The organism is Alcaligenes sp. NLF5-7 (assembly GCF_024266725.1).
Lineage (GTDB): Bacteria > Pseudomonadota > Gammaproteobacteria > Burkholderiales > Burkholderiaceae_B > Alcaligenes > Alcaligenes phenolicus.
In genome coordinates, this window is the sequence record NZ_CP100755.1 from 57,672 (window position 1) to 288,357 (window position 230,686).

Sequence of the window (230,686 nt, forward strand, 5' to 3'; positions counted from 1 at the left end):
TAGGGCTCGCCGTTACCGTCCATGATGTGCAGTTCCAGCGGCATGGAGCCGTAGTCTTCGGCCTGCTCGCGGGCTGCCACGTAGGACGACTCGTGCGTCACGTTGGCGTGCATGGTGTCGTGCAGGTTCTCGTAGAACACCTTCCAGTTGGAGGGCTGCCAGACCTTGAAGCTGCCACCGGCCACTTCCACTTCACCCACGGGTGAGCGATCGCACAGATTGTCGATGGAGGTGATGATGGGGCCCAAAAACTCTTTCAGGTCCGGGCCGTGGGCGCTTTGACAGGCAAAAACAAAACCACGGTAGCTTTCCACACGAGCCACACGGCGCATGGAGAAGTCCGGGTGCTTGGGATCAAAGCAGGTGTTTTCCAGGCCGTTTTTCATCGGAGCGGCCAGATGCTGACCGTCCAGCTTGAACGTCCAGGCGTGGTAAGGACAGCGGAAGAACTTGCCCGCGTTGCCACAGCCATCGGCCACTACTTTCGCACCCTTGTGCGGGCAACGGTTGTAGAGCACGTACACCTTCTTGTCGCTGCCGCGCACCATGATGACGTCCTGGCCGCCCAACAAGGTGGTGTGGTAGTCGCCGGGATTAGGCACCTGGCTGTCGTGGCCGATGTAGATCCAGGCACGGCCATAAATGCGCTCCATCTCCAGACGGAAGATCTCGGGGTCGGTATAGACCGATTTATGTACGCTGTCTCCCCGCACCAATGCGGACAGCTGTTCGTTGCTATAGCTCATCATTACCTCCTTGCTGCCGGATGCTTGACGCACCCTCTTTATGACTTTTCCATCTTGCACTGCGGTGCAAAATGATCCTGGAACTGCTCGAATACGGTGGACACAATCTTGTTGCTCATCTGGCCCTTGTCATTCGGGGCCACTTCACGCATGTAGTAGGTCTGCACCGGATACTGGTTGTTGTTAAAGGCAAAGGCGCCGCGTACAGACTCGAACGGTGCACTGCGCAAGGCTTTACGCAGGGCTTCCCGGTCGGTAGCGGCCTTGGGGTCTGCCTTCAGTGCGCCATCCAGCAACAAGGCGGCGTCGTAGCCCTGGGAGGCGTACATGGAAGGCAGGCGACCGTAGGTCTTTTCAAAATCCGCCACAAAGCGTTTGTTGACCGGGTTATCCAGATCCGGCGACCACTGGGCGGCATTCGCCATGCCCTTCATGGACTCCCCAATCGCGGCAATCGTGTCCTGATCAGCCGAGAAGCCGGGGGTATACACCGCCAGTTGCGTGGACAGGCCCGAGTTGATCAACTGCTTGATAAAAGACACGCCCATGCCGCCGGGCAGGAAGAAAAACACGGCATCCGCACCCGAAGCTCGCATTTGTGCCAGCTCGGCGGCGTAATCCATCTGGCCGACCTTCACATACACTTCGTCGGCAATCTCGCCCTTGAACAAACGCTTGAAGCCTTCAATGGACTCGCGACCACCGGGGTAGTTGGGGGCAATCAAATAGACTTTCTTGTGCGCCTGATCGGTCACGTACTTGCCCATGGCAGCGGGAATATCCTCGTTCTGCCAGGACACGCTGAAGAAATTGGGGTGGCAACGCTCGCCCGCGTAATCGGCCGGGCCGGTGTTGGCGGAAATGTAGATCGTGTCACTGTTCAAAATCGTCGGCATCACGGGCAGCAGCACATTGGAGAAGGCCATGCCGGTAATCACATCGACCTTGTCGCGCTTGACCAGACGGTCCACCGCCTGGCGGCCTTCCATTGGTTTTTGCTGATCATCCAGCATCGTCAGGGCCACATCCACACCGCCGAGCTTGCCACCCGAGTGGTTCAGGCCCAGCTCGAAACCATCACGGATTTCTGCGCCAATGGCTGCACCAGGGCCAGACAAGGTGGTGAGCAGCCCCACCTTGAATACTTCCTGACTGGATGCCGAGCTACAGGCCAGGGCCAAGGCCAGCGTGCTCATACAGAACGCCACTTGTTTTTTCATGTTTGTCTCCGTCCTCTGTCTTTCAAAAAACTGGACTTTAGTTCTGCCTTGGACCACCCCCAATACGCCGGAAGCTGTGTACCACTGACGCCCGTGATTTTTGCGGCGCTTGTCCTGCAAGCCAGAAAAGACGGGCCCAAGGGACTACGTGAATACAGCAATTCCCAGTCGTATCCCAATCTGCTAAGGTGCCGGGGCAGGACTACTGTTTTAGGTTTGAAATACATTAGACCGGCGCAGAATGGGCGGCTATCCAGATATGGCAAGCCTTATCCCGAACCGGCAAAAATTTGGAGACACACATCATGCAAGCGTGGTTTATGTCAGGGCTGGCCCCCTTGCAACACAGTGCGCCGCGCTTTGAATCGCGCTGCCCGGACCAGACACGCAGCGAGACGGCCGGTTTTTTGACCGAGCACCGCTTGACCTGGAATGACGGCCCGGTCGATGCTTCCCTGCGCTATGCCAGCAGCCACAGCTTTTCCTTTGTCTTGCTGAAATATGGCGCGGCGGTGCAGGTATCACCGGGGATTCTGGAAGATTTCCTGCTGTTTCAAGTGCCTATACAGGGACGCTCCTGTATTCGGGTTGGTCGGGAGTACGTCCAGGCCAACCCTAAAATCGCCAGCGTGATCTCCCCTTCCTTGCAAGTTGAACTGGATTGGGAACAAGGCTGTGAACAGTTTTTAGTGAAGATTCCGCGCCACAGGCTGGAAGAAGTGGCCCGTCAGACCTTGGGCTTGAGCCTGGATCGGCCCATTGAATTTGCTGCTGGCATGTCTCTGGATTCGCCGCACGGCTGCGCCTGGCAGCACCAGATTGGCAGCTTGCTGGCTTATGGCGGGCATTTGCCGCCCGAAATGGACCAGTGGTCGCGTCAGGCCGAGGACAATCTTTTGCTGCATCTGTTTCATACCCAGCCGGGTAACTACAGCCAGCAATTGCAGCAAAGCGTGCGCCCGGCCAGTTCGCGCCGGGTACAAAGAGCCGAGGATTTCATGCGGGCCAGCCTGGACGAGGCCCTGACGCTGGAGCAGATTGCCACCGCGGCCTGTGCCAGTGTGCGCAGCCTGACGCTGGCATTTCGTACGGAGCGGGGGCTGAGCCCCATGCAGTTCTTGAAACAGATTCGTCTGGAAGCGGCCCAGCAAGCCATTCGTCATGCCGTGCCGGGCACCCAGGTCAGCGAGATTGCCTTGCGCTGCGGCTTCAACCATTTCGGCCGCTTCTGTGCAGACTACAAGTCCCGCTTCGGGCGTTCGCCCTCGCAGGACTTGCGTATCGTGGATTAGTCCTTCAAGGCTTTGCCAGGAACCCACACACGGCCGTCAAACAGGCGACGCGCCGTACGATAGAAAGAACCGGCCTTGGCAAACCACTGGCCGTCTTTCTTTTCCACTTCCGCGCCCACTGTCAGCACACCAGAAGGCATGCCCAGACGCAGTGGACCTTGAGGGGCAACCGAGTCAGACAGACATTGCGAAGGCAGGCTGCCCGTCAAACGAGCAGCCACAGCAGTGCACAGCGAGATCGTCAAGGGCAAGGCGCGGTGCGGCTGGCCATTGGAAATCACGCGGGCAACCAGATCAATCTCTTTGGCAGGAACCACGTCGCCAGACAAGGTCGGGTTGTCCTGAGCCGGCGACACGATGCAAACAAAGGGCACGATGCGAATCTGGCGTGCGGCTTCCACATCGGGAGCAATGCCCATGCGTACCGACGCCTGCACACGAATTGCGTCCAGACGCTCCAGCACTTCAGGGTGAGCTTCCAGCCAGTCGGGCAATTCCAGACCGGTCAGGCCTACATCAGCCGCGCGTACAAACACCGCTGCGTTGGCCGCGTCCACCAGCGACACCTCGATACGGCCTACGCCAGGCACATCCAGCCACTCGGTCAATTCACCGCTAGGCAGCAAGGAGCCAGTAGAGGCACCACCAGGTTCCACAAAGTCCAGACGGATAGGCGAGCCCGTGCCGCCTACGCCGGGAATGGACAGATCACCGTCGTACCGGGGCTGACCATCTTCAACCGTGAAGTGGGCGTGAATGATCTTGTTGGTGTTGGTATTCAGAATGCGTACGCACGCTTCGCCATCCTCAACCTTGACCATGCCCTGCTCTACTGCGTAAGGGCCGACGGCCGAGCTCATATTGCCGCAGTTGCCACGGTAATCCACCTTCTCTTCCTTGATGGCTACTTGCGCAAAGGTATAGTCCACGTCCGCGTCCGGATGGCTGGACGGGCCGATAATACAAACCTTGGACAAGGAAGAAACACCACCGCCCATGCCGTCCAGTTGGCGACCATAAGGGTCCGGCGTACCCATGGCAGCAGAAAACAGAGGCGTCCAGTCGTCGCGCTCGGCAGGCAGGTCTGCAATATTGAGCATCAAGGCTTTGCTGGTGCCACCACGCATGAACACGGCGGGAAGGGATTTTTGCTTCATCACGTTATTCCTGGTTCTTGGCTTGCGCCATTAAAGAAAATTGCGCCGTCTCCTCCATGGGTTCGGCGTGAGAGACCATCGATTCACTAAAAGCGCCGGGCTGGCCGCTGCGTTGCTGCTGCTGCCGCTCCAGCTGCTGTACTTTCTCTTCACTGGCATTGCCCAGATGGCGGGCCAGCAGGGCGGAGGCCTGAGCGCGTTCGCCCTTTTCCAGCAAATCCAGAATTGCCAGATGCTCCAGGCATTGGCGACGAATACGTTCCCGATCCAGGGTTTCCTGATATTCCAGCAAGCGCCGCAACTGGTTCTGGCGTGTCACGGTCTGGGCGATAAAGCGGTTACCGGACAAGGAGGCCAAGGCTTCATGGAAGGTGGCATTGGCCTGATACATTTCCGCGTGTCCGGCATGACGCCAGCCCCCGTCGGCCAAGGCCTGCTGCTGCAAACGCACCCGGCGCAAGACAGTGGAGTCAATGGCGAAGCCCGGCAGCAGCATGGCCGCTGGTTCCAGCATCTGACGCAAGGTATAGCTTTCTTCGCAAGCCTGAGGGCCGTCAATCATGGGCAGGAAAGACCAGCCTTTGCTGGCGCGCTGTTCCATCCAACCTTCATTGGCAGCACGAGCCAGAATGCGGCGCACACGCTCGCGCGTCAGGCCATAGCGGCGCATGGCGTCGTTCTCCGACAAGGTGTCACCCCAAATACCAGATAGCTTGTCGCGGGCCAGTTGCAGATAGATCTGGTCGTCCTGGCTGGTACCCAGTTCTTCTTCGATCACACCAAGCTGGTCGGCCCCTTTCAACAGATATAAGCCACGTCGGGGCGGCTGTGCGCCCACAATGCCTTTTTCCGCCAGATAGGCCAGTGCGCCGCGTATGGGCGAGCGCGACGCACCCAGCGCCTCGGCCAGCGATTGTTCCGTCAAATGATGCCCGGCCTGCAAATGCCCTGCCCGCACGTAGTCCAGCAGGCGATGTGCCAAGGTGACATGCAAAGAATTGGATTGGCTTTTCATGCCGACATTCCTAAAAATCGAAGCGATCCTGGATCGTTTTATTGTATTATATACAAACAAAATACAATTTAATTGTTTTATCAAGGCTCCAGACGCATAATTTTATTGATTATTCTTGCTCAGGTTGGCCCTGCTTTCCTGGCTTCTTATTACGGATGAATCGTTTGCCATGTCTCAGTCTCTTGCCCTAGAAACGCTGTCCCTGAACGGACGTTCCGTACGTTACGTTCCTATCGCCGACATCCCCGGTATTGAAAAGCTGCCGTACTCGCTGCGCGTTCTGCTGGAAAACCTCTGTCGTCAAAAGGCCGTGCGTCACGCCGACGTGGATCAGGAAATTGACTCCCTGCTCCAGCGCAAGGTGGGCGACGGCATCACCTTCTACCCTGCCCGCGTCTTTGGTCAGGACATTTTGGGTTTGGTGATGCTGCTGGACATGGCCGCCTTGCGCGAAGGCGTACAAGCAGCCGGTGGTGACGCCAGCCGCGTGCGCCCTCAAGTCCCTATCGACGTGATTATTGACCACTCCCTGCAAGTGGACAGCTGGGCCAACCCCAAGGCAGCCGACATCAACCTGGCACGTGAATACCAACGTAACGGCGAGCGCTTTGCCTTCCTGCGCTGGTGTTCCAGCAACTTTGACGGCGTGAAAGTGGTGCCACCTGGCAAAGGCATCATGCACCAATTGCACATCGAGCATATTGGTCAGGTTGTATGGACCGAAGAAGGCAAGGACGTGGATCTGGTCTACCCCGACAGCTGTGTCGGGACCGACAGCCACACGCCTATGGTTAACGGCCTGGGCATTCTGGGCTGGGGTGTCGGAGGTATTGAAGCCGAAGCCGTGATGGTAGGCCTGCCCGTCGCCATCGCCCTGCCTGCCGTGGTGGGTATCGAGCTGACTGGCAAGCTCAATGACGGCGTGCTGCCTACCGACCTGGTTCTGGTCATTACGCAAAAACTGCGCGAACTGGGCGTGGTGGGCAAGTTTGTCGAATTCTTTGGCCCCAGCGTGGACGAGCTGTCCCTGGGCGACCGTGGCATGATCGCCAATATGGCACCAGAGTACGGCGCAACCGCGGTGTTCTTCCCCATCGACGACGCTGCCCTGCACTACATGCACATGACAGGCCGTCCGCAAGAACAGATTGATCTGGTCGAGCAATACAGCAAGGTTCAAAAACTGTGGCGCGACCCGGCCGCTCCCGCTCCTGTTTACGACACCGTGTTGAAACTGGACCTGAGCAGCATCAAGCCTAGCCTGGCTGGCCCCAGCAATCCTGAAGATCACCTGGATCTGGACACCGCTGCCCAGTCCTTCCCCGCCCATCACCAGAAAATTGCTGGCCGTCCTTACGACCCGCAACGTGCCGTACCCGTGGAAGGCGAGGACTTTGTGCTGAATGATGGCGATGTGGTCATTGCCGCCATTACTTCCTGTACCAATACCGCTAACCCCGCCAATATGATGGCCGCCGGTCTGCTGGCCCGTAACGCCGTCGCTCGTGGCCTGCGCAGCAAGCCTTGGGTCAAGACCTCGCTGGTGCCCGGTAGCCAAGTAACAGCTGACGTGCTGGAGCGCGCTCAACTGCAAGACGACCTGGACGTGCTGGGCTTTAATATTGCCGGCTTTGGTTGCACCACGTGTAACGGTGGCTCGGGCCCACTGCCTGCCAATATCGTCAACGCGATTGAATCCGAAAAGCTGATTGCCACCGCCGTACTGTCGGGTAACCGTAACTTTGAAGGCCGTATCCACGCCAACGTGCGCGCTGCTTACCTGGCATCGCCCGCCCTGGTTGTAGCCTACGCCCTGGCCGGCAACCTGAATGTGGACCTGACCCGCGACCCGCTGGGCAAGGATCAGGACGGCAAAGACGTCTACCTGAGCGACATCTGGCCCAAATCGGCAGAAGTTCAGGAAGCCATCCACGGCGCGTACGACCGCGACCTGTTCATCGAACGCTATGCCGAGCTGTACGACGGTGGCGAACCCTGGGATGCCCTGGCCCGCGAAAGCAATGGTGGCCACTACCCATGGGAAGCCGACAGCACCTACATCCGCAAACCGCCTTACTTTGACGGCTTGCAGCGCGAACCGGCTCCCGTGGCCAACCTGCGCGGCATGCGTCCGCTGGCGATTCTGGGTGACTCCATCACCACCGACCACATTTCGCCATCGGGTTCGATCAGCCTGGGTACGCCTGCTGCTGACTTCCTGCTATCCAAGGGTGTGGAGCAAAAAGACTTCAACAACTACACCACGCGCCGTGCCAATCACGAAGTGGTCAAACGTGCGACCTTCGCCAACATCCGTCTGCGCAACAAGATTGTTCCCGGCGTGGAAGGCGGCGTCACCAAGGTGATGCCGGAAGGCGAAGTGATGCGTATTTTTGAAGCGGCCCAGACCTATCAGGAACGTCAGGTTCCCTTGCTGGTGATTGCTGGCAAGAACTACGGTTGCGGTTCTTCCCGCGACTCCGCCGCAAAAGGCCCTGCTCTGCTGGGCGTAAAAGCGGTGGTTGCCGAAGGTTTCGAGCGTATCCACCGCACCAACCTGGTCGGTATGGGTGTGCTGCCCTTGCAGTTCCAGGACGGCACCAATGCCGATACCCTGGGTCTGGACGGCACCGAAACCTTTGATGTGAAAGGCCTGGAAGAAAACCTGGGTGTACGTTCACAAGCCGAACTGATCATCCACCGTCTGGATGGCAGCACCCAGTCCGTGCCGGTGATTGTGCGTCTGGATACGGTCGAGGACATGGAGTACTGGCGTCATGGCGGTATCCTGCCACGCGTCTGGCGCAAATACCTGGAAAACTAAGCCTTTACAGGCTTAGCTTGTCCAGTTAGCAGTATCAAACGCCAGGGGTCACACCCTGGCGTTCTTGTTTAACCAGCCGCAACCAATGCTCGATGCGCAGCAAGGCATGATTCGCACTTTGCTGGCGGATTTCATCCCGCGTGCCATCGAAAACAATCGTTTCCGTATAGACGACCAAAGGATCAAATTTATCCTGTGGCTTGAACAGCCAGGCAAAACATTGCGTGCCGGCCGGAATCTGCGGCTCCGCAATATCGTCAGCCACCCCCGTATTGGCAATGATCAAATTGGCCGGGGTCAATTCTGCGGCTCCTTTGGCCATGGCCCGCGCCACTGCCTCACTGCACAGATTGTTTTCCGCCAACACCCGCTGATCGACGCCCAGGCAGCGATACTTGGCCTGCGGAGAATACGTCACAAAAGCACAATCCAATACAGCTGCCGCCCCCGCTTGGTCAGCCAGCGTGGACGCAATCAACCCTGCCGTGCAGGATTCTGCGGTTGCCAGCGTCAGCTGGGCCTCGCTCATGGTTTTAACCAAGCGTGCAAGATCTACATCGTTCATGGCATACCCTCCTTATTGCTGAAACAAGGACGGTTTATTCAACCATAAAGTAAAAAAGCAGGAAACCAGCTCCTGCTTTCTGCTCACCATCTGGAACATGCGCTTACGCTGCCCCGCCCAGGCCCTTGATCAATCCCCGAACAGGCTGGACATATCCGTTGCTTCCAGCCCCAAATTGCCGGCCAGCGCGTCAAAACAACGCAAAGCCGCTTCTATATCTGCGTCCGCAATCCCTTCAAACAGGGGAGCACGGGATTGGCGCAGCAATTCCAGCAGGCGTTCGTGAAAGTCCCGCCCTTTTTCAGTCAGACACAACAGGCGAGCGCGCTTGTCCTGCTCGTCGGGCACACGCTCCAGCAAACCGCCGGACTCCAACTGGTCGATCAGGCGCACCAGGGTGGGGCCTTCCAGACGCATCATGCGTGCCAACTGCCCTTGCCGTATGGGTTCTCCCAACTGGGCCAGATAGCGAATCGGCAGGATGGTGGCCTCGGACACGCCATAACGCACCAGCGTCTGATCCAGTTCACGACGATACAGGCGCGCCAGCACAATCATGGACAGGCCAAATCGTTCATAAAGTTGGTGATTCATCAGGAAGTCTCCACAGCGCGCGGCGTAGCATCAGGCGGGTAAGCATAAACCAGAACCGCTTGCGCCCCTTGCAAGGACTGCGCCACATCCATGATCGCCTGCCTCAATACCATGTCGGTACAGGATTGGCTGAGACGCAGCAATTGCTGGGCCAACTCCACGGGCTGATGCTCAAACCCTTCCAGCAACTCACAGACCAGCTCCACACAAGCTTGCTGCTCCGTTCCGCGTTTGGCCAGCCGCTTCAGCGCGACCACGCCATGGCCCAGGTTGATCAAGGACAGCAAACCATGAGGGGTCTGCTCGCCCATCCAGTGCCAGAGACGCACCCATTGACGCGCTACCCGCGCACGCCAGACCCGGAACAGGCGTGGGCGCGAACGCTTGATCAAGGGATACAGTTCGCGCACCACACGTCTGACCAAGGCTTGGCCACGAGGATGAGTACGGCGAGGCAAAAGAAAGAAAGCACTGCACACGACCGCGGAGCCCGCCAGCAAAGGCAAGGACTCCTTCAAGATGATGGGCCAAGTAACCGCCGCCATCCCGGCCTGACTGGCCAGCTGGAAACACATATTCGCGTCCAATGCCCAGGTCGACGTAGGACGGTTGGCACGTAACAAACCGCCGATCACCAAAAAAGGAAGCACGGACAGAATGACCTGCCAGTCCGCAACCAGGTGTGCCTGGACGAAGTAGCGATAAAAGCTGGCTACCAGCACGCCCACGGCAATCCCAGTAAACATGGTTCGGCTCATCAGTTGCGGACGCGGCATGGAGCCCAAAATAATAGAGAACGTACACACCCCAATCGCCATCAACTCCAGCGCAGGGCTGGCCAAAGCGTAAGCGATACCACCAGCAGTGAAAGCGGCCAGGCCACTGACCAGGCCAGTGCGGATTGCCAAGGGCCAATCCACCGAAACAGCAGGCGTCGTCAGAAAACGGTGCCGTCTGGGCTGCACCCGTTCAGCGAACAAGCCCTGCTCCGCCCTTTGTATTTGACCCATTGCACGGCGCAAGCGCGCCAGACTGATCTGCCCCTCTTGCCGCAAGGCTGTCTTGCCCAGCACCCGCAAACTCAGACCGTCCTGCAAGCGTTGTGCCTGTTCCTGCAAGTCGCGTGCATAATCCGCGGCAGGCGAGAGGCCCTGCTCCCTTTGCTGGACAATCAGCGCGCTGGCGGCCAAAAGCTCAATCACGGCGTACAGAAACGCATCCACATAAGGCAGGCGTCGATAAGCATCCAGAGAGCCTGCCGCCAGAATACGGGCTTGGGCATCCAGATCTACAATCTCCTGGCGGACACGGCTCCACGAGCTCTGATCCGGCTGCTGATAAGACGGCCCCAAAGCATGAGCAGCGATGCGCAAGGCATCCGCCGCCAGGACACGTACGCGCTCGTAATACGTTTTGCGCTGACTGCGCGGCGTTGTCCGCGAGCACAGCAAGGTGGTGACCACGACCCCGATCAGCGTGCACTCCACTCGCGACAAGGCCAAATCCAGTGACGCCTCCGGAGCCAGCACCGAGGGCAAGACCACCACGCCAATCGTGATTCCCGCCAGCATGGGCAAGTAAGAAAAAGCGCCCCGAAACACATGGGTCAAGGCCGAGGCCACCCCCACCACCAGGGCCATCCCCAGCAATTGCAGATAAGGATTGGGCAAGTGCAGGAACGCCAATCCCAAACCGGCCCCCACCAACGTTCCCAAAATCCGCCACAAAGCCCGCTCGTACACCAGCCCCCGATACGCTTGCGACAGCACCCACACCGGCATGGCAGCCCAAAACGGGTTATCAACGGAAAGCAGAACAGCGATGGTGAACGACAGCCACGCTGCCAAGGCCAAATTCAGGCCATGCACAAGCGCAGGTCGATCCAGTTGGATCCAGGAAAGAGAGGGAAACATAAAAGACAGGGGACAGAACAAAGGCTAAAGCATGATTATATAGATAGCTTACCTACCTATTCAATTAAAACTCGCTGAATATCGTGTTTATGGCAGCTCCGGCCCTGCCCGCCAGACATAAGCTTCAAGGCAGAACACCCTGTTTCATGCTGCACCGCAACAGCCTCCCTGGTTTCCATCAAGCCTTTCAAAACTAAACAATTTGCGCCCTACCCCGCCCTTTTTCAGCCACTCCATGGTTGTTTGTTAGTTTTCATAAACTATCGCCATCCAGGCATGGTCAAACCGTACGGGAGCGTTCTATGATGTTGGCAGCCTGACCGGCAGGTACCCGAAATCCTGCCCGTCACCCCGTTTTCTTGGCAGGAGTCTTTATGCAAAAGTGGCTGACACGCTACACCGCCTTCTACATCATCATTGGCCTGACCGCCTTTTTCTTGCTGCTTTCCTTGTTCAGAAGCGCAAGCTGGCTATGGCTGGCGATACCAGGGCTGGCCCTGTGCATTCAGGGCTTGGTGGACATCACTCAAACTCGTCACGCCATTCGTCGCAACTATCCGGTTATCGGTAATCTGCGCTTTATCTTTGAAGCCATACGCCCTGAGATTCGCCAGTACTTTCTGGAAGGCGATGAGCAGCAACTGCCTTTTTCGCGGGCGGACCGCTCCCTGGTGTACCAGCGCGCCAAACAGCAGGTCGACAAGCAGCCTTTTGGTACTCACCAGGAGGTCTACAACAATGGGTACGAGTGGATCAACCACTCCATGACGCCCAAGCACATCAAGGACTCACAGTTCCGTATCAAGGTGGGTGGGCCGGACTGTACCCAGCCCTATTCGCTGTCCGTGCTGAATATTTCCGCCATGAGTTTTGGGGCGCTGTCGGCCAATGCCATCCTGGCCCTGAACAAGGGCGCCAAGATGGGCAATTTTGCGCATGACACGGGCGAAGGCGGCATCAGCACCTATCACCTGCGTCATGGCGGTGATCTGATCTGGAATATTGGCTCGGGCTACTTTGGTTGCCGCGATGAACAAGGCAACTTCTCGCCCGAACGCTTTGCCGAACGTGCCACTCAGGATCACGTCAAGATGATTGAAATCAAGCTGTCGCAAGGGGCCAAACCTGGCCACGGCGGCATCTTGCCCGGCACCAAGGTCTCGCCTGAAATTGCCCTGGCACGCGGTGTACCGGAAGGCGTGGACTGTAACTCGCCACCCAGCCACAGCGCTTTCCATTCTCCCGTAGAGCTGCTGGAATTCGTGGCCAAGCTGCGTACCTTGTCCGGTGGCAAGCCCGTGGGTTTCAAACTCTGTATCGGGCACCCCTGGGAATGGTTTGCCATTGCCAAAGCCATGCTGAAAACAGGTATCACACCGGACTTTATTGTGGTCGATGGTGCTGAAGGCGGTACCGGTGCCTCCCCCGTGGAGTTCATTGACCACGTCGGCACCCCCTTGCGCGAGGCTCTGCGCCTGGTTCATAACACGCTGGTGGGTATCGGTTTGCGTGAACAAATCCGCCTGGGTGCCTCGGGCAAGATCATCAGCGCCTTTGATATGGCCCGCATCATGGCCCTGGGTGCTGACTGGTGCAATAGCGCGCGTGGTTTCATGTTTGCCGTGGGTTGCATTCAGGCCCAGGCCTGTCATACCGACAAGTGCCCCACTGGCGTGGCGACACAAGATCCGCAGCGTCAAAAAGCCCTGGTGGTTGATGACAAGTCCCTGCGCGTGGCCAGCTTCCATGGCAATACGCTCAAAGCCCTGGCTGAACTATTGGGTGCGGCGGGCCTGGAACATCCGGACCAGTTACGTCCCCACCATATTGCCCGCCGTATCAGCAACGGCGAAGTGCGCGTGATGTCGGCTCTGTTCCCGGATCTGAAAAAAGGCGAACTCTTGCGCGGCCACTATCGTCAAACGATTTTCCGTGTGGGCTGGCCTATGGCTAACCCCGACTCCTTTGAACCGGCCTATAGCCTGAGCAAAGCCTTGTCGTACTTGAATGATGAAGCTGATCCTGAAGAAATCATGAAAAAACAGGATGCAGCTGACAGCGCAGGCCAAGCTCTGGCTTAACGCTGCAAGCGGCAGTCTCCCTAGTGAGACTGCCGCCGGGTCCCTACCCCCGCATCCACTTCCCCGTAAACTTCAACGCCCGACGGTCGACTCCAGCTGCTGTCTGCAGAGCGATCCGGTGTTGAACACGCCGCCAGCCCCAGCACCATGACCAAGGCGCTCAGCACCCCATAAATCTGTCGCATATCAAGCTCCTTGATGATAGGCGTCTACTGTGCCACAGAATCTGGGCAAACTGATTTCCATCTGTACTAGAATGCTCTGATCATGATCAGGCACTGCGCATTCCCCACCTCAGGTACTCGCAGCCGGTTTTTACTGGTGCTGGCAATCTGCGCCCTGCTTTTGCGTGGTCTGATCCCCAATGGCTACATGCCCAGCGCCGACCCTGCCAATGCAGCCGCGCTCAGCCTGTGCGTTCAGGGCGACCCTTTCCTGGCGCAATGGAGCAGCCAGCTACCTGGCGGCCCGAAGCACGACGAACAACACAGCCTGCATGCGGCCTGTCTGTTCGCCCAGGCCCAGGCGCAAAAAGCCTTGAATGATGATCCCAGCCCTGCCTGGAATCTGACACCTACACCACGACATACCTGGGACACTGCCCAACAGGCGGCGGTTCCCGTTCTTCCCCTGACGGGCCCGCCCCTGAGTGCGCGCGGTCCCCCCTCCACGCTCGTTTCCTGACCAGCCTCGGCTGCCCGGCGCAGCCATCTTATGTTGTCAATTAGCGGGATATTTCTATGAACGCCTCCTTCTCACGCCGCCAGCTCCTGCTTGCCATGCTGGCGACTCCTCTGGTCCTGAGCGCCTGCGGCGACAAGGCCCCCAAGCAGCCCGCCTTTCGCAATCTGGAAGGTGTAGACATGAGCAGTGCCGACTTTGCCAAGGATTTCAGCTTGCTGGATACCGAAGGCCAACGTCGCACCATGGCCGACTATCGCGGCAAGATCGTGCTGATCTTCTTTGGTTTTACCCAATGCCCCGACGTCTGCCCGACAGCCCTGACTCGTGCCGTCGACATCAAGGAACAGTTGGGCGAGGATGGCGACAAGCTGCAAGTCTTGTTTATCTCCATTGACCCGGAGCGCGACACGCCCGAACTGCTGCGGGCCTACATGCAGGCTTTCGACCCCAGTTTCGTGGCCCTGCGCCCCACCGAGGAAGAGCTGGCCAAAACCGCCAGCGACTTCAAAGTCTTCTATCAAAAGGTTCCTACCGGCTCCAGCTACACCATGGACCACAGCGCCTTGACCTATGTGTATGACACACAAGGCAAGTTGCAGATCGCCCTGCGTCATACGCAAACGGCTGAAGAAGCCGTGGCTGATATCCGCCAGGTACTGGCTCTGAGCAAGTGAACCCCAACAGGATTACCAACATGAAACGTACTATTGCTCGCTCTCTTTTTTCCCTGGCCGCCTTGCTGAGCCTGCCCACCCTGGCCCAGGCCGAAGTCACCGTGACCGATCCCTGGGTTCGCGCCACGGTTCCCGGCCAGCAAGCCACCGGCGCCTTCATGGTGCTGCAATCCACCGACAACGCCCAATTGCTGGGCGCCAGCAGCAGCTTGAGCAAACAGGTAGAGGTACACGAAATGGCGATGGAAAACGAAGTCATGCGCATGCGCCAGGTTGAAAAAATCGACCTGCCCGCTGGCAAGGCTGTGGAACTGAAACCCGGTGGTTACCACATCATGCTGCTGGGTCTGGACAAACAGGTTGAGGCGGGCAGTTCCGTGGATCTCACCCTGGAAATCCAGAATGCCGCCGGTCAAAAGGAAGAGCTGAAAATCAGCGCTCCGGTCCGTGCCTTGAACACCAAGGCTGGCCAGGGTCACCAGGGCGCACACGGCCACTAAGGCCCTGTTCCCACCCCTTCAAACCGCCTGTTTTACCGGTTTGAAGGGCTTTGTTTCAGACTTCCGGGTTTTCCATAATTGGCTGGTTTTGATTAGCTAACGTACATTGAAACCACTGACATAGTGTCAGTAAGCTGTCTGAAACACAGCTTTCCCAAACTGTCATCATGACAGTTCACCGCCGCCAGAGCGGCCCATAGGCCCTACCGCAACGGTAGGGCCTTCGTGTTTCTGCAGCAGGCTCTTTGCATATCACTAGGCCCTTGCCCGGGTCTGGAGTAAAGTTAAGACCGTAGCGTCGGTTTAACCTTGCAAGGAGTACATAGATGGCTCTAAGTCCACATGACAACAATCGCTCTGAGTTGCTACGTCAACTGCCCTTGAAACCAGGATGGTTTATTGGTCTGGGCATCGCCCTGATTATTCTGGGTCTGATCGCCTTGATCTACGTGGTTGGCGCCACGGTTGCCAGCGTGGTGTACGTCGGCATCCTGATGACCATAGGCGGCGTGCTGCATCTGGCTCATGCATGGAGTTCCAAAGGCTGGCGCGGCTTTCTGTTCTGGAGCTTGAGCGGCATTTTGTACTTGTTCGCCGGTTTGATCGCCATCAGCAACCCCTTGGTAGGTGCCACCGTCCTGACCCTGATTTTTGGCGCCTTTCTGATTGCTTCCGGCGCATTCCGACTCTGGATCTGGTTTCAGAACCGGGCCCAGGCAGGTGGCGGCTGGATGGCCTTTTCCGGCCTGATTACACTGGCAGCCGGTTTGATCATTGCCGCAGGCTGGCCCGGCAATAGCGTATGGATTCTGGGCCTGATACTGGGTATTGATTTGCTGACCCAAGGTTGGGCCAGCTTGTTGATTGGTATGGCAATCCAGCGCAATCAGAACTAAACCATCGGCCAGGATCAAACCCCTGCGTCGGGATTGATCTCCGCTGACTTAATCACTGCAAATCACTCCGAAAAAATGCCCGACCAGAAGCAGATTCTGGTCGGGCATTTTGCTATCTTGATCTCCCGTCCTGGACTGTAGGCCTGCCACCAGGCTGCCAAGCCTGCAACTCAAGCGGCACAGAGCAAACCCTACAATCGACTATCGGACTTCCAGCGCCGGCAGAGCGGCATCCCTTCCCCGCAGCCAGGGCTGACGCGTATGGGCCAGCATCTGCGCATCACCGGGGCTATCACCATAGGCCATATCCAGCTCCACGGGTTTATCGCCCAGCCACGCCTGCAAGCGATTCACCTTCTCCTGCCCCCAGCAATTGGCGCTGGCCATGCCCACACAACCTTGTTGATCATCAAAGGCCAACTCTGTCGCCAGCACCTGAGCCATTCCCTGTGCTTGCGCCCAGGGCTGTAAATAAATGGACGGCGAGGCACTGACCAGCACCACCGTATCTCCCCGCTCTCGATGGGCACGGACTCGCTCCATCATTTCCGGGCGGACAATCTGCGGCACATAGTCCCGCACGTAAGTGGCGGCTAAAGCCTGAACCTGCTCCCGGCTCAAACCACCCAAGGCACTGCGTAGAAAACGGTGCTTGATCGCCTGACGACGCTGCGGACCGCGATCCCAGACCAGGACGCGAGGCACGCAAGCTAAATAGGCACGAATACAGACCGGCCAGCCTCGCATGCGACGTATAAAGTCCTGCAAGCTGTCCCGGTCTGTAATCGTGCCATCAAAATCAAATGCGACCAGCACAGGTACCCCTTTGGTTTTCAGAAAAAGGGCTAGTGTAAAGGGGAACACCAGCCCTTCCCAAGCCCTGCTTTATAAGGCCCAGCCACCCAGGTAGAAAACAACCAGGGCAATGGCAATCAGAACCGTGCCCACATTCAGGCGACGCAGTTCACCCGAGAACAGGCGACCCAGCACCAGCGTGCAAAAGCCCAGCATGATGCCTGTGACGATATTGACGGTCAGCACGATAAACACGGCGCACACCAGACCCGCCATGGTGTCGACCGTATCTTCGGTATTCAGATGACGCACGCCGCCCAGCATCAGCAAGCCCACATACATCAAGGCAGGCGCAGTCGCATAGGAAGGCACCAGACCGGCCAAAGGCGACAAGAAGATCAGCATCAGGAAACCCAGGCCAACCACCACCGCGGTCAGACCGGTACGTCCCCCGGCGGCTGTGCCGGCAGCTGATTCAATATAGGCGGCGGCAGGCGAAGCCCCCAAGCTGGCTGACACCAAAGAGCTGAGCGAGTCCGTCGTCAGGGCGCGACTGCCATTGATGATCTGGCCATCCTTGTCCAATTGCCCGGCATTGCCCGCGACCGCACGAATCGTGCCGGTCGCATCAAACACGGCCGTCATCACCAGAGCCAGCACACTGGGCAGGACGACCGCATTCAAGGCCCCGCCTATGTCCATGGCACCGATCAAGGAGTTCTCGCCCAGCAGGCTAGGCATGGCAAACAGGCCAGTAAAACGCACATTGGGATCGAAGATCAGGCCTACCGCCGACAGACCCAAGATCACCAGCAAGATACCGCCCGTGACACGACGGCGCTCCAGGCCAAAAATCGCTGCCAGACCCAGCACACTCAGCCAGACCGGCATGGACGTGACGTCCCCCAGGGCAACCGGCAGACCTGCGCCCGTATTACGGGTCACCAGACCTACCTCGTTGGAAGCGATCATCAACAAGAACAGGCCAATTCCGATACCCGTGCCATGCGCGATGCCCAGGGGCAAATTGCGCAGAATCCAGGTACGAATCCCGGTGGCGGAAATCAGGGTAAAGATCAGGCCCATCAGGAACACGGCACCCAGGGCGACGGCCGGGCTGAGTTGCTGGCCCAGCACCAAGTCAAAAGCCAAGAACGCAGTCAAGGACAAGGCACAGCCCACCGCAATGGGCAGATTCGCCCACAGCCCCATCAGCAGGGAGCCAAAAGCGCTGGTCAGACACACGGCCACAAAGACCGACGAGGTATCAAAGCCCGCCTTGCCCAGCATGGACGGTACGACAAATACGGAATAAACCATTGCCAGGAATGTCGTCAGCCCTGCCAAGACCTCCTGACGCAGAGAACTGCCGCGCTCTGTATAAGCAAAATGTTTCTGCAACCAACCGCCAGCAACCGGAGGGACCAGGGCCTCCTGCCCTGGCCGCAATGCGGATTCTTGCTCAGCCATACTTCATGCTCCTTTATCAGTATTGTGATGTCTGAAACGGTACGTTGCCGTCATCAGGAATCAGTAATGGACAGTTCCAGCCCCAAAGGGGGCAAGAGACTTCTCACACGCTGAATCAAAGAAAACGCCGAGCAAAGACGAGTCCTGCCCTGCCCGCAACAAGGTGCAGACATAGGCAGAAAGAAGTAGGTATGCGGGGGTGTCTCCGACCGAACCGAGGCCTTTACGGCGCTTCTTTTGATCCCGATAATGGGAAGTGAGGGCCATTCTACGAGCCGTCAAGGACGGGAAAATCACCTCTAGGTAATGAGGGTTATCAATCGCTTCGGTGGCGAGATACAGGCATATAGGCTTGGCCGATGAACTGCTGGCGCAACTGCTGCCATTGACGTTGCATATCCTGGGCCTGCTGCTGGTCGGGTCGCAAACGCTCTGGTTCCAAGTGCATCAGAGCCAATCCATATTTGGCCGCCGACAGCTCCTGCGCGACGCTGGCTGACTGCTGCACCGCCTGGGCGGGACGTTCCTGCCATAAGCTGCCCAGGCCGCTCAAACTGTCAGAAGCCTTGGCCAAACGCTGACGTACCGAACCTGCAATACTGACAGGCCAGATCTGGGTAAACATCACGTACATCACCGCATTGCCCAGCAAAATACCGATCACCCGATCACGGGCTGAATCCAGATCAAAGCTGGGACCAAAGCCCTGCAAGGTCACCAGATAAAAGGCAAAGGCAATTTGAATGCCGGCATACGAGATACGTTCCGGGCCATAAAATACCCAGGCCCCTAACAGGGACACCAGAAATACCACGACCATCAAGCCGCCAATATCCAGCAGATGCGGCATCACAAACAAGATGGTGATAAAGCCCAGTGCCGCCCCCAGCAAACAGCCCACAATCCGCAAGGTCAGCTTGTGTACGGTTTCCCCGGTAGAGCCCAAAGCGGCCACGTAGCAGGTAATCATGGCGGTATGAATGCCCTGCCAGTCTGCCGCGCTATAGATCAGATAACAAAGCACCGCTGCTGCCGTCGCCTTCAAGGCATGGTGCTGATAAACAGGATTACTAAAGGCGTCGGGCACCATGAAGGAGCCATGTTCCGGATCCGCTTTGCCAATAGACACTGCCCCCGACAAGGCCAGCAAGGCATCGCGCAAATCTTGTTCGGCCAAAGAACTGGAGGCTGACAGCTCGGGCAGATCATTCATCTGCGGCAAACGCCCTTGTTCAATATCCTGTGCGCTGCGTTCACAAATCTGGGCAAATGCTGTGGCCTGCTCATTGTCCAGATGCTGATCGCGCAAGACGGCAACCGCCAGCAAGGCTCGGTAGGTATTCAAGATGGTCTGATCCAGTTCTGCCTGCTCTTGTGCGGGCCGCAAATGAAACAGCCGTATCCAGCCCAGTCGCTTCTGTTGTGCACTGACTCCCAAAGCCAGTTCGTCCCACAAATCCTGCGTATCTGCCTGCCCCATCAAGCCCTGGGCCGACAAACGCAAACGCGCTGCCAGCTCACGGCGCAACACCTTGTGCGGGTACAAACCAAAACAGAGATTGAAGATCAGCACCAGGCCCATGGGGGCGCAGGTCATCAACCAGGCATAAAGCACGGCACGGGTAGCAATCTCGCCAAAGGGCACATAGCCCAACAAGGTCAGCACAAAGGCGATGACCAAGGCAATAATCCCGCCCAAAGGCCCCAGCTTGCTGGCTACCCCGAGAAACAACAGCACAAAGGAGGTCAGCACCATGGCCAGCAAACGCCAGGCCGGATACTGAATCGTGACCTGAATCAGTGGCACCATCAGCAGCACCACAATGGACACCAGCACCACCAGAGCCAGCGCCAGTACCGAGCTCTCGCCGGCATCGGACTTCATCACAAAGAAGATCACAAAGCAGCTGACGGCAGACTCGGGAATACCGTAGTTCATGGCCAGCAGCACCATCAAGGCGCACAGCACCGCCACGCGCCAGCTTTGCGCCAGACGACCGGGGGTGGGCTGCAAGTCTTGCCAGACCAGCCGCGCCAGACCCGACACGCCGGTCTTAGCAGTTGCCATCGCGATGAATAATGGTGGTGGCCGAGGCACCCATGCGCATCAAGTCCTCGGGCGGGGCATCCAGACGGATACGCACCGGAAAGCGTTGCGCTACCCGTACCCAATTCATGGATTTCTGAATATAGGGCAGGCTGCGCGGCAGATTGATCTGCTCCTGACTACTGACGCCCCAACCAATTTCCTCTACCTTGCCCGAGAGCTTGCGCGACGGATCGGACATCACATACACCGTGGCGCAGGCCCCTGGCTTGATCTCCTTCAGATCCGTTTCACGGTACATGCCCGTGACATACCAGGAATCCGTATCCAGCAAGGTAAAGACAGAAGTGCCGGGCATCAGATGTTCCCCCGAGCCGATACGCAAACCCACGATACGACCGTTGTGCGGTGCCTTGACCTGAGTATGTTCCAGGTCACGCTGGGCCATCGCCAAACCTGCCTGTCGCGCTTGCACCATGGCTTCTTCTGCCTGCGTATTGCCGACCAGAGCCTGAGCAGCCCCGGATTGCTCTGTTGCCTGTTTCAAGGTGACTTGAGCATCACGCAGCAAGGTATTGGCTTCATCCAATTGCTGTTGGGAGACATAGCCCTTGGCCGCCAGATTCGCCAAGCGACGCTGGCTTTGCGTGGCCATCGTCAAATTGGTTTTAGCGCGGGTAATCTGATCATCGGCAATGACGGCGTTATGCCCTTCTGCGCGCACAGCCCGTTGTTTCATGTCCAGCGTAGCCTGAGCCAGCGCCAGTTCAGCCTGGGCCTGTTCCAGACGCAGCTGATAAAACACCGGGTCTACGGTAAAGAGCAGTTCATCGCGGCTGACGAACTGACCGTCACGCACCATCATGCGCTCAATATGCCCAGGCAAGGAGCTGGAGATGTGCACCACATCGGCACCGATCACCGCGTCTTCGGACAAAGGGTTGTTGGCAGAGCGCTGCAAATACCACCATGCCAAGACAATGGCGGCGACAACAATCAGCACGCTCAGCAGGCGGGCAGCGCCTTTACGGGGGGAGGATTTCTGTGCCTGGGTCATGGCTCAGTCACTCGAAGAATAGAAGAAGTGCGGCAAAGGTCAGTGCCAGCGTCAAGCAGGCATAGACAGGCAAACGCATGGGCAGGGCATCATCCACTCCCGCACGAATCAGCCCCCAACGAATCAGTAAGGTCAGCAGCACGGCTCCCAGCACACACACCAGCCAGGCCGGGAAATACGAACCCGCCATATAGACCGAAGGTGCAAGAGAACATCCCCCCAACAAGGGCAAGACAGCCAGACCGGCTAGTAGCGCACGCATGCGTGGCATCTCCCTGATTATTGTTAAACCGATCTGCGCATGGCGCCCTGATCGCTGCGATGAATTGTACCCGAGCCTGTCAAATACATCCCTTATATCCCTACCTGATTAAGCAACTGTGTATCTATGATTTTCACGAGTATAGTGACAAGCATCTTTCTGATAGGGTCTCAATAACCTCGGTTATTTACACAGAGTTGCCATGGATGACGTAAACCTGACTTTAAGCATGCTGGCCGCCGTTCTAATCAGTAACAGCGTGGTCAAGATAATACCTGTTGCCATCCCTGCCCCTCTCGTACAGATTTTGCTCGGCTTTCTAATTGCCGGCTGGTTCAATCATGGGATGACCCTGAATCCGGATCTGTTCTTTTATCTGTTTCTGCCGCCCTTATTATTTCTGGATGGCTGGCGCATTTCCAAGGAAAGTTTAATTCGGGACCGAATTGGCATTCTGGTTCTGGCTTTTATTCTGGTCTTTTTAACGGTATTCGGATTAGGCCACGTGCTGCACTGGCTCATTCCTGCCATGCCTTTGCCAGTGGCCTTCGCCTTGGCCGCCATTGTCTCGCCAACTGACCCAGTTGCCGTCTCGGCTATTACCCGCCGCGTGCCTCTGCCGCCACGACTGCAGGCCTTGCTGGAGGGTGAATCCCTGTTCAATGATGCCAGCGGTCTGGTTGCGTTTCGACTTGCTGTAGCCCTGGCCCTGGGCGGCTCTTTTTCCATCTCGTCTGCCAGCCAGAACTTCCTGTGGTTAACGCTGGCCGGCCTGGTCGTGGGCGTAGTGACCACGCGTGCCCTGCTTTTTCTGCGTAATCTCTTTGTGCGCCGCTGGGGCGAAGAGCCAGGGCCAGAAGTTCTGTTCAGCCTGCTTCTGCCTTTTGCGTCCTACTTCCTGGCCGAACAAATGGAGGCCTCTGGCATTCTGGCCGCTGTCGCGGCAGGCGTGACCATGAGCTACGCCGAGCTCTCGGGCAATGCACTGGCGGCCACCCGTATGCAGCGCAAGACCGTCTGGGACACCTTGCAACTTAGTTTGAATGGCATGATGTTCGTCCTGCTGGGCGAGCAACTACCCGCTATCTTTCGCGGAGCGGTACAGGTTGTCCAGGAGACCGGCCACCACAATCCAGCCTGGCTGCTGGTTTACGCGGTCGCCATGTGTACCACCCTGATTTTGCTGCGTTTTCTATGCGTTTACGCTTACCTGTGGCTACGACGCGGCCTGTCCCTGCTGGGCTTGCATCATGATGCTGAGACCGCCCAAGCCAACCCGCGTCTGGTGCTGGTGCTGTCCATTGCCGGGGTACGGGGTGCCGTCACCCTGGCCGGTGTCATGACCTTGCCGCTCACTCTTGCCGATGGCAGTCCTTTTCCCGCCCGAGATCTGGCCATTTTCCTGGCCTCCGTCGTCATTATCGTGTCACTGCTGACGGCCAGCCTGGCCCTGCCACCCATCATGAAACGAGTAAGCTTCCCTGCCCTGCGTCGACGTCAGGAGCAGGAAGAACGGGCCGAGCAAGCCGTACGTCACGCCAGCGCCCAGTCGGTGGCGCAGACATTGAATGACTTGATTACTCACAATCCCCAGTCCTCAGGGGCGCGTTACACGGCCATGGCCGACCGCGTCCTGAGCACTATTGCTCACAGCCCTCAAGGCGACGGACTGGAGCCGGATCTGGCAGAACAAGCACTGGAAAAAGACATGCAAATCCGAGCCATCCACGCCGCGCGTGAGGCCGTTTACACTTTAGCTCGCACACACCAGATATCCGATGAAATCGCTCGCGAACGGGTCCGCCTGCTGGATCTGATCGAACTGCGTATGTCTTGAGTCCGCCTTCCTTTCATTTATCGTTGATTTTTTAGGACGCCATGCAGACTTACTCCTACCTGGGCCAGTCCCCTGCCCTGCGCCAACAACGCCAAGCCTATCGTCATGGCTTGCCAGCCTGTGTTTGCGCCCACCCCTCCATTCCCTTCATTCACAAGCGCTTGAGTGCATCAGCCAGTTTCGCCCCCAGCGCGGCCCCTGCAGGCCCGGCCTTCCAATCCAATAATGCCCTGGATCAGAAACCCATCGCCCTGGCTCCCAAACTGATCCTGAGCAATCTGCGCCTGTTTGATGGTGAAACAACAGAGCTGAAAAAAGGGCTGGCCGTCCAGATTGACCAGGGCCGCATCACTGCCGTCATGCCGGTTGCCGAGATTCCGGCCGACGCCACCGTCATGGACTGCCAGAACAAAGTCTTGATGCCTGGCCTGATCGACGCCCACTGGCATAGCCTCTTGTGCGCTGTCGACCAGATGACCGCCATGATGGCCGACCCGGCTGACCTGCATTTGATTGCCAGCAAAGAGGCCGAGCGCACCTTGCTGCGCGGCTTTACCACCGTGCGCGATGCCGGTGGCCCCAGCTTCTCCTTGAAACGCGGTATTGATATGGGCTTGCTGCATGGCCCGCGCATCTATCCTAGCGGCGCCATGATTGCGCAAACCGGCGGCCATGCAGACTTTCGTATGCGCTACGAAGTGCCACGCGCAGAAGGCGAGCTAAGCCACACCGAACGAGCAGGTGTAACCTGCATTGCCGATGGTGCCGACCAAGTCCTGCGTCGTGTTCGGGAGCAACTGATGCTGGGCGCCAGCCAGATCAAGCTGATGGCCGGGGGTGGTGTCACCTCCTTGTACGACCCACTGGAAGGACTGCAATTTAGTGATGCCGAACTGCGTGCCGCGGTGGGCGCCGCCAGCGACTGGGGCACCTACGTGATGGTGCACGTGTACTGCGCTCGTGGTATTCAGCGTGCGATCAAGGCAGGCGTGAAATCCATCGAACACGGCCAACTTGCCGACGACGAAACCGCCCGCATGATGGCTGGCGAAGGCGTGTGGTGGAGCCTGCAACCCTTTTTGGCCGATGAAGACGCCAACGTCCAGCACGACCCACGCAGCAAGGCCAAGCAACAACAAGTTGCCGTAGGAACCGTACGTGCCTACGAGCTGGCCGATAAATATCAGATCCAGACCGCCTGGGGCACGGACATTCTGTTCACCCCCGCCCATCTACCACACCATGGCCGCATGTTGTCCAAGCTGACCCGTTTTTACAGCCCGCTCAAGGTGCTGAAAATGGCGACCGGAGATAATGGCCGGCTGCTGCAACTGTCGGGCCTGCGCCAACCGTACGAAGGCGAGCTGGGCGTAATCCGAGCCGGTGCCCTGGCCGATCTGCTGTTGATTGATGGCGAACCCGAACAAAGCCTGAGCTTTCTGGAGCAGCCCGAACAGAACCTGCTCTTGATCATCAAGGACGGCAAGATTTACAAGAACGCCCTGCCCGGCTGAAACCTCATCAAGGAGTTCCCATGCCCAACGAAGTGATGCAGTTATTCAAATTGCTTGGTCTGGGGCTGGCATTTTTGCTGCCCCTGGCCAATCCCTTGACCTCAATGGTGATGTACCTGTCATTGGGCGAAACCTTGAGCGCAGCAGAAAAGAAGCAGCAACTGCGTCAGGCGACGCTGTATGTCATTCTGGCCTTGCTGATTACCTACTACGCCGGTTTGTGGATTACTTCGGCACTGGGCATTTCCATGGTGGACATGCGTATCGGGGGCGGGCTGATTGTGGCGTATATCGGCTTTCGCATGCTGTTTCCTCCCACTGTCAGCGACGTGGTTTCCAAGGCAGCCGATCAGAACACCGCCGCCCACAACAATATCGCCTTCGTTCCACTGACCCTGCCCTCTACAGTCGGTCCCGGCACTATGGCTCTGGTCATCAGTGCCTCCTCCAAAATGGCTGGCATGCGCGGGCACTATGCGGAATGGGTGCTGGTGGCCACTCCCATCATTCTGGCCATCCTGATTGGTTTGATCTTTTTCATTTGCCTGCGCTCCTCGCTCAGCATCGTGCGTGTGATCGGGCATAACGGCGTCGATGCCATTTCACGCATCATGGGGTTCTTGCTGGTCTGCATGGCCGTACAACTCGTCCTTGAAGGCGGACAGCAGTATGCTGCTACGCTGCTGACTCATCCTGCTGCCTCCTGAATTTATGTCTATGACTTGTTTTCCTGCATTGCGTCTGACTCTGGCTGTGACGGCCGCCCTGACTCTGGCCGCCTGCGCGGCGCCTGAGAACAAACCCATGGCCCAGGCCATGCCCGAGCAAGATGCGCCGGAACCACCTCGCCTGACATTGGCCGAATACAGCGGCCCGGATCAAAGCCAGCCAGCGCCCAGCGTGCTGGCCCATCACGAATACAGCCTGCCTGAACTGATCGACCTGGCCCAACGCCTGAACCCCAGCACCCGCATTGCCTGGGGCGAGGCCCAACAAGCCGCAGAAGCTGCCGGTATGGTGGAAAGCACCTACCTGCCCTTGATCTCCGCCAGCGTGGTGGGCGGCTATATGCGCAGCGACCGCGACAGCAGCGTGCACATTCTGGGTAGAGAAATCGATGTGGATTACGACACCCATTTAAGTGGCGCCGTTCCTTCCCTGACCTTGAAGTGGCTTCTGTTCGACTTTGGCAAACGCGCCGCCTTGCAAGAGGCGGCCGACAAACTGGCCATGGCCAGCCGGATTACCTTCAGTGGAGTGCATCAGGCCGTGATTGCGGAAGTATCCATCAGCTACTTCAACTACAACTCGGCCCGCCAACGCGAGCAAATCTCTGCCCAAGGGCTGAAAAATGCGGCACTGATTGAAGATATCGCCCTGGAGCGGCAGCGCAATGGGCTGGGCACCCAGATTGAAGTCGCGCAGGCACGACAACTGAAAGCCCAGGCTCGTTTGCACCATGTGAATGCCAGCACTCTGGCACGTCAGTCTTATCAAACGTTGCTGGGTGCAATTGGCCTGTCCCCGGAAACGGAGCTGAAAGTCGCCGATAGCGCCACCCGCCCCCTGCCCGAGAATCTGGATATCCCTGGCAATGACACACTGAAAAAAGCCATCGCCCAGCGGCCCGATGTACAGGCCCTGCAAGCCGCCCATCAGGCCAGTCTGGCAGGCATAGACTCAGCCGAAGCCAGTTTCATGCCCAAGTTGGCCTTGATGGGTTTTATTTCCAAACGCATGGGTTCATTAAGTGTAGGCAGCCTGCCCGAAGTCAGCCCGCAATCCTCCTCCCGAGGCGCCGTGCTGGCCCTGAATATCCCGATCTACGACGCTGGGCTACGCAACAAGCAAGTGCGCGAAGCCCAGTTGCGTGCCGACACCGCGCGCGAACGCGTTGCCAAAACCGAGCAAGACGCCTACAAGCAAATGATCATCGCTGCCGACGCACTGCGAGCTGCTCTGGAGTCTCATCAAGCCGCCACCAGCCTGGTCGAGGCGGCCCAGATCACCTACCAAGGTGCGCTGGAATCCTACCAGGAAGGCTTGACCAGCATGACCTTGCTGACCGAAGCGCACAGCGGTCTATTAGGAGCACAAGAAGCCCAGACTATGGCTCATACCGCAGGTTTGGTCGGCTCTGTGAACCTGGCCTTTGCCATGGGCGAACTCAATCAAGCCCCCAAAACCCCTGGGGATGCCACCAAGTAGTAGGCAAAGAAGAAGCAAGCCGAACTCTACTTGGGAGCAAAAATAAAAAGGGAGCCATGCAAGGCTCCCTTCTCCTGTAGCAACCGCTACTGCAGCAACTTACTGCTCTTCAATCGCATCCAGCGCCTTGGCCAAACGCTCCACCGAGCGTTCCAGATTGTTCAGCTTGTCCAGGCCAAACAGACCAATTCGGAAGGTCTTGAAATCAGCAGCTTCATCACACTGCAAAGGCACACCCGAGGCAGCTTGCAAACCAGCCTTGGCAAACTTCGCGGCCGAATGTATCCCGTCGTCCGTGGTGTAGCACACCACTACGCCCGGTGCCTCAAAGCCCGGTGCCGCCACGCTGCGGAAACCATGTTCGCGGAGCAGAGCGCGCACTTTGCGGCCCAGCTCCAGCTGACGATTGCGAATCCAGTCAAAGCCCAGAGCTTCCGTCTCGGCCATCGCCTCTTGCAGCACTTTCAAGGAGTCGGTAGGCAAGGTGGCGTGGTAGGCATGAGCCCCGTTCTCATACGTTTCCATGATCTGCAGCCACTTGCGCAGATCGCAGGCAAAACTGGTGCTGGTCGTGGTTTCAATGTGTTGACGAGCACGCTCGCTTAACATCACCAGGCCGCAACATGCCGAGCCGGTCCACCCCTTTTGCGGCGCGCTGATCAGCACGTCCACACCCACATCCTTCATACCCACCCACACGGTGCCCGATGCAATGCAATCCAGCACAAACAGACCGCCCACCGCATGTACGGCATCCGCAACCTGACGCATATAGTCATCGGGCAACATGATGCCGGAGGCCGTTTCCACATGCGGCGCAAACACCAGGGCCGGTTTTTCAGCCTGAATTGCGGCAACCACTTCTTCGATAGGTGCAGGCGCATAAGCGGCTTGCTTGCCCTCCTCGATCGGGCGGGCTTTCAGAACCGTGGTGCTGGCGGGAATGGAACCCATGTCAAAAATCTGAGTCCAGCGGTAGCTGAACCAACCATTGCGTATCACCATGCACTTGCGGTCCGTTGCAAACTGACGGGCCACCGCTTCCATGCCAAACGAGCCACTGCCCGGCACCACAATCGCCGAATGTGCCTGATAGACCTGCTTGAGCGTGCGGGAGATTTCACGCATCACTTCCTGGAAGGTCTTGGACATATGGTTCAAGGCGCGGTCGGTGTAGACCACCGAATATTCAAGCAGGCCGTCCGGATCAACGGGAGTGCTGGTTTGAGACATGAAAACCTCGGAATTCTGGTAGAGAAGATATAAGGATCAAAGGATTTTAGACCAAGCAGATCTGTACGTGCGACTTGCCCCCAAGCTTCGTCCGGCTGCAGCCAAATCACAACTCAAACTCTTCGCTATGGGCTGTTCTGCAGGAGGTGTTATTGCGCTTCTTCTGCTTTCTTGACTCGGCCTGCCGCCCTGAGTACCGTGATGAGCACGTTTGATCTAGTCCGGGTTTCATCATCATGCAGGTAGCACACTTCAGCCAGAACACCTTGGGACGCGATATTGCGGTTGGCGATATTCACGGTTGCTTCTCCAAGCTGAAAACGTCTTTAAAGCGGATTCGTTTTGATCCGTCCAAGGACCGCCTTTTTTCGGTGGGCGATCTGGTGGATCGCGGTCCGGAGTCGCATCATGTTCTGGAGTGGCTGGACCTGCCCTGGTTTCATGCAATTTGTGGCAATCACGAGCAGCTGACCTGGCGGCGGGCGATTGGGCAGCCTATTCAGGAAGTGGATCATCGCGTGCATGGTGGGCTATGGCTGGACGATTGCACCTCGGACGAGCAGGCACTGATCGCTCAACGTCTGCAAGCCCTGCCTTTGGCGATGGAAATAGAAACGCCCTTGGGACTGGTGGGTATGGTTCATGCCGACTTTCCCTACGACAATTGGCAGCACATTCATACCGAGGGTTTTGATGCCAATGACCGCTATGTCTGTATGTGGTCCAGGGATCGCTATGTGACTGGCTACGATGGCATGGTAGAGGGTCTTCGGGCTTTGGTGCATGGGCATCAGACAACGCACAAGATGCAGCAATTAGGGAATGTGTTTTTCATTGATACCGGCGGGTGGCTGGATCATGGGCATTTCACCTTGCTGGATTTAAAGCGCTTGGTGGCTTTGTAGGGTCTTTCGGCTCTTCGCTCTCGATTAAAAAGATTGTTTTTGCCTAATTAGTTTCTGGGAAGGCGCTGTTTCGGTCCTGCTGGGGTGTCGGGGCTGAGCACTGGCCGGCGCTGCGCGCCGGTACCCCGGCAGGACCGAAACAGCTCTCAGCGATTACTTGCAAAGACAATCCTTATGCGGCAACTGATTGCTGCTTATTGGTTTACTGAGTACTGATGGCTGATGGCTAATGGCTAATGGCTAATGGCTGATGTTCGACTCGCCTTGAACACGGAATCAATGACACTACGTCTGATGACGTACAAACCTGTCTTCGTCAATGTCGGTACTGGCCTCGTCTCTCGATGTATCTACGATTACCTGAACAACAACCATGGTGACAGGCGCTTTGGCTTCAAAGACAAGCTACATGCTACAGATTACAAACTACAGCTTGGTGCTCCAGGAGATCCTCAACAAGATTCATGCTCCAATGAAGCACCAGGCACTCGATAACTAGCAGTTGGTCCCGATTTCTCTATCCCTCACCCTCACCCTCACCGCCAACTGTTGAAAACGACGATTAGCCAATAAACCTCGCCCCTCCCCCTCAAGCCCCCTGCGCACCTACGGCAACAGAAAAAACCACATATAGCCAGATCCCAAAAGAACGGAAGTCTCATATTTATAGTCATTGTGAGCCGGTCTGGGCCGGGGGGCCGTCCTCTGGGCGATTCAGGCTTCTTGCCGCAGGCGGGCTTGCTATTCGGGGTTCAAGCGTCCTGCTGTTTGAGCGAAATGCTTGTGCCTTGTCCGGGGGACAAGGCACTTTCGCGAGTTCAGGATGCGCCCGAATAGCAAGCCTGACCAGGGCACCGGTGCGCAGCACCGGCAAGGAGCCAAGCCCGGAGGACGGCCCCCCGGCCCAGACCGGCGTTTTCACGAGTCACTATCTAAACATGCAGGCTCTCTGCACTCCTTATCTCCCAACCCTCCTGCTCCCCCCCCCCACTCCTCAACACTCAGGAAAATGAAGAAGATGAAGCCCAAAACAAAACCGCCTCAGTTCCCAAAAGAAACTGAGGCGGTCTCATCTTCAAACAAACAGCAAACAGGCCAAAGGCTTACTTCTCCACGCCCCCACCCAAGATCACGCCGTTCACCTCCTTACCGTAGTAACTTTCCTCGCCATCATGGAACTCCACACGCGCTTGCTCAACCGTCCCCTTCTGACGAGCATCCTTGGGACGCTCATGACTGTTGATGTAAGCCGCTACGTCCCAGGCATCCTGATCGGACAAGGAGAACGGTTTACCCAAAGGCATATTGGCCTTGATGAAACCGGCAGCCGTATCAATACGAGCCATCCCTGCACCCCAGTTATACGAGTTGGGGCCCCACAAAGGCGGGAACACCACACCACTTTCGGCATCCTTCTGCCCCTGGCCATCGACCGCATGACACAAGACACAGTTGTTGGCGTAAACCTCTTTACCGCGTGCTACGTCATAGCCCAGTTCGGTCTTTTTAACTTTGGGGAAACCAGCACCCGGCAACTTCTGACCCGTAGGCGCCCCATCGGACATCCAGTACATATAAGTCATCAAGTCACGGTACACATCGCTGCCAGCGGGCGGCGCAACACCCGAGGGCGAAGCCTGCGCATTCATGGAATAGGTAAAACAGCCAATGATGCGATCTTCCAGCGTGCTGATCGCCTTGGTCTTGGCACGATAGGCGGGATAGCTGACATAGGCTCCCCACATAGGCGCAGAGTGTTCACGACGACCACCGTCCAGGTGGCAGTTCACACAAGCCAAGGTATTGCCCACGTGATCCGACACCGTGGTCGAGGTTTCCATAAAGATCTTGTGACCGCGACGAACCGCCTCGCCATACGGCGTATCCGGAATGCTGCTCTCTGGCGGTGGCAAGTAGTAACCATCTGCGCCTACCGGCATACCAGCCGTGACCGAATGCTTGTCCTTGCTCTGCGCCTTGCGATCGGCTTCCATGGCCTCACGACTATAGGTGGCCTCGCCAACCTGGATGGTGCCCTTGTCGGGCGAACCCAGGGAAAAGGACAACCAGCCCTTGGCATTCAAACCATAGCCAATCGCAAAAAGCAGCACACCAATACCGGCCCCCCAGGCCAGTCTGCGTCCACCCGACATGGTGGATTTGCTGCGACCATTTTTTTGAGTGTCTTTCATAAAAAGCTCTCTGTTCTGATCTTATTTCGCCTGCTTGCCATTGGCTGGCAGCGAGGCGGCGTAATAGGAAACCGCATACAGGTCCTCGTAGGACAAGCGCGATGCGATGTCATCCATCAGGCTTTGCGGCGAATTGTGGCGATGGCCACCTTTCCAGGCCGACAACTGACTGAACAAATACTCGGCCTGTTGCGCAGCCAAAGGCGGGAAAGATGTACCTACACCTTCACCCTGACTGCCGTGGCAGCTGATACATGCAGGCACGTTCTGCTTCCAGTCCCCTTTATGGAACAGGGCTTCGCCACGGGCCAGGTTCGCTTCCGAACTGGGCACATTAATGGCAGGAGCAGGCAGCTTGGCGTAGTAAGCAGCCAGCTCTTTCATATCCTCAGGCTTCAAACCGCGAGCTACGTACTGCATGGACTCGTTCAGGCGTGTACCTTGAGCAAAATCCTCCAGTTGCTTGAGCAGATACGCCTCGGGTATACCGGCCAAACGAGGAGTGATGCCTGCGCCTTCACCGGCCTCGCCGTGGCAGGAAGCACAGCTCCACACACTGCCCTGCCCCGAATGCACCAGTACGGGCGCATCCTTCAGTGCGGGGATGGCGGGCACCACAGGGGTACCGCCTGCATTGGAAGCAACGATAGCGGCGGTCGGCTTGTCCGCTGCGGCATGTGGCGCCAGATCGTGCAGGTAAAGACCCACACCGGCCAAGGCCAAGGCGAACAGCACAGCCAACAGGAAGATCGGAATGGGACGCGGTGGCTCCCACGGCTCGAAGGTGGGATCGATGTTCTCGACCTGGGGCGAACTAGAAACTTTTTCCATTGTCATGACTTGTCCTATTTAGCGCCCGAATCCGTCGAGGCTTCAGCGGGGCGACGATCGTAGCCACGGTCACGTTTATCCAGTTCCTGCGCGCTGGTCGCATAGGTGCGATCCAGAGCCAGCAGGTATTCCACCAAGTCCAGCGCTTCCTTGCGAGCAACCACATGCTTGCCCGCAGGCTGCAGGGACTCTGGCAAACGCACCACTACATCGCCTTCGGAAACCTGGTCTTTCAGCTCGAACATATAGGGATAGGACGGCATCAGGCTCCAGTCAAAAATCGCACGGGGCTGATACAGGTGGGTCAAATGCCAGTCACGGCTTTTCATGCGCGCACCGACGTTAAACAGGTCCGGGCCGGTACGCATGGTGCCCAGCAGGTGGGGCGAATCGTAAAAGTAATCGCCCGGTGTGGACGCACGGCCCCAGCCACGTGCCGTATCAAACAGGGTTTGACCGGTAGAGCGTGGCTGCTGGCTGTGACAGTACAAACAGCCGTTGGCCACGTACTCGTCACGCCCCAGCAGTTGCTGGGCGGTATAGGGTTGCAACTGCTCCGGCGGTTCCGAGGTACGCAATTGCCAGGCTGGCAAAATCACCAGCATCAAGGTAGCCAGCAGCAACACGCCAATGGCCCCGATTAGTAAAGGTAAGAGTCGATTCATGACGCATCTGCCCGAGCAAGTGTAGGAGTCGCATTAACAGCGGAACCTTTGCGCAGCAAGAGCAAGGCAAAGTGAGCCGCAAAGACAAAGTGGCCCAGTGTCATCATGGTGCCGCCAATAGAGCGGGCTTCCAGATACGGAACCATCTTGCGAGTGATCTCGCCAAAACTTGAACCTGGGTCCATCAAGCCCATGCCCTGCACCACACCGGCAATGCTCAGAGCCAGCACGTAAATCGTGAAGCCTGCGGTCACCAGCCAGAAATGGGTTTTGATCAGAGCCGGGAAGGGCCAGCGACGTCCCAGAATGTGCGGCATCATGTAGTACAGCGTGCCGAACATCACCATGGACACAAAGCCGTAAGCACCCAGGTGAGCGTGACCGACGGTGTAATGCGTGAAGTGCGTGACCGAGTTCACCGAGCGGATCGCTTCCAGCGAACCCTGGAAGGAGGACAAGGTGTACATCAGCGCGCCAATCCAGACGAAACGCAGGGCCATGGATTGCTTGAAGGCCCACAGGTTCTGCGCAACGGTTACGTGCTGGTTAATGGCCACGGCAATCACCGGCACAAACATCATGATGCTGTGCACCACGGACAAGGTGACGGCCCAGGTTGGCACCGGACCGCCCATCAAGTGGTGAATACCGACCTGGCTGTAGAACAGCGCCAGACTCCAGAAACCCAGCAAGGACACGTTGTAGGAATACACAGGCTTGCCGATGATCTTGGGAATGATGTAGTACGCCGCACCCACACCCATAGGCGTCAGCCACAGACCCAGCACGTTATGAGCAAACCACCAGTTCACGGTTGCTTGCTGAGCACCGATGTGCAGACCGGGGATGTTGGACACCAGAAACAGGAACGGAAACCAGACCATGCCGGCCAGGAAATACCAGCCCGACACATAGATGTGGCGCGATTTGCGGTTGGCGGCGGTTTCAATGGCAGGCCAGGCCAGGAAAAAGCCCCCTACTGCCAACAGAATGTCGATCTGCCAGGGGAATTCCAGCCACTCGATCCCGTCGGACCAGCCATTGGCCACGGCAATCGTGCCGCCCAATACCCCCAGGGTCCACAAGGCAGCGCCGAAGTACACCATATTGGGACGTCGCAAAGGCGTATGAAAAATACGCGGCAACAACCACAGAGCCACGCCAATCCCGGTCACCGACAACCAGCCGTAAGCCACGATGTTCAGGTGCAAGGTACGCGCACGACCAAAGGTCACTTGTGCCACGTCAGCCAGCCAGTCGGGCCAATGCAATTTCAGCGAGGCCATCACGCCAAACACCGAACCGATCAGCAGCCAGGTAATCCCGACCGTGACCAGAAGCAGAACCGGCCCCCGACCACTGCGGTCAATACCGGCACGCAAAACGTCAAAGCGATGCGTCTGTGCTTCATTCTCCCCCCCAAAGGAAGCACTATCATCCGGCTGACCAAGCTCACCTTTCATGAAGATGGTCTCAGCTTCGTTCTTCCCAACGAAGATCAGCTTGTTTGCCACGGCCCAGACAAGAATGCCCAGTGCCACCAAAGAGGCGACAAAACTGGTCGCCAGTAATATTCCTAATATAGGAGTCATGTGAATAAATGCCCGATATCTGTCATGCGGCTAAGCCTAAAGAAACGTCATTGCCCAAGCCGGTTTTATTAAAAAAGTAAGTACCGAGATACAAATGCAATGCAATCTACATCACAGTAGAGGATCAGGATTAAGGCCAAATTAAGAGAACTTTCCCTCTCGCCCCTGCCCTCAAGGCTGCTAACATAAACGCCGAAACGTAATAACCATCAGGCTTTGCCTGCACAAGCCGCATTTACCACAGGGGGGGAGAATGCACGTTTTACTTGTTGAAGATGATGCGCTCGTCGCCAGCGGAATTGTGGCGGGCTTGCGACTGCATGGGCTGACCGTGGACCACGTGGGCACGGCCAGCCTGGCCGACACGGCCTTGCTGTCGTCGCACTTTGATGTCTGTATTCTGGATCTGGGTTTGCCTGATCAGGACGGGCTGACCCTGCTGCGTCGCTGGCGCGAACAAGGCCGCAAACTGCCCATTCTGATTCTGACGGCTCGCGACGCCCTGCATCACCGGGTTGAAGGGCTACTGGGTGGGGGCGATGACTATGTCATCAAACCTTTTGACCTGGACGAGCTGCTGGCACGCCTGCATGTCCTGACACGACGTGTAGCGGGCCACGAAACAGATTGCATTGAATATGGGCGACTCAGTTTCTGTGCCTCCACCGGCCATGTCACCCTGGACGGCAAGCCAGTCAGTCTGGCGCGACGTGAGCTCTCCTTGCTGCGTGCCCTGCTCAGCAAACCGCACACCATCCTGAGTGCCGAACAACTGTGCGACAGCGTCTACGGCTACGATCAGGATCTGGAAAGCAATGCCATCAATGTGCACATCTACCATTTGCGCCGCAAGCTGGGCAGCAATATTGTCGAGACCGTGCGGGGCCTGGGCTACAAACTGGGGCCTGCCGGTTAGGTATTTCACACCATGAGCCTACGCCTTAGATTGCTGCTGGTTATCGGCATTTCCCTGACCGTGCTCTGGAGTGCGGTCGCCACCTGGATGCTGATGGATGCACGCCACTCCTTGCGTGAAGCGCTGGATAGCCGATTGGCAGCATCGGCCCGCATGGTGGCTGGACTGGTTGCCCAATTTCCAAACTTGCAGGAGCTGGCCCAATCCGCGGAGCGTCCCCTGGACATCATTGCCCGCGATGGCGTGGCTTGCGAAATCAGTGTGGTGCGCAGCGAAGTAGAAATTCAGGCGGTCAGCCGAACTGCGGGTAGCCCGGATATGTCACAAGTGGCTTTGGGCTTTGGCACGCACGTGCATGGTGGCAAGCGCTGGCGCACCTTTGTGCTGCGCGAAGGCCATATTCAGATTGCCGCCGCCGACAGCATAGAAATACGCGAAGCACTGGTACGGGAAATCATGCTTTCGGCTGGCCTGCCCTTTGTCGTGGCCTTGTTTGGTAGCCTGCTGCTTTTGTGGGTTGGTATCGGTCACGGCCTGGCTCCCCTGGAGCGGATTCGGGACATGCTGTCGCGCCGTCGTCCCGGGGACGACAGCCCACTGCCCAAGGTCAAAGTCCCGGTTGAGCTGCAACCCTTGCTGCGAACCCTTGAAGAACTGCTGGAGCGGCAACAAGCCGCCATCATGCGCGAACGCCGCTTTACCGACAGCGCCGCCCACGAACTGCGTACACCCCTTACCGGAATCAAAACCCATATTCAAGTTGCCCATCTGGCTGCCCAACGTCCTGGAGAACGCAACACGCTGGATACGGCCTTGAGCCAGGCAGACCAGGGCGTACAACAGCTACAGAACATTTTGCAGCGGCTGCTGGAGTTGGCACGGCTGGACGGGCAAAGCGCCCGAATGGAAAGTAGCCAGGCCGACGAGGCGGTATACGCTGCCCTGCATGCCCTTAAAGCCATCTACGGCGGCACCATAGACCAGATCACGCTGGATATACGCAGCAAACCCGGCCCGGTGCAGATTGAGAAATCCCTGCTGACAGTGGCCGTACAGAACCTGATCGACAATGCCTTGCGCTATACCAAAGCCCAGCAACCGATCAGCTTGCGGATTGAAGCAGGAGAGCCGGGCTATCTGCGTCTCAGCGTGCTGGACCACGGTCCCGGATTAAGCGACAGCGAACGGGATCTGGCCATGAACCGCTTTTGGCGCGGCTCGCAACAACAGGCGGGCTATGGCTTGGGTTTGTCGATTGTGAACGCTATCGCCACCCAGCATGGCGGAACGCTGGAGCTGCTGAATCGCAAAAGTGGCGGACTGGAAGCGCGTCTGACCGTGCCCCTTGCCGACCAGGGCAGCTGAAACCAAGCCACGCAATAAAAAAAGGCCGGAGCCCATCAGGGTCCGGCCTTTTCTGTTTGACGCGGTGCTTGCCTGTTTCAGGCAAGCCCATCATCAAAGAATTTGGATTTTAGTTGCGCATGGGCCTTTTTGGCCTGCACCTTCGATGAAGGAAACGCGTTGGTTCTCTTCCAGAGTTTTGAACCCGGTTCCCTGAATTTCACTGTGGTGTGCGAAGAGATCCTTGCCGCCGTTCTCCGGCACGATGAATCCGAAGCCTTTTTCGCTGTTGAACCACTTCACAATACCAATTTCTGTCTTCAAAATAAGTCCTAAATGTAATGACGATCAGAGAAAAAAATTTTCTCTCCCTGAACTATCCTCCGATTGCGTCCACAAAGATAGCTCCGTTACTTTTTAATTGTAAAAATCCGGAAATTCTGTTGTTTCCTGAGCCTGTCCATCCTGTTTGTCTAGCCCCGCCCTTGCATCCGGGATGCCGCTGCGCACCGCGTCCGGGCCAACTACCCCTGCCATCGCCAACACAAGAACGCCCGGGGAAAAACGCCGCCATTTCAGCGCCAAACGGTATTTGAGGCCTGAACAACTCACTTCAGCCGATAAAAAATCCCCACGCAATCAAAGCACTCTTGGCTATACTGGCTCGCACTTAGCGGTCTACTTATCCTGATTGACGTGTGTCATGTCATGATCACGAGGAACATACAATGAATCGTAGAAACTTCCTGCTGGCCACGCCGGCTGCCGCATTTGGAACCCTGGTTCTGCCCTCCACCAGCCAGTCTGCCCCCGCCATCATCACCAACACCAGCCAAATCCTGCCGCGCCACACCAAAGGCCAGCGCATTGTCATTTGTGGGGGCGGCTGGGGCGGAATGACGGCCGCCAAGCACCTGTCCAAACTGGTGCCCCAGGCACAAGTGGTGTTGATCGAGCGCAACCCTACGTTCTGGTCCGGCCCCATGAGCAACAAGTGGCTGATTGACATCGTCAACACGGATTTCCTGAACCACGACATGCTGGCGCCCTCCATCAAGTACGGCTACAGCCTGGTTCATGCCGAAGTCACCGCCATCGAGCGCGACAAGAAAACCGTGCGCACGACGCAAGGCGCGCTGGAGTACGACTACCTGATCCTGTCGGGCGGCATACGCAATGCCTACGATGCCTGGTTTGGCAATGACACCTACGCGGCGGAATACACCCGCCAGCACTTTCCCAACGCCTACATCCCGAATGCCGAGATGTTTGCCTTGAAGAACAAGCTCAAAGCTTTCAAGGGCGGCACCATTGTGATGACGCTGCCCCCGCCACCACATCGCTGCCCACCCTCGCCCTACGAGCGCGCCTGTTTGATGGCCTGGCATATCAAGACCAACAGGATTCCAGGCAAGATCATCATTCTGGATCCCAAGCCCACCATTGCCCCGATTGGCGAGGGATACCGCGCAGCCTTCCAGGAGCTGTACCCGGACATCATCACCCACGTCCCCAATGCCCGAGTGCGTGAGGTCGATCCCTTCAAGAAGCACATCAAGACCACCGCCGGCGATTTTGAGTTTGACGACGCGGTGCTGATGCCCCCGCACCAGGCCGCCGATATGGTCTGGAACGCAGGCCTGGTCGGTACAGGCCCCGATGGCAAACCCACGGGCTGGGCCAATATTGACCCACGCCTGTTCACTGCCCGCGACGACGACAATGTCTACGTGGTGGGGGACTCCATGGGCTTTATTTCCGACCAGTTCGGCCACTACCCCAAGAGCGCCCACGTGGCACACGCCGTAGCCAAGATTGTTTCCCAGAACCTGGCCGAACGTATCGCGGGCAAGGAAGTGGTGCCCGTGCTGCCGGATAATCTTTGCTACATGATGGTCAACGGAGATCCGCAAGAAGAAATCTCGGTCAAGTTTGAATACGAGCTGGACGCAAGCGGCAAGGTTCTGCAAACCCAGATCGATATGGATGTCCGTACCTCCGACCTTGTTCAAGAAGACTTCCAGTGGATCAAGACCCGTTTCAATGACTTCCTCTAAACTTCCCTCCCGTTTTGTCCGCCGCCGCCAGCTTGTACTGGGCAGTGCCGCCGGACTGGGTGCCGCGTGGCTGCCCATCAATCTGCATGCGCAAGTCGCCTTTGATCAATTGCTGAAACCGGCCACTGCGGCCCAGGTCCAAGCCATTGTGGACGAGTTCCTGAAAGGCGTCAGCCCAGAAGAAAAAGGCATGAAGCTGGATATGCCCGCTCTGGGCGACAACCCCGCCGCAGTGCCCGTCAAAGTGGTGCTGGACTTGCCCGCGAGCGACGATGTGTACTGCCAGGAACTGATCATTCTGGCCCAGGGCAACCCGCATCCACTGGCCTGCCGCTTCAACTTCACGGCCCTGGCCGGAACAACGGAAGTGGCCGTTCGTCTGCGTCTGATTGAAACCCAAACCATCCGCGCCCTGGCACGGTTAAGCGATGGCCGCGTCCTGAGCGCCCAGCATCACATCACGGTGACTGCTGGCGGCTGCGGCATGTAAACAAGGGGCACTCATGAGTAAACCACGTATCTGGATCAGCAATGCCAAGCCCAAGGCGGGCGACATTGTGCGCGTGCGCGCCCTGGTCGAACACCGTATGGAAAGCGGTCTGCGCCTGAGCAAGGAAGGCCAGGTTGTGCCGCGCAACATCATCCACGAATTCAAGGCCACCTTTAACGGCGAGCCCTTGTTCAACTGGCAGCCGGAAACCGCGATTTCCCAAAACCCGTACATTGAATTTACCTTTGTCGCACGACGTTCCGGCGCTCTGGAAATGAGCTGGACGGACGATCAAGGCGCTGTCATTACCGGCCAGACGGAGCTGAGCATCAGCGACTGATTGCGGATCAGTTCCAGCCCGGCCCCGTGACCTGCCCCATTCAGCGCCCTTAACGGGCGCTGAGTTCATAACAGTGTTCCATATAGTCATACAAGGTGGGCGTAAGGGGAATGCTACGCTGAGCGTCCTTTCCTACAACGATGCACATTGACAAGAAGAATGCCCATGTCCCTCTCTCTGGTAGGTCGTCTCCTTTTTGCCCCCGCCTTGCTCGTGGCCAGCAGTGCCACCGCGCCGGCCTGGGCCAGTTCCACACTGGACATCAAAACGGTGGCCAACTCCTGTGCGAACTGTCACGGCCCGGATGGGCGTTCCACGACCATCATTCCCTCGCTGGCTGGCCGCCCCGAAGCGGTGTTGCTGGAGCAACTGCGCGCCTTTGCCTCCGATACGCCTCCGGCTGGCACCACCATCATGAGTCGCCTGCTCAAAGGCTACCTGGATGCGGATCTGGAAGCCCTGGCACGTTATTTCTCTGCAGTCTCCTCCACCCCTCGCAGCGTTGCGGAAGGACGTTAAGAATGAGCACACCCTTGAACTCCTCCCGCCGCCAGTGGCTGAGCCGTGTCGGTAAAACCAGTGTGGCTGGTCTGGCCTTGAGCACCCTGCCTGTGTACGCGCGCAGCAGCTCGGCCCATGTCGTTGTGGTCGGTGGCGGCTTTGGCGGTGCAACCGCTGCCCGTTACTTGAAGCGCGGTGATCCATCCCTGAAAGTCACCTTGATTGAACCGGCCACCACCTTTTACACCTGCCCGTTCACCAATCTGTATCTGGCCGGCTTGCGCCGTTTTGAACAGCAGGGCCACGGCTTTGATGATTTGCGCGCAGCCGGTATCGATGTCATTCACGACCTGGCCACTGCGGTCGACTCCCAGGCCAAAACCCTGACCTTGGCCAAGGGCCAGAAGCTGTCTTACGACAAACTGCTGCTCTCACCCGGTATTGATTTTCGCTGGAACACGCTGGAAGGCTATGACGAAGCCGCTTCCTTGCTGGCCCCGCACGCCTGGAAAGCGGGCGATCAAACCCGTTTGCTGAAAAGTCAGCTGGATGCCATGCCCGACGGCGGCACCTTCATTATGGTAGCCCCCGAAAACCCCTTCCGCTGTCCGCCCGGCCCTTACGAGCGCGCCAGCATGGTGGCTCACTACTTCAAGCAGAACAAACCCAAGTCCAAGATCCTGATTCTGGATGCCAAAGACAGCTTCTCCAAACAGGGCCTGTTCCAGGATGGCTGGAAACAAGTCTATGGCGACATGATCGAATGGGTGCCCTTCTCCAAAGACGGCAAAGTCACTCGCGTGGATGCCGCCAAGCTGAGCGTGAAAACCGAGTTTGGCGAGATCCACAAAGCCGATGTGCTGAACGTGATCCCGCCACAAAAAGCCGGGGCCATTGCCGAACAGGCCGGTGTCACCAACACCAGCGGCTGGGTGCCAATTGACCCGCATACCTTCGAGTCCGAGCAGGTCAAGGACATCTACGTGGTGGGCGATGCCACCATTGCCTCACCCATGCCCAAGTCCGGTTTCTCTGCCAATACGCAAGCCAAGCTGGCAGCGGCTGCCATCATTAATGCCTTGAGCGGCAAGCCTGCGCCACAGGCCACACTGAGCAATACCTGCTACAGTTTGATCGCTCCCGACTATGGCATTTCTGTGGGGCACTTGTACGCCTTTGCCGATGACAAGCTGGCTGAAGCGTCCGGCGGGGTCAGCCCTAAAGAAGCCAGCCCGGCCTTTCGCAAGCAGGAAGCCCAGTATGGCGAGGCCTGGTATGCCGCGATCAGTCGCGACATCTGGGGCACCAAAGGCTAAGTGGTTCCAACCCGGTCCTAACATCCAGCGCACATGATGAATACAGAACTTGTACTGTGGGTCAGCTTGGCCATTGGCCTGCTCTTTGGCATTAGTGGCCAGCTCAGTGGTTTTTGCTTTTATCGTGGCTTGACCGAGCGCTGGTCCGGGCGTAGCGGCTACAAGCTTCAGGGCTTTGCCCTGGCGCTGGCCGTGGCCCTGGCCGGGACACAACTGGCGACGGGCTACGGGCTGATCAGTCTGGACAAGGTCCTGTACCTGAACCCCACTTTCTCCTGGCTGCTGGTGCCGCTTGGAGGTGTGCTCTTTGGGGCAGGCATGACCCTGGCTAATGGCTGCGGCGCCCGAGCTCTGGTTCTGTTGGGACAGGGAAATTTGCGCTCCTTTGTCGTCGTGCTTTGTCTGGGTATCGCCGCCTATGTCACCTTGACGGGCCTGCTGGCGCCGCTGCGCATGAGCATCGCCCAAGCCAGCAGTGTCACCTTGCCCGCAGCGACCCTGTCCGAGGGTCCCCTCCGCTCTATGGTGATTGCCCTCCTCGTCGCCGCCCTGATCGCTTTTGCCTTACTGCGTCGCCAGGACGGCCAACGCCTGAATGACCTGCTGGCCGGAGCATTTGTAGGGCTGCTGATTGTGGCAGGCTGGCTGACTACCGGCTGGCTGGGCGATGATCCCTTCGAGCCTTTACCCGTCAGCTCGCTGAGCTTTGTCGCCCCGATTGGGGAAAGCATTCAATACGCCATGATCTCCACCGGCATGAGCCCGCGCTTTACCATCATGATTGTGGTGGGTGTGGTGGCCGGCTCCTTGCTGAGCGCCCTGCTGCGTCGCCGCTGGAAGCTGGAAGGTTTTGAGTCGCCCCGCCACATGCTGCGCTCCATGGCAGGCGGTACCTTGATGGGCGTAGGTGGCGTGCTGGCCCTGGGCTGCACCATAGGCCAGGGCTTAAGCGGCTTGTCCACCTTGTCGGCCACCTCCTTGCTGGCGGTGCTGGGCATTATCGTCGGTGCACGTCTGACCTGGACCCGCCCAAGCGCCTGACTCCGTGTTTCAATAAGGGCTTGATTGACGGCGCTTCAGAATGGCCCTGGCGAGCTCCGCCTGACATTCGCTGAAGCACTCTTACCGAGCCCACTGCAATGCGACAGATCCTGCTTGTTGTCGATGTGCAAAGCTGCTTTTCACCGCCCCCCTGGCTGATCGACGGCATTAACGCCCTGAGCACCCGCCTGCCTTGCGCGGCCTTGATTGAACTGCACGACGAGTCTCAAACCCCTTTTTCCAGTCAGCTAGGCTGGTGTCCGCCGCGCAGCGATCGCTGTCTGGTCGATGCCAAACAAATCTTCATCAAGCACGGCTACGCCCCCAGCCCCGCTGCAATGGAATATTTGCAGCAATGTCAGGCTGATCGCATTCTGGTCTGCGGCATTCAAACCGATACCTGCGTGCTGGCTGCCGGATTTGCCTTGTTTGATGCCGGGCTGCACCCCACCCTGATTACGGATCTGACGGTTGGCTCGTCCCTGGATCGCTCCGGCGAGCTGGGTATCAAATTGTGGAAACAACACTTCGGGCGCACGATCCACAGCAGCGAACTACTGGCTGAACTGGACCGGCAGTAATCACGCGCATGGGCGGGCAAAGCCGGACTTGGCTCAGCAACCCAAAGGTAGCGCCCACACGCGTCAAGCCACTACTCTGCAGCGAACCGCTCATCAAATACGCCCCCCCTGTTCTCTCTGCTGCACCAGACAAATGCTGATTGAACATTCAACCATCGCGCCCCTGATTAATCATTACGTTTAGCGTAATCATTCACCCATAAGCTTTATTGATAGCCCTATACCGCCACTGATATGGTCGTTTCCAGAAACCTGCAAAAGGTTCAATTACAAGGAGACGAGACATATGCATTGGCTATCCATTGCCGTTTTAGGAGGCATGTTCGTACTGGCGACCGCCCTACCCATCAATATGGGGCTGATTGCTTTTGTAGGCGCTTTTCTGGTGGGTACGCTGGTGGCGGGCATGGGCGCCAAGGAAATCATGGGCGGCTTTCCGGCTGACCTGTTTCTAACACTGGCCGGTATTACCTATTTGTTCGCGCTGGCTCAGAACAATGGCACGATCAACTGGCTGGTCAGCATGGCCGTGCGAGCCGTGCGTGGCCGCATCGCCGCCATTCCCTGGATCATGTTTCTGATCACGGCCGCATTGACCGCTGTAGGTGCCGTCAGCCCGGCCGCCGTTGCCATCATTGCCCCGATTGCGCTGGGCTTTGCCCGCCAGTACGGCATCAACCCGCTCTTGATGGGTTTGCTGGTGATTCATGGCGCCCAAGGGGGCGGCTTCTCCCCCATCAGTATTTACGGTGGCATCACCAACCGTGTGGTCAGCGCCGCCGGTTTGCCCTTGAATGAAATGGCCACCATGATGGCCAGCCTGAGCATCAACCTGGCCGTGTCCATTTTGCTGTTCGTGTGGATGGGTGGTTTGAAGCTGATGCGCCAGAAAGTGGACTTAAGTTCGGCAGACGTAAACGTTGCCCGCGTGGCCCATGGCTCGGGTGGTCCGCAAGTGTTTGGCGACGCTGAAGCCGAAGCCTTTGGTGAAGAGCGCAAGACCGCCCGGAAAAGCCCCGATGCCCTGGTCGAAGCCGGTAATGGTGCCAGCGAGGCCCCCCACTGGTATCGCGTTCTTACCTTGGTCGGCCTGTTCATCCTGGCCGTGCTGACTTTGTTTTTCAAACAGGATATTGGCTTTACCTCGATCACCATCGGCCTGGTACTGACCTTGATGGCCCCCAATCTGCAAAAACGCGCGCTGGGCCAAGTGTCCTGGCCTGAAATCATGCTGATTGTGGGTGTCAGCACCTATGTGGGCGTGATGGAATCCATGGGCACGATTGATTTTGTCGGCCATAGTGTTGCCCAGCTGACCTCTCCCTTGATGGCGGCCTTGCTGCTGCTTTTTGTGGGCGCGGTCGTGTCGGCGTTTGCCTCCTCCACCGCCGTGCTGGGTTCGCTGATTCCGCTGGCGGTGCCCTTTCTGCAAGGCGATGGCGGCGTGGGGCCGGTGGGCTTTATTGCGGCTATGGCCGTGTCCTCCACCATTGTGGACGTCAGCCCCTTTTCCACCAATGGCGCACTGGTACTGGCCAATGCCCAGGGAGTGTCGCGTGATGCCTTCTTCCGTCAGCTATTGCTGTACGGTGCTGCCGTCACGGTTATTGCCCCAGTCGTCGTCTGGCTGCTGTTTGTAGTGCTCTAAAACTCCCGGCGAAGCAGAAATCCAGCTGGCCCCGGCACTTTGCTAGCCGGGGCCTTTTTGATGGGGATTCTGGCCTCATCAACCGGCAGTTAACGCTCTCTGGTCCAACTCCATAGTCCATAAGATTTGCTAGTGGCTGGAATGCCTGCAAGGCGTATTCCCTTCTGCCTCATCCCGGCGTTCAGTCCTCATCCCGGAACCGACAAGACTTATTCCCGCCCGAGTCTCACCCGATCATCGCCCCGCCTCCCTCTCAACCGCGTTTTTCCCTATGGAAAACGCCAAAACAGCTATGGCGCCGCATTAATTTCTGAATAAAGCCTTGAAAGCTGGAAATTCCTAACACCGAAATGAGAATGATTGCTATTATTCTGCCGTTGTTTCAAGCCTGATGCCCTCTTCCCCTCTCTGTCACCAAGAACTTGCTTACTGAAAAGCGAAGCTTGCGTGATGAGCGCAGCGTACAAGAATGGCGGACTCCATCCGTCACCCACCGTTGCCAAGCAAGCACGGCTTTTCTCGGTTTAATGATCATCAATCCAGCATCCGGAGACGGTGTTGTAGTAGGAGGCGCGTCAGCGTGAAAGAGTCATTTCGCCAATGTATGGCATGGCTGCATACCTGGGTCGGTCTGGTGGTGGGCTGGATCCTGTTTTTCGTCTTCGTCACCGGCACGGCTGGCTATGTGGACGATGAAATCACTCGCTGGATGGAGCCGGAGCGCCCCTTGCCCATGCAAGTCCTGCCCGAGCAATCCAGCCAGATGCTGGATCAGGCCCTGGCGCAGTTGCAAGCGCATGCCCCGGCAGAGTCCAAAGCCTGGACCATTACCCTGCCGCATCAAGCCCTGAACCCGCGTGCCACGCAAGGGCTGTCCATCGCCTGGGAAGAAATGCCCCAGCCCGGTCAACGCGGCCGTCGCGGGGGAGAAGAACTGGACCCTGTCACCGGCCAGATTCAGCCGGAAGTGGAACCCCGCGCAACTGCTGGTGGCACCGGCCTGTACCGCATGCATTACGCCTTGCACTACCTCCCCTATCCGGTCGCTATCTGGCTGGTGGGTATCTGTACCATGCTGATGCTGCTGGCCGTGATTACGGGCGTGGTAACTCACAAGAAAATCTTTACCGACTTCTTCACCTTCAGACCCGGCAAGGGCCAGCGTTCCTGGCTGGACGCACACAATATCGTCAGCGTCATGTCCCTGCCCTTTTTCCTGATGATTACCTATACGGGCCTGATTTTTTTCATGTCCATCTACATGCCGACCGGACGAGAAGTCATGTACGGCGCGACAGAAGAAGGACGGCAGGCTTACTTCCAGGATATTCGTCAGCAAAAACGCGACTTCCTGCCCGTGAGCATGCCGCAGGCTCCCCTGGGCGAGATGATGCACAGCGCAGAACAAGCCTGGGGCAAGAACAACATTGCCTCGGTGCAGATTACCCATCCGGCAGATAGCCAAGCCTATGTAGAACTGCGTCGCACCGGCGTCACGGGCGTGTACTGGACCCGTGCCGAGACCCTGCGCTTTAACGCCTCTGATGGCAGCCTCATGGAGCCGGAGGACAATAGCAATGTCACCGGAGACACTCACCGCGTATTGCTGGCCTTGCACGAAGGAGTGTTTGCCGAATGGTGGTTGCGCTGGCTGTACTTTATTTCAGGCTTGCTGGGCTGCGCCGTCATTGGGACAGGTCTGGTGCTGTGGACGGTAAAGCGTCGTACCCAGCATCAAAAACGCAAGGCCAAAGCCGCCCCGCTTAGCGCATCCGAGCGTTTTGATGCCGCTGGCCTGCGTTTAGTAGAAATCCTGAATGCCGGAACTCTGGCCGGTTTGCCCTTGGGACTGGCGGCCTACTTCTGGGCCAACCGCCTTTTGCCTGTGAATATGGCCGACCGCGCCGCCTGGGAGTTTCATGCTCTGTTCCTGGTCTGGGGCTGGTCCTTCCTGTATGCCTCCTGGAGACCATTAAAACGCGCCTGGCTGGAACTGTTGTACCTGACAGCCGCCACCTACGCCTTGATTCCTGTCCTGAACCTGCTGACGACCGACCGCCACCTGGGTGTCACCGTCATCCATGGTAACTGGGGCCTGGCAGGCTTTGACCTGACCATGTTTGGCCTGGCCGCTATCTTTGTCTATATCGCCATCAAAATGAAACACAAATGGGATATGGCCAGCCTGCCTAAAAAAGCCGCTGCCCCGGCCAGCTTGCAAACTGCGGGAGTGAACGGATGAGTGGACTGACTTCCCGCTACCGCCTGCAAGTGCTCTCGCGCATTGTGGCGGCCACTGTCGGCGGTTACGCCCTGGCAGCCGCCGCTACGGTGTTGCTGACCTTGCTCTGGCCTCTGCCTAAAGCCCAGGCAGTTCTGGCAGCGAATATGTTGAGCTTTGTCTGGTACGCCATCGCCGTGATGTGGGTGTTCAGCACTAAAAGTGCCACTCGCGCTTGGGTGGGTATGGTTCTACCGACGGCCTTGATCGCCTTGCTGAGCGTTCTGTTGATACCTGCAGGAGTGCTGCCATGATTAATACCAGTCTGTGGCTGAATCTGGCCGTTTTTATCATCAGCCTGGTGGGCTTTATCTGCCTGGCTTTGGCCAGTGATCGCCAGGGGGAATTCCTGCTGCATCGCATGCCCAGCGAGAAGGAAAGGCGGATCTTTCGTCTGCTCGGCTGGCCCTTGCTGGCTGTGGCTTTAGCTCTATGCTGGCAAGGCTGGGGCTGGAGCATGGGCACCGTTGCTTGGCTGGGTTGGCTGACCATGGCCGGTGCCGGGTTGACCTTTTACTTGCCCTGGTGGCCTTGGCAGGAAAAGAAACCTGTGCGGGCCAAACCTGCACCAGTTGCGAAGGCAGCGCCTAAAGCGGTTGGAGCGGACAACACTGCATCGACATCAAATGACGCTGTAGCTGGGAAAAATGGAGTGGCGGCGGCAAATTCAAGCGCTGCTTCAACTAGCGCTGGGGCTACACGTACAGAGCCAACTCACGCTGGAGTGGCGCCTACAGCATCACGGTTTTCCACACGCAGCCTGGTTTTTGCCAGCGGCCTTTTGGCCATCCCTGCCGCCTTCATGATTTATCTGGCGCAACAAGGCCCCGAGCCTGTATTTGGCCACCATGCCCTGCAAGGCCAGATTGGCCCCTGGTCGTTTGCTCTGGCTGAGACGAATAACAAAGCCCCCATCAGCGGGCCCACCGGCGCTCATCGCAAAGCATTTCAGATTCGCTTTTGCCAGGCCTGCGACCCACATATACGCCGCGCCTATCTGCACGTGAGCAAGCCCGAGCCTATGCCTGCGCCCCGTCAAGCTTTCAGCAACACGCGCTGGACACGAGCGGTAGAAATCGTCATTCCGCCCAATAGCGAACTGGAACATCAACTATGGCTAACCGTGGAAGCCAAGAGTGGAGAGATCTACCATCAGGCTTTTGATTTCCACCAGGTATCCCCGATGACGGCGGCATTCATCCAGCAACAGCCGTAAGCGCGACCCGAATAGAAAGGGCCAAGATTGAACCGCCCCCCGAGTGTTGAACAACAATTCAAGCTTTGGTGGGCCATTCAAATCCCGGCCCTTTTTTATTCCTGGGCAACGCGGGTTCCTTGATGAAACACCATCTGCCAACGCCCCTGACTCTGCTTCCAGATGGAGCTGCGCAAGGACTGCTGCGGCGTTTCATCACCTGATACCTCACACACATAAGTCGCCAGGACTACATCCTCTGACAGGATGGTCAGCTTGAAGTTGCTGAGGTGGCGCTGCACAAAATCCTGTTCGGGCAGATCGCCTAGCACTTCTGCTCTACCCCACGCCGCGCCTCTGGCTCCGAACTCTACAAACTCGTCGGCCAGTAAAGCGCCAAGCGCCGCCACATCCTGACGAGTGGCACGCTCAAACAGGCGCTCTTCAAGAGACAGGATCAAGGATTCAAGGGAATGAGGCACGTGAATGTGGGGGACTTGGGAGTGATATTCAGCGTCAGAATCGTCAACACAATTCTTCATAAACCAGACAAAATCCTACACCTGACACAAGCCGCCACGCCACCGATATTTCTCACATTTACTATAAAAAAACACCTCCCTAAGCAAAGGAAAATTTTTGACAGTTGTTTTCCTTTCAAGCACTTAGCGCTTCCCGCTTATCGCTAGAATCCAGCCGTGTTAAATGACTAACAGGACAATATCATGTCTTTATTAAAACGATGCACCGCAGAAACGCTGGGCACTTTCTGGCTGGTCTTTGGAGGCTGCGGGAGTGCGATCTTTGCCGCTGCCTACCCTGAACTGGGGATTGGTTTTGCCGGGGTAGCCCTGGCCTTTGGTCTGACTTTGCTGACCATGTGCTATGCCATCGGCAATATCTCTGGTTGTCACATCAACCCGGCTGTCACGCTGGGCCTGGTCGCTGGGGGACGCTTCCCCGCTCGTGATGCCATTCCCTACATCATTGCCCAGGTTATCGGCGGTCTGCTGGCCGGCGGTGTTCTGTACCTGATCGCCAGCGGCAAAACCGGCTTCGATCCCGTGGCAGGTTTCGCCTCCAACGGCTTTGGCGAGCACTCGCCCGACAACTACAGCCGCGACGCAGCCCTGATCGCAGAAATTGTGCTGACCGCCTTCTTCCTGTTCATCATCATGGGTGCAACCCACAAGCGTGGTCACGCTGGCCTGGCAGGCGTAACGATTGGTCTGGCACTGACTTTGATTCACCTGATCAGCATCCCTATCACCAACACTTCCGTGAACCCTGCGCGTTCTACTGGCGTGGCCTTCTTCCAGGGCACCTGGGCCATGGAGCAGCTGTGGCTGTTCTGGGTCGCTCCCTTGATTGGTGGTGTGATCGGCGCTCTGGTGTATCGCTTTCTGCACAGCAACGACGAATAAGCTGCACTGACTCCTGCTGACAGAATCATTGAGCCGCATCGGCTTGGACGGGCTATGTGCCCGATTCAAGACGATGCGGCTCAATGCTATTTATGGACCCCAATTGTCACCCTGCAAAGCACCAGGCTTGTCGCGCTTCTGTAGTAGGATTTACACCCTGCCCCAAGCAAAGAGGCAGTACGCGCTGCACCTGGCGACTCAACCCAGACTCATACGCTTATCAACGCCCGCAAACCCGGAGAACCTCATGAAAAAAGCATTGAATACCGGCCTGATCGCTTTAGGACTGAGCTTGATGGCAAGCGCCTCTTCCGTTCAGGCAGCCGACTGCGACAGCATGAGCAATCAAAATGCCATGAACCAGTGCTTTAGCAACGAGTACAGGAACTCGGACGCCGAACTGAACAAGCTCTACAAGGAAATCAGCCATCGTCTGAAAGATGATGCCGATACCCTCAAAGCCTTGCGCAACGCCCAACGGGCCTGGATCAGCTTCAGGGATGCAGAATGCGACTTTGCAGCGATCAACACCGAGGGCGGCAGCATTCACTCCATGCTGATCACCACATGCCGGAATGAATTGACCCAGGCCCGTATCAAGAACTTCAACACCTACCTGTCCTGCGAAGAAGGCGATATGAGCTGCCCGGTTCCACCGGCCATGTAATGACATGCCCGACACCAAACACCCATCCACGCGAGATTTGAACGACCTTTACTACTTTGTACAGGTCGTGGACCACGGAGGATTTGCACCGGCCGGACGGGCTTTGGGCATCCCGAAATCCAAGCTAAGCCGACGCATCACCTTTCTGGAAGAATCCCTGGGTGTGCGTCTGATTCAGCGCTCCAGCCGCCATTTCAGCGTCACGGAAATTGGCCAGATGTACTACCAGCGCTGTGTAGCCATGCTGGTGGAGGCCGACTCCGCTCAGGACATCATCGAGCGCCATCGCAGCGAGCCGCAAGGCTCAGTACGCATCAGCTGCCCCCTGGCTTTGCTGGACTACGGCGTCAATGAATTGCTGGCCCGCTATATGGCGGCCTATCCGCAGGTCAAGCTGGAAGTGGAAAGCACCAACCGCCGCGTGGACGTGATTCGCGAAGGCTTTGATGTGGCCTTGCGCGTCCGCTTCCCTCCTTTGGAAGACAGCGGTCTGGTGATGAAAGTCCTGGGCGAGAGCACACAGTATCTGGTTGCCAGCCCAGCCCTGATCGAACGCATGGGTGGGCTGCCCAAGCTGGACCAGTTAGGTAGCTGGCCCGCCTTGAGCGACGAGCATCTGCAGCGCAATCCCACCTGGCAACTGCAAACCGCAGAAAACACCCTGATGGAAGTGCCCTACCAACCCCGTCTGGTCTGCGACGACCGCATGACTTTGCTGCAATCAGCCTTGCAGGGAATTGGCGTCGTTCAGATGCCGGCCATGCTGATCGCTCCGTACATGCAGGACGGCAGACTGGTGGATGTGGCCCCCGGCTGGAACCCCCGCTCCGGCGTGGTACATGCCGTCTTTCCTTCACGCCGAGGCCTGGTGCCTGCGGTACGCGCTCTGCTGGATTTTCTGGGCCAGGAGTTCGTCACTATTTTGCATACGCCCGCCCCCTGAATCCCTGCTGCAAATTACCCAAAGCCAGCCGCCACTCAGTCGTTCTAATTATGGAACGCTGATGGCCATATTCTTGTCTATTCAAGCCATCGTTGCACTCCTATAGTCTCTTCATCGAACTATTCATGATGGGGAGTGCATCGACATGAACTCCAAAATGGCCGCGGCCACTGCCGCTATTCTCTGGGGCTTTACCTACATTCTGACCACGACCTGGTTGCCACCTAATCCCTTGTTCCTGGCTGCTGTCCGGGCGCTGGGAGGCGCCATCGTCCTGCTGGCATTGGTACGCAGCCTGCCGCCCCGTGCCTGGTGGGGGCGCCTGGCCGTGCTGGGCACCCTGAACACCGGCCTGTTCTTTGGTCTGTTCTTTATCGCTGCCACCCGTCTGCCCGGTGGCGTGGCCGCCATCTTCCAGGCACTGACACCACTGGCCACCATCTTTATCGCCTGGGGCATTTTGCGTGCTCACCCCGCCCTAACGCGGATTGGAGCCGTTCTATTGGGTGCACTGGGCGTGGCGCTGGTTGTCCTGTCCAGCAACGCCACTCTGGATCTGATCGGCATTGCCGCCGCTTTGGGCAGCATGTTGTCCATTGCGATGGGCGGGGTCTTGATGAACAAATGGGGGGCGCCACCTATCCCTTTGCTGGGCTTTACCGGCTGGCAGCTCTTGATTGCCGGTGTGGAACTGAGTGTGGTTGTGCTGCTGACGCAGGACATTCCAAGCCAGCTTATCCCTGTGCATTGGCTGGGCCTGTTCCTGCTGGCAACTGTACTGACGGCTGGTCCCTTCGCGCTGTGGTTCAGTGCCATCAAGCAACTGGGCGCCGTCACTGTTGCCCCCTTCATGCTGCTGGTGCCTGTGACCGCTTTTATTCTGGACGCGCTGATCAAGGGCATCTGGCCCACCACGCTGCAACTGGTGGGAGTGGCACTGGTCATGGGTGGACTGGTCTTGAGCCAGCAAACACTGGCCGTCGCACGCTCCACGCTGGAAGCATCTGTCCACAAGCCCTGAACGCCCCACCCAAGGAGGAGGCATCATGAACCACGTCATACAAGAATTACTGCGTTCACGAGTGTATTTTGTACTGGCTACTCTGCTCCTGACCTACATTTTCTGGTGGAGCGGTGTGAACAAGGTTTGGGACTTCAGCGCTGCAAAAAAGGAAATGGCCCACTTCGGACTGGAGCCCCAGGCTTTATTCGCCGTGCTGACTATCACAGTTCAATTGCTGGGCAGTTGGCTGATTATCAGCGCGAGTCGTCTGGCCTGGTTGGGGGCGCTGATGCTGAGTGTCTTTATCTTGCAAAAACGGCAGACATGGTTTGATGTCTGCCGTTTTCTTTTACAAGGCCGGTTCGGGCTGATCCGGGTCGCGCTGTATATCAAAACCAGCGGCCCGCCAGGCTTCCAATCCGCCTTCCAAAGGGCGCACCCGACTATAGCCACTTTGCAGCAAGCGTTTGGACACCAAGGCTGCGGACACCTCATTGGGGCAATCGCAATACACAATAATTTCCCCGTCGGTAATCAAATTCAGCGTGGCCTCACCCAAAGCCAGGCTGATCGCCCCCGGAATACGTCCTTGCGCCTGCATCAGGGTCGACCGCACATCCACAATCGTGGGGGGCGTGTCCGAGGACAGCATCTGCTGCAACTCCTGCACGCTGACACGCTCCATGCACAAGGATTTCATGAAGCGATGGCGCTGCCACCACTTTCTGGCAATGAACACGCCCAAAGCCAGTGCCAGCAGGATTCCGCCCACCACACCCAGGCTGATCAGCACATTCAACAGTTCATCCACCGCCGAGCTGAACAAGGAACCCAAAAATACGGCAGAGCCCGCCCAAACCGCAGCTCCGATAATGTCGTAAAAAAGGAAGCTTCTTCTGGGTGTGCCCACCGTACCGGCCAACACACTGGCAATGGAAGCAAAGCCGGGTATGAACTTGGCCACCATCAAGGACGGTGCCCCCCAACGCATATAAATGGATTCGGTCTGCCGAATACAGGAGTCCGGCGACAGTGAAATTTTGCACAGCAAAGCCAGCAATTTGCCACCATAGCGTCGCCCAGCTAGGTACCAGCCGTAATCCGCAATCATCGCGCCCAGCACGGCAAAACCCAGCAAGCCCCACAGGCTGTAGCCACCGGACCCGTGCAAGGCACCCGTTACCACCAGCACCGGATAGGCCGGCACCGGCGCCCCCGCCTGCTCCACCAGGACATTGAAAAACACGATCAACAGACCGTGTTGCTCGATAAGTTGCAGAATCGATTCGACCATATTGCGAGGTACAAAAATTGCCAGACAGCCAATATTGTAGGCTGGTGTCGGCCGATTTCTGTTTCAACGCCAAAGCATTCCGGCATAGCTTCCATGCAAAAAACACGGTCCCTTTCAAGGGCATCTGGCCAGACTCGACGCCGCTACTTTCATCACGCCCCTGCACTATCCCCGAGGCTGGCTCTGCAGCCACAAAACCGCTCAACAAACAAGAACTATTCTCATTAAAAGCCTACAGGTTAACGCTAGTAGTCATCGCTTTTTACCTGTCTATACAATAGCGGCGTCAATAACGGTTCAGGTGAGAGTCTTCACTTTGATGAAGCGCCGACGGAGCAACGACCCCGGAATCTCTCAGGCAAAAGAATCCTGAACCTTTGACCATCTGGAGAGAGGCACACCCGTGCCCACCGAAGGGGACCATCGCGAACCGATGGATAAGCTCTCAGGTAAACGGACAGAGGGGGTACAGAGGCCATATGGCCTGTGTTCACCTATTCGTCCGGAGCCTATTTATGAGCAGATAGTCAGGCGCCTTTTCTGGCCGCCTGGCATACCACATCCCTATTCCCATTTTTAATCGCACACAGGTCTGTTTTGACATTTCATGTCGTCAGAACAAGGAGGACTGCTGTGCGCTCCTCAGATTATTTAGATCGGCATCAAGAAAACCGTCCTTGAGGACGGGTTGTGCCCTTTGTTTTCTCGCAGCACAGTCATAATTACGCATTTGAACGAAAAAAAATTAGGAGAACAGTGTGTCTCAGCAACATTCATCTGGACTGCAGCGCTCGTTGAAAAACCGGCACCTGCAACTGATAGCAATTGGAGGCGCTATCGGTACAGGGCTATTTATGGGATCAGGCCGCACCATTAGCCTGGCCGGACCCTCGGTCTTGTTTACCTACATGATCATTGGGTTCTTTTTATTCTTTGTGATGCGGGCGATGGGGGAATTGCTCCTGCATAACCTGGAATACAAATCTTTTGTGGATTTCTCCGCCGATATTCTCGGGCCCACCATGGGTTACTTTCTGGGCTGGAGTTATTGGTTCTGCTGGGTGGTTATCGGTATTGCGGATATTGTCGCCATTACCGGCTATACCCAGTTCTGGTGGCCGGACATTCCGCTCTGGTTACCCGGCCTGGCATGCATTGCCTTCTTGCTGATCTTCAACCTGCTGTCGGCCAAATTGTTTGGGGAGCTGGAGTTCTGGTTCGCCCTGGTCAAGATCATCGCTATTGTGGCCCTGATTGGTGTGGGTGCTTACCTGCTGTTTACCGGCTTTGTCGGCCCAACCGGCGAAAAAGCCAGCCTGACCCACTTGTGGGATCGCGGCGGCATGTTCCCCAATGGCCTGCATGGTTTCTTTGCGGCCTTCCAGATCGCCATCTTTGCCTTCGTGGGGATCGAGCTGGTGGGTACGGCCTCGGCTGAAACGGCTGACCCTGCCAAGAACCTGCCCAAAGCCATCAACAAGATTCCCGTTCGCGTGATTGTGTTCTACGTGCTGGCCCTGACCGCCATCATGACCGTCACCCCCTGGGATATTGTGGCGCCCAACAAGAGCCCGTTTGTAAACATGTTCTTGCTGATTGGCGTGGGTGCAGCAGCAGCCATCATCAACTTTGTGGTGCTGACCTCGGCCCTGTCGTCGGCCAATAGTGGCATGTTCTCGACCGGCCGCATGCTGTACGGTCTGTCCAAGAACAAGCTGGCTCCAGAGGCATTCAGCCAGTTGTCGCGTAACGGCACTCCCCGTAATGGTCTGATCTATTCTTGCGCCCTTTTGCTGTCCAGCCTGTTCCTGCTTTACGCAGAAGGCGACGTAATGCGTGTGTTCACCATTGTGACCACCGTGGCCAGCATCTGCTTTATCTTTGTCTGGGCCGTGATTCTGATCACCTACCTGAAGTACCGTCGCATTCGTCCTGAGGCCCATGCCGCATCGAGCTACAAAATGCCCTTTGCGATTCCCATGTGCTACCTGACCCTGGCGTTCTTTGCCTTTGCGCTGTACCTGTTCAGCCAGGAAGAAGAAACCCTGATCGGCCTGATGGCTACGCCATTCTGGTTCCTGGCCTTGTTCATCTGCCTGCCTTTCTACAAGAAACGCATGAAGCAAGATCTGGCCCTGGGTCTGGCCGCGCAAAACATGCGCTAAGTTGTTGAAGTACACGGCACGGCTCTACCCGGAGCCGTGCTGATGCAGTCGGGTCTGGCCACGTTCTACACAACTTGGCTGGCACACACTGGCAACACTCCACCTTGCTGTCCCTGGACAGCAGATCTGGAACGAGGCTGGAGCCCGGCAGCAAAAAGCCACCCGAACGGGTGGCTTTTTTCATGCTCATTGTCGCCCCGAAAATCTGGCTTTCACCTTCAGGCCCAGCACGATTTCCCAAGAAAATCACCCTTATTTACGCCTTATTACCCTTAATTATTAAACTCAAGTTTACGTAAGGGTAAACCCAAGTTGTGGCGCTTTGGAGCTTACTCATAGACTAAACCCGGTGTGTGGCCAATAAAAACGTACAAAAGGGACAAGCATGGTTTTGCGTCTAATCGACTCAATCAATGAATGGATAGGAAAGCTCATTTCCTTTATTGCCATCATTTTCTCCGCCATTATTATTTACGAAGTGTTCATGCGCTATGTGATGAATCAGCCCACTCGCTGGACTTTTGACGTCACCAAGCAGCTATATGGGTTCTACTTTCTGATGCTGGGCGCCTACGCACTTAAACATCAGGCCCATGTCCGGGTGGATTTGCTGATCAACCGCTTTTCCCCCACCGTTCGCAAATGGACCGAGATTGCGGGTTATCTGATTTTCTTCTTCCCTTTTGCCTGGGTATTTCTGACACGCAGCTACGACTTCGCCATGCGCTCGCTGGCGCAAGGCGAAACCACGTACGGCGCAGTACAGTTGCCCGTCTATCCCTTGAAGATGTCCATGGTCCTGGCCGCCGTGCTTTTGCTGCTCCAGGGCATTGCTGAAGTTATTCGTTTGTTGACCCAGAAGGAAGCCGCTCACCATGACGCCTGAACTGATTGCACTTGTCATGGGTGGCCTGCTCCTGCTTGGGCTATTCATGGGCCATCCCTTGGCCTTTGTTCTGGGTAGTACCGCCGTCATCGGCGCAATGGTGGCTGGCAAGCCCATGGTTCTGGGCATTGTCGTCAACCGCATTTACGGCGATGTCCTGGACAACTACACCCTGATCGCCATTCCTTTATTCATCCTGATGGCGCGCTTCCTGTCCGACTCGGAAGTGACTGACAAGATGTTCGAAGCCTTGCGCCTGCTCATGTCCCGCGTTCGTGGCGGGCTGGCACTGGCCGTAGTGTTCATCTCCATCCTTCTGGCAGCGACCACCGGCATTATTGGCGCCTCCATTACCGTCACCGGCATGATGGCCTTGCGCCCCATGTTGCGATACGGCTACTGCCCCAAGCTGACCACCGGTGTTATTGCGGCCTCCGGCTGTCTGGGCATTCTGATTCCACCGTCCATCATGTTGATCTTGATGGCCAGCTACTCTCCCCTGTCCATCGGTGAGCTGTTCGCTGGTGCATTGATACCGGGTGTCCTGCTGGGCCTGCTGTATGCCGTCTGGGTGGTGTTCGTAGCCTGGCGTCACCCGGAACGTGCCCCCTCGGTGGAGCCTGATGAAAAGATCTCCAAGCCCGCCCTGATCCGCATGCTGCTGGTGGAAGCCGTGCCTCCTATCTTTTTGATTCTGGGCATTCTGGGCTCCATGCTGGCCGGTATTGCAACGGCCACGGAAGCCTCGGCCATTGGGGTGTTGCTGTCCCTGCTGATCGTTATTTTCCGGGGCAAATTCAAATGGTCCATTTTCCTGAATGCGCTTTACGAAACGGGCCGTACTTCCTCCATGATCTTATTTATCGTGGTGGGTGCAACCGCCTTTACCGGCGTCTTTAATATCACCGGCGGTCTGGGTGCCGCACAGGATCTGATGCGTGGCCTGGATATGGAGCCCTGGCTACTTATCGTGGTGATGCTGCTGATTATTTTTGCGCTGGGCTGCTTTCTGGACTGGACCGGTATTGTCCTGCTTTCCTTCCCGATTCTGTTGCCCATTGTGCAAGAGATGGGCATCAGCCTGCTATGGTTTGTGATTCTGGTCGCCGTTGTGTTGCAGACCTCTTTCCTGACCCCTCCCTTTGGTTATGCACTGTTTTACTTGCGGGCCATTACGCCCAAATCCGTCAAAACCATGGAGATCATTACCGGCGTCATTCCATTCATTGCCCTGATTATTTTGATGTGCATCTTGCTGGCCATTTTCCCTGGCCTGGCCACTTGGCTACCCACCGTCCTGTACGGAACCTAAATAAAACAAGGAGACACCATGAAACTGACAAAGAAGGCACTCTTCGCCTTGACGGGTTTTGCCCTGCTGGGCATGACCAGCCTGAGCCAGGCGGCACAAAAGTGGACCATGACCAGTACCTGGCCCGCTTCGATCGAGCTGGTGGAGCTGGACAAGAAATGGGTAGAGCTGGCTAACAAGCTGGTCGGCGACGAACTGAAAATCGAGTTCTTTGAAGGCGGCGCACTGGTTCCAACCGGCGAGGTCTTCAGCGCGGTGGAGTCCGGCACCATACAAGCCGGAGCCGACTGGCCGGGCTACTGGGCAGGCCGCAACCCCGCTTTCTCCCCTTTAGGAACACACTCCAGCCTGTTCAACGCGGTTGACTACGCCAACTGGATCAAGGAATGGGGTGGCGCCGAGCTTTATAACGAAATCTACGGCAAGTACGGCATGGTGTACCTCCCCTACGCCATCACCAATAACGAATCCGGCTTCCATACCAATGTGCCGATTCGCAATCTGGAAGAAATCAAGGGCAAGCGTCTGCGCCTCTCTGGCCTCGAACAAGGCAAGGTGCTGGAAAAGATTGGTGGCACGCAGGTTTCCATGGCTGGCCAGGAACTGTATCAATCGCTTGAACGCGGCGTGATCGAGGGAGCCGAGTTCTCCACGCCGAACGTGGACGTTTCTGCCGGGCTGCATCAGGTCACCAAGCACTGGACCACGCCGGGTTGGCATCAGTCCGCTTCCGTGTTTGGCGTCATGATCAATAAAACCGCCTGGGATGCACTCAGTGATTCGGCCAAGGAGAAACTGCAAATTGCCGCCGACGCCACCATGATGTGGTCCATTGCTTTTACAGAGAAAAAAGCGACAGAAGGTCTGCGCACCTTCCAGAAAGCTGGCGTGGAAATACACCGCATGGATGATGAAAGCCTGAAGACCATTCAGCAAGTCACCAACGAGGTGATGATTTCCATGGCTTGCAGCAATCCTGATGCGGCCAAGGTATATGCCAGCCAGATGGAGTATCTGCACGACTACAAGGACTGGCGCGAAACCTCCATGCCCTTCAATCTGGGACGTCCGATTGATGGCCCGGATCTGGAGAAAATCAAAGCCTGCCTGAAATAAAACGCCCTCCTCCAATGAGCTTAAAAGCGATAGTGGTCCGCCACTATCGCTTTTTTATGCGCCCCACAATCAAGTCTGAATCGCTTTGATCGCTACAGGACCTGCAGAAAGGCCAGCAAAGCCTGAAGTTCCTCATCGCTCAAGTTCAAGACCTGTATCCGTTCCGATTTACGCGGCACCAAAAGCCCGGTTTCTTTGGGGTCCGGCCCCATTGCCACGTCATACATACGCAACAGGCCATCCAGGCTGGGGAACAAACCGTTATGCATCCAGGGACCTGCCTTGGCAACATTGCGCAGGCTGGGTGTTCGGAACAGCCCCAGATCCGCAGGGTCTCGGGTCCATTCAAATCGTCCCAGATCCTGCAAGCGACGCCCATAAAAAGACAGACCGATATTGTGAAAACCGTTGTCTGTCAGCATGGGGCCGTTATGGCAATTCATGCAGCGTGCCTTGGTACGAAACAAGTGCAGGCCGATCAGTTCCTGATCATTCAAGGCAGCCGTATCCCCGGCGATAAAATCATCAAAGCGCGTTGCTGCCGGGCGAATGGTAACGACATAGGCGGCCAAGGCACGGGCCAATCGGTCGGCGTCGATGGGATTAGATGAGGATGCGCCATAGGCCTGTTGAAATGCCTGTCTATAGTCTTCTGAGTCCTGCAAACGTGGGATCAAGTCACTCAAGGCATGGTTCATTTCTACCGGGTTTTCTATGGGGCCGACAACTTGCTCCTGCAAGGTTCGAGCACGGCCATCCCAGAACAGATCTTTAGCAAAAGGCGCAGCAAACAAGGGTGGAGTACGGCGTTTTCCCATCAAGCCATCCTCCCCTACGGCTGATGCCTTGCCATCGGTAAAGGACTTGTCGGGCTGATGACAGGAGGCACAGGAGATCTGCTTTTTACGGGACAACTGCTTGTCAAAAAACAGGCGTGCCCCCAAGGAGACGATCTGCCTGTTCTTGGCATCCTCTGCCGCCTCGGGCTGGGCGCTGGAGCCAGGCCCAGGCACGGGCCCCCACTCTTGCCAGGGCTGCCCCGGATCAATAGTGGGCGCAGGCCATTGAGCGGGGACATTTTTATAGAGGGCGCGTAGACACCTGGCCTCAAGCATGTCCTTAGCTCCACAGGATTGCTCTGTTGTCTCCGACGCGGAAAGCCCCGTAGTGACCACAGGAGCAGAAGCTAAACCTGAGCCAAGCTTCTGGTCCGCTCCTGTCTCCACTCCCCCCGCAGCGCAAGCTGCCCCTGACAGCACGGTTGCCAGTGCCGCCATCAGCAAACTTGCGCCAGCTTGTCCCCCTTTTAATACCGATAGGAAGCGCGCAGCCACAGCTCTCGTCCTGTGCGATATAGGTTCGGGTTCAGCACCGAGGTTGGTGTCGAAACCACCACGGGTGCTTGCTTGTCCAGCACGTTCAGCACATCCAGCCCCAGGCCCAGACCTTTAAGCATGGCCGGTTCCCAATCCAGACGCATATCCCAGGTCCAATAAGAACCGACCCGACCGGATTCATACTTCTCCAGCCCATCGCCCCTATTCAGACCCACATAGTGCACATCCATGCGGGCGCTGTTCCAATTAATCCGGTTGTTCATCTGCAAGCCATACCGCGCCCACATGCCGGTTACGCCAGCGCTGACTCGCCAAGGCAGGTTGTAGTCCCCCACTGGACGATCACCACGGCGTATCAGGTCGCCGTTGTAATAGATGTTCTCCTCCTGTGCCTCGGCTTCACCGTCATAACCGTCGGCCAACTTGTTATTACGCTTGCTGTGCTGATAGGTCACATCCACACGCCCCGTCCACAAGCTCTCGCCCAAGGTCCAAGGGGCCGTATTCATCAAACTCAAGGTAACGGCATCGGTTTTGGACTTGCCATTATTGGTGTAGGTGTAGCCTGTCTTCGCCAGCCCTTCGATAGAGACTTGTTGACGGCCATAGCGGCGCACATAGGCCAGTTCGGCGGCCACTTTGTTCGTCAGCTGTTGCTGCAAACGCAAGGCCCACTCGTCGTCATACGGGGTTTTCAGGCCATCCAGCTTGTAGGCCGTATGCGAAGGACGGTCTACCGGATTGCCGCCCGTCACGAGCAAGGTGTGCAACTGGCTCTTGCGCTCGCGCATGGCAATTCCAAGAATATCCATTCCGTAATAGCGCGACCAGCCACCCGACAGACGGGTTTCACCCGTTCCCAGCACATCCCATTCCAGCAAGGTACGGGGGGCCAGATTGATGTTGCTAAAGTAGTTGTCCTTATCCATGCGCAAGCCCGTTGTCAGGGCCAGACGCTGCCAGGACATGCGATCCGATACATAAACGGACGCATTGGTATAGCTGACGCCCACCTCTCCAGCGCGGTAATAGTTCAAGACCTGCACCTTGCTGGGCTGCCCATCGCTGTAATGGCGTTTCTGCCCCCCGTAGGCATCCCGATCTCGGACAAATTCTCCCTTGGTATGGGCCAGCTCAAAGCCCACGTAGGGCGTATGTTCAATGGCCCCGGTCTGAAACGGCTTGAACTCCAGTCGGGTCTTCATGGTCAGATTGCGTTGCTCGGTGGACTCCTGCCCGAAACCACCGCTGATATAGGTGTAGTCGGGGCGGCCATTGGGCAGAAACACCATATTGACCATATATTCCGTGCCGTCGGAATTACGGTAGCTGTTCATCTGGTCATAACCCAGCTGAACCCGCCCTTGCCCCCAACCAAAGTCATGATTCAGGTCGAAACCCAGACCATAGGCTTTTTGTTGATTCTGCCACTGAACACGATTGGCCATCATGCCGGAATCGACCAGATCCTCGCGTCGATCCGCGTACTTGAAGGTCAAGGCGGAGTCCGTGCTGGCGCTCCAACGGGTATGGACTTTGGCGAACACATTATCGACACGGTCTTTGGAGTTGGTATTCACATCGGTGAATTCCTTCTCGTGCAAGACACGCATGGTGCGATCAATGCTGGACTCACGCCGGGACACATTGATCAAGGCCGCAGTATTGCCCGTAATGCCCACATCCAGCATGGCGGACGAAAAACGCTTGGTCCAGGCAGGGGTGAAACCGGGTTCACCTGCCCCGAACTTTTTCTTCTGCTCTTCTGGCACGGTCTGCGAGGTCAGCCCGGAGGAGTTGTAGCTGAAGTCCGCACGGAAGCTGTTATTGCCCTTGGGATCACGCACCTTGGCATCGACCACGCCCCCAGTGAAGCGGCCGTATTCCACGGGAATGCTGCTATCGAGCACCGTCACGCTTTCCAGCATATTCGTGTCCAGGTTGTAGGCCTGGGAGTAGGCAGGCACATTGCCCACCTGCAAATTCAAATTGCGGCTGGCAGGATCAATCTGATTGGTGGAGCTGATGCCATCAATCTGGAACTGATTCTGGAACGGACTGGCCCCGTAGAAGCTGATATCCTCCAGCGCCAGAGAGCCACGGTTGGCACTGGTTTTCGCGGCCTCGTTCTGACGCACGGCCGGGTTATCGGCCAGAAGACTGGACAGGTCGCGGTTACCTGCAGCACGTTGATCCAGTTCCTCGCGGGTATAGTTGCGTTCACCAACACGCTGGCCTTGTACGCGGACGGGCTCCAGCACGGACAAACCTTTGGCAACAGTAGCCGTCACAATCGTATAGCGCTGATCGCCCTGGGCTCTGGCCGCCAGTCCCCAAGGGGCCAGTAAGGTATCCAAGGCCTGCTCAACCGTCAGTTCGCCCTGCAAGGCCACGGCTCGCTTTTCCCGAACCTGTCCCGGTGAAAACGCAATTTCCACCTGGGCCAGACGGCCAATTTGCAAAAGTGCATCCGCCAAAGGCTGAGAGGCCATATCCAGCACAATAGGCCCGGCAGCGTGTGCCGGCATGGGCTGCATCACGAGCAAAACACTGGCCATCAAGAAAGCCATTTGCCCCTGCTTGAAGCGCGAGCCTTGGGAAGAAGAAAGGGACTTGGTTGTCACGCCGGGGCGAGCTTGCCTGCGCAAGGCAAAAAGAGACGGCGTGTCCTGCAAAGCGCACTTCATGATTGAGCATCCTATGTAAACAACTACCCTCAGGACGCTGTGCTACCCCTCTCCCCTCACCCCTGATTGCCATCGTATTTTTTAATTGTTAATAATTATCATTAGTAAATAACTATAAGTCCTGGTAACTCCTTGATTTGCAAGCCTTGGCCCGAGGTCAGCAAGTTCAGGGCAGCGGCTGGGCGAGCCGCTTGCACCACACCGGACACTCGCATTGAGCCCGCCTGCTCGCTGCCAATCCAGATCACTCGATGGGTGTATTCGCCCAACTGGCGGGCTACGTCCCGCAAGCTGACATCATCAAAGCTCAGCAAGCCGTTCACCCAGGCGGGCGCCGCTTCCGCATATGTGGACGTTGCAGGCTGAGCCAACTGCGCCCGCAGTTGCCCGCCCGCTACCGTGGCACTGTCTCCCGGCTGCAAGATCACTGGCTGCGAGCTCTCGCAAGACTGGCACTGCACCTGCACGGTATGTTCGTATACCGCCACGGCGCTGATCTGATCGTTAAGGCTGACCTCGTAGCGCGTTCCCAAAGCCGTCGCTTGTGCCGGACCGGCCTGCACGATGAACGGACCTGTCTGGGGCGAAGCAGGCACCACCTGGAAGAAGGCACGCCCCGACTCCACGCTGACTTGTCGTTGGCCATTTTCAAAATTCAGACGCACACGAGTCTGTGCGTCCAGAATCGCCACCGAGCCATCAGGCAAACTCAACTGAGTGATCTCCACCCCGCTGCGGATCGAGCCTTGCAGCTCAAACATCTGCCAGGCGTAAAAAGAGACGCCCATCAAGACACAGGCACTGGCCAGGGTTTTGACGCGTGACTTTCTCTTTTTACGGGCGATAGGCAACACCGAAACCTGATCCAGCCTCCGCCAACTGGCTGCCAAGGCATCGTAGGTTTGAGCATGCAACGGATCGGCTTCATACCAGGCGTCGAACTGAGCCAGGGCGTCCGGCTCCAGCTTGGTGCCTTCTTTACGCACCACCCAGCGGGCGGCGTCTTCATCTACTCGGCTCCAGGCCGAATCTGACTGCGCGTTCATACTGCGGAATTAAAGACTTGGTGCGCCACCAACAAAATGCGCATCATGTGTTTCTCAATCGTGCTCTCGGACACTGACAACTTCTGGGCGATCTGCGCGTAGCTCATCTCTTCACAGCGATGCATCATGAAAATCCGCACACTGCGCTGGGACTGGGCCATCAAGGCCTGCTCCAGACGTTGCAAGGTTTCCTTGGCCAGCACTTCCTCGTACGTATCCGGGGCATGGTGATGGGCAACACTCAAGGCGTAGCCATCGAAAGCAGCCTGCTCACGTGTTTTACGCCGATACCAGTCCGCCGCGATATTGGCAGCCACTCTGAACACATAGGCCCGGTGGTTGTCCACCGCGACCTGCTTGCCCTTCTCCAGCAAACGCAGCCAGGTATCATGAGCGCAATCTTGCGCCAGTTCAGAGCAATGAGTACGCCTGCGCAGATAGCGGATCAAATCCGGGTAGTGGGTCAGGAACGCCGCCGTCAGCTTGGACATAGAGACAATCAGGTTAATATCTAATTAGCAATCATTCTCATTATTATATACAAGTCCTGCACCTTGTTTGCGACTACCTGCCTTCAATACATTGGCTGATAGTTGCTGTCGCCTGGATGTATTCCCCTGTCTGTACGCATAAAAAAAGCGCAGCGTGTCTATACGCTGCGCCTGAAAAAACCTAAGTTTGAGTACTTAGGCTTTCTTCAAATACATGGCCTTCAACAAGTAGCTGATCCCATCAATCTTGCAATCGACTTCGTGGTCACCACGAACCAGACGTATGCCTTTGGCCTTGGCACCTTTCTTCAAGGTGCTGGAGCCTTTAACCTTCAAGTCGCGGATCAGAATCACATCGTCGCCCGCAGCCAGCAAGTTACCGTTGCTGTCCTTGACGATCAGCTCATCGTCATCGGTATCTGTTTCGGCAGCCGGGTCCGCGTCTTGCCATTCATAGCCACAATCGGCACATACCCATTGCTCGGTGTCATGGTAGGTATTTTCCAAGGTGCACTGAGGACAGGGAAGCGGTGTGCTCATATTTTTTTCCTGTAAAAAGCTGGGTGCTGCTGCACCAGAAGTGCGGCCAGTTTAGCCCTTTGCATCAGGAAGACCAAAAACGCAAGATTCACATCAACCATGGCAATGAGCTTGCGGCCAAGCCGTACCTCATTCATAGCAACGTCAGCCCCCTTAAAAAGGGCAAATAAACTGCGCATCAGGCTACAGAATTAACAATCTCTTCAAGCACCAATCCCATACTGCCTCCACCGACTGTCTGACCGGCGCTGATCGCTTGCGTACCAGATAGAAATCCGGCCCTAAAGCCCCTGCTTCCGCCACCTGCACCAGACGCCCAGCGGCCAGCTCTGTTGCCACAAAAGCCCTGCACGCCAAAGCCACACCTTGACCCGCCATGGCTGCATCCAATGCCAGCGTTGTCTGGTTGAACACCGGGCCCGGCAATCTGCCACTGCCTTTCAAAAACGTAGCCCAATGATCGTGAGCATCATGCAATAAAGGTAAAGCACGCAGTTGCTCAATCGACAATGGAAGCGTCATGCTCCCTACCAAACGAGGGCTGGCCACGGCCAACAGATCCTGACGAAACAATAGCCGGGCCTCCAGATCCGGAGCAAACGGTGGACGAGTCAGGCGCACGGCAATATCAACCTGATCGCGCTCAAAATCCGACAAGGCCTCGGTTGCCACGGTACGCAGCTCCACATCGGGCAAGGCCGCTTGCAAATCCCCCAGGCGGGGAATCAGCAATTTGGCCGCCACCGTGGGCGTGACGCTGATCGTGACTGTATCGGGGCGTACCAACAAACGCCCTGTTGCATCAGCCAAAGTGTCAAAAGCACGAGTCACCTCGGCCAAATAGGCCGCGCCCGCTAAAGTCAGCTGCAAACCACGTGGATGACGCTGAAACAGCGCAAGCCCCAGATGCTCTTCCAAGGCCCGAACTTGCTGGGCGACCGCACCTTGAGTCACGCCCAGCTCATCAGCAGCGGCACGAAAACTCAAACGACGGCCAGACACTTCAAAAGCACGCAAGGCATTGAGCGGAGGCAATGAACGGCGAGATTTCATCATTTTTTTGACAGTAGTTTTTCTACATCCTGGAGGGTTTATTTATCGCATGATTTTTCCATTCCAGACTGAAATAATAATATCAATCTCAACATATGGAGGCTCTCATGACTGTAGAAAAAGTAGCACTTATTAGCGCAGGCGGCTCGGGCATGGGCGCCGCTGCGGCCCGCAGGCTGGCTCAAGATGGTTATCGCGTCGCCATCCTGTCCTCCTCCGGCAAGGGCGAGGCACTGGCTAAAGAACTGGGCGGGGTGGGCCTGACTGGCTCGAATCAATCTAACGAAGATCTACAGCGCCTGGTTGACCTGGCCATGCAGCGCTGGGGGCGTATCGACGCCCTGGTCAGCTCCGCTGGACACGGTCCACGCGGCCCGGTTCTGGAGATCAGCGACGAAGACTGGCATAAGGGCATGGATGTCTACTTTCTGAATGCCGTGCGTCCAGCACGACTGGTAGCGCCCATCATGGCCGCGCAAGGTGGTGGGGCTATTGTGAATATTTCTACAGCCTGGGCGTTTGAGCCTGCGGAGATGTTCCCCACTTCGGCGGTATTCCGCGCCGGGCTAGCCAGCTTCACCAAGATTTTTGCGGACAGCTATGCAGACAAGAATGTACGCATGAACAACGTGCTGCCTGGCTGGATTGATAGCCTGCCGGCGACCGAAGATCGGCGAGAAAGCGTGCCTATGGGACGTTATGGAAAAGCCGAGGAAATTGCCGCGACAATTGCGTTTTTGTTGTCGGATGGGGCTGGCTACATTACGGGACAGAACATCAAAGTGGATGGTGGACTGACTCGGTCGGTGTGAACTGCCAAGAGCTGAGCTGACTGGCTGTGCTCACACTAAGGCTACTGTTCGCACACTAAATAAAGGCCTTATGGGATCCATGAATTCAATCCAGCAGCTGAGGAATAAACCAGCAAAGCAATAATCATGTCTTGACCCAATGCTACGGTGCCTGGAAGTCCAGGTCGGCTCGAACGAGAGCCGACCTACTCACACCGCACAACATCAACTCTGAACCTCTGCACCAAAAACTCCAGGCGAACAATCACATCCCAGCTGCTAACGCGCTTGCCCGTGCCACGGAACAAGCTTGGCCTGCAATCGACGCAAACCGATTTCAAGCACAAACGCCACCAAGGCAATAAGCAGAATCCCCGCCATCACCACATCAGTTGCCAGAAACTGCCCTGCTGACTGAACCATGAATCCCAAACCACGCGTGGCAGCAACCAGCTCCGAAGCCACAAGGGTTGACCACCCCACTCCCAAACCGATGCGCAAGCCCGTCAAAATATCAGGCAAGGCACTGGGGATAATGATGTAACGCAGCAACTGAGCACGCGTCGCCCCCAGAGATTGAGCCGCACGCAGTTTCACCGGATCCACATTACGCACCCCGCCAGCCGTCGCAATCGTGATCGGCGCAAAAATCGCCAGATAAATCAGCAGCACTTTGGACAGCTCGCCAATCCCAAACCAGATCACGATCAAAGGCAAATACGCCAGCGGCGGAATCGGGCGATAGAACTCAATCAAAGGATCCAGAATGCCCTGGACAATACGATTACGGCCAATCGCGATACCCGTAGGAATCGCCAACAGAACAGCCGCAATCAATGCCAAGCTGATCCGCCACAAACTGGCCACCAAATGCTGCTGCACTGTGGCGTCCATATAGCCCACCGAGAACAAACGAGAAACACGGCTCAGCACAGCCTGGGGTGAAGGCAGGAACAGCGGGTCCACATAGCCCCACTCGGTAAGGGCCCACCACAAGAACAACACCCCACTTAAAGTGAGCAAACTGATCACGGCAATAGACGTTTGCCGAGGTTTAGTGGACGCTGATTGATTAGGCTTGGAATCGCTGCACACACTTAAAGACGAAGCGCCCGACAAACCTGCGATATCGCCTGCTTGCAGAACCTCGCCAGCGACAGAGGATTTCATAAACAATCTCCTAAGTTCAGGCCGAAGCGGCAACAGGATGCGCCGAGAAAACATGCTCCAGCACGCGCTCTCGCGCCGCAATGAACTCCGGCGAAGACTTCACCGGACGTACCGGCTGCCCATCGGTGTAACGCCGCCCAAAATCCAGCACCAAACGCTCCACCACATGCCCAGGCGTACCACCCAAAATGATCAGATCGGTAGCTAGAAAGACAGCTTCTTCAATATCGTGAGTAATCAGAAAAACAGGCTTGGCGCTACGCTGCCAAACATTTAACAGCAGCGTCTGGGCCTGCTCGCGGGTGAAGGCATCCAGCGCCCCAAACGGCTCATCCAGCAAGAGCACACGCGGGTCCGCTGCCAGAGCACGAGCAATACCCACCCGCTGCTTCTGACCACCAGACAATTGCCAGATACGGCGCTGCTCCAAGCCCTCCAGCCCTACCAAAGCCAATTGATGACGAGCCACAGCCTGCCGCTGCTCCTTGGACTCCCCCAGCAGCGTCAAACCAAAAGCCACGTTCTCCAGAACCGTCTGCCAAGGCAGCAAGGCGTCGTCCTGGAACACCACACCGCGATCAGCTCCAGGGCCGCGCACAGGTTCGCCATCCAAGGTAATCGTTCCAGCGCTAGGCAAGGTGAAGCCTGCAATCAGATTCAGTAAGGTAGTCTTGCCGCTGCCCGAAGGCCCCAGCACCACTACCAGCTGCCCCGGCCCCAATTGCAGCGACACATCTCGCAGAGCCAGATGATCGGCACCGGGATAACGTGCGCTGACGTGATTCAGTGTTAACTGCGCCATCAGAATTACCTGGCCAGCGAGGCAGCCGCCTCGACATATTTGCTGGTGGTATAAGCGGCGTAATCAGGCAAGACCTCGTCGATACGGCCCTGCTCTTTCAGGAAGGCAGAGGTATCGGCCAAGGCCTTGGCAGTGGGCTGACCTAAAGTTTTGATTTGATCAGCCGCAGATAAAAAGCCGCTGCCAGCCAGAACATTGGGAATTTCTTGAGGCGTCGCACCAGTCAAGCGGGACAGCTTGTTGATGTGATCTGCATTGGCTACCCAGGCAGCAGGATCATGCGTATAGCCCTCGTACGCAGCCAAGGTGACACGCGCAAAAGCCGACACAATATCCGGATGTTTTTCCGCAAAATCCTTGCGCACTAACCACACATCAAAAGTCGGAGCACCCAGCTTGGCCAGTTCCCCTGAACTGATCAGCACCTTGCCGCTTTCCTTGGCCTTGCTCAAGGCCGGGTCCCACGTATAAGCACCATCAATATCACCACGAGCCCAGGCTGCCACAATATTGGCCGGCGTCAGATTGATGATATTGACCTGCTTGGGGTCGATCTTCCAATACTTGAGCGCAGCCAGCAGACTGTAATGGCTGGTGGACACAAAGGGCGTGGCAATCGTCTTGCCAATGAGGTCCTGCGGAGCCTGAATGCCAGAACCGTTACGCACCACCAGCTCTTCGCTGGTGCCCAACTCAGCTGCGACCAAAAAGGTTTCTATAGGTAATTTACGACTGACTGCGGCGGCCAAAGGGCTGGAGCCTAAATAGGCAATCTGCACATCACCCGAAGCGACGGCGTTGATGACCTCTGCCCCACCATCAAACTTGCGCCAGTCGATTTTTGCGCCGGTTTCTTTTTCATAAATCCCGTCTGCCTGAGGCACGTTCGACGGATTGGGAATGGTCTGATAAGCAACCGTCAGGCTGGTGGCCTGGGCTGCCAAAGTTACGACGCTGGCCGCCAAGGCCAGGCCCAGATGCTGCAGAGTTCGCGTCAACGACATGGAGCATTCCTCGATTATTTTTGCGGCTGGATAAGCCGTTGGGTCGAGGAATCAGGATAGACAAAGGGAGACGGTTGGCAAAAGACCGATTTCGCTTATTGTTAGTGCGCGAATTTATGAGGTGGGTGAACACCCTAACTACGCACTTTGCATTGCATGAGAGTATCCGAACAGATACAGCCAACCCCATGAACACGATCAATCGCACCGAAAGCTTCAGCTCCTGGCTATGAGGCTTAAAAGACCTCAAGGCCAGAGCGAAGACCGTGGTTCGCATTAAACAAGCCAGCCTGGGTAATTTTGGAGACGTAAAGCCAATTAGTGATGGCGTGTCTGAGATGCGCATCCACTTCGGCCCGGGCTATCGTCTCTACTGTGCTCGTGAGGGCCGTGTGGTCTATCTGCTACTTAGCGGGGGCGACAAGTCCTCTCAAAAACAAGACATAAAAACTGCAATCGCCATGTGGAAAGAAATTCAGGAGGATCAATCATGACCACCATCAAAACAGCCCCTTTCGACGCCGCTGAATATCTTGATAGTGAGGAATCTATCGCCGAGTACCTCTCTGCTGCTTTGGAAGAGGACGATCCAGCCTTGTTCCTTTCTGCGCTTGCGGATATGGTTAAAGCCAGAGGCATGACAAAGATGGCAAAAGACGCCGGTGTAGGCCGAGAAAGCCTGTACAAGGCCCTGGCGCTCCCGGTGCCAAGCCACGATATGACACTGTGCTGAAATTAGCGAGGGCTGCTGGGGTGAAATTAACGGCAGAGCCGCTTCATGCACGATAGGGCGCTATCAGGGGTTGACGGACAAGCGCACTTCCAATTGATCTGCCGTAACAGAAAAAAGCCACCCACTGAGTGGTGGCTTCTTCATCTGAAAAACAATAAACTGCAGCGACAATCACACACAACACAACAGTCCGATTTTGGCCATTTTATGGCATTTTTTGGCTATTCACGACACGTTCCGGTCACAGCACAGATAAAGAGGCCCGCCCTAGAGCGGGCTTTTTTTTTGCCCACACTTGACAATAGGCAAGGCAGACTACAGCGCCCCTAAGCAGGCGAGCGACTACTTTAACCACTTGAAATGTTCTTCCAGCCGCTGAATTCGAGTTTTGATTTCTGCTTTATCAAATGCACTTTTAATGGCCTGGCTATTCAACAGCCTCTGTTGCTCGCTGGCGGGTAAATCATCCCATAAGCTCAATAAGGACGCCCCTAAAAAACCAAGTATCAACTGATCATCTTCATCTAGCTGATCCACGGCTCGTGCCACTGCCAAGGCTTTCAATTGAGATCCGCCATCGTCATCCCATTGCCCGCCGCCTGATGAGACTTCTGTATTCATGACGCCCTCCCTAATCGGCGGTTAAACGAATTGTCAGTATAGACCTCCTCAGCCTTGCAAGCAGATTTAAAGCAAAGCGCACAGGCTGAATTCCCCTTAAAATACAATGATTTACAAATTAGCATGGTGAGTATTTCCAGGATCAGCCTAGTATGAACTTAGACCTTCTCGTTGACACCCTGAAGGCGCTACTGGCGCTGTCGCTCAGACTCTCTGAGAAATATCCCGCCAGTCATGGCAGGAGTGCCTATGACACACTATCTCCGGTCCATTGGAAGAAAAGTTAACTTGCTTCGCTTCCCCCTTCTCTCGGCCGCCGAACCCACTATCCCGGACCCCCGCGACAAACGCCCCGTCGAAATCGAACGGATCCACGAAGACGATCAGACATTGCCTGCAAACGATGAGCCCATCGGCGACAAGAAACCTCGCCCCCCTCCTCCAGCGCAAAACGATCAATCCATTTTTAACTAACTGTTAGTGCATCCCAGCACAAAGCAGTGCCCTCAACACGCCTGATTTGCTGCTGGGATTCACCTATTGGAGTCTCTCATGGCACAAACAAGCAGCTCGCAGAACAAAGCCCAAGCCCCTTCCCAAAACCCATCACCGTCTCCTGATCGAAAAGCGGCCATGCATCCTGATGACAAGAAGGATGGCAATAAAGACGGCAAAGCTACGCAGGACCAGCCGAGAGGCAAATAAGTAGCTTTCGCAGACTCGCCCCAACGAGTCTGCAATACGGGACCGCCAAACATTACGGCGACAGCCCCTCCCCCTGACGACTCCAACAACAATAAAAACTTTTCATCACCCTGGTTAATGCATGGAGCCCCTTCAGGAGAACAAGGTGCCCTATCAAAGTTCACATAATCTGTGCTCTGTGCCAGCTGTTACCCTTATCCTGGTCGATCAGCCTCAAGCACGAATTTATGGCTGTTGCCGGCCCATGCTTGCAAGGCTCTGGTGAAGCTCAAAAATCTTTATACCAATGCTCCAACTGCAAAACATTGTGGCTGTATGAGCGCGACCGTTGTGGCGCTTACCTAGGCTTTAAGCTATGGCCGGGTATGCAGCAGGATTTCCAACGCTAGTACACTGTGTAGAGTTGAAAACAAAAAGGCCTGCGATGATGTGTCATTGCAGGCCCTTTCTATAGCGGGATGGGATAGCGATTCAAGTCTCGAGGTTTATCTTCCCCGTACAGCCCCTCTTCCTGTGGGTTTGTGATCATGGGCAGCACTGGCGCGCTTGATCCCCGCATTAGGAGCCTGAGCTGGCCAACCCACTTGCGGCGGAGTGAGCTCAGACTTGCGTGTACTTGGCTTCTTAGCCGGTTTGCCTCTCTTGTCCATTATGACCTCCATTGGTCAATGGCAGCCCCAACAAATGTTAGGACATAAGTACAGGATAGGCGATAAACCGATAAATAGCTTGTTTATCTTCATCTGGTAGCCAGTACGCAAAATAAAGCCGCGTGAGGCTGAACAAGCCACCGCGGTCCGAGCAGTCCCAGACTGTCGCGTCCGCTTAGTAATCCCAGCTGCGCGAGTAGATGTTCTTCCCCTGCCAGATGTCACCCACGCGTAAGCTGATAAACACAAATTACCCTACAGCCATATAAGCACTCTTTCCACACATTGCTTTACATCCGTAACTTTTTGCGCATTTTAAAAACCCGTCTGAGCGTAAAGTCTGAAAGAAATAAAAGCAATGAGAATTGATTTGTATTTCCCGAGCTAGTTAGAGCTTAGCTGTTACCTGTATCAACCTTTACCAAAGGAGCAATATATCGGAAAGCTAGACCACGGCACCATGTACATCATGTGTCAGACATTGCCACTTTCCAAACCCCGCACATCGCGGCCACCCCAACATAACGGCTTTAACCCAAAAGAGGATTCTGGACAGTTTGGCATTCAGCGTCTTTACCAATGCACAGTCTGCCACATGCACTGGATTTATCAGCAGGACAAATGGCAAGCCTGCTTAGGGTTCAAGTTATGGTCAGGTACATTGAACACCTTTCTGACTCACGACAATCGGCAAGCTCCTCAACCTTCAATACTGTCGACGGCCAGCACAAGCAAAGGTGCGGTTCGCTTTAATTAAGAGAGATGAGCCTACCACCGGAAACATCCTTTTAAAGACCCACGAAACCAATTCGCCCAAATTAGGTGAAAGAATGACTAACACAACAACTATCTCTAAGCTATTGGCAGCCTCAGCACTCAGCCTTGGGCTAAGCGCCGGTGCCATGGCAGAAGACAGGCCCTCCCACCCTGACCTTTCTGCAACAGCCGGGAAAGGAGCAGCTGAGGAGAAAACCCCAGGAGAAGCAAACGCTAAAGAGGTACACAACCGCGGGGCCGATACTCAACAAAACACATCTGACGCAGAAATCACAAAGCAGGTAAAGGCCCGCCTAGCCGCCCAGAAAGAACTGCAGGGCAACACCATTTCAGTCGAAACCAAAAATGGAGTCACTAAGCTCACTGGTGCAGTTTCAGATGACAAGCAACTGCAGAAGGCAATTTCAGATGCGGAAAGCATCAAAGGCGTGAGCAAGGTTGACGCCACCGGCTTGACAGTGAAGGCCAACTGATCGACATTCCTCTGATCAAAAACACAGCCGCCCCCAAGTTACAGCCTCTGTTTCCACATAGCGCAACACTCTTATCGGCGTGGCGTCAATCTCAGCATCAGAGCGCCACTGGAAAGGCCGCTGGGCGGCGGCGCAGTAGCTACCGCCCTTCGCTGCCACCCATCCGCTTGCGAGCACGGTCGCGCACAGCATCGTCATCCAGGCGCTCAATCGTTTCAGTTGCATCTCTTGATACCCCCACCACGGCAGCCATGTCTGCCTTTATTTGTTTCTGCTCTGCCTGGGCCTTACCCTGACGCCGCCCGATCAGCAGCAGCGCCAGAGCGGCAAGGTTCAGGCCCCCCAGCAGGCCCAGCAGCACCTTGCCGCTCTGGCGCTGCAGGCGCTGGTCGGCGTCGGCTTGGCTGATGCGCGGACCCTGAACGACGCCCGGCCCGGCATCGGCGAAGCCTTCTCTGGTTCTGGTGTGGCCTGCTCCACTTTCTGCGGACGAAAAAAAAGGGCCAGCAAGCCCCAGACGAGCATGACCACCAGATCAACTGAGTTGTTTGCCCAGTGATGCAGCTCGTACTGCTAGATCACAGCGACACCGTCCAAGATCGAAGCCACCACCGTGCTGACTACGCCCACAATCCATTCAGACTGTGCGCGGCCGCTCCATCTGCTCTTTAACAACTGACGACATAATGAATGGCCTGCCGACGCACATAACATATGAAAGCGGGCCAGCAACAAAACTAACCCCTGCGACTCAGAACCGCTATCTCGCAAGCATGACACGCATCTTGTCTCTTGCGGCAGATGCTGGGTGGATCGACCGCAAACCCAAGCTACAGATAGCAAGAGAAGCAACCGTACGCGTTCACTGGCTTACCCAGGCAAAGGCCGATCAATTCCTGAACGCTATCCGTTTGAATTGGGTGCGAGACTCCTGCGAGTTTGCGTTGGCAACGGACTGCCGCGCTGCCGAAATATTCTCACTAACCTGGGACAAGGTGGATCTGGGTAGGAGTCTGGCCTGGGTCACGAATGACTTGGCCAGGTCGGGCCGTGCACGAGCAGTCCCATTGAACGAGCATGCCGTGGAGGCGGTTAAGCGCAGAATAGGAACCCATGCAAGCCTGGTGTTCTCTCGAATATGGGCAGGGTCGCAAATTGAGCAGATCGACCGCAGAGCATTTACTGCGGCAATGAAGGAGGTTGGGCTACGGGACTTCCGCTTTCACGATCTGCGTCACACCTGGGCGAGCTGGCATGTTCAGAATGGCACCCCACTCTTCGTATTGAAAGAGCTGGGTGGCTGGGAGACTTTGGACATGGTGAAGAAGTATGCCCACCTGGACGCAGGCCATCTGGCACAGTACGCCAATCACGTCACGTTTAGGTCACAGCAAACGGCAGGCAAGAAAAAAGCCGCCTAAGAAGGCGGCCTTAAAACCTTGACAAACAAGGATAATTCTGGTGGCGCATCCCTGATTCGAACAGGGGACCTGCGGATTATGATTCCGTCGCTCTAACCTGCTGAGCTAATGCGCCGAAGAAGAAATTATAGCAAGGTTTCGTCTTTTAGCAAGCACTTATCTCGATCTTTTTTCATCTTTTTGATAATTCTCTCCTATGAAAACGCTAAGCCCTTGTATTCATTGAGCTTCCCTTCTTCAACGCCTGCTCCTGCCACCCATCCAAATGATACAAAAAGTAAACGGCCCGGCCTTTTCCTGCTACTCCTCCCCCTTGCGCCCTATCAAGCCTGTTTGTCATTCCCTATTGCTACACTGCCTGCTTGGCGTTTGACCCGTCCTTGTTAATTGACTGACGTCCGTGATCCGGACCTTCCACAGGAACTTTGTTTATGGCCAGTACGCTTGCTATTGTTGTCTCGCTTTTGCTGCTGATGTTCTTCGCTTATCGGGGGGTGACGGTTCTGTTGCTGGCTCCCTTGATGGCCGCCCTGGCTGTGCTGCTCTCGGGGGACTCCGGGTTTTTGTTGCCCATCTACACATCCACCTTCATGAGCGCGCTTAGCGGCTATGTGCTTCAGTTCTTGCCCATCTTCTTGTTAGGTGCCTTGTTTGGTCAGTTGATGGCGGACTCCGGTGCGGCTCAGGCGATTGCTCAGTGGATTACACGCAAGCTGGGACATCGTCATGCTATTGCCACCATTGTGATGGTGTGCGGCGTACTGACTTATGGTGGTGTGTCCTTGTTCGTGGTGGCCTTTGCCATCTATCCGATCGCCAAGGATCTGTTTCGCGCCGCAGGCATCCCCAAGCGTCTGATTCCCGCGTCGATTGCTTTGGGCTCCTTTACCTTCACCATGACGGCTCTGCCTGGCACACCTGCCATTCAGAACGCGATTCCTATTCCTTACTACGGCACTAACGTGTTTGCTGCACCGGGGCTGGGGATTATTGGTGGTTTGATCATGGCTTTGGGTGGCTTGTGGTGGCTGCAGTCGCGTGCGCGCAAAGCTATTGCGAATGGCGAAGGCTATGGCGACCACGGTCAGGATCATTTTGATGCCAGCGACGATCACAGTACGCATGGTCAGAAACCCATGCCTATCTTCCTGGCTATCTTGCCGCTGATTCTGGTGATTGGCGTCAATGCCTTGTTCACTTATGGGATTTTCCCCGGCACGAACTTCGAGTTCATGGCCGAGCGCTTCCCTCAGGTTGATCCTGCCAAGATTACGGGTCTGTGGGCGCTGATTATTGCCTTGATTACCGCGAACCTGGTGCTGATCATCAGCCGCTTGGGTCACTGGAAGAGTCTGCGCGAGAGCATCAATAAAGGCGTATTTGGTTTCATGCTGCCGTTGTTCAATACCGCCTCTGAAGTTGGTTACGGCGCGGTAATTGCCAGCCTGGCAGGCTTTGCGATTATTCGGGACTTTGTATTGAACGTGGCTCCTGGCAATCCACTGATCTCGGAAGCAGTCGCCATGACGACATTGGCCGGGATTACAGGCTCGTCTTCAGGAGGTTTGAGTATTGCCTTGCAGACGTTGGGTTCGGATTATTTGGCGATGGCTCAGCAAGCTGGCATCAGCCCTGAACTGCTGCACCGTGTGGCAGTGATGGCAGCGGGCGGTCTGGATACCCTGCCCCATTGCGGCGCGATCATTACCTTGCTGTCGATCTGCAAGCTGAACCACCGTCAGTCCTATGGCAATATCGCCATGGTGACAATGGCTGCTCCTATCTTTGCGCTGATCACCGTGATTACGTTGGGTACGATTTTTGGCAGCTTCTAGATTTTCTTCTTATCAGTGCATCGAGCCAGCCCATTGGGCTGGCTTTTTAGTCCAAATGGAGACAGCCGACACACCAGGACCGTAGAGTCAGGACGTTAAAACCACACCCAAGAACCATTTAAACCTGCCTAAGTAGAAACACCAGCAACAACAAGGGCTTCCATAAGCAACTGATTTACAACAATAAAAATCAACATAACATAAACAATATAACCATTATCACGCTATTTTCAGATATTCTCCGCCACTATCAGAAATGCTTCATGCCTATGAAGCTAGCCAGCTAACTAAAAATAATCAGGTCCCGCTACGCCATCTACAAAAAAGGCGAGGCGAGGTCCTACCTGATACGAAGATTCGGAGACACACATATGAAATTTGGCCAAAAGCCCAACTTCGGGTTCTGACACGTCCCCATCATCAGCCACGCTCAACGATGCTGTACGACTACGCATCTGAAGGCGGAATGTTGCTCTCAATATCGCGACGTATCTTTTATTATCCGGAGGTCCTGCATGAGCACAGCGCCTTTTAATCGGCGACAGTTCCTGAAGTTTAGTGTCGTATCCGGCGTATCCATTTATATGGCGCCTTTTATACCCAAGGCAGCACAGGCCACACTTCTGGGAGAACAAGACTCCCGACCTACGCCCTGGAATAGCGTAGAGCGACAAGTACCCTTCAAGATTGACGGTACGCGACAAGTCACCGGCAGCAAATTTTTTGTACGTGACATTCGCGCCAAAGATATGCCCGGTTGGCCAGAGCATCAGGCTCACGCCTTTATCCTGCGCGCCGCTCAAGCTGATCATCGTTACATCGGCCTGGACCTGGAAGCGCTAGGTGCCGACCTACAACCCGATATATTGATCCAGGCCCAGGACCTCGCCAAGGCACAACTGGAACTGCCTGACTACTACAACGACGAGATGCTACTGGCCACCGGTAAGACGGCACGCTTTTTAGGGCACCCGGTCGCCATCTTGATCTACAAAGACTTTGATCGCTACCGCCGCGCTAAAAATGCCAGCAAGAGATCCGCCGTGCTGAAGTATGGAGACAAGACAGGCTTCAGGGAAATAGATGCCTATGGTGGGGCACGCTATATCCGTGTAGAGGGCGATACTCCAGGGGCCGACGATATATTCTCCAGCATGAAGGACGGAGTCGTGTTTCCGGAAAAAATTCAGGGAAACTCACCTGTATGGCCGTCCAGCAAGGGAAACACCAATACAGCGAAGGCCATCGCCTTGAGCGAAGCGATGCAAGAACGTTTCGACCAAGCGCCTGATGACTGGCTCGTGTTCGATGGTGAGTACTACTCCCAATCGATCGACGGCGCCCCTTTAGAACCGGAGTGCATCAATTGCTGGTATGACAACAAAAACAAAGAGCTGCAAATGGTGGTCGGCTCCCAAACCCCGGGGGCGGATGGTGCAGAAGCTGCGGGCATAGTGGCCGCATCCCAATTTGGTTTGGAGAACATCATTGTCCACCCCTGTACGGCCACAGGTTACGGGGTCAAGGAGCACAGCGCTTTCAACCACTACGGAGTTGTTGCTGCCCTGTTTGCAGACAATATGCCCGTACGGCTAGCCAATGACCGCTTTGAGCAGTTTCAAGCTGGTCAAAAACGACACTCCAACCGCATGAACAACCGCATTGCTATCGACAGAAAGAGCGGCAAGATCATGCAGTACCAGAGCTTTAGCATAACGGACGGTGGAGGCAGGGCTACGTGCAGCTGGGCGGTCACCACAGGCGGTGCACAAAGCGCACAGGGTATTTACTATCTGCCCAAGAGCGACTCCTGGGGAATTGCACTGGCCTCGCGCGCGGTGGAGGCCGGCTCCATGCGTGGTTATGGCAAGGGACAGACCATGACTGCCATGGAACTGATGTTGGACGAAGCAGCCGCTCGCCTGAACATGGACCCCATCGAATTACGCCTCAAGAACGTCATGCGCAGCGGTCAGAAAAATATGGAAGGAGGGATTCCGGCGGGCTCCCTGCGTGCCAGGGAGATTTTAGAAAAAGCACATCAACATCCATTGTGGACCGGGCGGGACAAGAAAAAGAAAGAGTTTGAAGCCAGTAACCCAGGCAAGCTGTATGGCGTGGGCTTTGCCTGCGTTATGAAAAACTATGGCACCGGCGCGCAAGGAGACCATTCTGGTATCGAAATTGATGAGCAAGGGCAAGTCCACCTTCGCACCTCTACGGTAGAAATTGGTACGGGCTCGGCAACGTCCCAAGCAGTGATCTGTGCCAAGTGGGTTGGCCGCGCTGCCCACACGGTAAAGGCTTCACATCTTGACTGGCCCGAGCTGGATATGCAGGCTACTCACAACCCCTACACCTTAAAACAGCCTGATCAAGACAAACATCAAACCAATCCACGCTGGACACCGGTTCTATCCTCCGGCTCCTACGCCAGCAGCTCCTCCTACTTTGGTTCTCACGGCACCTCGGAAGCGGCTCGCTTGCTGTTTCTGTATGGACTATGGCCAGCCGCCCTGTCCATCTGGGGGGAAGGTTACGGTGGTGGTCAAATCGCCCCCTTGACCGTACGCCCTGAAGACGCCAGCTGGACCGACGATGGCCTGCTCAGCACCGGAGGTCTGGAACCCCTCACGCTGCCACAACTGGCCAAGCGCGCCCACGAGCTGGAATTGGTTACCGGTGTTGTGCTGCATGCGTTTAACCGCTACCAGTGGGCCGAGGCCGACTTTGAGGTAGCTGGCCAAAACCTGCGACTACCGCTGGATGGGCTGGCACTGCGCCATGGAGCAGGCACCAAGACCGAACAGGCCAAGGCGCGTAATGGCTATCAGCGACTGGAGCGTCGCAATATCAGCTACCCGCCTGTGTCACGTCGTCGAGGCGGTTACCTGTATTACTCCGCCGTTGGCGTGTTAACGGAAGTGGAGATCGACAGCAAAAGTGGTGAACAGACCTTATTGTCAGCACATACGTGGATCGACTGCGGCAAGCCCATCGTGCCCCAACTAGTCATGAGTCAGGCCGAGGGGGGGTTAGCCATGGGATTGGGTCAGGCCTGGTTCGAGGATCTACCGCTGCACGAAGGTGGCCCCGGCGATGGCTCCTGGAATTTTCACCGCTATCGCCTACCTCGCGCCAAGGATGTGGCCGTCTGGAACACCAGTTTCGAACTACTGGACCAGATTTCCGAGACGGACTCTCCCAAGGGAATTGCCGAAGTGGTGATGATCCCCATCATTGCTGCCGCTGTCAGCGGTGTTAACCACGCTACAGGACAGTTCTTTCGTGAACTGCCTGTGACCGCAGAAAAAATCAAGGAGCGCTTGGCATGAGCAGCCCCACTAAGACCTTACACCTCAACATTAATCGGGTGGACTTGCAAACAATGGACGTCAGCCCAGATCTGCCCATGATCGACTTTCTGCATGAGCATGCAGGGCTGACCGGCACGCATTTAGGCTGCGGAATGGGGATTTGCCATGCTTGTGTTGTCATCGTGGATCACCCGGACGGACGTAGCGAAGAGATACAAACGTGCATCACACCAGCCAGTTACTTTGAGGGCAAAAAAATACGCACGATCGAGGCCCATGCCCAGCGGGATGCACAGGACAAGGTCACGCAACTGCACCCTGTACAACAAGCCTTTTTGGAGCACTTTGCCTTTCAGTGTGGTTACTGCACCCCCGGCTTTGTAAATGCGGGAATTGTGCTGTACGAGTCCCTGCAAAAGCAGCCCGTTTCACGTGAACAAGTTGAAGCCAAAGTATCGGAAGGTTTACAAAACCATATCTGCCGCTGTACGGGCTATGTCCGTTACCACCAAGCAATGAGGGATCTGATTCTCGCCACTCCAGGCATGGTCAGTTAAGTCACAAAGGCTGCGGGGGATCTAGCTGGTGATCCCCTGGCAACTGCACGGCAAAACTCTGGGCTCAGCCACACTGGTATCGAGGCGTTCGAGTACTCGACAGTACGCCTTCCGTTGCAACGCCATCTGTCTGCTCGTGTCACATGGTTAGCTAGATGGAGGGCTTACATCGCGCAGTACAGTGCCTCGATGCACACGGCTCCTTTTACCCTGTGCTAGGATTTGGATCTATGGCCGCATATTCTCAAGGCCCTCTATCAGGAGCACACCATGAACTACACCTACACCCTTAACGAGTTAGGCACTGAAGCGATTCGTCAGTTTGTTCTGGATCGTGGTCAGCCTGATCTGAACCTGCAGGCTTATATCGCCGCTGCCGAAGTAGAGGCCGATAATTTCAATGCGGGCGGCAGCCAGCGCGGCCAGATCGAGATCGATTCCAACTGCAGCAAGGATGGTTTGACGCATACCCTGCTACTGGAAAAACACTGGTTTGCGACCCAGCCTGTTCCTGAGGCGCCCAGTGAAGACAGCTTCTTCTAAATAGAAGCTGGGCTTGTCTGTCAGTTCACAATCGACTGACTGTTAGACAGACACAAGCTCAGCTATCGGCCCCTCGCCTCTCTATAGATATTGGCCCAGGTAAGCCCAAACCGCTGCCTGGGCCTCAAACTGTCTGAGGGACCAATAAGATTCATATAGAAACTGGGCATATTGCCGCATGATCTGATGCATTCGGGTGCCGGAACATTATCAGAGGAAAACCCGTCGCTGGCGTTCCAGGAGTCAACCAGTCCGCAAAGCAGGGCCCTACCCGCCCTAATCCACCTGCAAACCAATCTTGTAGGCCAAGGCCCCAAATCGGTCGATGTCGTTCCAGATCATGGCCTTGAAGCCACTGGCTTGTGCTGATTCATTGCCTTCTTGCGGCGTATAACCCAATGCCAGCAACTGCGATTGCATGGCCGGGTCCGTCAGGGCTTTTTGCACGACGCGGTTCAGCGTATTGATAATGTGTTCAGGCGTGTGAGACGGGGCCAACAGGCCGTGCCATTGGTCCAGCTCGAAATCACTATGACTGACTTCAGCCACGGTTGGCACTTTAGGCAGAACGGGGCTGCGTTGGGCAGAGGTGACGGCCAGGGCGCGCAAGTGTCCGGACTCGATCAAGGTAGCCGCGCTGGACAAGGTCACAATGCCTAAAGGCACCTGGCCCGCGACCACATCGTTCAAAGCGGGGCCGCAGCCGCGATACGGGATATGCAGCAAGGCCGTGCCTCGCAAGTCATAGAGCATCTCTCCGGCCAGATGCTGAGGAGTGCCATTTCCGCAGGACGCATAAGCCAAGGCCGGTTCGGACTGCTGCTCCAGAACTTGTTCCAGATTCTGAATATCCGAGCCGTGTCCGGTCACGATCACGGAGGGCACAAATCCTATATTCGCAATCGGCGCAAAGTCTTCTTTGGGTTTGAAGCCCAGGTTACGAAATACGCCAGGATTGATAGCGAAAGAGCTATTGGCCATCAGCAAGGTGTAGCCGTCAGCGCGGGCATAAGCTACCGCCCGCGCACCAATATTGCCGCTGGCACCAGGTCGGTTGTCGATAATAACGGGTTGGCCCAGCGCCCTTTCCAGCCTGGGGCCCAGTTTGCGGGCCAGCAAGTCGGTCCCGCCGCCAGGCGGAAAGGTGACGATCACGGTAATCGGCTTGAGGGGATATGTCACAGCCTGCTCGGCTGCCACCTCCCTTGCCTGCGCCGCTGGATTACCCAAGCCTAGCGCCACCATTCCCAGCAAGGCGGCTGCTGCCGCCCGCTTCCCCACCTGAACTCCCGCCATTACAGCCAACACGTTTCTCTACTCAAGCGTCCAGACCAATATCCAGCACACGGGCACTGTGCGTAATCCAGCCCACTGCGATTCGGTCTACACCGCAACGGGCTATTTCTACGGCTGTTTCCGGAGTGATACGACCAGAGGCTTCTGTTTTGGCTCGGCCTGCGACGCGGGCCACGGCCTCGGTCAAGGTTGCTGTGTCCATATTGTCCAGAAGAATGCTGTCCACACCCAGTTCCAGCACTTCATCCAGCTGCTCCAGGGTATCGACTTCCACCTCAATGCAAACCAGATGGCCAATATAGGCACGGGCTGCTTCCACCGCGGCTTTGACACCCCCGGCAACGGCAATGTGGTTATCTTTAATCAGTACCGCGTCATCCAGACCAAAGCGATGGTTGCTGCCGCCCCCGACTCGAACTGCGTATTTCTGCACAGCGCGCAGACCGGGCATGGTTTTACGGGTGCAAGTGACTTTCGTGCCGTAGGGCGCAATCGCGCGGGCAATGGAGGCAGTTGCCGATGCCACGCCACTTAAATGCCCCAGGAAATTCAAGGCGCAGCGCTCTGCCGTCAGCATGGAACGGGCCGAGCCGCTAATGACCGCAATCTGCGCCCCCGGAGTCAGGACATCGCCATCTTGCAGTTGGGCCTCGAAGCGCAGCGTAGGGTCCAGCAAGGTAAAGGCCAGACGAGCCAGATCCAGGCCAGCCAACACACCTTCCTCGCGGGCCACCAGGCGCATTTGCGTGCGCGTTGCTGCGGGAACGATAGAATCCGTCGTCAGATCACCAGCGCGACCCAAGTCTTCTTGCAAGGTGGCGCGCACCAAGGGTTCCAGGATGACGTCGGGCAAGGAAGGAATACGGTGAGCTCGTGTCTCTGCAGCTTGCGCTGTCGGCTCGGAGGCGTTAATTATGCTCATTATGAGTATTTAAATCGCTAAAAATAAGGCCTAATGGCACGGTGCATTTATGCTATTCCTGAGCATAAGCACTGTCAAGCCATAGGCCCGCTTTTTAACGCGCTTGTTTTGCCAGCGGCAATTTACTGCCCGAGATGGCCCGTTCAAACAAAACGTCTCCACGAAAGCGAAACAATTTGGCGGGTCGGCCTGAACCACCCACACTCATGGCGCCGGTTTCTTCCACCAGGGCTTGCTGTTCAATCAAACGGCGAAAGTTCTGCTTATGCAGTCCCCGCCCTGCCAAGGCTTCCACGGCCTGCTGCAATTGCAGCAAGGTGAACTCGGGCGGCATCAGTTCAAACACAACAGGACGGTATTTGATTTTGGCGCGTAGACGTGCCAAGCCAGTGGCCAGAATACGGCGATGATCGTGACGCATGCCCAGACCCAGCTCGTAATGCTTGCCCAGCTCTTGCTGTTCACGCTGGCGACGGCGACAGGACTCGGGCAACAAGCCCGCTTCATACAGCAGCTCGTAACGCTGCAAAACAAAGTCCTCGTTCCAGATCGCCCCTTCCAGGCCAAAACTGTAATTGACGCGCTGGCGGCGCAAGGCCCGCAAGGATTCGTCCTGCTCGCACCAGTCCAGCAAGGCAGGCACGATGGTTTTCTGAATAATGTCCGGTGCACCATCGCGTCGGTCTTCCCACGGGAAGTAACGGTAGCAGTCCTGCCAGATCACCTGGGCTACATCCGGCTGGCCAACTTCACGCGTCAGCCCGACATAGCTGACCGACACAATACGCGTGCCCTGCGCGTCAAAACGATCCCTGTCTGCAAAGGTATACAGCTGCTCCACATACCCCACCGGGTGATGGGTTTGGGTTTCCACCCAATCGCGCAGCCCCGTTTGCAAAGAACGGTGCGTGTGCTGAAACGGTCCGGCGGGCAAGGCCTGCCCGGCATCCGTGGTCAAGACACGAGGCTCACCATCGGTGACAGCCACTAAAACAGCCACCAGCTCAGCACTGACTACAGGTTCCTGCGTATCGATCACATATTCTCCTTCTGAATCGCGCCAGCGCGCATCTGGCGGATTATAAGCGAGGCCCGCCCTGCTCCGGCGGGCGGCAGGGACGCTATCCGAAATTACAGTGGGTACCTTATTTGCAGATGATCAAATTATGACCCATGAACATCTAAGCCTAAAGAAATTCGCCTGCCTGCCGTTAAGCGTTTGAACTGTATGTGTTTGCCATAAATGACAAGCAAGCGCTCAGTCAGAGGCCGGATCAGACAACAGTTTCACGCTTTGTTCTGCTCCGCCATTCGCAAAAATAGAAGGTTTCTGACAATTCAGGTCGATCACGGACAGACAGAAGCCTATGCCCCGTTTTTGCATGGCCCATGCGGGCTTGACGGCCCCCCGCGTCCCCTTTGTTGTTCTCCTCCAGGATGATGAATGCGTAAGAATTTCCCCATTACCCAGGACGAGGTTCGTGTCCGGGCCGATCAGTACCTTATTTCAAAAACTGACCTGAAAGGTCGGATCACCTACGCGAATGCAGCCTTTATTGCGATCAGTGGCTTCACCCGTGAGGAGCTGATCGGCAAGGCCCATAACCTTGTCCGCCACCCCGACATGCCCCCCGAGGCTTTCCAGGACTTCTGGGATACCTTGCAAAGCAAGCGCCCCTGGATGGGCGTGGTAAAGAATCGCCGCAAGGACGGCGGTTTTTACTGGGTGTACGCCATGGCGGTGCCTATTTACGAAAATGGCACCGTCGCTGGCTATGCTTCGGTACGCGTAAAACCCAGCCAGGAACAAATCGACGAGGCCGAAAGCCTGTACGCCGCCATTAATGAAGGCCGCGCCAAAGGTGTACGCTTGCATGAAGGCCGTGCTGTGCCTACCGGTTGGCGCAAGGCCTTGAGTCAGTTGCGCCGCCCTTTCAGCAATTCCTTGCGTGCCAGCCTGTTCCGTATGGGCACCCTGGCTCTGGCCACGACCGGCACCGCCCTGTACTTCGCCCTGACAGGTGGCGTACCCCAAGGCTCGGGTTTGTGGCTGACAGGTGGTTTGTGCCTGGCCAGTGCCGTGATGATGGGTTACGGCTGGCTGATTGCCCAGCGTGTGATCCGCCCTCTGGACCAGGCCTCCCTGATCGCCCAGCAAATTGCCACCGGCAACTTGCAGCTGGATATTGACATCAACTCCAGCGAAAGCAATTCGGAAATTGGCCAGCTCTACTTCTGTCTGGATTTGATGCGCAAGAGTCTGGTGGGAATTGCCAGTGATGCACGCACCGGGATTGATGCCTCTATCCATGCGGCCCGCATTCTGGAAGTCAACAATACCAATCTGGCATCGCGTACTGAAGACCAGGCCGCGTCCTTGCAGGAAACCGCCGCCAGCATGGAAGAACTGACGGTAACCGTGCGTCAGAACGCCGATAACGCCAATCAGGCCAGCCAGTTGGCCGATGCCAGTATGCAGATTGCTCAGCGTGGCGGCGAAGTGGTCAATGAAGTGGTGCAGACCATGCAAGGCATTCACGACAGCTCGCGCCGCATTGGCGATATCGTCACCGTCATTGAAGGCATTGCCTTCCAGACCAATATTCTGGCACTGAACGCGGCAGTGGAATCGGCCCGCGCCGGTGAAGCTGGTCGTGGCTTTGCCGTGGTGGCTGGTGAAGTGCGCAGTCTGGCCCAGAAGAGTTCCCAAGCTGCTGGCGAGATCAAGAACCTGATTGATGCCTCGGTCAGCCGTATGGCCGTGGGTGCCGAACAAGCTGCCCGCGCGGGCGCCACCATGGGTGAGGTCGTGGACTCGGTAAAACGTGTCACGGATATTATTGGCGAGATCTCCACCGCGTCGATCGAGCAGGCCAGCGGTCTGGATCAGATCAACGAGGCTATGGCCAAGATGGATGGAGTCACCCAGCAGAATGCCGCCCTGGTACAGGATCTGGGCAACACCATGAGCGACCTGGCCTCCGAAGCCTCCGAGCTGGCCGATGCCATCAAGGCCTTGAATACCGGCTCTGTCGATTCCAACCAAAGTGCTCCTGCTTTGGCTCAGTTGAGCAAGGCTCCCACCATGCAGGTACTGTCCTACCAGAACACGCAGCCCTTTCAGGTTCAAAGTGCCAAAACAGCGAACGCCCGCCTGGAAGCGATTCGTCGCTAAACCATAAAATCAGGATCGGCAGCGGCTCTGCTGATCCTGATAAAACTGACAGCTAGACAAAACAATAATTCCGGGATCGGTTTTGATACCCGGAATACTTGAAAATAATAATTAATAATAAAATCAAGGAAGTAGACCACTGCAACCTTGCTCTGAAACCCTGGATTCTGCTTGTCATTACATTGACACATTTAGACTCTAATGCAAATACCAGGTAACAAAATTGAGTCAATATGAAACATAATGATCTGTCCTTTTCCGCCTACGTCTTTAACAGGGCCAGATCATGCGTGAAAACCAAGCCATTACGTCTCATGAAACACAGGTACCCGAAAAAACCTATTTAATCTCCAAAACAGACCTGAAGGGGCGCATCATCTACGCCAATCCGGTCTTTATCGAGGTTAGCGGCTACAGCCATGATGAGCTGATCGGGGCACCCCACAATATCGTGCGTCATCCCCACATGCCGGCCGTGATTTTTCAGGATTTATGGCAGACCCTCAAGCAACAACGATCCTGGTCGGGGCTGATCAAGAACCGCCGCAAAGACGGCGGCTTTTACTGGGTGAAGGCCCGCGTCATTCCTTTAATAGAGAATGGCCGCGTCAATGGCTATGCCTCGGTACGGGTACGCGCCCAGCCCAAAGAGATCAAGGAAGCAGAATATCTGTACCACTCCATCCAGCAGCAAGGGTTGCGCGGCTTTCGTCTGCATGAAGGCCAGTTGCAAGCCAGAGGCTGGCGCTCTGCCCTGAACACCCTGCTCCAACCCTTGAACCGCAGCCTGCGCGCCAGCTTGCTACGCTTCGGGATTCTGACGGGCAGCCTGGTGACCTTGAGCGTCGGTTTGCTATTGGGCAGTGGCGCATCCGGCACCTATCTGACCGCCGGGCTGGCCTCGCTGGGGGTGCTCAGTCTGGCGACTCTGGCCTATGGCTGGATTGTGACCCAGCGCATGATGCAGCCCCTGCACAGTGCCACCCATATCGCTCAACAAATTGCGACGGGCAATTTGCTGATCGACCTGAACCCACAACACACCCGTAGCCAGGAAATTGCACAGCTGTATTTCTATATGGACATGATGCGCAAGAGCCTGCTGAGCCTTGCCCGCGATGTGCATCAGGGCATACAGGCCTCGCTGGATGTGTCCACACAAATTGAGGACGGCAACCGCCAGTTATCCCACCGTACCGCCGCCCAATCCGGCTCCTTGCAGCGCACGGCTGCCAATATGGAGCAGCTGACCATGAATGTGCAGCAGACAGCGGACAATGCCAGGCTGGCCAATCAACTGGCCGACCAGAGCCTGTCTACCGCAAGGCGTGGGGGCGAAGTGGTGCAGGACATGGTCAGCACCATGCAGGACATCCACAATAGCTCCGAGCGCATTGGCGATATTGTGTCGATTATTGAAGGGCTGGCGTTTCAGACGAATATTCTGGCACTGAACGCCGCCGTGGAATCCGCCCGTGCGGGCGAGGCCGGCAAAGGGTTTGCTGTCGTGGCCGGTGAAGTACGCAGTCTGGCGCAGAAAAGTGCGCAGGCCGCCGGGGAAATCAAGAACCTGGTGGAAGACTCCTTGAAGCGCATGGCAACCGGCGCCCATCATGCCAAACGGGCCGGTTCTACCATGGATGAAATCATGCAGTCCGTCTCCGATGTGACGCATCTGATCAGCGAAATTTCCACGGCCTCCAATGAGCAAGCCAGCGGTTTGGCGCAGATTAACGACGCTGTCTCCACCATGGACAGCGATACCAATGACAACGCCGATCTGGCTCGTAATTTGGGAGTGACAGTGCATGAGCTCAGCCGTCAGGCACAAGAGCTGAAACTGTCCATCCAGCTTCTGAATACGGGGTCGACTGGCCGTTCTACCTACGCCCCCGACCCGAATGCCACCCAGGAGCCGGTTCCCTTGCTGAAAGTTGCCTGATAAGAAAGCCGTGGGGGCAAAGCGCTGAGCGTCTCGCTGCCCCGCCCCTTCCTACTCCTGCCTCGATAAGGCAGCGGATTCAGCCCACTCGGGTCAGAAATGCTCTGCCCTGTTTTCCAGGCACGGCCAAGGCGCTGACAGGACGCTGATCTGGCAGGCTCTTTTTAGACCAAACCAAGTAACAGAATCGCGTGCAGGCCTACGCCAACCAAACCGCCCACCACCGTGCCATTAAAGCGTATGTATTGCAGATCCGTGCCCACGGTCAGCTCCAGCTCGCGCACCAGTTGCCTGTCATCCCATTGACGCACGGTGCGCGAGATATGGTCTTTGGCCCCTTCACGTAGTTGCTCGGCCAGGCCCGCTGCTGCGGACAGCATGTGTTCATTCAAGGTTTCACGCAGCGTCGCATCCGTATTCAAGCGTGTCCCCAAATCCTGCGCCACCTGACGCAGATGAGCCGCCACAGAAGAATCCTCTTTGGCCAGATCATTGCGCACAACACGCATCACATCCGTCCAGACGCCATCAATGTACTCACCCACATCTTTATGGTGCAAAAAGCGCTGCTTGATCGCCTCTACCTGCTCCATCAAGTCCGGGTCCTGACCCAGGCGCTGGATATAGTCGTGTACCCATTGCTCGTAATCCTTGCGCAAGGGGTGCTCGGGCTCGCTCAAAATGGTTTGCACTTCATCCACCAGAGCCCGCGCCAGACGGTCGGCCATCTTGCCCGATAACTCGTCTACCGAAGTCACTACCCCGACCATGGCCAGCAGCTTGGGCCACTCCCGCTGAGCGTAGCGCACCAATACATCAGCCACACGCTGTTTGACTGCCTCGTTGGACAAATAGCCACCCAATTGCTGCAAGACTTCGTCCAGCAGGCGCTGGTGTCGGGCATTGCGCGTCAACAAGCCCAGAATCTGGGAGCTGGAACCGGCCATGTCCACCCGCATCAAGTAACCACGTACGCCATCGGTCAGTGCTTGTTTAACGCTGCGCTCGTCCAGCAGGCGCAGAGCCTCGCCCATGGCGGTTTGCAAGGCACGGCTGACACGTTCGCTTTGTTCAGGTTGCGACAGCCACTGCCCCAAACGCGCTGCCGGGTCCAGGCTGCGCAGCTTTTCCAGCAACATGGCGGAGTCCAGAAAGTGGTCGCGTACAAAGACGCCCAGGCTTTCACCCAGGCTGTTTTTCTTGTTGGGAATGATCGCAGTATGTGGAAACGGCAGGCCCAGCGGGTGGCGGAACAAGGCCACGACGGCAAACCAGTCTGCCAGCGCACCGACGGTGGCGGCCTCGCTAAAGGCACGCAACCAGGGCCAAAATCCGGCAATGGGCGCCGCCTCGCCCTGCCGCATCATGGCGTGGCTTAGCAGGAACAGGCAGATAGTCAGCACCAGCAAAGCCAATGCGCTGCGCTTCATGCGACGCAGGCGGCGTTCGGGCGAGTCAGGGCGAGAGGATGATGTAGACATTTCCACAGTCTATGCGTAGTTCAATAGCCGCATGCAATAACCTCTTATTGTGAGCCAATCTTGCTGTCCTGCGCAAAACCCCCGCACGAGGAGAAGTGTCATAGTCCTTTCACCTTAAACCACTAGCATGAGCGCTACCCCTACAACTCAGCCTTGGCGCTATTTATCACTATGAGCAAACATATCTCCGACAAGACTGTTCGTAACGCTAGTCAGAACACCCCTTTTAGTGAAATCCTGGAACGAAGCATGACTCGCCGCGCCGTGATGCGCGGTGGCCTGGCAGCCGCCCTGGCCACCATGAGCAGCTTTGGTCTGGCTGGTTGCGATAACAGCAGCACAGGAGGCAATTCCACTGATAACGGCGGCGAGAACCCGAAACCCGGTCCCGGCCCTGATCCGGAACCACCAGCAAGCGTCAAACTGGGTTTTGAATCCCTGCCCACCTCCATGACCGACGGCTGTGTCGTACCTCCCGGCTACATCGCCCATGTACTGGCCCCATGGGGTACGCCAATCAATGACAATGCCCTGCCCTGGGACAAGAACGGCAATAACAGCTCCAACGACTTGCTCAACTCCATGGGCATGCACCATGACGGCATGCACTTCTTCCCTCTGGAAGGAAGCTCTACCGAGGGCTTGCTGGCCGTCAACCACGAATACATTGATGAAAAAGCCCTGCACCCCAATGGGCCGACCCTGGTCAATGGCAAGCGCCCGGCAGAAGAAGTACGCAAGGAAATCAACGCCCACGGCGTGGCCATCATCCATATTCGTCGTACCAATGGCCGCTGGGACATCGTTCAGAACTCGCGCTACAACCGCCGCTTCACCTCGGCCACGGCCATGAAACTGGCTGGCCCTGTGGGTGGCACGGACTGGGTCAAGACCCCCTTCTCGCCCAACGGCACGCAAGTGCGCGGCACCAACAATAACTGCGGTAACGGCACCACGCCCTGGGGCACCTACATCACCGCTGAAGAGAACTGGGCAGCCTGCTTTGTAAACACTGGCAATCGTGATGCAGCCCAATTACGCGTGGGCGTATCGGCTGGCCCAACTGGCCGCTACAAATGGGAAACCGCCGCCAAGGACCCTTCGGAAGTACTGGGCGAATTTGCTCGCTTCAACGTGACCGAAACCGGTGCCAGCGCCACGGAAGACTGGCGCAACGAGGTCAACGGCTTTGGTTACCTGGTCGAGATCGACCCTTACGACCCCAGCAGCATTGCCACCAAGCGCACCTCCATGGGTCGCTTCGCCCACGAAGGCTGTGCCTACAGCAAGCCCGAAGCCGGCAAACCCCTGGCTTTCTATAGTGGCGACGATTCGCGCTTTGAATACGTTTACCGCTTCGTGTCCGAAGCGAACTGGGACCCGAAAGACGCCCAGCGCACGGATCGCCTGGCCGTGGGCGCCAAGTATCTGGACAAGGGCACCTTGTATGTCGCCCGCTTCAACGAAGACGGTTCGGGCGAATGGCTGGCACTGACGGGCTCTACCAAAGGCAAGGATGGCGGCACCTTGGCTGACAAGTTCAAAACCTTGGAAGAAATCCTGATCAATACCCGTGGCGCCGCTGACTTTGTCGGTGCCACCCCGATGGATCGCCCCGAGTGGACGGCTACCCACCCCAGCAATGGCGACATCTACCTGACGCTGACCAATAACACCAGCCGCAACGCGTCCACTGGCACCAACCCCGCGAACCCGCGCCTGAACAACGTCAACGGTCACATCATCCGCTGGCACGACGAACCCGGTTCAAACAAGTTCAAGTGGGATATCTTCGTATTCGGCTCGGACTCGGGTGCGGACGCAGACACCAACCGCTCCGGCCTGACCGACCTGAACCAGTTGGCCAGCCCCGACGGCCTGGGCTTCGACAGCCGTGGCATTCTGTGGATTCAGACCGACAACGGCATCGACGGCGGACGCAAGAACAATGTTGCTCGTGCCACCAACGACCAGATGCTGGCCGTGATTCCGGGTGCCTTGGCGGACAGCTCGGGCACCGGCCCGGCCATCAACGCCAGCAACCAGTCCGATCTGCGTCGCTTCTTTGTAGGCCCGAACGAAGCCGAAATTACGGGCTTTTCCATGACGCCGGACCACACCAGCCTGTTCCTGAACATTCAGCACCCCTCGAACTGGCCGGCCTACGACACGCATGACGCCACGGTCGTCAGCATGAATACGGTACGTCCGCGTTCTTCGACCGTGGTGATACAGCGTGCGGATGGCAAGCCTATTGCTGTGTAAACGCAAGGGCGGCTTCGCGGTTTGAATCCGCCAGATTAAGCTTTGGGAAAAAGGGGCCGTTAATTAACTGGCCCCAATTTTTTGTCACAATATACCACTGCATTCAGCCGTCCCTTGCTGATCTTCTCCGTCTACAAGGCCCCTCACACTCTGTACCCACTGGACAGAAAAAGCACGGCATTTTGCTGAAAAAGCATCGTTCAAACAGCACCTTGCCCTACCCAAATAAGCCCGTATGAAGCTCCAACGTCCCAGGCATAAAAACAAAAAACCAAAAAATTTCCCAACCAAGCCCTAAAGAGTTTTTTACCCCTTCCGTTAATAAGTCTGTACAGGAAGAACGCAGTGTGTCGAAAGCGCAGTCAGCCCCCTGGGGCCTAGCAAAACACCAACGCTTTCCTGGGCAAAAGGCGAAACCGTTTCGCCGCTCTACTCAATATTGGGAGTTACCATGTCTGTTATTAATACCAACTACCTGTCGCTGGTTGCCCAGGGCAATCTGACCAAATCGCAAGGTGCCTTGGGTCAGGCTATTGAGCGCCTGTCTTCCGGTCTGCGCATCAACAGTGCTAAAGACGACGCCGCTGGCCAAGCTATCGCCAACCGTTTCACATCGCAAGTGCGCGGCTTGACACAAGCAGCCCGCAATGCCAACGACGGTATTTCCATCGCTCAAACAACCGAAGGTTCGCTGAACGAAATCAACAACAACTTGCAACGTATTCGTGAGCAAGTCGTTCAAGCCTATAACGGCACTAACTCCACAGACGACTTGAACTCCATCAACGCAGAAATTAAAGCCCGTATGGCTGAAATTGATCGCGTTGCTGCAAAAAGTGAGTTCAACGGCACTTTTGTCTTGAATGGCTCGGCCAGCGGTGGCATTAACATTCAAGTTGGTGCCCGTGATGGCGACATCATCAACATCAAAGGCACAGACGCTCGTTCCAGCACCCTCTTGAGTGGTACCAGCGCCATTAACGCCTCCGGTCTGAGCATCACAACCACGACCGTTAGTGGCACTAGCACTAGCACTGTTGCCAGCGGTGCTCTGGCAGAAATCGATGCTGCCATCAGCAAAGTGGACGGTATGCGCTCGGATCTGGGTGCCATTCAAAACCGTTTCGAGTCCACCATCTCGAACCTGAATAACACCATCACTAACCTGTCTGCTTCGCGTTCGCGCATTGAAGATGCAGATTACGCCGTCGAAGTCTCCAACATGACACGTGCGCAAATTCTGCAACAGGCTGGTACATCGGTTCTGGCACAAGCCAACCAGGTACCTCAGACCGTGTTGTCTTTGCTGCGTTAATCTACTAAAGTTGAAGTATCTAAAAGGCGCGTTTTTTCTATTTAGATACTGGATACTTAAATAAGTAGTAGCAACAAAAACCCGGAGTCGATTTTTATCGAATCCGGGTTTTTGTCATTTCAAAAAGAAAAAGAGAATAAAAGCTGCCAGAGAAGTATTGACCAGGTATCGTTCTGCTCAATCCTACCTCTTGGCTTTTAGGCACCCCACGCCTTACGCCACTGCTCTAAAAACTGCCCTTCCAACATCCAGGAGGCAAAAATCTCCGCCTGTAAGGTATCACCACGCTGGGCCAACTGCTCTGGATCCTCTATATGCTTACGAATTTCCTTAACCCACTCTTGAGGGCGATTACGCACAACCGTCACAGATAACCCTGAGTCCCGGTAAGGTTCGATATCGGTCGCTATAATAGGGACACCACAAGCCCCCAGTTCCAATAAGCGCAAATTACTTTTACAACGATTAAACTGGTTAAGCTCTAAAGGTGCCAGCGCCAAATCCAAATTTAAAGAGGCCAGTTTCTCGGGATAATCAGCAATCGGCACACCTTCGTGAAACTCACACACGACATTGTCCGGCTTCATCCCCATAAACACCCACTGAACCTCGTGCTGCAAATCTCGTACCACCGGCTGAATGACCGCCAGATCCCCAGTGTGGCTTGCACCTCCAGCCCAGCCCACCCGCAACTTCTTCCCACTACGGCGGGCCGATTTCAAACCGGACCACCAGGCGGGCAAGAGTCCATTCATCGCGACTCGAACATCGTCATGATAGGCCCTGTATTCATTAGCCAGCTGCTCCGTTGAAACGACCAACCAATCCACCTGCTCAATAGCCCGACGCATCAACTTCAGTACACCCTGACTCATCTGTTTACGGTGAATACTACGGGTAGGGATATTGGGCAAAAAATCATCAAACTCCAAGGCAATCTTAGCGCCCGTGTACTTCCGACACCGTTGAATCAACTCCAGGATATCTGTTTGATTCCACGTGCCCTGCAACACAATCACATCTGGCTGAATACGAACCACATCAAAAAAACTCAAGGCATTAAAAAACAGACTGCCCTCTATCTGTAGCTGATCACTTAATGCCTGAAAAGGATGCAGAATTCGATAATATCCACAACCGAACCAATCCGCATGGACTACGACGACAAGCGGCAGCGGCCTGCCCGGTAAAGGGTCATAAACTCGCGCGCTCTCTTGAGCTAAAGAAAATCCTGGCGAACTTTTACTAAACGCGGGGTGGTAGTAAGGGTCTTGCGCTAAGGACGGCATCCACCGCTCATACAATACATCCACTTGTTTAACGTCCAAGCTGCTCAAAGTACGTTGACTGGGAGCGACTTTTTCAGTTGTCTGGCCAGCCTCTAGAACGGCAAGATGCTCTAAGCCAGTATCAGGCTCTAAGCACAACAAATACCCAGCCTGTATTGCTTTCAGACATAAATCAATATCTGCAAACTGCTGTGGAAAGGCTTGCTCATCAAACCCCCCAAGCTCAAAAAAAACCGATCGTCGTACCATCATGCAGCTCGCAGAGATGGCGCTGGTATTTTGCTGAGCCACCAAGCGATTCATGTAGCCAACGCTTTGGCTAGGGCTACGATGAAAGACCGACTCAACACCTTCCCCAAAACCCAAGGTCATCCCATATTCGCTCACTCCCCGCCCTTGGGGATAATCCAACCGCCCCCCAACCACGGCTACCTCAGGGCGCAGCGCCATACTCAGTAAACGCTCTAACCAATCCTCTCGTGTCGTCGAGGTAAAGGAGACCTCATCGCTTAAAAATAGCAGCACCTCCCCCTTTGCCTGTTGCACAGCCACATTACTGAAGCCCGCCAAACCAGCATTGGGACTGCATTCAACGACTTTGATTAAGTCTGTCGCCCCCTGTACCAAATCGGTAAGAAAGAGACTCAGCTTAGGATCAGAGCTTGCACTTTTAGCCAGGATAATTTCCAAATTGTCATAAGCTGTGTGCTTAACCAAACCTTCCAGGCAATGTTTGATTAAGGGCAGGCTATTACCCAGAGGAAGTATCACACTGACCATAGGCCGCTGCGCAAGCGCATAGTCCACCCTCCACACTCCCTGGGTGGCCGTAGGTTCAACCGTGCCATTGATCCCCATACGCTCCAAATGAAGCTCGGTCAGCAATTTGACTTTCTGGGATATAAGATCCTGGCTACACCAATCCAACAGGCTCTGAGGACTATGCAGCAAAACTTCTTGCACATGCCCAATGGCAGGTGGCCCAGCATGCTCGACCAAACGCCAGAGCCAATCTAAAGTCGCTACCTCCCCTAAGCCCTCCTGCAATCCACCCAAGGTTCTCCAAGCTGTAACACTGAGCACACAAGAGCGACCGGTATAAGGATAAGAACGAAACAAGTCCACACTAAAGTCGGGCTTCAAGAGAACATTCAGCGTTTGCCCCTCCCGCTGAAATGCCTCATCGACATACCAGGCCATGGCCTGAGTGTTTTGTAAAATGGACACCTGCATCTGCAAAAGCGCGTGCGCAAACAGCTCATCACCCGCATGAAGTATCCATACCCAGTCAAGGTCTATTGCCTGGCTCAGCCTACGGTTGAACGCCTCCTGCCACGACACCTTGGGATCCAAAATCTCCAAGCCAATTGCAGCAGTGTCACCATCTGGATGCTGATCACCCGAGCTTGCCAGCCAGATACAAGACGCACTGAAACACTGGGATTGCACACTGTGTAAGGTACGCGATACTTGTTCCTGACTACTCTGTTCGTCAGCAACAATCAGGATGCCAACCCTACACGGCGACGTCTGGGCAGCCAGAATGCTTTTTAATGCGAAAATACGTGCGGCTGTCGGTGTCCGACCCGCTATCCAATTCTCACAGCCCCAGCCTGTTGTCTCGCCTGCTTCGGGATTTTCTTTCCCGGACACATTTCCCATGACCATCGTTCTAACACCAGACACCAAACTCTGACTTTGACTAGTCATTCACCACTCACTTTAAGCTTCCTGGCCCCAAGCCACATTCAACTGATCGGATACGTATTGGAAGTCATTTTGTACTACATTTAAATGCTGCTCTGGCGCCATCACGTCCTCATCCAGCATCGTCATATATGTAGCTACGATCTCGTCAAAATGAGTCTCTAATACCGTCGAACTTGGGTTCAGGCCCGTTACCACACCCAAACCACTTGGGTAAGTTGGAATAGTAAAAACAGTTAGTTCTGGTCGATACTTACGGATAATAGGAATTACTTTCCAAGTATCTCCTAACCAAAAATTGGTTAAACGTTGACGATTAGCACTAATAGGGTCTACAGGATAAATATCATGAAATACAATCACTGTTTTTTCATGTGATTCTTTTTCTATGTTTATGAAATCCTTTAAAGCCTGATCAAAAGTATGCAAACCATCAATAAAAGCAAAATCAAGCAAAGAATGACCCAGCTCTTCTTTAGGATCAAAATCCATAAAAAACTGATCGCTCTCGATTTTAAAAAGCTTACTCCAGGATCGGATATCCTTATTAATAACGTAAGCCGGATCCACGCCAATTGCTTTAGTTGAGGGATTCACATACTGCAAGGAGTTTCCATCTGCAACTCCTATTTCGATATACCCCTCAGGCCGAATGAAATCATGAAAAAAACTCAACCACTTTTGATACACCGGGCCAGTAAAACGTTGCTGTGCACTTTCCATCGCCAACTTGTCACTGACCATCCCTAAAATCTGGGTAGCGTGCTCGTTTCCCGGATCATACATGAGTACCTGCGCGCACATAGCACGAGCCTCTAACAGCTGACCCTGATCCAAAAAATCACGAATTGACACCAAATCTTCTAATAAATCGCTCATATCTTTATCTTTAATATTAAATTGTTTTTGCCTTCGCTCGTTTTTTCTTTTTTATAACCGCAAAAGAATCGCGAAAATCAGCACCAGACGCACGGTCACAGCTATCGTAAAGTCTTACATACTCAATATCAGCAACAATAGCTTTTAAATTTTCACTATTTATATAATTTGAAAAAGAAGGTTTAGAAGATGCGATTTTTCTTAAAATATCTAGCGTCTTAAAATCACCCTGACGCTCTAATAAAACCGGTTGGTAATTTAAATCCTCTATGAAATAAAACCCACCGGGAGCCAAATAAGAAAACAACGTACCAAAAGCTATCTGCTGATGATGACTGGCATGGCTGGCGTCATCAATAATAATATCTAAAGGCAAGTTAACTTTTTTGAGCATTGCCATCAAATCGTCTGTAACGCCCATATCACCTCTGTGAACCTGCACACCAGGGGGGCAGCAATAGCCAGAGAAATCAGCAATATCAAACCCATGTATCTCGCCAGCAGGAAAATAATCATGCCACATGGACAAACTAGGAGCCTGGTTTAATATGCTGGGGCTAATACTTTGGACGTCATGCCGCAACAGGCCAAGCTCTAAAAGAGTAACAGGGCGATTTCTAAGTCCCTGGAGATATTTATCGTATATTTCAGCATACGCATGGGAGTTATAATAAATATCCCCTTTGTCTGATTTATACTTATTTGCCAAAGCATTTAAATAATTATTTCTTCTTTTAAATAAATTTTTATTTAATGAGCCAACACCATCACGACTCGCAGACAAGGCAGAAACCAAGTATGATCTAGAGTCAAAGTCTGCTGCAACGCGCCCCCACTTCCCAGCCTGCCAATCCACCAACGGATTATCTGAAATTACCCCAGGAAATGTACCGTAAGAAAATTGCTTTTTAAAAGCCAAGAAATCAAAAGAAAGCTGATCCCGCTTAGAGTAGGCCAACACATGTTCGAACCACTCCTCGGACAATTCCTTCAAAACAGGATGATGGTGATGCCTCAAGAGCATCCCCCCGGTAATTAAACCATTATTTTCGGGGTAGCCTTGTAATCGATAGGCATCCATTTGCCCTCTAACTGTCTGCTCATCTTCATAAGCGTAAGCAATAACAGCTTCCGCTTCTTTATAAATACAATTACGAGGATGAGGAAAACAAAAAAAAGAAAAATCAGTCTGAGATGCGTATACGTCAAAAATATCAGCAGGGTCGGTTTTAAAAACTAATGAACTGTCTATATACAAAGAGCAGTCATAGCCTTCCAGATACTTATGAGGCAATAATTTCGGCCTTCTAGACTCACGATGTGAGTCTAGAAACCCTTTTTCCAGAGCAACAACTGTCCACCAGTCAGACGTGAGACTCTCATCATCTGTGAAGCAAATCCGATCAATACTCGGGTCGCTAAAACTGCAATTTTGCTCCGCAAGGCAAAACCCCTTTGTTGCAACGGTATAAACCACCTTACGCATAAAATGCCTTGAACTCTGATAAGAAATAAAAACTATTCGATTACACTGAAGATAAGTAGAGCGCGTGAACAACGCCACCAAGCAAAACTCGTAGCTTTCAATCACAGCAAAAACTGATATTCCAGCTCATTGCTGGCCTGCCCCCACTCTGTCTTAACTAAAGAAGCCCGGATGCGGGCAACCGCCTGGCTACGCAACTGCGACACTCGACCCTCGGTTACGCCCATAACCAATGCAATTTCCTTTTGATTTAAGTCTTGTTCAAATTGCAAAGAGAATAATATTTTTTCTCGCTCGGGCAAGGCGTCGATAGCCTCCATTAAGGCGACCCGCAACCCCTGAGAAACAAGTTGGTTGAGAGGATTATCAAAATATGACGCCTCGGGGTCTCCATCCTCCAAGAAACTGAGCGCGTCGCCCCCCTCCACCTTGCGAGCCAGGTCTTCGTAATGAATCACCTGAACCCCAGAGGCCTCCTCCAGCAAACTTTGAAATTGTTCCAGGCTGATATTCAGGGCCTGGGCAATCTCCGGCTCAGAAGGCTCACGTAACAAACGGTGTCGCAACGTACTGATCGCTGCCTCGATTTGTCGACTCTTGGTACGCACACTGCGAGGCAGCCAGTCTTGGCTACGCAGCTCATCAAGCATGGCTCCCCGTATCCGCGTAATCGCATAGGTCTCAAACTGAGCGTCGGCTAAGACCTGATAACGTCGCACTGCGTCAAGCAACCCCATCATGCCCGCCTGCATAAGGTCATCCAGCTCCACGCTGGGGGGCAAGCGCACCGCCAGTTGTAAGGCCTGGCGACGCACTAGCGGAGCATATTGCTCAACCAGAGAGTCTTCAGAACGAAACATGAAAATGAGAAATCCAAAATAGGGTACCTTATTGTGCAGCTCCTCTCACGGCGACATTCTCTAGATAAAGCCAACTTTCGCCTGCCTGTTTCCGTATTTGACTGCCCTCCCCACACAAAAAACAATCAAAAAAAAACTAAAGAAAGCGGTTAAGCCGTCGTTACTATTCGGTATTTTGTACATCAATCTCACAGGCACGCGGGTGTAGCACGCTCGCCACTATGGTCTGTTATCAAGAACACCCTCTGGAGAGATCGAATGACCCATCCAGTTTCGTCAAACACTACAGCTTTGTTTAGTACACAGCCGTCAGACGACGCCCTCCTTAACAGGGCCCGCCCGACAGTTCAACCGAGCAGCGTCGAAGTCAGGCTACACAACAACGGATCAACGCCACCTTTGGCCCAAGTCGGCATGACCAGTACCCTAGATGAGTCACTGGAAAATCTGAATGCCAGTATGGAGGCCTGGGCGACCGGGATGCGATTCGATATGGATGAAGATGCACAGCGACTTGTCGTATCAATTATTGACAGCAACACCGGAGAGGTCCTACGCACAGTACCATCCGAAGCAGTAATCCAAGTGGCTAGGATGATCGTTCAATTACAAGGCACCATGATCAACACTCAGGCTTAGCGCGAACCATCAAACTAAGGACTAAAGTTCACTTTATCGGGCCTTTCTAATTTGCTTACTTAAGGCACAATTACCTAAACATTGAGGCGATTATGGCTACTATTTCTTCTATTGGGGTGGGTTCTCAACTCCCCCTTAACACCCTACTCGATAACTTGCGTAAGGTAGAAAACGTTCAACTTGAGCTTATTCAAGCCAAGATCGACGCAAATACGAACCGTATTTCAGCTTATGGCAAGCTAAAGAGTGCCATTACGAACGTCCAGTCCACAGCAGAGACTCTTAGCAAGGCACAGACCTACGGTGCCGTAAAGACCAATGCAAGTAGTGACGCCGCGACCGTAAAAGGCATCAGCCATGCTTCACCAGGACACTACGAGTTAACGATTGATCACTTAGCCAGTGCTCAGACCCTGACAATGACGGCTCAGTCCAGCCGAACAGACGCATTGGGTAACGACGGCACAATCACGATTACCTTGGCCAACGGCAAAGAACACACCTTGGACCTGAGCGGACAAGACACTTCTTTACAAGGCATTATGAAAGCCATCAATGCCTCCCCAGACATAGGCGTGACTGCCACCATCATTAACAACGGGAATACCACTAATCCTTATCAGCTTCAGCTAAACGCCCGTGACACAGGCGAACAATCTGCGGTCAGCAAAATCCGGGTTCAAGGTAACGAAACACTAGAAAACCTACTTTCCTTCACCTCTGAAAACAGCACAAATGACGATAACGCACCACTAGGGGCTTTATCCGAAAAAGCGGCCACTGACGCACAGTTCACGCTAAATGGCATCACTATTCACAGTGCTAAAAATGTGCTGAAAAACACTGTAGATGGGTTAGAAATCACCCTGAACAAGGTCAGCGCAGACCCTATTCTCATCAACGTAGAGCGTGATAATGACGTTACGACGAAAGCTATCCAAGACTTCGTCTCAGCCTATAACGCCCTTAACGATACTGCGAGGAACCTGACCGCCTACAACGTCGAACAAAAAACCGCCTCGGCCTTAACCGGTGACTCGATTGTCCGCCGTGCTCAAAATAGTCTACGTAAAGCCATAGACCAAAACGTAGACCAGGGGCAGTTACGCTCTCTCAATAGCATTGGGATTAGCACCGACCCCAAAACAGGCAATCTTGTCATCAATAGTGAACGATTAAATGCGGTACTAGCTGAAAAACCAGCAGAGGTCGAAAGCTTTTTTGGTGGTGCCACTGGTTTAGGCGCACGAGTCCACAAAGCCGCCGACGAATACGTTAAAAGCGACGGCTTCATTGATAACGCTCAAGCCGGAGCCGAGCGAACCAATAAAACACTGGACAAGCAATACCTTGCCACCGAGGACCGGATTGAAGGCAAAATTGAAATCTTGCGCAAACAGTTCCAGCAACTGGATGTAATGGTTAATCAGATGGAGGGCATCAGCAGCTACCTTACCCAGCAGCTCTCCATGCTAGGCAACACCAAGAGTGGTCAATAACCCATGAGCTACCCTGCCCCCTCTCGTCGTTTTGGCCAACAATCGGTCCGTGCCTACGCTCAAGTCGGCCTGGAAACTGAAGTCCTAAGCGCCAGCCCCGAACACTTGATTACCCTCTTGTTCAACGGTGCACGCACCGCCATGTTGCAGGCGCGCCTGCACATGGAGCAGGGCAATATTGCCGGGCGGGGGCAGTCTTTATCGAAGGCTATTGATATTGTCGATAGCGGCTTGAAAATGGCGATCGATACCGAAAAGGGCGGAGAGCTGGCCCGCAATCTGGTCGCTACCTATGACCTGATTTTGCACAATCTGATGTTGGCCAACCTTCGCAATGACGCGGAAAAGCTGACGCTGGCCGAGCGTTTGCTGACCGATATTGCCGATGCCTGGCGCAGCAATGTTGATACCCAACGTGCCAAGCAGCCAGCTTGACTCCGGGGCTCGCAGGACAGGCTCTGTTCCTGACCTGCACCTCCAACCTCCTTTGCGCCTTTAGCGCCTGGTACGAACATGAGCGATACCTCTAACCCGATCGTCGATCAATATCAAATTATCGCCAGCATCACCCGTCACATGCTGGAGCTTGCCCAAACGGCTCGCTGGGAGGATGTGTTTGAACAATCCGAACACTATCAACTCGCCGTGGAAAAGCTCAAGAACATGGAAGACCTGTCTGTTACTGAAAAACAGGCACGCCGTCAATTGCTGACCCAAATTCTGGAGGACGATGCCCAGATCCGTCATCTGGCCACTCCCGAACTGGGCCGCCTGGGTGCACTGCTGGGCAATATGAAGCGCCAGCAAACTGTGTTGCAAGCGTATTACAGCCCTAGCGTTCACCCATGAGCATAGGCGGCCCCTCCCCTTTGGGGACGCTGCTTATTCAACGGCTTGATGCCGTTCTGGGTATCAGCACTGGACAGCAAAGCAATATCGCCACGGGCGCCCGGCCGGACGCCATCAGCCAGACACCGGGCAGCCAACGCGCCGAGCGCGCCGAAAACCAAACGGCTCGTGATCAACGCCAAAGCGTAGATCAAGCCCGCGCCCACACCCAGGGTCGCGATAGCCGGAATATCCGCACACAAAGCGGTCAAACCTCGACCGACCCGGCTCTGAATGCACGAGGCCCCAATACGGCCACCACCAGCTCGGCGCCCACAACGCTGGGGCGCACCGCCCAACTGATTCTGTCCTTGCTGGAGCGCTTCCCGGATCGAGCTCCTGCTATCCAGGGACGACAGGCCCTGCTGCCTGGCCGCCCCACCATGCAAACGGACGGCAATGAATCCACGCGCCCGGGTGGCGACAGCCAGGCGGGTACGCGCTCAGGCACAGCACAAAATACTGCCAGCACAATTGCGACTCCGGCGCAACAGCGACTGCCCTTGCCCGGCGGCACCGCAACAGGTGGAGCAAATACAGGCTCTGCCAGTGCCGCGAATGCAGGCAGCAGCGCCGCTGGAACAGGAGCACCTGCGGGAATGCCTGGCGCAGGCACTGCGGCCACTGGCGCAACAGCCCATGGCGCACTGCCCACCAGCAGCACCGCCGCCCTTGCCCAGCATTTCACCCAAGCCTTGCCGCAGGCCCTGCAACAAAGCGGGTTGTTCTACGAGTCTCATCTTAGTGATCTGCACTTTGGGCAACGCAGCGTTGGCGAATTACAGCAAGAGCCGCAAAACCTGAATCGCCCTGCGGCCGAAACACATACCAGCACAAGCCAGAATCCTCAGGCCCAGGCCAGCACCCAGGACCCGGCCAATAGCCTGCTGGTGCGTCAGCAACTGGATACGCTGGCCTACCAGAACCTGCAATGGCAAGGTCAGGCCTGGCCGGATGCCGACATGAACTGGAGTGTGCAACGTCACCATGCCCAGTCAGAGGACGAAACCGAACATTGGTCCAGTACCCTGCAACTGGACCTGCCCACGCTGGGGCCGATCACCCTACGGCTCAACCTCCTGAACCAGCAATTGCTGGTCCATATTCAGGCCGATCAATCCGCCCCTTATCTGGACGAGAACAGCCTGCCCTTGCGCGAACGTCTGCAAGACCAGGGCCTGATCCTGAGCCAATTGCAGATTGAAGCCGACCCGACCCTGCCGCAGGACCTGCCCGATGAGTCATGATTCCCCCTCCCGTCGCCCGCAGGCCCTGGCCTTGCGCTACGAGCCCAAAGACGGGGCCCCGCGTGTCGTTGCCAAAGGCTACGGCACCTTGGCCGAAAAAATTGTCGAGACCGCCCGCGAGCACGGTCTGTACGTACACGAGTCCCCCGAACTGGTCGGCCTGCTGATGCAGGTGGATCTGGACCGTCATATCCCCCCTCAGCTCTATCAAGCCGTGGCTGAATTGCTGGCCTGGCTCTACGCCCTGGAACAAGGCCATCCCCAGGCCACACAAGCCTTGCAGGCTTTGCACGACGCCCCAAAAACTTGAGCCTGCTATTTATAAGGGCTGAAAAGCCCCTGTTTTTGGGCTTAGATACCCTGCTTAGCCTCGCGTTCTAAACGTTACATTAAGCACGGCAAGCTGCCCGCACCTGTGCGCGTGGCCCATCCTGACTTTCTGGCAAGCGAATATGTCGATTTCCAATCTCTCCAGCATTGAAAACCTTTTGGCCCAGATGCGCGCAGTTGCGCAAGCGGCCGGGGCTTCCAGTTCTGTGTCCTCCTCGGCCAGCAGCGCCGCTCCCGGTGGTTTTGCCGCCGAGCTGGCCCGCTCTTTGAACCGGGTTTCCCAGGCGCAGAATGAGGCCAATGCCCAGGCTCAGGCCTTTGAAATGGGCGAGCCCGGAATTTCCTTGAACGACGTGATGATTGACCTGCAAAAAGCCAGCGTTGGCTTTCAGGCCACCGTCCAGGTACGCAACCGCTTAGTGGCCGCCTACCAAGAAATTGCCAGTATGCCGGTATAAGCGCCTGATTCTTTCATGCCCGCCGCCCTTTCCTTAATGCTGCCTGAGCACGTCCTGATTTGAACTCCCCTGATTCCATGCAGAACCCTGCCTCTGCCTCACCCATGAGTCAGACAGCACAGTTGCTGAACAAACTTCCTGGCTACGACACACTGCGCGCCTTGCCCAAGGTAGCGCTGATCGGGCTGGGTGCCGCACTGATTGCTCTGATTGTCGCCCTCTTGCTGTGGAGCCGCGGCCCTACCTACCAGGTACTGTTCTCCAATCTGGACGACCGCGATGGCGGTGCGATTGTCTCGGCCCTGGGCCAGATGAACGTGCCCTACCAGTTCAACAGCAACGGTACCGCCATTTTGGTGCCGCAAGATCGTGTGCATGATGTGCGCATGCAAATGGCCTCGCAAGGCTTGCCGCGCAGTGGCAATGCCGGTTTCGAGCTGCTGGATCAAAGTCGCTTTGGCGCCAGCCAGTTCACCGAGCAAGTCACCTATCAGCGCGCCCTGGAAGGCGAGCTGGCCAATTCCATCAAGGCCGTGCATGCCGTCAAGGAAGCGCGCGTTCACCTGGCCATGCCGCGTGAAACCTTGTTTGTACGTGACCGCCAGTCTCCGACCGCTTCGGTAGTGCTGTCGCTGTATCCGGGCCGCGACCTGAGCGAAGGCCAGGTTTCCGCCATCAGCTGGCTGATCTCCTCCAGCGTGCCCAATCTGCAAGCCGACAAGGTGTCCATCATTGACCAGAATGGCCGCTTGCTAACCGCCCCCACTGGCGAGATGGGTGCTGATAATCAGCAGCGCAATTTTGTAAACGATATTGAATACCGAGCCGTCCAGCGCATCCTGACCTTGCTGAACCCCTTGGTCGGTGCTGGCAACGTCCGCGCCCAGGTGACGGCTGAAGTGGACTTTTCGCGCCGCGAGCAGACGTCCGAGGTCTACAAGCCCAATCAGCAACCCGGTCAGGCCGCGGTACGCAGCCAGCAGACCAGCTCTTCTTTGCAACGCAACCCGCAGCAGCCCCAGGGCGTGCCCGGTGCCTTGAGCAATCAGGCTCCCAACAATGCCACCGCCAATCTGGTCAACCCGCCTGCTGCGCCAAATCAGCCCCAAGCCCCGGCTGCTCCGGCAACTGAGCCGGCCAATGCCGCCGCACAAACCGCCAACGCCGCAAACGCTGCAGCGGCCGGTACAGACCCTTCACTGGTGTCCCTGGCCGAACAGGCCCGCTTGCTGCAAAACACCGGCAATGCGCGTAACGACTCCACCGTGAACTACGAAGTGGATCGCACCATCAGCCACGTCAAAGGTCCTTTGGGTCAGCTAAGCCGCCTGTCGGTAGCCGTGGTGGTGAACTATCGCAATACGGACAAGGACCAACAGCCGCTGGAGCAGGAAGAACTGGACAAGATCCGCGATCTGGTCAAACAAGCCGTCGGTTACTCGGCTGATCGAGGCGATAGCCTGAGCGTGGTGAACGGACAGTTCAACGAACAAGGCGATATTGATACCCCCTTCTGGAAAAATCCGGAGTACCGCGAGCTCGCTATGGAACTGGTCAAGTATCTGGTCTTTGCATTCATTCTGTTCATGGCATGGCGCATCGTCATCAACCCCATCATCCAGGGCCTGATCCAGGCCAAGGCGGTGGCTGACGCCCGCGTCGAGCGCCAGAAAGAAGAATCTGCTCGCGAACAGGCTGCTGAACAACGTGCCGCCGAAATGAGCCGCTACGAAGAGAATCTGAACACCGCCCGCACGATGGCTCACGATGACCCACGTGCCGTGGCTATGGTGTTGCGCTCCTGGTTAAACAAAGATGAAAAAAATGAAAACGGCTAAACCGGACGATTCCATCGAACGCAGTGCGATTTTGATGATGTCCTTGGGGGAAGATGCCGCCGCCGAGGTGTTTCGCCACCTCTCGCCTCGTGAGGTGCAGCAGCTCAGTACCGCCATGGCGTCCCTGAAGCAACTGACCCGTGCCGATATGGACGCGGCTCTGGAGAGCTTTCGCCAGGAGGCCGACCAGTTCATGGCGGTGGCACTGGACTCCAACGCCTATATCCGCTCCGTACTGAACAAGGCGCTGGGCTCGGACCGAGCCGCTGGCCTGATCGAAGACTTGCTGGAAAACAGCGAAGGCTCCAGCAGCGGTATTGATGCCCTGAACTGGCTGGATGCCTCCAGCGTGGCCGAGCTGATTGCCGACGAACACCCCCAAATTATTGCCACCATTCTGGTGCATCTGGAGCGTGATCGCGCCGCCGACATTCTGGGCTACATACCGGATCGTTTGCGCGATGATGTGGTCCTTCGTATTGCTACTTTTGGCGGCGTGCAGCCCACGGCCCTGAACGAGCTGACCGAAGTGTTGAACGGCATGCTATCGGGCCAGGGTGCCAAACGCAGCAAGATGGGTGGTCCACGCACGGCAGCCGAGATGCTGAACTACATGAACGCCAGCCTGGAAGAGTCCGTCCTGACCAGTCTGCGCGGCATGGACGCCGACCTGACCCAGCGCATCGTGGACGAGATGTTCGTGTTCGAGAACCTGGCCGATGTGGAAGACATTGCCATTCAGCTGCTGCTCAAGGAAATCGAGACCTCTGCATTGACGATTGCCCTGAAAGGCGCGCCCGAAGAGTTGCGCGACAAGTTCTTCCGCAATATGTCCAACCGTGCTGCCGAAATGCTGCGCGAAGACATCGACGCCCAAGGCCCGATCCGCATGTCCAAGGTGGAACAGGAACAGAAAGCCATTGTGCAGGTGGCCCGTCGCCTGGCCGAAGCCGGTCAGATTACGCTGGGTGGCCTGAGTGGGGACGAGTATGTCTAAGACGGCCTCGTTTGGGCAGCTCCTGCCCGTCCAAGCCGTTATTCGCTTGTGCCCAGGCACGAACCGCCTGCGCGGGAGCCTGTAAATGTCCAGCCACCGTAAAGCCTCGGCCTACTCGGAACTTCAGGAAAGCTGGAGCCGCTGGCAAATGCAGGGGCTGGATGATCCTGTCGTCGCCCCGGAACCGGAAGAGCCCGAGTTCGTCCCTCCTACCCCGGAAGAACTGCAGCGCGATCTGGAAAACCAGCGCAGCCAGGCGCAGGAAGAAGGCCATACCCAGGGCTATCAGGCCGGTTACAACCAGGGCCATGCCGCTGGTCTGGCAGCAGGCCAGGAAAGTGGCCATGCCCAAGGCTATGAAGCCGGAATGGCGGCTGGAATGGCCAAGGCACAAGAACAGATTGACCAGTACATCAAGGAATTTGTCGCCTTGAACCAGAACTGCGCCCAGTCCATTGAACTGATGGATCAGGAAATGGGCCAATCCCTGATTCAGCTGGCGACACGTATTGCCGAGCATGTATTGCAAAGCACCATCAAGGCCGAACCCAGCCGCATCCGCGATCTGGTTGCCGAAGTACTGCGTAGTGATCCAGGCGATACCAGCGCCCTGGAACTGAGCTTGCACCCGGACGACATCAGCCTGGTGCGTGAGTTTCTGATTGAACAAGGCGAGCCCCGCGCCTGGCGTCTGCAAGAAGACCCCCAGCTGCAACGCGGTGAATGTCGTGTGCGCTCCAGTTACGGCGATATTGACGCCACCTTTGCCACTCGCTGGAAACGCGCCCTGGCCAGCCTGGGCTTGCCCGTCTCTTCGGAGCCCTGATGGCAACGCCCCTTTTGGCCTCCTCCCCCGAACGCTGGCGCGCCCAGATGCTGTCGGCACAGCAACGGGTCCAGGCCATTGAGCCCTGCTTGCGCAGTGGCCGCGTTGTCCGCGCCACGGGTTTAGTGCTGGAAGCTACAGGTTTGAAGCTGGCTGTAGGAGCCGCTTGTAAAGTGGAATTGTCTGCCGCGCAAAACATCTGGGCCGAAGCCGAGGTTGTAGGGTTTGAAGGCAGATCCTTGTATTTGATGCCCTTGAGCGAAATTTCCGGCCTGCCTCCCGGTGCACGTGTTGTACCGGTTGAAGCTCAATTGCAGCCGCCGGTTCCGCTGCCCGACTCCGATCAACCGGACAGCCTGCCCGCCCAGGCGCGTTCGCGCCATGTCCCGGTCGGCCCCGGCCTGCTGGGTCGCGTTGTCGATGGCAGCGGCAATCCGCTGGACGGTTTGGGCCCGATCGACGCGCAAGCGTGCGTCTCGCTCAGCCACACCACACCCAACCCACTGAAGCGCAGTCCCATCGACACGGTTCTGGACGTAGGAGTACGTGCCATCAACGGTTTGCTGACCGTAGGCCGTGGTCAGCGCATGGGTCTGTTTGCCGGTTCCGGTGTGGGTAAAAGTGTGCTGCTGGGCATGATGGCCCGCTACACCCAAGCCGACATCATTGTCGTGGGCCTGATCGGTGAACGGGGCCGGGAAGTTAAAGAATTTATTGAGCATAATCTGGGCGAAGAAGGCCTGCAACGCTCGGTTGTCGTCGCAGCCCCGGCTGATGTCTCGCCCTTGCTGCGCTTACAAGGCGCGGTGTACGCCACCCGTCTGGCCGAGTTTTTCCGCGATGAAGGCAAGAACGTCTTGCTGATCATGGATTCACTGACGCGTTATGCCATGGCTCAGCGCGAAATCGCCTTGGCAATTGGCGAGCCGCCTGCCACCAAGGGCTACCCTCCTTCCGTATTTGCCAAGCTACCGGCCCTGGTGGAGCGCGCCGGTAACGGTGAACCCAATGCACAAGGCCGTTGCGGCTCGATCACCGCGTTCTACACCGTGCTGACCGAGGGCGACGACCAGCAAGACCCGATTGCCGACTCGGCCCGCGCGATCCTGGACGGTCACATAGTACTGTCGCGCAGTCTGGCGGAAACCGGCCATTACCCGGCCATTGATATCGAAGCGTCCATCTCGCGGGTCATGCCCAGCATTGTGGAGCCAGAACAGATCAAGATGGTGCACCGCTTCAAGGGCCTGCTCTCCAGCTATCAACGCAACCGCGACCTGATTGCCGTGGGCGCCTATACCCGTGGCAATGATCCAGCCATTGATCAAGCCATTGATCGTTTCCCCTGGCTGGAAGCCTATCTGCGCCAGGGCATGCAGCAACGTGTGGACGTGCCACGCGCCTTCGATGAATTGAACGCCGTTCTCAATAGCGAGCAATAGCCATGAAAGCCAACGCCTCTTTACATACGCTGGTCGATCTCAGTCAGAACAATGTGGACGACGCGGCCCGCCATCTGCAGGAGCTGCGAACAGAGCGCGATGCGGCCCAGTCGCAGCTGGAAATGTTGCAGACCTATCGCCAGGACTACGCCCAGCGCCTGCTGGATGTGGGCCAAACTGGGGTAACCATGGCGAACTACCACAATTTCCGGCGCTTTATCGTGACATTGGACCAGGCCATTTCCCAGCAAAATAGTGTCATCCAAGCGCTGGAAGAGAAAATGGAACAGGGACGCCAGGTCTGGTATGGCCATCAGCAGCGCCTGAAAGCGTATGAAACCTTGATCGACCGCCGTCTCCAGACCCAGCAAGTCCAGCAACAAAGAATGGAACAACGTAACAGCGATGAAATCGCTGCTCGTCTCTTTACTCGTAGCCAGACCGCCTATTAAACAAGCGCCGCCATGACTTCGCCCACTCTTTCGGTTTTACCTGCGGCCCCTGCCGCACCCTCGGCCCCCGTCACTAACACGGCCGGGCCTGCGGCTGCGCATGCGCCCAAAGACGAAGGCTTTGCCCAGCATCTGCAAACCCAACAGCAGCAGGTGCAACACAAAGGGGCTGGCAAGACACCGGCAGCCGCCAAGCAGGACAGCACCAAAACCCAGGTTCCCGCCGACAGCCCCAAGCTGGCTGACGCCGTGGCCGAACAGGCTGGTGCCAGCGAGCTGGACCCCTTGATCAAAGACCCGGCCCTGCTGATTGCCGATCAGAGCGATCTGGAACTTGACACTGATGCCCCGGCCGATAGCGGCCTGCCTGCCATGGCCTTGTCGATTCTTTCGCAAGTACAGGCCATCAAGAGCAGCAAGGCCGACCCAAAAAGTGCCCAAACCGATAGCAAACTGCCACTGAGCGCTCTCAACACACGCCAGAATCTGGCCGCCGAGCCAAGTAGCCGTCAAGCTCAGACCGCGCCATTGAACGCTGTTGAAGCAGAAGCCAAGCTTGATCTGAGCGCCGAACTGGTCTTGCCTAAAGCCGTTGAAACCAGCAATCCGCTGGCCGCCACCACTACTCGCAAATCAGCGGTGAACACAGCACAATTACTGAACAACAACCCGCCAGGCACTGGCATCGACGCTAATGTGCCCTCATCCCAGTCACGTTTGATGGATGAAGCGTCGGCTTCCTTGGCTAGCTTTGGACGACAAATTGCTGACGATGCCCGTGCCGGCGTGAATCTGAACCTGCCCGCTCTGGATGCTTCCCTGCTAGCCCAACTTGGCGCCGCACCCAGCGCAGTCCAGGCCAACAGCCCGGCCGCCTTGCCCAGCCCCCTGACGCTGGCCATTGCCACGCCGGTCCAGTCCCCCGAATGGGGGGCGGCCATGGGTCGTCAAATGATTACCTTGGCCCAACAGGCTCAAGGCGGCGTTCAAAGCGCCGACATTCGTCTGGACCCACCCGAACTGGGCCCCTTGCGCATTACCTTGCAAATGCAAGATGGCATGGCCCACGCCATGATCACCTCGCCCCATGCTCAAGTCCGCCACGCCCTGGAGCAATCCTTGCAGCAGCTGCAACAGCAGTTTGCAGAAAACGGGCTGACCTTGGGACAGGCTGACGTAGGCGACCAGCACGCCTCGCACCAGGCCTTTCACGAGCAACTGGCCGCCAAGGGCAATCAAGGCGATCAACCCGCCTTCAGCCTGAACGGCGTGGCTTCCGCTGACGAAAGCAGCCCCTTGGTGAACAGCAGCGCCACACGCTCGCTGAACCCCGACGCGCTGGTTGATACCTTCGCCTGATTCACAGTCCCACAGACAGCCCGGCAAAAAGCATGATTAAGCTCGAAAAGCAGCGTCTATTCGCCGGGCCTGTCCTGTCTGACCTCCGGCACAATAGCTCAGGCATGCAGTCAGGCTCAGGCCCGACATGCGTTTGTCTGTTTGTAATACGCTAGAAAATACATCGCTCACATCACATGGCCCGAAAAGCACCCACCAAACTTGCACGCCTGATGAAAACCGGTCTGCTGGTTCTGTTTATTATCGCCGCTAGCGTGGGCGCAACGCTGTACTACTCCCTGCAACAAAGCAGCACGCCTGCCTGGTTGGCCTGGGCGGAAAAAGGCCAATCGGTTGAAGCGGCCCCTGCCCCGGATGAACCGCCGGTGGTCAAGGTCAATGCCAAACCCATTTTTGCGCCGCTGGACCCCTTTACCGTCACCCTGAACGAGAATGGCCGCTCGCGCATCTTGTACGTAGGCATCACCTTGCGTGTCCAGGACGATGGTTCGCGCTCCATGCTGGTGGAGTACATGCCCATGGTGCGTGATCGCGTGCTCAAGATTCTGGCTGAACAGCGCCCCACCTACATCCAGACCTCCGAAGGGCGTCAAGCCCTGGTTGCACAGCTGAGCGCCGGCCTGAAAGAGCCCTACGCGCCCAACACTGCTGTACCGAACATCAATGATGTCCTGTTCACCGCCTTTGTCATCCAATAAATGTCGTATCAGAGCTTCCTATCCCAAGACGAAGTCGATGCACTGCTGGCCGGTGTTACCGGCGAAGGCGCTGACACCAAGCCCTTGAACGAAAACCTGACTGGCGTACGGGCCTATGACCTGACCTCGCCAGACCGGGTAGTGCGTCACCGCATGCAGACCCTGGAGCTGATCAACGAGCGCTTTGCCCGTCGTTTGCGCTCGACCATGCTCAGCTTCATGCGCCGCAACGCAGACATCACCGTCGGTTCCATTCGTATTCAAAAGTACTCGGATTTCGAGCGCAACCTGCCCGTGCCCAGCAACCTGAACATGGTTGCCTTAAAGCCCTTGCGGGGCGTGTCGCTGTTTACCTTCGACCCGAACCTGGTCTTCCTGATTATCGACAGCCTGTTTGGTGGCCATGGCCGCTACAACACCCGCGTCGAAGGCCGGGACTTCACCACGACCGAGCAGCGCATCATCCAGCGTTTGCTGACCCTGACGCTGGAGAGCTACTGCGGTGCCTGGGAGTCCATCTACCCGCTGGAAGCGGAGTACATGCGCTCGGAGATGCATACCAAGTTTGCCAGCATCAGCAGCAGCAATGACATCGTGGTGGTGACCTCTTTCAATATTGAATTTGGTGCCCAGGGTGGCAATCTGAATATCTGCCTGCCCTACTCCATGATCGAGCCGCTGCGCGATCTGCTGACCCGCCCCTTGCAGGACAAAGGCACCAACGATATTGACCAGCGGTGGACCCAGCAATTGTCACGACAAGTGCGCAGCGCCGAAGTTGAACTGATTGCCAACTTCGTCAATATAGACATGACCATTGCCGAGCTGACCCAGTTAAAGGCCAATGATGTCTTGCCAATTGAAATCCCCACTCTTATTGAAGCCCACGTGGATGGCGTGCCGGTTCTGGAATGCCGCTACGGCACCTCCGGTGGCCGCTACTCCTTGCGGGTAGAAAACATCTTGGCCACCAACGACAGCGATTTGACTAAAGGTAAGTCCCTATGAGCGACCCTCACAACCCTAACGACCGGTCTGCGCCCGAGGACGACTGGGCAGCCGCGATGGCTGAGCAACAGGCTGGCAGCCAAAGCAGCACCCAAGCCCAAGGACTGGAACAACCCCTGGAGGATGACTGGGCCTCGGCACTGGCCGAGCAAAGCGCGGCCACGCCTGTGCACGAACCCAGCCCTGCCAGCAATCTGTTCCCGCCCATGGAGCACGCCGAAGCGAACGCCACCACCGATATCGACATGATTATGGACATCCCGGTCCAGCTGTCGGTGGAGCTGGGTCGCACACGTCTGACCATCAAGAACATTCTGCAACTGGGCCAGGGCTCCGTGGTGGAGCTGGACGGTCTGGCTGGCGAACCGCTGGATATTTACGTGAACGGCTACCTGATCGCCCAAGGCGAAGTGGTCGTGGTAGACGATAAATACGGTATTCGCGTCACCGACATCGTGACTCCATCGGATCGTATCCAACGCCTGAACGGCCGCCGCTAGAACATGGAACAAGCCCAGCTCGTCAGAATCATGCTCAGCCTGCTGCTGGTTGTAGGCCTGATTCTGGCGGCAGCCTGGGTTGCCCGCCGAGGCGGGCTGCTGAAAAACAAAAACCAGCAACGCATCAAGATTCTGGACAATCAACGCCTGGGGCCGCGCAGCAGCGTGGCCTTGGTCCAGATTGATGACCGCGAAATTCTGATTGGCATCACCCCTCAGCAGATCAGCCTGCTGCACACCACAACGCCCGCTAGCTCCGAGCCGGACTTCCAGGCCCATCTGGACCAGCACCGTGCGCCCCGCTGACCGCATCATGACCGCACTCTTCTCTCCCACCCAGCGCATCGGCCTGATGCTGCTTCTGGCCCTGATCAGCCTGCTCCTGCCTTCCGAGGCCTGGGCCCAGGCTGTTCCGGCCATTACCAGCACAGCAGGCCCGAACGGCTCGCAAACCTGGTCACTCAGCATCCAGACACTGGCCATGCTGACCATGATGTCCTTCCTGCCAGCGGCCTTGCTGATGATGACCGGCTTTACCCGCGTCATCATCGTGCTGGGGCTGCTGCGCAATGCAATGGGAACAGGTACGGCGCCGCCCAACACCGTGCTGGTGGGCCTGGCCCTGTTTCTGACTTTCTTTGTGATGTCACCGGTGTTTGATCAGGTGTATCAGGACGCCTACAAGCCCTTGTCGGAAAACAAGATCAGCTTTGAAACCGCGCTGGAGCAAGGTGCCCAACCCCTGAAAACCTTCATGCTGCACCAGACCCGCGAAGCGGACTTGAAGCTGTTTGGCGATATGGCGGGCGTGGCAGAACTGGAATCCCCGGAAGATGTCCCCTTGCGCGTACTGGTGCCGGCTTTTGTAACCAGCGAGCTGAAAACCGCCTTCCAGATCGGCTTTACGATTTTTATCCCCTTTCTGATCATTGACCTGGTGATTGCCAGCGTCCTGATGTCCCTGGGGATGATGATGGTCCCACCCGTGACTATCTCGCTGCCCTTCAAGCTCATGCTGTTTGTGCTGGCCGATGGCTGGCATCTGCTGCTGGGTTCCCTCGCCCGCAGCTTCTACCAATAAAGGACTGTCATGACTCCCGAAACCGTCATGTCCATGACCTATACCGCCCTGAAACTGGCCCTGTCCATGGCCGGTCCCATGTTGATCGTGGTGCTGGTGGTCGGTCTGGGCATCAGTATTTTCCAGGCAGCCACCCAGATCAACGAGATGACGCTGTCTTTCATCCCCAAGCTACTGGCCATGGGCATTACGGTGGTGCTGCTGGGCCCCTGGTTGATCAACAATATGGTCGACTACATGCAGGGCCTGTTGCGTGGCATTCCCGGGCTGGTCAACTAAGACTGACCAGCGCGACAAGGAGCCTTCCGTGAGTACGCAAATCCGTGACTGGCAAAGTGCAATGCCTTGCCCACTGAACAGGCCCTAGGCTTGCCGTGCTCGACCTGAACTCCGCCCAGCTCTATGCCTGGCTCAATGCTTTCCTGTGGCCCTTCATCCGTATTCTGGCCACTCTGGCCACGGTCCCCTTTTTCAGCGAATCGGCCATCCCCAAGCGGGCCAAAGTGGGTCTGGGCTTTGTCCTGACCCTGATTGTCGCGCCCTCGCTACCGCCTCTACCCGATCTACCTACGGCCTCTTACGAGGCCCTGCTGATTGCCGCGCAGCAAGTGTTCATCGGTGTCGCGTTGGGTCTGACCATGCGCATCGTGTTTGCAGCGGTACAGACAGCGGGCGAGTTTATCGGCCTGCAAATGGGCCTGTCTTTTGCCTCATTCTTTGACCCCGCTACCGGCGCGAATACCGCCGTGCTGTCGCGGCTGCTGAACGTGATTGCGGTGCTGACCTTTCTGGCCCTGAACGGCCACCTGCTCTTGCTGGGTGTGCTGGTGCGCACCTTCCATGTGCTGCCCATCGGCGCGGACCTGAACATCAATGGCTGGGGTGCCTTGCTTGATTGGAGCAGCGAATTGTGGGTATCAGGCATGTTGCTGGCCCTGCCACTGATTATTGTGCTGCTGACCATTAACCTGGCCTTCGGGATCTTGAACCGTACCGCCCAGCAATTGACGATTTTTGCTGTGGGTTTCCCAATTACGCTGACAGTCGGCCTGACCTTGCTGACCGTGGTCATTCCTCAGACTACGCCCTTCCTGACCCAGCTATTCAACTCCGGCTACGAAGCCATGATGCGGGTCGCGCTGGGACTGGCAGGCTCTTAAAACGCGTGCGCCTGCCGCTGCTTGTGCGATTGCATCAAGCGCCGAGCCTGGCCTATGGTCAGGACGCCTTTTTGCTTGGCGCGCCCAATCAGTAATTGCATCAACTGTGCAGTGACCAGGGCGTCTCCCAAGGCATCATGGCGGTCACTTACCGGCAGGCCACAATATTTCAGGCAATCGTCCAGGCCCAGACGACGACCACGCCAGTCGGGCAATACACACGCAGCCAGTTCAGCCAAATCCAGAGCCAAAGGTCGGGCCTGCTCCAGGCCCGCCTTCGGCCAGGCACGGTCCAGAAACGCCAGATCAAAGTCGGCATCCCAGGCGACCCATACCGTATTTTCGGAATAGCGGGCAAAGTCCCGCATCAGCTGGGGTAGTGGCTCGCCTTCTTCCTGTTGTTGCGGGCTGATCTCATGAATCAATAAGCTATCAGGGCTGCGCTCGCCCTGGGTGCGAACCAGACCGGACCAGATATTGCCCAGGGCAATCGAACCATTTTCCAAGCGGACCGCACCCATCTGAACGATATGGTGGCGCTTGGGCTCCAGACCACTGGTTTCCAGATCCAGCACAGTAAAGGCCGCTTCGTCCAAAGCCAGTTCGTCCACCCCGCTCCAGGACAAGGAGGGACTGCGTGCGGCAAAAGAGGATTTACGCCAAGGAAGCCAGGAAAGCAGTTTCATAAGCGATACCGGAAAGCCAGAATACGTTGGGCACGGCGCACTTGCGACAAGGCTTCACGCAAGACACGTGCATCCAGTGCACCTAACGTACTTAAACGCACCAGATTGTTGGGCTCCTGCCCCTGCTGCAACTGGGTTTGATGATGTTGCAAGCGCAGCAATTGCAAATAGCGGTAGGCCTCGCGCAGGCCATCCGACTCCTCGTCTGTGAAGACACCGCGCTGAGTCAGCACGGCCAGCCTGTCCATGGACGAGGCCAGTTCGCAACCATGCGCCAGGGCCAGCACACGCAGCACATCCACCATCGGTGCCAAGGCCTGTTTCTTGATGTCCAGCTTGTCATCGCCCTGCCCCATCAGCGCTTCCAGACGACTGCGCTTTTTACCACTGGGAATGCGGGTCTGACAGGTACTTTGAGCCAGCATGCGCTGGAACACAGGGTTATCGTTCACCATGCCCAGTACGCGGCGCTGCATGCGTTGCAGCATACTGCTCTGGCCCCAGATGGCGCGGCAATCAAAGTAAATCGTGGACTCCAGCAATTGCTCGGGCGCAGGCCGTTCAATCATGATCTGGAAACGATGCAGCCATTCGGCTTCAGACAGGCATAGGTCAGGATTGCTGGCCATGATGTTGCCAGTGCACCAGGCCATCCCGCAGCGGTCCAGGGCCTCGTTCACCCGACGCGCAAAAGGCAGGAGCAGGGCCCGATGGGCTTGGGCCTGTTCGGGCGAATGGGCGGCAAATAAAATGCCATTGTCCTGATCGGTATGACGGGTTTGCTCGCCACGGGCCTGACTACCAAAAGCCAGCCAGCAGAACTCGATGCCATCCAGCCCGGAGCCGGGCAAGCTCAATTCAATCGTGCGCTGAACCGTGTGATCATTCAAACGCGTAATCACCGCAGTCAGCTGTTCAGAACGCGCACCGTGAGCCAGCATGGCATCCACCAGCCGACCAATATCGGACTGCAGACGCACCAGCACGGACACGTCCTGAGCACAGCGCAAGGCACGCGACAAATGCACCAGATCCACGCGCTGCAAGGAGAACACATCGCGCTCGGACACCATGCCCACGACTTTATGGTCTTGAACCAGGCAGATATGGCCAATCTGATGCTCTACCATCAGCAAAGCTGCATCAAAGGCCGAGGATTGGGGAGCCAGCCAGACCGGGTCCGGTGTCATGACTTGAGACATGGCCTGGGTCGGATCGTATTGACCACCGGCTACCAAACGGCGCAAGTCTCGCAAGGTGAAGATGCCCAGCAAATGCTGGTCCGGATTGACCACCACCATGCTGCTGACCTGACGCTCGTGCATATCCTTGACCGCCTGCTCGACCGGACAATCCGGCAAACAGCTAAGCAAACCGCGTTCTGTCAGGGCTTGCAGACTCATGTCCAGCGTGTAGCTGGCACCCAGGTCGGCGCTGGCACTTTTCTGGGCACTGCGCCAGACCGAGGCCAGCAGGCTGCTGGTACCACGCAAGCAGTAATCCCGAAAAGGCTCGCTGATGGTCAGCAGATGGGCAACGGCTTCACCAGCCACGCACAAGGTAAAGCAGTCTTCCTGTACCAGGTAATCACTGTCCAGAGCCTGACCCGAAACCAGTTCACGCACGGGCAGAAGATCCCCTTCCACATACTCGTGAGTTTCCCCGTGTTCCTGGCTGGAGATCTGACCTTGGCGAACAAGGTAGAGCTGGTCAACACGCGCGCCTTCTTCCAACAGCACCTGTCCGGCTGAAAAAAACCGTAGCTCGCTATGCTCGATCAGGTAATCGCAGTGCTGCGCCTGCATCTGATCGAAAGGCGGGTAAGCAATCAACCAGGCCAAGATGCCGGGCGCCTTTTGGCGCACCGCCGTCTTGGCCACGGATTCACCGGGAATCGCGAAGGACATGGGCGTCTCTGCTGGCTATAGGCAAAGAATTATTGTGCCATGCAGCATGGCCCTCGCGGACCCTGTTTTTCTAGGGGATTTCAACTATAGGCATGCGCCTGTTTTTCCCCTCAAAGCGCTTAACGCAAACGATCGTAGTCGCGCTCGGCCATATCGATGACATCACCTTCCTGGACCTTGAATTGGGAGACCGCCTCGGCCAGGGTCTCGGATTGAGACTGCAAAGAGCCTGCTGCCGCAGCCGCCTCTTCCACCAGCGAGGCATTTTGCTGCACCACAGCATCCATTTGTGCCACGGCAGTATTGATCTGTTCGATACCCGCCGTTTGCTCTTGAGAGGCCGAGGAAATCTCGCTCATCAAGGTGGTCACGCTATTTACCGCGCGCACCACTTCCTGAATAATGTCGCCCGCGCTGGCCACTTGCTGTGTACCGGTCTGGACTTCATTTTGCGAGGCTTCAATCAGGCCCTTGATTTCCTTGGCTGCTTGCGCGCTGCGCTGCGCCAGGCTGCGTACTTCGCCCGCTACCACCGCAAAGCCCTTGCCCTGCTCACCGGCACGGGCGGCTTCCACGGCGGCGTTCAAAGCCAGAATATTGGTTTGGAAAGCAATACCGTCAATCACGTTAACGATGTCTGCCACTTGGCCGGAACGCGCAGAAATCTGGTTCATGGTATTGACCACGGCACCGACCGACTCGCCACCCTGGCGAGCAACCTTGGCGGCGTTATGAGCCAGCTGGTCTGCCTGATGAGCATTGTCTGCGTTCTGACGCACCGTGCTGGCCAATTCTTCCAGACTGGCCGCCGTTTCCTGCAAGGCGGCGGCTTGTTGTTCGGTACGGGAACTCAAGTCAGTATTGCCTGCAAAAATCTGCGAGGAACCCGAAGCAATTTCGTCCACACCTTGGCGAACGGTCAGCACAATGCCTTGCAAGCTTTGCTGCATGCGGCGCATGGCATCATACAAAACACCGACTTCATTGGCCGAACGATAGGTAATCTTCTTGGTCAGATCGCCATTGGCAATATGGTCAAAATGCACACCGGCTTCACGCAGGGGAGCCAAAGCGGTACGGCCCAGCACCAGGCGCAGCGCCACAATAATGGCCAAGCCAATCAGCAAGCCCAAACCAATCGCGCTATTGGCAACACGGGTTTGCAATTGAGCTTGCTCCAGCAACAGATCCGTCTGATCGTTGTAGAACTTGCTCAACTCTTCAATACGGAACTGGAAAGTGGCCGCACGCAGCACACCAAAACCTTCGCTGACGAAGTAAAAAGTGCTGTAGTCGCGTGTCTCCAGGGCCTGAACCATAGGCTCGATACCATCGTCCAGATACGCCTGATAGGAAGCCACCAAACCCATGGCCAGTCGGCGCAGCTCCGGTTCGGTAGGCATATTGGCACGGATATCTGCAAAGGCCTTGCGTACCTCATCCAGCTTCTGGTTAGCCATAATCACCAGATTGTCTGCACTTTGCAGCATATTGGCGTCGTTATCGATGCCAGCTTCCTGATAAAAGCGCGCTGCGCTCATCAAGCTAAGGCGCGCTTCCATCATATTGTTATTGAGCTGCAGAACCTGTGCGGAACGATCTGCCTGACGATTGATGGTACGCAGCGCATCGCCGCTTTGCTGCAGGTAGTAAGCCGCCAGGCCGCCCACGGCCACAATCAGGACCATGAACAAGCCCATGCAGATCATCAGCATGGTGCTGATCTTCAGGCCCGAAGCAGACTTCAGACTGGGGCGAAATGATTTTGAGGAACGACGTTTAGAAGCGCGGGACGCGGACGGAAGACTGCTTTCAATACCCAGCATTTGCTAAATCCAAAGAAAACTCTAGTGGCTGACCGGCAAGATGGTGATCATGTCCGTGCCAGGGTGCTCAATCGTGACCGAGCCTGTCGTGGTACTACGCGCTTGCTCGCGATACATGGAAGGAATATGACTGCGTTTGACCACTTGCTGGAAACGCCCCTGGGCATCAAATTGAAGCCACAGTTCCTGTCGAAAATAGACCGCATCCGTTGCCAGGGTTGTGCCCTGGAACCACACGGCCATTTCACTGCCATCGAGCTGTCGGTAGACCTGATGAGGACGACCTTGCAAGGACAGCTCGGCATCGGCACGAGTACTTTGGCCCAGGATCAGATCATTCAACCCCGAGGCCTTGAAGGAGGATCCCTGGGTGGCGCACGCAACCAGGGTCAGCAAGCACAAGCCTATCAGCGTCTTACGTCCCAGCCCGACCCAGGTACTCAGTCGGGTGCGAGACATTAAAACTCCTCCCAATCATCATCCGAAGCAGCGCTGCTGCTTTTGCTCAGGTCCGGGCGCAGCAGGCGCTGGCTATCGTCCTGGGCAGCGGTAGTCTTGGCGGCCGGTGCAGCCTTGGCAGGTGCCGACAAGCCTTTGGTGGGGGGGCTGGCTTTGGTGGCCGCGGCACTGCCGTTCAAGGCGGGGCTACGACGGTGTTCTGTTTCAGAGGAAGCAGCGGCCACACTGCGGCGGTTGGCCACACGGCGCGCGCTGACGTCAATGACTTCCGTACCGGGCGAACGGAAGAAAGCGATGGCCTGGTTGACCTTGGTCACCTGCTCGCTCAGGCCAGAGGATGCCAGAGCGGCCTGCTCCACCAGACGGGCGTTGTACTGCGTTGTTTCATCCATTTGCGAGACTGCGCGATTCACCTGATCAATCCCGGAGGACTGTTCAATCGTGGCAGCGGTAATCTCACCCATGATGTCGGTCACGCGACGCACGGAGTCCACAATTTCCTGCATGGTGGCGCCGGCACGTTCCACTTGCGAGGAACCTTCCGTCACTTTGCGTACCGAGTCCTCGATCAAGGCGGTAATTTCACGCGCGGCCTGGGCACTGCGCTGAGCCAGGGCTCGCACCTCGGCGGCCACCACCGCAAAACCCTTACCCTGCTCCCCTGCACGAGCTGCTTCCACAGCCGCGTTCAGAGCCAGAATATTGGTCTGGAACGCAATGCTGTCGATCACGCCCACAATGTCGGAAATCTTGTTGGAGCTGGCCGAAATGCCTTGCATGGTTGCAACCACTTCATTGACGGCACTACCACCACGATGAGCCACATCCGATGCCGTGGCGGCCAACTGGTTGGCTTGCTGGGCGTTGTCCGCGTTCTGACGAACAGTGCCGGCCAACTGCTCCATGCTGGCAGCGGTCTGCTGCAAGGAAGCGGCCTGTTCTTCGGTACGGCTGCTGATATTGGTATTGCCCTGGGCAATTTCCTGCGCACCGGCATGGATCTCTTCCAGGCCCAGACGTACCGTCGTGGTGGTCTTGACCAGGGATTCCTGCATGCGGCCCAGCGACTCGAACAGATCACCGATTTCATTGGCGGTCAGCACGCGAATACGTTGAGTCAGATCGCCTTTGGCAATTGCATCAAAGTACGCGGCAAAGTCGCCCAAGGGACGCACCACACGGCGGAAGAAGTAGCTGATCGCGGCCAGGCCCAGCAGCACGGCCAGCACCAGCACAACGGTCAGGACGATATTGAACGTGCTCTGCTGCTCTTGCAGGGTGCGCAATACTTTGTCGCCCGAACCCAGGGCCAGCAGGCCATGAAAGTAATACAGCGCCCAACCTGCCATGGCCACTGTCAATGCCATCAGAGCAGCAATACAAAAGGTCATGCCGACCTTTAGACTCAAATTCTTAAAAAGCATAGAAGATTCCCGCACGTGGTGCTTGACTGCCGGTTTAAGGAAAAACCACCCAAAAAAGGAACGCAGGCTTAGCGATTCATATTGAACAAGCTCATGCTCTGAATCGTCTGGAACGCCATGGCCGACATTTCCAGCGCGGCCTTGCGCAACTCCAGATCGGTGGAAGCCTGAAAAATATTCAGATCCTCCAGACGCGAGAGTTCATTGGTGTAGTTCAAAGCACGAGCCGCGCCGTTGGCGCTCAAGGCATCAATTTCGTTCATGCGCGTACCCACCGAGGAAATCACGGTCTGCACGTTATCGAAGTTTTCCCCGATACGTTGCATGGCCGAGTTCATCGCGTTGCGGAACTCTGCCTGCCCAGCAGGATCGCCACTGACAGGTTTACGCAGGGCCTCAACCACCGATTGCAAGGTGTTGAACATGTTCATGTCTGCCGAGCTGGTGCTGTCTACCGAGCTGACCTCGAAACTGTCACCGACGGCAGGCTTGCCTTCGATCTGGACGCTGACGCCACCGGGCAAATTAATGCGTTGACGCTCGTTTTCGTCCAGTACGCCCTGGCTGACAACCGCGCCATTCACTTCAATGTCGTACTCGGTTTCCGAAGTAAAGCGGATGGTGTAATGGGCTTGGGCACCGGCCAGCGAGGAGTTGCCATTAGGCGCACTGACTACAGCCGAGCCCGTATTGGCATTGGCCTGGGTGAAATAGGCGGTCGAGCCGGGATTGGCGCGCTCGAAAATGGTGCGGCCATGATCGGCCGAATCCATTTGACGAGTTTGCTCAACCTGAATATTGCGGCTGTTGGTGTCGCCCGTGTAGCTGAAGGTATTGCCCGTACGCTCGAAGGCCTGTGTCGTGCCCTTGGCACCGGAGAACAGGTATTGCCCCGAACCATCCTTGGTATTGGCAAAGCCAAACAGAGTATCCAGAGCACTTTCCACCACCGTGGCCAAGGTGCTGCGGTCCGCGTCGGACATGGTGCCGGTAGAGGCTTCCACCAGACGGGTCTGCACGCCTTGCAACTGCAGGTTGACGGCATTGAGCAGGTTTTCTTCCTCACCCAGGGCACGCATGGCCACTTCACGGTTTTCACCGTAACGCTTGTCCATGGCCTGGGACTGGGCCAGATTAATGGTCTGGGCCGAGGCCAGCGGATCATCCGATGGGGTGATCATGCGCTTTTGCGAACCCATTTGCTGAAAAACCCGCATCAGATCGGACTGCTGCTTGTTGATCGAAGTCAGGCCCGTCTGAAAGAAAAGAGAAGAACTAATACGCATAGCAAGGTTCCAATTTCAAGACTAAAGAGCCGTACTCAACTACGCAGGCCTAAAAGGGTGTCAAACATCTGGGAGCTGACGTCAATCAGACGGGCAGCGGCCTGATACTGCTCCTGATAACGCTGGAGCATGATGTATTCCTCGTCCTTGTTCACGCCGGACAAGGTTTGCTGAGCGGCATAGTTTTGCTCGATCAGCTTTAACTGGGCTTTGGCCGCCGTGCCGTTTTGCTGCGTTTGCACCGCAATACGGTTCACGATCTGACCAAAAGAATCGTTCAGGCTCAAGGAGCCGTCGGCCAGCACCTTGCTATTGCGCAAGTCCGCCAGTTTCTGGGCGATGGCACCGTTAGCCGAACCGGTATCTTTATCAGCTGCAGCAATATCCTGTGGACGCTTGATCTCCACCTGCAAGCTGCTGCCTGCATTGACGGTGGGCTGCAGCAACCAGGAGTCGCCATCCTGAGATTGGGTCTTCAAGCCGGAGACATCAATTTCCAGACCATCCACCCGGGTAATGCCACCGTTCTTGTCCGGACCGTTCAAGGGGGTAACGTCGTTGCTGCTCAAGTTACGCAGCTGGAAACGACCATCCACGCGCTCGATGCGGTAGTTGTCGCCCGTCAGCTTGTCGACTGGCTGGGTGTAGCCCTTGCTGGGATCAGCCGGATCAACAGGGTCTTTGTAGAAAGACACACCAGGCACACCGCTGCTGACCGGGTTATTGCCATTGGCAATCACTTTCGGGCCGCTGACGCTGAACATGTCTTTGCCCGCCTCACCCTTCAGGTCCACACCTTGACGGTGAATATCGTTCACCGTGTGAGCCAGACCCACAGCCAAACGCCCCAGCGCATTGATAGCCGGCTCCAGGCTTTCCTGACGGAACTGCAACAAGCCCCCCAAGGTGCCGCCTTTAATGGTGCCCTCGCGGAACTCGGACACCACCATCTTGCCGTCCACATTCAGTGCGGAGGTAAAGCCGACCACCATACGCTCGGGGTTTTCAGCCGAACGCACGGCGTGCAAGGGGTAAATACTTTCGCCACCCAGCAGCATCTGGCCGCCAGCGGTGGTGATGCTCATCCGTCCATCCTGCTCGACGGTACGCACATCAATCAGCTGCCCCAGCTCGGACACCAGCTGTTCGCGCTGGTCCAGCAAGTCATTGGGTTCGTGACCGGGCGTGGTGCCTTTGGCAGCAACGATCTGTTTGTTGACGTTATCAATCCGTTCCAGATAGCTGTTGATCTGGGTAACGGTGGTACCGACCTGGGTATTGATGTTCTCGTTGACGCGGTTCATGTAGGATGTCGCGTCACGAATCTGGGTAGCCAGGCTTTCTGCACGGCCCAGCAGTTCCTGGCGAGCCGAAGGATCCGCAGGTTGCGATGCCACGGCTTCCAGACCATTGAAAAAGTTTTGCAAGGCGGGGCTGACGCCGACCGTGCGGTCCGAGAACAGATTGTCCAGCTGGGCAATTTCCGTACCGTAGCTAACCAGAGCCGCACCGGTAGTTTGCGAGCGCACCAACTGCTGATACAGAAAGTTGTCGTAGGAGCGCTGAACGGTAACCACCTGCACGCCACGGCCGTAATAGCCATTGCCGCTTCCTACCGAGCCAGCCGTCTCAACCAGGACCGATTGGCGGTTATAGCCAGCGGTATCGATATTATTAATATTGTGGCCCGTGACCTGCATGCGCTTTTGAGCGGCAAACAAGCCGGTAATACCAAGGTTGGCGAGATTCATATCAAATCCTTTCTGTCCTGCCCGGCCCGTAGTGTCCAAGGCGAAAAATGAACATGCTGCTTTTTAACGACCACCTTGGTGCAATATTTAGACCTGTATCAATAATTAAGACTTGCCGCCATCAAAGTAGGCCATGATGGAGATCAGCTTTTTGGCGTAGGAGGGGTCAGTGGCGTAGCCCGCTTCCTGAATGCGTTGCGCCGCTTCTTGAGGCGAAGCCGCTTGTTTTACACTTTCATAGCGTTTGTTATTACCGATCAGGCGCGCGTAGTCCGCAAACGACTCGGCATAGGAGTCATAAGCACGGAAGGTCTGCGTCATTTTGCGCGCCACGCCGTTCTGATATTCCGTCGTCATGACTTCCACCGTTTTGCCCTTCCAGGACGGCGTGGCCTTGATACCAAACAGGTTATGGCTGGTGGAGCCATCTGCGTGCATGATTTCACGCTTGCCCCAGCCCGACTCCAGCGCCGCCTGGCTCAAGATCAGTTGGGCCGGGACGCCACTGTCCTCGGCAGCCACTTTGGCAGCCGTGTTCATGCGGTCCACAAACTGACGAATATGATTGGGCGCGCCCTGAATCGCGGAGTACACGCGCTGCACCGTATTGTTATTGCTGAGCTTGTCGATCAGCTCGGCAATCGATGCTGCATCAATGGAACGGTCATTAGGCATGCGCGAACGCAAATCCGCCCGACGCGAAGAGGCCGCTTCCGGATCATGGGACGCGACACCAAATGGCTCGCTGTTCTGCCCGCTCATCTGGGCCTGCAAGGCTTTGGCCAAACCAATGCCGGGGTCAGCCAGCTGCATGGCCAGTTGCTCATCACCCAGACTTTGTGCCATGCGCACCGACTGCGTATCAAACAGGCCGCCTTCGGGATTGGCTGCCCGTGCCTGCTTCAAAATATTTTGAATGAACAGGGACTCGAACTGACGCGCCACTTGCAGCTGAGTGGCCTGATTCTGACCGTCCTGCCCGGCTTGCCGACGCAGTTGGGCCAGTTGCTGCGGGTCAAAAATCGAAACCTGCGTTCCCGTGCCCGGACGTGGGAAGTACTGCACCGTCATTAGATGATCTCCAAATCGGCCCGCAAAGCGCCCGCGCTTTTCAGGTTCTGCAAGATGGACAACAAGTCTTGAGGGGTGGCACCCAAAGCGTTCAAAGCGCGCACCACATCGGCCAGATTGGCACTGGTCTTCACGCGTTGCAGGGAGCCGCTATCACTGCGCATTTCAATCTGGGTGCTGTCAGCCACTACGGTCTGACCACCACCAAAAGGAGTATCCGGCTGGCTGATCTGCGGTTGACGGCTGATGACCACGGACAGATTGCCGTAGGCAATGGCGGCTTCATCAATCGTGACCGTGCGGTTCATGACCACCGAACCCGTACGAGCATTGATCACCACGCGGGCACGTGCCGGTGGCAGATTCACCTGCAGGTTTTCAACATGCGAAATAAAGGCGGTTTGAGCCTGGGGGTCCAAGGGACCGCGCACCTGAATCAAGCGACCATCCAGGGCTGTTGCGGTCGAAGGACCAAACTGCTTGTTCAAGGCCGCCACCACGTTCTGGGCTGTACCGAAATCCGAGGAATTCATTTCCAGATTGATCACGCCATCCCGAGCGTAAGTCGTGGGTACGCTCTGCTCAACCGTTGCGCCGCCTGGAATGGTGCCGCCATTGAGCTGGTTGACCTGGACGCTGGAACCACCTGCTTCGGCCCCTGCCCCACCCACCAGCAAGTTGCCTTGGGCAATGGCATAGACCTGACCGTTCGCACCTTTCAAGGGCGTCATCAACAAGGTCCCGCCACGCAAACTCTTGGCATTACCCATGGAGGACACGACCACATCCACGGCCTGACCAGGACGGGCAAAGGCGGGTAAACGGGCCGTCACCATGACAGCCGCCACGTTCTTGAGCTGCATATTGCTGCCCTGGGGAATGGTCACCCCCAACTGGGACAGCATATTGGTCAAGCTTTGCTGGGTGAAAGGAGCCTGACGCACCTGGTCACCGCTGCCATCCAGACCCACGACCAGACCGTAGCCGATCAGCGGGTTGTCTCGCACGCCCTGAATGGATGCCAGATCCTTGATACGCTCGGCCTGACTGACCGGAGCCAGCAACAGGCCCGCCGCCAGCATGGCTGCCTGCAGCACATGGCGACAAGAAGAAAAACGAGTACGACTCATGGAAAACGCCATAGCAAGCAAAAGGCTCAGAACGGAGAAATATTCAGGAAAAAACGCTGTAGCCAACCCATGGTCTGGACTTCGTCCATCACCCCTTTGCTACGAAACTCGATACGGGCATCGGCCACCTGGGTGGAGGACACCGTATTGCTGCCAGTAATGGAGCGTGGGTCCACCACACCAGAAAAGCGGATGTGCTCGCTGCCACGGTTAATGGCGATCTGCTTCTCACCGGCCACCTGCAAATTGCCGTTAGGCAAAACGCCGACCACGGTCGTCGTCAAGGTGCCGCTAAAGGTATTGTCGGCACGGCTGGAACCTTTGCCCTGGGCCTTGTTCGAGCCACTGACTTCAAAGTTCTGCTTGCTACCCACTTCGTTAGGCAGGAAAGCTGGAACGCCGGTAAAGTCCAGACCACCGCTTCCGGTCCGATCCGTATTGGTCGAGACATTCTTGGCCGCGTTGGTCCGCTCCTGGATCATGATCGTGACAATGTCGCCCACATTACGTGGTCGTCTGTCTTCAAACAGCGGATAGTTACCGTAAGCCGAGGGCTGGTAGATAGAGCCATTGGCCACCACGGCGGCAGGCACCGCCGGTGGCGGGGCCGCCGTCAGGGGGCCGGTTACCACATCTTCAGGGGGCACCAGCGCACAACCGGACAGGGCTACAAGCGCACACAAGGCAAGACGGCTCATCAGAGCTTGGAACATTGTCACGATCTCTTTAGATTTACAGCTGTGTCAGGCGAGCCAGCATCTGGTCAGCCGTGGAAACGGCCTTGCTGTTGATTTCGTAGGCACGCTGGGTGCTGATCATATTGACCAGTTCCTCGGCCACATTGACGTTGGAGGTTTCGTTGTACTTGTGCATGACCAGACCAGCACCGTCCATGCCAGGTTGCAGGAAGTTGGCGGCACCCGAGGCATCGGTTTCGATGTACAAGTTCTCGCCCATACTTTGCAGACCGGCCGGATTCACGAAGGTGCTCAATTGCAATTGGCCCACTTCCACACTCGTACCGGCTGCACCAGGCTGAGTGACCGACACGGTGCCATCACGGCCAATCGTCAGTTCCAGCGCGTTATCAGGGATATTGATGGGGGGCTGAATGGGATAACCGCCAGCAGTCACCAACTGACCATTCTGGTCACGCTGCAAGCTACCGTCACGTGTATAGGCAAACGTGCCGTCCGGCATTTCCACCTGCAGGAAACCGCTACCCTGAATCGCGATATCCATATTGTGGCCCGTGTGCTTCATGTCACCTTGGGTATGAATACGCTCGGTGGCTACGGTGCGCACACCGGTGCCAACCTGCAAGCCGGTAGGCAACTGGTTGGCAGCACCGACTTGAGCGCCAGGCTGACGAATGGTTTGGTACATCAAGTCCTCAAACACCGCACGGGTACGTTTGAAGCCGGTGGTATTCACGTTGGCCAAGTTATTGGAGATAACGTCCATATTGGTCTGCTGTGCTTCCAGACCGGTCTTGGCAATCCACAGAGAGCGAATCATGTGTGTGTAATCCTTGCAGCTAGCGCCTGCGCAATCAGCGCGGCTTAGCCATTAAAAGAAAGTAGGGAGTTGGCCCGATCTTCGCGTGCGCTGGCGTCCTGGATGACCTTCATCTGGGTTTCAAAGCGGCGCGCATTGGCAATCATGGCCACCATCGCTTCAGCCGGGTTCACATTGCTTTTCTCGATAAAGCCCGAAACCATGCGTACCGACGGATCAGCCGGGGCCGGCGCGCCATTGCTCATGCGAAACAAACCATCCTGCCCCCGCAACAAATCAGCAGAAGGGGGATTGACCATCTTCAATTGACCCATCACCTGGATATCGCGTGGGTTGTCACCCGCACCCAGCGCGGTCAACTGACCGTCGCTGGAGAACGTGATCGATCCGCGATCCGGGATTTCAATGACCTGCCCATCGGCGCTGAGCACGGGCAAGCCACCTTGTGTCACCAGCTGGTTCTGGGCATTGACCACCAGATCGCCTGCCCGCGTATAGGCTTCCTGACCATCCAGCGCACGGACGGCAAACCAGCCCTCGCCCGCAATGGCCACATCCAGCGCATTGCCGGTCTCGGCCATGGCGCCAGGTTGAAAACGGCTGCCAGGCGTCACTGTGGCCGTGCCTACGCGGGTTTGCGAACCCACATCGCTTGTGACGGGCACGGAACGGTAATACGCCAACTGCTGGCGAAAACCGGACGTGTTCACGTTGGCCAGGTTGTTGGTAATGACGTCTTGTTGCTCCAGCGTGCGCTGGGCGCCATTCATGGCGGTGTAAATCAGGCGATCCATGCCAGCTCTTAACGCAGGTTGACCAGGGTTTGCAGAACCTGATCCTGCGTCTTGATGGTCTGGGCATTCGCCTGGTAGGTACGCTGGGCAATAATCATATTGACCAATTCCTGACCCATATCCACGTTGGAATCTTCCACCGCCTGACCCTTGATCGTGGCCAAGCCGTTCTCGCCGGGACGACCCAGGATAGGCTGGCCCGATGCGCCGGTTTCAGCCCAGGCGTTACCGCCTACAGGGCTCAGACCTTGCAGGTTGCTGAAGTCAGCCAGAACAAGGGAACCCAGACGCTGCGTTACACCGTTGGTGTAGGAGGCAATCATGGTGCCGTCCTTGTCGATGCTCATGCCAGCGTACTCACCCGTGGCGTAACCATCCTGGTAAGGCTTGCCCTTGGCAAACTCGCCACCGAACTGGGTGGTGCCGGTATAACGCACATCAAACACCAGATCATCCGCTGGCGACGCATTGCCGCCCGGATTGGCCAGGGTCAGATTGACGGTAGCCGGATTGGGGCTGGTCATCACGCCTGCACCGTTAAAGGTCAAGGTCGCGCTGGCAGGCGACAAGGGCGTGCTGCCTTCCATGTAATACACGTCCCACACACTCTCACCGGCCGCATTGGCGGGGCGCTTGACGAAGTATTGGGAGATCTCGTGGCTGTTACCCAAGGAGTCATACACCGAGTAGCTGAACGCTTCGCTGTAAGTACTGTTGTCTGTGGGGTCAAAGACATTAATGGGATTGCCACTAGCATCCTCTTTTGGAATCGCTTCGGCACCACCGGGCAGGTTGGGCTTGAAATCCAGGGCTGTCGTGGCTTTGGGAGGCACGTTGGCCGAAGGCACTTGCAAGCGCTCCAGCTGGCTACCACCTGGGCCGTAACCGGTCAGGTAATGACCTTGGGCGTTAACCAGATAGCCCGCCTTGTCCGGATAGAACTGGCCATTGCGCGAGAACAAGACAGCGCCGTTACTTTGCTCCAGGCGGAACAAACCGTTTGCACCGTCAATCGCCATGTCGAACTGATTACCCGAGTTGCTGACGTTACCTACCGAGAAACGCTGGCTGACCCGCGATACCTGCACACCCAGACCGATGCGCGAGTTGGCATACACGTCCGCAAACTGCACGGTCGAGGCCTTGTAGCCCACCGTGCCCGAGTTGGCGATGTTATTACCAATAGAATCCAGGTTTTGGGAGGCGGCGTTCAAGCCACTCAATCCTTGTCCGAAGCTCATGAACTTTCCTTTTAATGTCGTGTTGGCCCAGCCCGCTGTTGGGGCAAGCGGCGCTTACATGATTTTGCGTATATCCAGCAGGGAGAACGAACCCACCAGGCCAAGGTCCAGCATCAAGCCGCTGGAGGTGTAAGCCACGCTATCGACCTTGCCATGCGTCAATGGGCTGGCTGTGACGGCCGTGCCGTCATTACTGGCCAATACACTGACGGTGTACGAACCGTCGGCCAGCGGTGAACCATCGTTATCCAGGCCGTCCCACTCCAGCGAGTACACGCCCGCGTCTTTGGCGCCCAGATCGTATTCACGAACCGCTTTGCCGCTGCTGTCCTTGATCTGAACCACGGTCGAAGTCGCTCCGCTGACCAGATCAATGCCGTAGGGCATGGCCACTTTTTCGCCATCCTGGCTGGTCCCCAGAGACACTTTCGAGCCCGGCACCAGCACTTGCTTGCCGATCAGATTGGCGGCCTGCATGGACTGGCTGACGTCCATTTGCCCGGCCACAGCCAGCAAGGTGTTATTCAATTGCTGAATCCCCGCCACCGTGGACATTTGCGCCATCTGGGTCGTGACCTGGGCGTTATCCATGGGGTTGAGCGGATCCTGATTACGCAGCTGCGTAATCAGCATGGTCAGAAAGCGGTCTTCCGTTTCCGCCATGGCGCTTTTGTTGCGGGCATCCACACCAGCCATGGCCCCTGCGGTGGGGTCCAGGGCGGTGCGATCGTTATTGACTGTGCTCATGTTCTATCTTCCGTAAACCGGCTTACTGGCCAATGGTCAAGGTGCGCAACATCAGGTTCTTGGAGGTGTTCACCACTTCCACATTGGCCTGATAAGAGCGCGACGCGGCCAGCATATTGACGGTCTCGGCCACCACATCCACATTGGGCAGAGTCACATAGCCTTGTTCGTCAGCGTAGGGATTGCCGGGGTCATATTGCAAACGGCCAGGCGCATCACTTTCCTGCACGCCCACCACTTGTACGCCACCCACGGGGCTGTTGCCCTGAGGAGTCATTTGAAACACCACTTGGCGGGCCTTGTAGGGCTGGCCATCGGGTCCGACCACACTATCGGCGTTAGCCAGGTTGCTGGCCGACACGTTCAAGCGCTGCGATTGTGCCGTCAGAGCAGAACCGGCAATCTGGAAAATACTGAAACTGGACATGAAGACTCGCTATTACTGTTGCAAGGCCGCCATCAAGCCTTTCAAGCGCTGGGAAGCCAGGTTGATCGTGCTTTGATAGTGCAAGGTGTTATCGGCAAATTGCATGCGTTCAACATCCATCTCGACCGTGTTGCCGTCCAGAGAAGGTTGTACAGGAACGCGATAGAGCAACTCGTCCGTGCTGGGCGGACGGGTTGCCTGGGCGGGAATATGACGGACCGAGGTCAAGGACAAACTGGTATTGGGCAATGCCATCTGGCCCTGCCCCCCTAAAGCGGCCTTCAAGGTGGCCGTAAAGTCCATATCCCTGGCCTTGTAGTTAGGCGTGTCGGCATTGGCAATATTGGAGGCCAGCACCTCCTGGCGCTCCTGGCGCACAGCCAGGGCCGTCTGGTAAAACTTCAGGTGCTCACCGATGCGATCAATCATGGAGTCAAGCCAATATTCTGTGTTCAAGTTTGAGATCCAGGTGAACGCGCGCACGCCTTTTCACCGCTATAACAGAATGGTAGCCAGAGGCACTGCTTCACAAATCAGGGAACAAAACGCAATTTATCGGCCAGTTCAGCTCTTGACCTGGCGACTGAGTCCGTAAAATTCAGTCATGACCTTATATAGACTCCTGATCTGCGTATGCCTGTTCGCTCTGGGTGCAACAGCGAACGTGCGCGCTCAAGAGAGCGTTCAGGCGCTGAGCGTGCAAGCCATGCAGGACCAGGCGCAGGACTATCTGCTCAAGCTGGCGCAAATGTATCCCGGTATCGCCACGATCACCCTGGACAGCGCGCGCCTGAACGCCATGCCTGCCTGCACCCAGAACCAGATATTTCTGCCCAGCGGTCAACGCCTGCGATCGCGCATGAGTATTGGCGTGCGCTGCCTGAGCCCACAAAGCTGGAGCACCTCCATCAGCGCCACCTTGTCTATTCAGGGACACTATTACGTCACCAACCGCCGCATCAATCCGGGCGAGACCATCAATCAGGACGATCTGCTTGAGCGCGAGGGGGATTTGCTGGCTCTGGCCAATGGCGTGGTCATTGATCCCAACCAGATCATCGGGTATGTCGCCAGCCAGCGTATTCCTTTGGGCAATGCGATACGGGCTTCGGCTCTACGCGACCCGCAGTCGGTAACACGCGGCCAGATGGTGCGCACCATTGCGCGCGGTATGGGTTTTGTAGCGACCGGCGAGGGCCAGGCGCTGCAAAGCGGCTCACCAGGCACCCAGATTCAGATCAAGGCCAGTTCGGGGCAAGTGATTTCAGCCACGGTACTGGATGCATCCACGGTTCAGGTCGTTCTCTAAACTAAATCGGATGAGCATGCTAAAGTTTGCGTCCAGAGCGCCGTTACAAGATCAACGCAAAGAACAGGCCGCACGGAGAAACACGTGAAGATCAGCCCCTCCCCCCTCAAGACACCCCTTGCTGAAACGTCTGCCGCAGAGCGCAGCACGGCATCCCCTCGTGCGCGCCACGCGTACAACAACAGCAGCAGCACCAACGAAGTGGACTTCAGCGCTGCAGCCCGCCAGCTCAATTCCCTGCAAGACAGCAGTGCCGATGTCGACATGAAAAAAGTCGAGGCCTTGCGCAAGGCCATTGCAGCCGGCGAGCTCAAAATTGACACCAGTCGGATCGCCGACTCCCTGATTGCCTCTGTGCGCGATCTTCTCAAGTAACTCACCTGAAACGGCCATGTCTTTGCAAACCTGTCTTGCCGATCAACGCCAAACCCTGCTGGACTTCGAGCAGCTACTGGCAGAAGAAAACACCCTGCTGCTGCGCAGCTTCGAGCCACAAGAACTGGCCCAGATCACCCTGCGCAAATATCAGCTGGTTGAACGTATCGAGCAACAGGACCAGGCTCGCGCCCAGCTCCTGCAAGCACGTGAACTGGAAAACAACCTCCAGGGCCTGCGCTACGCGGCTGAAGAAGACGAACTGGAAGAAGAACTAGAACAGTTGATCGAGCTGAGCGAGAAGGTGCGCAACGCCAGCGACAACAACCGCATTCTGGTGGATACCTTTTTGGTCGACACCCAGCAAAACCTGGACGCCCTGGAAGCCTTCACGGGTCGCAATACCTTTTACGACGCGTCCGGCAAAACACGGAATACGCAGTCTTCCTTGAGCTTGAAGGCTTAGAGCCAAGCCAAAGCTGCGCTCTGACAGACATAAAAAAGCCTGCCACACGGCAGGCTTTTTCAATCTTGCTGAATTTAGCTCATCGCTTCCTTCAACACCAGCATCTTTACCAGCGCATCAACCGCGTGGCTGGACTTCAGCCCCGGTTTGCCCAGCAAGCGTGCGCTAAGTTGTCGCACACCCAAATTGTCCGGTGCCTGCAGCAAATCCCAGGCGGCCAGCGTCAATTGGGCGGCGGCCAGCAAGTTGAGTTCTTCTTCAAACTCGGAATTGCTGGTAGGCAAAATGCCACGCACAGTGCTTAGCAAGCGCGCCATTTCCTGCACTTCGCTACGCAGCATCATGTAGCAGGCCAGACTGGCCGGGGCGATAGCCTCGGAGCCTGCGCGTTGGTGCACCAAGGCAAAACGGGTTTTCAACACTTTGCCGTCGTGACGACGCACGGTGCGCAGGATGATCAGGTCCAGATGTACAGGCTCGGCATTGCGTTGTCGCAACTGCACCGGCTCGACGGCGTACCACAGGGCGATTTCACCCTGCTTGGCGCGGCCCAACGTTTCCAGATGCAATCGTGCTGCCAGATCAGGAATCGCGTGAAAGGCCAGCTGTTTGCCAAGAGCATTAGGCGTGGTCTTGCCGTCCTTGTGCCACAAGGAAGTCGCACCCGGAATCAGGGCCAGCCAGTCGGCTTCCATATCAGCCCATTGACGCCACATGGTGGGCGAACCACCTTCAAAAATATGCAGCAAGTTTACCGGTTGGGCCTGGGCATTCAAGACCTGCATGGCCTGGTTCAGTGCCTGTGTCGGGCCCGGCCGTTCCATGCTGCGCACGCCCCGTACATCCGACCATTGGGAGGGCGTTTGGCGTTGATAATACGGCACGCTCAAGGCCTGGCCCTTAGGACTGAACAGGAAACTGAACGAGCATTGCTCCTGGCTACCGGCAAGCTGATGATCGGCATGGATCACCAGCAAGCGGGACACATTGCCCTCACTGACTTCCTGACACGCGGCACGCATCAGGCCTTCGGCACGCTGTGCCGCCGCCCCGTCCTGAACAGGGGCATTTTGCGCATGCAGATCGCGCCAGAAATCATAGGCTTCCGCGCAGGCCAGACGCTCGTCCAGGTCGGCGGCTGCACGACGGGCCTGCTCCAGGGCGATAGGGCCACCCGCAGAGGCAGCCGACAACAGACGCGGCAAGACACGCGCACGGCGTTCTTCTTCAGCCTGTTGCTCCTGGGCGGACTGGCCACCGCTTTCCAGCAAGGCCGCCAGATCACCGGAACTGGGCGCGTACAAGGGACGCTGGTTCCCGCGCACCTGCAAGGCAGAATCGACCAGTTCGGCGGCACTCATGAAACGCAAATCCTCGGGCACTTTCTGGCCGTTGGACACGTAATGAATAGGCAGCTTGAAGCGAATGGCCGTATCCAGCGGGCCACCCAGCTTGATCGCCTCGTCCACTTTGGAGATGATGCAACCGCTTAGCGGTGTGCCACCATCTTGCGTGTAGCTGCGGGCGACCTCATCCAAGGTATCGCCCTGGCTGGCGGCATTCAGGACCAGCAAGCGTTGCACCCGGCGTCCGGCACTGGCCAGCAATGCAGCTTGTTCTCGCACATAACGGTCGCGCTGGCTGATGCCCATATTGTCGATCAGGATCACCTGATCGGGCCGCACACCCAGCATCACGCTACGCAGTTGCGCCACGTCCTGAACGATATGCACGGCTACCCGCATCAGGTCGCCATAAATTTTCAGTTGCTCGTGCGCACCGATCCGATAGGTGTCAGTCGTCAGCAGAACGACCTTATCGGGACCAAAACGACGCACGGCACGCGCAGCCAGTTTGGCCAGCGTGGTGGTCTTGCCCACACCCGTGGGGCCCACTAGAGCCAAGGCCAAGCCGGGCTGCCACAAGGAGTCCTCGGAACGCAGCACCGGCAAATGGGTTTCCAGCTCGGTCCGCACCCATTGCAAGGCTGCACGCGCGCCCAGTTCTTCGGGCAGGCGCTTGAGCATGGCACGCAACAAGGCGGTACTGAAGCCTTGCGATAAAAGACTCTGAAATAGATTCACCGCTACAGGCGAGCGCCGCATCTGGTGACTCCAGACCAGATCATCCATGCGGCCTTCCAGGGCACCACGCAATGCCCCAATCGCACCCATCACATTGTCGGCAGCGGGCGGCGGGGCCATTTCCTGCTGACGTATCCCCGCGGCTTGATGCGGCGCACTGCTGGGCATGGGCGCACGTTCGGTGGCGCCCCCCGGTACCGAGCTGGAGTCGGTAGCCAGAATCTCAACGCCGCCATTGACACGACGGTTGGACACAATCAAGGCATCGGGGCCCAAAGCGATGCGCACCTGACGCATGGCTTCCCGGCTGGTACTACCAAAAAAGCGACTTATATTCATTCAGACTGACCAATAATGGTGGTGACCCGAAGGATGCGTTCTTCAGGGATTTCAGCGTTGGACAAGACACCCAGTTGTGGGATGTGGTGACGCAAGAAACGCGACAAGGTGGCCCGCAAAACAGGCGGCACAACCAGCACGGGCGGATCCCCATGTTCCTCCTGGAACTGGGCCGCACGCATGGCATCGGTCAGTACCGACTCGGCCAGACCTGGTTCCAGCGCACCACTGCTGGTCAGCGCCTGCGTCATGACCCGCTCCAGACGGGCATCCAGACCAATCACACGCAATTCGCCCTCGCCAGGGAACCACTGCTGCACAATAGCGCGTCCCAAGGCCACGCGCAGAACCGCAAGCAATTCGCCAGCCTCCTGGCCGGGCTGAACCGCGCCGGGAGCCAGAATGCGCGGTGCGTGTTCAGCCAGCGTTTCCACAATGCTACGCATATCGCGAATCGGCACATCTTCAGCCAACAGACCACGCAAGACCTTGAGCAAGAGGCTGAGGGACAAGGTTTGCGGTACAAAATCTTCGACCAGCTTGGGCGCTTCGCGGCCCACGTGATCCAGCAATTGCTGCACTTCCTGACGGCCCAGCAAATCGGCCCCGTGGCGATGCAGCAAGTGATTGATATGCGTGGCAATCACCGTGCTGGCATCCACCACGGTGTAGCCCGCGATCTGGGCCTGCTCGCGCATGCTGACATCCACCCACACGGCGGGCAGGCCAAAGGCCGGGTCCGTGGTAGGTGTGCCGGGCAGCTTCATGGTGACGCCCCCGGGATCAATGGCCAGCCACTGCCCTGGCGTGGCGGTACCCCGGCCAATTTCCACCCCGGCCAACAGGATGCGATAGTCGTTGGGCTTGAGCTCCAGATTGTCCCGAATATGAACCACAGGCGGCAAAAAGCCCACTTCCTGTGCGAACTTTTTACGCAAGCTGCGGATACGATGCAGCAGCTCGCCGTTTTGCGCATGGTCCACCAAAGAGATCAGGCGATAACCCACTTCCAGACCCAGCGGGTCCACCATGGACACATCATTCCAGCTGGCTTCACTGGCGGCAGAATCGGCTGCGGCCAGGACTTCATCATTGGGTTCGCTGGCTTGCTGCTGCTGTTCGAGCTGATGCTTTTGCATCATCCAGGCTCCAGCACCCAATATCGCGGCCAGCAGCAGGAACACCAGATTGGGCATGCCGGGAATCAAACCCATCAAACCCAGAATACCGGCGGTGATGTACAGCACCATGGGATTGCGGAAAAGCTGGCTGACCATTTGCTGGCCCACGTCTTCATCCGTCGCCACACGCGACACCACCACACCGGCGGCAGTAGAAATGATCAGGGCTGGAATCTGGGCGACCAGGCCGTCACCAATGGTCAGCAAGGTGTAAACGCGACCGGCTTCCGAAAAAGACAAGTCATGCTGCAGGACACCAATAATCAGACCGCCAATCACGTTGATGACCATGATCAGCAAGCCCGCCACCGCGTCCCCGCGCACGAACTTGCTGGCACCGTCCATGGAGCCGTAAAACTCGGCTTCCTGCGAAACCTCGGTACGGCGACGACGGGCATCGTCTTCGCCAATCAGGCCAGCGTTCAAGTCGGCATCAATGGCCATCTGCTTGCCCGGCAAGGCGTCCAGGGTAAAGCGTGCCCCCACTTCCGCAATACGGCCAGCACCCTTGGTAATCACCACAAAGTTGATGATGACCAGAATCACGAACACGATCAGACCAACGGCAAAGTTACCGCCCACCAGAAAGTGGCCAAAAGCTTCAATCACCTGACCGGCAGCATCCGGACCTTTGTGGCCGTTCATCAGTACCACTCGCGTCGAGGCCACGTTCAGAGAAAGGCGCAATAGGGTGGCAAACAACAGCACTGCCGGGAAAGCGGCAAAATCCAGCGGCTTTTTGGTGAACATGGCCACCAGCAGGATCATGACGGCCAGGGCGATGTTAAAGGTAAACAGCAGGTCCAGCAGAAACGGTGGCAAGGGCAGAATCATCATGGCCATGACCATGAGGATCAGCACCGGACCGGCTAAAAGCCGGGCGTGTTGACCACCGTTTTGTTTCAGTAAGGCAAAAAAATTGTTCATTGCTTTTAGTGTTTGCGCGAACGCAGTGGCCCTTCATCCATGCCAGTTGGCACTTTCAATCGGGTGGGCATGATCGGGCGCTCGCCCTGCCCCTTGTTCCAGTTACGAAGCTGATAAACCCAGGCCAGCACTTCGGCCACGGCCGAGTACAAATCCACAGGAATCTCGCGCTCCAGCTCCACGTTGAAGTACAAGGCCCGTGCCAGCGCAGGCGCCTCCAGCATGGCCACCTTGTGCTCGGCGGCCAGCCCGCGAATCTTGGCAGCAATCAGCCCCGTGCCTTTGGCAACCACACGGGGGGCACCGCCCTTGCCGTCCTGATACTTCAAGGCCACCGCATAATGCGTAGGGTTGGTAACCACCACATCGGCCCCCGGCACCTGAGACATCATGCGCGAACGGGCCATGGACCGTTGCTGCTGCCGGATGCGCCCTTTCACATGCGGATCACCCTCGCTTTCCTTATGTTCTTCTTTCACATCCTGGCGCGACATGCGCAGCTTTTTGTAAAAGCTCCACAACTGCCAGGGCGCATCAATCAAGACAATCACCAGCAAGCTGGCGGCGATCAGGGCACAGCACTTGATGATCAGCGTCATCCCCGTGGCTATGGCCGCCGTGGGATGCACATACATCAGAGCCGTCATCTGCTCGCGCTCGGTCCAGATCACATACACCGCCACCGAACCTACCAGGCCGGCTTTGGCCAGGGTCTTGATCAGCTCGATCACGGTCTGCATGGAAAACATGCGCTTGATGCCCTTGGCCGGATTCATGCGCTCGAACTTGGGCTGCAAGGCCTTGCCGCTAAAGCTCATGCCGCCCAGGGCGATCGAGGCAAAGATCGCGACCACAACCAGCAGCAGGAACAGCGGTGCCAGACCTTTTAACGCTTCGCCTGCCAGACCGGCCGCCTGTACCACCATAGCGCTGGGATCGTGCGCTACGCGCGGATCAAACCAGACGCTGCGACGCACAATGCCGCCAAAAGTCTCGTACAAATAGCTGGCTCCGGCCCAGATTCCGCCAATCCCGGCCAGCAGCATCAGGAATGTCGTCAGCTCTCTGGAACGCGCCACCTGCCCCTCTTCCCGCGCCTTCTCCAGGCGCCGGGGTGAGGCCGGTTCTGTTTTTTCGAGATCGCTGTCTTCTGCCATGGACTGCCAAGACGCAGGAATTGAAAGAATGAATCACGCGCCCAGCACGAATGTCGCGTTCGCACTGCAGGCCGCGGGGTCATTCTAAAAGAGCACCGCGGCTCTGATAGCGCGGAGAAAGCCCGATAAAAGCAGGCTGTTCCCCACAAGCAAAAAGGCGCCGCAAGGTGCAGCGCCTTTCTGAAGCGAACGCGATGATCGAATTTGGGCGAGGATTAAAAGCCCAGATTCGCCAGCAAGTCGTCCACCTGGTCCTGGCTGGTGACCACTTCCGAGGCTACCGGCGAGACCACCGGGCCGTTGATAAGACTTTGAGTTTCTTCGCGTTTTTCTGTGGGGACATTATCGACCAGCACCTGGACCAGTTCGGTCTCGATAGTGCCAACCACACCCAGCATGCGCGTGATCACCTGCCCGGTCAGATCCTGAAAGTCCTGGGCCATGATGATTTCCAGCAGATTGTCCTGCGTCTGCTGGGCCTTGACGGGCACATCGCGCAAGAAGCCTCGAGTACGCTTGACCAGTTCGCGGGCCTGGTCCTGGTCCAGAGGCTGTTCAAACCACTGTTCCCATTCGGCATCCAGGGCCTGGGCATCCTCTTGCAAGGACTCCTGCAAAGGACGCACCTGCTCGGCCGCGTTCAGTACCCGGTTGGCGGCCTGCTCAGTCATGCGAGCCACATAGTGCAGACGATCACGGGCATCCGGAATCGCGTGCGCGGCATCTTTAATGGCCTGATCCAGACCCAGTTCGCGCATGCTTTCCCGCAGCAGGCGGGTCAGATTGGCGATGCGGTAGACCAGATCAACCGGTACGCTTTGGGGGTCGGGATGATTCGGTGTTTGCTGTGGATCCATGACGTACTCCGTATTAACCGGCCATTTTCTCGAAGATCTTGTTCAGCTTCTCTTCCAGAGTTGCGGCGGTAAAGGGTTTGACGACGTAGCCATTGGCGCCCGCCTGGGCGGCGGCAATAATGTTCTCTTTCTTGGCTTCGGCGGTCACCATCAGCACAGGCAAAGAGGACAGGTTGGCATCGGCACGAATCTGCTTGAGCATTTCCAGCCCATCCAGATTCGGCATATTCCAGTCAGAGACCACAAACTCGAAATTGCCGTTGCGCAGTTTTTCCAGGCCCATCTGACCATCTTCTGCTTCGTCTACATTCTCGTATCCCAGATCCTTGAGCAGGTTCTTGATGATCCGGCGCATGGTGGGAAAGTCATCGACGACGAGAATTTTTATATTTTTTTGTACCATTTACATTCTCCAAATGAGTAGCATGCCAGTGCGTTCAGGACCGTTTATACACGGTGCCCAAAGGCCCCCACACTGGCTAGAATTCGTTCGCTGATCTGCCCCAAGGGCAAGGCGATGTCCGCCGCGCCAATTTGCAGGGCTTCACGCGGCATGCCAAAGACCACGCTGGTGGCTTCGTCCTGGGCAAAAGTCATGGCACCGGCCTGTTTCATGGCCAGCAAACCTTGCGCGCCGTCCTTGCCCATGCCGGTCAGAATGACACCCACGGCATTGCGTCCGGCCAGCTCGGCGGCAGAGTGAAACAGCACATCAACCGAGGGCCGGTGGCGGTTGACAGGTTCACTGTCCACCAGCTTGACCACATAGTTGGCACCCGAGCGGGCCAGCTTCATGTGCGCCACGCCACCGGGAGCCAGATACACATGGCCGGGCAACACGCGCTGACCATCTTCGGCCTCGTGCACCTGCATGGAACACAGTCCATCCAGACGGTTCACAAACGAGCGCGTGAAACCGGCTGGCATATGTTGGGTAATCATGATGGCCGGACAATTGGCCGGCAAAGGCTCCAGCACCTGGCGAATGGCCTCAGTGCCGCCTGTGGATGCACCGATCATGATCAGTTTTTCAGTGGTCGAAAAGTTGTGCGTCAGGCGACGAGCCGGGGCGGACCCTGCCGGGGCCGGGGTCGCACGACGTGGACGGGCAATGGAGGCGGCGCGGATCTTGTCAGCAATCAGGTCCGAGTAATCCAGCAAGCCGTCCCGCAGGCCCAGCTTGGGCTTGGTCACAAAGTCCACCGCGCCCAGCTCCAGGGCACGCAAGGTCACGTCCGAATTGCGCTCGGTCAGCGAGGACACCATCACCACGGGCATGGGACGCAAGCGCATCAGGCGCTCCAGAAAGTCCAGCCCGTCCATACGCGGCATCTCGACGTCCAGCGTCAGCACATCCGGATTGTGTTCTTTGATCAGCTCGCGCGCCACCAGCGGATCGGGGGCCACGGCCACCACTTCCATATCCGCATGACTGTTGATAATTTCCACCATCAGGCTGCGCACCAGGGCGGAATCGTCTACACACAAAACTCGAATTTTCTTCATGCTACTCATAATCCCGATTTCAAACGCCAACAGAGCTTGGGGCGGGGTGAAACTAATGGGCCCTAGTTCCGGACATACACCGTCTGACCCAGCAGTCGAAAGGCCTTGGTCAGGTAGGAGAAGTTCTCGGAATGCCCCACAAACAGCAGTCCGCCAGGCTTGGTGACGGCGGCAAAGCGCTCCAGAATGCGTGTCTGATCATCACGATCAAAATAAATCATGGTGTTTCTACAGAAGATCACATCAAAACGGCTGGAAGACGGCCAGGCCGGCCCCACCAGATTGAACTCCTCGAACTCCACCATATTGCGCAACACGGGCTTGACGCGTGCCAGCCCCTTGCGAGCGCCCACGCCACGCTGAAAGTAACGCGGCAGCCACAAATCGGGCACGGGCTGAATGCGCTCCAGGGTATACACGCCCTGACGGGCCTTGTCCAAGGCAGCCGAGTCAATATCGCTAGCCAGAATGGATACATTCACATCCGGTGAGGGGCAGTGTTCGCGCACCGTCATGGCAATGGAATACGCTTCCTCGCCCGTAGAGGCGGCGCTGCACCAGATATCCAGGGGTTTGCCGCGTGTACTGACAAACTTGCCCAGAATATCGAAGTGATGCTGTTCCCGAAAAAACGCGGTGTGATTGATGGTGAAGGCGTTGACGAAGTCCTGCCACTCCTGGCTATGGGTGTCCTGTTCCAGAATATCCAGGTACTGGCGTACCTCGCGCATGCCCGCGTTCTGACTGCGCATACCCAGCGTGCGGGCAACCATATCTTCTTTGTGGGTACCTAAGATGATGCCCGCATACGACTTGAGCAAGCGCGCGGCTCGCTCACAGTCGGCCCTCGAGGCTTGCGGGATCGAGGGCAATGTATAAACAAAAGGTTCCACAGATGTGCTCATATAACTACAGGCTGGCCAAGGTCCCGCTAAAAGGCCCCGCCGACAGACGCTCGGTAGAACGTAATCGTTCCGGCTCGGGCGCTTCAAACGGATCATCAATAATGTCTTGCGCACTGACTTTGAACGCCGACACCGCATCGGACAAACGGGTTGCCTGATCCTGCAAGGAGCCCGCCGCAGCGGTAGCCTGCTCGACCAGGGCCGCGTTCTGCTGCACAACCACATCCATTTGCGCAACCGCCCGGTTCACCTGCTCAATTCCTTCGGACTGCTCGTTTGAAGCCGAGGAAATTTCCGCCATGATGGTCGTTACGCTCTGTACCGAGCTGACCACTTCCATGACCACCTTGCCCGCCTCATCCACCTGTCGAGTCCCTTCTTTCACTTTGGCCAGCGACTGCTCGATCAAGCCCTTGATCTCGCGCGCCGCTTGCGCACTGCGCTGGGCCAGACTGCGTACTTCACCGGCTACCACCGCAAAACCCTTGCCCTGCTCGCCCGCACGGGCGGCTTCCACCGCGGCGTTCAAGGCCAGAATATTGGTCTGGAAGGCAATGCCGTCGATCACGTTCACGATCTGGGCAATCTGTCCCGAACTGGCCGACAAGTCTTCCATGGTTTGCACCACGGTAGAGACCGCCTGGCCACCGCGCAGAGCCACTTCGGAAGCATTCTTGGCAACCTGGTCCGCTTGCTGGGCATTGTCCGAGTTCTGGCGAACCGTGCTGGCCAACTGCTCCATGCTGGCCGCAGTCTGCTGCAAGGAGGCGGCCTGCTCTTCCGTGCGACTGCTCAAGTCCGTATTGCCCACATAAATTTCGCGCGAACCAAAGGTGATCTCTTCCACGCCCTGACGCACGGTTTGCACCATGGACTGCAAGCTGCCCTGCATGCGACGCACGGCGTCATACAGCACACCAATTTCATTGGTGGACTTCACTTCCACGCGCTGGGTCAGATCCCCGCTGGCAATGCGATCAAAGTGCGCACCAGCCTGACGCAAGGGGCGCAACACCATGCGATTCAAGAACACATACACGGCCAAGGAGATAAACAGACAAAGCACCATGGCCAGACCCACCAGACGGATCACCATGTTGTACTGGTCGTTTTCTTTCTGGTATTGCGAGTCGATAGAACGCTGCTGAGCTTCCTGCAAGGTGTTCAAGGCGCTGTACAGATCCTCTTCCAGGAACTTGGTGGTAGTCGCCACATAGCTGCGGAAACCCGCAATATCACCTTGCTCCAGGTAGGCGATCAAGGGCAGCACGCCACCTTGCATCAGGGACATGAACGCCGCGTCGACACGCTGGTAGTAATCATTGGTGCCTTCCAGCTGGGTAGCGACACCCTGGTATTCAAAGAAGGATTCCTGGGCCAGCTCAAACTGCTTGCGCGTGGCGTCCAGGGCATCACGGGTTGCCGAGCTGATCGCCGAGGTTTTGGGAGCCACATCGCTCCACTCGGCCATCAAGTCCTGGTTTTGCAGATCATTGCTGACCACATAGCTGATGGCCGCTCGTCCAATCAGGGTTTGAGTCTCTTTGTAGCGCTCGATGGCCTGATACATGGCCGAGCCTACACGCTGATTGACCACGATGCTTTGCAGCGCACCGTTATTGGCGCGCAAGGACAAAATCCCCAGAGCGGCGCCTGCCACCAGCATTGCTAAAAAAAACACCAGTACCAGAATCAGACTGGTCCGCACCTTCAGATTGGCTAAACGTAATCCATCCAGCATTGCAAGCACCTTGTCTAGAGTAGATCCGAACATCAGAGGCGCTTGTGACGCCTCCCCCGGCCCGAACATTCCTTGAAGGACCCGTTAAACAAGTCCCCGCCTGGCAAGTCTTTACAGACTCGGGCGATCAGGCCACTGCGCTGTCAACCAGAGCCATCTCTTCACTGGTCATCAGTTTTTCAATATCCACCAAAATCAGCATACGTTCGCCCAGCGTACCGATACCGGTCAGGTACTCGGTCGAGAAGGCGGTGCCGAAACTGGGGGCAGCGCTGATCTGGGACGATTGCAGCACCAGTACATCCGAGACACCATCCACCACCACACCCACTACTCGGTCGTGCAAGTTCAGAATCACCACTACAGTCTGGTGGTCGTACTCCACCCGTTCCATATTGAAACGCACCCGCAAGTCTGCGATAGGAACAATTACGCCACGCAGATTGGTAACACCCTTGATGAAATTGGGCACGTTGGCGATACGAGTGACGGTCTGGGAGTCGTAGCCCCGGATCTCCTGAACTTTCAGAATATCGATGCCGTATTCCTGGTCGCCCAGAGTAAATACCAGATACTCCTTGCCGCCAGCCTCGGCAGCTTCGGAGTGGGAAGTAAAGTCGTTGGACATAAAGATCTCCGAATAATCAGGCCCACGTCGAGGCGGGGTCACGCGCCAGACGTTGCAAGGCAAAAACATCAACAATCAGGGCTACGCTGCCATCGCCCAAAATGGTGGCAGCGGAAATACCCGGAATTTTTCGATAATTGGCTTCCAGGTTCTTGACCACGACTTGATGCTGACCAATCAGGTGATCGACCAGCAAGGCAAAGCGCATGTCTTCGGCCTGCAAGATAACGGCAATCGCACGAGTCACATCAGTCTCGGCCCCTTCAACCGAGAAGATGTCACGCAGGGAAATCAGGGGCAGATACTCGCCACGCACAAACATGACGTGATCGGTATCGGTGACGCTGCGCAACTGCTCTTCTGTGGGCTGCATGGATTCGGTTACGTGAGCCAGCGGCAGGATGAACACCTCATTGCCCACCTGGACCGACATGCCATCCAGAATCGCCAGCGTCAGCGGCAAGACAATACGGGTGGTCGTTCCCTTACCTGCGCGCGAGTACAGCTGCACATGGCCGCCCATGCTTTGGATATTGCGTCGCACCACGTCCATGCCCACGCCGCGTCCGGAAATTTCCGTGACTTTGTCGGCGGTGGAAAAGCCGGGGGCAAAAATCAGTTGCCACACTTCGTCGTCCGGCATGGTCTCGGTGACAGGCAGGCCCGAAGACATGGCTTTCTTCAGAATACGTTCGCGGTTCAGACCAGCGCCATCGTCCACCACTTCAATGATGATATGACCGCCCTGGTGCTGGGCCGACAAGGTCAGCACGCCCTCTTCTTCCTTGCCCGCTGCCAGACGATCCTCGGGCATTTCAATGCCATGATCGATACTGTTGCGCACCAGGTGCGTGAGCGGATCAATAATGCGTTCGATCAGGCTCTTGTCCAGCTCGGTGGCCTGCCCTTTGGTGACCAGACGAATCTTCTTGTTCATGCGGGCCGCGCTTTCACGCACCACACGCGGAAAGCGGCTGAACACGTAATCCATCGGCATCATGCGAATGGACATCACGGACTCTTGCAGATCGCGCGCATTGCGCTCCAACTGTTCGATGCCATTCAAAAGACGATCATGCACGACCGGGTCCAGCGTCGAGGCAGTTTGCACCAGCATGGCTTGTGTAATGACCAGCTCGCCCACCAGGTTGATGATCTGGTCAACTTTTTCCACGCCCACGCGGATCGTGCCGGACTCTTTGGGAGCCGCGGCCTTGGCGGGTTTGTCGGCAGCTTTAGGGGCAGCAGCAGGAGCAGGCGTTTCGGTTTTTTCAGGTTCAGCCGCAACAGGGGCTGGTGCTGGAGCGGCCGGAGCGACAGCGGCGGGCTCGACAGCCACGGCGGCGGCAGGAGCAGAAGCTGCGGCGGATGCTGGAGCCGCCGCTTGCCCAGGAGCAGCAGCCGGTTTTACCGACACCTGGTCGGCATTCAGAATAAAGCAGCAAACGGCCAGGATGTCGTCCGCTGAACCTGTGGTTTCCACCCAGATATCCAGGCGATCGCCTTCACGGGTTTGATGGACGATGGTGCCCATCAACTCCATTTCTTGTTGCAGCGCCTCCGCATCTTTATCCGATACCGGTCCCATGGACACCCACAGTGGCAAGCCATCCGTATTGGCGGCCGGTTCCGGCTCGGGTTCCGCTTCGGCTTGCAGAATCGCTTCGGTTCCTTTCGCGTCCGTTGCCAGAATGCCCTTTTGCTCCAGGGCCAGTTGCCTCAATTGCGCGCAGATACGGGTATAGGCTTCCTCGTCAGGCTCCTGTTCCTCGCGGTAGGCATTGACTTGTCCGGTTAGCACGTCCTTGGTTTCCAGAAAGAGGTCAATCATGTCCTTGCGCAATTGCATCTCGCCATTACGGACCAGATCGAGCAGATTTTCGAGTAAGTGGGTAGTTTCAGCCAGCTGACCGAAGCAACCAAACGTGCCTGCACCGCCCTTGATTGAGTGCGCGGCCCGGAAGATGGCATTGAGCTGATCGCGATCAGGCTCGTCCAGATCCAGCTCCAGCAGCAAGCGCTCCATGTCCGCCAGCAACTCATCGGCTTCATCGAAAAAGGTTTCGTAAAACTGACTCAGATCTACGCCGGAGCTCATGAACACTTCCTTCCTGGTTATGGCTTAGAACAACAAAACAAAAAGCACAGCCCAAACACCTGGGCCGTCGGGCCTGTTAACAAGCCCTAGGGCACCACTGGCAAGGCAGAAGGCATTTCAGGCAGACCGGGAATATGAATACTGATTGGCCCCTCGGTCTCCTGCATGGCTTCGCGCAAATCAAACTCTTCCGAACCGCTTGCGGCTTGCTCGTCCATGCGTCGTTCGGCCCGGCTATTGAGCACGAGCAGGCTGATACGTCGATTTACGGCTGCGGCGGGGTTATCTTTAACCAGGCTGACACTATCGGCCAAACCCACGACCTGCTTGACCTTGGCCTCGGCCAGACCACCAGCCACCAGCTCCTGTCGAGCCGCATTGGCACGGTCGGCCGACAGCTCCCAGTTACTGTACAAACGCTCGCCACTGGCATACTGCAGCGAGTCGGTATGACCGGAAATCAGAATCCGGTTAGGCATCTCGTTCAAGGGGGCGCTTAGCGAGCGCAAAATGGCCCGCATGTAAATCTGCACCTGTGCGCTGCCCGTGGAGAACATGGGGCGGCTTTGACGGTCGATAATCTGGATGCGCAAACCGTCCTGAGTCATGTCCAGCAGTAGTTGCGGACGGAATTCTTTCAGCACGGGATCGATGCGGATCAGTTCTTCCAGAGCCGATTTCAAATCTTCCAGACGCTCCACATCCTGACGATCATCGGCAGCCTGGCTGCTGTTCGTGCCGGGATGGGGATTGGGAACCAGGCTGGGCTGGCCACCGGGAATGACGCTGCGCGAATAGTCGGCCTGATAGCCGCCCGAAACGGCGTCCATCAAGGGCATGCGGAAGTAATCGGCAATTTCCTTCAAGTCCTGCTTGGGAACCAGGGAAAGAATCCACATCACCAGGAAAAAAGCCATCATCGCCGTCATGAAGTCAGCGTAGGCAATTTTCCAGCTACCACCATGATGCTCGGCATGGGCCGTCTTCTTGCGACGGATGACCACGCGATCTTTATGATTGCTCATGAACGCATCCGCTTAGGCTTTGCGACCAGCACCCGAGCGGGCCTGACGTACATGCTCTTCCAGCTCCTGGAACGAAGGGCGATCGGAGGAAAACAGCACTTTACGGCCAAATTCCACGGCAAGCTGAGGCGGGTAACCGTTCAGATTGGCCAGCAAAGTGACCTTGATGCACTCCAGCACCTTGACCGAATCCGAGGTACGGCGTTCGATGGTAGCAGCCAAGGGGGCGACAAAGCCGTAGGCCAGCAAGATACCCAGGAAGGTACCGACCATGGCCTTGGAAATCAGGTCTGCCAGCACGGCAGGCGGCTGGTCTACAGAGGCCAGCGCTTTCACCACACCCAGCACGGCCGCCACAATCCCGAAAGCGGGCAAGGCGTCAGCCACTTCACGCAAGGCACGTGCAGGCACGTTACGTTCGTGCTGGTGGGTTTCAATGTCCTGGTCCATCAGCGTTTCGATTTCAAACGAGCTCATATTGCCGCTGATCATCAAACGCAGGTAGTCAGACACAAAGTTCATCAAAGCCGGATCTTTCACCACATTGGGGTAATCGGCAAAGATGGGACTTTGTTCGGGGTTTTCGATATCCGCTTCGATGGACATCATGCCATCGCGTCGAGCCTTGTTCAGCAGCACAGACAACATGCCCATCAACTGCATGTACAACTGCTTGTTGTAGGGACTGCTGCGAAATGCAATCGGCAACGCTTTGGCCAGCAGCTTGATGGACTTGCCGCTGTTGGACGCAAAATAGGCCCCCAGGGCCGCGCCACCAATCAGCAGTAATTCAAAAGGCTGGTATAGCGCACCCAAGTGCCCGCCCAGCCCCACAAAGCTCCCGAAAACGGAGACGAAAACAATGATATATCCAAGGATAATAAGCACGGATACGCCTTCTTCAAATACACGCTGCTAATGATGGCGGCAAGCAACCGGGCTAAAACGACGCGTTAATGGCCTTTTTCCAGCCTAGATCGACGCTTCCAGTTGCCTTGACACATTCAGATTCTTATCAGATCCACATCAAAAACCAGCATCTATCCGGCTTTGCTGCACACTGACGACAAAAGCTATTGTTAGATGGGCACGTCTACCTGTGCGTTGACGTGCCCCGTGACCCTGGCTTGCGGCTCCTTGACCGGCTCTGATTTTCGACTTTTGCCGCCCGGAGATTTAGGTGTACTGCGCGCCTTGCTGGCACGGGTCTTGCCGGCCCGTGGTGGCGGACGGCAAATGGCACAAATAAAGCCTGATTCAGGATCGTGCGCATGGGCCACGAAGCCCCCCTTGCAGCGCTCGCACTGGGACAGTTGCAACAAACCGCTATCAAAAAAGCGCAGCAGCATCCAGGCACGGGTAAAACTCAGCACGGGCTCTTCGTCCGGCCCCACTTCCAGACGCCCGGCCGACGATTGCTCCAGGTAAAGGCGATAGGCCTCGACCAGTGCACGACTTTTGTCGCACGGCGTATGTACGGCCATGAACTGGTAAATGCTATAGAACAGGCTGGAATGAATATTGGGCAGCCAGGTCATGAACCAGTCGACAGAAAAAGGCAGCATCCCTTTGGGTGGCGAGCAGCCCTTGACTTCACGGTACAAACGGGCCAGCCGGTCGTAGCTTAATGATGTTTCTGCTTGCAGGACCTGCAAACGCGCCCCCAGCTCAATCATGTCGGAAGCAAGCCCAATTTCCTGGGCTTCTTTGGCGACGCTTTTTATAGCCATAGTTCTTGATGTAATAAGTTCGCAGCCGGTTTAACCGGCTTGTTCTGCCGTCGCGCGCTGTGACAGAAGAATAGTGGAGTGAGCCTGCTGCAATACCCCTCCCAGCACATCCTGCGTCAAGGTGGTAAGCAGGTCGTAATCATTGAAGCGAAAGCCGCAAATCAACGAGCTGGAGCTGGCCAGCTTGACCAATTGGGCCGGCGACAGACGCAACAAGGTCTCTGCCACATCAGTATCGAAGCCCAAACGGAACATACCTGCCGAAAAATTCTCCCGCAGCAGGCGCTGCGCGAGTAACAAGTACGACAAATTGACTTCCTGAATATCATTCAGCAGCGAATTTTCCGATACGGGCATGTCAGCCATCCTTGTAAATCTGTTAATCAGCCAGTTTCTTGTAACAAAACACATTTAAAACATATAAAGTTACATAAATATGTATCATGCCTTGCAATCTATTGCGTGAATATAAATTTTACATTCTCGATGTTTCCGACACACACTCTCTTTTAATGCCCTAAAAACATGGAAAACAATAAATATATGCAATAAACGTATCAAGACACAGCAGAATATTATCAGATGCTCACTTAATGTTGTAGTTATAAACGAGATGTAACATGACAAAGATCAAAGCGCCTGTATCAAATTTATGTTTTGTTGCATACATTAGCCATTAATTAATGCATATTTCGACGATCCATCTCGCGTGCAGCCTAAAAAGCGTTGAAATATCGGATAATCTTCTGGGGACAGCTTTCCCCGCCGCCCCCACATCCGTTTTGTAACAGCCCATGGTTCCTGCTGCTTTTACGCAACGTCTGTTCGCCTTGTGCCTGACACTGATCCTGGCAGCTTGTGCGCACACGCCCTCGTCCCGCCTCCCCCCCGGCAAACCCATTGGTGTGGATGAACAGCGCCGCTCAGCCGTCGTCCTGTCTGCCCTGACATTGCTGGATACGCCTTACCGCTACGGCGGACGCGAGCCGTCTACCGGCTTTGATTGCAGCGGCCTGGTGCACTATGTATTCAGCCAGGAGTCCAGCTCCCCCATTCCACGCCGCACCGGCGACCAGGCCAGCGCGGCCCGGCGTGTCAGCCGTTCACAGCTGCGCCCGGGTGACCTGGTGTTTTTCAATACACTGGGTACCCCGAACTCGCATGTAGGCATCTATATAGGCAAGCAACAATTCATCAACGCTCCCTCCAGTGGTGGACGCGTGCGGATTGATTCACTGGACAATCCCTATTTCGCCAAGCGCTTTGAAACAGCTCGCACTTTCTTTGATTGACTCATCAGCAAGCCAGCGCAGGTATTGAATGGAAGCGGGCCTGATCTTTCACCAGACCCAATTTCATTGAGCGCAGAAAGCAAAAGGGCCCGTAATGAACGGGCCCTTTCTTATTGCCATACGTTTAACGCGTAGGCACGGTGGCGTATTGCTCGGCCAGTTCCAGAAAGGCCTCCAGCTCGGGCGAGCGCCCGGTCTCTTCTTCCATAATTGCCGCCACCGCTGGGGCAAGTGACTGCGCCAGACGCGCATCAAGGAACAAAAGGCGCGAACGACGGGCCAGCATGTCTTCAACGGTACGGGCATATTCAAAGCGGCAAGCAAAGCGCACCATGGCCACACTCAAGCCCGGCGCCAATTCCTGATCCGCTCCCGGCAAGGTCTGCACCCAGTCGGCCTCGCTGCCATACGCATCCAGACCGGCTGTACGCCCCAGAGAACGCCGGTCACCTACATAAGAAGCACCGACCAAACGTTGCTCCTGAGTCCGACAGGCTGGCAAAGGCCTCAGCAAGCCGGACTGCTGGCAGCGTTCCAGCACATCTTCGGCCATGGCACGATACGTCGTCCATTTGCCGCCAGTGACTGTCAGCAAACCATTCGCACTAACCGTAATGCTATGTTCCCGGCTGATGGATTGCGTCTGCCCCGCGGCCGACTCGGCTGCAGGGCGCACCAACGGTCGCAGCCCCACCCAGATACTGCGCACATCCCGCACCGTGGGCGCTTTTTGCAGATAATTCGCGGACTCTTTCAGAATGAAATCCACTTCCTGGGCCAAGGGGCGCGGCTCCAGCGGAATATCGTCTCGGGGAGTATCCGTCGTGCCCAAAATCAGCTTGCCCAACCAAGGCACGGCAAACAAGACCCGGCCATCCTTGGTCCGTGGCACAAGCAAGGCGTGTTCACCGGGCAGGAATTCCTGATCAACCACCAAGTGCACACCCTGGCTGGGCGACACCATAGGGCGCAGTTCACGCCCGGCTTCCTGCGCATCCAGTTGTCGCACCTGATCCACCCACACGCCCGTGGCATTGACCACGCATGTGCTCTGGATCTCGTAGGTCTGACCGCTTTCCTTGTCCTGGCAGCGCACGCCGCAGACCTTGCCCTTGCTGTGCATCACATCCACAACCGGACAGTAATTGATGAGCAAGGCCCCATTCAGTGCCGCCGTACGGGCCAGGGCCAAGGCCAGACGGGCATCATCAAACTGGCCGTCCCAATATTTCACACCACCTTTCAGGCCACTTTGCCGCGCACCGGGCAGAAGCTGCCGGATTTTGGAAGCACTCAAAAATTGGGTATGACCCAACCCCTCGCGCCCCGCCAAACCGTCATAGGCCATCAGGCCCACCCCGTAAAACGGAGTCTCCCAGCACTTGTAGCTGGGCATGACAAAAGGCAGGCGCTGCGCCAGATGGGGCGCATTGCTGAGCAAATGCATACGCTCGCGCAAGGCTTCACGCACCAGACTGACATTGCCCTGGGCCAGGTATCGCACCCCGCCGTGTACCAGCTTGGTCGCCCGCGAGGACGTGCCTTTGGCAAAGTCCCAGGCTTCCAGCACAACCACACTCAAGCCCCGCAAGGCCGCGTCCAGAGCCACGCCCAAGCCGGTAGCGCCACCACCCACCACGACCATATCAACCTGCGTGGTGCGCGCCAAGGCGCCCAGCATCTGGGCTCTGTCGGTCAATAAGGGGGAACTTAATGTAGTCATAAGATGAGCTTTGGACCTGAAATTAGCAGACACCCGAAAAAAACACTGACTGGCTCGGGATTTACCCTGATTTTAGCCCCTGAACTTTTACCGTCCAGTGAAACTTGTTTGCTCGCGTATCAAGTCCCCTTCTGCGACCGGACACAGATCACACAGAGCCAGTACACTGTGGTCTGCTCCGCTTTTACTGCCTCATTCGCATGACATTCATACTTGCTCTTGATCAGGGAACCTCCAGCTCGCGCAGCCTTGTGGTAGCGGCAGACGGCCGCATTCTGGCCAAGGCGCAGCAGGAAACTCAGCAATACTACCCGCGTACAGACTGGGTGGAGCATGATCCCCAGGAAATCCTGGACACCCAGTTCCGAACCGCCCGGCAAGCGATTGAGCAGGCAGGGCTGCGCCCTCAGGACATACACGCCATTGGCATTACCAATCAGCGTGAAACCACAGTGCTATGGGATCGGCAAACCGGGCAGGCCCTGCACAAGGCTATCGTCTGGCAAGACAGACGCGCCGAGGACTTCTGCGCCCAGTTGCGCGAACAAGGGCACGAAGCCACCATTACCGGCAAGACCGGCCTGCCTATTGATGCCTATTTTTCGGCCTCCAAGCTGCGTTGGCTGCTGGACTCCGTACCCGGCGCCCGTGAACGTGCAGCGCGTGGTGAACTGGCTTTCGGCACCATTGACAGCTGGCTGATCTGGCATTTAAGCGCCGGCAAAGTCCATGCCACCGATGTCAGCAATGCCTCACGCACTCTGCTCTACAACATTCATAGCCAGCAATGGGACGATGAATTGCTGGCCCTGTTCAACATCCCGGCCAGCGTCTTGCCCCAGGTACAGAGCTCCGCCTCCGAGTTTGGCCATTGCAGCCCCGAAATTCTGGGTAGCCCCATTCCCATTTGTGGTGTGGCGGGCGACCAACAAAGCGCCCTGTTCGGCCAGGCTTGCACAACACCCGGCATGGCCAAGAATACCTATGGCACAGGCTGCTTCCTGTTGATGCACTGTGGCTCGCAAGTCCCCCAATCCCATAACGGCCTGATCGCAACCAGCGCCGCCCATCACGGCGATGCTCCCGCCTATGCGCTGGAAGGCAGCGTATTTATTGGGGGGGCGGTGGTCCAATGGCTGCGCGATGGTCTGGGCGCACTGGAGCATAGCGCGCAAGTCGAAGAGCTGGCTCGCAGCGTGCCGGATGCACAAGGCGTACGACTGGTCCCTGCCTTCACCGGCCTGGGCGCCCCCTATTGGGATGCCCAAGCCCGCGGCACCATTACCGGCCTGACACGCGCCTCCACCATGGCCCACATCGCCCGCGCTGCTCTGGACAGCATTGCCTACCAAAGCGCCGCCGTGCTGCAAGCCATGAATCGGGATGTACAGGCCAACGGCGGCCCGGCCTTGCACGAGCTGCGTGTGGACGGTGGGGCCTGTGCCAATAATCTTCTGATGCAATTTCAAGCAGACTTGTTGGGCCTGCCTGTCGTGCGTCCCGTTACTATTGAGACGACCGCGCTGGGCGCCGCCTATCTGGCGGGCTTGGGCAGCGGTCTGTATTCAGGTCTGCCTGAGATTGCGGCGCTATGGCAATGCGACCGGGTTTTCGAGCCCATCATGTCGCGCGATGAAGCCCAAAACCTGATGCTCAGTTGGGAACAAGCCGTGCGTCAGGCACGCACTTATTGAACTTGCTGTTTTTTTTGACGGAAACACCATGCTGCAAAAAATCATTCTGGGCATTGCCATCTTCCTGATCGTGATGTTGGGCCTGACCTTTGGCGAGGCCATTTTCCACTACATTTCCTCGTACCTGGGATTCCTGTTCCATGACTTCATCGAGTTGATGCAGCAAGTTCAGCACTACCTGACCGTACATTGGGGCAAGGCGCTGATCGCCTTGATCATTACCATCCCGCTGGTGATCTGGATTTCCAAGAACAAGAAAGACGAAATGTCCAAGCCCAACAGCCACCGCAAGATCGCGATCGTGCTGGCGATATTTCTGGGCTGGCTGGGCGTGCACCGCTTTTACCTGGGCCAGATCGGCATGGGCTTGTTATTCCTGGTGCTGTTTGCCATCTGGTCGCCCCTGGCCTACTTCCTGGCCCTGATCGACGCCTTGCGTTACGCCTTTATGGGTGACGACGAGTTCAAGCTGGCCCGTTGATTTCCCGACTGCTCACCCAAGCCCCACTTGCTGGGGCTTTTTTTATGGCTGCCCCCTTCACGCATGCCAGAAGCCTGGCTACGTCAAATAAACAGGCTCCACTCAGGGCGTTTTGTGGACTTATCAGGGAAAACCACAGCCCATGCCGCTTGCAAGCCTAGTTCCTTGATTTCCAATACTTATATTAGCCACCATACCTTCCAGGTATACAAGCAAACCTTTTTAGTCTTGGAAATCCCCACGCCGCTTCGTGTCCAATCGAATTGGGGGAGACACGCCAGCCTCTAAAAGACTGGCAGCGGCGGCTCAGATCAAAAGTGTGAGGCCTTTGTTGCTGGCTCTGTCTACACATCCGTTCTACCTATAAACATAACTAGATTGAGACACAGGAAAATGAAAAATACTTATTTGCTGCGCAGCTTGCTGGGCCTGGCTTTGGCCGCCTGCACGCTAAACAGTCACGCAGCCACAGAGACAAAACGCCCCAATATTTTGCTGATCGTGGCCGATGATCTGGGGTATTCAGACATTGGCGCATTTGGCGGGGAAATTTCCACCCCCAACCTGGATGCCCTGGTCAAAGACGGCGTAGCCCTGACTGACTTTTACGCCTCCCCCTTCTGCTCTCCAACCCGCGCCATGCTGATGTCCGGCGCAGATAACCACCAGGTCGGCTTTGGTGGCATGGCCGAGCTGATGACGCCCCAGCAGCGCGCCCTGCCCGGCTACGAAGGCTTTTTAAGTGACCGGGCCCTGCCCTTTCCACTGGTCCTGCAAGACAATGGCTACCGTACCTATATGGCGGGCAAGTGGCATTTGGGTGTGAAAGAGGAAGTCGCCCCGCCCAATCGGGGCTTCGACCAGTCTTACGCCTTGATGCACGGTGGCGCCAGCCACTTTGACCAAAGCGGCATCATCACCTTTGATGCCAATAAAGCCCCGGTCGCCCTGTACCGTGAAAACGGCAAGGAAGTACAGCTTCCCAAGGACTTCTACTCCAGCGAGTTCTTTGCCTCGCGCCTGATGTCTTATATAGACGCCGACAAGCGCAAGGATCAGCCTTTCTTCGCCTACCTGGCCTTTACCGCGCCGCATTGGCCTTTGCACGCCCCCGACGAATACATACGCAAATATGAAGGCCGCTACGACGTAGGCTATGACGTGCTGCGTGAACAGCGTCTGGAGCGCATGAAAAAGCTGGGTCTGGTGCCCCAGGACATGCAAGGCTATGTGGGCAATCCTGCCTGGCCACGCTGGAAAGAGCTGAGCCCAGAACAGCAACGCGTTGAAAGCAAGCGTATGGCTGTCTACGCCGCCATGGTGGAATCCATGGACGCACAAATCGGCCGCGTGATCGAGCACCTGAAACAAAGCGGCCAATACGACAACACCGTCGTCATCTTCATGTCTGACAACGGTGCCGACGGCAACACGGTGCTGGATGAAGGCGAAACCCGTGCCTGGGCACACAAGCATCGCGACAACAGTTACGAAAACACGGGCCGCCCCGGCTCCTTTGTCGAATACGGTCCAGGCTGGGCCCAAGTTGGCTCCACGCCCTTCAATCTGTACAAGGCCTTTATGTATGAAGGCGGTATCTCGGTACCCAGCATCATGCGCGTACCCGGCGGCAAGCGTCAGGGCGAGTTTGTGCGTGCCCCGGCCCACGTAACCGACATCGCCCCCACCATTCTGGCCTTGGCGCAGATCGAACAGCCCAAAGGCGAATATCGTGGCCGCCAGGTCATCCCCATGCAGGGCAACTCCATGGTGGATGTGCTGACCGGCCGCAGCGATCAGGTACACGAAACCTTCCGCCAAGGCTGGGAGCTGAATGGCCGCCGGGCCATGCGTTTGGGCGACTGGAAAATCGTCTACGCCAATGCTCCTTGGGGCAAAGATCGCTGGGAGTTGTTCAATCTGGCTGAAGACCGTTCCGAGCTGAATGATCTGTCGGAAAAACATCCCGAGAAGCTGAAAGAGCTGATTGCCGAGTACGAGCAATATGCCAAGCGCAACGGTGTGGAAGACTTTGAAGGTCTGGCTTCGCGCCCTGGCTACAGTAACAGCCTGAACTACTACAAGGATCTGGATGAAGTCCTTTAAGCTCTCCCGAGCCAAGGCACTGCTGACAGTATGCGGGCTGCTGGCAGCAGCCCCGCTGCCCGCCGCGGCAGAAGGCTCCACCTCAATCCCTCCCCCGGTTCCGGCGCACGATTGCCAGGCATATAGCGGCATACCGGCAGGCTTTGGCCCAGCCCAGAACGGAATAGCCAACCAGGCTGGTTTGGTCCCCATCCCCAGCGGGCGTTTTCTGATGGGGTCCGACGAGGGCTACCCGGAAGAAAGGCCGGTGCACCCTGTAGAAGTCCAGGCCTTTCAGATAGATCAGCACGAAGTGACCAATGCCCAATTCGCGCAATTTGTGGCGGCCACAGGCTATGTCACCCAGGCTGAACGAGTGCCAGAGTTTCCACCGAATGTTCAGGTTCCCAAGCAGTATCGTCAGCCCGGATCAGCCGTCTTTACGCCACCGGCAGCGACGCATGATCACGATCAGCACGAAGGACACGAACAGCATGCCCCTCCTGGCAACTACAACTGGTGGGTATGGGTACCGGGTGCCAACTGGCGCCATCCCGGTGGCCCCGATACCAATCTGAATGGCCGGGACAATCATCCGGTCGTCCATATTGCTTACGAAGATGCGCTGGCCTACGCCCGCTGGTTAGGACGCGATTTGCCTACGGAGGAGCAGTGGGAGTTTGCAGCGCGCGGCGGACTGGAAGGCGCTACCTACCCTTGGGGCAATACGCCTGAAGTGCGCGGCCGCTTGATGGCCAACACCTGGCAAGGTAGTTTCCCCGCCCAGAACCTGCTGCGCGATGGCTACGAAGGCACCGCCCCCGTAGGCTGCTTCCCGGCCAATAACTATGGCCTGTGGGATTCGGTCGGCAATGTCTGGGAATGGACACGCAGTGCATGGCAGCCCCAGCATCGCCCCCTGGCGCCCAAACCCCTTCTCGTGGCAGCAACGGATGCCAACGGAAATCCGGCAACAGGCGTCATCAAGGGCGGCTCGTTTCTGTGTGCGGCGAACTTCTGCGTACGCTATCGCCCAGCTTCACGGCAACCCCAGGAAACCACCATGTCTACCCAGCATGTGGGCTTTCGTACGGTGCTTAATGCAATAAAAAACTAAGCTCAAAAGCCGGGCTCACCCTTGCCAAGCCCGGCACCAAACAACAATCCCCCCGCTTTTCACGAGGGGATTGTTCACTATCAAGTTCTTTCAGGGCAGACAAGCAAGGCATCAAGGCTTACGTTGCCATTCCCGTTTCAGGCGTGGCCGTTTCTTTTTGCTTGACGGCCTGATGGTCCAGGGTCTCGCTGACGCTTTCCCACGCATTCTGCAAGCTATCAAAAACGCGATGCGCGTGAATCTGCTTGAACAGACCCATGCGAATCAGCTTGCGACCCACTTTCTCGTTCGCCTCGCACAGCGCCACCATGACATTGCGCTGTTCCAGCTCCGCCAAGGCAGTCTCCAAAGCCTGCATGGCCGTCGCATCCACAAAAGGCACGTAATTCAAGCGCAAGACCACGGCCCGAACCTGCTCCGGCACCGTCAGCAAGGAACGATTCACCGCTTCCACACTGGCAAAGAAGTACGGTCCTTCCAGAGTCAGCACCGAAATATCCTGCCGCAATTCCTGGCTGAAGGACAAATCCAGTGCCCGCTGTAAACGGCGGCCTTCCAAGGCCCGCACTTGCACCCCATCCGAGGTGCGTTTGAGCACATACAGCATGGCCAGAATCACCCCAATATTGACGGCTACCACCAGATCCGCAAATACCGTCAGGGCGAAAGTCACCCACAGAATGAACAAGTCAGCGGTAGGCATACGGCGCTGCAGGCGAAGAACCAGCTTGGCCTGACTCATATTCCAGGCCACCATGAACAGAATGGCCGCCAACACCGTCAGCGGGATATAAGCCGCCAGCGGGGCCAGCAACAGCAGAACCAGTACCAGGAAAATGACATGCACCACGCCGGCAATGGGGCTGTCACCGCCATTACGGATATTGGTAGCGGTACGGGCAATGGCCCCGGTAGCCGCAATCCCGCCAAACAAGGGCGAGAGCACGTTGGCAATCCCTTGGCCCACCAATTCCTGATTGGAGTCGTGACGGGTCCCTGTCATGGAGTCGGCCACGACAGCGGACAGCAAGGACTCAATCGCACCCAACATGGCAATTGCAAACGCAGGCCCGATCAGCTCCACCACGCGAGTCAGCGTAATTTCCGGCCATTGAAACGACGGCAAACCACTGGGCAAGGCACCGAAGCTGGAGCCGATAGTGGCCACCGACTCAAAACGGAAAATCGCCTGGATAAGCGTAATGACCACCAGGGCCACCAGCGGTCCGGGCAAACGCGCCAGACTTGGGATCTTGGGCACGACAATCAGAATCGCCAGAGACAAAAGCCCCAGCAGTGTGGTTGCCCAATCCAGGGACGGCAGGTTCTGCAGCAAGAACCAGAGTTTCTCGTGAAAGTGCTGGCCCTCGACGACGGGAAGGCCAAAAAAGTCCCGCCATTGACCCACCCAGATGATCACCCCGATACCGGCGGTAAAACCCACGATGACCGGATCGGGAATAAAGCGGATCACGGCTCCCAGGCGCAGCAGGCCCAGCAACAGCAAGATCACCCCGGCCATCAGCGTGGCAATTTGCAGGCCCGCCACCCCATGTTGGGCCACCACCCCGGACAGGATGACAATGAAGGCCCCCGTCGGCCCGGCAATCTGCACCCGGCTGCCGCCAAATAAAGACACCGCCAAACCGGCAATAATGGCGGTATACAAACCCTGCTCGGGCTTGACCCCGGAGGCAATGGCGAAGGCCATGGCCAACGGCAAGGCCACCACCCCCACCACCAAACCAGCCAACAGGTTATTTAGCCAGTGTTTTCGCCCCAGGAGTCCGGCTCGACCCGCTTCCAGCAGTGCAATCATCGCGCGTCCTTGTCATGCCCAGCCTGCTCGACACAGATGAGAAACAAGCAGGGCCTCAACCCAAATGAAGCCTTAATGATACTACTGCGTGTCAAAAAAACTTCACGTTAGTGATGGGCTTATTTGATGCGGCATAAAAAGGCCCCCACGCTGCGCCTGCGGCTTGCTGCCCCCCCCCCCCCGAGGGGGCACTTTTTATCTTGGGACGGCCCAGCGATAAAAAAAGCCCCACCTCAAAGAGGTGGGGCTCAGTGACAACGAACACGGAATTCAAGGGTTGCGGGCGCGCAGCAAACGCAAGCTGTTCAGCACCACCAGCAAGCTGGCACCCACGTCGGCAAACACGGCCATCCACATGGTGGCCTGGCCGGTCAGGGCCATCACCAGGAACACGGCCTTGATACCCAAAGCCAGGCTGATGTTCTGCCACAACACGGCATGCAAGGCTCGGGACTGACGCATCAGCAAGGCAATCTTGCCCAGATCATCGTCCATCAAGGCCACGTCAGCGGTCTCGATCGCAATGTCCGAACCCAAAGCTCCCATCGCGATACCCACATCGGCACGAGCCAGGGCGGGTGCATCATTGATGCCATCACCCACCATCGCCACCAAACCGTTACCCAGTTTTTCCTCGATACGGTCCAGCTTGTCCTGTGGCAGCAAACCACCTCGGAAATCCTTGATTCCGGCTTGCTGGGCGACATGACGCACGGCTTGCTCGTGGTCGCCCGAAAGCACTTCCACCTGAACGCCCTGCGCTTGCAGATCGCGAATCGCCTGGCTGGTGGTGGGACGCAGCGTATCCATCATGGCGAACCAGGCCAGCAGACCGTGCTCGTCACCCAGATACACCATGGTGGCACCGCTCTCTACCGCTTGCTGCTCGGCCTGGCTGGACTCAGCCTTGTTCTGCCCCAGCACCCAGCTACGCTTGCCCAGACGCAATTGGCCAGTCGTGCCTTGTGCTTGCACACCATTACCCGCCAAAGCTTCGAATTGATCCAGGCGCACCAGACCCGATGCCACACGGCCACGGGCAATCGCTTGCGAGGCAGGATGATCCGAACGCTCGGCCAGAGCAACGGCCATGTCCAGCACTTCGCTATCTGACAGGCTTGGACGCAGGCTGCCATATTCGCTCAAGGAAGGCTCGCCCAAGGTCAGGGTGCCGGTCTTGTCCACGGCCAAGTACCGTAGCTGACGAGCCCGCTCCAGATACACGCCACCTTTAATCAAAATACCGGCACGCGCGGCACTGGCCAGGGCACTGACTACGGCCACAGGCGTGGAGATCACCAGGGCGCAAGGGCACGCAATGACCAGCAGAACCAGAGCGCGGTATACGGACTCCGACCAGCTCACACCCCAGATCAAGGGCAAGGCCACAGCCATCAAGGCTGCCGCCACCACAACCAGCGGGGTGTAGATGCGAGAGAACTGGTCGACAAAGCGCTGAATCGGAGCCTTGTTGGCCTGGGCCTCCTGAACCGAACGTGTGATACGGGCCAGCAAGGTTTCATCATGCGCGGCCTGGACCTGATACACCAGTTCGCCCATGCCATTGATGGTGCCTGCAAAAACCTCGTCACCGGGCGCTTTGTCCACGGGGGCACTTTCACCCGTGATAGGAGCCTGGTTAACCGTGCTTAGCCCTTGCAGAACTTTGCCATCCAGGCCAAAACGCTCCCCAGGGGCCACACGCACTTGCCAGCCTGCCTGCACCTGATTGGCCGGTACACGCTGCCAGTCCTTGCCATCGGCACTGACCAGCACTTCATCCGGAACCAGCTTGAGCAGGCTGTCCACCGCATTACGGGCGCGGTCCAGGGAACGAGCCTCAATCCACTCAGCCAGGCTGAACAAGGACATCACCATGGCGGCTTCAGGCCATTGGGCCAGTAGTACCGCGCCGGTAACGGCAATACTCATCAAGGCATTAATATTGAGCTGACCATTACGCAGCGCAATCCAGCCCTTCTTGTAGACCTGCACGCCGCCGGACAGAATCGCGGCCAGAGCCAGAACAATCACCAGCCACTCGGGGGCCGCCAGCCAGTGGCTGATCTCGGCGGCCAAAGCCAGCACCACGGCGCCGGCAATGCGAATCAGACCTTGCCTGGGCGATACCTGCTTCACAGGCTCTTCATCGGCCATGCGGGGTTCAAAGCCCAGGCCGCGCAACGCGCCCAGCACCTTGTCACGGGCACCATCCACGTGGTCTACGGTCAACACACGCTGCATCAGGTCAAAACCCAGGTTCTGCACCTGATCCAGCTTTTTCAGGCCGGAGCGAATCATGTTCTCTTCCGCCGGGCAGTCCATATCAGCAATATGCACGACCAGACGAGTGGAGGTACTGGCCGCCAAGGTCACCGATGGGCCAAATGCGGGTGCCGAGCAGCACGCCCCCTCGTGGGAGTGCGACGCTTGTTCTGCATGGCTGTGATCGTGATCATGGCTATGCTCGTTGCTGTGATCGCCCGCCGCATGGGCGTGATCATGACTATGGTCATGTACGTGCTCGGTCTGGCAGGCTGATGTTGTGCACTGCCCCACGCCGAGCTTTGATGTGTTGTTAGCTGATGTCATAGCAGTTCCTCGCTTCTTGCATGGGACCAGTAGAAAGCCTAAAGTAACTACAAGGTCAAGCCCTTTGGAGGCCAAGCAATGAAAATTGGTGAGTTGGCGGAAAAAAGCCACTGCAACACGGAAACCATCCGCTATTACGAGAAAGTTGGGCTGCTGCCCGAGCCGGAGCGCAGCGAGGGCAACTACCGCCTGTACCGCAGTATCCACCTGGAACGGCTACGTTTTATTCGCAACTGCCGCAGCCTGGATATGACGCACGAAGAAATTCGCGGCCTGCTGGCATTCATGGACGGCCCAGCGCAAGACTGCGCCCCGGTCAACGATTTGCTGGATGAACACATCGAGCATGTGGCCGTACGCATTGCCGAGCTGGAACACCTGCAAAAACAACTGATTGAACTGCGTCGCCGCTGCGGACAGGCCGGTGGCCTGGAGCATTGCGGCATTTTGCAGGGATTGGTGAATATGGAGCCGGATCAAGTCCCGGCTCCCACAACCCATTTGGGCTAAGGCGGTGTGACGTGGTCCTTAGCCACGCACCCGCCCTGCCGCCCACATTCCGATCAGCATCGCGACCAGAAACAAAATAGCCAACGGTGCGCCCGACGCAGCCAGCACAATGGCCGGTCCGGGGCAGAAACCTGCCACACCCCAACCAGCGCCGAAAATCAAAGCACCCAACACCAAAGGACGGTCTATTTGACGCTGCTTGGGCAGATTCATGGGCTGGCCAGTCACAAAAGCACAAGGACGACGGCGTGCCAGACTGAACGGCACAATCGCCACCGCAATTGCCGCGGCCATTACCAAGGCCAAAGACGGGTCCCAGGCTCCGGCCAGATCCAGAAACGCCAGCACCTTGCTGGGGTTGGCCAAGCCGGAAATCAATAAACCCAAGCCAAAAATCAGGCCGGAAACTAAAGCGATGAAATAGTGCATGGCGGGCTCCTTAGATCAAATGACGCAAGACAAATACGGTCAGAAAGCCGCTGGCCATAAACGTCAGCGTTGCCACCAAAGAACGGGGCGACAAACGCGACAGACCACACACACCATGACCACTGGTGCACCCCGAACCCAAACGGGTTCCGAACCCCACCAGCAAACCGGCTACCACCACCCACATCCAGGGCTGCGGCTGCACGACAGGTACGGTTTCCCCGGCCAGGCGGTACAGCCAGGGTGCCGCCGCCAGGCCCAGCAAGGCCATCCAGCGCCAGCCCTTGTCACCCGCCTCCCCGCTCCTGGTGCCCGACAGCAGGCCGGATATGCCAAACACCCGACCATTGAACAGCACCAGCACCGCGGCCGCCAAACCAATCAAGGCGCCGCCAAACAAGGCGCTCCATGGGGTAAAGGAACTCCAGTCAATTGCGATCATCAATGCCTCCTGGGGCACAAAAAATTCCATATAAAGTTTGCATGACAGCCAGCACCGCCGGGTTTTCCAGGCGGTAATAGACGTACTTGCCCTCTTTGCGGCTGGCAATCAGCTCTTCGCGCCGCAAAACCGTCAATTGCTGGGATAAAGTAGGTTGTGAAATTCCACTGCGTTGCGCCAGCTCCCCCACATTGCATTCGCCCTGCACCAACGTGCACAGAATCATCAGGCGGTCAGGGTTGGCCAGGCTGCCCAGCAAGCTGCTGGCTCGGCCCGCTACCTGTCGCAGGGCTTCCAGTTCGGTTTGATTCATAACGTTCTACAAAAATACAATATATATTATTATATAATATCTTTTCATATTTTTTAAGCAACAAGAGGTCTGACATGCTCCAAGCCCAGGTCGCCAGCTTCTTTCATACGGACACATCCACGTTCACCTACGTGGTTTATGCCGAAGGTCAACGCGAATGCGCCATCATTGACTCGGTGCTGGACTACGACGCCGCCTCCGGCCGCAGCAGCACCGTGTCTGCCCAGAAGGTCGTGGACTTTGTGCGCCAGCATCAGCTGGAGGTGCAATGGATTCTGGAAACCCATGCCCATGCCGACCATCTGTCCGCTGCGGTCTGGCTGCAAGAACAGGTGGGCGGGAAAATAGCCATTGGCGAACACATCAAGCAAGTGCAGTCCACGTTCAGCCGCACCTTTAATATAGAGGCCGAAATACAGGCCAACGGCACACCCTTCGATACGCTGTTCAAGGATCAGGAACCGTTCCAGATCGGCGCCATTCAAGTGCAGGCTTTGCACGTGCCCGGTCATACCCCGGCAGATATGGCCTATCACGTTCAAGGTCTGGGCGTATTTGTGGGCGACACCTTGTTCCTGCCCGATGTCGGTACCGCCCGCTGCGACTTTCCGGGCGGCAGCGCCAGCCAGCTTTATGAATCCATCCAGCGCCTGCTGGCCCTGCCCGCAGATACGGTCTTGTTCATGTGCCACGACTATCCGCCTGAAGGACGGGAGCCCCAGTTCCACTGCACGGTTCAGGAGCAGAAGGACGGCAACATCCACGTACACGACGGCATCAGCCAGGAACAGTTTTGCGAGCGCCGCCGCGCACGCGATAAAACCCTGGGCATGCCACGCCTGATCCTGCCTTCCATTCAAGTCAATATCCGCGCCGGACACTTTCCCGAACCAGAAAGCAATGGTCAGATCTATCTGAAACTGCCCGTCAATCTGCTTTGAATATGACTTTTTTTTGCGTCCGGGCAGACACAGGCTCGGACGTAGAAAAACTTTTAAGGCTCAGCCTGCGTATACTGCCCTTTTCTGCACCCTGAACTTCAGAAGGAAATAACAGGCATGACTTACGTGGCCATCAAACACTTGCACATGACAGCCGCCGGGCTGAGCATTTTGTTTTTCATTATTCGGGCCTTCTGGTCAGTCAGCGGATCATCCTGTTTGCAGAATCGCTTTGTGCGCATTGCCCCGCATGTCATCGATACCGTCTTGCTGGTCTGTGGTCTGGCGCTGGCCGGCATGTTGGGCGCAGCCGCCAACCAGCCCTGGCTGCTGACCAAGATTGTGCTGCTGGTGGTCTACATCGTGGTAGGCAGCTATGCCATCAAGCGCGGTAAAACCGCCTTTAGCCGCGGCGTGGCAGCCCTGATTGCGATTGCCATCTTTGCCTATATCGTAGGCGTGGCGCTGAATCGCAGCCCGGCGTCCTGGTTCGTCTAAACCAGTAGCCCACATACAAAAAAAGCCCCCACGCTACGCCTACGGCTTGCTGCCCCCCGAGGGGGAGCTTTTTGTCTTGGGACGGCCCGGCGACAAAAAAAGCCCCCACGCTACGCCTTCGGCTTGCTGCCCCCCGAGGGGGAGTTTTTGTCTCGGGACGGCCCGGCGACAAAAAAGCCCCTGTCAGTGAAAGTTATCTTCCACTGACAGGGGCTTTTTACATACCTGTCTTACCAGACACCTATCCAACGCTGTACCAGCAAACTGCTGACCGCCACCGCGATCCAGACTCCCAAGCCCAGCAAGGCAGGCCGCACGCCAGCTCGGGCCATCACACGCAAGTCCGAAGACAAACCGATAGCTGCCAGGGCCAGCACCATCAGGAACTCAGCCAGAAAACGCAGGGGTTCCAGCCACTCCACCGGCACCCAACCCAGCGAGCGCAGAGCCGAGGCCACCATGAACCAGACGATGAACCAGGGAAACACACGCATCAAGTCAAAATCCCGACCAGCCTGACGCGAACGCCACACTTCCAGACCCGCCAGAATCAGGCAAATCGGGATGATCAAGGTTGCCCGAGTCAGCTTGACGATAGTGGCGTGGTCACCGGCCTGACGGCTGTAGCTATAGCCTGCTGCCACTACTGAAGACGTATCGTTGATGGCGGTTCCCGCCCACACCCCAAAACCTGCGTCCGACATATTCATCATGTGACCGGCCAAGGGGAAAATCAGCACGGCCACAATATTGAAGATAAAAATGGTGGAAATCGCCAGTGCGGTTTCATGTTCCTCAGGCTTCAGAATAGGCGTGACCGCTGCAATGGCCGAGCCACCACAAATCGCTGTCCCCACCCCAATCAGGGTGCGCAGCTTGGAAGGAATCCCCAAGGCTCGGCCCAGCACCAGCGCCGTCACAAACGCCACCGTCAAGGTCACCAGGGTCACCGCCAGCGAATCCATGCCGGTACGCATCACTTGCGGCAGGCTCAAACCAAAACCCAGACCAATAATCGACCACTGCAACAACACCTTGGACGAAAAGCGCAAACCGGGCTGAAACACCGTAGCCACGCCCATGCTGTTACGCAATACCATGCCCAAGACAATCGCAAAAACCGGACCGCCAATCAAAGGCCACACTTTACCCAGGCCCATAGCGGCCACACCCACGGCCACCGCCAGTAAAAAACCCCACCAACGCGACGGCTTCAGAGAGAAACCCGATTTGCCCTGTGCCTTCAGGGTCGTGCTTCCTGCTGGTAAATCGGTCACACTGCTCATCTCGTCATTCCAGATATGTAATAAGTAAAAGTAATTTTAGGTTGACCCCGAGTATTAAAAAATTCATTATTACTTATCGTAAGTATCAATTTTATTTATCATGAATGCGATCAGCATCAGACAACTGGAAGTGTTCGTAGGCATTGCCACCTTGGGCACCGTGCGTGCTTGCGCCGCCCAGATTCACTTGTCCCAACCTGCCGCCAGCATGGCCTTGGCCGAGCTGGAAAAGCAGCTGGACTGTCCCCTGTTTGAACGCACGCCGGGGCGCATGCAGCTGACCAGCCGCGGCAAGCAATTGCTGCCACACGCTCGCGAAATTCTGGAACGCCTGCGGGAGATGCAAAGCCAGCAGGAAGAAAGCGAGTTGCGTGGTGAAATCCGCATCGGGGCCAGCAATACCGTCGGCAACTATCTGATTGGGGATCTGGTGGGGCAGTTTGTGCGCCAGCACCCGCGCGTGTCCCTGCATGTGTCGGTGGACAACACGGCCAACATCATCAATCAGTTGCTGGAACATGGCTGCGACATTGCCTGCGTGGAAGGCCCGGTCAATCACCCTCAGTTGGAAACCTGGATCTGGCGCGAAGATGCGCTGGTCGTCTGCGCCGCCCCCGATCACCCGCTGGCTACCAAGGCCACCTTGGAAAAACAGGACTTTGCGGGCATGAGCTGGATCATGCGCGAACGTGGCTCGGCCTCCCGAGCGCTGACCGAACAAGCCTTGAATGTGCTGCACGGCGGCCATGTGCTGATGGAGCTGGGTCAGGTAGAAGCCATCAAACAGGCGGTCATCGCCGGACTGGGCCTGGCTTGCCTGCCACAGGCAGCTACCCTGGATGCTGTTGCCAATCAGCGACTACGCATCCTGGACACCCCTTTTCTGGATTTGAAGCGCCGCCTGTCCCTGGTCCTGCATAAAGAACGCTACCGTAGCCAGGTGTTAAGCGCTTTTGCGGAACATGTACACAGCCCGGAGTCCGGTTCAAGCGCATCGGAAACTTGACGCAAGTTTGCATTCTGATGATGGTTGACACCCGCAGCAATGCTATTCTTGCTGCAGTGCAGCACAAACAGAAGGGACCATAAGTCCCGCTCTCCTGCCCACCTCTTGAACCGAGTGATGCCATGAACACTGTTCCTACGCCACAAGCGCAAGATGTCCCCGCTTTTGCCCGCCCCTCTTATTTGCCACCCTACGAAACGGTAGCCCTAGTATTGCAAGGCGGCGGCGCTTTGGGAGCCTATCAAGCCGGTGTATATGAAGGTTTGCTGGAAGCAGGAATCGAGCCAGACTGTTTATCCGGGATTTCAATTGGGGCCTTGAACACCGCGATTATTGCGGGCAATCCCCCCGAGCGGCAGGTAGAACGCCTGCGGGAGTTCTGGAATACCATTTGCGAGCCCTACTATGGCTGGTCCAGCCCAGCCTGCCTGGAGCGTGCCCTCTTTGGTATCAACGATGTCATGCGTGAGGCCATCAGCGCCTTCAATGCCAGCAACGCCCTGGTCTTGGGACAGCGTGGCTTTTTCCGCCCCCGTTTCCCCCCTCCAATGCAAGCCACACCGGGCGTGCCCGAAGGTGCCAGCTATTACGACACCAGCGCCCTGAAAGACACGCTGGAACGTTTATGTGACTTTGATCGCATCAACGACAAGCGTCAGCGCATCTCGGTAGGTGCTGTCAATGTAGGCACGGGCAACTTTGTTTACTTTGACAACCATCGCACTACCTTGCGAGCCGAACACTTCATGGCCTCGGGTGCCCTGCCTCCGGCTTTCGCCCCCGTGGAAATTGATGGTCAGTATTACTGGGACGGCGGTCTGGTTTCCAATACGCCGCTCTCTTATGTGCTGGATCAGTCACCCCGCCGGGACACTCTGGTTTTTCAAGTGGACTTGTGGAGTGCGCGTGGCCCGGTACCCAACAATATGGGTGAAGTCAGCGACCGCTTGAACGAGATCCGCTACTCCAGCCGTACCCGTATGGTGACCGAGGACATGCGTCATTCGCAGTACATGCGTCATATCCTGTCAGAGCTGCTCCCCCTGATCCCCGAAGATCAACGCAAAGACCTGTTGCCGTGCCGCCTGGCCGAAGAGCTGGCCAGCAACAAGCGCTACAACGTGGTGCACCTGATTTACCGCAACCAGCCCTACGAGCAGCACTACAAGGACTATCAGTTTGGTCGCATGACCATGCGCGAGCACTGGCGTAGCGGTCTGGATGATATTCGCCAGACGCTGATCCATCGAGACAAGCTGAACATGCCGGAGAACCTGGCCGGTTTCACCACCTACGACGTGCACCGCGACGAAATCGAAAAACGGCTGGCCAACAACGGCAAGTAAGCCAGCCTGTGCCGAGACTTAGCGGCGGCTCAAGACCATCGCGCCGCTAAGTACAAAGGCCGTACCCAGCAATTGCATGAGCGTAATCGGCTCCCCCAGAAACCAGTTCGCCAGAAACAGAACCGAAACTGGGCCAATCAGCCCCATTTGAGCACTCATGGGCGCGCCTACTCGCTCCACTGCCCACATTGTCATAAAGGTCGGCAAAACCGTATTGCAGACGGCGTGAATCATGGACAGGCCATAGACCGGCGCAGGCTGCACCAGCCCCTGCCAGCCCAGCACGGCAAAAAAGTGAATCAGGGTGTAGACCGCCGAGAAGGACATGGCATAAGCCACCAGCCGTGTAGAACCAATGGCCTTGAGCAGCTCGCCCGAACCAATCAGGTAGATGGCATAGGAAATGGCCGAACCCAACACGCAAAGCGCACCCAGCAGCACATCATCGCCGGTCAGGCTCAAGTCCTGCACAAAGACCAGCCCTACCCCTAAATAGGCCAGCGCCAGAGCCAGCCATTGTTTGGGCAGAATGCGTCGTTTCAGAAAGATGGCGGAGAACATCAGCACAAAGGTAGGCGACAAAAACAGAATCAGCCGCTCCAGCCCTGCCGAAATATATTCAAGGCCGATAAAGTCCAGCAAACTGGCCAGGTAATAGCCCAGAAAGCCCAGCACCACCAGCTCCAGCTTCTGACGACCAGTCAGTGCGGCCAGCTTGCCCTGCCGTACTTTCTTCACTTGCCAAAGGGCAATAGCCAGAAAGAAAGGCAGCGACAAGAGCATTCGAAAGCCAATAACGGTCAAGGCGTTGACATCGTATTGATAGGTCAGCTTGGCAACCACCGCTTTGGCGGAGAAAAGAATAGAGCCGCCCCCCGACAGGGCCAGTCCAATTAAAAAGGAACTGCGCTGCGCACTGGAGCTTTGACTAGCTTGCATGGGAATTCATCACTTTGCAGGGCGACACCGTCAGCACAAGAGCTGCTGGCCCCAGCGAAAAAAGAGTCAACAAGCCGTCGATTCTACTCTTTGCTTCTGGCAGCGGCCACGTTGACCCTGCCAATATCGCAGCCAATGGCCCACTAGAGTGCACAAGTCTCCAAAACCGGAAGATCGCGAATGACACGATGTCGAACCAACTCCTCAATAAAGACAAAGACTTAGTCTGCCCACCCGTGAAAACAGCACCAACATGCCAAAACTTTTGTGCTGTTCCTCCATGAAAACTTGCACATTTCGCAAAATACATGCTATATTCTTTTCCTCTGGTCCCCGATAGCTCAGTCGGTAGAGCGACGGACTGTTAATCCGCAGGTCCCAGGTTCGAGCCCTGGTCGGGGAGCCAAGAAAACCATTGAAATCAGCCCATAGCATTTGCTTTGGGCTGATTTTTTTTGTCCTTGCAAAATGCGTCTGTCCGATAACAACGCAGCGGCGCCATTAACATTTTGACAAACAAAATCCTTTAGCCAAAAAGACAGCGGGGCTGCATGTTGATGCCGCCCCGCTGTGGCTCTTTTCCCCTGACCTAGCCCCTGCCCGGGACGAGGCCGCCGCTGCTAACGCACTACGTCGACCCGGAGCTGGCAGAATCAGTCAGAAAGATCAGAAACGGTGCGTGATACCGACCGTGGCAACCGTGCTCTTCAGATCGCTGTAGTAGCCGATGTTGCGAGCGTAGGAGCCAATCGCGTACAGATTGGTGCGCTTGGACAGGTTGTGCAGGTAGCCAGCGCTAAATACGTGCTGGGTCTTGGCATCATCAGTACTGCGTGGAGTCGAGCGTGGATCAGCCATGGTCCAGGAAGCCAGAACCGAGCCGGCCTTGCCTGCAGGAACAGTCACGCCCAGCGCGTAGGAGTTAACCTTCAGGTCTTTGTGCAGTCCGGGACCAAACTGTTCGGTTTGCAGCGAGCCACCGATGTAACCGTTACGGCTTTGGCCAAAAGCAGCGTGCAAGGTAGCAAAGCTGAATTTGTAGCTGGCAGCCAGGTTCCAGGCGCTGACATTGCCGCTTTCAGCCGCAACCAGGTTGCCGCCTTGCTCACGAGCCGAACCATAACGGGCCTGGTCAAAGCTCAAGGCCGCTTTCAAAGGACCATTGGTGTAACGCATGGCCACGCTAAAGGCTTTCACGTTAGCGTCGTCGCTATTGATGGCATTGCCAGTCAAACCGCTACGATCCCACTTTTGTGCGCCGTTGGTATTGAAAGAATAGCCAGCACCGAACTGGAAGCCGGAGAACTCGGGGCTCTGGTAGGCGACCATATTGTCGTAACGAACCGTGTTGGCCGCATCAAATGCAGCACCCACGCCGTACTGATAGCCGTTGCCACCAAAGGGACTGGCTACACCGGCAACGTACAGGGAAGTCACAGTGGTTTGACGGCCCAGATCCACACGCCCCCAGGATTCGCCGCTCAGACCCAAGGTAGCTTGACGACCAAACAAGCGGTTCTGGCGCATATTGCCATCACTCAGATCAAAGCCGCTTTCCAGCATGAAGTTCGCTTTCAGACCGCCCCCCAGATCTTCACTGCCCATCAGGCCCCAGCGGTTACCCATCCAGCCCTGATCGTACAGACCAAAACGGCTTTGTTTCTCTGCGCCACCTTTCAGGTCGCTCCCTTTCCACTGCTCGTAGCCCAGGCCTGTATCCACCACGCCGTACAAGGTCACGTTTGATGCGGCGTATGCGGGAACCGCCAACACAGGCATCAACATGGCTGCCAAGATAGTTTTTTTCATGTTCTCTGTTCTCTGTAAACGTCTGAATGCCGGATTTCTTATCGTTGTCCGGCTCTTGATCAAGTGCTGGGTCCCACCGCCTGAAAAGCTGATTTCCCGACGTCAATCCCCTGCACCCCCTCCTATTTCTTGAAGCAAAACTGCTCAACAGATCAGCCCTGAAACAGGGATGAAAGGGGCTTGATAGTTGAGGCACATATACTGCAAGCATTTATATTTCAGACATAAACAATATTGGTGTCAATAAACTGAATCCAGCGTGTTTACTGGGTTTAATACGCATTTTCCCTAGTTTTTCACCTACAGAGAATTCAGCAAAAAATGGGCTAAACGGTCGCAAAGCCAATAAACAAAAGGCTTGCAACCATTTGCAACAAACCAGGCTCATGAGCCTTATTGACCAGACGGTATGTTTCCAATGAAAAAATCAGGATTTACGCCTATTGCCAAGGCCGCATCCGGTTTTGCGTATATGAAAATGAATTTCTCAAAAAATACCTCTTTACAATCTCGATAGCCCTACCCTATAATTATTTTCTTTGCTGGTCCCCGATAGCTCAGTCGGTAGAGCGACGGACTGTTAATCCGCAGGTCCCAGGTTCGAGCCCTGGTCGGGGAGCCAAAAATACAAAAAGCCCAGCTACGCAAGTAGCTGGGCTTTTCTACATTTGGACTCATGAAAAAAGCCTCTTGATTGCTCAAGAAGCCTTGTCTGCAAGATCACTATCCAGAATCGCTTACTTGGCTCCTGCGGGTGTAATGCTGATCTCATACGGCACGAAGTTCTCCACTTCCAGCAGATCCTTGGCCAACAAATCAACACGCTCGCCATTCATCACTGCAGTCGCCCCCGTCACCACCACTCGCAAATTCTGATCGCAAGCGATTTCGTTATACCAATAACCAGTGGCATAGCGATCGGCACTGGAACTTCCAAAATCGTCCACCTCGATCACATCCTCGGCCACCAGCTTATTGTTCTTCTTGCTTAGCACCTGAATATGAACCCTCAGTTGCTGCACCGGCTCCATTTGGGAATCAAAAGTAAAGTTCGCAGCGCACATTCCCTGATTCGCAAAGACCGTATCGGAATGCCACATCTGCACCGCCTGTGCCTGGCCAGCAACCACACCACCCAGCAGCATGGCCCCTGCAGCTAGCTTCACACTTTTACGAAAATCCACATTGCCCTCTCTTTTGCCATAGAAACCCAAGCGCTCTTATACACAAAAAAGAGAATAACCGCTGTGTTTGCAACATACGCTTCCAGAAACGTCCAGTTTGCAACACTGAAGTATTTCACTCCATAGGCTGCGTAACTGGCGATAATGCAGCATCCCGTTTTCTATCCCGGTCTGTCGCGCCGGAACCTGCCGATTATTTCGCTGCTTGCACTCTTTTATGCTTGATACTCTTTTCCCCTTTTTAGGGGGGCTTGGCCTTTTCCTGATTGGCATGATGCTGCTGTCCGAAGGACTGGTGGCTTTTGCGGGTGGCTCTCTCAAGCAGATCCTGCTGGCGTTTACCGGCAGGCCCATCAAGGCCTTTGTTTCCGGCGCCCTGATTACCGCACTGGCCCAATCCTCTACCGCCACCACCGTCACACTGATTGGTTTTGTCAGTGCAGGCCTGATCTCCTTTACACAAGCCATAGGCGTAGTCATCGGTGCCAGTCTGGGCAATACCGCCACCGGCTGGATCATCTCGGGTCTGGGGCTGAAAGTGAATCTGGGCTTTTACACCCTGCCGTTGATCGGCTTGGGTGCCCTGCTCAAACTGCTTGCCCCCGGTCGCTATAAGGAGCTGGGCCGGGCACTGGCAGGCTTTGGCACTCTATTTCTTGGATTGGGCATGCTGCAAGACGGCATGCAAGGGCTGGCAGCCAGCTTCAGCCTGGCCCATATGCCAACAGGAGGCTATGGCGCACACCTGTTGATCATGCTGACCGGCCTGGCTCTGACCGCCGTGCTGCAATCCTCGACCGCCGCAATCGCCATGACCTTGACCGCATTGGATGCCGGTGCCGTCAGCTTTGACCAGGCCGCCGCCATTGTCGTGGGAGCCTCCATAGGCACCACCCTAACCGGCGTACTGGTTGCGATCGGTGGCACCATTTACGCAAAACGCACAGCCATTGCCTACATTCTGTTCAACGTTATTGCCGGTCTATTGGGGCTGCTGATCCTGCCCTTGTTCCTGAAAGCCATGTACGCCACAGGCTCCTACATCAACGTTCCTCCCGGTGCATTGGGACTGGCGGCCTTTCACAGCCTGTTCATCGGCCTGGGGGCTGCCTTGTGCCTGCCCTTTACCCAGCAGTTTGCTCGCTGGGTACAAGGCCTGGTACCCGATCGGGCTGCCCGCCCCCAGCACCATCTGGACGACAGCTTGCTGCAAGTACCGGCCCTGGCCCTGGAGACCACACAACGCACCCTGGAAGAGTTGGCCCAGCGCCTGCTGAACCTGTATCAGCACAGTCTGAACATGAGCCGCCCCAGCACCGCCACTGCCGACCTGCAGCAAATCGAGACAGTCCTGGATCAAGCCTACGAATTTGTATTACGCATCCCCAGCGCTGCCGATGATCCCGCCGTTGCCGCCCGTATCAGCGCGCTCTTGCACACCATTGACCATATGCAGCGCCTGCGCAGCCGGCTGCAACATCCGCCCAGCACGGACCTGCAGGACAATCGTTACCAGCAAGCCCAAACCCTGGCCACAGAGCTCAATACCCTGGCGCAGCAAGGCCTGCACGGACAAGCCCCTGGTGATTGGCTGGAGCAAGTACAAGCCAGAGCCCAGGCCCTGGCTGATTTGTTAAGCGCCGTTCGCAGTCAGCTTCTAGCCGCGCCACAAGGCCATGATGATGTCTCACGCACCTTGCGCATCACAGACACCCATCGCTGGTTCGAACGCAGCAGCCAGCATGTCTGGCGCAGCAGCTATTACTTGCAGCTGGCTCGCCAACCGGAGCAATAAGCCCCAAGCCCATACATTAACCCGGCTGGCGCCGCTACCCGCAAGCAGGCGCCCCCAGCTTACCCTTCATACTTGAAGCAACTTTTGGGGCTCTCCTGCCGCGCAAAACTCATATGACAAGAATATGCAAAACAAGCGTGTTTTAAAGCCCACAGAAACCCAATAAACAGATACCAAGATTCACGCTCATAGTAAGGATTCCCCCTTACAATCGGCTCAAATTCACGCTAATGGAAAAACTCCATGTCCACCCGGCCAAATCTACAATTCCATACCTTTTTGCTTTTGCTGGCCGCTGTATCCGCTGCCTTTGTCTGGATACTTCTTCCCTTTTATGGCGCCATATTCTGGGGTGCCGTTCTGGCTATCTTGTTTACCCCCTTGCAACGCAAACTGCTGGCTAAAACCAAAGGCCGGCGGTCTCTATCTGCCCTGATCAGTTTGCTGGTCATCATTTTGATCGTCATTATTCCGGTCATCCTGATTTCCATTTCCCTGGTTCAACAAATCGCCTCTTTGTACGATTTGATGAATAGCGGTCAGCTCAATCCGGGCGCCTACCTGCAAAAAATACTGAATGCCCTGCCTCCTAGCGTGACGGATTTTGCCGCTCGTTTTGGTCTGCATGACTTTGCATCCCTGCAAGAGAAGTTCTCTGAGTTTGCCGTGCAAGGCGGCCAGTTCCTGACGAAACAAGCCCTGAACGTCGGCCAGAACACCTTCCAGTTCCTGGTCAGCCTGGGCATCATGCTGTACATGCTGTTCTTCCTGCTGCGCGATGGCGTGGAGCTGGGTCGTCATTACCGCCAGTTGATCCCTCTGAGCGAGGGCCAGAAAACCCATCTGTTCCGCAAATTCACCACTGTGGTACGCGCTACCGTCAAAGGCAATATCGCTGTGGCAGCCACCCAAGGTGCGCTGGGCGGGGTCATGTTCTGGTTCCTGGACATTCAAGGCGCACTGTTCTGGGGTGTGCTGATGGCCGTGCTGTCCTTGCTGCCTGCCGTAGGCGCCTCGCTGATCTGGGCTCCGGTTGCCATCTACTTCTTTGTCTCGGGCCACTACGTCCCCGGCATCATCCTGACCGCCTTTGGTATTTTGGTAATCGGCCTGGTAGACAACCTGCTGCGCCCCCTGCTGGTGGGTAAAGACACCAAGATCCCGGACTACGTGATCCTGATCTCCACCCTGGGCGGTTTGTCGATTTTCGGCCTGAACGGCTTTGTGATTGGCCCGCTGATCGCCGCCATGTTCATTGCCTGCTGGGACCTGTTCCCTTCGGCCGTCAGCGCCCGCGTGGAAGCGGAAGAGCAAGATAGCAACGGCAAATAAAAACAGGCCAGCTTTGCGACTGGCCTGCCAATAGTCCAAGCAAGCAATCCCAGGGCCTGTTCCATGCTTGATCAAAAGCACAGAACAGGCCCTTATTCATTTCATCAAGTCCGCAGCACGGGCAGGAACACAATCCAGATATTGACGGCCAAGGCCAGGAACCACACCAGCGAACGCAAGGTGGCCTTGTCCATTATGTACATCAGCAAATACAGCACGCGCAGCACAATCCAGGAAATCATCAGGTTCTGCACGCGCAAGGCATCCGCCCCCGACCATAAGGCCAGCAAGACAGCCGCGTAAAAGAACGGCAAGGCCTCAAACGCATTGGCCTGCGCCGCATTGGCCCGACCACGCCAGCCCGACAGGCTGGCCAGCCACGGACGAGGCTCATGATTCGTAAAGCCCGCCCCACCGGCTTTGGCACAAATCGCCGCCAACCAAGGCAAGAAAGCCGCTACCACCAAACTGATCTTGATCCCCAGCATCATCGTCCCCTTCACAGGCTGAAAACGCCCAACATAGCACGCCGCAGCCCAAATGCGTGCGCAGAATTTACAAACCCGAAAAAAACAGGATATACTTATCGTCTTAGGTTAGCCGATGTAGCTCAGTCGGTAGAGCAGCTCATTCGTAATGAGAAGGTCGAGGGTTCGATTCCTTTCATCGGCACCAGCTAATCTAAAACCATTGAAATAAAATAATCAATAACTCAGTTAAATCAATGGTTTAACATCAGAAGCAATTAATCGCCTGCTTTCAAATATTTCACATAGACGGCCCCAAAAAAGCCCCACGGCTAGCCTCATGCAAATGGGCATATGGCAAGCAATGCCAAACATGCAGCGGCCATAGCAAGCCAGCCCAGAAACCGTTAGGTTTCTCCGCTCACCAACACATCATTGCCGAGCTGAGAACCAAAAAAATAAACCCCCAGGCTCGAAAGCCGGGGGGATCAGTACTCCAAGGCCACGTCGGTAGCTTTTTTATAACCTCACGGCCCGACCACTTGGCTGACATGCTCCGGAATATTCCAGGCCCCCCCAGCGCGAATCAGAGCACAGCGCCCGGTGTCGCCGCGTTCACTTCCAACAAAGTCGGTTCCATCCCAGACCGATGCCTCGTAACTCCAGCAATCGCCCAAGCCCCGCCCCTTCATGCTGGACGAGATCATTCCATTATCGTAATCAGTGGCGCTGGTACTCACTAACACCGGAGCAGACTGCATATTGTTATTGATCACAAAATAGGCTGCCCCTCCGTTGTAAGCGGCTAACCAGCAAGGCGCGCCAACCAGGGAGAACTGCTGATTCAATCGTGCGATTTCCCATGGCTCGGACAGCATGTCAGCACTACAGGATTGCTCTTCATCAGCGGCAAGTACCTTCAACAGCACAGGCCGAATCAAGGCATCCTCTTGCGCTGTCATGGGGCGCAAGCTTTTATCCACTACCGGTGCACGGTTGATAACTGGCGCAGCAATAGGTGCCTTGACCGTAGACTCGCTGCCCTTCCCTTTACGCAGAATAGCCCCTGGCGTATTGACACGTCCTTGAACGTCATCCATTTTCAACAAGACGGCACTGGAACCTGCCCCCGAGAATGCATAAGTGCTGCCATTCCCACGAAAGGAAATTACGGCGTCTTTTTTCAAGGCTGCCAAAAACTGGGCTAACTGCGCCTCACTCATTTGCCAAGACTCGTCACCCGCAACACTCAGTGAACCGGCTTTACGGCCCGCAATAACAAGTTCTGGCACTGAGCCTTTTGGCCACTCGGGATCGTCGTAATGTGCAAGCATGACTCTATTTGCCACCGGCTCTCCACTGCCCGCTTTACGCGTCAATAACACCGTTGAGCCCAGCTCTTCACCTTCAGCCGCATAACCGGCGGCGCGGCAGGTTAGCGTGTTATCGCAACGTAGATCCCAGTCTTTATGAGAAAACGCCACTGACGCAGCATTAGCCGCTGAACCTCCCATACAAAGTACTAGCGATATGGCGGCTGTTCGTACTGAAAAAAACGCACTGTGATCTTGTTTTTGCCCGCTCATTTTCTCTCCTCCCTAAGGTGTTATCTGGATACACAGCACATATTACGTCGCGGCAAGGCTAAATGCGTTTTCCCAAGTCCATGTCAGAAAACCACATTAAACGTCTGACCGCCTGTGTTCGTGACATTATTCTGTTCAATCGTCCCCTTGCAAGGCTTGTCGCTATCTGGCTAAGCCACAGGCACCTGGCTCGCCCTGTTTCCGTTTGTGCTCGTGTCAATCCTCTGTATAGAATGCAGAAAAAAACCATGCCATGTTTATCAAACGATAGATAATCAAACCTCATCCACGTCGAGTAAATTCTGATGCGCAAATATCTGAACCCTATTGCAGTTGGCTTGCTCAGTTTCCTCGCCGTTGCCAGCCACGCGGCTTCTCCGGATTTTTCCGTCACGACTGAAGACCTTAAAAAGCTGCGCTCGACCTCCGTCATGCCACGCGAAGCGAGTCCCTCGGCAGCCACACCTAAAGATCCGGCCAAGGACTCGGAGTTCAGCAGAAACTTCCAGAAGGCGATGAACAATGAGGAAAAGGCTCGCCAAGCGGCACGAGAACAGCAACTTGAGCGCAACCGCCTGCCCCAGCTTGAGCAGAACAGAAACCCGGCCAATCGCTTCGGCCCGCCCAACAACAAGAAAGAGAATATGGGGATTTATTTTGATGCCGACGGCACCGCAGCTACCTCTTGCCGAGAGGACGAGCAAGGAAAGACTCGCTGCAAGGTACGTGAGCTCAGGTAGTAACCAGCCCGGGGCTTACAGCCTGCGCGCTGTTTCCAGGGACGAGCCTTAACGGGGTGAAGGCACTCATAGACCGTCCAACAAATTGGCACCTGGCTTGTATCCAGAGCTACGTCTGGATCAACCGATACCTCAACTTGAGGAGCGGCTCGCCCTTTGGTGGCATGAAGGAAAGCGGCATAGGACGCGAGCACTGCCGTGAAACCTTGAACATATACTCGGAACTGAAAGCCATCACGGTGCAAAACAGCTTACCGCAACCTGGGTTTGCTGTTTGAGCCAGGCAAGCATCAACGGCGGAGCTGAAAAGGGATAAAAAAACCAGCCTCAGCTTTGCCGCCTGGAGAAACGACGCGGGGAAGCCCGCGTCCACTCTTTGAAGGCGCGCGAAAAAGTCACGGTATCCGAATAACCAAGCTGCTCGGCAACGACGGACAAAGGCTGGTCAGCAGACTGCAACATGGCTTGTGCTCGCTCCTGGCGAACGGTCTGCGATGCGCTATGAAAAGATGCCCCCTCTTCCATCAAGCGTCGACGCAAAGATCGAGCCGACATCCCCAGAACCAAAGTAATGGAATCTCAATCTACCGGCGCACGCCCCAAACGCCGGGCAATCGCTTCCTCTACTTGCTCTGTCACAGCTTTCGCCACCGTAATCTCTGGCCCCATCAGGTCCGGCAAATGACATTCCAGCACAGACTTGAGCCGGGTATCCTGACTGCGCGGCCAAATGGCCCGATTCTGAATCCAGTGACTAAGCGTCGTGGTCTCAGCCTGAGCCATTACATGCAGGGATGCTCTGGTTTGCCAATGGCCTTGAAACATGCCAAACGAATCCAGCGTAGCCCGCGGGCTCCCCGATACGCAAGGCACAGACCACTGGTCCAGATACTTCCCCACGTATAACGGGCATTTCACGCGATACCCCGTCAAAACGGGGGCTGATCAAATCTCATCCCGCCTCATCAATCATATCGCCGCCAGCCAATCCACTGCCCCCTCACCCAGGCTGGAGCGAACCAGCCCGACCACCCGCGATCACTTCTTCATATACCGCGGCATCAATCAGCAAGCGGGAGCCCACTGTACATATTTGACCAGAATTGAAGAAAACAGCAGCGGCCGCACCAGGCACTGCTCGGCTCACATCAGCATCAGCCGAAATAACAGTGGAGGACTTGCCACCCAACTCCAGAGGGACAGGTTTCATGGTCGGAGCCGCTGCCGCCCAAACGGAAAACAGCTGTCTAGGCAAAAGAATGACAAGGGCCCACATAGTAAGCGCCACCTCGGTCAAACACCCTGCCCATACCTCTGCCTGGATTAGCGGCAGCGTCATACCACCAGCCCTCCTGGGCAAGCGTCATGCTTTGCCGACCGAAGGAAATATCAATGCCATCCTGGCCCAAGCAGGGAAGCAAGTCCTCCGAGCACTACCCCAAATACGCATCCTCAAAACTGGCACGCCTTTCTTTCCCTATGGAATAACCGCCAGGGTCACCGTCGCCCTAAGTGCCAGAGCTGACCAAGCCCAGGCTACCGAAAACAGAGCCAGCGCCAATACGGTCCGGGCGATCTATAAAGTTATGCTTGCTGCTCAAAATACCAAAGACACGGCCAGATCAGCATTGAGCTCAGTACCCTCTTCACAATAGAGCTCGTTAGGCTTGAGACTCAGGAATAGAGGTGCATAAGATGCCCGCGGCGAGCAAGGACGCGCGAATGGTTAAGTGCATGGAGCAACTCCTTTCTTTTTTATAGTAACTACAGCCTGAAAACATCCTGTGTGATGCCGATGAGCGCAGAAAGAACATCTAGAATTGAGTCCGCTACTCAAAATGGGCTGCTCGCACAAAAACGCATAGCTGCTAGTACATATTCGATGTATTTGCCTGCTGATTTTTTCACGACAATACGCCAAATAGCGAGCAACACAGCAACATCTTGGTGGAGAAAAAAATGCGAACTCAGGTAGCTATTATCGGAGCAGGCCCGTCCGGTTTGCTGCTGGGACAAATCTTGTCCCGAAACGGTATCGACAACGTCATTCTTGAACGTCAAACGGGAAACTATGTTCTGGGCCGCATTCGGGCCGGTGTGCTGGAAAGCGTAACCGTCGATGCCCTGGAACAGGCTGGTGTCACCGATAATCTGAAAAAAAATGGCCTGGTGCACAATGGCTGCGAACTGGTGTTCGACAACACCTCGTTCCGAGTCGATTTTGAAAAACTGGTCAATCGCCATGTCGTGGTCTATGGCCAGACCGAAGTCACCCGCGACTTGATGCAAGCGCGTGAAAAGATCGGTGCGACAACTGTCTATGAAGCCCAAGATGTGGCCTTGCATGAAGTGGAAAGCAGCCACCCCTATGTCACCTATAAGCACGAAGGAAAGGCGCACCGTCTGGACTGCGACTTCATCGTGGGCTGTGACGGCTTTCATGGCATATCACGCCCCACCATTCCGGCCGATATCCTGAAAACCTACGAATGTGTGTATCCCTTTGGTTGGTTGGGCCTGATGGCAGACACCCCCCCGGTCTCCGACGAACTGATCTATGTCAAGCATGAGCGCGGCTTTGTGCTTTGCAGCCAGCGTTCCAAAACACGCAGCCGCTACTATCTTCAAGTGCCCTTGAGTGACAAGGTAGAAGACTGGTCCGATGAGCGATTCTGGGACGAACTACGCACCCGCCTGGGGCCGACACGTTCTGCCAACCTGGTCACTGGCCCCAGCATTGAAAAAAGCATTGCTCCGTTGCGTAGCTTCGTGACCGAACCCATGCGCCATCACAACCTGTTCCTGGCAGGTGATGCAGCCCATATTGTGCCTCCCACTGGGGCCAAGGGCCTGAATCTGGCCGCCAGTGATGTCTTGTATCTCTCGGAGGCGCTGCTGGACTTCTACCAGAACCAGTGCCGCGAAAAAATAGAGAACTACTCAGATCGTTGTCTGAAACGTATCTGGGGAGCGGAACGTTTCTCCTGGTACATGACCCGGATGATGCATACTTTCCCGGACATGAATCATTGGGATCACAAGCTTCAGGCAGCCGAATTTAATCAACTGATGAACTCCGAGCACGGCGCCCGCCTGCTTGCCGAGAACTATGTTGGCCTTCCCTACTAACAAAAAACATCAAAATCAATCGTAACCAGGAGACGGATATGGCTTACCACAGGCCAGCAATACAAGGCTTCACTTGCCACGCTTTCAGAACAGCTCGCTTGCTGACATTGGCGGGGCTGGGGGGCTTGTGTTTTTCGACAAGCGCTGCCGCCGAACAAGCAAAGACACTGGGGCAGAAAACCTACGAAAAAACCTGTATTTACTGTCACGAAGCAGGAATTGGCCCGGAACTGAAAGGCCGGCAGCTTCCGCCCGAGTTCTTTGCCATTATTGTGCGCAGCGGCCTAAGAGCCATGCCTGCCTTTCCGCAGACCCATATCAACGATGCCACCCTCAAGGAGCTAGGTCAGTATCTGTCCACCTCCCCGGCCCGGGTGCCCGCCAGCGCTACCAGCAAATAAGGAGCCTGGCATGAACAGTCAACGTCGTCAGGTTCTCAAAGGCATGGTACTGACAGGATCGGCCCTGGGCAGCCTGGGTTCGTCCGCCACTGCCTGGGCAAACCGTGTACAGCAAGCGCCGCCCCTGCATGTCATTCTTACGCCGGGCCAATGCGCGTCGGCCTTTCTCAGTGGCGTACAGGCGTACCAGCCCGCGTCAGCCCCCCAGGTGCTGTACACCAGCACCGACTTGTCCTTTCTGCGCCAATGGCAAACCCTGCTAGAGCAGACAGGGCCTAAAAAAATCCTGGGGCTGGTCGATGATGCCAGCGCCACCATTGTGATCGATCTGCTGCGCAACGCTCAGGGCCGTCTGCATTGGCAGGCCCACCACGCACAGCTCAGCACCCGGGACAGCCAAGGTCTGGGCGCTGCCTTGGCCGGGGCCGCACCCATACAATCTGCCATTCAAAACACACACTACGTAAACGGCCATCACGTGTCGTTCATGCTCGAAATTTAAGGAGGGGGTCGTGCAAAACAACAAACAAATGGTGCTACCCAAAGGGGTAGATCAGTCCCAGTTTCAACAGGCGCTGACCCAGTTCCAGACCTTGTTGGGCAAGGAAAATGTCCTGCTGGAATCGGCACAGATTCAGCCCTACACCAAAATCATGATGTCGGTCTCCGAAGAGGCGCATACGCCCTCGGCGGTGCTGTCGGCCACTACCGTGGAACAGGTACAGCAGATCGTCAAGATCTGCAACGAATACAAGATCCCTATCTGGACCATTTCCACTGGGCGCAACTTCGGTTATGGCTCGGCCGCGCCCGGACAACGGGGCCAGGTGGTGCTGGATCTGAAAAAAATGAACAAGATCCTCCATGTGGACCCTGATCTGTGCACCGCTTTGGTCGAACCCGGGGTGACGTATCAGCAGCTCTACGACTATCTGGAGGACAACAACATTCCTCTCATGCTGTCCTTTTCTGCGCCCTCGGCCATTGCCGGCCCTTTGGGCAATACGATGGATCGTGGCGTGGGCTATACCCCGTACGGCGAACACTTCATGATGCAATGCGGCATGGAGCTGGTGCTGGCCGACGGCCAGGTATTGCGTACCGGAATGGGCAGCGTTCCAGGTGACAAGGCCTGGCAGGTTTTCAAATGGGGATATGGCCCAACGCTGGACGGCATGTTTACCCAGGCCAATTACGGCATTTGCACCAAAATGGGGTTTTGGCTCATGCCCAAACCCCCGGTCTACAAACCCTTTGAAATCAAATTCGAGGAAGAAGCCGATATTGCCGATATCGTGGAGATGATTCGCCCCTTGCGCATTGCCCAGGTTATCCCCAACTCGGTGGTTATTGCCAATATTCTGTGGGAAGCTGCTACCTGCAACACCCGACGCAGCGACTACCTGAGCGAACCGGGCGCCACTCCGGACAGCGTGTTGAAGCAAATTCAGAAAGACAAGAACCTGGGAGCCTGGAACGTCTACGCCGCCCTGTACGGTACACAAGAACAAGTAGATGTGAACTGGAAAATTGTCCAGGAAGCAGTCAAGAAAATGGGTAAAGGCACGCTGGTAACCCAGGAAGAGGCCGGCGACACACAACCGTTCAAATACCGCGCCGAACTGATGTCGGGCGTGCCCAATTTACAGGAATTTGGCCTGTACAACTGGCGTGGAGGTGGTGGCTCCATGTGGTTCGCTCCCGTCAGCCAGGCCCGTGGCAGCGAGTGCGACAAGCAAAAAACACTGGCCAAGGCCATTTTGAACAAGCACGGGCTCGATTACGTCGGTGAGTTCATTGTGGGCTGGCGAGACATGCACCATGTCATCGATGTGCTTTACGATCGCAGCAATCCACAAGAGACAGCACGAGCCGATGCCTGCTTTAATGAACTGCTCGATGAGTTCGAGAAAGAAGGGTATGCCGTGTATCGGGTCAATACACGCTTTCAGGAGCGGGTCGCCCAATCATACGGAACGGTGAAACGCCAGGTCGAACACGCGATCAAGCGCGCCCTGGACCCGAACAATATCCTGGCACCGGGCAAATCCGGCATTGACCTGAACAACCCGTTTTAACTTTGCCTATCTATCCGCAGTATTGCAGGAGACATAATGAACACCAGTCAACTATTGATCAATGGCCAGCTTCGTGACGCCAGTGGTCAACGGACATTTACGCGCCAGAACCCCGTTACAGGCCAAGCCGCGACCATCGCGGCAGCCGCCCAAGCTGAGGATGTGCAAGCCGCCCTGCAGGCCGCCGAACAAGCCTTTGTACACTGGTCAGCCCTGGGCCCCACCGAGCGCCGGCTGCGCCTGCTCAAAGCCGCTGACCTCATGGACGAGCGCGCGGCCGAATTTATCGCAACAGTACGTCAGGAAACGGGTTCGACGGACTCCTGGTATGGTTTCAACGTGCATTTATCGGCCAACATCTTGCGCGAGGCCGCTGCCATGACCACGCAGATTGATGGCTCCATCATCCCCTCGGATCTGCCCGGCAGCCTGTCCATGGCCTATCGCGTCCCCTGCGGCGTGGTCGTGAGCATCGCCCCCTGGAATGCGCCCGTGATTCTGGCCACTCGTGCTATGGCCATGCCCCTGGCCTGCGGCAACACCGTCATTCTGAAAGCCTCCGAACAGTGTCCGGCCACCCATGTTCTGCTGGGACAAGTGCTCAATGACGCAGGCGTCGGAGCCGGCGTGATCAACGTCATTACCAACGCCCCTGAAGATGCGCCTGCCGTAGTCGAGCAGCTCATTGCACACCCGGCGGTCAAGCGCATCAATTTCACAGGCTCCACCAAAGTTGGCAAGATCATCGCCGCAACTGCCGCCAAATACCTTAAACCCGTCCTGCTCGAACTGGGTGGCAAGGCACCGGTTATTGTGTGCGAGGACGCCGACCTGGAACAGGCCGTCGCCGGTGTTGCCTTTGGCGCTTACTTCAATCAAGGTCAGATATGCATGTCAACCGAACGCTTGATTGTGCATGAATCGATTGCCCCGTCATTTCTGGAAAAACTGGTCGCCAAAATCAAGACCATTCCGGTTGGCTCACCCGATCAGGCAGACACGCGCTTTGCCTATCTGGAAAGTGTCCAGTCTGCCCAGCGCATCCAGGCTCTGGTGGAGGACGCCGTTGCCAAAGGTGCTTCCTTGCCGCTGCCCCTGAACATCGAGGGCGCCCTGATGCATCCGCTGATCGTCAATGACGTCACCCCCGACATGCAGCTCTATGCCACGGAGTCCTTTGGCCCCGTCGTCACCATGACCCGCTACCGTGAGGACAGCGAGGCAATCCGCTTGGCCAACGATAGCGAATATGGCTTGGCGGCAGCAGTATTCACGCAGGATGTAAACCGTGGTCTGCGCATTGCCAAACAGATCCAGAGCGGCATCTGCCACATCAATGGACCTACCGTCCATGATGAAGCCCAAGCCCCATTTGGCGGCATGAAAGCCAGCGGTTATGGCCGCTTTGGCAGCAAGTCCGCCATCAATGAGTTCACCGAACTGCGCTGGATTACCGTCCAGACTACCCCCCGCCAGTATCCTTTATAAATCTGGCCTGCAGGCCCGGGCGCAGGATCGGTCCCGGGCCGACCCTGCGCCCTGTTGTCATGCCTCACCCTGCCTCTGTACCGCTTGCCCCTTTTCAAAAAAAAATGTTGCCCGCACTGTTGGCGTTGGCAATCTTCATGCAAATGCTGGACGTCACCGTGCTCAACACGGCGCTGCCCAGCATGGCCCGCGACCTGAACACCTCAGCCCTGCACATGCAGTCGGTCATCGTCAGCTACGTACTGACTGTGGCAGTATGCATCCCCGTCAGCGCGCACCTGAGCGACCGTTTTGGCACACGACGAATCTTCATGGCCGCCATGTTTCTGTTTGGTCTGGGATCGCTGTTGTGTGCCCTGTCCTCGCAGTTGTCCATGTTGCTGGTCTCCCGTGTGGTTCAGGGCATGGGCGGAGCCTTGCTGACCCCAGTGGCACGGCTGGTATTGATGAAATCATTTCGCAATGCCGAGTTATTGCGTGTACTGAACTATGCCGTCATGCCCGCTCTGCTGGGGCCCATACTGGGGCCGCTGGTAGGCGGCTATTTGGTGCAATATGCCAGTTGGCACTGGATTTTCCTGATCAATCTGCCCTTTGCCCTGCTGTCCCTGTTTTTTGCCAGCAAGTGGATGCCTAACTACACCGAAACGCCGGGAAAACTGGATCTGCACGGCTTGCTGCTGTTCACTGGCAGCGCCTGCCTGCTAACGCTGGGCTTTGAACTGTCTGGCAGCCTCGCCAGCCCCGCTTTGTCAGGGATGTTAATACTGGCCGGTTTTCTTCTTCTGCTAGGTTACAAGCGTCATGGCACGCACAAGCAAAACGCCTTGTATCCAGGCCATCTGCTGTCTGTACGTACCTATCGGATTGGTTTGAGCAGCAATCTGCTTAGCCGGATCGGCATGGCCGCATTGCCCTTTTTGCTGCCCATGCTGTTTCAGATCAGCTTTGCCTACAGCCCCGTGCAATCCGCTTTCTTACTGTTGCCCATGGCCATTTCCGCCATGGCAGCCAAACCCTTTTTGCACCCATTGCTGAACCGATTTGGCTATCGGTCCATTTTGCTAAGCAATACCATCCTGATCGGCCTGCTGATTACAGCGCTGGCTTTTATTGACGCGCAGACCAGTACCTTGTGGATCAGTCTGCACTTACTGCTTTTGGGAGCCGCCAATTCGATTCAGTTCAGCGCCGTCAACACCCTGACCATGGCCAGATTGCGTCCCTATCAAAAAAGCAGTGGCAATAGCCTGATGGCGGTAAACCAGCAACTGGCCATGGGTTTGGGAACCGCTATAGGTGCCATGCTTCTGCGCTACGGACAAGCCCTATTTGGCGCCTCATCCGTACAGACGGCCACCACCGCCTTCCAGTTCACGTTTGTCATTGTCGGGCTCATTACCCTGAGCTCCGCATTCCTTTTTCGACGCTTGCATGCCATGGATGGGCATAACATGACCCAAAAGCAAGGCGCTTAATCATCCCGGCCAGGAAAATGTCGCTGGCAAATATCAATCAGGATCTGCCGCACTTTAACCTGGAGTTTGGTGGGCAAACGTTTGGAGGAATAGGCCAGATACAAACGATTGACCAAGGCCGGCTGCTCGATTGGAATAGCCGTCAATAAGCCACTTTGCGGGATGAACTCCAACACCGAGCGGGACAAAATGGCAGCCCCCATGCCTTTGGCCAGCAATTGAATAATCACCCCCACACTGTTGATTTCAAACTCGATCTGCGGCTTCAGATTGAGCTTTTGCATCTCTTTTTCCACCAACATCCGAAAACTGTTGGACAGGCTAGGCATGATCAGCGGAATATCGGCCAGATCTTTAAGCGCGATGCGGCTGCGTCCCTGCGCATAAGGGCTGTCCACACCGCAGATCAGGTGCAACTGTTCCTCGGCCAGTAGCTGCGTCTCCAGTGTTGGCGAGGAAGAAGGGTTGTACAGCAATCCCATATTGACCCGATCCAGATGAATTTGCTCCTCCAGGTTAACCGTCAGTGACTCGATAATCGTCAGGTGTGCATCGGGTAATTGTTCCTTGAACGCCTGCACGACATCCAAAGAAATGGTGCGCGCCACCGTGGGCGGCAAACCTAAATACATGTGCCCGGTCAGCTTGCCCTCAGACAGACTCAGATCCTCCTGCGCCTGCTCCAACTGGCGCAAGATCAGACGACTGTGCTTGAGCAAGATCTTGCCGGCGTCGGTCAGCATGACACCGCGCCCGTGACGAATCAGCAAATTCTGCCGCAAATCAATTTCCAGCTTGCGAATCTGCCGGCTCAGGACTGGCTGAGCCACATTGGTAAATTCTGCAGCTCGGGTATAGCTGCCCAGTTCGGCCACATGCGTGAAGTAGCTCAATTGCTTGAGATCGATCACGTATTCCATAGGGCGCTTGTCTTCGCTATGTTTTTTTGACATATCTACTAGTCGGGTTTCGTTCTTTTAACTTTTATCGGGCTTACTAAAATAGGTACGCATAGCAAGAGCGAATGGGAACACAGTCAATGTGCCTCGCAGTTTGCCTGTTTTTTCAGTGACCTATGGAGCACCACCTATGGCCAGCCAATATAGCATTCCTTGTATCCTGATGCGGGGGGGTACATCCAAAGGTCCATTCTTCTACGCCAAAGATCTGCCCGAAAATATCCAAGAGCGGGATCGACTACTGCTCAGGCTGATGGGCTCGCCCGACCGTCGACAGATCGATGGCATTGGTGGCGCCCATGCCTTGACCAGCAAAGTGGGGATCGTGGATATCTGCAGCACCGGACAAGCTGACTTGAGCTTTTTGTTTGCCCAGTTGCAACCCGACTCTGACCTGGTGGACACCAAACCCAATTGCGGCAATATGCTGGCGGCGGTCGTCCCCTTTGCCTTGGAAAAAGGCCTGATCCAGGCCCAAGGCCCCACCACTACGGTCAAGGTCCTGACGCTCAATACCGGCATGGTCAGTGAAATTCAGGTGCAAACACCCGAAGGCGAAATCAGCTACGAAGGTAATGCCGCGATCAACGGCGTACCGGGCACCAGCGCCCCGATTGCCATCAATTTTCTGGATACGGCAGGCTCGGTTTGCTCGGGACTGCTGCCCACGGGCAAACCCAAAGACACCATCACCGTTCATGCGGATGGCTTGCCTCCGTTCACCCTGGATGTCACCTGCATTGACAACGGTATGCCGCTAGTGATTTTCAAGGCGACTGATGTAGGAGTAAGCGGCCTGGAAAGCGTGGCTGAGCTAAACGCCAATACGGAACTGAAGCGACGCGTAGAAGCGTTGCGCCTGCAGATATCCGAACGTATGGGACTGGGCGATGTCTCGACCAAGAATTACCCGAAGATGACACTGATCGCCCCGCCTGAACACGGCGGCGCTGTGACCACCCGTAGTTTCATCCCCCATGTATGCCATGAGGCCATTGGGGTGCTCGCTGCCGTGACAGTGGGTACGGCCATCAAAATGCCAGGCACCGTTTGCGAGGGGATCGCCCGCTTCGAGCAAAGCCTGGGTCCGGTCACGCTGTCGGTCGAACATCCCACCGGCGAATTCAGCGTCACACTCGATAGCGACCCCGAAAACCCCGAGATTGTGACCAAGGCAGCGTTGCTGCGCACCGCAAGAGCACTGATGCGCGGCGACGTTCTGGTACCGCACTCGAACTAAACGCATTTCAAACAAAAAAAAGAACACCGCAGGGCTTGCGCCACTGCGGTGGCAGGGGGTGGGCTGCGCCTGCGCATACGGTGCCCACCGAAAAATAATGATATTGGACGAGACAAACCATGACATCCCTAGCCGACAAAACAGACCAGCCCAGCCTTGATGTGCAAACGCTGCTCAATGAGCACCCCTTCTCTGGCTTTCAATGGCTCATCTTCAGCTTGTGCTTTCTGATTGTGCTGCTCGATGGCTTTGATACTGCCGCCATCGGCTATATCGCCCCCTCTTTGATCGCCGAGTGGGGTGTCAGCAAGCCCGCCCTGGCACCCGTACTGAGCGCTGCCCTGTTCGGTCTGGCAACGGGGGCCTTGCTGTCGGGGCCACTGGCTGATCGGCTGGGCAGAAAGACGGTGCTGGTCAGCTCGGTAGCCATCTTTGCCCTCGCCTGCCTGGCCTCAGGCTTCTCCCCGGACATCTGGACATTGGCTGTTCTGCGCTTTGTGACCGGTTTGGGTCTGGGAGCCGCCATGCCCAACGCTGTCACCTTGATGAGCGAATACTGCCCCGATGCCCGTCGCGCCACCCTGACCAATGCCATGTTCTGCGGCTTTCCTCTGGGGGCCGCCCTGGGCGGCTTTCTGGCATCCTGGATGATTCCCCAATTTGGCTGGCGCAGTGTATTGATATTGGGTGGCATCGCCCCCTTGATACTACTGCTCGTGCTGATCCCGAAGCTGCCCGAGTCCGTGCGCCACATGGTCGCCCGACATGACTCCGCCGACCGTATCCGCCGGGCGCTGGCCCCCATTGCCGGCAAGGCTGTGGACAGCGTCCAACGCTTTACGCTGACCGAGACCAGCTCCCAGCCTGCCGCCCACAATGGTATCGGTATCGTGTTATCGCGTGAATACCGCTTGGGATCACTCATGCTCTGGCTGGCCTATTTCATGGGACTGGTCATTTTCTACGCCTTGATGAACTGGATGCCCGTGCTGTTCAAAGAAGCCGGACTGGCATCCCAGACCAGCACGCTGGTTGCCGCTCTCTTCCCGTTGGGCGGTGTGGGTGCCGTGCTCTCTGGCTGGTTGATGGATCGCTTCAACGCCAACCGCATCATCGCTCTGGGCTACGCGCTGACCGCTCTATCCATTTGGTGGATTGGCCAGATGGCCGGACATCTGGGCGGCTTGGTTGTGGTCGTGTTTCTGGCCGGCACGCTGATGAATACCGCACAGTCCTCCATGCCTGCACTGGCGGCCGCCTACTACCCCACTCGGGGACGCGCCACGGGCGTGGCCTGGATGCTGGGCATCGGTCGTTTTGGCGGTATTGCCGGCTCTTTCCTGGTGGCCGAGCTGACGGCACGCGAGCTGGATTTCAGTCAGATCTTTACCGTTGTGGCCATCCCAGGCGTCATCGCCATGGCCGCCCTCCTCATCAAGCAATACAGCCGTGCACAGCCGCAAGGCGGCACGACTCCCCCTCTCATTAACCCTTAAACATCAAGACGCAGGAGACCCTCCCATGATCATCGACGTACACGGGCACTACACCACGGCCCCCGCCGCACTGGGGGCTTGGCGCGACTTGCAGATCGCCGGCCTGAAAGACCCCAATCAAACGCCCCGCGCCAGTGATCTGAAGATCAGCGATGACGAGATCCGCGAGACCATCGAGAACAACCAGCTCAAGCTGATGAAACAACGCGGCTCGGACCTGACCATCTTCAGTCCCCGTGCCAGTTTCATGGCCCACCATATCGGCAACTTCGAGACCTCCAGCACCTGGGCCGCCATTTGCAATGAGCTGTGCTATCGCGTCAGCGAACTGTTTCCTGACCATTTCATCCCGGCTGCCATGCTCCCGCAATCGCCGGGCGTAGATCCCAAAACCTGCATTCCCGAGCTAGTCAAGTGTGTGGAAGAGTATGGCAACGTCGGCATCAACCTGAATCCCGACCCGTCCGGTGGCCACTGGACGGCCCCGCCGCTGTCCGACCGCTCCTGGTACCCCATTTACGAAAAAATGGTGGAGTACGACATTCCTGCCATGATCCACGTCTCCACCAGTTGCAACGCCTGCTTTCACACCACCGGCGCCCATTATCTGAACGCGGATACCACCGCATTCATGCAATGTCTGACCAGCGATCTGTTCAAAGACTTTCCCACGCTCAAGTTCCTGATCCCCCATGGTGGCGGCGCCGTGCCCTATCACTGGGGCCGTTTCCGAGGTCTGGCACAGGAGCTGAAAAAGCCCCTGCTGGACGAGCACCTGCTCAACAACATTTTCTTTGACACCTGCGTCTACCATCAGCCTGGCATCGACCTGCTGACCGAGGTCATTCCTGTCAAGAATATCTTGTTTGCCAGCGAAATGATTGGCGCGGTGCGCGGCATTGACCCCACGACCGGTCACTACTACGACGATACCAAACGCTATATCGAAGCCACGCTTAACCTGAGCGAACAGGAACGTCACCAGATCTACGAAGGCAACGCACGCCGCGTGTTCCCGCGCCTGGACGCTGCGCTGAAGAAAAAAGGCTTGTAAGCCGCCTGCAACTATTCATCAAGGAATCAACCATGTACGAACTGGGTGTCGTGTACCGCAACATTCAACGAGCCGACCGCCAGGCCGCCGATGCACTGGCGGCCCTGGGCTCGGCCACTGTTCACGAGGCCATGGGCCGTGTCGGTCTACTCAAACCTTATATGCGCCCGATTTACTCCGGTCAGCAAGTCTCCGGCACTGCCGTCACGGTGCTGCTGCAACCGGGCGACAACTGGATGATGCACGTCGTCGCCGAGCAGATTCAGCCCGGCGATATCGTGGTTGCCGCGGTGACCTCGGAGTGTAGTGACGGCTATTTTGGCGACCTGCTGGCCACCAGCTTCCAGGCCCGTGGAGCGCGCGCCTTGATCATTGACGCCGGAGTGCGCGACATCAACACCTTACAGGCGATGAACTTTCCGGTCTGGAGCAAGGCCATTTCCTCCAAGGGCACCATCAAGGCCACCTTGGGTTCGGTCAATATTCCGGTCGTGTGTGCAGGCATGTGGGTCACGCCGGGCGATGTCATCGTGGCTGATGATGATGGCGTGGTGTGCGTGCCCGCCGCCAAGGCCGCCGCTACATTGGCGGCCGCCCAAAAAAGAGAAAGTTTTGAGGGTGAAAAACGCGCCAAGCTGGCCAGCGGTGTCCTGGGCCTGGATATGTACAAAATGCGCGAGCCCCTGGAGAAGGCCGGGCTCCGTTACATCGACTGAAGGAAGGATGATGAGCCATTTTGAGAAAACCCCCGGCTGGCTGGACTGGTACGCCGCCCCCTCCAAACCCCGACTCCAGTTACCGGCTGGTGCGGTTGATGCCCACTGCCATGTGTTTGGCCCCGCTGAGCAGTTCCCCTTCGCCCCCGAGCGCAAATACACTCCTTGCGATGCCAGCAAACAGCAGCTGTTTGCCTTGCGCGACCACCTGGGCTTTGCCCGCAACGTCATTGTGCAAGCTACCTGTCACGGCAAGGACAACAGCGCCTTGCTCGATGCCTTGCAGGCCTCACAAGGCAAGGCGCGTGGCGTTGTCACCCTGGGCTCGGATGTCACGCAACAGCAGTTGGACGCCATGCACCAGGCCGGCGTGCGCGGTGTGCGTTTCAATTTTGTCAAACGTCTGGTCGATTTCACGCCGAAAGAAGAACTGCTGAACGTTGCCCATAAAATAGCGCCTTTGGGCTGGCATGTGGTGGTGTACTTCGAGGCACAGGATTTGCCAGAACTATGGGATTTTTTCGCCGGTCTACCGACCACAGTGGTCGTTGACCATATGGGCCGTCCGGATGTCAGCCAAGGGGCAGAGAGTGCCGAGTTCGACCTGTTCGTACGCTTGATGGCCGAACACCCGAACATCTGGTCCAAGCTCTCATGCCCTGAGCGTCTGAGCAAAAGCGGTCCTGCCGCCCTGCATGGCGAGCAGCATGCGTATCAGGATGTCGTACCATTTGCACGCCGATTGATGCAGCAGTTCCCCGATCGCGTTTTGTTCGGGACCGACTGGCCCCACCCCAACCTGAAAGACCATATGCCCGATGACGGTTTGCTGGTTGACTACGTGGCACAAATTGCGCCCAGTCCCGCAGAACAACAATTACTACTGGTGGACAACCCGATGCGCCTGTATTGGCCAGAAGAGTTGACATGAATTTGAGGAGATAACTATGGCACTGGACAAACCGTACCAGGATATACCGGGAACGATTATTTTTGACTCGGAACAATCGCGTAAGGGCTACCACCTGAACCAGTTTTGCATGTCACTGATGAAGGCAGAAAACCGGGCCCGCTTTAAAGCGGACGAGTCAGCCTATCTGGATGAGTGGCCCATGAGCATGGAGCAAAAACAGGCTGTACTCAGTCGTGACCTGAATCGCTGCATGCAACTGGGTGGCAACATCTACTTTCTGGCCAAGATCGGCGCTACCGATGGCCTGTCCTTCCAACAAATGGCAGGCAGCATGACCGGTATGAGCGAACAGGACTATCGGGAAATGATGCTCAAGGGTGGCCGCTCCCCCGAGGGCAACCGCTACTTACACGAACAAGAAAAATAACCGGAACCTATCATGGCAAAGATCAAACACTCTGTTTATACCTCGCATGTTCCTGCTATTGGTGCCGCGCTGGACCTGGGCAAGCACACCGAACCCTACTGGAAAAAAGTGTTCGACGGCTACGAATTCTCCAAGCAATGGGAGCAGGAAAACAAACCGGATGTCATCATCCTGGTCTACAACGACCACGCCAACAACTTCAGCCTGGACCTGATTCCCACTTTTGCCCTGGGCACTGGCGCCTCTTTTGAACCCAGTGACGAAGGCTGGGGCAAACGCCCTGTCCCCACGGTACAAGGGCACCCCGAACTGGCGGCCCATATTGCCCACTCGGTCATTCAGGACGACTTCGATCTGACGCTGTGCAACAAAATGGAAGTAGACCACGGCCTGACCGTTCCACTTTCCCTGATGTTCGGTCAAGTCGAACAATGGCCCTGCCCCGTAATCCCCTTGCACGTCAACGTAGTTCAGTATCCGGCCCCATCCGGCCAGCGCTGCCTGGATCTGGGCCGGGCGATCGGTCGCGCGGTCGCCTCGTATGACGAAGACCTGAATGTACAGATCTGGGGCACAGGCGGCATGAGCCACCAGTTGCAAGGCCCCCGCGCCGGACTGATCAACGCCCAATGGGACAACCAGTTCCTGGATCGCCTGATTGCCGACCCCGATGCCCTGGCTCGCGTGCCCCATATCGACTATGTGCGTGAGGCAGGCTCGGAAGGCATCGAGCTGGTGATGTGGCTGGTCGCGCGTGGCGCCATGAATCCACACGTCGATGTGCGCCACCGCTTCTACCATGTGCCCGCCTCCAATACCGCGGTCGGACACCTGATCCTGGAAAACAAAGAGACTGCGTGAGCGGGCTTGGCCCCACGCTCTGAACGAAAGGAAATAGAAATGAAAAAAGTCAATATTGCACTGGTAGGCGCAGGCGCCTTCGGCATCAAGCACCTGGACGGCCTGGCCCGTATCCCCGAAGCCCAGGTCACCTATATCGTGTCCAGCACCCAGGCCAAGGCCCAGGAAGTAGCGCAAAAATACGGCGTCCCCCACGCCTCGGGCGATCTGAACGAGGCGCTGGCCAGTCAGGAGGTCGATGCCGTCATCTTGTGCACCCCTACTCAGATGCACGCTGCGCAAACACTGGCATGCCTGAAAGCGGGCAAACACGTACAGGTTGAAATTCCCTTGGCGGACACCCTGGCCGGTGCCCAGGAAGTGCTGCAAGTACAACAGGAAAAGGGCCTAGTGGCCATGGTTGGCCACACGCGCCGCTTCAACCCCAGCCATCAGTGGATTCATCAAAAGATAAAGGCGGGTGAATTGAACATTCAGCAGATGGATGTACAGACCTATTTTTTCCGCCGCAGCAACACCAACGCCCTGGGCAAACCGCGCTCCTGGACAGACCACCTGCTCTGGCATCATGCCGCGCACACTGTCGATCTTTTTCAATACCAGACCGGCTCCAAAGTCATCAAGGCCAATGCCATCCAAGGCCCTATCCATCCTGAGCTTGGCATCGCCATGGACATGTCCATCCAGTTGCTGACAGAAAACGGCGCACTATGCACGCTATCGCTATCGTTCAACAATGACGGCCCTTTCGGCACGTTCTTTCGCTACATCTGCGACAACGGAACCTATCTGGCCCGCTACGACGACCTCACCACCGGCAAAGACGAAGTAATCGATGTCTCCCACGTAGATGTATCCATGGACGGCATCGAATTGCAGGACCGGGAGTTTATCGCGGCTATTCTGGAAAATCGCGAACCCAACTCCAGCGTGGCGTCGGTCCTGGCCTGCTATGAGACACTGGACCTGCTCGAAAAACAACTGACCGCCTAAGAGTCTGCACCGCCCCTTCCTGCAAACGAGGCTATCTGCGCGACAACGGCAAGCATATCGTCAGGTGGAGGGGGCGAACAACAGGCAGGATAACAAAACCGCAGAATTTGCCCCTGCCTGCCCCCACGTTCAAGCGCGGACGTTGCGGCTGTACTGGGCCATCCTTAGGGGCCCGCAGAAAAACATTCAACGACTCGGACAACCCTGGTTCCTGCGACTATGCACTCAAGTATTGATCCACCAACTCAACCCAATGCTTGACCGCAGTCCGACCCGCTCCATTCAAATGATTCCCGCAGGCCATATTGGCCGTGACAATCAGGTCGGGCTTACTGCTTTCCAGCGCATCCATCTTGCGATCCCGCAGACGTCCTGCGATCTCGGGTTGAGTCAATGAATAGGTGCCCGCCGAACCACAGCACAAATGGCTATCCGGCACAGCGCCCAGATCAAAACCCAGGCGAGTCAGCACGACCTCAACTCGTCCCCCCAGTTTTTGCGCATGCTGCAAAGTGCACGGACAATGGAAAGCCAGGCGTGGGCGGGTTTGCGTGTTCAGGCATTCTTCCAAAGGCTGCTCTTCCAGCACTTCGACCAGATCCCTGGCCAGTTCACTGACGCGGCGAGCGCGCTCGGCGTAGGCCGGATCGTTCCTGAACAGGTCCACGTACTCTTTCACAAAAGCTCCGCAACCGCTGGAGGTCTGCACAATCGCCAGAGCTCCCTGTTCGATCTGCGGCCACCAGGCGTCGATATTGCGACGCGCCTGCTCCAGGCCCTGTTCTTGCGCACCCAAGTGAAAAGACGAAGCGCCACAGCAGCCTGCCTGAGCGATGGGCGTCACGCTGATGCCCAAGCGATCCAACACCCGGGCCGTCGCAGCATTAATGGAAGGCGCCATGGCTGTCTGAACACAGCCTTCCAGCATCAGGACACGCTTGCTGTGCCGCTGTGCGGGTCGTGTCAAATCCGCATTTTGCTTGGGCGGGATTTTTTCCTGTAAAGAAGATGGCAGCAAGGGACGCATGGTTCGCGCTACCCCCAGCAAGGCGTTGACTCGAGCAGGCTCTGGCAGAATCTGCGTCAGTGCGACTCGCATGGCACGGTCCTTCAAGGGACGCTTTACTTTGGGCTCCAGTGCGGCCCGACCTATATCCAGCAAGTTGTGATACTTCACCCCCGAAGGACAGGTGGTTTCACAATTGCGGCAGCTCAGGCAACGATCCAGGTGATGCTGGGTCAGCTCCGAGGTCGCTTTGCCTTCCAGGAACATCTTGATCAGGTATATCCGGCCACGGGGGCCGTCCAGCTCGTTGCCCTGGTCCAGATAAGTCGGACAGGTGGCATTGCAAAACCCACAATGCACACAGGAGCGCAAAATAGCTTCAGCTTGCTCGGCTTGCGGTAGTTGCTGAGCCCATGGTGTCAGTTGTGTTTGCATGTGGACTCCGCCGAAGGAAAGAGACGACCTGGATTAAAAATGGCAGCAGGATCCAGCTGTTGTTTCAAACGCTGATGCCATATCAACAAGGACTCGGGCAAGACATCCTGCCCTGCACCTGATCCGGACCAGCAACGGGCATGCCCTTTCAAAGCTTGAGCCTGCGCGTGAATCTGCTCGGCAGCAGCATCGGACTTCAGCCACAGCTGTGTCCCACCCCAATCCACCAGAACCTGGCCGGGCCATGTTTGCACTGGGGCATCGACTGGCAAGGCGATTCGCCACAAGGTGCCAGCTTGCTTGAAAAACTCCAGGCGCTGCTCGCACAAATCGTCCCAATAGGACAAGTCCAAAGCCTCCCCACCGATTTGCTCTTGAGCCAATTGCACCGAGCTGTCGCCACCTTCCAGACGCAAATGCAAACGCCCGTCCTGCCAAGCTGCGCCCGTAATGGGACGGCTTTGGTCACGCCAACTGCGTAATAAACCGGCGATTTCCTGCTGGGCTACCTCCAGAACCAGGCTGGCACGGCTACGTGGGCGAGGCAAGACTTTGAAGGACACCTCGGTAATTACACCCAATGAACCCTGGGCGCCGACCATCAGCCGCGATACGTCATAACCGGCGACGTTCTTCATGACCTGGCCACCAAAACGCATATGTGTGCCCATGCCACTGATCAAACGGCAGCCCAGTACATAATCTCGTAATGAGCCTACCCAGGGACGACGCGGTCCCGACAGACCACAGGCGGTGGCTCCACCAACAGTGGCGCGGCTATCAAACAGAGGTGGCTCAAAAGGCAGGCATTGACCTTGCTCGTTCAAGATCGTTTCCAGCGCCTGCACGGAAGTCCCGGCACGCACCGTGACGACCAGTTCCGCCGGATCGTAATCGACCACCCCTTCATGGCCTGCCAGGCTCAGCTCTTGCCCCTGCACGGCTTTGCCTAAAAAAGCTTTGGTATTGCCGCCTTGCAAACGCAAGGGGGTTTTAGTGGCCAGGGCTTGCTGGACCTGCTCCAGCAATTCAGCGCTGCGATCCTGATTTTTGTGTTCTACGGTACTCATCAGAAACGCTCCAACTCTGGGAAAGGCAATTGCCCGTGATGGATGTGCATGCCGCCCATTTCTGCACAGCGATGCAAAGTAGGAATGTTCTTGCCGGGATTCAGCATGGTTTTGGGATCAAAGGCAGCTTTGATCGCATGGAAAAACTGCAGCTCGTCTTCATTGAACTGCACACACATCTGATTGATTTTTTCTCTGCCTACGCCGTGCTCGCCCGTAATTGTGCCGCCGACTTCCACACACAATTCCAGAATCTTGCCGCCCAAGGCTTCGGCTCGCTCCAGCTCGCCAGGTTGATTGGCATCGAACAGAATCAGCGGGTGCATATTGCCATCGCCCGCATGAAACACGTTGGCGACGCGCAGGCCGTACTCTTCGGAAAGCTCCGCGGTTTTCTTCAGCACATAAGCCAACTGACGACGCGGAATGGTGCCGTCCATGCAGTAATAGTCGGGAGAAATCCGGCCTACAGCGGGAAAGGCGTTTTTACGACCGGCCCAGAAGCGTTGTCGCTCCTGCTCGTCCCGCGCAACCCGCACTTCTTGCGCGCCGGCCTTGAAAAGAACCTGCTCCACACGAGCCACATCGTCCTGCACGTCTTCCAAAGCGCCATCAATCTCGCAAAGCAAGATCGCTTGTGCATCAACGGGATAGCCAGCGTGGATAAAGTCCTCGGCTGCGCGGATGGACATTTGATCCATCATCTCCAGCCCTGCCGGCACAATGCCTTGAGCAATAATCTGCGCCACGGCATCAGCTGCTTTTTCCACTTCGTCAAAGCTGGCCAGCAGCACTACCGTACAGGGGGGACGTGCCAGCAACTTGACGGTAATTTCCGTGACTACCCCCAGCATTCCTTCGGAACCCGTAAACAGGGCCATCAAATCAAAGCCGGGCGTATCCAGAGCTTCGGAGCCCAAAATCAATCGTTCGCCTGTGACGGTAATCACTTCCAGGCGCAGGATATTGTGTACGGTCAGACCATATTTCAGACAGTGCACACCACCCGCGTTTTCCGCTACGTTGCCACCAATTGAACAGGCAATCTGCGAAGACGGGTCCGGTGCGTAATACAAGCCAAAGGGTTGGGCCGCCTGAGAGATCGCGATATTACGCACGCCGGGCTGAACGCGAGCAATCCCGGCTACAGGGTCCAGATCCAGAATCTGGTTCAAGCGCGCCATCACCAGCAAAATACCCTGCTCCAAAGGCATGGCACCGCCCGACAAGCCGGTACCCGCACCACGAGCCACCACCGGCACGCCGACTTCGTGAGCCAAGCGCATCACGGCCTGTACCTGCTCCACATTACGGGGCAAAACGACCAGCAAGGGTTTGGCGCGATAAACACTCAGTCCATCACACTCGTAAGGATGCAGTTGCTCATCAGTGTGCAGCACATCCAGGCCGGGAATATCATCACGCAAACGGCTAAGCAGCTGCATCCTGTCCACGCGGGGCAGCACACCGTCCAGTTTTTCGTCGTAGCGCAAGCTCATGACGCCTCCTGTCTTTTAAAGTCTCCTGAAACGGATGGTCTTTGATGCGGGCTAGCTTGTCCAGCCGTCAGACTACTGGTCCGACCAGTTTTTACCCTAAGAGAGTATTAGGGTTTATCTTTATACTTATAAATCAGACAGATAGATAATCAGCTTGTTATCATTTCCATAGGCATACAACTGGTCTGACCACGAATGAAAATGCAGGAACCCAAGCGTTTGGAAGTCACCGCCGAGCTGGTCGCCCAACGCATCGAAACTTTTATTATGGATGGCGTCCTGAAACCGGGACAAGTTTTGCCCTCCGAGCGGCAACTGACGCAAAGACTGGCGGTGTCCCGATCTGCCCTGCGCGAAGGGCTGCAAATCCTGCGCGTGCGCGGCTTGATTGAAACCCGACATGGCAAAGGCTCCTTCGTCTCCAACCTGATTGATTCAGCCGTCAGCAAGCCGCTGGAGCACCTGCTTCAAGCGCAAGGGCGCACTCTATATGACTTGCTGGAAGTGCGTGAACTGCTGGAAAGCGAGGCGGCTCAACTAGCCGCCTCCAGGGGGACGGAAGCCGATCACATCATGATACGACGACGCTTTCAGGAACTGGAGGATCTGCAAATGCAGGATGCAGCGCCTGAACAGGTTGCGCGGGCAGATCATGCTTTTCATGCGGCAATCTGTGAGGCTTCACACAACCCGGTGCTGGTACACATGATCAGCCTGTTCAACGACTTGATGTTGTCTACAGTGCGCGTGTCCGTGCAGCACCTGTATCCCGACCATGACTCCAAACGCAGGTTGGACAGACAACATGCGCGTTTATGCAATGCCGTCACGCAAGGCCAAGCTGACTTGGCCCGACGCGCCGCCAAAGAACATATCGATGGGATACGACGACAACTACAGGAGATGGAGGCCAAACAGCTGCGCCTGGAACATGCCCGGCAACGTCTGAATGGCCTTTAGTTCTTTGACTTACTTCGCCAACAGATTGGCCAGCATATAACCTGATCCGGCCCCCGTCCCTGCACCGGGCCAGGTCGAGGCGCCGCACAAATACAGATCCTTGATCGGCGTCTTGTATTTGGAGTAACCGGCCACTGGACGGAAGAAGAAGTTCTGATCCAGATGGTGGCTGCCCGAGAGGTTATCACCGCCAATCAAGTTCGCATTGAACTGCTCCAGATCCTGGGGCGACATGATATGGCGGGCCAGGATCTTGCTACGCAGGCCCGGCGCATAACTTTCAAGCAGATCCAGGACGCGCTCTGCATATGCACCCTTAAGCTGCGACCAATCGCCAGCGGCAATCTTGCCAGAAGCGTCGCCTTTGACTTGGGCTGGCAGCACACGCACTTGAATCCACAAGGTATGTTTCCCCTCCGGGGCGCGGGAAGGATCCAGTGCTGTACCTTGTCCAACCACAAGAACTGGCTCGGCAGGCAATAAACCTGCAGCTGCTTCGGCATAGACGCGGCTCATCATGGCCATATCGGGTGCCAGATGGACGTAGGAGAAACGCTGCAGCTCGGTGCCAGCTGTCCAATCTGGCAAGCCATCCAGAGCCAAATGGATCATCATGGTGCCCAAACCGGGGCGGAAGGCATCGACTTTCTTCTGATAATCCTTGGGGACGGTAGCAGACTGCACCAGGCGCCCAAAGACGAGTTGAGGATTCAGATTCGCGATGACCGCCTTGCGTGCCTTCAAGCGGCGACCGTCGGCCAAAACAACACCACTGGCGCGACCATTCTCTTGTTCAATTGTCTGCACGGGGGCATTCAACAGCAGCTCACCGCCCAACTCCTGCAGAAAGCTCGTCATGGCACGGATAATCGTGTCAGCACCGCCCTGCCCGATCACCATGCCAAAGGCTTGGTTGGCCATGGACTCCAGATAAGGAAACAAGGCACCGCCTGCTGTGTCTGGTGTGAAATCCACATGCAGCCCCCAGGCTGCCATCATGGCTTTCACTGAGTCGCTCTCGAAATAGCGGTCCAGAAAGTCACGAGGCGTCGCCAGCAGCAATTGCATCAGCTCTGCAACGCCATCCTTGCCCAGCTCACGCCAGCTCTTCCAGGCGCTTTTCATCAAGCCCCAAGAAGGCATAGGGCTACCGAGCACAGCAAACAGATGAGGGGCCTTGCTCTGGAAGTCATCCAGCATGGCTTGCCAAGCCTGAGCGTCCTTCTCAGAAACAGCTCGAATACGCTTCAAGGTCGTTTCCAGATCTGTACTGACGCCCAAGTAACTTTGATCCCGGAACACGCTGGCAAAGCAATGCTCTGCGGGGACGAAAGCCAAACCATGGCGGGCCAAGGCTTCTTTATGGCGTTGGAAGAACGCAGAGCCCGCGAAGGAGGACAGGTTCATGGCGCACACATCATGCTTGAAGCCTGGCATGGTCAACTCCTGAGTGCTGACCGCACCACCCGCCGAGCTTTTGGCTTCCACAACCTGAACTTTCCAGCCTTTACTGGCCAGTTCAACCGCTGCTGCCAAGCCGTTGTGCCCTGCCCCAACCACAATCGCGTCTACTACCGTCTCTGCACCCACGGGCAACTCCTTTAGCTCTAAAGTATTTATCCGTATTCTACGGCGCAAAGAGGAAACTGAGTAGGAATTTCAGGGGAATCAGGGAGGACGAGTAGGACAAAGGCGGGTAATAACTAGGCACGTTATATAGCCATACAGAACCTGATGCCGACAGCTGTACGCCCTATCTTGGTCATCAAAGCTGATTGGTACAGAAAGCTCAGCAACTAATGCTACAAGCGCGAAGAGTAGAACGACCGACCACCCTACAGGTAAGCAGCGACGGATTGAACGCCAATCCTCTTGTGCAGGGACAGGATGCCATGACCAACCTACTAGGCATAGGCCAATCGGCGTCGGTAAGAATAAGGAATACATGCAGCCCGGAACGGGCCAGGATGGGGGGCGGTACGCCTGAACCGGGTGGTCCAGGGTCAGGCCTTCGAGCAATCCGAGACAGGCCGGTAGCCTGTGCTTTTGTCGCCGCCTAAAACAAAACCCCCGCAAGGGATGCTTGCGGGGGTTTTGAGGAATAAGAGCTTGACGATGACCTACTTTCACAGACGTCCGTCCACTATCATCGGCGCAAAGGCGTTTCACAGTCCTGTTCGGGATGGGAAGGTGTGGGACCACCTTGCTATGGTCGTCAAGCGTAACTGGTTGCCGAGTCGTCTTTTTAAGGGACGCCCCAGCTAATTGGAAGAAGCACACCGCTAGCGATCAGTACGGATCAGCTAGCAGCGGTTACGAAGGTGTCAAGCGCGGGTTGCGCTGCACTTCAATATTACGTTCTGTGGTCAACAACTTAACTCACTACAACCTCAAGGGTTATAGGATCAAGCCACACGGGCAATTAGTACTGGTTAGCTACATGCATTACTGCACTTCCACACCCAGCCTATCAACGTCCTGGTCTCGGACGACCCTACAGGGGGGTCAAGCCCCCGGGATACCTAATCTTCAGACGAGTTTCCCGCTTAGATGCCTTCAGCGGTTATCTCTTCCGTACGTAGCTACTCGGCAATGCCATTGGCATGACAACCGATACACCAGTGGTACGTCCACTCCGGTCCTCTCGTACTAGGAGCAGGCTCCGTCAAGTATCCAACGCCCACGACAGATAGGGACCAAACTGTCTCACGACGTTTTAAACCCAGCTCACGTACCTCTTTAAATGGCGAACAGCCATACCCTTGGGACCGGCTACAGCCCCAGGATGAGATGAGCCGACATCGAGGTGCCAAACACCGCCGTCGATATGAACTCTTGGGCGGTATCAGCCTGTTATCCCCAGAGTACCTTTTATCCGTTGAGCGATGGCCCTTCCATACAGAACCACCGGATCACTATGTCCTACTTTCGTACCTGTTCGACTTGTCAGTCTCACAGTCAAGCACGCTTATGCCATTGCACTATCAAGACGATTTCCGACCGTCTCTAGCGTACCTTCGAACTCCTCCGTTACACTTTAGGAGGAGACCGCCCCAGTCAAACTGCCCACCATGCACGGTCCCCGATCCCGATAAGGGACCTAGGTTAGAACCGCAAACAGACCAGGGTGGTATTTCAAGGATGACTCCACGCGATCTGGCGACCACGCTTCAACGTCTCCCACCTATCCTACACAGGCCGGTTCACAATCCAATGCAAAGCTACAGTAAAGGTTCATGGGGTCTTTCCGTCTAGCCGCGGGGAGATTGCATCATCACAACCATGTCAACTTCGCTGAGTCTCAGGAGGAGACAGTGTGGCCATCGTTACGCCATTCGTGCAGGTCGGAACTTACCCGACAAGGAATTTCGCTACCTTAGGACCGTTATAGTTACGGCCGCCGTTTACCGGGGCTTCGATCAAGAGCTTGCACCCCATCACTTAACCTTCCGGCACCGGGCAGGCGTCACACCCTATACGTCCACTTTCGTGTTTGCAGAGTGCTGTGTTTTTAGTAAACAGTCGCAGCCACCGATTCACTGCGGCCTCTTCATGCTTTGTGCGCAGGCACATCACACTAATGAGGCATACCTTCTCCCGAAGTTACGGTATTAATTTGCCGAGTTCCTTCTCCTGAGTTCTCTCAAGCGCCTTGGAATATTCATCCCGTCCACCTGTGTCGGTTTGCGGTACGGTCTCGTAGAGCTGAAGCTTAGAGGCTTTTCTTGGAACTGCTTCCAGTTAGTTTAGAGCCGAAGCTCTATCCAGTCACACCCTTGAATTACGCACCCGGATTTGCCTAAGTGCCTTCTATGATGCGCCAACGGGGACATCCAACACCCCGATAACATTCTGCAATCCGTCCCCCCATCGCACTCTACGACGGTGCGGGAATATTAACCCGCTTCCCATCAGCTACGCATCTCTGCCTCGCCTTAGGGGCCGACTCACCCTGCGCCGATGAACGTTGCGCAGGAAACCTTGGACTTACGGCGAGGGGGCTTTTCACCCCCTTTATCGCTACTCATGTCAGCATTCTCACTTCCGATACCTCCAGCATTCCTCACGGAACACCTTCACAGGCTTACGGAACGCTCTCCTACCATGTGTACTAAAGTACACATCCGCAGCTTCGGTCTATGGCTTAGCCCCGTTACATCTTCCGCGCAGGACGACTCGATCAGTGAGCTATTACGCTTTCTTTAAAGGATGGCTGCTTCTAAGCCAACCTCCTGACTGTCTATGCCTTCCCACTTCGTTTCCCACTTAGTCATAGTTAGGGACCTTAGCTGGCGGTCTGGGTTGTTTCCCTCTTGAGTCCGGACGTTAGCACCCGGTGCTCTGTCTCCCGTACTGTACTTGCCGGTATTCGGAGTTTGCCATGGGTTGGTAAGTCGCTGTGACCCCCTAGCCATAACAGTGCTCTACCCCCGGCAGTAATATACGAGGCACTACCTAAATAGTTTTCGGAGAGAACCAGCTATCTCCAGGCTTGTTTAGCCTTTCACTCCGATCCACAGCTCATCCCCTAATTTTTCAACATTAGTGGGTTCGGTCCTCCAGCACGTGTTACCGTGCCTTCAACCTGGCCATGGATAGATCGCCTGGTTTCGGGTCTACACCCAGCGACTGAATCGCCCTATTCGGACTCGCTTTCGCTACGCCTCCCCTATTCGGTTAAGCTTGCCACTGAATGTAAGTCGCTGACCCATTATACAAAAGGTACGCAGTCACACCACGAAGGTGCTCCTACTGTTTGTATGCATACGATTTCAGGATCTATTTCACTCCCCTTCCGGGGTTCTTTTCGCCTTTCCCTCACGGTACTGGTTCACTATCGGTCGATCACGAGTATTTAGCCTTGGAGGATGGTCCCCCCATATTCAGACAGGATTTCACGTGTCCCGCCCTACTTGTTCGATGCTTAGTTCCACGTACTGAATTTCGCCTACAGGGCTATCACCTGCTACGGCTGGACTTTCCATTCCATTCGACTATTCACTACGCTAAAACATCCAGGCTGGTCCGGTTTCGCTCGCCACTACTTCCGGAATCTCGGTTGATTTCTTTTCCTCGAGTTACTGAGATGGTTCAGTTCACTCGGTTCGCCTCCACATGCCTATGTATTCAGCATGGGATACCGTATTACTACGGTGGGTTTCCCCATTCGGACATCTACGGATCAAAGCTTGTTTGCCAGCTCCCCGTAGCTTTTCGCAGGCTACCGCGTCCTTCATCGCCTGTGATCGCCAAGGCATCCATCATATGCACTTATTCGCTTGATCCTATAACGCTTGATGCTGTTATAGGAATATGAGTATACGTTGTTGCCGTTCATCAATCCTTAGCTGTTATCCAATCCGAAGATTGAACAACGTCTATATTTTTGAGAACTTTCGTTGAACATAATTTGTTCTGTTGCAATCACAACCCGTGTATTGTCATCACAAGGCGACTAATCGTCTTGCGTTTATTAGACAACACACCTTCGTTGTGCTTCTTCCTAATTGTTAAAGAGCAATTCGTGGGTTGCATAACCCAACGAGCAGTATTCTTGAAAAAGAACACTCTTCGTTGAATCTAGCGCCAGGTCAACCGTTGTTGGCCTGTGCCCTATACTCTGTCATGAACCTTGCTGTATCGACAACCAACCACAAAAGCGGTGGTGGAGGATGACGGGATCGAACCGACGACCCCCTGCTTGCAAAGCAGGTGCTCTCCCAGCTGAGCTAATCCCCCGAGGTAATCGTTGGTGGGTCAAGTTGGAATCGAACCAACGACCCCCGCCTTATCAAGACGGTGCTCTAACCGACTGAGCTACTGACCCATCTATCACCAGTGGGCGATACCTTCAATGGTCATGACATTAACTAACAGCCAATAAGTGTGGACGCTTTCGCTTTGCGAGCCATTCGCTCTAAAAGGAGGTGATCCAGCCGCACCTTCCGATACGGCTACCTTGTTACGACTTCACCCCAGTCATGAATCCCACCGTGGTAAGCGCCCTCCTTGCGGTTAGGCTACCTACTTCTGGTGAAACCCACTCCCATGGTGTGACGGGCGGTGTGTACAAGACCCGGGAACGTATTCACCGCGACATTCTGATCCGCGATTACTAGCGATTCCGACTTCACGCAGTCGAGTTGCAGACTGCGATCCGGACTACGATCGGGTTTCTGAGATTGGCTCCCCCTCGCGGGTTGGCGACCCTCTGTCCCGACCATTGTATGACGTGTGAAGCCCTACCCATAAGGGCCATGAGGACTTGACGTCATCCCCACCTTCCTCCGGTTTGTCACCGGCAGTCTCATTAGAGTGCTCTTGCGTAGCAACTAATGACAAGGGTTGCGCTCGTTGCGGGACTTAACCCAACATCTCACGACACGAGCTGACGACAGCCATGCAGCACCTGTGTTCCGGTTCTCTTGCGAGCACGGCCAAATCTCTTCGGCTTTCCAGACATGTCAAGGGTAGGTAAGGTTTTTCGCGTTGCATCGAATTAATCCACATCATCCACCGCTTGTGCGGGTCCCCGTCAATTCCTTTGAGTTTTAATCTTGCGACCGTACTCCCCAGGCGGTCAACTTCACGCGTTAGCTGCGCTACTAAGGCCTAACGGCCCCAACAGCTAGTTGACATCGTTTAGGGCGTGGACTACCAGGGTATCTAATCCTGTTTGCTCCCCACGCTTTCGTGTCTGAGCGTCAGTATTATCCCAGGGGGCTGCCTTCGCCATCGGTATTCCTCCACATATCTACGCATTTCACTGCTACACGTGGAATTCTACCCCCCTCTGACATACTCTAGCTCGGCAGTTAAAAATGCAGTTCCAAGGTTGAGCCCTGGGATTTCACATCTTTCTTTCCGAACCGCCTACACACGCTTTACGCCCAGTAATTCCGATTAACGCTTGCACCCTACGTATTACCGCGGCTGCTGGCACGTAGTTAGCCGGTGCTTATTCTGCAGATACCGTCAGCAGTATCCCGTATTAGGGGATACCTTTTCTTCTCTGCCAAAAGTACTTTACAACCCGAAGGCCTTCATCATACACGCGGGATGGCTGGATCAGGGTTTCCCCCATTGTCCAAAATTCCCCACTGCTGCCTCCCGTAGGAGTCTGGGCCGTGTCTCAGTCCCAGTGTGGCTGGTCGTCCTCTCAAACCAGCTACGGATCGTTGCCTTGGTGAGCCTTTACCCCACCAACTAGCTAATCCGATATCGGCCGCTCCAATAGTGAGAGGTCTTGCGATCCCCCCCTTTCCCCCGTAGGGCGTATGCGGTATTAGCCACTCTTTCGAGTAGTTATCCCCCGCTACTGGGCACGTTCCGATATATTACTCACCCGTCCGCCACTCGCCGCCAAGAGAGCAAGCTCTCTCGCGCTGCCGTTCGACTTGCATGTGTAAAGCATCCCGCTAGCGTTCAATCTGAGCCAGGATCAAACTCTTCAGTTTAATCTCTGTGGTTGTCCCGTCTTGCGACGAGACCGATTGTGTCTCAAAGAAAAATTCAGAGTTACACAAGGTAATTCTTCATCTTTCGTTTGTGAGCACTTGATACAAACTTGTGGCGATCCCCGAAGGGTTCGACTCGCTCATTCCAAGCGCCCACACTTATCGGCTGTTAATTGTTAAAGAGCAGTGACAGTTGCCTGTCGTTCTACTGACTAACCCGGCTGGCTCGTCGCGCTTAGCGCTTCGTACCTTACTGTGTTAGCAGCAGAGAAACGAGATTATGAAGCAGATCAGGCAGTGTGTCAAGCGTTTTTTTGAAGAAGTTAGAAAGTTTTAAAACCGTCTAACTCGTCCCGCTTAAACCAGAACTTTCGTTCTTTCTTACCTGCTGAACAATCAACCGTGAGGTTAACTATCCAACTTCACAAACAAGGGTAAATTCTCAAAACCGTTTCAACCTGCAAAACCGCTTAAAAACTTAACGTTGCGTTCTCTGGAGCAGAACCTAGAACTTTAACACAGAATTTTCTGATTTGTCAAGCTCCGGGTTTTACACCCTGTCAGTTTCCTGACCAGTCATTCAAGCTTCGGTGCGGGCCTCTTGGCCAAGGCGGTGAAACTTGTCTAACTGCTCTCTGCGGCGCTTCGGGGAAAACCCTGTGTGTGCTGCAGCGAGAAAAGAACTATAGCACGAGTATTTTCCGCTTTGCAAGCGTTCTATGGGATTTTCCTAGGTATTTCAGGAGAGAAAACTCCGTAAAACGATGTAGCTGATTGATAACTATGAAGAATAACTATAAAAATAATTTTTAGCTTATTTCGACTTTTTGCCTTCAGGCAGGAGGCTTCAAGCTTCTTCAGAGCAAAACACGAACAGACAGCTATTTTCCTCACGGAAATTCGTTAAATCATCTCCCCCATTCTCTGACAACTCCTCCCTCTATCCTCTTCTATATAGATAGAAGAAAAACTCCCTCCAAAGAACAGTCGCCAGTCGATGGGTTGGTTGGTTGGTTGGTTGGTTGGTTGGTTGGTTGGTTGGTTGGTTGCTGGATGGATAGATGGCGGACAAAAGAACGGCCACACGAACACTGCATCGGCCCTGTGCCTTCAACCAACAGTGTCTATATAGAGATAGATAACGAGTTGAATGGCCTCCAAGATCGAGCATTATGCAGGGCTGCTAGCCACTCGGGGCCCCGGGACCGGGTGTTGGGGCGAGTCAGAGTACTTGCCGCAGTCGGAGTCACAATCGGGGATGCAAGCAGTCTGCTGTTTGAGCCCAAAGTTTGTGATTGGTCCGGGGGACCAATCACTGGGCGAGTTCAGACTGCGCCCCGATTGTGACTCCGACAAGGGGACCGGCGCATTGCGCCGGCAAGTAGTCCGCCCCAACACCCGGTCCCGGGGCCTCGAGTGGCGACCTACATAAAGCAACTGGAACCATAAACGCCTCCAAGCAGTCTCCCAAACAAAGACAAGCGAAGCATTCATCCTCCCTAAACTCTCTATATAGTCATAAAGGCATAGCAGCCTCACCGACTTGGCCCTACACTAGCCCGGAACAGATATTCCTGAGCGAAATTACTATGCATGAAGACATCCTGATTAACGTCACTCCGTTTGAAACCCGTGTTGCCCTGGTCGAGCAAGGTGCTGTCCAGGAAATTCATATCGAGCGCAGCATCCAACGCGGTTATGTGGGGAACGTCTATCTGGGAAAAGTGGCGCGGGTTTTGCCCGGCATGCAAAGTGCCTTTATTGATATTGGCCTGGAACGCGCGGCGTTTATCCATGTCGCGGACTTACGCCAGAATCGCACCGAGCGTAATCAGGGTAGTCCCACCACGCCGATTGAAAAGCTCTTGTACGAAGGTCAGTCTCTATTAGTACAAGTCATCAAGGATCCATTGGGTACCAAGGGTGCTCGTGTATCAACACAAATCAGTATTGCGGGCCGCATGTTGGTGTATCTGCCTTTTGATCCTCATATTGGCGTATCGCAACGGATTGGTTCGGATGCAGACAGGATCGAGCTGCGCGAGCGTGTCAGTCGTCTTATGCCCAAGGATGAGAAAGGCGGTTTCATCGTACGGACTCAGGCCGAATGCGCGACGGATGAAGAGATCAGTGCAGACCAGCAGTATCTGCGTACTTTGTGGACACGTATTCAGGAACGTATCCGCGAGCAAGGCGCCCCCTCTGTGCTTTATACGGACTTGAGCCTGGCGCAACGTGTTTTACGCGATATGGTGACGCCCAACACCCAATCCATCATCGTGGACTCACGCACCGTGGTGCAGGAGATGAAGGAATGGGCACAAATTTACACGCCCTCGGTGCTGGAGCGCATCAGTCATCACAAAGGCAGTCGCGCTCTGTTTGATACAGCCCATGTGGATGAAGAAATCAATCGCGCCCTGTCGCGTCGGGTGGATTTGAAGTCCGGCGGCTATTTGATTATCGATCAGACCGAAGCACTCACTACGGTGGATGTGAATACCGGCGGTTTCGTCGGTGGTCGCAACTTTGACGACACGATCTTCAAAACAAACCTGGAAGCAGCGATTGCCCTGGCCCGCCAACTGCGTCTGCGCAATCTGGGTGGCATCATCATCCTGGACTTTATTGATATGGACGACCCGGCTCACCGGGAGTCTGTCTTGCAAGAGCTGCAAAAAGCGCTGGCCAAAGACCGCACCCGTGTGACGATCAATGGTTTCAGTCAGTTAGGTCTGGTGGAAATGACGCGCAAACGTACGCGTGACTCTTTAGCACACCAACTATGCGAGCCCTGCCCCACTTGCCAGTCGCGCGGCTCGGTACGCACGGCCCGCACCGTCTGCTATGAAATCTTGCGCGAGGTCCTGCGCGAAGCCAAACAATTCAATCCCAAGGAATTTCGTATTTTGGCGGCTCAGGAAGTCGTGGATCTGTTTCTGGAAGAAGAAAGCCAGCACCTGGCCGTGGCGGGCGACTTTATTGGCAAGCCCATTTCCCTGGAGGTAGATCCACACTACTCCCAGGAACAGTACGACATTATTTTGCTGTAATTGGTCAGCATTGGGGTTGGCTGGGTAGCCAATCCCCTGCATTAGCTCTTGTACGGCAAGGTCTGCGGCCTGCTCGGACACGCTCCTACACACGCAAAGCTCAGACACAGATACAAGCAAACCAGCAAACATCTTCTGGCACGCGGCAACTAGCAGCAGAAAAACACGCCCCGGCTTATTCGCTAATCTGATGGCGGATGATATGAAAGCCCTCTGACTCCTGAGGTGCCACAAAGTAAGAGCTGAACAAATCAAACTGCGCTTCGGTCGTCTCAAAGGGATGCTCACCACTGGCATTACGGGCATGCAAACGTGCCTTGCACAGTTTGTCAGCCACATCCAGATAATGCAGTTCATGAGCCACTGCCGATTTTTCAATCAGCTCCCGCGCCCAAGCGCGTGTTGCCAGGGTATTGGACGGAAAATCCAGCACTACAGACACTCCGGCCTGCAACAAAGCAGCAATATGCGGTGCCATGGCCGCCCGCAACTGCGCTGAACAGCGCGCGTAATCTTCCAAAGACGCAATTTGACCGGGGTATACGTTAGCCAGCCAAACGTCTTCGCTGATTAGTACGGTCTTGGGCTGCTCGGACAGCTTTTTAGCAAAGGTGGATTTACCCGCCGCTATCTTGCCGCAAATCAGATAAAGCATCGCTGCTGTCGAGGCTATCTGTCTGGCTTGGGGTGTAGAGGCAAGATCCATAATCATCTCTATTCATTGAGAGGGACTAAAAACAATAAACCCGCCTGAAAAAGCGGGTCACGAGCAGGACAGACTTGTCCTGCGATCAGGGCGCCTCATGTGCTGAGCGAGCTGCCCAGCACAAAGCTTGGACACTTACAGCGGCGCAACCGGAACAAAATCATCCTCGGGCAGCACTTCTTTTGGTGCATCGTCCGGGTTGCACACACCTGGAGCACGAATTGAAGTGAAGATCTCCTGAATCTCTCGCTTCACATCAGCGCGGTAAGCGTAAACCTTTGCGTCTACCCAACCCTTTTGCATCATGGTCAGATCGATCAGGATACTTTTATCCCAGCCCGCCCCCGGTTCCAGTTCGTAGCGCAAAGTGCCGTAGCTGGCCTGGCGCTCATCCATTTTGAAAACCGCTGCTTTGCCACACTCGGCCTGATGCTTGAACAAGGCACGCTGAATACCCACAAAGTCCGTATTAATGCGGCGCTCCGTCTTGAAATAGCTGGGACGACGCAAATCCTGTTCTCGCAGTTCCGCACCCTGCTTGGCACACCCTGCCAACACAGCCAGCCCGGCCAGCGCAAGAATGATTTTCTTCATGATGTTCCTTATCGTGCAGCCCCAGGCTGCTTATTCGTTGAACTGAAACTGCATTTGGTAGAAACCGGCGTACACACCGTTGCGGGCCAGCAATTCGTCGTGACGGCCCTGCTCAATAATCCGCCCTTCGTCCAGCACCAGGATTTGATCCGCATTTTGTACGGTAGACAGACGATGCGCAATCACCAAGGTACTGCGGCCCTTCATCAAGGTCTCCAGCGACATCTGAACCTGACGCTCGGACTCATTATCCAGAGCCGAGGTGGCCTCATCCAGAATCAGAATGGGAGCATTTTTAATCAAGGCACGGGCGATGGCCAGACGCTGACGCTGGCCACCAGACAGGGAATTGGCATTCTCGCCCACCATCGTATCCAGACCTTGTGGCAAGCCTTCCACGAACTCGCGCAGATTGGCTGCCTCCAGCGCTTCCCAGATACGCTCCGGCGTAACATCGGCTCCCGCACCATAGGCCACGTTTTGACCAATCGTCGCCTCAAACAGCACCACATCCTGGCTGACCAAAGAAATCTGGCTACGCAAGCTACGCAAGGTCAGCTCTTCCGAGGGAATGCCGTCTACCCGCACTTGCCCACTGCTAGGAATCAAGAAACGCGGCAACATATTGGCCAGTGTGGTCTTGCCACTACCGGAACGACCAACCAGGGCAATAGTCTGGCCGGGCTGCACCGCAAAACTGACCTCGGACAAGGTATCGCGATGCGCGTTGGGGAAACGATGTGACACCGAGTCGAACTCGATATGACCATGCACAGGCTGCGTGAACTCTCGAGTCCCGGTATCGGGCTCCGGGTCCTGGTCAACCAGCTTGAAGACACTTTCTGCCGCCACCAGCATGCGCTGCATCGTGCCGGTGATATTGGTCAAACGCTTGATAGGGTCAAAAATCTGTCCCAGGGCAGCCATGAAAGCAGCAAAGCTACCGATAGTCAGCGTGCCGGTATTAGCCTGGTAAAGAGCGACAAAAATCACTCCGGCCACGGCAATCGACACAAACAACTGTGTGATGGGCGACAAAGCGGCATCCGCAGAAGCTGCACGCATGGCGAAGCGGCGCAGGCGCGCATTCACATACATGAAACGGGTGTTTTCGCGCTCGTAGCCATCAAACAGCTTGATGACACGTTGGGCATCGATAGCTTCACTGACCACACGAGTCAGCTCAGCATTCATGTTCACGGTATCGCGGTTGATGCGGCGCAGGCGACGCGACACCAGTTTGGCCACAAAGACCGAGGCGGGCATGACCAGAAACACGATCACGGTCAATTGCCAGGACATGTAAAGCAGAACGCCCAACAAGGCGATCACGGTCAAGGTTTCACGCACTACGACGGTGACCACCTCGGTGGCCACGCCAGTCATGGTGCCGGCATCAATCGTGAAGCGGTTCAGCAAACGGCCAGTATCCCCTTGCTTGAACTCCGAATCGGACAATCCCAGCAAGCGGGAGAACATGTCACCACGTAAAGTCAGCAACATTTTGTTGGCGATCCAGGCAAACAAATAAGAACTGCCGTAACTGGTCACGCCGCGCACAAACATCAGCCCGATCACCGCCAGCGGGATGGACCACATGTAATCAGGATTGGCACCCGTAAAGCCATCATCCAGCAAAGGCTTCATGATCACCGCCAGCACTGGCTGGGTAGCTGAGGAGATGCTGACCAGGATCAGCGCCAGCACCGCCACCTTCCAATAAGGCAGCAAACGGCTATAAATGCGCTTCCAGAGATCGGATTTGACAGGATCGTGCCCAGCAGGCTTGATTTTGGTTTCTATGGCGTTGGACAACGAGGACACCCTATATACTATCTAATTGTGTTTATTCTAACGCTCATTGCCTGAGTCGAGCGCCTCCGCACTTGTTGGTTCTGCCTAGTTGTCCTGTTCATGTCTGATCCCTCTGCCCTTTATTTACGATTGCCTAATTGGCTAGGCGATGTATGCATGAGCCTGCCGTGTTTACAGGCTCTGCTGGATACCGGTTTGCCCGTCGTGGTTTGCGCCCGTCCCTGGGCCCGCGAACTGCTGTCGGCTTACCCCTTGCATGGCTTCATCCCCATGAGCAGCCACTGGCACCAGGATGCCAAGGCCATACGCCGTTATCGTCGCCAGCACGGCCATCGCCAAGCGTATGGCCTGCTGCTGCCCGATTCGCTGAGCAGTGCCCTCAGCTTCAAACTGGCAGGTCTGCCAGCCTGCGGTTACCGGGACGATGGCCGTAGCCTTTTATTACGATGGCCGTTAAATAAGCCGCAAAAGCAGTTGCATGCGGTGCAATCCTGGTTCTATATTGTTCAGCAGGCTTTGGCGCTGTGGAAATTGAACCCGGCGCCTGAACAAGCCCCAGCCACCCTGGATTTGACGCTCAGCCCCCTGCAACGGCAAGAAGGCGACAACAGTCTGCGCCAAGCCGCCCTGCGCCCCGGTGACTATATTCTGATCGCCCCTACCGCAACGGGACTGCACAAAGGCCGCGTCAAAGTCTGGCCGTATTTCGACCAACTGACCCGCCATCTGCAAGCCCAAGGCAAAACCGTCATTATGTGCCCCCCGCCCAACGAGCATGAGGCTGCCCTGCAAAATGCGCCCAGCGCACGTTGCCTGCCGCCCCTGCCTTTAGGAGCGTTTGCGCGGCTTTGCCAACAGGCGCAGTGGGTTATTTGCAATGACTCTGGCGTCTCCCATGTCGCGGCAGCCATCAAGGCCCAGCAGCTGACCTTATGTGGCGTCACCAACCCTGAAGACACCGGTCCCTGGTCGCCACGGGCGATTTGCCTGGGGCGCGATGGCCAATGGCCAACGCTGGACGAGGTGGTGCAAGTGCTGGAGTCAGAGCGGGAGCACCCATGAATGTATCGAGCATCCTGACCAGCCTGGTCATTCCGCTGAATTTGTTTGCCGCCCTACTACTTGTGGCGGTGCTGCTCTTTATCTTGCGCCTGCGCAAAACCGCCGCCGCTCTGGCCTTGGCCGGACTGCTCTGGACCGGCGCCTGGTCCCTGCCTGCCACCAGTCTGTATGCGGGCGGTTATCTGGAAAAAATGTATCCCTATCAGCCGGCTGAGCAGGTAACGCAAGCCGATGCCATTGTGGTTCTGGGCGGCCACACCGCTCAAAACCGCAGCAATTGGTTCTTGCCCCAAACAGCACAGAAAACATCGGCGCGGGTAGAACGAGCGGCCGATCTGTATAAAGCGGGCCGTGCACCTTACATTGTCTTGTCGGGAGCCGCGCTGGACGGCGGCATCAGTGAAGCCAAGGTCATGGCCAACACCCTGACTAATCTGGATGTGCCCGCCTCGGCCACACTGATGGAAAACGAAAGCCTGACCACCCAGCAAAATGGTGCATACACCGCCCTGCTACTGCAAGAAAAGCAGGCCAAGAAAGTCTTGTTGGTAACCTCTGCCCTGCACATGCCACGCGCCATGGCAATTTTCCGCAAGCAAGGGGTCGATGTCATTGCGGCTGGTGCCGCCCCACAGCTAACGGTTCCGAACAGCCCCGAGTTTTCCATGTGGAAACCCAATCTGATGGCCTTGCAATCCAGCCGCTCCATCATCAAGGAATATGTCGGGATTCTGGTGTACTGGTCCCGAGGCTGGGCATGATTTGCCGTTCTGAATGTGGGGCCTGCTGTATCGCCCCCTCTATCTCCAGTCCTATCCCCGGCATGCCCCACGGCAAGCCTGCGGGTGTGCCTTGCGTTCAGCTGGACGAACAGCTACGTTGTCGGATTTTTGGCCAACCCGAACGCCCTGCCTGTTGCTCGGGCTTGCAAGCCTCTTCGGAAATGTGTGGGGAAAAGCGGGAAGATGCCTTGATTTGGCTGACGGAGCTGGAAACACTCACGGCTCCGTCCCTCAACAACTAGGCATAAAAAAAGCGTTCTGAAATACACTCAGAACGCTTTTTGCTACAGGCTTGGCCTGCACCTGACTTTATAGCGCCCGCGCCTTCAAATAGGCCTGATAGGTATCCACCGAAAAACGCTGCGCATCAAAACGGTTTTCTGCGCGCTGCCTGGCACGCTTGCCCACGGTATGCAAGCAGTACTTCTGACATAACATGTCTCGGACATGCGCCTCAATGGCTGCCACGTCTCCACAAGGCACCACCCAACCCTCATGCAAATGCTCGATGCTTTCCGGTAGACCACCCGCATTGGAGATCAAGACGGGCAGCCCCAAAGCCAAGGATTCGTAGCACGCGTACGAGGCCGACTCTTTGTATGAAAGCACAAACCCCACATCACAGGCAGCCAGGATCGACCGCACATCCTTAACCAAGCCGGGGAAAACCAATTGCTCGGCACAGCCCAAAGCCTGCACTTGCTCCCGAACAGCCTCCACAGGCGGATCACCTGCTACCACAATCCGAACGCGCTGCTTGAGTTCCGGCTCCAGACGGGACACTGCTTCAACCAGCAGCAGCCAACCTTTTTCCAGATCCGTGCCACCCACTGAGCCCAGCACCAAACTGTTCTCTGCCAAATCAGCGCCGAAAAGTGCTTGGCGTGCAGCCTGCTTTTCCTGCGCGGAAACCGGGGAATAATGCTCCAAGTCCAGACCGTGATAAATCCGTTCAACGTTGCAACGCCGATAATCGGAATTGGCGAGTTGGCGGGCAACATAATCGCTGACAGCAATGCAAAGATCAGTCCCAAAGCGCGCCCGCAAACGGTTACCCATGCTGTGTAGGCGCTTGGTATTGTGTTTGGTCCAGATAATAACGGGAGGATTCGACAAGGTTTTGCAGGCGATCATGACATGACGATGATCGGTACTGCCATTGCAATGCACGATATCGAAGGCTTCGCGCTGCAAAAAACGGCGCAGGTTCCAGATTTCCGACAAGGCCGTCCCGATACGGGCGGTATACAGGCCTGGCAACACTCTTACCCCGGGTATCTGCGACGCTTCCCGATACAGTCGGCCCGTTGCCGGTGCCGCCAGAGTGAATTCACACTGATGGGCCAAACCGCGCAACAAACCCAGAATATAGGTGACATGGCCACCGCCATTACCATGGTGAATATCAGTGATCAGGACCTTCAAAACTCGCTCCGTCAGCGGCTGTGAATGACAGACAAATACTCAGATCGAGCATCTACAGGCCACAAAGTGTATCCGCTATTGCGTAAGCTGAACAATGACTGAACAGCAGTTTTGACGATTTAATCTCGGTAAAAGAGAAAACCTGGCTGCACCTGCCTTTAATCTTGGCGGCGAAGCAACACTTTTTGATACAGGTCCTGATAGCGAGTCGCGACGGCAGGCCAGCTGAATTGAACCAATAACTCACGCGAGTTCTCGATCAGATTCCTGGCCATGGCCGGGTCCTTGCTGATTTTCTCAATCGCCCGAGCCAGTTCCTGAGCATCCTCCGGATGGCTGAGCAGCAATGCGTGATAGCCGCCCTGCACATATTGGGCAAAGCCGCACCATGGAGCCGGGCTCAGGACAACCGGCAAGCCATAGGACATGGCTTCCAGCGGTGCCATGCCAAAGCTGTCATTCAGGGTGGGATGCACGTAGATATCGGCAGCGCGATAAAAAGGTTCGACGTTAGAGGTTTCACCCTGCAGGATAACGCGATCCTGCATATTCAGAGTCTGAAGCTGCTGGCGTATCTGGTCACGCAAACCCGGTTTTCCGCCCACCACCAGCAATCGATAATGAGAAGGCAGTTTCGCCAAGGCTTCCAGCACCGTATTCAAGCCTTTACGCAGCGGATTACGAGCCACCAACAGGCAGACAACCTGATCGTTCGCAAAACCCAAAGACTCGCGAACCTGGGTGCGCTCCTGGCCTTGGGCATCGGCTTGCGGCAAGGCCACACCGGGAGCAATGACGGGATAGTCGTGCACGCTGCCATAGGCTTGCTGCAATTGTTCGGCAATCAGGCCCGAAACGGCGACTACGGCATGAGGACCAGGGCGCAAACGGCGTTTTTCCAAACCCAGATACCCCCAGACCCTCGGGCTGAAGTAGGAGCCCAGTTTTTTCAATAAAGGCAAAGGCCGCACGCGCCAGTTAAACCGCACGGGGGTGACATGCACTACTTCCACGTCCCCGCACCAGCCGTTCATGTGCGAGTGCACAATATCAAAACCTTGCGCCGTGGCCTTGGCGGCCTGACGGGCAAACAGAATGCCGCGTATCCAGCCCGGCCAATGCGACCAATGTCGAATAGGCACATAGGCCAGCTTCAAATCACAGCGACTGTCATATTCGCGCGCAAACACGGTGATTTCGTGTTTTTCGGCCAGCTCGCGCATCAGTTCCACCCCATACGCTTCAGCGCCGCCAAAGCGGTTACCGAAACGGTCGACCACAAAAGCGATGCGCAGGCGCTCGGGAATCGCAGCGGGAGTGTCGCGGGTTTGATCTGAGCTCATGAGCGGGAAACCGTACGACGCTTGTCTTCCAGGCGTGTCACGCACTTTTGCACGAAGCGCAAAATATTGGTGGAACGCGAGACCGTCACACGGGGCAAGTCAAACAAATCATCGTCTGAACGGGCCAGACCGCGATTGGTCGTGGTGGCATTCAGATAACCAGCCTGACGCACCTGCTCACGAATAGCCTGATTCTGATCGCCATAGGGATAGCAAAACGCGCTGACTTCCACTTGCAGCACGTCTTGCAGCTCCGCCTTGGATTGCACGATCTGGTAATGGGCGATTTCCGAGGACACATCGGTCAGATGCACATGGTCCAGCGTATGCGAACCGGCTTCGTGACCGGCGTTCACCCAGGCGCGCAGTTCTGGCAAGGACATCAGACCGGAATGCGGCACTCCTTTGGGTTGGTCCCAGAAGTTCGAACCGTCCAGATGCCGCGCCACAATGTAATTGGTCGCCGTAAAGCCCAATTCATCCAGCACCGGCATGGCGTTCTGAAAGACGTTACGGTAGCCATCATCAAAGCTGATTCCCACAACCTTGCCCTGCTTTTCACCCCGCAGGTACGGCATCAGTTGCGCCATGGATAAACCACGGTAACCCAAGCGCTTGAGCCAAGTCATCTGGCGCCGAAAATCAGTAGGATGCACGGTCAAACCACGGTAAGGCGAGCCCTTGGGAGCAGGCACCCCAACCTGGTGGTACATAAGAATCGGAATCATAGGCGGCATTATAAGGGGCTAATCAGACTTCTGACGGGTGTAATACCACAGCTTACTATATCGAAACAGGCTGCCAGAAGCGGCCATACACGCCAGAATGAAGCCTTGCGGGCCATCCAGAAATCCCCGTCGAACAATATAGTGACGCACGAAGGTCCAGCTGGCATGGCCAGCAATGCCCGGCAGGCTGGTGGTCTTGCCCTTGGCCTGCATTTGACGGGCCGCATCCGAGGAATAACGGTTGATCTTGTCGATAAAGACTTCAAGGCTGGCGTAGGGGTAATGCAGAAAATGCCCATCCAAGACCAGGACTGGATGCTCGGTCTGCACGCTTTCATGGACTTTGGCGTCGTTAAAACGGGCTGTACCACGCTTGAACAGTCGTAATACCCGGTCTGGCCACCAACCGCTATGGCGCATCCAGCGGCCAGCGAACTCTGACAGGCGGGCAATCCGGTAAGCCGTACCACGCGGCTGGATCATTTCCTGCTGAATCAGTTGTGCAAGCTCGGGCGTAACACGCTCGTCCGCGTCAATGGACAGCACCCACTCGCCCGTGGCCTGATCCAGTGCCCGATTCTTCTGCGGCCCAAAGCCGGGCCAATCCGGGGTGACTGTAACGTTCGCCCCCATGGAACGGGCGATCTCCACCGTCTCATCCGTACTGCCCGAGTCCACCACAATAATCTCGTCCGCAAAGGCAACGGATTCCAGGCAGGCACGAATATGCGCCTGCTCGTTTTTCGTAATCAGGATAACGGACAGGCGCTTGCCAGAACTCGACGCGGCGCTTTGCCCTACTTCTGTCGTTGACGACGACGCCATGCTTTCCACCTGTTGAAAATCGGACCGATCACGGGATGTACCGCAACATTCAGCCTGCGTCCTACCGATACGCCCGTCGTGTCACGCACGGCGAAACGATAAATGTGCAAAGGATCGCTACCAGGCTGGTTGGAGCCGAAGGCGCGCGTTGTATACAGATAGCGGAAACCGGCTTGCTGGGCGACCTGCACATAATCAGGATCAAAATAGCCTTGCGGCCAACACAGCTGGTCAGAGACCATACCCATATTGGCCTTCAAGGTCTGACGGGATTGCTCCAGTTCCCAACGCATCTTGTCGTTCTTTTGATCGCGCTGTTCGCTCAGGTCCCAGCGAGTATGGGTATGAGTATGACTGTGGAACTCGAACACACCATCAGCCTGCATGGCGTGGATTTCACTCCAGCGCAAAATCACCTCGTCGCTACGGCCTTGCTCGATACGCGCTTCACATTCACGATGATCCGGGCATTCGGGCACGTCCTGACCCTGGCCCAGATAAGGGCGCACAGGCCCCTCATTGATCCAGCTTGTCACCAGGAAAATCACGGCATTGAAGCCATATTTTTTCAACAAGGGATAAGCGTAGACCCAGTTATCCAGGTAGCCGTCATCAAAGGTAATCAGTACCGATTTGGGTGGTACGCCCTGCCCTTGCAGATGGCCTACAAATTGCTCGGTTGTCAGGCTGGTCCAGCCGTTTTTCTTCAACCATTGCAAATGCTGCTCGAAATGCTCGGGACTGGCATTGATCATGCCCCCTTCCGGGGTGACATGGTGGTACATCATGACGGGCACAGTACTTGCCACTTTCATCCCTGAAGCTCCTTTAACCAAGCATAATAAGCGCCTTCCAGCCGGTCGCCCATGGCAACCGGGGTAAAGCGCTCGTCGCTACGACAAAACAGGCGCCCTGCGGCTCCCATTTCCTGACGCAACTCCGTGCTCCGGATCATTTTTTCCAAGGCGGCACGCCACTGCTCCGGGTCGTGCAAATCCGCCAGCAAACCGCTGCGGCCTTCTTGCATCATCTCCGGGACCCCGCCAACGCGGCTGCCCAGCACAGGAATGCCGGCGCTTCCAGCCTCTACAAAAACAGTGCCCGACGCTTCCATATGGGTCGCCAAGGCAAAAATATCCAGATTGGGCAGAATCGAGGGCACATCTGCACGAGCGCCCAGCATATGAATCCGCCCTTGCAGCCCCAGTTCCGCGATCAAGGCCTGCAACTGTTCATAGCCCGGAGAGCCGCCCCCCACCAGCACCAAGTGCAATTGAGGGTAGCGATCAAATAAAGGCTGCATGGCGGCGATCAGTTCATGATGGCCTTTTTCGCGCCGCAATACGGCAACGCAACCTACCAGCAAGGTATCAGACGCCAAACCCAACTGGGCACGCAAATCCAGGAGGGGCGCTGAATCAATCACGCTGGGATCGACACAGGGATAGACCACCCGAACATGCCCAGGTTTCACGCCCCGCTCGATCAGGTGATCGCGCACATAATCGCTGGGCGTAATCACCCGTTTGGGCACGATGGTGTAAGACATCAAGGAGCCCACTTTCTTGGCCAGATGGCGCGTACGCACAATCAAGGGGGTTCCCGCCAGGCGCCCGGCCACACCGGCCAGCATGGTGTCACGGCGGCTATGGCTGTTCAGCACATCAAACTGACCTTGGCGCAAGACCCGACGCAACTGGCGCACACCGCGCATGTAATTGGCCGGGCCATCCATCAACAGGGTATGAACCACAAAACCCTCGTCGCGCAGGCGCTCGGTCAACTGGGCGTGGGGTTGGCAGGCGGCCTCCACCTGATGCCCCCTTTCGCGCAAGATGCGCATGGCTCGCAGGATGTAGTTTTCCTGACCACCAAAGCTGGTGGCAGCTTCCGAGTGCAGAATGCGCAAGGGCCTCATCGGTAGCTGATCTCCACCTCGCGCGTGGCGTCCCAGCCTTCCAGCTGCTCCAGCAAGGAATCCGCCAGACGAACACGCCACTGCGGGCCCAACTGCACCACGCACTCATAATCAGGACGCAGCAGCTGTACCTCGACCGGCACTCCGCCCTGCTCCTGGGCACGATGTGGCGCCAGCAGAGTTTGCAGACGCTGCGCGTCAGCATTGTTGTTCAGGGCGATGCTCAGGCAACTGGCACGGGCTTCACGGGCCAGCTGCAAGTCAAAAATAGCATCAGCATTGATACGCAAGCCGCCGGTGTAATCGTCGTTGCTGACCTTGCCCTGGATGATGATCAACTGGTCTTCTTTCAGGCGCTGGCGATGCTCTTCAAACAGCTCATTGAAGATGGCCACTTCCAGCTGCGCCGAGCCGTCATCCAGCATGGCGTAAAGCATCTTGCCGCGACGTGTCATGCGTACACGCACCGCTGACAGCACACCGGCAAACCACTGCGGACTGCGCGACGCTTCCAGACGTGCCAACGGTGTCGGTGCAAAACGGCGGACCTCATCACGCCAGGCGTCAAACAAATGGCCGCTGAAGTAAAAGCCCAGTGCCGTCTTTTCCTGACGCAAGCGATCTTGCAGGCTCCAGGGAGCCACTTTCGCAACCTCGCCTTCCACAATATCGTTAGAGTCGTCATCAAACAGCGAAGACTGGTTGGCGCTACGTTCGGCCTGTTCGGCAGCTTCGGTAGCGGCACCGATACTGGCCAGCAAAGCGGCGCGGTTTTCATCAATCGTGTCAAAAGCGCCGGCACGCACCAAGGCTTCAATGGTGCGCTTGTTCACCTGATGGCGGTCTACACGACGGCAGAAATCAAACAGGCTGGTGAAAGGACCGCCTTGCTTGCGAGCATCCACAATTGCTTCAACCGCAGCCTGACCGGTCCCCTTCACGGCGCCCAGACCGTAGCGCATGGTGCGTGGCGGCAAGCCTTTTTCCGTATAGCTGTCCTGCACAGGCTCAAAGCGATAGTTGGACGCATTGATATCTGGCGGCAAGACTTCCACGCCGTTGGCCAGCGCGTCTTTCCAGAAAATCTGGACCTTGTCGGTATCGTCCATATCGGACAACAAAGTCGCGGCCAGGAACTCGGCCGGATGGTGGGCTTTGAGCCAGGCCGTCTGATAGGCAATGAGAGCATAAGCAGCGGAGTGACTCTTGTTAAAGCCATAGCCCGCAAACTTTTCCATCAGGTCAAACAGCTTGACCGCCAATTCAGGGTCGTGGCCTTTCTTGACCGCCCCTTCCTCAAACAGAACCCGGTGCTTGGCCATCTCCTCGGGCTTTTTCTTGCCCATGGCACGGCGCAGCAAGTCGGCGCCACCCAGCGAGTAGCCACCGATAATCTGCGAGATCAGCATCACCTGTTCCTGGTAGACGATGACCCCGTAGGTGCTGCTCAAGGTGCTTTCCAGATCCGGGTGGAAGTAATCGACCTCGGCTCGACCGTGTTTACGGTTCACGAAGTCCACCACCATGCCCGACTCCAGCGGCCCCGGACGATACAGGGCCAGCATGGCGATAATGTCTTCAAAAGTGGAAGGCCGCAGACTGCGCAGCAGCTCCTTCATCCCACGCGATTCCAGCTGGAACACCGCTGTCGTATTACCTTCGCACAACAGCTTGTAGGAGGCGTCGTCATCCAGTGGCAAGGCCATGATGTCGAACTCGCGCTTGTCCGCATTGAACTGGCGTACATAGCGCACGGCCCAGTCCAGAATCGTCAGGTTACGCAGCCCCAGAAAGTCGAACTTGACCAGGCCGGCAGCCTCCACGTCGTCCTTGTCGTATTGCGACACGGCGTTGGCGTCCGGGCCAGACTGGGCATACAGCGGGCAAAAATCGATCAATTTGCCGGGTGCAATCAAGACCCCCCCGGCGTGCATGCCCACACTACGGGTCAGGCCTTCCAAGGGACGGGCCAGATCGATCAGGGCTTTGACTTCCTCGTCGTTCTCGTAACGCTCGCGAAAGGCCGGCTCATCGGCCAGCGCACGTTCCAGCGTCCAGGGATCGGCGGGGTTGAAAGGAATCAGTTTGGACAAGCCATCGCACAGGCTGTAAGGCAATTCCAGCACACGGCCTACGTCGCGCACCACGGCTTTTGCGCCCAGAGTACCGAACGTGGCGATCTGGCTGACGGCCTGACGGCCATATTTCTGTTTAACGTAATCAATAACACGTTCGCGGTTGTCCTGACAAAAGTCCACGTCAAAGTCAGGCATGGATACCCGCTCGGGGTTCAGGAAACGTTCGAACAGCAAGTCATAGCGCAAGGGATCCAGATCAGTAATCCCCATGCTGTAAGCCACCAGGGAACCCGCCCCCGAACCCCGGCCCGGCCCTACGGGCACGCCATTGTGCTTGCCCCAGTTAATGAAGTCCGCCACGATCAGGAAGTAGCCGGGAAAGCCCATGGAAATAATGGTGTTGCACTCCCACATCAAACGCTCTTCGTAGGTGGGGCGTTGCTTCTCGCGCTCCTCGGGGTCGGCATACAGCTGCTTCAAGCGGATTTCCAGACCATCTTTGGCCTGCTGAATCAGGAAGTCGCCCAGCGACATGCCATCGGGCGTGGGAAAATCGGGCAGATAGGGTTTGCCCAGTTCCAGCTCCAGGTTGCAACGCTTGGCAATTTCCAACGTGTTTTCCAGCGCAGCAGGAACGTCCGCAAAGCGCTGCTGCATTTCGTCCGAGCTTAGAAAATATTGCTCTTGCGTAAAACGCTTCACACGCTTGGGATTGGCCAACTGCTCGCCTTCGGCAATACATACCCGCACCTCATGCGCGCGGAAATCGTCGGGTGCAATAAATTGAATCGGGTGCGTCGCTACCACGGGCAGGTCCAGCTCCGCGGCCAAGCGCATGGCAGCTTGTACATACAGCTCGTCGCCGTCCGCACCGCTGCGTTGCAACTCAATATAGAAAGCGCCCGGGAACAGACTGTCCCAGTGGCGGGCGCAATCACGGGCCAAATCTAGATTGCCATCGGCCAGAGCCTGGCCTACATCACCCATACGAGCACCGGACAAGGCAATCAAGCCACTACATTCTTTCAGCCAGGCGCGCTGTACCTCTGCCCGCCCCTTGTACTGGTTGCCCAGCCAGGCGCGGGTCAGAATGTCACACAGGCTCAAGTAACCGGCCTCGTTTTGCACCAGCAATAACAAGCGCGACGGTTTTTCGCGGTCTTCCTCGTTTTGCAGCCAGATATCACAGCCCATGATGGCTTTCAGCCCGGCTTTACGCGCCGAGGTATAGAACTTGATCTGTCCAAACAAGTTGCACAAGTCCGTCAAAGCCAGTGCAGGCTGCCCATAGGCCTGCGCTTTCTTGATCATTTCGGGAATACGGGCGATGCCGTCCACCACGGAGAACTCCGAGTGGGATCGCAAATGGACAAAGGAAGGGGTGGTTTCGCTCATGATGGAATTGTACTGAAGCCTATGGACATTGTTGAGGCTGAAATGGCGCTACGGGTGAATACCTTGAAACGTATTGCAAGGCATTCAAACCCAAAGCACATGATCTGCAAGGGCGCATCCCAATGCCCAATATCGCCCTGCAGATCTCAAACGGCTACCGTCTTAGCGTTGCAGCGCCGCCCAGGCTTTTTCCAGACGCTTGACCGAAACCGGCATGGGGGTGCGTAACTCTTGCGCAAACAAGGACACGCGCAGTTCCTCCAGCATCCAGCGAAAATCCCGCAAACCGCTATCAGTCGCACCTTTCAGCGCGGCCACGGCACGCTGGTACTTGGTCAGCAGAACCGACATATCCTGCATCAGGCGTTGATCGCGAGCCGGATCGGCACGCAGCTTGTCCACCCGTGTTTGTACCGCTTTCAAGTAACGCGGCATATGCGCCAACTGCGCGTATTCATTGCTTTCCAGAAACAAGGTAGGCATCAAGGCGTTCAATTGCTGCTGTATGTCTTTCAAAGCCTCGGGGTGGGCCTTGATTTGCGCCAGTTTCTTCTGGGCGGCACTCCATTCAGTCAGAATCTGCCCGGCCAGACGCGCCACTTCCTGGGCCACCAGACCCAGACGGCTGCGGCCCTCCTGCACGCGAGCCTCGAACTCGGCCTGGTTCTTGGGCCAGGGCTCCATCATGCAGGACTGCTCCAGAGCCACATCAATAATCTGGTCACGCAATTGCTCCTGCGTCCCCAGATTGATGTACAGCATGCTGATACGAGTCAGGTCCGTAATGTTCTTTTCCAGAAAGCGCACCTGCTCGCGCAGGGCCAAACGGAACAAGCGGCGCAAACCCTGACGGTGCTGACGCTGGGCCTGGGCCGGGTCATCGAACACATCCAGATCGCAATGGGTTTTCTTGTCGATCAAGGCCGGGTAGCCAATAAAGCTGCGCCCCTTGCGTTTGATTTCCATCAGCTCGGGCAGTTCACCAAAGCTCCAGCTGGTCAGTTGCTCGTGATCCAGCACTTGCGCTACCTGTTCGTCGCTGGCGGCCATTTGCTGGAAGGAGGCCTGGGCCTGACGGCCATGCTCGGCCTTGAGCTGATCCAGATTGCGCCCGCCCGACAACATGCGGCCATGCTCGTCAATGACCCGGAAGTTCATGAACAAGTGCGTCGCCAGCGTCTCGGGCTTGAAGTCACTGCGCTGCGGCCTTTGCTTGAGCTGAGTCCACATATCCTGCGAAATGGCGTCAAGCAGGCTCATGCCCGGATCGGCTGCTTTTTCAAACCAGCGTTGGTGAAAAGCGGCAGCATAATCGGGCAGCGGCACACAATGGCGGCGGATGCGTTGCGGCAAGGATTTCAGCAAAGCCAGCACTTTTTCTTTCAGCATGCCGGGCACCAGCCACTCGCAACGCGCAGCGTCGATCTGGTTCAAGGCGAACAAGGGAACGCTCAAGGTCACCCCATCGCGCACCGAGCCCGGCTCGAAGTGATAATCCAGCGCCATCTTCACGCCCTGCCATTCAACGGAGCGCGGAAAGACCTCGGTGGTGATGCCGGCTGCGTCGTGCTGCATCAATTCGTCGCGGTTCAGCTCCAGGCCCTTGGCCTCTTCTTTGGACAAGCCCTTGAACCACTTTTCCAATGTGGCGGTCTGGTACACGTCCTTGGGAATGCGCTGATCGTAAAACGCGTAAATCAGTTCTTCGTCCACCAGAATATCGGGGCGGCGGGATTGGTGCTCCAAACGCTCTACCGCCTGTATCTGCTGACGGTTATGACGCAGGAAAGGCAGGTTGGAGTCGATCTCGCCTGGCACCAGAGCCTGGCGCAAGAACAACTCGCGTGCCTGCACCGGATCAATGCGGCCAAAGTGAATGCGACGGCCACTGTAAATCAGCAAGCCATACAAGGTAGCGCGCTCATTGGCCACTACCTGCCCGGCTTTCTTCTCCCAGCGCGGATCGCCCCAGGTTTTGCGCAGCAAATGGGCACCGACTTTTTCAATCCACTGCGGCTCGATACGCGCCACACAGCGGGCAAAGAGCCGCGTAGTTTCCATCAGCTCGCCCGCAAGTATCCAACGGCCTGCTTTCTTGACCAGCTTGGAGCCGGGGTGAATCACAAAGCGCAATTCACGCGTGCCTTGGTAGACACCCGTTTCTTCACTCTTGTAGCCAATATTGCCGATCAAGCCCGTCAACAAGGCCAGATGCACCTGCTCATACGTGGCTGCCGAGGGGTTGGCGACCCAGCGCTGCTCCTGTACCAGACTGCGTAATTGGGTATGAACATCTCGCCATTCACGAATACGCAAAGGGGACAGCAAAGCCTGTTTAACGCTATTGGCAAACTTGCGCTGCGAGCTTTGTTCCTGCGACAGCTCTTCCAACCAGTTCCA

Annotated in this window: 207 protein-coding genes, 6 tRNA genes, 3 rRNA genes, 3 pseudogenes and 1 riboswitch (2 of these 220 only partly in view); of the genes and pseudogenes, 108 read left to right on the top strand and 111 right to left on the bottom strand. The window is 56.3% G+C overall.

The genetic code is table 11. The features are described from left to right. Together MID00_RS00325 and MID00_RS00330 are read right to left on the bottom strand one after the other, a co-directional pair. Positions 1-746, bottom strand: the 5' portion of a protein-coding gene (locus MID00_RS00325; protein ID WP_035268328.1) for an aromatic ring-hydroxylating dioxygenase subunit alpha. The gene continues 646 nt to the left of window position 1, outside the view; only the first 746 of its 1,392 coding nucleotides appear in the window; it begins with the start codon at positions 744-746; its stop codon lies beyond the left edge, outside the window. 38 nt (positions 747-784) lie between these two features. After that, positions 785-1,966, bottom strand: coding sequence for an ABC transporter substrate-binding protein (locus tag MID00_RS00330; protein ID WP_254499507.1), 1,182 nt, complete (start codon positions 1,964-1,966; stop codon positions 785-787). A 305-nt stretch (positions 1,967-2,271) separates the two neighbouring features. Between MID00_RS00330 and MID00_RS00335 the strand changes: the two genes are divergently transcribed. Further along, positions 2,272-3,258, top strand: coding sequence for an AraC family transcriptional regulator (locus tag MID00_RS00335; RefSeq protein ID WP_009460948.1), 987 nt, complete (start codon positions 2,272-2,274; stop codon positions 3,256-3,258). On the opposite strand, the gene MID00_RS00340 is transcribed toward MID00_RS00335, so the two are convergent. Both MID00_RS00340 and MID00_RS00345 read right to left on the bottom strand, forming a co-directional pair. Further along, entirely contained in the window at positions 3,255-4,415 is a 1,161-nt protein-coding gene (locus MID00_RS00340; protein WP_009460950.1) for a 2-methylaconitate cis-trans isomerase PrpF family protein, read from the bottom strand. The genes MID00_RS00335 and MID00_RS00340 overlap by 4 nt on opposite strands. A 4-nt stretch (positions 4,416-4,419) precedes the next feature. Then, positions 4,420-5,430, bottom strand: coding sequence for a GntR family transcriptional regulator (locus tag MID00_RS00345; protein WP_009460951.1), 1,011 nt, complete (start codon positions 5,428-5,430; stop codon positions 4,420-4,422). 169 nt (positions 5,431-5,599) lie between these two features. Between MID00_RS00345 and acnA the strand changes: the two genes are divergently transcribed. Then, positions 5,600-8,254, top strand: a complete 2,655-nt coding sequence (gene acnA / locus MID00_RS00350; RefSeq protein WP_115635035.1) for an aconitate hydratase AcnA — start codon at positions 5,600-5,602, stop codon at positions 8,252-8,254. A 34-nt stretch (positions 8,255-8,288) separates the two neighbouring features. On the opposite strand, the gene MID00_RS00355 is transcribed toward acnA, so the two are convergent. From MID00_RS00355 to MID00_RS00365, 3 genes are all read right to left on the bottom strand, one after another. Then, the gene (locus MID00_RS00355) at positions 8,289-8,819 is read right to left on the bottom strand and encodes a CinA family protein (protein WP_250756994.1); all 531 of its coding nucleotides are present in this window, start codon (positions 8,817-8,819) and stop codon (positions 8,289-8,291) included. 129 nt (positions 8,820-8,948) lie between these two features. Continuing rightward, entirely contained in the window at positions 8,949-9,413 is a 465-nt protein-coding gene (locus MID00_RS00360) for a MarR family winged helix-turn-helix transcriptional regulator (protein WP_250756993.1), read from the bottom strand. Beyond that, positions 9,413-11,326 carry an FUSC family protein gene (locus MID00_RS00365; RefSeq protein WP_254499508.1) on the bottom strand — a complete coding sequence of 638 codons (1,914 nt, stop codon included), beginning with the start codon at positions 11,324-11,326 and terminating at the stop codon, positions 9,413-9,415. The genes MID00_RS00360 and MID00_RS00365 overlap by 1 nt, the downstream gene beginning before the upstream one ends. Before the next feature lie 374 nt (positions 11,327-11,700). Here MID00_RS00365 and MID00_RS00370 point away from each other — a divergent pair, with 374 nt between their 5' ends. Continuing rightward, complete coding sequence (locus MID00_RS00370; protein ID WP_009460959.1) at positions 11,701-13,407, top strand: FMN-binding glutamate synthase family protein; 1,707 nt, start codon at positions 11,701-11,703, stop codon at positions 13,405-13,407. A gap of 20 nt (positions 13,408-13,427) precedes the next feature. Here MID00_RS00370 and MID00_RS00375 read toward each other — a convergent pair whose 3' ends face one another. Then, positions 13,428-13,592 (bottom strand): hypothetical protein, encoded by a 165-nt coding sequence (locus MID00_RS00375; protein ID WP_155624338.1) that lies wholly within the window; start codon positions 13,590-13,592, stop codon positions 13,428-13,430. Between the two features lie 82 nt (positions 13,593-13,674). On the opposite strand from MID00_RS00375, the gene MID00_RS00380 reads away from it, so the two are divergent. From MID00_RS00380 to MID00_RS00395, 4 genes are all read left to right on the top strand, one after another. Further along, the gene (locus MID00_RS00380; protein WP_021446777.1) at positions 13,675-14,091 is read left to right on the top strand and encodes a hypothetical protein; all 417 of its coding nucleotides are present in this window, start codon (positions 13,675-13,677) and stop codon (positions 14,089-14,091) included. Positions 14,092-14,147: 56 nt separating this feature from the next. Further along, positions 14,148-14,765, top strand: a complete 618-nt coding sequence (locus MID00_RS00385; RefSeq protein ID WP_009460963.1) for an SCO family protein — start codon at positions 14,148-14,150, stop codon at positions 14,763-14,765. Positions 14,766-14,785: 20 nt separating this feature from the next. Then, positions 14,786-15,265: a copper chaperone PCu(A)C gene (locus MID00_RS00390; protein WP_021446778.1), complete on the top strand. Its 480-nt coding sequence runs from the start codon at positions 14,786-14,788 to the stop codon at positions 15,263-15,265. A gap of 326 nt (positions 15,266-15,591) precedes the next feature. Continuing rightward, positions 15,592-16,161 (top strand): HdeD family acid-resistance protein, encoded by a 570-nt coding sequence (locus MID00_RS00395; RefSeq protein ID WP_254499509.1) that lies wholly within the window; start codon positions 15,592-15,594, stop codon positions 16,159-16,161. Between the two features lie 201 nt (positions 16,162-16,362). Here the strand turns inward: MID00_RS00395 and MID00_RS00400 are convergent, their stop codons facing one another. The 5 genes from MID00_RS00400 to MID00_RS00420 all read right to left on the bottom strand — a co-directional run bounded on the left by MID00_RS00400 (position 16,363) and on the right by MID00_RS00420 (position 21,792). Next, a complete protein-coding gene (locus MID00_RS00400; RefSeq protein WP_254499510.1) occupies positions 16,363-16,977 on the bottom strand; it encodes an HAD-IB family hydrolase in 615 nt (204 codons plus the stop codon). Positions 16,978-17,046: 69 nt separating this feature from the next. Further along, entirely contained in the window at positions 17,047-18,426 is a 1,380-nt protein-coding gene (locus MID00_RS00405) for an NCS2 family permease (RefSeq protein ID WP_035268349.1), read from the bottom strand. A 316-nt stretch (positions 18,427-18,742) separates the two neighbouring features. Further along, positions 18,743-20,494, bottom strand: a complete 1,752-nt coding sequence (locus MID00_RS00410) for an FUSC family protein (RefSeq protein ID WP_021446780.1) — start codon at positions 20,492-20,494, stop codon at positions 18,743-18,745. Then, on the bottom strand, positions 20,481-21,530 hold the full coding sequence (gene mdtN, locus MID00_RS00415; protein WP_021446781.1) for a multidrug transporter subunit MdtN: 1,050 nt from the start codon (positions 21,528-21,530) through the stop codon (positions 20,481-20,483). Before mdtN ends, MID00_RS00410 begins: the two co-directional genes overlap by 14 nt. Positions 21,531-21,537: 7 nt before the next feature. Next, positions 21,538-21,792, bottom strand: coding sequence for a YtcA family lipoprotein (locus MID00_RS00420; protein ID WP_170978589.1), 255 nt, complete (start codon positions 21,790-21,792; stop codon positions 21,538-21,540). 202 nt (positions 21,793-21,994) lie between these two features. Between MID00_RS00420 and MID00_RS00425 the strand changes: the two genes are divergently transcribed. The 4 genes from MID00_RS00425 to MID00_RS00440 are packed head-to-tail and all read left to right on the top strand — an operon-like array spanning position 21,995 to position 27,351. Then, positions 21,995-23,629, top strand: a complete 1,635-nt coding sequence (locus tag MID00_RS00425) for a Na+/H+ antiporter (RefSeq protein ID WP_250756990.1) — start codon at positions 21,995-21,997, stop codon at positions 23,627-23,629. A 41-nt stretch (positions 23,630-23,670) separates the two neighbouring features. Next, positions 23,671-25,143 carry an amidohydrolase family protein gene (locus tag MID00_RS00430; RefSeq protein ID WP_254499511.1) on the top strand — a complete coding sequence of 491 codons (1,473 nt, stop codon included), beginning with the start codon at positions 23,671-23,673 and terminating at the stop codon, positions 25,141-25,143. A gap of 20 nt (positions 25,144-25,163) precedes the next feature. After that, positions 25,164-25,850, top strand: a complete 687-nt coding sequence (locus tag MID00_RS00435; protein WP_203144911.1) for a MarC family NAAT transporter — start codon at positions 25,164-25,166, stop codon at positions 25,848-25,850. Positions 25,851-25,860: 10 nt separating this feature from the next. Then, a complete protein-coding gene (locus MID00_RS00440; protein WP_254499512.1) occupies positions 25,861-27,351 on the top strand; it encodes a TolC family protein in 1,491 nt (496 codons plus the stop codon). A 99-nt stretch (positions 27,352-27,450) separates the two neighbouring features. Here the strand turns inward: MID00_RS00440 and MID00_RS00445 are convergent, their stop codons facing one another. Continuing rightward, positions 27,451-28,584: an aminotransferase class V-fold PLP-dependent enzyme gene (locus tag MID00_RS00445; RefSeq protein ID WP_254499513.1), complete on the bottom strand. Its 1,134-nt coding sequence runs from the start codon at positions 28,582-28,584 to the stop codon at positions 27,451-27,453. A 236-nt stretch (positions 28,585-28,820) separates the two neighbouring features. Between MID00_RS00445 and MID00_RS00450 the strand changes: the two genes are divergently transcribed. Next, positions 28,821-29,489, top strand: a complete 669-nt coding sequence (locus tag MID00_RS00450) for a metallophosphoesterase (RefSeq protein WP_254499514.1) — start codon at positions 28,821-28,823, stop codon at positions 29,487-29,489. A 1,103-nt stretch (positions 29,490-30,592) separates the two neighbouring features. On the opposite strand, the gene MID00_RS00455 is transcribed toward MID00_RS00450, so the two are convergent. Genes MID00_RS00455 through MID00_RS00470 form a run of 4 tightly spaced genes read right to left on the bottom strand, consistent with a single transcriptional unit; the run spans position 30,593 to position 34,769 of the window. Next, a complete protein-coding gene (locus MID00_RS00455) occupies positions 30,593-31,681 on the bottom strand; it encodes a c-type cytochrome (protein WP_254499515.1) in 1,089 nt (362 codons plus the stop codon). Positions 31,682-31,702: 21 nt separating this feature from the next. Beyond that, positions 31,703-32,518, bottom strand: coding sequence for a cytochrome c (locus MID00_RS00460; RefSeq protein ID WP_035269192.1), 816 nt, complete (start codon positions 32,516-32,518; stop codon positions 31,703-31,705). Between the two features lie 8 nt (positions 32,519-32,526). Further along, positions 32,527-33,177, bottom strand: a complete 651-nt coding sequence (locus MID00_RS00465; RefSeq protein ID WP_009461016.1) for a cbb3-type cytochrome c oxidase subunit II — start codon at positions 33,175-33,177, stop codon at positions 32,527-32,529. Continuing rightward, the gene (locus MID00_RS00470) at positions 33,174-34,769 is read right to left on the bottom strand and encodes a cbb3-type cytochrome c oxidase subunit I (protein WP_031232271.1); all 1,596 of its coding nucleotides are present in this window, start codon (positions 34,767-34,769) and stop codon (positions 33,174-33,176) included. The genes MID00_RS00465 and MID00_RS00470 overlap by 4 nt, the downstream gene beginning before the upstream one ends. A 253-nt stretch (positions 34,770-35,022) precedes the next feature. On the opposite strand from MID00_RS00470, the gene MID00_RS00475 reads away from it, so the two are divergent. After that, on the top strand, positions 35,023-35,685 hold the full coding sequence (locus tag MID00_RS00475) for a response regulator (protein WP_021446792.1): 663 nt from the start codon (positions 35,023-35,025) through the stop codon (positions 35,683-35,685). 12 nt (positions 35,686-35,697) lie between these two features. Then, positions 35,698-37,050 carry an ATP-binding protein gene (locus MID00_RS00480; protein ID WP_254499516.1) on the top strand — a complete coding sequence of 451 codons (1,353 nt, stop codon included), beginning with the start codon at positions 35,698-35,700 and terminating at the stop codon, positions 37,048-37,050. 93 nt (positions 37,051-37,143) lie between these two features. Here MID00_RS00480 and MID00_RS00485 read toward each other — a convergent pair whose 3' ends face one another. Both MID00_RS00485 and MID00_RS00490 read right to left on the bottom strand, forming a co-directional pair. Beyond that, positions 37,144-37,353, bottom strand: coding sequence for a cold-shock protein (locus MID00_RS00485; RefSeq protein ID WP_009461028.1), 210 nt, complete (start codon positions 37,351-37,353; stop codon positions 37,144-37,146). Positions 37,354-37,446: 93 nt separating this feature from the next. After that, entirely contained in the window at positions 37,447-37,668 is a 222-nt protein-coding gene (locus MID00_RS00490; RefSeq protein WP_254499517.1) for a hypothetical protein, read from the bottom strand. 89 nt (positions 37,669-37,757) lie between these two features. On the opposite strand from MID00_RS00490, the gene MID00_RS00495 reads away from it, so the two are divergent. The 11 genes from MID00_RS00495 to MID00_RS00545 all read left to right on the top strand — a co-directional run bounded on the left by MID00_RS00495 (position 37,758) and on the right by MID00_RS00545 (position 48,500). After that, positions 37,758-39,086, top strand: a complete 1,329-nt coding sequence (locus tag MID00_RS00495; RefSeq protein ID WP_254499518.1) for an FAD-dependent oxidoreductase — start codon at positions 37,758-37,760, stop codon at positions 39,084-39,086. Continuing rightward, entirely contained in the window at positions 39,073-39,576 is a 504-nt protein-coding gene (locus MID00_RS00500) for a thiosulfate oxidation carrier protein SoxY (RefSeq protein ID WP_254499519.1), read from the top strand. The genes MID00_RS00495 and MID00_RS00500 overlap by 14 nt, the downstream gene beginning before the upstream one ends. A gap of 13 nt (positions 39,577-39,589) precedes the next feature. Next, the gene (gene soxZ, locus MID00_RS00505) at positions 39,590-39,916 is read left to right on the top strand and encodes a thiosulfate oxidation carrier complex protein SoxZ (RefSeq protein ID WP_009461038.1); all 327 of its coding nucleotides are present in this window, start codon (positions 39,590-39,592) and stop codon (positions 39,914-39,916) included. Between the two features lie 165 nt (positions 39,917-40,081). Further along, positions 40,082-40,435, top strand: coding sequence for a c-type cytochrome (locus tag MID00_RS00510; RefSeq protein ID WP_254499520.1), 354 nt, complete (start codon positions 40,082-40,084; stop codon positions 40,433-40,435). Between the two features lie 2 nt (positions 40,436-40,437). After that, a complete protein-coding gene (locus MID00_RS00515) occupies positions 40,438-41,733 on the top strand; it encodes an NAD(P)/FAD-dependent oxidoreductase (RefSeq protein WP_254499521.1) in 1,296 nt (431 codons plus the stop codon). 33 nt (positions 41,734-41,766) lie between these two features. Continuing rightward, positions 41,767-42,774: a YeeE/YedE family protein gene (locus tag MID00_RS00520; protein WP_254499522.1), complete on the top strand. Its 1,008-nt coding sequence runs from the start codon at positions 41,767-41,769 to the stop codon at positions 42,772-42,774. A gap of 98 nt (positions 42,775-42,872) precedes the next feature. Beyond that, positions 42,873-43,355: an isochorismatase family protein gene (locus tag MID00_RS00525; protein ID WP_254499523.1), complete on the top strand. Its 483-nt coding sequence runs from the start codon at positions 42,873-42,875 to the stop codon at positions 43,353-43,355. A gap of 286 nt (positions 43,356-43,641) precedes the next feature. Further along, on the top strand, positions 43,642-45,003 hold the full coding sequence (locus MID00_RS00530; RefSeq protein ID WP_254499524.1) for an SLC13 family permease: 1,362 nt from the start codon (positions 43,642-43,644) through the stop codon (positions 45,001-45,003). Positions 45,004-45,583: 580 nt separating this feature from the next. Beyond that, positions 45,584-47,245 carry a PepSY domain-containing protein gene (locus tag MID00_RS00535; protein WP_254499525.1) on the top strand — a complete coding sequence of 554 codons (1,662 nt, stop codon included), beginning with the start codon at positions 45,584-45,586 and terminating at the stop codon, positions 47,243-47,245. Then, positions 47,242-47,538 carry a DUF3649 domain-containing protein gene (locus MID00_RS00540; protein ID WP_254499526.1) on the top strand — a complete coding sequence of 99 codons (297 nt, stop codon included), beginning with the start codon at positions 47,242-47,244 and terminating at the stop codon, positions 47,536-47,538. Before MID00_RS00535 ends, MID00_RS00540 begins: the two co-directional genes overlap by 4 nt. Next, entirely contained in the window at positions 47,535-48,500 is a 966-nt protein-coding gene (locus MID00_RS00545) for a DUF3325 domain-containing protein (protein WP_250756979.1), read from the top strand. Before MID00_RS00540 ends, MID00_RS00545 begins: the two co-directional genes overlap by 4 nt. Positions 48,501-48,595: 95 nt before the next feature. Here the strand turns inward: MID00_RS00545 and MID00_RS00550 are convergent, their stop codons facing one another. Beyond that, complete coding sequence (locus MID00_RS00550) at positions 48,596-49,021, bottom strand: DUF4440 domain-containing protein (protein WP_254499527.1); 426 nt, start codon at positions 49,019-49,021, stop codon at positions 48,596-48,598. A gap of 183 nt (positions 49,022-49,204) precedes the next feature. Between MID00_RS00550 and aqpZ the strand changes: the two genes are divergently transcribed. The 5 genes and pseudogenes from aqpZ to MID00_RS00575 all read left to right on the top strand — a co-directional run. Next, positions 49,205-49,903 carry an aquaporin Z gene (gene aqpZ / locus MID00_RS00555; protein ID WP_239055342.1) on the top strand — a complete coding sequence of 233 codons (699 nt, stop codon included), beginning with the start codon at positions 49,205-49,207 and terminating at the stop codon, positions 49,901-49,903. 247 nt (positions 49,904-50,150) lie between these two features. After that, a complete protein-coding gene (locus MID00_RS00560; RefSeq protein ID WP_254499528.1) occupies positions 50,151-50,570 on the top strand; it encodes a lysozyme inhibitor LprI family protein in 420 nt (139 codons plus the stop codon). Between the two features lie 4 nt (positions 50,571-50,574). Further along, positions 50,575-51,513 carry a LysR substrate-binding domain-containing protein gene (locus MID00_RS00565; RefSeq protein ID WP_009458441.1) on the top strand — a complete coding sequence of 313 codons (939 nt, stop codon included), beginning with the start codon at positions 50,575-50,577 and terminating at the stop codon, positions 51,511-51,513. A 145-nt stretch (positions 51,514-51,658) separates the two neighbouring features. Further along, entirely contained in the window at positions 51,659-52,534 is an 876-nt protein-coding gene (locus tag MID00_RS00570; protein WP_254499529.1) for a DMT family transporter, read from the top strand. A 25-nt stretch (positions 52,535-52,559) separates the two neighbouring features. Further along, positions 52,560-52,766 (top strand): annotated as a pseudogene (locus MID00_RS00575) (DoxX family protein); the annotation flags it as partial. A 99-nt stretch (positions 52,767-52,865) separates the two neighbouring features. On the opposite strand, the gene MID00_RS00580 reads toward MID00_RS00575, so the two are convergent. Continuing rightward, a complete protein-coding gene (locus MID00_RS00580; protein WP_254499530.1) occupies positions 52,866-53,810 on the bottom strand; it encodes a rhodanese-like domain-containing protein in 945 nt (314 codons plus the stop codon). 290 nt (positions 53,811-54,100) lie between these two features. Then, positions 54,101-54,190, top strand: a riboswitch (glycine riboswitch). A gap of 378 nt (positions 54,191-54,568) precedes the next feature. Here MID00_RS00580 and MID00_RS00585 point away from each other — a divergent pair. The 4 genes from MID00_RS00585 (at position 54,569) to dctP (ending at position 59,289) form a co-directional block, all read left to right on the top strand. Further along, positions 54,569-55,975: an amino acid permease gene (locus tag MID00_RS00585; protein WP_031232286.1), complete on the top strand. Its 1,407-nt coding sequence runs from the start codon at positions 54,569-54,571 to the stop codon at positions 55,973-55,975. Positions 55,976-56,360: 385 nt separating this feature from the next. Further along, on the top strand, positions 56,361-56,861 hold the full coding sequence (locus tag MID00_RS00590; protein ID WP_254499531.1) for a TRAP transporter small permease subunit: 501 nt from the start codon (positions 56,361-56,363) through the stop codon (positions 56,859-56,861). Then, positions 56,851-58,173 (top strand): TRAP transporter large permease subunit, encoded by a 1,323-nt coding sequence (locus MID00_RS00595; protein WP_009458431.1) that lies wholly within the window; start codon positions 56,851-56,853, stop codon positions 58,171-58,173. The genes MID00_RS00590 and MID00_RS00595 overlap by 11 nt, the downstream gene beginning before the upstream one ends. Positions 58,174-58,191: 18 nt before the next feature. Continuing rightward, positions 58,192-59,289 carry a TRAP transporter substrate-binding protein DctP gene (gene dctP / locus MID00_RS00600; protein ID WP_026484510.1) on the top strand — a complete coding sequence of 366 codons (1,098 nt, stop codon included), beginning with the start codon at positions 58,192-58,194 and terminating at the stop codon, positions 59,287-59,289. 92 nt (positions 59,290-59,381) lie between these two features. Here dctP and MID00_RS00605 read toward each other — a convergent pair whose 3' ends face one another. The 7 genes from MID00_RS00605 to MID00_RS00635 form a co-directional block, all read right to left on the bottom strand. Further along, positions 59,382-60,404: a cytochrome-c peroxidase gene (locus MID00_RS00605; protein WP_254499532.1), complete on the bottom strand. Its 1,023-nt coding sequence runs from the start codon at positions 60,402-60,404 to the stop codon at positions 59,382-59,384. 191 nt (positions 60,405-60,595) lie between these two features. Then, the gene (locus MID00_RS00610) at positions 60,596-63,313 is read right to left on the bottom strand and encodes a TonB-dependent receptor (protein ID WP_254499533.1); all 2,718 of its coding nucleotides are present in this window, start codon (positions 63,311-63,313) and stop codon (positions 60,596-60,598) included. A gap of 101 nt (positions 63,314-63,414) precedes the next feature. Beyond that, the gene (locus MID00_RS00615) at positions 63,415-64,359 is read right to left on the bottom strand and encodes a FecR domain-containing protein (protein WP_254499534.1); all 945 of its coding nucleotides are present in this window, start codon (positions 64,357-64,359) and stop codon (positions 63,415-63,417) included. Next, positions 64,356-64,850: an RNA polymerase sigma factor gene (locus tag MID00_RS00620; protein ID WP_254499535.1), complete on the bottom strand. Its 495-nt coding sequence runs from the start codon at positions 64,848-64,850 to the stop codon at positions 64,356-64,358. The genes MID00_RS00615 and MID00_RS00620 overlap by 4 nt, the downstream gene beginning before the upstream one ends. Positions 64,851-65,045: 195 nt before the next feature. Continuing rightward, the gene (locus tag MID00_RS00625) at positions 65,046-65,390 is read right to left on the bottom strand and encodes a zinc ribbon domain-containing protein YjdM (protein ID WP_026484515.1); all 345 of its coding nucleotides are present in this window, start codon (positions 65,388-65,390) and stop codon (positions 65,046-65,048) included. Further along, positions 65,387-65,569 carry a hypothetical protein gene (locus MID00_RS00630; protein WP_254499536.1) on the bottom strand — a complete coding sequence of 61 codons (183 nt, stop codon included), beginning with the start codon at positions 65,567-65,569 and terminating at the stop codon, positions 65,387-65,389. Before MID00_RS00630 ends, MID00_RS00625 begins: the two co-directional genes overlap by 4 nt. A 4-nt stretch (positions 65,570-65,573) precedes the next feature. After that, on the bottom strand, positions 65,574-66,446 hold the full coding sequence (locus MID00_RS00635; RefSeq protein WP_254499537.1) for a LysR substrate-binding domain-containing protein: 873 nt from the start codon (positions 66,444-66,446) through the stop codon (positions 65,574-65,576). A 104-nt stretch (positions 66,447-66,550) separates the two neighbouring features. Here MID00_RS00635 and MID00_RS00640 point away from each other — a divergent pair, with 104 nt between their 5' ends. Next, a complete protein-coding gene (locus MID00_RS00640; RefSeq protein ID WP_254499538.1) occupies positions 66,551-67,255 on the top strand; it encodes an SDR family oxidoreductase in 705 nt (234 codons plus the stop codon). A gap of 258 nt (positions 67,256-67,513) precedes the next feature. Here the strand turns inward: MID00_RS00640 and tauC are convergent, their stop codons facing one another. The 3 genes from tauC to tauA are packed head-to-tail and all read right to left on the bottom strand — an operon-like array spanning position 67,514 to position 70,210. Next, positions 67,514-68,404: a taurine ABC transporter permease TauC gene (gene tauC, locus MID00_RS00645; protein WP_254499539.1), complete on the bottom strand. Its 891-nt coding sequence runs from the start codon at positions 68,402-68,404 to the stop codon at positions 67,514-67,516. Between the two features lie 16 nt (positions 68,405-68,420). Next, positions 68,421-69,206 carry a taurine ABC transporter ATP-binding subunit gene (gene tauB, locus MID00_RS00650; protein ID WP_254499540.1) on the bottom strand — a complete coding sequence of 262 codons (786 nt, stop codon included), beginning with the start codon at positions 69,204-69,206 and terminating at the stop codon, positions 68,421-68,423. Between the two features lie 5 nt (positions 69,207-69,211). Further along, positions 69,212-70,210: a taurine ABC transporter substrate-binding protein gene (tauA, locus tag MID00_RS00655; RefSeq protein ID WP_254499541.1), complete on the bottom strand. Its 999-nt coding sequence runs from the start codon at positions 70,208-70,210 to the stop codon at positions 69,212-69,214. Between the two features lie 266 nt (positions 70,211-70,476). Between tauA and MID00_RS00660 the strand changes: the two genes are divergently transcribed. Further along, entirely contained in the window at positions 70,477-70,704 is a 228-nt protein-coding gene (locus MID00_RS00660) for a type II toxin-antitoxin system RelE/ParE family toxin (protein WP_368044557.1), read from the top strand. Beyond that, positions 70,701-70,999, top strand: a pseudogene (locus MID00_RS00665) (addiction module antidote protein). The gene MID00_RS00660 and the pseudogene MID00_RS00665 overlap by 4 nt, the downstream one beginning before the upstream one ends. A gap of 286 nt (positions 71,000-71,285) precedes the next feature. Here the strand turns inward: MID00_RS00665 and MID00_RS00670 are convergent. After that, on the bottom strand, positions 71,286-71,564 hold the full coding sequence (locus MID00_RS00670; RefSeq protein WP_254499542.1) for a hypothetical protein: 279 nt from the start codon (positions 71,562-71,564) through the stop codon (positions 71,286-71,288). Positions 71,565-71,813: 249 nt separating this feature from the next. Between MID00_RS00670 and MID00_RS00675 the strand changes: the two genes are divergently transcribed. The 3 genes from MID00_RS00675 (at position 71,814) to MID00_RS00685 (ending at position 74,169) form a co-directional block, all read left to right on the top strand. Next, positions 71,814-72,038 carry a hypothetical protein gene (locus MID00_RS00675; RefSeq protein ID WP_254499543.1) on the top strand — a complete coding sequence of 75 codons (225 nt, stop codon included), beginning with the start codon at positions 71,814-71,816 and terminating at the stop codon, positions 72,036-72,038. Positions 72,039-72,116: 78 nt separating this feature from the next. Next, positions 72,117-72,269, top strand: a complete 153-nt coding sequence (locus MID00_RS00680) for a hypothetical protein (protein ID WP_254499544.1) — start codon at positions 72,117-72,119, stop codon at positions 72,267-72,269. Between the two features lie 1,480 nt (positions 72,270-73,749). Further along, positions 73,750-74,169 (top strand): BON domain-containing protein, encoded by a 420-nt coding sequence (locus MID00_RS00685; protein ID WP_254499545.1) that lies wholly within the window; start codon positions 73,750-73,752, stop codon positions 74,167-74,169. Positions 74,170-74,308: 139 nt separating this feature from the next. Here the strand turns inward: MID00_RS00685 and MID00_RS00690 are convergent, their stop codons facing one another. Continuing rightward, entirely contained in the window at positions 74,309-74,530 is a 222-nt protein-coding gene (locus tag MID00_RS00690) for a hypothetical protein (protein ID WP_254499546.1), read from the bottom strand. Positions 74,531-74,942: 412 nt separating this feature from the next. On the opposite strand from MID00_RS00690, the gene MID00_RS00695 reads away from it, so the two are divergent. Further along, a complete protein-coding gene (locus tag MID00_RS00695) occupies positions 74,943-75,590 on the top strand; it encodes a site-specific integrase (RefSeq protein ID WP_250756963.1) in 648 nt (215 codons plus the stop codon). A 38-nt stretch (positions 75,591-75,628) separates the two neighbouring features. On the opposite strand, the gene MID00_RS00700 is transcribed toward MID00_RS00695, so the two are convergent. Further along, positions 75,629-75,705: transfer RNA gene (locus MID00_RS00700), tRNA-Met, on the bottom strand. Positions 75,706-76,021: 316 nt separating this feature from the next. Between MID00_RS00700 and MID00_RS00705 the strand changes: the two genes are divergently transcribed. The 4 genes from MID00_RS00705 (at position 76,022) to MID00_RS00720 (ending at position 81,842) form a co-directional block, all read left to right on the top strand. Next, positions 76,022-77,425 carry a GntP family permease gene (locus MID00_RS00705; protein WP_035269147.1) on the top strand — a complete coding sequence of 468 codons (1,404 nt, stop codon included), beginning with the start codon at positions 76,022-76,024 and terminating at the stop codon, positions 77,423-77,425. Between the two features lie 515 nt (positions 77,426-77,940). Further along, entirely contained in the window at positions 77,941-80,760 is a 2,820-nt protein-coding gene (locus MID00_RS00710; protein ID WP_254499547.1) for a xanthine dehydrogenase family protein molybdopterin-binding subunit, read from the top strand. Then, the gene (locus tag MID00_RS00715) at positions 80,757-81,299 is read left to right on the top strand and encodes a (2Fe-2S)-binding protein (protein WP_009458347.1); all 543 of its coding nucleotides are present in this window, start codon (positions 80,757-80,759) and stop codon (positions 81,297-81,299) included. Before MID00_RS00710 ends, MID00_RS00715 begins: the two co-directional genes overlap by 4 nt. Positions 81,300-81,569: 270 nt before the next feature. Continuing rightward, positions 81,570-81,842, top strand: a complete 273-nt coding sequence (locus MID00_RS00720) for a hypothetical protein (RefSeq protein ID WP_009458345.1) — start codon at positions 81,570-81,572, stop codon at positions 81,840-81,842. A 276-nt stretch (positions 81,843-82,118) separates the two neighbouring features. Here MID00_RS00720 and MID00_RS00725 read toward each other — a convergent pair whose 3' ends face one another. From MID00_RS00725 to MID00_RS00735, 3 genes are all read right to left on the bottom strand, one after another. Next, positions 82,119-83,138: a tripartite tricarboxylate transporter substrate binding protein gene (locus MID00_RS00725; protein ID WP_254500315.1), complete on the bottom strand. Its 1,020-nt coding sequence runs from the start codon at positions 83,136-83,138 to the stop codon at positions 82,119-82,121. A 22-nt stretch (positions 83,139-83,160) separates the two neighbouring features. Beyond that, positions 83,161-84,060, bottom strand: a complete 900-nt coding sequence (gene nadC, locus MID00_RS00730) for a carboxylating nicotinate-nucleotide diphosphorylase (protein WP_009458340.1) — start codon at positions 84,058-84,060, stop codon at positions 83,161-83,163. Between the two features lie 94 nt (positions 84,061-84,154). Continuing rightward, complete coding sequence (locus tag MID00_RS00735) at positions 84,155-85,099, bottom strand: membrane protein (RefSeq protein ID WP_021446810.1); 945 nt, start codon at positions 85,097-85,099, stop codon at positions 84,155-84,157. A gap of 405 nt (positions 85,100-85,504) precedes the next feature. Here MID00_RS00735 and MID00_RS00740 point away from each other — a divergent pair, with 405 nt between their 5' ends. Continuing rightward, positions 85,505-87,235, top strand: a complete 1,731-nt coding sequence (locus MID00_RS00740; protein ID WP_009458338.1) for a PAS domain-containing methyl-accepting chemotaxis protein — start codon at positions 85,505-85,507, stop codon at positions 87,233-87,235. A 286-nt stretch (positions 87,236-87,521) separates the two neighbouring features. Then, positions 87,522-89,177 (top strand): methyl-accepting chemotaxis protein, encoded by a 1,656-nt coding sequence (locus MID00_RS00745; protein ID WP_021446811.1) that lies wholly within the window; start codon positions 87,522-87,524, stop codon positions 89,175-89,177. Between the two features lie 164 nt (positions 89,178-89,341). On the opposite strand, the gene MID00_RS00750 is transcribed toward MID00_RS00745, so the two are convergent. Next, on the bottom strand, positions 89,342-90,658 hold the full coding sequence (locus tag MID00_RS00750; RefSeq protein WP_250756958.1) for a DUF445 domain-containing protein: 1,317 nt from the start codon (positions 90,656-90,658) through the stop codon (positions 89,342-89,344). 249 nt (positions 90,659-90,907) lie between these two features. On the opposite strand from MID00_RS00750, the gene MID00_RS00755 reads away from it, so the two are divergent. Both MID00_RS00755 and MID00_RS00760 read left to right on the top strand, forming a co-directional pair. Continuing rightward, positions 90,908-92,923: a PhoX family phosphatase gene (locus MID00_RS00755; RefSeq protein WP_254499548.1), complete on the top strand. Its 2,016-nt coding sequence runs from the start codon at positions 90,908-90,910 to the stop codon at positions 92,921-92,923. A gap of 451 nt (positions 92,924-93,374) precedes the next feature. Next, complete coding sequence (locus tag MID00_RS00760) at positions 93,375-94,238, top strand: flagellin (protein WP_021446813.1); 864 nt, start codon at positions 93,375-93,377, stop codon at positions 94,236-94,238. Positions 94,239-94,435: 197 nt separating this feature from the next. Here MID00_RS00760 and MID00_RS00765 read toward each other — a convergent pair whose 3' ends face one another. The 4 genes from MID00_RS00765 to MID00_RS00780 all read right to left on the bottom strand — a co-directional run bounded on the left by MID00_RS00765 (position 94,436) and on the right by MID00_RS00780 (position 100,459). Continuing rightward, complete coding sequence (locus tag MID00_RS00765) at positions 94,436-97,237, bottom strand: glycosyltransferase (RefSeq protein WP_021446814.1); 2,802 nt, start codon at positions 97,235-97,237, stop codon at positions 94,436-94,438. A gap of 12 nt (positions 97,238-97,249) precedes the next feature. Further along, a complete protein-coding gene (locus MID00_RS00770; RefSeq protein WP_009458055.1) occupies positions 97,250-98,113 on the bottom strand; it encodes a class I SAM-dependent methyltransferase in 864 nt (287 codons plus the stop codon). A 16-nt stretch (positions 98,114-98,129) separates the two neighbouring features. Continuing rightward, on the bottom strand, positions 98,130-99,599 hold the full coding sequence (locus MID00_RS00775) for a glycosyltransferase domain-containing protein (protein ID WP_021446815.1): 1,470 nt from the start codon (positions 99,597-99,599) through the stop codon (positions 98,130-98,132). Positions 99,600-99,700: 101 nt separating this feature from the next. Further along, positions 99,701-100,459: an RNA polymerase sigma factor FliA gene (locus MID00_RS00780; protein ID WP_009458057.1), complete on the bottom strand. Its 759-nt coding sequence runs from the start codon at positions 100,457-100,459 to the stop codon at positions 99,701-99,703. A gap of 480 nt (positions 100,460-100,939) precedes the next feature. Here MID00_RS00780 and MID00_RS00785 point away from each other — a divergent pair, with 480 nt between their 5' ends. The 20 genes from MID00_RS00785 (at position 100,940) to fliR (ending at position 116,881) form a co-directional block, all read left to right on the top strand. Continuing rightward, positions 100,940-101,098 carry a flagellar protein FlaG gene (locus MID00_RS00785; protein ID WP_235484256.1) on the top strand — a complete coding sequence of 53 codons (159 nt, stop codon included), beginning with the start codon at positions 100,940-100,942 and terminating at the stop codon, positions 101,096-101,098. A gap of 92 nt (positions 101,099-101,190) precedes the next feature. After that, the gene (fliD, locus tag MID00_RS00790) at positions 101,191-102,597 is read left to right on the top strand and encodes a flagellar filament capping protein FliD (RefSeq protein WP_009458059.1); all 1,407 of its coding nucleotides are present in this window, start codon (positions 101,191-101,193) and stop codon (positions 102,595-102,597) included. A gap of 3 nt (positions 102,598-102,600) precedes the next feature. Beyond that, positions 102,601-103,032 (top strand): flagellar export chaperone FliS, encoded by a 432-nt coding sequence (gene fliS, locus MID00_RS00795; protein WP_009458060.1) that lies wholly within the window; start codon positions 102,601-102,603, stop codon positions 103,030-103,032. 78 nt (positions 103,033-103,110) lie between these two features. Beyond that, entirely contained in the window at positions 103,111-103,446 is a 336-nt protein-coding gene (locus tag MID00_RS00800) for a flagellar protein FliT (RefSeq protein WP_021446816.1), read from the top strand. After that, positions 103,443-104,732, top strand: coding sequence for a flagellar hook-length control protein FliK (locus MID00_RS00805; protein ID WP_254499549.1), 1,290 nt, complete (start codon positions 103,443-103,445; stop codon positions 104,730-104,732). Before MID00_RS00800 ends, MID00_RS00805 begins: the two co-directional genes overlap by 4 nt. Continuing rightward, positions 104,722-105,042, top strand: coding sequence for an EscU/YscU/HrcU family type III secretion system export apparatus switch protein (locus MID00_RS00810; RefSeq protein WP_115634930.1), 321 nt, complete (start codon positions 104,722-104,724; stop codon positions 105,040-105,042). The genes MID00_RS00805 and MID00_RS00810 overlap by 11 nt, the downstream gene beginning before the upstream one ends. A 142-nt stretch (positions 105,043-105,184) precedes the next feature. Next, complete coding sequence (gene fliE, locus MID00_RS00815) at positions 105,185-105,520, top strand: flagellar hook-basal body complex protein FliE (protein WP_009458068.1); 336 nt, start codon at positions 105,185-105,187, stop codon at positions 105,518-105,520. Positions 105,521-105,624: 104 nt separating this feature from the next. After that, the gene (gene fliF, locus MID00_RS00820; RefSeq protein WP_009458070.1) at positions 105,625-107,358 is read left to right on the top strand and encodes a flagellar basal-body MS-ring/collar protein FliF; all 1,734 of its coding nucleotides are present in this window, start codon (positions 105,625-105,627) and stop codon (positions 107,356-107,358) included. Beyond that, positions 107,345-108,355 (top strand): flagellar motor switch protein FliG, encoded by a 1,011-nt coding sequence (gene fliG / locus MID00_RS00825; RefSeq protein WP_009458072.1) that lies wholly within the window; start codon positions 107,345-107,347, stop codon positions 108,353-108,355. Before fliF ends, fliG begins: the two co-directional genes overlap by 14 nt. An 85-nt stretch (positions 108,356-108,440) precedes the next feature. Next, on the top strand, positions 108,441-109,181 hold the full coding sequence (gene fliH / locus MID00_RS00830; protein ID WP_021446819.1) for a flagellar assembly protein FliH: 741 nt from the start codon (positions 108,441-108,443) through the stop codon (positions 109,179-109,181). A 47-nt stretch (positions 109,182-109,228) separates the two neighbouring features. Continuing rightward, the gene (fliI, locus tag MID00_RS00835) at positions 109,229-110,623 is read left to right on the top strand and encodes a flagellar protein export ATPase FliI (protein WP_137431650.1); all 1,395 of its coding nucleotides are present in this window, start codon (positions 109,229-109,231) and stop codon (positions 110,621-110,623) included. A 2-nt stretch (positions 110,624-110,625) separates the two neighbouring features. Next, positions 110,626-111,075: a flagellar export protein FliJ gene (fliJ, locus tag MID00_RS00840; protein ID WP_009458076.1), complete on the top strand. Its 450-nt coding sequence runs from the start codon at positions 110,626-110,628 to the stop codon at positions 111,073-111,075. Between the two features lie 12 nt (positions 111,076-111,087). Further along, positions 111,088-112,434 (top strand): flagellar hook-length control protein FliK, encoded by a 1,347-nt coding sequence (locus MID00_RS00845; protein ID WP_254499550.1) that lies wholly within the window; start codon positions 111,088-111,090, stop codon positions 112,432-112,434. A gap of 212 nt (positions 112,435-112,646) precedes the next feature. After that, a complete protein-coding gene (locus tag MID00_RS00850; RefSeq protein WP_226349333.1) occupies positions 112,647-113,132 on the top strand; it encodes a flagellar basal body-associated FliL family protein in 486 nt (161 codons plus the stop codon). Next, positions 113,133-114,140 carry a flagellar motor switch protein FliM gene (fliM, locus tag MID00_RS00855; RefSeq protein ID WP_009458081.1) on the top strand — a complete coding sequence of 336 codons (1,008 nt, stop codon included), beginning with the start codon at positions 113,133-113,135 and terminating at the stop codon, positions 114,138-114,140. It abuts the gene before it with no gap. Next, complete coding sequence (fliN, locus tag MID00_RS00860) at positions 114,137-114,640, top strand: flagellar motor switch protein FliN (RefSeq protein WP_009458083.1); 504 nt, start codon at positions 114,137-114,139, stop codon at positions 114,638-114,640. Before fliM ends, fliN begins: the two co-directional genes overlap by 4 nt. 3 nt (positions 114,641-114,643) lie before the next feature. Then, on the top strand, positions 114,644-114,946 hold the full coding sequence (fliO, locus tag MID00_RS00865) for a flagellar biosynthetic protein FliO (protein WP_235484243.1): 303 nt from the start codon (positions 114,644-114,646) through the stop codon (positions 114,944-114,946). A 46-nt stretch (positions 114,947-114,992) separates the two neighbouring features. Continuing rightward, entirely contained in the window at positions 114,993-115,721 is a 729-nt protein-coding gene (gene fliP, locus MID00_RS00870) for a flagellar type III secretion system pore protein FliP (protein ID WP_226349341.1), read from the top strand. A 9-nt stretch (positions 115,722-115,730) separates the two neighbouring features. After that, on the top strand, positions 115,731-116,000 hold the full coding sequence (gene fliQ, locus MID00_RS00875) for a flagellar biosynthesis protein FliQ (protein ID WP_003804652.1): 270 nt from the start codon (positions 115,731-115,733) through the stop codon (positions 115,998-116,000). Between the two features lie 95 nt (positions 116,001-116,095). Continuing rightward, positions 116,096-116,881 carry a flagellar biosynthetic protein FliR gene (gene fliR / locus MID00_RS00880; RefSeq protein WP_254499551.1) on the top strand — a complete coding sequence of 262 codons (786 nt, stop codon included), beginning with the start codon at positions 116,096-116,098 and terminating at the stop codon, positions 116,879-116,881. Here the strand turns inward: fliR and MID00_RS00885 are convergent. From MID00_RS00885 to flgB, 16 genes are all read right to left on the bottom strand, one after another. After that, a complete protein-coding gene (locus MID00_RS00885; protein ID WP_254499552.1) occupies positions 116,878-117,567 on the bottom strand; it encodes a PolC-type DNA polymerase III in 690 nt (229 codons plus the stop codon). The genes fliR and MID00_RS00885 overlap by 4 nt on opposite strands. Beyond that, positions 117,564-119,474 carry a DUF294 nucleotidyltransferase-like domain-containing protein gene (locus tag MID00_RS00890; RefSeq protein ID WP_250756949.1) on the bottom strand — a complete coding sequence of 637 codons (1,911 nt, stop codon included), beginning with the start codon at positions 119,472-119,474 and terminating at the stop codon, positions 117,564-117,566. Before MID00_RS00890 ends, MID00_RS00885 begins: the two co-directional genes overlap by 4 nt. A 119-nt stretch (positions 119,475-119,593) precedes the next feature. Then, positions 119,594-121,300, bottom strand: a complete 1,707-nt coding sequence (locus MID00_RS00895) for a methyl-accepting chemotaxis protein (protein WP_009458096.1) — start codon at positions 121,298-121,300, stop codon at positions 119,594-119,596. Positions 121,301-121,321: 21 nt separating this feature from the next. Further along, on the bottom strand, positions 121,322-121,759 hold the full coding sequence (locus MID00_RS00900; protein WP_009458098.1) for a hypothetical protein: 438 nt from the start codon (positions 121,757-121,759) through the stop codon (positions 121,322-121,324). Continuing rightward, entirely contained in the window at positions 121,759-123,183 is a 1,425-nt protein-coding gene (locus tag MID00_RS00905; RefSeq protein ID WP_279630676.1) for a methyl-accepting chemotaxis protein, read from the bottom strand. The genes MID00_RS00900 and MID00_RS00905 overlap by 1 nt, the downstream gene beginning before the upstream one ends. Positions 123,184-123,251: 68 nt before the next feature. After that, on the bottom strand, positions 123,252-124,469 hold the full coding sequence (gene flgL / locus MID00_RS00910) for a flagellar hook-associated protein FlgL (RefSeq protein ID WP_250756948.1): 1,218 nt from the start codon (positions 124,467-124,469) through the stop codon (positions 123,252-123,254). Positions 124,470-124,504: 35 nt separating this feature from the next. Next, positions 124,505-126,220: a flagellar hook-associated protein FlgK gene (gene flgK, locus MID00_RS00915; RefSeq protein ID WP_009458104.1), complete on the bottom strand. Its 1,716-nt coding sequence runs from the start codon at positions 126,218-126,220 to the stop codon at positions 124,505-124,507. A gap of 105 nt (positions 126,221-126,325) precedes the next feature. Then, complete coding sequence (gene flgJ / locus MID00_RS00920; protein WP_009458106.1) at positions 126,326-127,291, bottom strand: flagellar assembly peptidoglycan hydrolase FlgJ; 966 nt, start codon at positions 127,289-127,291, stop codon at positions 126,326-126,328. After that, positions 127,291-128,421: a flagellar basal body P-ring protein FlgI gene (locus MID00_RS00925; RefSeq protein WP_302329847.1), complete on the bottom strand. Its 1,131-nt coding sequence runs from the start codon at positions 128,419-128,421 to the stop codon at positions 127,291-127,293. Before MID00_RS00925 ends, flgJ begins: the two co-directional genes overlap by 1 nt. Before the next feature lie 26 nt (positions 128,422-128,447). After that, entirely contained in the window at positions 128,448-129,134 is a 687-nt protein-coding gene (locus MID00_RS00930; protein WP_009458110.1) for a flagellar basal body L-ring protein FlgH, read from the bottom strand. Between the two features lie 19 nt (positions 129,135-129,153). Continuing rightward, positions 129,154-129,939 (bottom strand): flagellar basal-body rod protein FlgG, encoded by a 786-nt coding sequence (gene flgG, locus MID00_RS00935; RefSeq protein WP_021446824.1) that lies wholly within the window; start codon positions 129,937-129,939, stop codon positions 129,154-129,156. Between the two features lie 44 nt (positions 129,940-129,983). Beyond that, entirely contained in the window at positions 129,984-130,733 is a 750-nt protein-coding gene (gene flgF / locus MID00_RS00940) for a flagellar basal-body rod protein FlgF (RefSeq protein ID WP_009458114.1), read from the bottom strand. An 8-nt stretch (positions 130,734-130,741) separates the two neighbouring features. Further along, complete coding sequence (gene flgE, locus MID00_RS00945) at positions 130,742-131,974, bottom strand: flagellar hook protein FlgE (protein ID WP_250756947.1); 1,233 nt, start codon at positions 131,972-131,974, stop codon at positions 130,742-130,744. A 54-nt stretch (positions 131,975-132,028) separates the two neighbouring features. Further along, the gene (locus tag MID00_RS00950; protein ID WP_254499553.1) at positions 132,029-132,721 is read right to left on the bottom strand and encodes a flagellar hook capping FlgD N-terminal domain-containing protein; all 693 of its coding nucleotides are present in this window, start codon (positions 132,719-132,721) and stop codon (positions 132,029-132,031) included. A 22-nt stretch (positions 132,722-132,743) separates the two neighbouring features. Next, complete coding sequence (flgC, locus tag MID00_RS00955) at positions 132,744-133,148, bottom strand: flagellar basal body rod protein FlgC (RefSeq protein WP_009458120.1); 405 nt, start codon at positions 133,146-133,148, stop codon at positions 132,744-132,746. 12 nt (positions 133,149-133,160) lie between these two features. Then, positions 133,161-133,577, bottom strand: a complete 417-nt coding sequence (gene flgB, locus MID00_RS00960) for a flagellar basal body rod protein FlgB (RefSeq protein ID WP_254500317.1) — start codon at positions 133,575-133,577, stop codon at positions 133,161-133,163. A 175-nt stretch (positions 133,578-133,752) separates the two neighbouring features. Between flgB and flgA the strand changes: the two genes are divergently transcribed. From flgA to flgN, 3 genes are all read left to right on the top strand, one after another. After that, positions 133,753-134,457 (top strand): flagellar basal body P-ring formation chaperone FlgA, encoded by a 705-nt coding sequence (gene flgA / locus MID00_RS00965; protein ID WP_021446825.1) that lies wholly within the window; start codon positions 133,753-133,755, stop codon positions 134,455-134,457. 84 nt (positions 134,458-134,541) lie between these two features. After that, positions 134,542-134,832, top strand: a complete 291-nt coding sequence (gene flgM, locus MID00_RS00970; protein WP_021446826.1) for a flagellar biosynthesis anti-sigma factor FlgM — start codon at positions 134,542-134,544, stop codon at positions 134,830-134,832. 16 nt (positions 134,833-134,848) lie between these two features. Then, positions 134,849-135,298: a flagellar export chaperone FlgN gene (gene flgN, locus MID00_RS00975; protein ID WP_239055286.1), complete on the top strand. Its 450-nt coding sequence runs from the start codon at positions 134,849-134,851 to the stop codon at positions 135,296-135,298. Positions 135,299-135,372: 74 nt separating this feature from the next. On the opposite strand, the gene flhF is transcribed toward flgN, so the two are convergent. The 14 genes from flhF to flhD all read right to left on the bottom strand — a co-directional run bounded on the left by flhF (position 135,373) and on the right by flhD (position 151,833). Further along, a complete protein-coding gene (flhF, locus tag MID00_RS00980; RefSeq protein ID WP_009458128.1) occupies positions 135,373-137,721 on the bottom strand; it encodes a flagellar biosynthesis protein FlhF in 2,349 nt (782 codons plus the stop codon). After that, the gene (gene flhA / locus MID00_RS00985) at positions 137,718-139,829 is read right to left on the bottom strand and encodes a flagellar biosynthesis protein FlhA (RefSeq protein WP_021446828.1); all 2,112 of its coding nucleotides are present in this window, start codon (positions 139,827-139,829) and stop codon (positions 137,718-137,720) included. Before flhA ends, flhF begins: the two co-directional genes overlap by 4 nt. A gap of 5 nt (positions 139,830-139,834) precedes the next feature. Beyond that, positions 139,835-140,986: a flagellar biosynthesis protein FlhB gene (gene flhB / locus MID00_RS00990; RefSeq protein ID WP_021446829.1), complete on the bottom strand. Its 1,152-nt coding sequence runs from the start codon at positions 140,984-140,986 to the stop codon at positions 139,835-139,837. 215 nt (positions 140,987-141,201) lie between these two features. Further along, complete coding sequence (cheZ, locus tag MID00_RS00995) at positions 141,202-141,843, bottom strand: protein phosphatase CheZ (protein WP_021446830.1); 642 nt, start codon at positions 141,841-141,843, stop codon at positions 141,202-141,204. Between the two features lie 13 nt (positions 141,844-141,856). Continuing rightward, positions 141,857-142,246 (bottom strand): chemotaxis response regulator CheY, encoded by a 390-nt coding sequence (cheY, locus tag MID00_RS01000; RefSeq protein ID WP_009458133.1) that lies wholly within the window; start codon positions 142,244-142,246, stop codon positions 141,857-141,859. A 44-nt stretch (positions 142,247-142,290) separates the two neighbouring features. Continuing rightward, positions 142,291-143,349 carry a chemotaxis response regulator protein-glutamate methylesterase gene (locus MID00_RS01005; RefSeq protein ID WP_021446831.1) on the bottom strand — a complete coding sequence of 353 codons (1,059 nt, stop codon included), beginning with the start codon at positions 143,347-143,349 and terminating at the stop codon, positions 142,291-142,293. 62 nt (positions 143,350-143,411) lie between these two features. Continuing rightward, the gene (locus tag MID00_RS01010) at positions 143,412-144,254 is read right to left on the bottom strand and encodes a CheR family methyltransferase (RefSeq protein WP_026484567.1); all 843 of its coding nucleotides are present in this window, start codon (positions 144,252-144,254) and stop codon (positions 143,412-143,414) included. Between the two features lie 4 nt (positions 144,255-144,258). Then, entirely contained in the window at positions 144,259-145,995 is a 1,737-nt protein-coding gene (locus MID00_RS01015) for a methyl-accepting chemotaxis protein (RefSeq protein ID WP_021446832.1), read from the bottom strand. A 127-nt stretch (positions 145,996-146,122) separates the two neighbouring features. Then, positions 146,123-146,623: a chemotaxis protein CheW gene (locus MID00_RS01020; RefSeq protein ID WP_009455177.1), complete on the bottom strand. Its 501-nt coding sequence runs from the start codon at positions 146,621-146,623 to the stop codon at positions 146,123-146,125. 16 nt (positions 146,624-146,639) lie between these two features. Beyond that, positions 146,640-148,721 (bottom strand): chemotaxis protein CheA, encoded by a 2,082-nt coding sequence (gene cheA / locus MID00_RS01025; RefSeq protein ID WP_254499554.1) that lies wholly within the window; start codon positions 148,719-148,721, stop codon positions 146,640-146,642. An 86-nt stretch (positions 148,722-148,807) separates the two neighbouring features. Then, positions 148,808-149,746 (bottom strand): flagellar motor protein MotB, encoded by a 939-nt coding sequence (gene motB / locus MID00_RS01030; protein WP_009455181.1) that lies wholly within the window; start codon positions 149,744-149,746, stop codon positions 148,808-148,810. A gap of 12 nt (positions 149,747-149,758) precedes the next feature. Continuing rightward, the gene (gene motA, locus MID00_RS01035; RefSeq protein WP_026484570.1) at positions 149,759-150,634 is read right to left on the bottom strand and encodes a flagellar motor stator protein MotA; all 876 of its coding nucleotides are present in this window, start codon (positions 150,632-150,634) and stop codon (positions 149,759-149,761) included. A 191-nt stretch (positions 150,635-150,825) separates the two neighbouring features. Then, complete coding sequence (gene flhC / locus MID00_RS01040; protein WP_009455185.1) at positions 150,826-151,476, bottom strand: flagellar transcriptional regulator FlhC; 651 nt, start codon at positions 151,474-151,476, stop codon at positions 150,826-150,828. Between the two features lie 30 nt (positions 151,477-151,506). Continuing rightward, on the bottom strand, positions 151,507-151,833 hold the full coding sequence (gene flhD, locus MID00_RS01045) for a flagellar transcriptional regulator FlhD (RefSeq protein WP_009455187.1): 327 nt from the start codon (positions 151,831-151,833) through the stop codon (positions 151,507-151,509). A gap of 437 nt (positions 151,834-152,270) precedes the next feature. Between flhD and MID00_RS01050 the strand changes: the two genes are divergently transcribed. Further along, the gene (locus MID00_RS01050) at positions 152,271-152,768 is read left to right on the top strand and encodes a C40 family peptidase (RefSeq protein ID WP_250756944.1); all 498 of its coding nucleotides are present in this window, start codon (positions 152,271-152,273) and stop codon (positions 152,766-152,768) included. A 124-nt stretch (positions 152,769-152,892) separates the two neighbouring features. Here MID00_RS01050 and MID00_RS01055 read toward each other — a convergent pair whose 3' ends face one another. Continuing rightward, entirely contained in the window at positions 152,893-154,491 is a 1,599-nt protein-coding gene (locus MID00_RS01055) for a glycerol-3-phosphate dehydrogenase/oxidase (RefSeq protein ID WP_254499555.1), read from the bottom strand. A gap of 200 nt (positions 154,492-154,691) precedes the next feature. Here MID00_RS01055 and glpK point away from each other — a divergent pair, with 200 nt between their 5' ends. From glpK to MID00_RS01075, 4 genes are all read left to right on the top strand, one after another. Then, entirely contained in the window at positions 154,692-156,185 is a 1,494-nt protein-coding gene (glpK, locus tag MID00_RS01060) for a glycerol kinase GlpK (RefSeq protein WP_254499556.1), read from the top strand. Positions 156,186-156,213: 28 nt separating this feature from the next. Next, complete coding sequence (locus tag MID00_RS01065) at positions 156,214-156,666, top strand: TM2 domain-containing protein (protein ID WP_254499557.1); 453 nt, start codon at positions 156,214-156,216, stop codon at positions 156,664-156,666. Between the two features lie 393 nt (positions 156,667-157,059). Next, on the top strand, positions 157,060-158,772 hold the full coding sequence (locus MID00_RS01070) for an arylsulfatase (protein ID WP_254499558.1): 1,713 nt from the start codon (positions 157,060-157,062) through the stop codon (positions 158,770-158,772). Further along, positions 158,759-159,868 (top strand): formylglycine-generating enzyme family protein, encoded by a 1,110-nt coding sequence (locus MID00_RS01075; RefSeq protein ID WP_254499559.1) that lies wholly within the window; start codon positions 158,759-158,761, stop codon positions 159,866-159,868. Before MID00_RS01070 ends, MID00_RS01075 begins: the two co-directional genes overlap by 14 nt. Before the next feature lie 118 nt (positions 159,869-159,986). Here the strand turns inward: MID00_RS01075 and MID00_RS01080 are convergent, their stop codons facing one another. Together MID00_RS01080 and MID00_RS01085 are read right to left on the bottom strand one after the other, a co-directional pair. Continuing rightward, the gene (locus tag MID00_RS01080) at positions 159,987-161,687 is read right to left on the bottom strand and encodes a SulP family inorganic anion transporter (protein WP_250756940.1); all 1,701 of its coding nucleotides are present in this window, start codon (positions 161,685-161,687) and stop codon (positions 159,987-159,989) included. 270 nt (positions 161,688-161,957) lie between these two features. Then, the gene (locus tag MID00_RS01085; protein ID WP_251196366.1) at positions 161,958-164,279 is read right to left on the bottom strand and encodes a cation-translocating P-type ATPase; all 2,322 of its coding nucleotides are present in this window, start codon (positions 164,277-164,279) and stop codon (positions 161,958-161,960) included. Positions 164,280-164,357: 78 nt separating this feature from the next. On the opposite strand from MID00_RS01085, the gene cadR reads away from it, so the two are divergent. Further along, complete coding sequence (gene cadR, locus MID00_RS01090; RefSeq protein WP_026484579.1) at positions 164,358-164,789, top strand: Cd(II)/Pb(II)-responsive transcriptional regulator; 432 nt, start codon at positions 164,358-164,360, stop codon at positions 164,787-164,789. An 18-nt stretch (positions 164,790-164,807) separates the two neighbouring features. Here cadR and MID00_RS01095 read toward each other — a convergent pair whose 3' ends face one another. The 3 genes from MID00_RS01095 to MID00_RS01105 are packed head-to-tail and all read right to left on the bottom strand — an operon-like array spanning position 164,808 to position 165,973. Then, positions 164,808-165,218 (bottom strand): DUF6691 family protein, encoded by a 411-nt coding sequence (locus tag MID00_RS01095; RefSeq protein WP_009455401.1) that lies wholly within the window; start codon positions 165,216-165,218, stop codon positions 164,808-164,810. Between the two features lie 10 nt (positions 165,219-165,228). Then, positions 165,229-165,657, bottom strand: coding sequence for a YeeE/YedE family protein (locus MID00_RS01100; RefSeq protein WP_254500318.1), 429 nt, complete (start codon positions 165,655-165,657; stop codon positions 165,229-165,231). Then, positions 165,647-165,973, bottom strand: a complete 327-nt coding sequence (locus MID00_RS01105) for a helix-turn-helix transcriptional regulator (protein WP_009456065.1) — start codon at positions 165,971-165,973, stop codon at positions 165,647-165,649. Before MID00_RS01105 ends, MID00_RS01100 begins: the two co-directional genes overlap by 11 nt. A 74-nt stretch (positions 165,974-166,047) precedes the next feature. Between MID00_RS01105 and MID00_RS01110 the strand changes: the two genes are divergently transcribed. Both MID00_RS01110 and MID00_RS01115 read left to right on the top strand, forming a co-directional pair. Beyond that, positions 166,048-166,914 carry an MBL fold metallo-hydrolase gene (locus MID00_RS01110; RefSeq protein WP_254499560.1) on the top strand — a complete coding sequence of 289 codons (867 nt, stop codon included), beginning with the start codon at positions 166,048-166,050 and terminating at the stop codon, positions 166,912-166,914. Between the two features lie 117 nt (positions 166,915-167,031). Next, on the top strand, positions 167,032-167,412 hold the full coding sequence (locus MID00_RS01115; protein ID WP_060186835.1) for a SirB2 family protein: 381 nt from the start codon (positions 167,032-167,034) through the stop codon (positions 167,410-167,412). A gap of 230 nt (positions 167,413-167,642) precedes the next feature. On the opposite strand, the gene MID00_RS01120 is transcribed toward MID00_RS01115, so the two are convergent. Continuing rightward, entirely contained in the window at positions 167,643-168,698 is a 1,056-nt protein-coding gene (locus MID00_RS01120; RefSeq protein WP_060186834.1) for a YeiH family protein, read from the bottom strand. 100 nt (positions 168,699-168,798) lie between these two features. Here MID00_RS01120 and MID00_RS01125 point away from each other — a divergent pair, with 100 nt between their 5' ends. After that, positions 168,799-169,704, top strand: coding sequence for a LysR family transcriptional regulator (locus MID00_RS01125; protein ID WP_254499561.1), 906 nt, complete (start codon positions 168,799-168,801; stop codon positions 169,702-169,704). A gap of 122 nt (positions 169,705-169,826) precedes the next feature. Next, positions 169,827-171,050 (top strand): patatin-like phospholipase family protein, encoded by a 1,224-nt coding sequence (locus tag MID00_RS01130; RefSeq protein ID WP_021446842.1) that lies wholly within the window; start codon positions 169,827-169,829, stop codon positions 171,048-171,050. Between the two features lie 18 nt (positions 171,051-171,068). Here MID00_RS01130 and MID00_RS01135 read toward each other — a convergent pair whose 3' ends face one another. Beyond that, the gene (locus MID00_RS01135) at positions 171,069-171,989 is read right to left on the bottom strand and encodes a DMT family transporter (RefSeq protein WP_009456073.1); all 921 of its coding nucleotides are present in this window, start codon (positions 171,987-171,989) and stop codon (positions 171,069-171,071) included. A gap of 330 nt (positions 171,990-172,319) precedes the next feature. On the opposite strand from MID00_RS01135, the gene MID00_RS01140 reads away from it, so the two are divergent. Beyond that, a tRNA-Asn gene (locus MID00_RS01140) sits at positions 172,320-172,395 on the top strand. A gap of 260 nt (positions 172,396-172,655) precedes the next feature. Here MID00_RS01140 and MID00_RS01145 read toward each other — a convergent pair. Beyond that, positions 172,656-173,798 (bottom strand): porin, encoded by a 1,143-nt coding sequence (locus MID00_RS01145; protein WP_035268974.1) that lies wholly within the window; start codon positions 173,796-173,798, stop codon positions 172,656-172,658. A 546-nt stretch (positions 173,799-174,344) separates the two neighbouring features. Here MID00_RS01145 and MID00_RS01150 point away from each other — a divergent pair. Next, positions 174,345-174,420, top strand: a tRNA-Asn gene (locus tag MID00_RS01150). A 115-nt stretch (positions 174,421-174,535) separates the two neighbouring features. On the opposite strand, the gene MID00_RS01155 is transcribed toward MID00_RS01150, so the two are convergent. Continuing rightward, positions 174,536-174,982 carry an IrmA family protein gene (locus MID00_RS01155; RefSeq protein WP_021446843.1) on the bottom strand — a complete coding sequence of 149 codons (447 nt, stop codon included), beginning with the start codon at positions 174,980-174,982 and terminating at the stop codon, positions 174,536-174,538. A gap of 217 nt (positions 174,983-175,199) precedes the next feature. Here MID00_RS01155 and MID00_RS01160 point away from each other — a divergent pair, with 217 nt between their 5' ends. Both MID00_RS01160 and MID00_RS01165 read left to right on the top strand, forming a co-directional pair. Continuing rightward, entirely contained in the window at positions 175,200-176,777 is a 1,578-nt protein-coding gene (locus MID00_RS01160; RefSeq protein ID WP_179136441.1) for a Na/Pi cotransporter family protein, read from the top strand. A gap of 243 nt (positions 176,778-177,020) precedes the next feature. Further along, entirely contained in the window at positions 177,021-178,109 is a 1,089-nt protein-coding gene (locus tag MID00_RS01165) for an AI-2E family transporter (RefSeq protein ID WP_021446845.1), read from the top strand. Positions 178,110-178,213: 104 nt separating this feature from the next. Here the strand turns inward: MID00_RS01165 and MID00_RS01170 are convergent, their stop codons facing one another. Next, positions 178,214-178,597: an MAPEG family protein gene (locus MID00_RS01170; protein ID WP_021446846.1), complete on the bottom strand. Its 384-nt coding sequence runs from the start codon at positions 178,595-178,597 to the stop codon at positions 178,214-178,216. A 111-nt stretch (positions 178,598-178,708) separates the two neighbouring features. On the opposite strand from MID00_RS01170, the gene MID00_RS01175 reads away from it, so the two are divergent. Then, positions 178,709-178,784 (top strand) — tRNA-Thr (locus MID00_RS01175). A gap of 319 nt (positions 178,785-179,103) precedes the next feature. Here the strand turns inward: MID00_RS01175 and MID00_RS01180 are convergent. Beyond that, positions 179,104-180,162 (bottom strand): DUF1176 domain-containing protein, encoded by a 1,059-nt coding sequence (locus MID00_RS01180; RefSeq protein ID WP_254499562.1) that lies wholly within the window; start codon positions 180,160-180,162, stop codon positions 179,104-179,106. Positions 180,163-180,467: 305 nt separating this feature from the next. Here MID00_RS01180 and MID00_RS01185 point away from each other — a divergent pair, with 305 nt between their 5' ends. Together MID00_RS01185 and MID00_RS20630 are read left to right on the top strand one after the other, a co-directional pair. Next, positions 180,468-180,902, top strand: a complete 435-nt coding sequence (locus MID00_RS01185) for a hypothetical protein (RefSeq protein WP_009456088.1) — start codon at positions 180,468-180,470, stop codon at positions 180,900-180,902. Between the two features lie 164 nt (positions 180,903-181,066). Further along, a complete protein-coding gene (locus tag MID00_RS20630) occupies positions 181,067-181,180 on the top strand; it encodes an aldehyde dehydrogenase (protein ID WP_009456090.1) in 114 nt (37 codons plus the stop codon). Positions 181,181-181,229: 49 nt separating this feature from the next. On the opposite strand, the gene MID00_RS01190 is transcribed toward MID00_RS20630, so the two are convergent. From MID00_RS01190 to MID00_RS01200, 3 genes are all read right to left on the bottom strand, one after another. Then, positions 181,230-181,457 (bottom strand): helix-turn-helix domain-containing protein, encoded by a 228-nt coding sequence (locus MID00_RS01190; RefSeq protein WP_250756933.1) that lies wholly within the window; start codon positions 181,455-181,457, stop codon positions 181,230-181,232. A gap of 24 nt (positions 181,458-181,481) precedes the next feature. Continuing rightward, positions 181,482-181,727, bottom strand: a complete 246-nt coding sequence (locus MID00_RS01195) for a hypothetical protein (protein ID WP_009456095.1) — start codon at positions 181,725-181,727, stop codon at positions 181,482-181,484. A 175-nt stretch (positions 181,728-181,902) separates the two neighbouring features. Further along, positions 181,903-182,112: an aldehyde dehydrogenase family protein gene (locus MID00_RS01200; protein ID WP_021446847.1), complete on the bottom strand. Its 210-nt coding sequence runs from the start codon at positions 182,110-182,112 to the stop codon at positions 181,903-181,905. Positions 182,113-182,861: 749 nt separating this feature from the next. Between MID00_RS01200 and pobA the strand changes: the two genes are divergently transcribed. From pobA to MID00_RS01230, 6 genes are all read left to right on the top strand, one after another. Next, complete coding sequence (pobA, locus tag MID00_RS01205) at positions 182,862-184,031, top strand: 4-hydroxybenzoate 3-monooxygenase (RefSeq protein ID WP_009456098.1); 1,170 nt, start codon at positions 182,862-182,864, stop codon at positions 184,029-184,031. A gap of 38 nt (positions 184,032-184,069) precedes the next feature. Continuing rightward, entirely contained in the window at positions 184,070-184,432 is a 363-nt protein-coding gene (locus tag MID00_RS01210) for a cytochrome c (RefSeq protein WP_254499563.1), read from the top strand. A gap of 10 nt (positions 184,433-184,442) precedes the next feature. Beyond that, the gene (locus MID00_RS01215; RefSeq protein ID WP_021446850.1) at positions 184,443-184,934 is read left to right on the top strand and encodes a hypothetical protein; all 492 of its coding nucleotides are present in this window, start codon (positions 184,443-184,445) and stop codon (positions 184,932-184,934) included. 10 nt (positions 184,935-184,944) lie between these two features. Next, the gene (locus MID00_RS01220) at positions 184,945-186,510 is read left to right on the top strand and encodes an FAD-binding oxidoreductase (RefSeq protein WP_009456102.1); all 1,566 of its coding nucleotides are present in this window, start codon (positions 184,945-184,947) and stop codon (positions 186,508-186,510) included. A gap of 36 nt (positions 186,511-186,546) precedes the next feature. Continuing rightward, on the top strand, positions 186,547-187,998 hold the full coding sequence (locus MID00_RS01225; protein WP_009456104.1) for an aldehyde dehydrogenase: 1,452 nt from the start codon (positions 186,547-186,549) through the stop codon (positions 187,996-187,998). Positions 187,999-188,102: 104 nt separating this feature from the next. Next, on the top strand, positions 188,103-189,476 hold the full coding sequence (locus tag MID00_RS01230) for an MFS transporter (protein ID WP_250756928.1): 1,374 nt from the start codon (positions 188,103-188,105) through the stop codon (positions 189,474-189,476). Here MID00_RS01230 and MID00_RS01235 read toward each other — a convergent pair. Beyond that, the gene (locus MID00_RS01235) at positions 189,473-190,429 is read right to left on the bottom strand and encodes a LysR family transcriptional regulator (RefSeq protein ID WP_022983202.1); all 957 of its coding nucleotides are present in this window, start codon (positions 190,427-190,429) and stop codon (positions 189,473-189,475) included. The two genes, MID00_RS01230 and MID00_RS01235, sit on opposite strands and share 4 nt — an antisense overlap. Positions 190,430-190,565: 136 nt before the next feature. On the opposite strand from MID00_RS01235, the gene MID00_RS01240 reads away from it, so the two are divergent. The 8 genes from MID00_RS01240 (at position 190,566) to MID00_RS01275 (ending at position 198,135) form a co-directional block, all read left to right on the top strand. Next, complete coding sequence (locus MID00_RS01240; RefSeq protein WP_009456110.1) at positions 190,566-191,675, top strand: 4-oxalomesaconate tautomerase; 1,110 nt, start codon at positions 190,566-190,568, stop codon at positions 191,673-191,675. A 119-nt stretch (positions 191,676-191,794) separates the two neighbouring features. Further along, positions 191,795-193,171 carry an aromatic acid/H+ symport family MFS transporter gene (locus MID00_RS01245; protein ID WP_009456119.1) on the top strand — a complete coding sequence of 459 codons (1,377 nt, stop codon included), beginning with the start codon at positions 191,795-191,797 and terminating at the stop codon, positions 193,169-193,171. 25 nt (positions 193,172-193,196) lie between these two features. After that, on the top strand, positions 193,197-194,225 hold the full coding sequence (locus tag MID00_RS01250; RefSeq protein ID WP_021446852.1) for an amidohydrolase family protein: 1,029 nt from the start codon (positions 193,197-193,199) through the stop codon (positions 194,223-194,225). Positions 194,226-194,257: 32 nt separating this feature from the next. Continuing rightward, entirely contained in the window at positions 194,258-194,941 is a 684-nt protein-coding gene (ligK, locus tag MID00_RS01255; RefSeq protein ID WP_009456120.1) for a 4-carboxy-4-hydroxy-2-oxoadipate aldolase/oxaloacetate decarboxylase, read from the top strand. Positions 194,942-194,951: 10 nt separating this feature from the next. Next, positions 194,952-195,872 (top strand): amidohydrolase family protein, encoded by a 921-nt coding sequence (locus MID00_RS01260; protein WP_009456121.1) that lies wholly within the window; start codon positions 194,952-194,954, stop codon positions 195,870-195,872. Positions 195,873-195,888: 16 nt separating this feature from the next. Next, entirely contained in the window at positions 195,889-196,281 is a 393-nt protein-coding gene (gene ligA, locus MID00_RS01265; RefSeq protein WP_009456123.1) for a protocatechuate 4,5-dioxygenase subunit alpha, read from the top strand. 12 nt (positions 196,282-196,293) lie between these two features. Next, positions 196,294-197,142, top strand: coding sequence for a class III extradiol dioxygenase subunit beta (locus MID00_RS01270; RefSeq protein WP_021446853.1), 849 nt, complete (start codon positions 196,294-196,296; stop codon positions 197,140-197,142). Positions 197,143-197,181: 39 nt separating this feature from the next. Beyond that, on the top strand, positions 197,182-198,135 hold the full coding sequence (locus MID00_RS01275) for a Gfo/Idh/MocA family oxidoreductase (RefSeq protein ID WP_009456127.1): 954 nt from the start codon (positions 197,182-197,184) through the stop codon (positions 198,133-198,135). 217 nt (positions 198,136-198,352) lie between these two features. Here MID00_RS01275 and glcF read toward each other — a convergent pair whose 3' ends face one another. The 3 genes from glcF to glcD are packed head-to-tail and all read right to left on the bottom strand — an operon-like array spanning position 198,353 to position 202,145. Further along, positions 198,353-199,576, bottom strand: a complete 1,224-nt coding sequence (glcF, locus tag MID00_RS01280) for a glycolate oxidase subunit GlcF (RefSeq protein ID WP_254499564.1) — start codon at positions 199,574-199,576, stop codon at positions 198,353-198,355. Next, positions 199,561-200,646 (bottom strand): glycolate oxidase subunit GlcE, encoded by a 1,086-nt coding sequence (gene glcE / locus MID00_RS01285; protein WP_254499565.1) that lies wholly within the window; start codon positions 200,644-200,646, stop codon positions 199,561-199,563. The genes glcF and glcE overlap by 16 nt, the downstream gene beginning before the upstream one ends. Beyond that, positions 200,646-202,145, bottom strand: a complete 1,500-nt coding sequence (glcD, locus tag MID00_RS01290; protein ID WP_035268958.1) for a glycolate oxidase subunit GlcD — start codon at positions 202,143-202,145, stop codon at positions 200,646-200,648. The genes glcE and glcD overlap by 1 nt, the downstream gene beginning before the upstream one ends. Before the next feature lie 195 nt (positions 202,146-202,340). On the opposite strand from glcD, the gene glcC reads away from it, so the two are divergent. Further along, a complete protein-coding gene (gene glcC / locus MID00_RS01295; RefSeq protein ID WP_009456132.1) occupies positions 202,341-203,105 on the top strand; it encodes a transcriptional regulator GlcC in 765 nt (254 codons plus the stop codon). A gap of 9 nt (positions 203,106-203,114) precedes the next feature. Here the strand turns inward: glcC and MID00_RS01300 are convergent, their stop codons facing one another. The 8 genes and pseudogenes from MID00_RS01300 to MID00_RS20640 all read right to left on the bottom strand — a co-directional run. After that, positions 203,115-204,695 carry an NAD(P)/FAD-dependent oxidoreductase gene (locus MID00_RS01300; RefSeq protein WP_254499566.1) on the bottom strand — a complete coding sequence of 527 codons (1,581 nt, stop codon included), beginning with the start codon at positions 204,693-204,695 and terminating at the stop codon, positions 203,115-203,117. A gap of 517 nt (positions 204,696-205,212) precedes the next feature. After that, positions 205,213-205,325 (bottom strand): 5S ribosomal RNA (gene rrf, locus MID00_RS01305). A gap of 181 nt (positions 205,326-205,506) precedes the next feature. Further along, positions 205,507-208,390 (bottom strand): 23S ribosomal RNA (locus MID00_RS01310). A gap of 378 nt (positions 208,391-208,768) precedes the next feature. Further along, a tRNA-Ala gene (locus MID00_RS01315) sits at positions 208,769-208,844 on the bottom strand. A gap of 11 nt (positions 208,845-208,855) precedes the next feature. Further along, positions 208,856-208,932 (bottom strand) — tRNA-Ile (locus MID00_RS01320). A 93-nt stretch (positions 208,933-209,025) separates the two neighbouring features. Beyond that, positions 209,026-210,562 (bottom strand): 16S ribosomal RNA (locus MID00_RS01325). Together the 16S, 23S and 5S rRNA genes with 2 tRNA genes alongside form the textbook arrangement of a ribosomal RNA operon. Before the next feature lie 950 nt (positions 210,563-211,512). Next, complete coding sequence (locus MID00_RS20635; protein ID WP_368044561.1) at positions 211,513-211,617, bottom strand: PT domain-containing protein; 105 nt, start codon at positions 211,615-211,617, stop codon at positions 211,513-211,515. Next, positions 211,584-211,733, bottom strand: a pseudogene (locus MID00_RS20640) (hypothetical protein); the annotation flags it as partial. The gene MID00_RS20635 and the pseudogene MID00_RS20640, both read right to left, overlap by 34 nt. Before the next feature lie 418 nt (positions 211,734-212,151). On the opposite strand from MID00_RS20640, the gene rng reads away from it, so the two are divergent. Next, positions 212,152-213,615 (top strand): ribonuclease G, encoded by a 1,464-nt coding sequence (rng, locus tag MID00_RS01330; RefSeq protein ID WP_009461688.1) that lies wholly within the window; start codon positions 212,152-212,154, stop codon positions 213,613-213,615. Between the two features lie 175 nt (positions 213,616-213,790). On the opposite strand, the gene MID00_RS01335 is transcribed toward rng, so the two are convergent. The 3 genes from MID00_RS01335 to msbA form a co-directional block, all read right to left on the bottom strand. Further along, positions 213,791-214,321 carry an ATP-binding protein gene (locus tag MID00_RS01335; protein WP_254499567.1) on the bottom strand — a complete coding sequence of 177 codons (531 nt, stop codon included), beginning with the start codon at positions 214,319-214,321 and terminating at the stop codon, positions 213,791-213,793. 135 nt (positions 214,322-214,456) lie between these two features. Further along, the gene (locus MID00_RS01340) at positions 214,457-214,915 is read right to left on the bottom strand and encodes a hypothetical protein (RefSeq protein ID WP_009461686.1); all 459 of its coding nucleotides are present in this window, start codon (positions 214,913-214,915) and stop codon (positions 214,457-214,459) included. A gap of 30 nt (positions 214,916-214,945) precedes the next feature. Then, entirely contained in the window at positions 214,946-216,730 is a 1,785-nt protein-coding gene (gene msbA / locus MID00_RS01345; RefSeq protein ID WP_031233031.1) for a lipid A export permease/ATP-binding protein MsbA, read from the bottom strand. Positions 216,731-216,886: 156 nt separating this feature from the next. Here msbA and MID00_RS01350 point away from each other — a divergent pair, with 156 nt between their 5' ends. From MID00_RS01350 to MID00_RS01360, 3 genes are read left to right on the top strand one after another with little or no spacing between them, the layout of a single operon-like run. Continuing rightward, a complete protein-coding gene (locus tag MID00_RS01350) occupies positions 216,887-217,792 on the top strand; it encodes a glycosyltransferase family 9 protein (protein WP_035270695.1) in 906 nt (301 codons plus the stop codon). Beyond that, a complete protein-coding gene (locus tag MID00_RS01355) occupies positions 217,789-218,553 on the top strand; it encodes a YdcF family protein (protein WP_254499568.1) in 765 nt (254 codons plus the stop codon). The genes MID00_RS01350 and MID00_RS01355 overlap by 4 nt, the downstream gene beginning before the upstream one ends. Next, a complete protein-coding gene (locus tag MID00_RS01360) occupies positions 218,550-218,816 on the top strand; it encodes a YkgJ family cysteine cluster protein (protein ID WP_254499569.1) in 267 nt (88 codons plus the stop codon). Before MID00_RS01355 ends, MID00_RS01360 begins: the two co-directional genes overlap by 4 nt. Positions 218,817-218,883: 67 nt before the next feature. Here MID00_RS01360 and MID00_RS01365 read toward each other — a convergent pair whose 3' ends face one another. The 8 genes from MID00_RS01365 to hrpA form a co-directional block, all read right to left on the bottom strand. Continuing rightward, complete coding sequence (locus MID00_RS01365; protein ID WP_083053965.1) at positions 218,884-219,999, bottom strand: glycosyltransferase family 4 protein; 1,116 nt, start codon at positions 219,997-219,999, stop codon at positions 218,884-218,886. 158 nt (positions 220,000-220,157) lie between these two features. Continuing rightward, positions 220,158-221,342, bottom strand: a complete 1,185-nt coding sequence (locus MID00_RS01370; RefSeq protein ID WP_009461674.1) for a glycosyltransferase family 4 protein — start codon at positions 221,340-221,342, stop codon at positions 220,158-220,160. Then, positions 221,339-222,079 (bottom strand): polysaccharide deacetylase family protein, encoded by a 741-nt coding sequence (locus tag MID00_RS01375; RefSeq protein WP_170978585.1) that lies wholly within the window; start codon positions 222,077-222,079, stop codon positions 221,339-221,341. The genes MID00_RS01370 and MID00_RS01375 overlap by 4 nt, the downstream gene beginning before the upstream one ends. Positions 222,080-222,088: 9 nt before the next feature. Continuing rightward, entirely contained in the window at positions 222,089-222,895 is an 807-nt protein-coding gene (locus MID00_RS01380) for a glycosyltransferase family 2 protein (RefSeq protein WP_203144974.1), read from the bottom strand. Further along, on the bottom strand, positions 222,868-223,710 hold the full coding sequence (locus tag MID00_RS01385; protein WP_022983576.1) for a polysaccharide deacetylase family protein: 843 nt from the start codon (positions 223,708-223,710) through the stop codon (positions 222,868-222,870). The genes MID00_RS01380 and MID00_RS01385 overlap by 28 nt, the downstream gene beginning before the upstream one ends. After that, positions 223,707-224,813 carry a glycosyltransferase family 4 protein gene (locus tag MID00_RS01390; protein ID WP_083053968.1) on the bottom strand — a complete coding sequence of 369 codons (1,107 nt, stop codon included), beginning with the start codon at positions 224,811-224,813 and terminating at the stop codon, positions 223,707-223,709. Before MID00_RS01390 ends, MID00_RS01385 begins: the two co-directional genes overlap by 4 nt. Then, entirely contained in the window at positions 224,810-228,286 is a 3,477-nt protein-coding gene (gene dnaE, locus MID00_RS01395; protein WP_254499570.1) for a DNA polymerase III subunit alpha, read from the bottom strand. The genes MID00_RS01390 and dnaE overlap by 4 nt, the downstream gene beginning before the upstream one ends. Before the next feature lie 162 nt (positions 228,287-228,448). Further along, on the bottom strand, positions 228,449-230,686 hold the 3' portion of the coding sequence (gene hrpA, locus MID00_RS01400) for an ATP-dependent RNA helicase HrpA (RefSeq protein ID WP_254499571.1). It continues 1,554 nt past the right edge of the window; 2,238 of the gene's 3,792 nt are visible here — the last part of the coding sequence; its start codon lies beyond the right edge, outside the window; it ends in the stop codon at positions 228,449-228,451.

Bases quoted from the DNA above. Each gene is read 5' to 3' on its own strand.
- MID00_RS00330 (WP_254499507.1), bottom strand. From the start codon at position 1,966: ATGAAAAAACAAGTGGCGTTCTGTATGAGCACGCTGGCCTTGGCCCTG.
- MID00_RS00335 (WP_009460948.1), top strand. From the start codon at position 2,272: ATGCAAGCGTGGTTTATGTCAGGGCTGGCCCCCTTGCAACACAGTGCG.
- MID00_RS00340 (WP_009460950.1), bottom strand. From the start codon at position 4,415: ATGAAGCAAAAATCCCTTCCCGCCGTGTTCATGCGTGGTGGCACCAGC.
- MID00_RS00345 (WP_009460951.1), bottom strand. From the start codon at position 5,430: ATGAAAAGCCAATCCAATTCTTTGCATGTCACCTTGGCACATCGCCTG.
- acnA (WP_115635035.1), top strand. From the start codon at position 5,600: ATGTCTCAGTCTCTTGCCCTAGAAACGCTGTCCCTGAACGGACGTTCC.
- MID00_RS00355 (WP_250756994.1), bottom strand. From the start codon at position 8,819: ATGAACGATGTAGATCTTGCACGCTTGGTTAAAACCATGAGCGAGGCC.
- MID00_RS00360 (WP_250756993.1), bottom strand. From the start codon at position 9,413: ATGAATCACCAACTTTATGAACGATTTGGCCTGTCCATGATTGTGCTG.
- MID00_RS00365 (WP_254499508.1), bottom strand. From the start codon at position 11,326: ATGTTTCCCTCTCTTTCCTGGATCCAACTGGATCGACCTGCGCTTGTG.
- MID00_RS00370 (WP_009460959.1), top strand. From the start codon at position 11,701: ATGCAAAAGTGGCTGACACGCTACACCGCCTTCTACATCATCATTGGC.
- MID00_RS00375 (WP_155624338.1), bottom strand. From the start codon at position 13,592: ATGCGACAGATTTATGGGGTGCTGAGCGCCTTGGTCATGGTGCTGGGG.
- MID00_RS00380 (WP_021446777.1), top strand. From the start codon at position 13,675: ATGATCAGGCACTGCGCATTCCCCACCTCAGGTACTCGCAGCCGGTTT.
- MID00_RS00385 (WP_009460963.1), top strand. From the start codon at position 14,148: ATGAACGCCTCCTTCTCACGCCGCCAGCTCCTGCTTGCCATGCTGGCG.
- MID00_RS00390 (WP_021446778.1), top strand. From the start codon at position 14,786: ATGAAACGTACTATTGCTCGCTCTCTTTTTTCCCTGGCCGCCTTGCTG.
- MID00_RS00395 (WP_254499509.1), top strand. From the start codon at position 15,592: ATGGCTCTAAGTCCACATGACAACAATCGCTCTGAGTTGCTACGTCAA.
- MID00_RS00405 (WP_035268349.1), bottom strand. From the start codon at position 18,426: ATGGCTGAGCAAGAATCCGCATTGCGGCCAGGGCAGGAGGCCCTGGTC.
- MID00_RS00410 (WP_021446780.1), bottom strand. From the start codon at position 20,494: ATGGCAACTGCTAAGACCGGCGTGTCGGGTCTGGCGCGGCTGGTCTGG.
- mdtN (WP_021446781.1), bottom strand. From the start codon at position 21,530: ATGACCCAGGCACAGAAATCCTCCCCCCGTAAAGGCGCTGCCCGCCTG.
- MID00_RS00420 (WP_170978589.1), bottom strand. From the start codon at position 21,792: ATGCGTGCGCTACTAGCCGGTCTGGCTGTCTTGCCCTTGTTGGGGGGA.
- MID00_RS00425 (WP_250756990.1), top strand. From the start codon at position 21,995: ATGGATGACGTAAACCTGACTTTAAGCATGCTGGCCGCCGTTCTAATC.
- MID00_RS00430 (WP_254499511.1), top strand. From the start codon at position 23,671: ATGCAGACTTACTCCTACCTGGGCCAGTCCCCTGCCCTGCGCCAACAA.
- MID00_RS00435 (WP_203144911.1), top strand. From the start codon at position 25,164: ATGCCCAACGAAGTGATGCAGTTATTCAAATTGCTTGGTCTGGGGCTG.
- MID00_RS00440 (WP_254499512.1), top strand. From the start codon at position 25,861: ATGACTTGTTTTCCTGCATTGCGTCTGACTCTGGCTGTGACGGCCGCC.
- MID00_RS00445 (WP_254499513.1), bottom strand. From the start codon at position 28,584: ATGTCTCAAACCAGCACTCCCGTTGATCCGGACGGCCTGCTTGAATAT.
- MID00_RS00450 (WP_254499514.1), top strand. From the start codon at position 28,821: ATGCAGGTAGCACACTTCAGCCAGAACACCTTGGGACGCGATATTGCG.
- MID00_RS00455 (WP_254499515.1), bottom strand. From the start codon at position 31,681: ATGAAAGACACTCAAAAAAATGGTCGCAGCAAATCCACCATGTCGGGT.
- MID00_RS00460 (WP_035269192.1), bottom strand. From the start codon at position 32,518: ATGACAATGGAAAAAGTTTCTAGTTCGCCCCAGGTCGAGAACATCGAT.
- MID00_RS00465 (WP_009461016.1), bottom strand. From the start codon at position 33,177: ATGAATCGACTCTTACCTTTACTAATCGGGGCCATTGGCGTGTTGCTG.
- MID00_RS00470 (WP_031232271.1), bottom strand. From the start codon at position 34,769: ATGACTCCTATATTAGGAATATTACTGGCGACCAGTTTTGTCGCCTCT.
- MID00_RS00475 (WP_021446792.1), top strand. From the start codon at position 35,023: ATGCACGTTTTACTTGTTGAAGATGATGCGCTCGTCGCCAGCGGAATT.
- MID00_RS00480 (WP_254499516.1), top strand. From the start codon at position 35,698: ATGAGCCTACGCCTTAGATTGCTGCTGGTTATCGGCATTTCCCTGACC.
- MID00_RS00495 (WP_254499518.1), top strand. From the start codon at position 37,758: ATGAATCGTAGAAACTTCCTGCTGGCCACGCCGGCTGCCGCATTTGGA.
- MID00_RS00500 (WP_254499519.1), top strand. From the start codon at position 39,073: ATGACTTCCTCTAAACTTCCCTCCCGTTTTGTCCGCCGCCGCCAGCTT.
- soxZ (WP_009461038.1), top strand. From the start codon at position 39,590: ATGAGTAAACCACGTATCTGGATCAGCAATGCCAAGCCCAAGGCGGGC.
- MID00_RS00510 (WP_254499520.1), top strand. From the start codon at position 40,082: ATGTCCCTCTCTCTGGTAGGTCGTCTCCTTTTTGCCCCCGCCTTGCTC.
- MID00_RS00515 (WP_254499521.1), top strand. From the start codon at position 40,438: ATGAGCACACCCTTGAACTCCTCCCGCCGCCAGTGGCTGAGCCGTGTC.
- MID00_RS00520 (WP_254499522.1), top strand. From the start codon at position 41,767: ATGATGAATACAGAACTTGTACTGTGGGTCAGCTTGGCCATTGGCCTG.
- MID00_RS00525 (WP_254499523.1), top strand. From the start codon at position 42,873: ATGCGACAGATCCTGCTTGTTGTCGATGTGCAAAGCTGCTTTTCACCG.
- MID00_RS00530 (WP_254499524.1), top strand. From the start codon at position 43,642: ATGCATTGGCTATCCATTGCCGTTTTAGGAGGCATGTTCGTACTGGCG.
- MID00_RS00540 (WP_254499526.1), top strand. From the start codon at position 47,242: ATGAGTGGACTGACTTCCCGCTACCGCCTGCAAGTGCTCTCGCGCATT.
- MID00_RS00545 (WP_250756979.1), top strand. From the start codon at position 47,535: ATGATTAATACCAGTCTGTGGCTGAATCTGGCCGTTTTTATCATCAGC.
- MID00_RS00550 (WP_254499527.1), bottom strand. From the start codon at position 49,021: ATGAAGAATTGTGTTGACGATTCTGACGCTGAATATCACTCCCAAGTC.
- aqpZ (WP_239055342.1), top strand. From the start codon at position 49,205: ATGTCTTTATTAAAACGATGCACCGCAGAAACGCTGGGCACTTTCTGG.
- MID00_RS00560 (WP_254499528.1), top strand. From the start codon at position 50,151: ATGAAAAAAGCATTGAATACCGGCCTGATCGCTTTAGGACTGAGCTTG.
- MID00_RS00565 (WP_009458441.1), top strand. From the start codon at position 50,575: ATGCCCGACACCAAACACCCATCCACGCGAGATTTGAACGACCTTTAC.
- MID00_RS00570 (WP_254499529.1), top strand. From the start codon at position 51,659: ATGAACTCCAAAATGGCCGCGGCCACTGCCGCTATTCTCTGGGGCTTT.
- MID00_RS00580 (WP_254499530.1), bottom strand. From the start codon at position 53,810: ATGGTCGAATCGATTCTGCAACTTATCGAGCAACACGGTCTGTTGATC.
- MID00_RS00590 (WP_254499531.1), top strand. From the start codon at position 56,361: ATGGTTTTGCGTCTAATCGACTCAATCAATGAATGGATAGGAAAGCTC.
- MID00_RS00595 (WP_009458431.1), top strand. From the start codon at position 56,851: ATGACGCCTGAACTGATTGCACTTGTCATGGGTGGCCTGCTCCTGCTT.
- dctP (WP_026484510.1), top strand. From the start codon at position 58,192: ATGAAACTGACAAAGAAGGCACTCTTCGCCTTGACGGGTTTTGCCCTG.
- MID00_RS00605 (WP_254499532.1), bottom strand. From the start codon at position 60,404: ATGCTTGAGGCCAGGTGTCTACGCGCCCTCTATAAAAATGTCCCCGCT.
- MID00_RS00610 (WP_254499533.1), bottom strand. From the start codon at position 63,313: ATGAAGTGCGCTTTGCAGGACACGCCGTCTCTTTTTGCCTTGCGCAGG.
- MID00_RS00615 (WP_254499534.1), bottom strand. From the start codon at position 64,359: ATGAACGCGCAGTCAGATTCGGCCTGGAGCCGAGTAGATGAAGACGCC.
- MID00_RS00620 (WP_254499535.1), bottom strand. From the start codon at position 64,850: ATGTCCAAGCTGACGGCGGCGTTCCTGACCCACTACCCGGATTTGATC.
- MID00_RS00625 (WP_026484515.1), bottom strand. From the start codon at position 65,390: ATGAGCACACCGCTTCCCTGTCCTCAGTGCACCTTGGAAAATACCTAC.
- MID00_RS00630 (WP_254499536.1), bottom strand. From the start codon at position 65,569: ATGCGCAGTTTATTTGCCCTTTTTAAGGGGGCTGACGTTGCTATGAAT.
- MID00_RS00635 (WP_254499537.1), bottom strand. From the start codon at position 66,446: ATGATGAAATCTCGCCGTTCATTGCCTCCGCTCAATGCCTTGCGTGCT.
- MID00_RS00640 (WP_254499538.1), top strand. From the start codon at position 66,551: ATGACTGTAGAAAAAGTAGCACTTATTAGCGCAGGCGGCTCGGGCATG.
- tauC (WP_254499539.1), bottom strand. From the start codon at position 68,404: ATGAAATCCTCTGTCGCTGGCGAGGTTCTGCAAGCAGGCGATATCGCA.
- tauB (WP_254499540.1), bottom strand. From the start codon at position 69,206: ATGGCGCAGTTAACACTGAATCACGTCAGCGCACGTTATCCCGGTGCC.
- tauA (WP_254499541.1), bottom strand. From the start codon at position 70,210: ATGTCGTTGACGCGAACTCTGCAGCATCTGGGCCTGGCCTTGGCGGCC.
- MID00_RS00670 (WP_254499542.1), bottom strand. From the start codon at position 71,564: ATGAATACAGAAGTCTCATCAGGCGGCGGGCAATGGGATGACGATGGC.
- MID00_RS00675 (WP_254499543.1), top strand. From the start codon at position 71,814: ATGACACACTATCTCCGGTCCATTGGAAGAAAAGTTAACTTGCTTCGC.
- MID00_RS00680 (WP_254499544.1), top strand. From the start codon at position 72,117: ATGGCACAAACAAGCAGCTCGCAGAACAAAGCCCAAGCCCCTTCCCAA.
- MID00_RS00685 (WP_254499545.1), top strand. From the start codon at position 73,750: ATGACTAACACAACAACTATCTCTAAGCTATTGGCAGCCTCAGCACTC.
- MID00_RS00695 (WP_250756963.1), top strand. From the start codon at position 74,943: ATGACACGCATCTTGTCTCTTGCGGCAGATGCTGGGTGGATCGACCGC.
- MID00_RS00705 (WP_035269147.1), top strand. From the start codon at position 76,022: ATGGCCAGTACGCTTGCTATTGTTGTCTCGCTTTTGCTGCTGATGTTC.
- MID00_RS00710 (WP_254499547.1), top strand. From the start codon at position 77,941: ATGAGCACAGCGCCTTTTAATCGGCGACAGTTCCTGAAGTTTAGTGTC.
- MID00_RS00715 (WP_009458347.1), top strand. From the start codon at position 80,757: ATGAGCAGCCCCACTAAGACCTTACACCTCAACATTAATCGGGTGGAC.
- MID00_RS00720 (WP_009458345.1), top strand. From the start codon at position 81,570: ATGAACTACACCTACACCCTTAACGAGTTAGGCACTGAAGCGATTCGT.
- MID00_RS00725 (WP_254500315.1), bottom strand. From the start codon at position 83,138: ATGGCGGGAGTTCAGGTGGGGAAGCGGGCGGCAGCAGCCGCCTTGCTG.
- nadC (WP_009458340.1), bottom strand. From the start codon at position 84,060: ATGAGCATAATTAACGCCTCCGAGCCGACAGCGCAAGCTGCAGAGACA.
- MID00_RS00740 (WP_009458338.1), top strand. From the start codon at position 85,505: ATGCGTAAGAATTTCCCCATTACCCAGGACGAGGTTCGTGTCCGGGCC.
- MID00_RS00745 (WP_021446811.1), top strand. From the start codon at position 87,522: ATGCGTGAAAACCAAGCCATTACGTCTCATGAAACACAGGTACCCGAA.
- MID00_RS00750 (WP_250756958.1), bottom strand. From the start codon at position 90,658: ATGTCTACATCATCCTCTCGCCCTGACTCGCCCGAACGCCGCCTGCGT.
- MID00_RS00755 (WP_254499548.1), top strand. From the start codon at position 90,908: ATGACTCGCCGCGCCGTGATGCGCGGTGGCCTGGCAGCCGCCCTGGCC.
- MID00_RS00760 (WP_021446813.1), top strand. From the start codon at position 93,375: ATGTCTGTTATTAATACCAACTACCTGTCGCTGGTTGCCCAGGGCAAT.
- MID00_RS00765 (WP_021446814.1), bottom strand. From the start codon at position 97,237: ATGACTAGTCAAAGTCAGAGTTTGGTGTCTGGTGTTAGAACGATGGTC.
- MID00_RS00770 (WP_009458055.1), bottom strand. From the start codon at position 98,113: ATGAGCGATTTATTAGAAGATTTGGTGTCAATTCGTGATTTTTTGGAT.
- MID00_RS00775 (WP_021446815.1), bottom strand. From the start codon at position 99,599: ATGCGTAAGGTGGTTTATACCGTTGCAACAAAGGGGTTTTGCCTTGCG.
- MID00_RS00780 (WP_009458057.1), bottom strand. From the start codon at position 100,459: ATGTTTCGTTCTGAAGACTCTCTGGTTGAGCAATATGCTCCGCTAGTG.
- MID00_RS00785 (WP_235484256.1), top strand. From the start codon at position 100,940: ATGCGATTCGATATGGATGAAGATGCACAGCGACTTGTCGTATCAATT.
- fliD (WP_009458059.1), top strand. From the start codon at position 101,191: ATGGCTACTATTTCTTCTATTGGGGTGGGTTCTCAACTCCCCCTTAAC.
- fliS (WP_009458060.1), top strand. From the start codon at position 102,601: ATGAGCTACCCTGCCCCCTCTCGTCGTTTTGGCCAACAATCGGTCCGT.
- MID00_RS00800 (WP_021446816.1), top strand. From the start codon at position 103,111: ATGAGCGATACCTCTAACCCGATCGTCGATCAATATCAAATTATCGCC.
- MID00_RS00805 (WP_254499549.1), top strand. From the start codon at position 103,443: ATGAGCATAGGCGGCCCCTCCCCTTTGGGGACGCTGCTTATTCAACGG.
- MID00_RS00810 (WP_115634930.1), top strand. From the start codon at position 104,722: ATGAGTCATGATTCCCCCTCCCGTCGCCCGCAGGCCCTGGCCTTGCGC.
- fliE (WP_009458068.1), top strand. From the start codon at position 105,185: ATGTCGATTTCCAATCTCTCCAGCATTGAAAACCTTTTGGCCCAGATG.
- fliF (WP_009458070.1), top strand. From the start codon at position 105,625: ATGAGTCAGACAGCACAGTTGCTGAACAAACTTCCTGGCTACGACACA.
- fliG (WP_009458072.1), top strand. From the start codon at position 107,345: ATGAAAACGGCTAAACCGGACGATTCCATCGAACGCAGTGCGATTTTG.
- fliH (WP_021446819.1), top strand. From the start codon at position 108,441: ATGTCCAGCCACCGTAAAGCCTCGGCCTACTCGGAACTTCAGGAAAGC.
- fliI (WP_137431650.1), top strand. From the start codon at position 109,229: ATGCTGTCGGCACAGCAACGGGTCCAGGCCATTGAGCCCTGCTTGCGC.
- fliJ (WP_009458076.1), top strand. From the start codon at position 110,626: ATGAAAGCCAACGCCTCTTTACATACGCTGGTCGATCTCAGTCAGAAC.
- MID00_RS00845 (WP_254499550.1), top strand. From the start codon at position 111,088: ATGACTTCGCCCACTCTTTCGGTTTTACCTGCGGCCCCTGCCGCACCC.
- MID00_RS00850 (WP_226349333.1), top strand. From the start codon at position 112,647: ATGAAAACCGGTCTGCTGGTTCTGTTTATTATCGCCGCTAGCGTGGGC.
- fliM (WP_009458081.1), top strand. From the start codon at position 113,133: ATGTCGTATCAGAGCTTCCTATCCCAAGACGAAGTCGATGCACTGCTG.
- fliN (WP_009458083.1), top strand. From the start codon at position 114,137: ATGAGCGACCCTCACAACCCTAACGACCGGTCTGCGCCCGAGGACGAC.
- fliO (WP_235484243.1), top strand. From the start codon at position 114,644: ATGGAACAAGCCCAGCTCGTCAGAATCATGCTCAGCCTGCTGCTGGTT.
- fliP (WP_226349341.1), top strand. From the start codon at position 114,993: ATGCTGCTTCTGGCCCTGATCAGCCTGCTCCTGCCTTCCGAGGCCTGG.
- fliQ (WP_003804652.1), top strand. From the start codon at position 115,731: ATGACTCCCGAAACCGTCATGTCCATGACCTATACCGCCCTGAAACTG.
- MID00_RS00885 (WP_254499552.1), bottom strand. From the start codon at position 117,567: ATGAAACTGCTTTCCTGGCTTCCTTGGCGTAAATCCTCTTTTGCCGCA.
- MID00_RS00890 (WP_250756949.1), bottom strand. From the start codon at position 119,474: ATGTCCTTCGCGATTCCCGGTGAATCCGTGGCCAAGACGGCGGTGCGC.
- MID00_RS00895 (WP_009458096.1), bottom strand. From the start codon at position 121,300: ATGCTGGGTATTGAAAGCAGTCTTCCGTCCGCGTCCCGCGCTTCTAAA.
- MID00_RS00900 (WP_009458098.1), bottom strand. From the start codon at position 121,759: ATGTCTCGCACCCGACTGAGTACCTGGGTCGGGCTGGGACGTAAGACG.
- MID00_RS00905 (WP_279630676.1), bottom strand. From the start codon at position 123,183: ATGCTTTTTAAGAATTTGAGTCTAAAGGTCGGCATGACCTTTTGTATT.
- flgL (WP_250756948.1), bottom strand. From the start codon at position 124,469: ATGCGTATTAGTTCTTCTCTTTTCTTTCAGACGGGCCTGACTTCGATC.
- flgK (WP_009458104.1), bottom strand. From the start codon at position 126,220: ATGAATCTCGCCAACCTTGGTATTACCGGCTTGTTTGCCGCTCAAAAG.
- flgJ (WP_009458106.1), bottom strand. From the start codon at position 127,291: ATGACGGTGCAGTACTTCCCACGTCCGGGCACGGGAACGCAGGTTTCG.
- MID00_RS00925 (WP_302329847.1), bottom strand. From the start codon at position 128,421: ATGAGTCGTACTCGTTTTTCTTCTTGTCGCCATGTGCTGCAGGCAGCC.
- MID00_RS00930 (WP_009458110.1), bottom strand. From the start codon at position 129,134: ATGTTCCAAGCTCTGATGAGCCGTCTTGCCTTGTGTGCGCTTGTAGCC.
- flgG (WP_021446824.1), bottom strand. From the start codon at position 129,939: ATGATTCGCTCTCTGTGGATTGCCAAGACCGGTCTGGAAGCACAGCAG.
- flgF (WP_009458114.1), bottom strand. From the start codon at position 130,733: ATGGATCGCCTGATTTACACCGCCATGAATGGCGCCCAGCGCACGCTG.
- flgE (WP_250756947.1), bottom strand. From the start codon at position 131,974: ATGAGCTTCGGACAAGGATTGAGTGGCTTGAACGCCGCCTCCCAAAAC.
- MID00_RS00950 (WP_254499553.1), bottom strand. From the start codon at position 132,721: ATGAGCACAGTCAATAACGATCGCACCGCCCTGGACCCCACCGCAGGG.
- flgC (WP_009458120.1), bottom strand. From the start codon at position 133,148: ATGTCCAGTTTCAGTATTTTCCAGATTGCCGGTTCTGCTCTGACGGCA.
- flgB (WP_254500317.1), bottom strand. From the start codon at position 133,577: ATGATTGATCGCATCGGTGAGCACCTGAAGTTTTACCAGACGGCCCTG.
- flgA (WP_021446825.1), top strand. From the start codon at position 133,753: ATGACCTTATATAGACTCCTGATCTGCGTATGCCTGTTCGCTCTGGGT.
- flgN (WP_239055286.1), top strand. From the start codon at position 134,849: ATGTCTTTGCAAACCTGTCTTGCCGATCAACGCCAAACCCTGCTGGAC.
- flhF (WP_009458128.1), bottom strand. From the start codon at position 137,721: ATGAATATAAGTCGCTTTTTTGGTAGTACCAGCCGGGAAGCCATGCGT.
- flhA (WP_021446828.1), bottom strand. From the start codon at position 139,829: ATGAACAATTTTTTTGCCTTACTGAAACAAAACGGTGGTCAACACGCC.
- flhB (WP_021446829.1), bottom strand. From the start codon at position 140,986: ATGGCAGAAGACAGCGATCTCGAAAAAACAGAACCGGCCTCACCCCGG.
- cheZ (WP_021446830.1), bottom strand. From the start codon at position 141,843: ATGGATCCACAGCAAACACCGAATCATCCCGACCCCCAAAGCGTACCG.
- cheY (WP_009458133.1), bottom strand. From the start codon at position 142,246: ATGGTACAAAAAAATATAAAAATTCTCGTCGTCGATGACTTTCCCACC.
- MID00_RS01005 (WP_021446831.1), bottom strand. From the start codon at position 143,349: ATGAAGAAAATTCGAGTTTTGTGTGTAGACGATTCCGCCCTGGTGCGC.
- MID00_RS01010 (WP_026484567.1), bottom strand. From the start codon at position 144,254: ATGAGCACATCTGTGGAACCTTTTGTTTATACATTGCCCTCGATCCCG.
- MID00_RS01015 (WP_021446832.1), bottom strand. From the start codon at position 145,995: ATGCTGGATGGATTACGTTTAGCCAATCTGAAGGTGCGGACCAGTCTG.
- MID00_RS01020 (WP_009455177.1), bottom strand. From the start codon at position 146,623: ATGTCCAACGACTTTACTTCCCACTCCGAAGCTGCCGAGGCTGGCGGC.
- cheA (WP_254499554.1), bottom strand. From the start codon at position 148,721: ATGAGCTCCGGCGTAGATCTGAGTCAGTTTTACGAAACCTTTTTCGAT.
- motB (WP_009455181.1), bottom strand. From the start codon at position 149,746: ATGAGCAATCATAAAGATCGCGTGGTCATCCGTCGCAAGAAGACGGCC.
- flhC (WP_009455185.1), bottom strand. From the start codon at position 151,476: ATGGCTATAAAAAGCGTCGCCAAAGAAGCCCAGGAAATTGGGCTTGCT.
- flhD (WP_009455187.1), bottom strand. From the start codon at position 151,833: ATGCCCGTATCGGAAAATTCGCTGCTGAATGATATTCAGGAAGTCAAT.
- MID00_RS01050 (WP_250756944.1), top strand. From the start codon at position 152,271: ATGGTTCCTGCTGCTTTTACGCAACGTCTGTTCGCCTTGTGCCTGACA.
- MID00_RS01055 (WP_254499555.1), bottom strand. From the start codon at position 154,491: ATGACTACATTAAGTTCCCCCTTATTGACCGACAGAGCCCAGATGCTG.
- glpK (WP_254499556.1), top strand. From the start codon at position 154,692: ATGACATTCATACTTGCTCTTGATCAGGGAACCTCCAGCTCGCGCAGC.
- MID00_RS01065 (WP_254499557.1), top strand. From the start codon at position 156,214: ATGCTGCAAAAAATCATTCTGGGCATTGCCATCTTCCTGATCGTGATG.
- MID00_RS01070 (WP_254499558.1), top strand. From the start codon at position 157,060: ATGAAAAATACTTATTTGCTGCGCAGCTTGCTGGGCCTGGCTTTGGCC.
- MID00_RS01075 (WP_254499559.1), top strand. From the start codon at position 158,759: ATGAAGTCCTTTAAGCTCTCCCGAGCCAAGGCACTGCTGACAGTATGC.
- MID00_RS01080 (WP_250756940.1), bottom strand. From the start codon at position 161,687: ATGATTGCACTGCTGGAAGCGGGTCGAGCCGGACTCCTGGGGCGAAAA.
- MID00_RS01085 (WP_251196366.1), bottom strand. From the start codon at position 164,279: ATGACATCAGCTAACAACACATCAAAGCTCGGCGTGGGGCAGTGCACA.
- cadR (WP_026484579.1), top strand. From the start codon at position 164,358: ATGAAAATTGGTGAGTTGGCGGAAAAAAGCCACTGCAACACGGAAACC.
- MID00_RS01095 (WP_009455401.1), bottom strand. From the start codon at position 165,218: ATGCACTATTTCATCGCTTTAGTTTCCGGCCTGATTTTTGGCTTGGGT.
- MID00_RS01105 (WP_009456065.1), bottom strand. From the start codon at position 165,973: ATGAATCAAACCGAACTGGAAGCCCTGCGACAGGTAGCGGGCCGAGCC.
- MID00_RS01110 (WP_254499560.1), top strand. From the start codon at position 166,048: ATGCTCCAAGCCCAGGTCGCCAGCTTCTTTCATACGGACACATCCACG.
- MID00_RS01115 (WP_060186835.1), top strand. From the start codon at position 167,032: ATGACTTACGTGGCCATCAAACACTTGCACATGACAGCCGCCGGGCTG.
- MID00_RS01120 (WP_060186834.1), bottom strand. From the start codon at position 168,698: ATGAGCAGTGTGACCGATTTACCAGCAGGAAGCACGACCCTGAAGGCA.
- MID00_RS01125 (WP_254499561.1), top strand. From the start codon at position 168,799: ATGAATGCGATCAGCATCAGACAACTGGAAGTGTTCGTAGGCATTGCC.
- MID00_RS01130 (WP_021446842.1), top strand. From the start codon at position 169,827: ATGAACACTGTTCCTACGCCACAAGCGCAAGATGTCCCCGCTTTTGCC.
- MID00_RS01135 (WP_009456073.1), bottom strand. From the start codon at position 171,989: ATGCAAGCTAGTCAAAGCTCCAGTGCGCAGCGCAGTTCCTTTTTAATT.
- MID00_RS01145 (WP_035268974.1), bottom strand. From the start codon at position 173,798: ATGAAAAAAACTATCTTGGCAGCCATGTTGATGCCTGTGTTGGCGGTT.
- MID00_RS01160 (WP_179136441.1), top strand. From the start codon at position 175,200: ATGCTTGATACTCTTTTCCCCTTTTTAGGGGGGCTTGGCCTTTTCCTG.
- MID00_RS01165 (WP_021446845.1), top strand. From the start codon at position 177,021: ATGTCCACCCGGCCAAATCTACAATTCCATACCTTTTTGCTTTTGCTG.
- MID00_RS01170 (WP_021446846.1), bottom strand. From the start codon at position 178,597: ATGCTGGGGATCAAGATCAGTTTGGTGGTAGCGGCTTTCTTGCCTTGG.
- MID00_RS01180 (WP_254499562.1), bottom strand. From the start codon at position 180,162: ATGAGCGGGCAAAAACAAGATCACAGTGCGTTTTTTTCAGTACGAACA.
- MID00_RS01185 (WP_009456088.1), top strand. From the start codon at position 180,468: ATGCGCAAATATCTGAACCCTATTGCAGTTGGCTTGCTCAGTTTCCTC.
- MID00_RS20630 (WP_009456090.1), top strand. From the start codon at position 181,067: ATGAAGGAAAGCGGCATAGGACGCGAGCACTGCCGTGAAACCTTGAAC.
- MID00_RS01190 (WP_250756933.1), bottom strand. From the start codon at position 181,457: ATGTCGGCTCGATCTTTGCGTCGACGCTTGATGGAAGAGGGGGCATCT.
- MID00_RS01195 (WP_009456095.1), bottom strand. From the start codon at position 181,727: ATGTTTCAAGGCCATTGGCAAACCAGAGCATCCCTGCATGTAATGGCT.
- MID00_RS01200 (WP_021446847.1), bottom strand. From the start codon at position 182,112: ATGAAACCTGTCCCTCTGGAGTTGGGTGGCAAGTCCTCCACTGTTATT.
- pobA (WP_009456098.1), top strand. From the start codon at position 182,862: ATGCGAACTCAGGTAGCTATTATCGGAGCAGGCCCGTCCGGTTTGCTG.
- MID00_RS01210 (WP_254499563.1), top strand. From the start codon at position 184,070: ATGGCTTACCACAGGCCAGCAATACAAGGCTTCACTTGCCACGCTTTC.
- MID00_RS01215 (WP_021446850.1), top strand. From the start codon at position 184,443: ATGAACAGTCAACGTCGTCAGGTTCTCAAAGGCATGGTACTGACAGGA.
- MID00_RS01225 (WP_009456104.1), top strand. From the start codon at position 186,547: ATGAACACCAGTCAACTATTGATCAATGGCCAGCTTCGTGACGCCAGT.
- MID00_RS01230 (WP_250756928.1), top strand. From the start codon at position 188,103: ATGTTGCCCGCACTGTTGGCGTTGGCAATCTTCATGCAAATGCTGGAC.
- MID00_RS01235 (WP_022983202.1), bottom strand. From the start codon at position 190,429: ATGTCAAAAAAACATAGCGAAGACAAGCGCCCTATGGAATACGTGATC.
- MID00_RS01240 (WP_009456110.1), top strand. From the start codon at position 190,566: ATGGCCAGCCAATATAGCATTCCTTGTATCCTGATGCGGGGGGGTACA.
- MID00_RS01245 (WP_009456119.1), top strand. From the start codon at position 191,795: ATGACATCCCTAGCCGACAAAACAGACCAGCCCAGCCTTGATGTGCAA.
- MID00_RS01250 (WP_021446852.1), top strand. From the start codon at position 193,197: ATGATCATCGACGTACACGGGCACTACACCACGGCCCCCGCCGCACTG.
- ligK (WP_009456120.1), top strand. From the start codon at position 194,258: ATGTACGAACTGGGTGTCGTGTACCGCAACATTCAACGAGCCGACCGC.
- MID00_RS01260 (WP_009456121.1), top strand. From the start codon at position 194,952: ATGAGCCATTTTGAGAAAACCCCCGGCTGGCTGGACTGGTACGCCGCC.
- ligA (WP_009456123.1), top strand. From the start codon at position 195,889: ATGGCACTGGACAAACCGTACCAGGATATACCGGGAACGATTATTTTT.
- MID00_RS01270 (WP_021446853.1), top strand. From the start codon at position 196,294: ATGGCAAAGATCAAACACTCTGTTTATACCTCGCATGTTCCTGCTATT.
- MID00_RS01275 (WP_009456127.1), top strand. From the start codon at position 197,182: ATGAAAAAAGTCAATATTGCACTGGTAGGCGCAGGCGCCTTCGGCATC.
- glcF (WP_254499564.1), bottom strand. From the start codon at position 199,576: ATGCAAACACAACTGACACCATGGGCTCAGCAACTACCGCAAGCCGAG.
- glcE (WP_254499565.1), bottom strand. From the start codon at position 200,646: ATGAGTACCGTAGAACACAAAAATCAGGATCGCAGCGCTGAATTGCTG.
- glcD (WP_035268958.1), bottom strand. From the start codon at position 202,145: ATGAGCTTGCGCTACGACGAAAAACTGGACGGTGTGCTGCCCCGCGTG.
- glcC (WP_009456132.1), top strand. From the start codon at position 202,341: ATGAAAATGCAGGAACCCAAGCGTTTGGAAGTCACCGCCGAGCTGGTC.
- rng (WP_009461688.1), top strand. From the start codon at position 212,152: ATGCATGAAGACATCCTGATTAACGTCACTCCGTTTGAAACCCGTGTT.
- MID00_RS01335 (WP_254499567.1), bottom strand. From the start codon at position 214,321: ATGGATCTTGCCTCTACACCCCAAGCCAGACAGATAGCCTCGACAGCA.
- MID00_RS01340 (WP_009461686.1), bottom strand. From the start codon at position 214,915: ATGAAGAAAATCATTCTTGCGCTGGCCGGGCTGGCTGTGTTGGCAGGG.
- MID00_RS01350 (WP_035270695.1), top strand. From the start codon at position 216,887: ATGAGCCTGCCGTGTTTACAGGCTCTGCTGGATACCGGTTTGCCCGTC.
- MID00_RS01355 (WP_254499568.1), top strand. From the start codon at position 217,789: ATGAATGTATCGAGCATCCTGACCAGCCTGGTCATTCCGCTGAATTTG.
- MID00_RS01360 (WP_254499569.1), top strand. From the start codon at position 218,550: ATGATTTGCCGTTCTGAATGTGGGGCCTGCTGTATCGCCCCCTCTATC.
- MID00_RS01370 (WP_009461674.1), bottom strand. From the start codon at position 221,342: ATGAGCTCAGATCAAACCCGCGACACTCCCGCTGCGATTCCCGAGCGC.
- MID00_RS01375 (WP_170978585.1), bottom strand. From the start codon at position 222,079: ATGCCGCCTATGATTCCGATTCTTATGTACCACCAGGTTGGGGTGCCT.
- MID00_RS01380 (WP_203144974.1), bottom strand. From the start codon at position 222,895: ATGGCGTCGTCGTCAACGACAGAAGTAGGGCAAAGCGCCGCGTCGAGT.
- MID00_RS01385 (WP_022983576.1), bottom strand. From the start codon at position 223,710: ATGAAAGTGGCAAGTACTGTGCCCGTCATGATGTACCACCATGTCACC.
- MID00_RS01390 (WP_083053968.1), bottom strand. From the start codon at position 224,813: ATGAGGCCCTTGCGCATTCTGCACTCGGAAGCTGCCACCAGCTTTGGT.
- dnaE (WP_254499570.1), bottom strand. From the start codon at position 228,286: ATGAGCGAAACCACCCCTTCCTTTGTCCATTTGCGATCCCACTCGGAG.